The sequence below is a fragment of the Mesorhizobium sp. B2-5-3 genome, from assembly GCF_006441005.1.
Classification (GTDB): domain Bacteria; phylum Pseudomonadota; class Alphaproteobacteria; order Rhizobiales; family Rhizobiaceae; genus Mesorhizobium.
Map to the genome: position 1 here is coordinate 388893 of NZ_VFUS01000001.1, position 219123 is coordinate 608015.

General features: G+C 64.6%; 232 protein-coding genes, 2 tRNA genes and 1 pseudogene (2 of these 235 running past the window's edge). 115 read left to right on the top strand and 120 right to left on the bottom strand.

Features of this window, described 5'->3' with window-relative positions; genetic code table 11:
* Nucleotides 1-188, top strand: partial view of a transcriptional regulator GcvA gene (gene gcvA / locus FJ867_RS02005; RefSeq protein ID WP_140492662.1) — the 3' portion only. Its footprint begins 745 nt before the window's first position; only the last 188 of its 933 coding nucleotides appear in the window; its start codon lies beyond the left edge, outside the window; the stop codon is at nt 186-188.
* A 9-nt stretch (nt 189-197) separates the two neighbouring features.
* Here the strand turns inward: gcvA and FJ867_RS02010 are convergent, their stop codons facing one another.
* The 6 genes from FJ867_RS02010 to tsaD are packed head-to-tail and all read right to left on the bottom strand — an operon-like array spanning nt 198 to nt 4227.
* On the bottom strand, nt 198-614 hold the full coding sequence (locus tag FJ867_RS02010; RefSeq protein ID WP_140580171.1) for a DUF1761 domain-containing protein: 417 nt from the start codon (nt 612-614) through the stop codon (nt 198-200).
* Nucleotides 615-665: 51 nt separating this feature from the next.
* Entirely contained in the window at nt 666-1337 is a 672-nt protein-coding gene (locus tag FJ867_RS02015) for a methyltransferase (RefSeq protein ID WP_140513954.1), read from the bottom strand.
* Nucleotides 1334-1759, bottom strand: coding sequence for an EVE domain-containing protein (locus FJ867_RS02020; protein ID WP_140492656.1), 426 nt, complete (start codon nt 1757-1759; stop codon nt 1334-1336). Before FJ867_RS02020 ends, FJ867_RS02015 begins: the two co-directional genes overlap by 4 nt.
* A 28-nt stretch (nt 1760-1787) precedes the next feature.
* The gene (locus FJ867_RS02025; RefSeq protein WP_140554833.1) at nt 1788-2084 is read right to left on the bottom strand and encodes a YciI-like protein; all 297 of its coding nucleotides are present in this window, start codon (nt 2082-2084) and stop codon (nt 1788-1790) included.
* A 23-nt stretch (nt 2085-2107) separates the two neighbouring features.
* Complete coding sequence (locus FJ867_RS02030) at nt 2108-3145, bottom strand: NAD(P)H-dependent glycerol-3-phosphate dehydrogenase (protein ID WP_140625409.1); 1038 nt, start codon at nt 3143-3145, stop codon at nt 2108-2110.
* Nucleotides 3142-4227 carry a tRNA (adenosine(37)-N6)-threonylcarbamoyltransferase complex transferase subunit TsaD gene (gene tsaD / locus FJ867_RS02035; RefSeq protein ID WP_181167281.1) on the bottom strand — a complete coding sequence of 362 codons (1086 nt, stop codon included), beginning with the start codon at nt 4225-4227 and terminating at the stop codon, nt 3142-3144. Before tsaD ends, FJ867_RS02030 begins: the two co-directional genes overlap by 4 nt.
* Nucleotides 4228-4332: 105 nt before the next feature.
* Here tsaD and hemC point away from each other — a divergent pair, with 105 nt between their 5' ends.
* From hemC to FJ867_RS02065, 6 genes are all read left to right on the top strand, one after another.
* The gene (gene hemC, locus FJ867_RS02040) at nt 4333-5259 is read left to right on the top strand and encodes a hydroxymethylbilane synthase (RefSeq protein WP_140816386.1); all 927 of its coding nucleotides are present in this window, start codon (nt 4333-4335) and stop codon (nt 5257-5259) included.
* A 2-nt stretch (nt 5260-5261) separates the two neighbouring features.
* Nucleotides 5262-5978 carry a uroporphyrinogen-III synthase gene (locus FJ867_RS02045; RefSeq protein ID WP_140513959.1) on the top strand — a complete coding sequence of 239 codons (717 nt, stop codon included), beginning with the start codon at nt 5262-5264 and terminating at the stop codon, nt 5976-5978.
* Between the two features lie 89 nt (nt 5979-6067).
* Nucleotides 6068-7549, top strand: coding sequence for a mitofilin family membrane protein (locus FJ867_RS02050; protein WP_140816388.1), 1482 nt, complete (start codon nt 6068-6070; stop codon nt 7547-7549).
* Nucleotides 7550-7559: 10 nt separating this feature from the next.
* A complete protein-coding gene (locus FJ867_RS02055) occupies nt 7560-9161 on the top strand; it encodes a heme biosynthesis protein HemY (protein ID WP_140816390.1) in 1602 nt (533 codons plus the stop codon).
* 36 nt (nt 9162-9197) lie between these two features.
* Nucleotides 9198-9677 carry a TerB family tellurite resistance protein gene (locus FJ867_RS02060; RefSeq protein WP_140492633.1) on the top strand — a complete coding sequence of 160 codons (480 nt, stop codon included), beginning with the start codon at nt 9198-9200 and terminating at the stop codon, nt 9675-9677.
* Between the two features lie 22 nt (nt 9678-9699).
* On the top strand, nt 9700-10428 hold the full coding sequence (locus tag FJ867_RS02065; protein ID WP_140492630.1) for a glutamine amidotransferase: 729 nt from the start codon (nt 9700-9702) through the stop codon (nt 10426-10428).
* A 21-nt stretch (nt 10429-10449) separates the two neighbouring features.
* Here FJ867_RS02065 and FJ867_RS02070 read toward each other — a convergent pair whose 3' ends face one another.
* Nucleotides 10450-10680: a hypothetical protein gene (locus tag FJ867_RS02070; RefSeq protein WP_140492627.1), complete on the bottom strand. Its 231-nt coding sequence runs from the start codon at nt 10678-10680 to the stop codon at nt 10450-10452.
* An 85-nt stretch (nt 10681-10765) separates the two neighbouring features.
* Nucleotides 10766-12004, bottom strand: coding sequence for an MFS transporter (locus FJ867_RS02075; protein ID WP_140580174.1), 1239 nt, complete (start codon nt 12002-12004; stop codon nt 10766-10768).
* An 845-nt stretch (nt 12005-12849) separates the two neighbouring features.
* Between FJ867_RS02075 and FJ867_RS02080 the strand changes: the two genes are divergently transcribed.
* Genes FJ867_RS02080 through FJ867_RS02090 form a run of 3 tightly spaced genes read left to right on the top strand, consistent with a single transcriptional unit; the run spans nt 12850 to nt 14087 of the window.
* The gene (locus tag FJ867_RS02080) at nt 12850-13185 is read left to right on the top strand and encodes a hypothetical protein (RefSeq protein WP_140625404.1); all 336 of its coding nucleotides are present in this window, start codon (nt 12850-12852) and stop codon (nt 13183-13185) included.
* A 35-nt stretch (nt 13186-13220) separates the two neighbouring features.
* Entirely contained in the window at nt 13221-13646 is a 426-nt protein-coding gene (locus tag FJ867_RS02085) for a hypothetical protein (RefSeq protein ID WP_140554826.1), read from the top strand.
* Nucleotides 13647-13679: 33 nt separating this feature from the next.
* Nucleotides 13680-14087, top strand: coding sequence for a lysozyme inhibitor LprI family protein (locus FJ867_RS02090; protein ID WP_140816392.1), 408 nt, complete (start codon nt 13680-13682; stop codon nt 14085-14087).
* A gap of 41 nt (nt 14088-14128) precedes the next feature.
* Here FJ867_RS02090 and FJ867_RS02095 read toward each other — a convergent pair whose 3' ends face one another.
* From FJ867_RS02095 to FJ867_RS02120, 6 genes are all read right to left on the bottom strand, one after another.
* Nucleotides 14129-14323, bottom strand: coding sequence for a hypothetical protein (locus FJ867_RS02095; RefSeq protein WP_224618118.1), 195 nt, complete (start codon nt 14321-14323; stop codon nt 14129-14131).
* 110 nt (nt 14324-14433) lie between these two features.
* Nucleotides 14434-14895, bottom strand: a complete 462-nt coding sequence (locus FJ867_RS02100; protein WP_140492615.1) for a MucR family transcriptional regulator — start codon at nt 14893-14895, stop codon at nt 14434-14436.
* Between the two features lie 216 nt (nt 14896-15111).
* Complete coding sequence (locus FJ867_RS02105) at nt 15112-15816, bottom strand: ROK family protein (protein ID WP_140625402.1); 705 nt, start codon at nt 15814-15816, stop codon at nt 15112-15114.
* A 16-nt stretch (nt 15817-15832) separates the two neighbouring features.
* The gene (gene zwf / locus FJ867_RS02110; protein ID WP_140654945.1) at nt 15833-17209 is read right to left on the bottom strand and encodes a glucose-6-phosphate dehydrogenase; all 1377 of its coding nucleotides are present in this window, start codon (nt 17207-17209) and stop codon (nt 15833-15835) included.
* A gap of 22 nt (nt 17210-17231) precedes the next feature.
* Entirely contained in the window at nt 17232-18248 is a 1017-nt protein-coding gene (gene gnd, locus FJ867_RS02115; protein WP_140816394.1) for a phosphogluconate dehydrogenase (NAD(+)-dependent, decarboxylating), read from the bottom strand.
* A gap of 42 nt (nt 18249-18290) precedes the next feature.
* On the bottom strand, nt 18291-20708 hold the full coding sequence (locus FJ867_RS02120; RefSeq protein ID WP_140816396.1) for a glucan 1,4-alpha-glucosidase: 2418 nt from the start codon (nt 20706-20708) through the stop codon (nt 18291-18293).
* Between the two features lie 208 nt (nt 20709-20916).
* Here FJ867_RS02120 and FJ867_RS02125 point away from each other — a divergent pair, with 208 nt between their 5' ends.
* The 5 genes from FJ867_RS02125 (at nt 20917) to FJ867_RS02145 (ending at nt 27588) form a co-directional block, all read left to right on the top strand.
* A complete protein-coding gene (locus FJ867_RS02125) occupies nt 20917-21930 on the top strand; it encodes an ABC transporter substrate-binding protein (RefSeq protein ID WP_140492600.1) in 1014 nt (337 codons plus the stop codon).
* A 49-nt stretch (nt 21931-21979) separates the two neighbouring features.
* Nucleotides 21980-23443 carry a sugar ABC transporter ATP-binding protein gene (locus FJ867_RS02130; RefSeq protein WP_140816398.1) on the top strand — a complete coding sequence of 488 codons (1464 nt, stop codon included), beginning with the start codon at nt 21980-21982 and terminating at the stop codon, nt 23441-23443.
* Between the two features lies 1 nt (nt 23444).
* Complete coding sequence (locus FJ867_RS02135) at nt 23445-24419, top strand: ABC transporter permease (protein WP_140559250.1); 975 nt, start codon at nt 23445-23447, stop codon at nt 24417-24419.
* A gap of 3 nt (nt 24420-24422) precedes the next feature.
* Nucleotides 24423-25370, top strand: coding sequence for an ABC transporter permease (locus tag FJ867_RS02140; protein ID WP_140554821.1), 948 nt, complete (start codon nt 24423-24425; stop codon nt 25368-25370).
* Nucleotides 25371-25515: 145 nt separating this feature from the next.
* Nucleotides 25516-27588 (top strand): 3-hydroxyacyl-CoA dehydrogenase NAD-binding domain-containing protein, encoded by a 2073-nt coding sequence (locus FJ867_RS02145; protein ID WP_140816400.1) that lies wholly within the window; start codon nt 25516-25518, stop codon nt 27586-27588.
* Between the two features lie 27 nt (nt 27589-27615).
* Here the strand turns inward: FJ867_RS02145 and FJ867_RS02150 are convergent, their stop codons facing one another.
* On the bottom strand, nt 27616-28422 hold the full coding sequence (locus FJ867_RS02150) for a LuxR C-terminal-related transcriptional regulator (RefSeq protein ID WP_140816402.1): 807 nt from the start codon (nt 28420-28422) through the stop codon (nt 27616-27618).
* A gap of 119 nt (nt 28423-28541) precedes the next feature.
* On the opposite strand from FJ867_RS02150, the gene FJ867_RS02155 reads away from it, so the two are divergent.
* The 6 genes from FJ867_RS02155 to FJ867_RS02180 all read left to right on the top strand — a co-directional run bounded on the left by FJ867_RS02155 (nt 28542) and on the right by FJ867_RS02180 (nt 34369).
* Nucleotides 28542-29678, top strand: coding sequence for an ABC transporter ATP-binding protein (locus FJ867_RS02155; RefSeq protein ID WP_140816404.1), 1137 nt, complete (start codon nt 28542-28544; stop codon nt 29676-29678).
* Nucleotides 29659-30822 carry a spermidine/putrescine ABC transporter substrate-binding protein gene (locus FJ867_RS02160; protein WP_140816406.1) on the top strand — a complete coding sequence of 388 codons (1164 nt, stop codon included), beginning with the start codon at nt 29659-29661 and terminating at the stop codon, nt 30820-30822. Before FJ867_RS02155 ends, FJ867_RS02160 begins: the two co-directional genes overlap by 20 nt.
* Before the next feature lie 77 nt (nt 30823-30899).
* Complete coding sequence (locus tag FJ867_RS02165) at nt 30900-31757, top strand: ABC transporter permease (protein ID WP_140524649.1); 858 nt, start codon at nt 30900-30902, stop codon at nt 31755-31757.
* Nucleotides 31757-32569: an ABC transporter permease gene (locus FJ867_RS02170; RefSeq protein ID WP_140816408.1), complete on the top strand. Its 813-nt coding sequence runs from the start codon at nt 31757-31759 to the stop codon at nt 32567-32569. Before FJ867_RS02165 ends, FJ867_RS02170 begins: the two co-directional genes overlap by 1 nt.
* A gap of 10 nt (nt 32570-32579) precedes the next feature.
* Nucleotides 32580-33341 carry a glucose 1-dehydrogenase gene (locus FJ867_RS02175; protein ID WP_140492572.1) on the top strand — a complete coding sequence of 254 codons (762 nt, stop codon included), beginning with the start codon at nt 32580-32582 and terminating at the stop codon, nt 33339-33341.
* Between the two features lie 323 nt (nt 33342-33664).
* Entirely contained in the window at nt 33665-34369 is a 705-nt protein-coding gene (locus tag FJ867_RS02180) for a hypothetical protein (protein ID WP_140816410.1), read from the top strand.
* 29 nt (nt 34370-34398) lie between these two features.
* Here FJ867_RS02180 and FJ867_RS28625 read toward each other — a convergent pair whose 3' ends face one another.
* The gene (locus tag FJ867_RS28625; RefSeq protein WP_181168303.1) at nt 34399-34593 is read right to left on the bottom strand and encodes a hypothetical protein; all 195 of its coding nucleotides are present in this window, start codon (nt 34591-34593) and stop codon (nt 34399-34401) included.
* A 93-nt stretch (nt 34594-34686) separates the two neighbouring features.
* Here FJ867_RS28625 and FJ867_RS28940 point away from each other — a divergent pair, with 93 nt between their 5' ends.
* The 9 genes from FJ867_RS28940 to FJ867_RS02225 all read left to right on the top strand — a co-directional run bounded on the left by FJ867_RS28940 (nt 34687) and on the right by FJ867_RS02225 (nt 44180).
* Nucleotides 34687-35007 carry a hypothetical protein gene (locus tag FJ867_RS28940; RefSeq protein ID WP_224655810.1) on the top strand — a complete coding sequence of 107 codons (321 nt, stop codon included), beginning with the start codon at nt 34687-34689 and terminating at the stop codon, nt 35005-35007.
* Nucleotides 34917-35345 (top strand): nucleotide disphospho-sugar-binding domain-containing protein, encoded by a 429-nt coding sequence (locus FJ867_RS29340; RefSeq protein ID WP_348640498.1) that lies wholly within the window; start codon nt 34917-34919, stop codon nt 35343-35345. The genes FJ867_RS28940 and FJ867_RS29340 overlap by 91 nt, the downstream gene beginning before the upstream one ends.
* Nucleotides 35246-36619, top strand: coding sequence for a glutamine synthetase family protein (locus FJ867_RS02195; RefSeq protein ID WP_140816412.1), 1374 nt, complete (start codon nt 35246-35248; stop codon nt 36617-36619). Before FJ867_RS29340 ends, FJ867_RS02195 begins: the two co-directional genes overlap by 100 nt.
* A 2-nt stretch (nt 36620-36621) precedes the next feature.
* A complete protein-coding gene (locus FJ867_RS02200; protein WP_181165198.1) occupies nt 36622-37920 on the top strand; it encodes an FAD-binding oxidoreductase in 1299 nt (432 codons plus the stop codon).
* A 198-nt stretch (nt 37921-38118) separates the two neighbouring features.
* Nucleotides 38119-39324, top strand: coding sequence for a 3-oxoadipyl-CoA thiolase (gene pcaF, locus FJ867_RS02205; RefSeq protein ID WP_140816414.1), 1206 nt, complete (start codon nt 38119-38121; stop codon nt 39322-39324).
* A 150-nt stretch (nt 39325-39474) separates the two neighbouring features.
* Nucleotides 39475-40506, top strand: coding sequence for a BMP family protein (locus tag FJ867_RS02210; RefSeq protein WP_140816416.1), 1032 nt, complete (start codon nt 39475-39477; stop codon nt 40504-40506).
* 166 nt (nt 40507-40672) lie between these two features.
* The gene (locus FJ867_RS02215; protein ID WP_140816418.1) at nt 40673-42184 is read left to right on the top strand and encodes an ABC transporter ATP-binding protein; all 1512 of its coding nucleotides are present in this window, start codon (nt 40673-40675) and stop codon (nt 42182-42184) included.
* Nucleotides 42184-43239, top strand: coding sequence for an ABC transporter permease (locus tag FJ867_RS02220; protein WP_140728673.1), 1056 nt, complete (start codon nt 42184-42186; stop codon nt 43237-43239). Before FJ867_RS02215 ends, FJ867_RS02220 begins: the two co-directional genes overlap by 1 nt.
* Entirely contained in the window at nt 43236-44180 is a 945-nt protein-coding gene (locus FJ867_RS02225) for an ABC transporter permease (RefSeq protein ID WP_140524643.1), read from the top strand. Before FJ867_RS02220 ends, FJ867_RS02225 begins: the two co-directional genes overlap by 4 nt.
* A 42-nt stretch (nt 44181-44222) precedes the next feature.
* On the opposite strand, the gene FJ867_RS02230 is transcribed toward FJ867_RS02225, so the two are convergent.
* Nucleotides 44223-44990, bottom strand: a complete 768-nt coding sequence (locus FJ867_RS02230) for an SDR family oxidoreductase (protein WP_140492551.1) — start codon at nt 44988-44990, stop codon at nt 44223-44225.
* A 292-nt stretch (nt 44991-45282) separates the two neighbouring features.
* On the opposite strand from FJ867_RS02230, the gene FJ867_RS02235 reads away from it, so the two are divergent.
* Both FJ867_RS02235 and FJ867_RS02240 read left to right on the top strand, forming a co-directional pair.
* The gene (locus FJ867_RS02235) at nt 45283-45438 is read left to right on the top strand and encodes a hypothetical protein (protein WP_140492547.1); all 156 of its coding nucleotides are present in this window, start codon (nt 45283-45285) and stop codon (nt 45436-45438) included.
* A 137-nt stretch (nt 45439-45575) separates the two neighbouring features.
* Nucleotides 45576-46523: an LLM class flavin-dependent oxidoreductase gene (locus tag FJ867_RS02240; RefSeq protein WP_140554811.1), complete on the top strand. Its 948-nt coding sequence runs from the start codon at nt 45576-45578 to the stop codon at nt 46521-46523.
* A gap of 98 nt (nt 46524-46621) precedes the next feature.
* Here the strand turns inward: FJ867_RS02240 and FJ867_RS02245 are convergent, their stop codons facing one another.
* Nucleotides 46622-47296 (bottom strand): isochorismatase family cysteine hydrolase, encoded by a 675-nt coding sequence (locus FJ867_RS02245; RefSeq protein WP_140554810.1) that lies wholly within the window; start codon nt 47294-47296, stop codon nt 46622-46624.
* 219 nt (nt 47297-47515) lie between these two features.
* On the opposite strand from FJ867_RS02245, the gene FJ867_RS02250 reads away from it, so the two are divergent.
* From FJ867_RS02250 to FJ867_RS02265, 4 genes are read left to right on the top strand one after another with little or no spacing between them, the layout of a single operon-like run.
* Nucleotides 47516-48307 carry an ATP-binding cassette domain-containing protein gene (locus tag FJ867_RS02250; protein WP_181168304.1) on the top strand — a complete coding sequence of 264 codons (792 nt, stop codon included), beginning with the start codon at nt 47516-47518 and terminating at the stop codon, nt 48305-48307.
* Nucleotides 48308-48362: 55 nt separating this feature from the next.
* Nucleotides 48363-49283: a tonB-system energizer ExbB gene (gene exbB, locus FJ867_RS02255; protein WP_140554808.1), complete on the top strand. Its 921-nt coding sequence runs from the start codon at nt 48363-48365 to the stop codon at nt 49281-49283.
* 12 nt (nt 49284-49295) lie between these two features.
* Nucleotides 49296-49763: a TonB system transport protein ExbD gene (exbD, locus tag FJ867_RS02260; RefSeq protein ID WP_140673900.1), complete on the top strand. Its 468-nt coding sequence runs from the start codon at nt 49296-49298 to the stop codon at nt 49761-49763.
* Nucleotides 49760-50707, top strand: coding sequence for an energy transducer TonB (locus tag FJ867_RS02265; RefSeq protein ID WP_140816420.1), 948 nt, complete (start codon nt 49760-49762; stop codon nt 50705-50707). Before exbD ends, FJ867_RS02265 begins: the two co-directional genes overlap by 4 nt.
* Before the next feature lie 74 nt (nt 50708-50781).
* Here the strand turns inward: FJ867_RS02265 and FJ867_RS02270 are convergent, their stop codons facing one another.
* From FJ867_RS02270 to FJ867_RS02295, 5 genes are all read right to left on the bottom strand, one after another.
* On the bottom strand, nt 50782-51105 hold the full coding sequence (locus FJ867_RS02270; RefSeq protein ID WP_140524636.1) for a hypothetical protein: 324 nt from the start codon (nt 51103-51105) through the stop codon (nt 50782-50784).
* Between the two features lie 241 nt (nt 51106-51346).
* On the bottom strand, nt 51347-51598 hold the full coding sequence (locus FJ867_RS02275; RefSeq protein WP_140492525.1) for a hypothetical protein: 252 nt from the start codon (nt 51596-51598) through the stop codon (nt 51347-51349).
* Nucleotides 51599-51667: 69 nt separating this feature from the next.
* On the bottom strand, nt 51668-52762 hold the full coding sequence (locus tag FJ867_RS02280) for a SagB/ThcOx family dehydrogenase (RefSeq protein ID WP_246672611.1): 1095 nt from the start codon (nt 52760-52762) through the stop codon (nt 51668-51670).
* Nucleotides 52763-53162: 400 nt separating this feature from the next.
* The gene (locus tag FJ867_RS02290) at nt 53163-53909 is read right to left on the bottom strand and encodes a helix-turn-helix transcriptional regulator (RefSeq protein ID WP_140492521.1); all 747 of its coding nucleotides are present in this window, start codon (nt 53907-53909) and stop codon (nt 53163-53165) included.
* A 325-nt stretch (nt 53910-54234) separates the two neighbouring features.
* A tRNA-Ala gene (locus FJ867_RS02295) sits at nt 54235-54310 on the bottom strand.
* A gap of 136 nt (nt 54311-54446) precedes the next feature.
* Between FJ867_RS02295 and FJ867_RS02300 the strand changes: the two genes are divergently transcribed.
* The gene (locus FJ867_RS02300) at nt 54447-54737 is read left to right on the top strand and encodes a YggT family protein (RefSeq protein ID WP_140492518.1); all 291 of its coding nucleotides are present in this window, start codon (nt 54447-54449) and stop codon (nt 54735-54737) included.
* A 13-nt stretch (nt 54738-54750) separates the two neighbouring features.
* Nucleotides 54751-55068, top strand: coding sequence for a DUF167 family protein (locus FJ867_RS02305; protein WP_140816422.1), 318 nt, complete (start codon nt 54751-54753; stop codon nt 55066-55068).
* A 3-nt stretch (nt 55069-55071) separates the two neighbouring features.
* Here the strand turns inward: FJ867_RS02305 and FJ867_RS02310 are convergent, their stop codons facing one another.
* Genes FJ867_RS02310 through FJ867_RS02320 form a run of 3 tightly spaced genes read right to left on the bottom strand, consistent with a single transcriptional unit; the run spans nt 55072 to nt 57818 of the window.
* Nucleotides 55072-55953, bottom strand: coding sequence for a MurR/RpiR family transcriptional regulator (locus tag FJ867_RS02310; RefSeq protein ID WP_140492512.1), 882 nt, complete (start codon nt 55951-55953; stop codon nt 55072-55074).
* Nucleotides 55954-55977: 24 nt separating this feature from the next.
* Entirely contained in the window at nt 55978-57045 is a 1068-nt protein-coding gene (gene ugpC, locus FJ867_RS02315) for a sn-glycerol-3-phosphate ABC transporter ATP-binding protein UgpC (RefSeq protein ID WP_140816424.1), read from the bottom strand.
* A 2-nt stretch (nt 57046-57047) separates the two neighbouring features.
* Complete coding sequence (locus FJ867_RS02320; protein ID WP_140816426.1) at nt 57048-57818, bottom strand: SDR family oxidoreductase; 771 nt, start codon at nt 57816-57818, stop codon at nt 57048-57050.
* Nucleotides 57819-58098: 280 nt separating this feature from the next.
* Between FJ867_RS02320 and FJ867_RS02325 the strand changes: the two genes are divergently transcribed.
* The 4 genes from FJ867_RS02325 to FJ867_RS02340 all read left to right on the top strand — a co-directional run bounded on the left by FJ867_RS02325 (nt 58099) and on the right by FJ867_RS02340 (nt 62733).
* Nucleotides 58099-59331, top strand: coding sequence for a sugar ABC transporter substrate-binding protein (locus tag FJ867_RS02325; RefSeq protein ID WP_140554802.1), 1233 nt, complete (start codon nt 58099-58101; stop codon nt 59329-59331).
* Nucleotides 59332-59457: 126 nt separating this feature from the next.
* Nucleotides 59458-60327, top strand: coding sequence for a sugar ABC transporter permease (locus FJ867_RS02330; RefSeq protein ID WP_140554801.1), 870 nt, complete (start codon nt 59458-59460; stop codon nt 60325-60327).
* Nucleotides 60324-61148: a carbohydrate ABC transporter permease gene (locus tag FJ867_RS02335; RefSeq protein WP_140554800.1), complete on the top strand. Its 825-nt coding sequence runs from the start codon at nt 60324-60326 to the stop codon at nt 61146-61148. The genes FJ867_RS02330 and FJ867_RS02335 overlap by 4 nt, the downstream gene beginning before the upstream one ends.
* A gap of 79 nt (nt 61149-61227) precedes the next feature.
* Complete coding sequence (locus FJ867_RS02340; RefSeq protein WP_140816428.1) at nt 61228-62733, top strand: M81 family metallopeptidase; 1506 nt, start codon at nt 61228-61230, stop codon at nt 62731-62733.
* Here the strand turns inward: FJ867_RS02340 and FJ867_RS02345 are convergent, their stop codons facing one another.
* The 6 genes from FJ867_RS02345 to FJ867_RS02370 all read right to left on the bottom strand — a co-directional run bounded on the left by FJ867_RS02345 (nt 62734) and on the right by FJ867_RS02370 (nt 67994).
* The gene (locus FJ867_RS02345; RefSeq protein WP_140816430.1) at nt 62734-64788 is read right to left on the bottom strand and encodes a M3 family metallopeptidase; all 2055 of its coding nucleotides are present in this window, start codon (nt 64786-64788) and stop codon (nt 62734-62736) included. It abuts the gene before it with no gap.
* 85 nt (nt 64789-64873) lie between these two features.
* A complete protein-coding gene (locus tag FJ867_RS02350; protein WP_181165207.1) occupies nt 64874-65284 on the bottom strand; it encodes a nuclear transport factor 2 family protein in 411 nt (136 codons plus the stop codon).
* Nucleotides 65285-65304: 20 nt separating this feature from the next.
* Nucleotides 65305-65949, bottom strand: coding sequence for a carbonic anhydrase (locus FJ867_RS02355; RefSeq protein WP_140492485.1), 645 nt, complete (start codon nt 65947-65949; stop codon nt 65305-65307).
* Nucleotides 65950-66086: 137 nt separating this feature from the next.
* Nucleotides 66087-66854, bottom strand: coding sequence for a DUF429 domain-containing protein (locus FJ867_RS02360; RefSeq protein WP_140816432.1), 768 nt, complete (start codon nt 66852-66854; stop codon nt 66087-66089).
* A complete protein-coding gene (gene pdxY, locus FJ867_RS02365; protein WP_140625382.1) occupies nt 66851-67735 on the bottom strand; it encodes a pyridoxal kinase PdxY in 885 nt (294 codons plus the stop codon). The genes FJ867_RS02360 and pdxY overlap by 4 nt, the downstream gene beginning before the upstream one ends.
* 7 nt (nt 67736-67742) lie before the next feature.
* Entirely contained in the window at nt 67743-67994 is a 252-nt protein-coding gene (locus FJ867_RS02370) for a hypothetical protein (protein ID WP_140492477.1), read from the bottom strand.
* A 162-nt stretch (nt 67995-68156) separates the two neighbouring features.
* Here FJ867_RS02370 and FJ867_RS02375 point away from each other — a divergent pair, with 162 nt between their 5' ends.
* From FJ867_RS02375 to ppa, 5 genes are all read left to right on the top strand, one after another.
* Nucleotides 68157-68792 carry a LemA family protein gene (locus tag FJ867_RS02375; protein ID WP_140514006.1) on the top strand — a complete coding sequence of 212 codons (636 nt, stop codon included), beginning with the start codon at nt 68157-68159 and terminating at the stop codon, nt 68790-68792.
* A gap of 51 nt (nt 68793-68843) precedes the next feature.
* Complete coding sequence (locus FJ867_RS02380) at nt 68844-69653, top strand: YgcG family protein (protein WP_140816661.1); 810 nt, start codon at nt 68844-68846, stop codon at nt 69651-69653.
* Nucleotides 69654-69661: 8 nt separating this feature from the next.
* Nucleotides 69662-70300, top strand: a complete 639-nt coding sequence (locus tag FJ867_RS02385; protein ID WP_140816434.1) for a TPM domain-containing protein — start codon at nt 69662-69664, stop codon at nt 70298-70300.
* 116 nt (nt 70301-70416) lie between these two features.
* Nucleotides 70417-70923 (top strand): GNAT family N-acetyltransferase, encoded by a 507-nt coding sequence (locus tag FJ867_RS02390; RefSeq protein WP_140492466.1) that lies wholly within the window; start codon nt 70417-70419, stop codon nt 70921-70923.
* 190 nt (nt 70924-71113) lie between these two features.
* On the top strand, nt 71114-71647 hold the full coding sequence (gene ppa, locus FJ867_RS02395; protein ID WP_140492463.1) for an inorganic diphosphatase: 534 nt from the start codon (nt 71114-71116) through the stop codon (nt 71645-71647).
* A gap of 14 nt (nt 71648-71661) precedes the next feature.
* On the opposite strand, the gene FJ867_RS02400 is transcribed toward ppa, so the two are convergent.
* The 5 genes from FJ867_RS02400 to ccmA all read right to left on the bottom strand — a co-directional run bounded on the left by FJ867_RS02400 (nt 71662) and on the right by ccmA (nt 74016).
* Nucleotides 71662-72243, bottom strand: a complete 582-nt coding sequence (locus tag FJ867_RS02400; RefSeq protein WP_140816436.1) for a DsbE family thiol:disulfide interchange protein — start codon at nt 72241-72243, stop codon at nt 71662-71664.
* Nucleotides 72240-72413, bottom strand: a complete 174-nt coding sequence (gene ccmD / locus FJ867_RS02405) for a heme exporter protein CcmD (protein ID WP_140514011.1) — start codon at nt 72411-72413, stop codon at nt 72240-72242. The genes FJ867_RS02400 and ccmD overlap by 4 nt, the downstream gene beginning before the upstream one ends.
* Nucleotides 72410-72559, bottom strand: coding sequence for a hypothetical protein (locus tag FJ867_RS28630; protein ID WP_181167271.1), 150 nt, complete (start codon nt 72557-72559; stop codon nt 72410-72412). Before FJ867_RS28630 ends, ccmD begins: the two co-directional genes overlap by 4 nt.
* Nucleotides 72546-73211 (bottom strand): heme exporter protein CcmB, encoded by a 666-nt coding sequence (gene ccmB, locus FJ867_RS02410; RefSeq protein ID WP_140492261.1) that lies wholly within the window; start codon nt 73209-73211, stop codon nt 72546-72548. Before ccmB ends, FJ867_RS28630 begins: the two co-directional genes overlap by 14 nt.
* 196 nt (nt 73212-73407) lie before the next feature.
* On the bottom strand, nt 73408-74016 hold the full coding sequence (gene ccmA, locus FJ867_RS02415) for a heme ABC exporter ATP-binding protein CcmA (RefSeq protein WP_140816438.1): 609 nt from the start codon (nt 74014-74016) through the stop codon (nt 73408-73410).
* Nucleotides 74017-74300: 284 nt separating this feature from the next.
* Here ccmA and acnA point away from each other — a divergent pair, with 284 nt between their 5' ends.
* Nucleotides 74301-76991 carry an aconitate hydratase AcnA gene (gene acnA / locus FJ867_RS02420; RefSeq protein WP_140816440.1) on the top strand — a complete coding sequence of 897 codons (2691 nt, stop codon included), beginning with the start codon at nt 74301-74303 and terminating at the stop codon, nt 76989-76991.
* Nucleotides 76992-77029: 38 nt separating this feature from the next.
* On the opposite strand, the gene FJ867_RS02425 is transcribed toward acnA, so the two are convergent.
* Nucleotides 77030-77710 (bottom strand): ceramidase domain-containing protein, encoded by a 681-nt coding sequence (locus tag FJ867_RS02425; RefSeq protein WP_140816442.1) that lies wholly within the window; start codon nt 77708-77710, stop codon nt 77030-77032.
* Nucleotides 77711-77889: 179 nt separating this feature from the next.
* On the opposite strand from FJ867_RS02425, the gene FJ867_RS02430 reads away from it, so the two are divergent.
* The gene (locus tag FJ867_RS02430; RefSeq protein WP_140816444.1) at nt 77890-78705 is read left to right on the top strand and encodes a thioredoxin family protein; all 816 of its coding nucleotides are present in this window, start codon (nt 77890-77892) and stop codon (nt 78703-78705) included.
* A gap of 91 nt (nt 78706-78796) precedes the next feature.
* Here the strand turns inward: FJ867_RS02430 and FJ867_RS02435 are convergent, their stop codons facing one another.
* The 6 genes from FJ867_RS02435 to FJ867_RS02460 form a co-directional block, all read right to left on the bottom strand.
* Nucleotides 78797-80182 (bottom strand): FAD-binding oxidoreductase, encoded by a 1386-nt coding sequence (locus FJ867_RS02435; protein WP_140816446.1) that lies wholly within the window; start codon nt 80180-80182, stop codon nt 78797-78799.
* Between the two features lie 125 nt (nt 80183-80307).
* A complete protein-coding gene (locus FJ867_RS02440) occupies nt 80308-81420 on the bottom strand; it encodes an ABC transporter ATP-binding protein (protein WP_140685381.1) in 1113 nt (370 codons plus the stop codon).
* On the bottom strand, nt 81417-82214 hold the full coding sequence (locus FJ867_RS02445) for an ABC transporter permease (protein WP_140559228.1): 798 nt from the start codon (nt 82212-82214) through the stop codon (nt 81417-81419). Before FJ867_RS02445 ends, FJ867_RS02440 begins: the two co-directional genes overlap by 4 nt.
* Nucleotides 82214-83077 (bottom strand): ABC transporter permease, encoded by an 864-nt coding sequence (locus FJ867_RS02450; protein WP_140559227.1) that lies wholly within the window; start codon nt 83075-83077, stop codon nt 82214-82216. The genes FJ867_RS02445 and FJ867_RS02450 overlap by 1 nt, the downstream gene beginning before the upstream one ends.
* Before the next feature lie 23 nt (nt 83078-83100).
* Nucleotides 83101-84171: an extracellular solute-binding protein gene (locus FJ867_RS02455; RefSeq protein ID WP_181165196.1), complete on the bottom strand. Its 1071-nt coding sequence runs from the start codon at nt 84169-84171 to the stop codon at nt 83101-83103.
* Between the two features lie 35 nt (nt 84172-84206).
* Complete coding sequence (locus tag FJ867_RS02460) at nt 84207-84869, bottom strand: XRE family transcriptional regulator (protein ID WP_140514019.1); 663 nt, start codon at nt 84867-84869, stop codon at nt 84207-84209.
* Between the two features lie 537 nt (nt 84870-85406).
* On the opposite strand from FJ867_RS02460, the gene FJ867_RS02465 reads away from it, so the two are divergent.
* Nucleotides 85407-85793, top strand: coding sequence for a DUF2794 domain-containing protein (locus FJ867_RS02465; RefSeq protein WP_140514020.1), 387 nt, complete (start codon nt 85407-85409; stop codon nt 85791-85793).
* Between the two features lie 52 nt (nt 85794-85845).
* Here the strand turns inward: FJ867_RS02465 and FJ867_RS02470 are convergent, their stop codons facing one another.
* The 4 genes from FJ867_RS02470 to FJ867_RS02485 form a co-directional block, all read right to left on the bottom strand.
* Nucleotides 85846-86415 (bottom strand): GNAT family N-acetyltransferase, encoded by a 570-nt coding sequence (locus FJ867_RS02470; RefSeq protein ID WP_140816448.1) that lies wholly within the window; start codon nt 86413-86415, stop codon nt 85846-85848.
* Between the two features lie 124 nt (nt 86416-86539).
* A complete protein-coding gene (locus FJ867_RS02475) occupies nt 86540-87313 on the bottom strand; it encodes a Bax inhibitor-1/YccA family protein (RefSeq protein ID WP_140492223.1) in 774 nt (257 codons plus the stop codon).
* Nucleotides 87314-87553: 240 nt separating this feature from the next.
* Nucleotides 87554-90103 carry an ABC transporter permease gene (locus tag FJ867_RS02480; RefSeq protein WP_140728690.1) on the bottom strand — a complete coding sequence of 850 codons (2550 nt, stop codon included), beginning with the start codon at nt 90101-90103 and terminating at the stop codon, nt 87554-87556.
* Nucleotides 90103-90798: an ABC transporter ATP-binding protein gene (locus FJ867_RS02485; RefSeq protein ID WP_140655007.1), complete on the bottom strand. Its 696-nt coding sequence runs from the start codon at nt 90796-90798 to the stop codon at nt 90103-90105. Before FJ867_RS02485 ends, FJ867_RS02480 begins: the two co-directional genes overlap by 1 nt.
* A gap of 83 nt (nt 90799-90881) precedes the next feature.
* Between FJ867_RS02485 and FJ867_RS02490 the strand changes: the two genes are divergently transcribed.
* Nucleotides 90882-91526, top strand: coding sequence for an arylesterase (locus FJ867_RS02490; protein WP_140728691.1), 645 nt, complete (start codon nt 90882-90884; stop codon nt 91524-91526).
* Nucleotides 91527-91653: 127 nt separating this feature from the next.
* Nucleotides 91654-92250, top strand: coding sequence for an RNA 2',3'-cyclic phosphodiesterase (gene thpR / locus FJ867_RS02495; RefSeq protein WP_140559221.1), 597 nt, complete (start codon nt 91654-91656; stop codon nt 92248-92250).
* On the opposite strand, the gene FJ867_RS02500 is transcribed toward thpR, so the two are convergent.
* Entirely contained in the window at nt 92154-92672 is a 519-nt protein-coding gene (locus FJ867_RS02500; protein ID WP_140559220.1) for a low molecular weight protein-tyrosine-phosphatase, read from the bottom strand. The genes thpR and FJ867_RS02500 overlap by 97 nt on opposite strands.
* Before the next feature lie 51 nt (nt 92673-92723).
* Between FJ867_RS02500 and FJ867_RS02505 the strand changes: the two genes are divergently transcribed.
* The 3 genes from FJ867_RS02505 to FJ867_RS02515 all read left to right on the top strand — a co-directional run bounded on the left by FJ867_RS02505 (nt 92724) and on the right by FJ867_RS02515 (nt 94584).
* Nucleotides 92724-93017 (top strand): 4a-hydroxytetrahydrobiopterin dehydratase, encoded by a 294-nt coding sequence (locus FJ867_RS02505; RefSeq protein ID WP_140559219.1) that lies wholly within the window; start codon nt 92724-92726, stop codon nt 93015-93017.
* A gap of 427 nt (nt 93018-93444) precedes the next feature.
* Complete coding sequence (locus FJ867_RS02510; protein ID WP_140550608.1) at nt 93445-93807, top strand: YkvA family protein; 363 nt, start codon at nt 93445-93447, stop codon at nt 93805-93807.
* Nucleotides 93808-94080: 273 nt separating this feature from the next.
* Entirely contained in the window at nt 94081-94584 is a 504-nt protein-coding gene (locus FJ867_RS02515; protein ID WP_140492199.1) for an invasion associated locus B family protein, read from the top strand.
* Nucleotides 94585-94638: 54 nt separating this feature from the next.
* Here FJ867_RS02515 and FJ867_RS02520 read toward each other — a convergent pair whose 3' ends face one another.
* Together FJ867_RS02520 and FJ867_RS02525 are read right to left on the bottom strand one after the other, a co-directional pair.
* Nucleotides 94639-95997 (bottom strand): chloride channel protein, encoded by a 1359-nt coding sequence (locus FJ867_RS02520; protein ID WP_140559218.1) that lies wholly within the window; start codon nt 95995-95997, stop codon nt 94639-94641.
* A 307-nt stretch (nt 95998-96304) separates the two neighbouring features.
* A complete protein-coding gene (locus tag FJ867_RS02525; protein WP_140554786.1) occupies nt 96305-96604 on the bottom strand; it encodes a hypothetical protein in 300 nt (99 codons plus the stop codon).
* 266 nt (nt 96605-96870) lie between these two features.
* Here FJ867_RS02525 and rlmN point away from each other — a divergent pair, with 266 nt between their 5' ends.
* From rlmN to FJ867_RS02540, 3 genes are read left to right on the top strand one after another with little or no spacing between them, the layout of a single operon-like run.
* The gene (gene rlmN / locus FJ867_RS02530; protein WP_140685372.1) at nt 96871-98106 is read left to right on the top strand and encodes a 23S rRNA (adenine(2503)-C(2))-methyltransferase RlmN; all 1236 of its coding nucleotides are present in this window, start codon (nt 96871-96873) and stop codon (nt 98104-98106) included.
* Nucleotides 98103-98552, top strand: coding sequence for a hypothetical protein (locus FJ867_RS02535; protein ID WP_140685371.1), 450 nt, complete (start codon nt 98103-98105; stop codon nt 98550-98552). Before rlmN ends, FJ867_RS02535 begins: the two co-directional genes overlap by 4 nt.
* Nucleotides 98549-99001: a hypothetical protein gene (locus tag FJ867_RS02540; RefSeq protein ID WP_140492184.1), complete on the top strand. Its 453-nt coding sequence runs from the start codon at nt 98549-98551 to the stop codon at nt 98999-99001. Before FJ867_RS02535 ends, FJ867_RS02540 begins: the two co-directional genes overlap by 4 nt.
* A gap of 79 nt (nt 99002-99080) precedes the next feature.
* Here the strand turns inward: FJ867_RS02540 and FJ867_RS02545 are convergent, their stop codons facing one another.
* Nucleotides 99081-99722, bottom strand: coding sequence for a LysE family translocator (locus FJ867_RS02545; RefSeq protein ID WP_140728696.1), 642 nt, complete (start codon nt 99720-99722; stop codon nt 99081-99083).
* A gap of 192 nt (nt 99723-99914) precedes the next feature.
* Between FJ867_RS02545 and FJ867_RS02550 the strand changes: the two genes are divergently transcribed.
* Nucleotides 99915-101138: an argininosuccinate synthase gene (locus FJ867_RS02550; RefSeq protein ID WP_140492178.1), complete on the top strand. Its 1224-nt coding sequence runs from the start codon at nt 99915-99917 to the stop codon at nt 101136-101138.
* A 187-nt stretch (nt 101139-101325) separates the two neighbouring features.
* Here FJ867_RS02550 and FJ867_RS02555 read toward each other — a convergent pair whose 3' ends face one another.
* A complete protein-coding gene (locus tag FJ867_RS02555; protein ID WP_140492175.1) occupies nt 101326-102126 on the bottom strand; it encodes a lytic transglycosylase domain-containing protein in 801 nt (266 codons plus the stop codon).
* A 255-nt stretch (nt 102127-102381) separates the two neighbouring features.
* Here FJ867_RS02555 and FJ867_RS02560 point away from each other — a divergent pair, with 255 nt between their 5' ends.
* The 6 genes from FJ867_RS02560 to rpsP all read left to right on the top strand — a co-directional run bounded on the left by FJ867_RS02560 (nt 102382) and on the right by rpsP (nt 107942).
* A complete protein-coding gene (locus FJ867_RS02560; protein ID WP_140524572.1) occupies nt 102382-103479 on the top strand; it encodes a putative zinc-binding metallopeptidase in 1098 nt (365 codons plus the stop codon).
* 62 nt (nt 103480-103541) lie between these two features.
* Nucleotides 103542-104138 (top strand): DUF1236 domain-containing protein, encoded by a 597-nt coding sequence (locus tag FJ867_RS02565; RefSeq protein ID WP_140816450.1) that lies wholly within the window; start codon nt 103542-103544, stop codon nt 104136-104138.
* A gap of 172 nt (nt 104139-104310) precedes the next feature.
* Complete coding sequence (locus FJ867_RS02570; RefSeq protein ID WP_140628279.1) at nt 104311-105276, top strand: type II CAAX endopeptidase family protein; 966 nt, start codon at nt 104311-104313, stop codon at nt 105274-105276.
* 289 nt (nt 105277-105565) lie between these two features.
* The gene (gene ffh / locus FJ867_RS02575) at nt 105566-107149 is read left to right on the top strand and encodes a signal recognition particle protein (protein ID WP_140816452.1); all 1584 of its coding nucleotides are present in this window, start codon (nt 105566-105568) and stop codon (nt 107147-107149) included.
* Nucleotides 107150-107156: 7 nt separating this feature from the next.
* The gene (locus FJ867_RS02580) at nt 107157-107483 is read left to right on the top strand and encodes a chorismate mutase (RefSeq protein WP_140492160.1); all 327 of its coding nucleotides are present in this window, start codon (nt 107157-107159) and stop codon (nt 107481-107483) included.
* 57 nt (nt 107484-107540) lie between these two features.
* On the top strand, nt 107541-107942 hold the full coding sequence (rpsP, locus tag FJ867_RS02585) for a 30S ribosomal protein S16 (protein WP_140628282.1): 402 nt from the start codon (nt 107541-107543) through the stop codon (nt 107940-107942).
* Nucleotides 107943-108026: 84 nt separating this feature from the next.
* On the opposite strand, the gene FJ867_RS02590 is transcribed toward rpsP, so the two are convergent.
* Entirely contained in the window at nt 108027-108290 is a 264-nt protein-coding gene (locus tag FJ867_RS02590) for a glycine zipper domain-containing protein (protein WP_140492153.1), read from the bottom strand.
* 276 nt (nt 108291-108566) lie between these two features.
* Between FJ867_RS02590 and FJ867_RS02595 the strand changes: the two genes are divergently transcribed.
* On the top strand, nt 108567-108974 hold the full coding sequence (locus tag FJ867_RS02595) for an ACT domain-containing protein (RefSeq protein ID WP_140524566.1): 408 nt from the start codon (nt 108567-108569) through the stop codon (nt 108972-108974).
* A 176-nt stretch (nt 108975-109150) separates the two neighbouring features.
* On the opposite strand, the gene FJ867_RS02600 is transcribed toward FJ867_RS02595, so the two are convergent.
* Nucleotides 109151-110185 (bottom strand): aspartate-semialdehyde dehydrogenase, encoded by a 1035-nt coding sequence (locus FJ867_RS02600; RefSeq protein WP_140492147.1) that lies wholly within the window; start codon nt 110183-110185, stop codon nt 109151-109153.
* A 464-nt stretch (nt 110186-110649) separates the two neighbouring features.
* On the opposite strand from FJ867_RS02600, the gene FJ867_RS02610 reads away from it, so the two are divergent.
* The 3 genes from FJ867_RS02610 to FJ867_RS02620 all read left to right on the top strand — a co-directional run bounded on the left by FJ867_RS02610 (nt 110650) and on the right by FJ867_RS02620 (nt 114086).
* A complete protein-coding gene (locus FJ867_RS02610) occupies nt 110650-112512 on the top strand; it encodes a DEAD/DEAH box helicase (protein WP_140816454.1) in 1863 nt (620 codons plus the stop codon).
* A 116-nt stretch (nt 112513-112628) separates the two neighbouring features.
* A complete protein-coding gene (locus FJ867_RS02615) occupies nt 112629-113342 on the top strand; it encodes a DUF805 domain-containing protein (protein ID WP_140816456.1) in 714 nt (237 codons plus the stop codon).
* Between the two features lie 72 nt (nt 113343-113414).
* Nucleotides 113415-114086: a DUF805 domain-containing protein gene (locus FJ867_RS02620; protein WP_140492135.1), complete on the top strand. Its 672-nt coding sequence runs from the start codon at nt 113415-113417 to the stop codon at nt 114084-114086.
* On the opposite strand, the gene FJ867_RS02625 is transcribed toward FJ867_RS02620, so the two are convergent.
* The 5 genes from FJ867_RS02625 to FJ867_RS02645 form a co-directional block, all read right to left on the bottom strand.
* A complete protein-coding gene (locus FJ867_RS02625) occupies nt 114076-114558 on the bottom strand; it encodes a GNAT family N-acetyltransferase (protein ID WP_140492132.1) in 483 nt (160 codons plus the stop codon). The genes FJ867_RS02620 and FJ867_RS02625 overlap by 11 nt on opposite strands.
* A gap of 5 nt (nt 114559-114563) precedes the next feature.
* On the bottom strand, nt 114564-115667 hold the full coding sequence (leuB, locus tag FJ867_RS02630) for a 3-isopropylmalate dehydrogenase (RefSeq protein ID WP_140492129.1): 1104 nt from the start codon (nt 115665-115667) through the stop codon (nt 114564-114566).
* 248 nt (nt 115668-115915) lie between these two features.
* Entirely contained in the window at nt 115916-116266 is a 351-nt protein-coding gene (locus FJ867_RS02635) for a VOC family protein (RefSeq protein WP_140492127.1), read from the bottom strand.
* A 13-nt stretch (nt 116267-116279) separates the two neighbouring features.
* Nucleotides 116280-116663: a RidA family protein gene (locus FJ867_RS02640; RefSeq protein WP_140492124.1), complete on the bottom strand. Its 384-nt coding sequence runs from the start codon at nt 116661-116663 to the stop codon at nt 116280-116282.
* A 111-nt stretch (nt 116664-116774) separates the two neighbouring features.
* A complete protein-coding gene (locus tag FJ867_RS02645) occupies nt 116775-117878 on the bottom strand; it encodes a saccharopine dehydrogenase family protein (protein ID WP_140816458.1) in 1104 nt (367 codons plus the stop codon).
* A 126-nt stretch (nt 117879-118004) separates the two neighbouring features.
* Here FJ867_RS02645 and FJ867_RS02650 point away from each other — a divergent pair, with 126 nt between their 5' ends.
* Nucleotides 118005-118433 (top strand): Lrp/AsnC family transcriptional regulator, encoded by a 429-nt coding sequence (locus FJ867_RS02650; RefSeq protein ID WP_140492118.1) that lies wholly within the window; start codon nt 118005-118007, stop codon nt 118431-118433.
* A gap of 45 nt (nt 118434-118478) precedes the next feature.
* On the opposite strand, the gene FJ867_RS02655 is transcribed toward FJ867_RS02650, so the two are convergent.
* The 5 genes from FJ867_RS02655 to FJ867_RS02675 form a co-directional block, all read right to left on the bottom strand.
* Nucleotides 118479-118733, bottom strand: a complete 255-nt coding sequence (locus FJ867_RS02655; RefSeq protein WP_140492115.1) for a DUF1344 domain-containing protein — start codon at nt 118731-118733, stop codon at nt 118479-118481.
* A gap of 200 nt (nt 118734-118933) precedes the next feature.
* Nucleotides 118934-120304 (bottom strand): HAMP domain-containing sensor histidine kinase, encoded by a 1371-nt coding sequence (locus FJ867_RS02660; RefSeq protein WP_140492112.1) that lies wholly within the window; start codon nt 120302-120304, stop codon nt 118934-118936.
* Nucleotides 120301-120984: a winged helix-turn-helix domain-containing protein gene (locus tag FJ867_RS02665; protein WP_140492109.1), complete on the bottom strand. Its 684-nt coding sequence runs from the start codon at nt 120982-120984 to the stop codon at nt 120301-120303. Before FJ867_RS02665 ends, FJ867_RS02660 begins: the two co-directional genes overlap by 4 nt.
* Nucleotides 120985-121087: 103 nt before the next feature.
* Entirely contained in the window at nt 121088-121885 is a 798-nt protein-coding gene (locus FJ867_RS02670; RefSeq protein WP_140492106.1) for a hypothetical protein, read from the bottom strand.
* Between the two features lie 32 nt (nt 121886-121917).
* Nucleotides 121918-122175, bottom strand: a complete 258-nt coding sequence (locus tag FJ867_RS02675) for a hypothetical protein (protein ID WP_140492103.1) — start codon at nt 122173-122175, stop codon at nt 121918-121920.
* Between the two features lie 261 nt (nt 122176-122436).
* On the opposite strand from FJ867_RS02675, the gene FJ867_RS02680 reads away from it, so the two are divergent.
* Nucleotides 122437-123072: an isoprenylcysteine carboxylmethyltransferase family protein gene (locus FJ867_RS02680; protein WP_140625358.1), complete on the top strand. Its 636-nt coding sequence runs from the start codon at nt 122437-122439 to the stop codon at nt 123070-123072.
* A 48-nt stretch (nt 123073-123120) separates the two neighbouring features.
* Here the strand turns inward: FJ867_RS02680 and FJ867_RS02685 are convergent, their stop codons facing one another.
* On the bottom strand, nt 123121-123606 hold the full coding sequence (locus FJ867_RS02685) for a hypothetical protein (protein ID WP_140662655.1): 486 nt from the start codon (nt 123604-123606) through the stop codon (nt 123121-123123).
* 212 nt (nt 123607-123818) lie between these two features.
* On the opposite strand from FJ867_RS02685, the gene FJ867_RS02690 reads away from it, so the two are divergent.
* Nucleotides 123819-124184 (top strand): RidA family protein, encoded by a 366-nt coding sequence (locus tag FJ867_RS02690; protein WP_140524551.1) that lies wholly within the window; start codon nt 123819-123821, stop codon nt 124182-124184.
* A 40-nt stretch (nt 124185-124224) separates the two neighbouring features.
* Nucleotides 124225-125460 (top strand): amidohydrolase/deacetylase family metallohydrolase, encoded by a 1236-nt coding sequence (locus FJ867_RS02695; protein WP_140816460.1) that lies wholly within the window; start codon nt 124225-124227, stop codon nt 125458-125460.
* Between the two features lie 232 nt (nt 125461-125692).
* On the opposite strand, the gene FJ867_RS02705 is transcribed toward FJ867_RS02695, so the two are convergent.
* On the bottom strand, nt 125693-127483 hold the full coding sequence (locus FJ867_RS02705) for an NAD(P)/FAD-dependent oxidoreductase (RefSeq protein ID WP_140662653.1): 1791 nt from the start codon (nt 127481-127483) through the stop codon (nt 125693-125695).
* 195 nt (nt 127484-127678) lie between these two features.
* Nucleotides 127679-128623, bottom strand: coding sequence for a MurR/RpiR family transcriptional regulator (locus tag FJ867_RS02710; protein WP_140492084.1), 945 nt, complete (start codon nt 128621-128623; stop codon nt 127679-127681).
* 326 nt (nt 128624-128949) lie between these two features.
* On the opposite strand from FJ867_RS02710, the gene FJ867_RS02715 reads away from it, so the two are divergent.
* The 5 genes from FJ867_RS02715 (at nt 128950) to FJ867_RS02735 (ending at nt 134800) form a co-directional block, all read left to right on the top strand.
* Nucleotides 128950-129783 carry an ABC transporter ATP-binding protein gene (locus FJ867_RS02715; protein WP_140563894.1) on the top strand — a complete coding sequence of 278 codons (834 nt, stop codon included), beginning with the start codon at nt 128950-128952 and terminating at the stop codon, nt 129781-129783.
* On the top strand, nt 129780-130634 hold the full coding sequence (locus tag FJ867_RS02720) for an ABC transporter permease (RefSeq protein ID WP_140492076.1): 855 nt from the start codon (nt 129780-129782) through the stop codon (nt 130632-130634). The genes FJ867_RS02715 and FJ867_RS02720 overlap by 4 nt, the downstream gene beginning before the upstream one ends.
* 78 nt (nt 130635-130712) lie before the next feature.
* Nucleotides 130713-131885, top strand: a complete 1173-nt coding sequence (locus FJ867_RS02725) for an ABC transporter substrate-binding protein (protein WP_140554766.1) — start codon at nt 130713-130715, stop codon at nt 131883-131885.
* Nucleotides 131886-132057: 172 nt separating this feature from the next.
* A complete protein-coding gene (locus FJ867_RS02730) occupies nt 132058-133149 on the top strand; it encodes a Gfo/Idh/MocA family oxidoreductase (protein WP_140728703.1) in 1092 nt (363 codons plus the stop codon).
* Nucleotides 133150-133363: 214 nt separating this feature from the next.
* Nucleotides 133364-134800: an amidase gene (locus FJ867_RS02735; RefSeq protein ID WP_140554764.1), complete on the top strand. Its 1437-nt coding sequence runs from the start codon at nt 133364-133366 to the stop codon at nt 134798-134800.
* A gap of 241 nt (nt 134801-135041) precedes the next feature.
* Here FJ867_RS02735 and FJ867_RS02745 read toward each other — a convergent pair whose 3' ends face one another.
* On the bottom strand, nt 135042-136283 hold the full coding sequence (locus tag FJ867_RS02745) for a Xaa-Pro peptidase family protein (RefSeq protein WP_140554763.1): 1242 nt from the start codon (nt 136281-136283) through the stop codon (nt 135042-135044).
* Nucleotides 136284-136633: 350 nt separating this feature from the next.
* Between FJ867_RS02745 and FJ867_RS02750 the strand changes: the two genes are divergently transcribed.
* Nucleotides 136634-137431, top strand: coding sequence for a SapC family protein (locus FJ867_RS02750; RefSeq protein ID WP_140816462.1), 798 nt, complete (start codon nt 136634-136636; stop codon nt 137429-137431).
* Nucleotides 137432-137482: 51 nt separating this feature from the next.
* Here FJ867_RS02750 and FJ867_RS02755 read toward each other — a convergent pair whose 3' ends face one another.
* The 8 genes from FJ867_RS02755 to FJ867_RS02790 all read right to left on the bottom strand — a co-directional run bounded on the left by FJ867_RS02755 (nt 137483) and on the right by FJ867_RS02790 (nt 145457).
* Nucleotides 137483-138046 (bottom strand): type 1 glutamine amidotransferase domain-containing protein, encoded by a 564-nt coding sequence (locus FJ867_RS02755; RefSeq protein WP_140492038.1) that lies wholly within the window; start codon nt 138044-138046, stop codon nt 137483-137485.
* A gap of 297 nt (nt 138047-138343) precedes the next feature.
* Entirely contained in the window at nt 138344-139159 is an 816-nt protein-coding gene (locus FJ867_RS02760; RefSeq protein WP_181168305.1) for a transporter substrate-binding domain-containing protein, read from the bottom strand.
* 38 nt (nt 139160-139197) lie between these two features.
* Nucleotides 139198-139857, bottom strand: coding sequence for an amino acid ABC transporter permease (locus tag FJ867_RS02765; protein WP_140524523.1), 660 nt, complete (start codon nt 139855-139857; stop codon nt 139198-139200).
* The gene (locus tag FJ867_RS02770; RefSeq protein ID WP_140492029.1) at nt 139854-140498 is read right to left on the bottom strand and encodes an amino acid ABC transporter permease; all 645 of its coding nucleotides are present in this window, start codon (nt 140496-140498) and stop codon (nt 139854-139856) included. Before FJ867_RS02770 ends, FJ867_RS02765 begins: the two co-directional genes overlap by 4 nt.
* Nucleotides 140495-141256 (bottom strand): amino acid ABC transporter ATP-binding protein, encoded by a 762-nt coding sequence (locus FJ867_RS02775; protein WP_263483292.1) that lies wholly within the window; start codon nt 141254-141256, stop codon nt 140495-140497. Before FJ867_RS02775 ends, FJ867_RS02770 begins: the two co-directional genes overlap by 4 nt.
* 39 nt (nt 141257-141295) lie before the next feature.
* Complete coding sequence (locus FJ867_RS02780; protein WP_140662641.1) at nt 141296-142465, bottom strand: FAD-binding oxidoreductase; 1170 nt, start codon at nt 142463-142465, stop codon at nt 141296-141298.
* Between the two features lie 62 nt (nt 142466-142527).
* Nucleotides 142528-143823, bottom strand: a complete 1296-nt coding sequence (locus FJ867_RS02785) for an aspartate aminotransferase family protein (protein WP_246675015.1) — start codon at nt 143821-143823, stop codon at nt 142528-142530.
* An 86-nt stretch (nt 143824-143909) separates the two neighbouring features.
* A complete protein-coding gene (locus FJ867_RS02790; protein ID WP_140492020.1) occupies nt 143910-145457 on the bottom strand; it encodes an aldehyde dehydrogenase family protein in 1548 nt (515 codons plus the stop codon).
* A 292-nt stretch (nt 145458-145749) separates the two neighbouring features.
* Between FJ867_RS02790 and FJ867_RS02795 the strand changes: the two genes are divergently transcribed.
* A complete protein-coding gene (locus tag FJ867_RS02795) occupies nt 145750-146592 on the top strand; it encodes an IclR family transcriptional regulator (RefSeq protein WP_140554757.1) in 843 nt (280 codons plus the stop codon).
* 194 nt (nt 146593-146786) lie between these two features.
* Here the strand turns inward: FJ867_RS02795 and FJ867_RS02800 are convergent, their stop codons facing one another.
* Entirely contained in the window at nt 146787-147548 is a 762-nt protein-coding gene (locus FJ867_RS02800; protein ID WP_140563885.1) for an IclR family transcriptional regulator C-terminal domain-containing protein, read from the bottom strand.
* A 123-nt stretch (nt 147549-147671) separates the two neighbouring features.
* On the opposite strand from FJ867_RS02800, the gene FJ867_RS02805 reads away from it, so the two are divergent.
* Genes FJ867_RS02805 through pcaF (FJ867_RS02815) form a run of 3 tightly spaced genes read left to right on the top strand, consistent with a single transcriptional unit; the run spans nt 147672 to nt 150271 of the window.
* Complete coding sequence (locus tag FJ867_RS02805) at nt 147672-148394, top strand: 3-oxoacid CoA-transferase subunit A (protein WP_140816464.1); 723 nt, start codon at nt 147672-147674, stop codon at nt 148392-148394.
* Entirely contained in the window at nt 148391-149062 is a 672-nt protein-coding gene (locus tag FJ867_RS02810) for a 3-oxoacid CoA-transferase subunit B (RefSeq protein ID WP_140559187.1), read from the top strand. Before FJ867_RS02805 ends, FJ867_RS02810 begins: the two co-directional genes overlap by 4 nt.
* Nucleotides 149063-150271, top strand: coding sequence for a 3-oxoadipyl-CoA thiolase (pcaF, locus tag FJ867_RS02815; RefSeq protein WP_140655055.1), 1209 nt, complete (start codon nt 149063-149065; stop codon nt 150269-150271).
* Between the two features lie 242 nt (nt 150272-150513).
* Here pcaF (FJ867_RS02815) and FJ867_RS02825 read toward each other — a convergent pair.
* Nucleotides 150514-150588, bottom strand: a tRNA-Gly gene (locus FJ867_RS02825).
* A gap of 216 nt (nt 150589-150804) precedes the next feature.
* Here FJ867_RS02825 and FJ867_RS02830 point away from each other — a divergent pair.
* The 4 genes from FJ867_RS02830 (at nt 150805) to FJ867_RS02845 (ending at nt 153476) form a co-directional block, all read left to right on the top strand.
* Nucleotides 150805-151302, top strand: coding sequence for a prolyl-tRNA synthetase associated domain-containing protein (locus FJ867_RS02830; RefSeq protein ID WP_140554753.1), 498 nt, complete (start codon nt 150805-150807; stop codon nt 151300-151302).
* 78 nt (nt 151303-151380) lie between these two features.
* Nucleotides 151381-152373: a thioredoxin gene (gene trxA / locus FJ867_RS02835; protein ID WP_140554752.1), complete on the top strand. Its 993-nt coding sequence runs from the start codon at nt 151381-151383 to the stop codon at nt 152371-152373.
* A 163-nt stretch (nt 152374-152536) separates the two neighbouring features.
* Nucleotides 152537-153208, top strand: coding sequence for an LON peptidase substrate-binding domain-containing protein (locus FJ867_RS02840; RefSeq protein ID WP_140514078.1), 672 nt, complete (start codon nt 152537-152539; stop codon nt 153206-153208).
* A 19-nt stretch (nt 153209-153227) separates the two neighbouring features.
* Complete coding sequence (locus FJ867_RS02845) at nt 153228-153476, top strand: Trm112 family protein (protein ID WP_140514079.1); 249 nt, start codon at nt 153228-153230, stop codon at nt 153474-153476.
* A gap of 373 nt (nt 153477-153849) precedes the next feature.
* Here FJ867_RS02845 and FJ867_RS02855 read toward each other — a convergent pair whose 3' ends face one another.
* Genes FJ867_RS02855 through FJ867_RS28945 form a run of 3 tightly spaced genes read right to left on the bottom strand, consistent with a single transcriptional unit; the run spans nt 153850 to nt 159693 of the window.
* The gene (locus FJ867_RS02855) at nt 153850-157206 is read right to left on the bottom strand and encodes an error-prone DNA polymerase (RefSeq protein WP_140816468.1); all 3357 of its coding nucleotides are present in this window, start codon (nt 157204-157206) and stop codon (nt 153850-153852) included.
* On the bottom strand, nt 157203-158678 hold the full coding sequence (locus tag FJ867_RS02860; protein ID WP_140628317.1) for a DUF6504 family protein: 1476 nt from the start codon (nt 158676-158678) through the stop codon (nt 157203-157205). The genes FJ867_RS02855 and FJ867_RS02860 overlap by 4 nt, the downstream gene beginning before the upstream one ends.
* The gene (locus FJ867_RS28945; RefSeq protein WP_140816470.1) at nt 158620-159693 is read right to left on the bottom strand and encodes a hypothetical protein; all 1074 of its coding nucleotides are present in this window, start codon (nt 159691-159693) and stop codon (nt 158620-158622) included. The genes FJ867_RS02860 and FJ867_RS28945 overlap by 59 nt, the downstream gene beginning before the upstream one ends.
* A gap of 250 nt (nt 159694-159943) precedes the next feature.
* On the opposite strand from FJ867_RS28945, the gene FJ867_RS02870 reads away from it, so the two are divergent.
* The gene (locus FJ867_RS02870; protein WP_140491980.1) at nt 159944-160366 is read left to right on the top strand and encodes a metallopeptidase family protein; all 423 of its coding nucleotides are present in this window, start codon (nt 159944-159946) and stop codon (nt 160364-160366) included.
* A gap of 19 nt (nt 160367-160385) precedes the next feature.
* Here the strand turns inward: FJ867_RS02870 and FJ867_RS02875 are convergent, their stop codons facing one another.
* A complete protein-coding gene (locus FJ867_RS02875; RefSeq protein ID WP_140524507.1) occupies nt 160386-161015 on the bottom strand; it encodes a TetR/AcrR family transcriptional regulator in 630 nt (209 codons plus the stop codon).
* A gap of 170 nt (nt 161016-161185) precedes the next feature.
* On the opposite strand from FJ867_RS02875, the gene FJ867_RS02880 reads away from it, so the two are divergent.
* Nucleotides 161186-161863 (top strand): hypothetical protein, encoded by a 678-nt coding sequence (locus FJ867_RS02880; protein ID WP_210239597.1) that lies wholly within the window; start codon nt 161186-161188, stop codon nt 161861-161863.
* On the opposite strand, the gene FJ867_RS02885 is transcribed toward FJ867_RS02880, so the two are convergent.
* Nucleotides 161850-162056: a DUF1737 domain-containing protein gene (locus FJ867_RS02885; RefSeq protein WP_140493464.1), complete on the bottom strand. Its 207-nt coding sequence runs from the start codon at nt 162054-162056 to the stop codon at nt 161850-161852. The genes FJ867_RS02880 and FJ867_RS02885 overlap by 14 nt on opposite strands.
* Before the next feature lie 55 nt (nt 162057-162111).
* Nucleotides 162112-163008: a CoA ester lyase gene (locus FJ867_RS02890; protein ID WP_140816472.1), complete on the bottom strand. Its 897-nt coding sequence runs from the start codon at nt 163006-163008 to the stop codon at nt 162112-162114.
* Between the two features lie 63 nt (nt 163009-163071).
* Between FJ867_RS02890 and FJ867_RS02895 the strand changes: the two are divergent.
* Nucleotides 163072-163194: pseudogene (locus FJ867_RS02895) on the top strand (ATP-binding protein); the annotation flags it as partial.
* A gap of 28 nt (nt 163195-163222) precedes the next feature.
* Complete coding sequence (locus FJ867_RS02900) at nt 163223-164389, top strand: FAD-binding oxidoreductase (RefSeq protein WP_140670559.1); 1167 nt, start codon at nt 163223-163225, stop codon at nt 164387-164389.
* A 60-nt stretch (nt 164390-164449) separates the two neighbouring features.
* Here the strand turns inward: FJ867_RS02900 and FJ867_RS02905 are convergent, their stop codons facing one another.
* The 4 genes from FJ867_RS02905 to FJ867_RS02920 all read right to left on the bottom strand — a co-directional run bounded on the left by FJ867_RS02905 (nt 164450) and on the right by FJ867_RS02920 (nt 166265).
* The gene (locus FJ867_RS02905; RefSeq protein WP_140514086.1) at nt 164450-164953 is read right to left on the bottom strand and encodes an SRPBCC domain-containing protein; all 504 of its coding nucleotides are present in this window, start codon (nt 164951-164953) and stop codon (nt 164450-164452) included.
* A 42-nt stretch (nt 164954-164995) separates the two neighbouring features.
* Complete coding sequence (locus tag FJ867_RS02910) at nt 164996-165442, bottom strand: SRPBCC family protein (RefSeq protein ID WP_140514087.1); 447 nt, start codon at nt 165440-165442, stop codon at nt 164996-164998.
* Nucleotides 165442-165753 carry a metalloregulator ArsR/SmtB family transcription factor gene (locus tag FJ867_RS02915; RefSeq protein ID WP_140514430.1) on the bottom strand — a complete coding sequence of 104 codons (312 nt, stop codon included), beginning with the start codon at nt 165751-165753 and terminating at the stop codon, nt 165442-165444. Before FJ867_RS02915 ends, FJ867_RS02910 begins: the two co-directional genes overlap by 1 nt.
* Nucleotides 165754-165845: 92 nt before the next feature.
* Nucleotides 165846-166265 (bottom strand): GNAT family N-acetyltransferase, encoded by a 420-nt coding sequence (locus tag FJ867_RS02920; RefSeq protein WP_140491962.1) that lies wholly within the window; start codon nt 166263-166265, stop codon nt 165846-165848.
* A 154-nt stretch (nt 166266-166419) separates the two neighbouring features.
* Between FJ867_RS02920 and leuD the strand changes: the two genes are divergently transcribed.
* Nucleotides 166420-167025: a 3-isopropylmalate dehydratase small subunit gene (leuD, locus tag FJ867_RS02925; RefSeq protein WP_140491959.1), complete on the top strand. Its 606-nt coding sequence runs from the start codon at nt 166420-166422 to the stop codon at nt 167023-167025.
* Nucleotides 167026-167094: 69 nt separating this feature from the next.
* Complete coding sequence (locus tag FJ867_RS02930; RefSeq protein WP_140816474.1) at nt 167095-168006, top strand: hypothetical protein; 912 nt, start codon at nt 167095-167097, stop codon at nt 168004-168006.
* 249 nt (nt 168007-168255) lie between these two features.
* Here the strand turns inward: FJ867_RS02930 and lpdA are convergent, their stop codons facing one another.
* From lpdA to FJ867_RS02955, 4 genes are all read right to left on the bottom strand, one after another.
* Nucleotides 168256-169653 carry a dihydrolipoyl dehydrogenase gene (gene lpdA / locus FJ867_RS02935; protein WP_140816476.1) on the bottom strand — a complete coding sequence of 466 codons (1398 nt, stop codon included), beginning with the start codon at nt 169651-169653 and terminating at the stop codon, nt 168256-168258.
* Between the two features lie 234 nt (nt 169654-169887).
* Nucleotides 169888-171267 (bottom strand): dihydrolipoamide acetyltransferase family protein, encoded by a 1380-nt coding sequence (locus FJ867_RS02945; protein ID WP_140491951.1) that lies wholly within the window; start codon nt 171265-171267, stop codon nt 169888-169890.
* A 16-nt stretch (nt 171268-171283) separates the two neighbouring features.
* Nucleotides 171284-172297, bottom strand: coding sequence for an alpha-ketoacid dehydrogenase subunit beta (locus FJ867_RS02950; protein WP_140559175.1), 1014 nt, complete (start codon nt 172295-172297; stop codon nt 171284-171286).
* 3 nt (nt 172298-172300) lie between these two features.
* Nucleotides 172301-173533 (bottom strand): thiamine pyrophosphate-dependent enzyme, encoded by a 1233-nt coding sequence (locus FJ867_RS02955; RefSeq protein ID WP_140816478.1) that lies wholly within the window; start codon nt 173531-173533, stop codon nt 172301-172303.
* A gap of 441 nt (nt 173534-173974) precedes the next feature.
* On the opposite strand from FJ867_RS02955, the gene holA reads away from it, so the two are divergent.
* On the top strand, nt 173975-175018 hold the full coding sequence (gene holA / locus FJ867_RS02960) for a DNA polymerase III subunit delta (protein WP_140816480.1): 1044 nt from the start codon (nt 173975-173977) through the stop codon (nt 175016-175018).
* Between the two features lie 50 nt (nt 175019-175068).
* On the opposite strand, the gene FJ867_RS02965 is transcribed toward holA, so the two are convergent.
* The 7 genes from FJ867_RS02965 to mnmE form a co-directional block, all read right to left on the bottom strand.
* Nucleotides 175069-175857, bottom strand: a complete 789-nt coding sequence (locus FJ867_RS02965; RefSeq protein ID WP_140816482.1) for a DUF2182 domain-containing protein — start codon at nt 175855-175857, stop codon at nt 175069-175071.
* Between the two features lie 34 nt (nt 175858-175891).
* Nucleotides 175892-176518 carry a DUF1326 domain-containing protein gene (locus FJ867_RS02970; protein WP_140524488.1) on the bottom strand — a complete coding sequence of 209 codons (627 nt, stop codon included), beginning with the start codon at nt 176516-176518 and terminating at the stop codon, nt 175892-175894.
* Between the two features lie 314 nt (nt 176519-176832).
* Nucleotides 176833-177720, bottom strand: coding sequence for a ParB/RepB/Spo0J family partition protein (locus FJ867_RS02975; RefSeq protein WP_140491933.1), 888 nt, complete (start codon nt 177718-177720; stop codon nt 176833-176835).
* Between the two features lie 56 nt (nt 177721-177776).
* Nucleotides 177777-178577: a ParA family protein gene (locus FJ867_RS02980; RefSeq protein WP_140491929.1), complete on the bottom strand. Its 801-nt coding sequence runs from the start codon at nt 178575-178577 to the stop codon at nt 177777-177779.
* 57 nt (nt 178578-178634) lie between these two features.
* The gene (gene rsmG / locus FJ867_RS02985; RefSeq protein WP_140655079.1) at nt 178635-179267 is read right to left on the bottom strand and encodes a 16S rRNA (guanine(527)-N(7))-methyltransferase RsmG; all 633 of its coding nucleotides are present in this window, start codon (nt 179265-179267) and stop codon (nt 178635-178637) included.
* Nucleotides 179264-181144: a tRNA uridine-5-carboxymethylaminomethyl(34) synthesis enzyme MnmG gene (gene mnmG, locus FJ867_RS02990; RefSeq protein WP_140816484.1), complete on the bottom strand. Its 1881-nt coding sequence runs from the start codon at nt 181142-181144 to the stop codon at nt 179264-179266. Before mnmG ends, rsmG begins: the two co-directional genes overlap by 4 nt.
* A 543-nt stretch (nt 181145-181687) precedes the next feature.
* On the bottom strand, nt 181688-183010 hold the full coding sequence (mnmE, locus tag FJ867_RS02995; RefSeq protein WP_140816486.1) for a tRNA uridine-5-carboxymethylaminomethyl(34) synthesis GTPase MnmE: 1323 nt from the start codon (nt 183008-183010) through the stop codon (nt 181688-181690).
* Between the two features lie 64 nt (nt 183011-183074).
* Here mnmE and FJ867_RS03000 point away from each other — a divergent pair, with 64 nt between their 5' ends.
* Nucleotides 183075-185111, top strand: coding sequence for a thioredoxin domain-containing protein (locus FJ867_RS03000; protein WP_140816488.1), 2037 nt, complete (start codon nt 183075-183077; stop codon nt 185109-185111).
* 158 nt (nt 185112-185269) lie between these two features.
* Here the strand turns inward: FJ867_RS03000 and rho are convergent, their stop codons facing one another.
* From rho to hemE, 3 genes are all read right to left on the bottom strand, one after another.
* On the bottom strand, nt 185270-186535 hold the full coding sequence (gene rho, locus FJ867_RS03005) for a transcription termination factor Rho (RefSeq protein ID WP_140491913.1): 1266 nt from the start codon (nt 186533-186535) through the stop codon (nt 185270-185272).
* A 174-nt stretch (nt 186536-186709) separates the two neighbouring features.
* Nucleotides 186710-187246, bottom strand: coding sequence for a protoporphyrinogen oxidase HemJ (gene hemJ, locus FJ867_RS03010; RefSeq protein WP_140554734.1), 537 nt, complete (start codon nt 187244-187246; stop codon nt 186710-186712).
* Entirely contained in the window at nt 187246-188277 is a 1032-nt protein-coding gene (gene hemE, locus FJ867_RS03015; protein ID WP_140816490.1) for a uroporphyrinogen decarboxylase, read from the bottom strand. Before hemE ends, hemJ begins: the two co-directional genes overlap by 1 nt.
* A gap of 404 nt (nt 188278-188681) precedes the next feature.
* Here hemE and FJ867_RS03020 point away from each other — a divergent pair, with 404 nt between their 5' ends.
* The 5 genes from FJ867_RS03020 to dnaQ all read left to right on the top strand — a co-directional run bounded on the left by FJ867_RS03020 (nt 188682) and on the right by dnaQ (nt 192385).
* Nucleotides 188682-189503: a pyruvate, water dikinase regulatory protein gene (locus FJ867_RS03020; RefSeq protein WP_140816492.1), complete on the top strand. Its 822-nt coding sequence runs from the start codon at nt 188682-188684 to the stop codon at nt 189501-189503.
* Between the two features lie 57 nt (nt 189504-189560).
* Nucleotides 189561-190160: a Maf-like protein gene (locus FJ867_RS03025; protein WP_140816494.1), complete on the top strand. Its 600-nt coding sequence runs from the start codon at nt 189561-189563 to the stop codon at nt 190158-190160.
* The gene (locus tag FJ867_RS03030) at nt 190153-190995 is read left to right on the top strand and encodes a shikimate dehydrogenase (protein ID WP_140816496.1); all 843 of its coding nucleotides are present in this window, start codon (nt 190153-190155) and stop codon (nt 190993-190995) included. Before FJ867_RS03025 ends, FJ867_RS03030 begins: the two co-directional genes overlap by 8 nt.
* Nucleotides 190992-191573 (top strand): dephospho-CoA kinase, encoded by a 582-nt coding sequence (gene coaE / locus FJ867_RS03035; RefSeq protein ID WP_140559166.1) that lies wholly within the window; start codon nt 190992-190994, stop codon nt 191571-191573. Before FJ867_RS03030 ends, coaE begins: the two co-directional genes overlap by 4 nt.
* A gap of 107 nt (nt 191574-191680) precedes the next feature.
* Nucleotides 191681-192385 carry a DNA polymerase III subunit epsilon gene (gene dnaQ, locus FJ867_RS03040; protein WP_140514104.1) on the top strand — a complete coding sequence of 235 codons (705 nt, stop codon included), beginning with the start codon at nt 191681-191683 and terminating at the stop codon, nt 192383-192385.
* A 176-nt stretch (nt 192386-192561) separates the two neighbouring features.
* Here dnaQ and secB read toward each other — a convergent pair whose 3' ends face one another.
* Nucleotides 192562-193059: a protein-export chaperone SecB gene (gene secB, locus FJ867_RS03045; protein ID WP_140491875.1), complete on the bottom strand. Its 498-nt coding sequence runs from the start codon at nt 193057-193059 to the stop codon at nt 192562-192564.
* A gap of 167 nt (nt 193060-193226) precedes the next feature.
* Complete coding sequence (locus tag FJ867_RS03050) at nt 193227-193727, bottom strand: FxsA family protein (protein WP_140491873.1); 501 nt, start codon at nt 193725-193727, stop codon at nt 193227-193229.
* 213 nt (nt 193728-193940) lie between these two features.
* On the opposite strand from FJ867_RS03050, the gene FJ867_RS03055 reads away from it, so the two are divergent.
* The 4 genes from FJ867_RS03055 to FJ867_RS03070 are packed head-to-tail and all read left to right on the top strand — an operon-like array spanning nt 193941 to nt 196679.
* On the top strand, nt 193941-194645 hold the full coding sequence (locus FJ867_RS03055) for a Tim44/TimA family putative adaptor protein (RefSeq protein WP_140514105.1): 705 nt from the start codon (nt 193941-193943) through the stop codon (nt 194643-194645).
* 24 nt (nt 194646-194669) lie between these two features.
* Nucleotides 194670-195773: a murein transglycosylase A gene (locus FJ867_RS03060; protein WP_140816498.1), complete on the top strand. Its 1104-nt coding sequence runs from the start codon at nt 194670-194672 to the stop codon at nt 195771-195773.
* A complete protein-coding gene (locus tag FJ867_RS03065; protein WP_140625316.1) occupies nt 195770-196300 on the top strand; it encodes a Smr/MutS family protein in 531 nt (176 codons plus the stop codon). The genes FJ867_RS03060 and FJ867_RS03065 overlap by 4 nt, the downstream gene beginning before the upstream one ends.
* 10 nt (nt 196301-196310) lie before the next feature.
* On the top strand, nt 196311-196679 hold the full coding sequence (locus FJ867_RS03070) for a helix-turn-helix transcriptional regulator (RefSeq protein WP_140514107.1): 369 nt from the start codon (nt 196311-196313) through the stop codon (nt 196677-196679).
* A gap of 88 nt (nt 196680-196767) precedes the next feature.
* Here FJ867_RS03070 and FJ867_RS03075 read toward each other — a convergent pair whose 3' ends face one another.
* From FJ867_RS03075 to FJ867_RS03095, 4 genes are all read right to left on the bottom strand, one after another.
* Complete coding sequence (locus tag FJ867_RS03075; RefSeq protein WP_140816500.1) at nt 196768-197007, bottom strand: hypothetical protein; 240 nt, start codon at nt 197005-197007, stop codon at nt 196768-196770.
* Between the two features lie 333 nt (nt 197008-197340).
* The gene (locus FJ867_RS03085; RefSeq protein WP_140816502.1) at nt 197341-197961 is read right to left on the bottom strand and encodes a transglutaminase-like cysteine peptidase; all 621 of its coding nucleotides are present in this window, start codon (nt 197959-197961) and stop codon (nt 197341-197343) included.
* Nucleotides 197962-198134: 173 nt separating this feature from the next.
* Complete coding sequence (locus tag FJ867_RS03090) at nt 198135-199412, bottom strand: polyhydroxyalkanoate depolymerase (protein ID WP_140491858.1); 1278 nt, start codon at nt 199410-199412, stop codon at nt 198135-198137.
* A gap of 232 nt (nt 199413-199644) precedes the next feature.
* A complete protein-coding gene (locus FJ867_RS03095; RefSeq protein WP_140491856.1) occupies nt 199645-200013 on the bottom strand; it encodes a septal ring lytic transglycosylase RlpA family protein in 369 nt (122 codons plus the stop codon).
* A 310-nt stretch (nt 200014-200323) separates the two neighbouring features.
* On the opposite strand from FJ867_RS03095, the gene FJ867_RS28635 reads away from it, so the two are divergent.
* A complete protein-coding gene (locus FJ867_RS28635; protein WP_181165190.1) occupies nt 200324-200509 on the top strand; it encodes a hypothetical protein in 186 nt (61 codons plus the stop codon).
* 7 nt (nt 200510-200516) lie between these two features.
* On the opposite strand, the gene FJ867_RS03105 is transcribed toward FJ867_RS28635, so the two are convergent.
* The 4 genes from FJ867_RS03105 to tauA all read right to left on the bottom strand — a co-directional run bounded on the left by FJ867_RS03105 (nt 200517) and on the right by tauA (nt 203542).
* Entirely contained in the window at nt 200517-200723 is a 207-nt protein-coding gene (locus FJ867_RS03105; RefSeq protein ID WP_140491853.1) for a hypothetical protein, read from the bottom strand.
* Between the two features lie 19 nt (nt 200724-200742).
* Entirely contained in the window at nt 200743-201603 is an 861-nt protein-coding gene (locus FJ867_RS03110; protein ID WP_140524466.1) for an ABC transporter permease subunit, read from the bottom strand.
* Nucleotides 201600-202373, bottom strand: coding sequence for a taurine ABC transporter ATP-binding protein (locus FJ867_RS03115; RefSeq protein ID WP_140816504.1), 774 nt, complete (start codon nt 202371-202373; stop codon nt 201600-201602). Before FJ867_RS03115 ends, FJ867_RS03110 begins: the two co-directional genes overlap by 4 nt.
* Before the next feature lie 152 nt (nt 202374-202525).
* Nucleotides 202526-203542, bottom strand: a complete 1017-nt coding sequence (gene tauA, locus FJ867_RS03120; protein ID WP_140816506.1) for a taurine ABC transporter substrate-binding protein — start codon at nt 203540-203542, stop codon at nt 202526-202528.
* Nucleotides 203543-204153: 611 nt separating this feature from the next.
* Here tauA and FJ867_RS03125 point away from each other — a divergent pair.
* The 8 genes from FJ867_RS03125 (at nt 204154) to FJ867_RS03160 (ending at nt 213348) form a co-directional block, all read left to right on the top strand.
* On the top strand, nt 204154-204645 hold the full coding sequence (locus FJ867_RS03125; protein WP_140816508.1) for an Rrf2 family transcriptional regulator: 492 nt from the start codon (nt 204154-204156) through the stop codon (nt 204643-204645).
* A 25-nt stretch (nt 204646-204670) separates the two neighbouring features.
* Complete coding sequence (locus FJ867_RS03130) at nt 204671-206011, top strand: FAD/NAD(P)-binding protein (protein ID WP_140491845.1); 1341 nt, start codon at nt 204671-204673, stop codon at nt 206009-206011.
* Between the two features lie 204 nt (nt 206012-206215).
* A complete protein-coding gene (locus tag FJ867_RS03135) occupies nt 206216-207673 on the top strand; it encodes a pyridoxal-phosphate dependent enzyme (protein WP_140816510.1) in 1458 nt (485 codons plus the stop codon).
* Entirely contained in the window at nt 207670-208839 is a 1170-nt protein-coding gene (locus FJ867_RS03140) for a PLP-dependent aspartate aminotransferase family protein (protein ID WP_140554727.1), read from the top strand. Before FJ867_RS03135 ends, FJ867_RS03140 begins: the two co-directional genes overlap by 4 nt.
* 283 nt (nt 208840-209122) lie before the next feature.
* Nucleotides 209123-210088, top strand: a complete 966-nt coding sequence (locus FJ867_RS03145) for a GlxA family transcriptional regulator (RefSeq protein WP_140524457.1) — start codon at nt 209123-209125, stop codon at nt 210086-210088.
* A gap of 168 nt (nt 210089-210256) precedes the next feature.
* Nucleotides 210257-211561 (top strand): Xaa-Pro peptidase family protein, encoded by a 1305-nt coding sequence (locus tag FJ867_RS03150; RefSeq protein WP_140816512.1) that lies wholly within the window; start codon nt 210257-210259, stop codon nt 211559-211561.
* A gap of 115 nt (nt 211562-211676) precedes the next feature.
* Nucleotides 211677-212357, top strand: a complete 681-nt coding sequence (locus FJ867_RS03155) for an isochorismatase family protein (protein WP_140491835.1) — start codon at nt 211677-211679, stop codon at nt 212355-212357.
* A gap of 34 nt (nt 212358-212391) precedes the next feature.
* Entirely contained in the window at nt 212392-213348 is a 957-nt protein-coding gene (locus FJ867_RS03160) for an alpha/beta hydrolase (protein WP_140580263.1), read from the top strand.
* Between the two features lie 18 nt (nt 213349-213366).
* Here the strand turns inward: FJ867_RS03160 and FJ867_RS03165 are convergent, their stop codons facing one another.
* Both FJ867_RS03165 and rsmI read right to left on the bottom strand, forming a co-directional pair.
* The gene (locus FJ867_RS03165; protein WP_181168306.1) at nt 213367-213744 is read right to left on the bottom strand and encodes a YraN family protein; all 378 of its coding nucleotides are present in this window, start codon (nt 213742-213744) and stop codon (nt 213367-213369) included.
* Nucleotides 213737-214648: a 16S rRNA (cytidine(1402)-2'-O)-methyltransferase gene (gene rsmI / locus FJ867_RS03170; protein ID WP_140563839.1), complete on the bottom strand. Its 912-nt coding sequence runs from the start codon at nt 214646-214648 to the stop codon at nt 213737-213739. The genes FJ867_RS03165 and rsmI overlap by 8 nt, the downstream gene beginning before the upstream one ends.
* A gap of 199 nt (nt 214649-214847) precedes the next feature.
* Here rsmI and FJ867_RS03175 point away from each other — a divergent pair, with 199 nt between their 5' ends.
* The gene (locus FJ867_RS03175) at nt 214848-215027 is read left to right on the top strand and encodes a hypothetical protein (RefSeq protein ID WP_140491829.1); all 180 of its coding nucleotides are present in this window, start codon (nt 214848-214850) and stop codon (nt 215025-215027) included.
* 73 nt (nt 215028-215100) lie between these two features.
* Here the strand turns inward: FJ867_RS03175 and FJ867_RS03180 are convergent, their stop codons facing one another.
* The 5 genes from FJ867_RS03180 to rph form a co-directional block, all read right to left on the bottom strand.
* Nucleotides 215101-215535 carry an EamA family transporter gene (locus FJ867_RS03180; protein WP_140491827.1) on the bottom strand — a complete coding sequence of 145 codons (435 nt, stop codon included), beginning with the start codon at nt 215533-215535 and terminating at the stop codon, nt 215101-215103.
* A gap of 98 nt (nt 215536-215633) precedes the next feature.
* Complete coding sequence (hemW, locus tag FJ867_RS03185) at nt 215634-216812, bottom strand: radical SAM family heme chaperone HemW (RefSeq protein WP_140816514.1); 1179 nt, start codon at nt 216810-216812, stop codon at nt 215634-215636.
* Entirely contained in the window at nt 216809-217471 is a 663-nt protein-coding gene (gene rdgB / locus FJ867_RS03190; protein WP_140491821.1) for an RdgB/HAM1 family non-canonical purine NTP pyrophosphatase, read from the bottom strand. Before rdgB ends, hemW begins: the two co-directional genes overlap by 4 nt.
* Nucleotides 217471-217881: a VOC family protein gene (locus FJ867_RS03195; RefSeq protein ID WP_140673821.1), complete on the bottom strand. Its 411-nt coding sequence runs from the start codon at nt 217879-217881 to the stop codon at nt 217471-217473. The genes rdgB and FJ867_RS03195 overlap by 1 nt, the downstream gene beginning before the upstream one ends.
* A gap of 183 nt (nt 217882-218064) precedes the next feature.
* Nucleotides 218065-218781 carry a ribonuclease PH gene (gene rph / locus FJ867_RS03205; protein WP_140491814.1) on the bottom strand — a complete coding sequence of 239 codons (717 nt, stop codon included), beginning with the start codon at nt 218779-218781 and terminating at the stop codon, nt 218065-218067.
* A gap of 253 nt (nt 218782-219034) precedes the next feature.
* Here rph and hrcA point away from each other — a divergent pair, with 253 nt between their 5' ends.
* Nucleotides 219035-219123, top strand: the 5' end (the start) of a protein-coding gene (gene hrcA, locus FJ867_RS03210) for a heat-inducible transcriptional repressor HrcA (protein ID WP_140514128.1). The gene runs 1009 nt beyond the window's last position; the window shows 89 of its 1098 coding nt (coding positions 1-89); it begins with the start codon at nt 219035-219037; its stop codon lies beyond the right edge, outside the window.

The window sequence follows — 219123 nt, forward strand, 5'->3', positions numbered from 1 at the left end:
CCATGGTGGCCAACGACCTTTCCGAAGGTAGGTTGGTGCGGCCTTTCGAACTCGGCATCAAGGTCGCGCCGGAATTCGCCTATTTCCTGGTCTATCCCAAGGAACTGGTGAACGATCCGCGCATCGTTGCCTTTCGCACGTGGATTCTGGAGGAAATGGCAAAATCCCAAACCGCGGACCGGGTGTAGCGGAGGCCTTCAACTCGCTGCGGCGCCGAACCAGCCGACCACGGCGCCGACGATCAACAGCACGCCAAGCCAGTGGCCGCCGTCGATGATGGTCAGGTTCCAGCCGAAATTCTCGTAGCGATGATTGACCGACAGCGTGGTTGCGACGAAGCCGAGCCAAAGCACGAAACCGAAGACCAGTCCCGCCAGCAATGTCGGCTCGCCGCCAGTCACCGCGCCGACGACCAGGGCCATCACAAGCGCCATGACCAACTCGGCGATGAAAGAGATGAGAAACGGCAGCAACGATTTCTTCATGGTCGCCGGATCGAGTTTTGCAGCCTTCAGCCATGGCTTACTCAAACCGGTGTACCAGCCGGCGCCGAACAGCCACGCCAGGATTGCGGCGACGATCACCGCCAGCCAGTTAACCGCTGAAAAATCCATGATATCCCCCTCTGATACGGAGCTCATGGAAACGCCTGTTCAGTGGCGGCGTCAAGCCGGGCGCGCGGTGCTCCACCGCCAGACGGTGGTGCGTTTGATCTCGGCATCCTCGAGCGCCCGCGTCACCGGCACCTGGTAGACGCCAAGCGGTTCCAACCCCGACCGCGGCAGATAGGAGCGGCCGGGATCGCCGATCAGGATATCGGCGCCGCGCCGCTTCAGAGCCGCGAACCAGGGCGTCAGCCGGTCTGCGAACGGCTTGTCGTAGAAGACATCGCCGGCAAGAACCACGTCCCAGTCCGCATCCGTTCCGACGCAGTCATTCTGGACGAATTCGACCGCGACGCCATTGGCTTGCGCATTGAGGCGGACCGCCGTGGCGCAGAACGGGTCGATGTCGGCGGCGGTCACCCCTGCCGCGCCGGCTTTGGCTGCGGCGATGGCGACGAGACCGGAGCCGGAGGCGAAGTCGAGCACGCGCTTGCCCCGCACCATGGCCGGATTGTCGATGATATGGCGGGCAAGCCCCTGGCCGCCGGCCCAGGCAAAGGCCCAGAAAGGCGGCGGCAGCCCGATCTCGACCAGCTCGTCCTCCGTCCGCTGCCACAGATCATGCGCCTCGTCGGCAAGATACAGCGCAATCTCGGGCACATGCGGCGGCGCCATCAGCGCCGTATTGTCGAGGATGAAGCGTTCGGCGCTATGGCTCGTGAGAACCGTCACGGAGCCGGCGTCAGGCCACCCATGCGGCAGACTTCCTTCCATTCGGCCGGCGTCACCGGCTGCACGGAAAGCCGTCCGAGCCGCACCAGCGCCATGTCGGCGAGCTTGGGATTGGCCTTGACCTGCTCCAGCGTCGGCGGGTTCGGCACATCCTTGAAGGCGCGGATGTCGACGCATTCCCAGCGCGGATCGTCCGATGTGGTGTCGGGATGAGCCAGTGCGCACACTTCGGCGATGCCGACCACGTTCAGCCCCTCGTTGGAGTGGTAGAAGAAGCCGAGATCACCGATCTGCATGGCCTTCATGTTGTTGCGCGCCGCATAGTTGCGCACGCCGTCCCATTGCGTGCCTGCCTTGCCCTTGGCCTTCAACGCCTCGAACGAGAAGACCGAGGGTTCGGATTTGAACAGCCAGTAGTTCATTCGTATTGCTCCTCCAGCCCTGTACCGATTAATTAGCCGCCGGCTTGTTGAAGGTCCAGTTCCACTGGCGGACCTCGACGCTTTCGAACAGTCCCGCCTTGGCATAGGGATCGGCTGCCGACAGCGCCTGCGCGCCTGCCATGTCAGGCGCTTCGACGACGACGAGGCTGCCGTTGGACTTGCCGTCGGCGTCGAGGAACGGACCGGCGAAGGCCAGCTTCTTGTCGCTGTTCAGCCCTTCGAGAAAAGCGAGGTGCTCCGGCCGCGTATCGATGCGCACTTGCATGCTTCCGGGCTTGTCCTTGCAAATCAACGCGAACAACATGTCTCTGTCTCCTGATGCTGGAATCAATCGTCGGTTTCGGTCTTCAGCGGCCGGGTCATCAAGGCCGCCACAGCCTGCCGGATGGTGATGGTGCCGTCCAGTATGGCGGCGACTGCGGCGATGATAGGCGCGTCGATGCCGCGCTCGGTGGCGATGCGGGCGGCGATCGCCGCCGTCGGCACGCCTTCCGCCAGCGGCAGCCCGCCAAGCGGCTTGCCCTGGCCGAGCGCCAGTCCGTAGGCGAAGTTGCGCGATTGCGTGGACGAGCAGGTGAGCAGCAGGTCGCCAAGGCCGGAAAGCCCCATCAACGTCTCGGGTCTGGCGCCGAAGGCGGCACCGATGCGGCGCAGTTCGACGAAGCCGCGCGTCACCATGGCGGCCTGGGCACTGGCGCCAAGCCCGGCGCCAGTGACGGCACCCGCGGCGATGGCGAAGACGTTCTTCAAGGCGCCGCCGATCTCGACGCCGATCAAATCATCATTCGAATAGCAGCGCAGATTTTCCGCCGAGAAGCGCGCGGCAAGCTTGGCCGCCAGCGCCTCGTCCCGGGCGGCAACCACCACCGCCGTCGGCAAGCCCCGGGCAACGTCCGTGGCGAAGCTCGGACCGGACAGGGCGGCGACCGGATTCCCAGGCAGGATTTCCCCGACGATCGCCGACAGCAAGGCGCCGGTATCGCGCTCGATGCCCTTGGCGCATAGCACCAGCGGGACACCGGCCGGCATATGGCCGTTGGCGTGAGCAAGCATCGCCCGCAACGATTGCGCCGGCGTCACCGCCAGCACGCAATCGGCACCGTCGAGCGCGGCTTGGATGTTGCTCGTCGCCACGATGCCGGCCTGGAGCGCGATGCCAGGCAGATAGCGTCGATTTTCGCCGTGATCGATCGCGGCGACGGTCTCCGGGTCGCGCGCATAAAGGCGGACGAAATGGCCGGCGCGCAGCATAGCCAGCGCCAGAGCGGTACCCCAGGCCCCGCCACCGAGCACGGCAACGCGCCAGCCGGTTGGCGCGGTCTCGATGCCGCTCCTGCCCTCCTTGCTCCTGCCCTCCGTGTTCATGCCTTGGCCCCGCGCCGGCCCGAGCCGATCATCGGCGCGGAGATGCTGTCCAGCGGCCAGCGCGAGCGCGGCACGAAATCGAAGCCGTTTTCTTGCGCCAGGCCTTCGCGCATCCGCTCGATGCCGGCCCAGGCGATCATTGCCGCATTGTCGGTGCAAAGTTTCAGCGGTGGCGCGACGAAGGCGAAGCGCGCCTCGGCGCACAGCCGTTCCAGCGTCGCCTTGATCGTATGGTTGGCGGCGACGCCGCCGGCGACGACCAGCGCCGGCGCGGCCGTGTCGGGGAATTCCCGGCGGAACCGGGCGAGCGCGCGCGAGACACGGTCGCCCAGCGCGTCGGCCACCGCCGCCTGGAAGGACGCGCAGATGTCGGCGACGTCCCGGTCGCTCAAGGGCTCGATAGCGCTCGCCGCCTGGCGCACGGCGGTCTTCAGGCCGGAGAACGAAAAATCGGGCTGCGCCGATCCCTTCATCGGACGCGGGAAGGCAAAACGACCCGCATCGCCCGATGCCGCCGCCTTCTCGACATTGGGACCGCCGGGATAGGGCAGGCCAAGCATCTTGGCCGTCTTGTCGAATGCTTCGCCGAGCGCGTCGTCGATGGTCGTCGCCCAGCGCTGGTAGTCGCCGACACCGCGCACGGCCAGGATCTGTGTGTGGCCGCCGGAGACCAGCAGCAGGAGATAGGGAAAGTCGAGCCCATCGGTCAGCCGCGCCGTCAAGGCATGGCCTTCGAGATGGTTGACGGCGATCAGCGGCTTGCCGGTTGCGGCCGCGATCGCCTTGGCCGTCATCAGCCCGACGATGAGGCCCCCGACGAGGCCCGGACCTGCGGTCGCGGCGATGGCGTCGATGTCGGCCAGCGCCACGCCCGAATCGGCAAGGGCTGCCTCGACAATGCCGTCCAGCGCCTCGACATGGGCGCGCGCGGCGATCTCCGGCACAACCCCGCCGAAGGCGGCATGCTCCTCGATCTGCGACAGCACGATATTGGACAGGATTTTGGGCGCGGCATCGCCCTCCAACGCCACGACGCTGGCGGCGGTCTCGTCACAACTCGTTTCAATGCCCAGAACGCGGATCAATTGGTCGCTGTCCCCAAGGATTGTGTATCGGGGCATTCCCCGGTAGGAGACGCCCGGAAAAGGCGACTTCGCTTGCCGGGGGGTTATCACGGACCGCGCGCCATGCAAACAATCTTGAAGATCGGAACACGCGGCAGCCCGCTGGCGCTGGCGCAGGCGCAGGAAACCCAGGCGCGGCTTATGGCGGCGCATGGTTTGCCGCAAGAAGCGTTCGAAATCGTCGTCATCTCGACCAGCGGCGACCGCATCCAGGACCGGCCGCTGTCGGAAGCTGGCGGCAAGGGCCTGTTCACCAAGGAGATCGAGGAGGCGCTGCTCGCCCGCGCGATCGACATTGCCGTGCATTCCTCGAAGGACATGCCGACGCAGTTGCCCGACGGCCTGGAGCTCTCAGCCTTTTTGCCGCGTGAGGACGCACGCGACGCCTTTGTCGGCAGCGCGGCTAAGACGATTGCAGACCTGCCGCGTGGCGCCAAAGTCGGCTCGTCGTCGCTCAGGCGGCAGGCGCTGATCCGCCGCATGCGGCCGGATCTCGACGTGGTGATGTTTCGTGGCAATGTGCAGACGCGGCTGCGCAAGCTCGATGAAGGCGTTGCCGCCGGCACCATCCTCGCCCATGCCGGGCTGAAGCGGCTCGGGCTCGGCCACGTGGTCACCGATCTGATCCCGCTCGACATCTTTCCGCCGGCGCCGGGCCAAGGCGCGATCGGCATCGAAACCCGCATAGGCGATGGCGACGTCGAACAGATGCTGGCGGCCATCCACGACCTGCCGACCGGACAGGCGCTGGCTTGCGAGCGCGCTTTCCTGGCGGCCCTCGACGGCTCCTGCCGCACGCCGATTGCCGGTCATGCCGTGATAGACGGCGCGGACCTTTCTTTCGCGGGATTGATCATCTCGCCTGATGGCACGCAGTCGCACATGGTCGAGATGAAAGGCCTGGCGCTGGATGCCGCCCGCATCGGTGAAGAGGCGGCAAGGACGGTGCGGGCCAGGGCCGGCGAGACATTCTTCGACGGCTGGGCCTGACGGTGCAGCGCGTTCTGGTGACGCGGCCTCAACCGGGCGCCTCCCGCACCGCGCGAATGCTCAAGGACATGGGGTTTCTACCGCTGCTTTTGCCGCTGACCGAGACGGTGGCCTTGCCGATCGATACGGACCTCGTCATCGGCAATGCCGTGGCCGTTGCGGTGACCAGCGCCAATGGCGTGCGCTTTGCGCCTAAGGAGGTCGTCGCCCGGCTTTCGGACTTGCCTTGCCATGCCGTCGGCAAGAGGACCGCGCAAGCCGCGCGTGAAGCAGGATTTTTGTCCGTCAGCGAAGGTCCCGGCAATGCCGAAGGTCTTGCTGGCAGTCTTGCCGGCGAATTCCAGGGCAAGACCATTGTCTATCTCTGCGGACGCGTGCGCTTCCCGGCATTCGAGCAGCGGCTGCAAGCTGCCGACGTCGGGGTCCGCCCCGTCGAGACATACGACACGCTCGCCGTGACCTATTCGGACGAGGCCGTGCTTGCCCGTCTGTCGGGGCAAACCGCGGATGCGGTGCTGCTCTATTCCGCCAGGGCGGCTGCTGCGCTGCAGGCCTTGGTCAGGCGGCCTGCGCTGCATGAAGCCTTTGACAAGACGCGGGTTTTTGCCCTGTCGCATCGCATCGCCGCCGTCCTTGGCGACGTCGCTGGCGACCGCATCCACATAGCCGCGCGGCCCGACGAGGGTGCGCTGCTTTCGCTTTTGCGGCCCGGGTCCTGAGCCGCGTCATCACACCGCCCCTTTTCACCGCTTGGTGATGTGCTAGACCCTCTTTGAACCATCCCCAAGCGAATTTGCGGAGCCCAAGCATGGTCAAGACGCCGAAGATGCGACATTCGAAAAGCCGCCGCGAGCCGGTGACCATCGAACTTGAGCCCGGCGCCGTTTCCCGCATCGCCGACGAGAATGCCGCCAGGGCCGGGGCGCAAACCGACGAGGCCAAGGCGGAGGAAGCCGCGAACGCCTCGCGGCCGGAGGCGCCCGAAGAGCCTGTGCACGCCGACCAGACCGATCTAGAACCCTGGGAGCACGCCGAGGCGACAGCGCCCCGATCGGAACGATCCGCGGAAAGCGCCGCCAAGGCGGACGAACCGGCGGCAGCCTACCCCGGTTCCCGGGACGACGCCGCTGGCAAGGCCGGCGCCTTCGACTACAGTTTCGAGGACACATCGGCGAAGCGCGCCGAACCTAAACCGGCCGGGCCAGTGACCGGCGCCTCGGCGGGGAACGGGAAAACCGCATCCGCACCGCCACCGCCGAAGCGGGTCAATGGCATCGCGGCCGGCATCATCGGCGGTGTCATCGCACTGGTCGGCGCCGGCGGATTGCAGTTCGCCGGCCTGCTCGGCGCGCCGGGGTCCGCTCCCAGCGTCTCGCTCGAAGGCGTCAACGGCGAAATCGCCGCGCTCAGAACCGAGATCGCGGATCTGAGGCAAGCCGGCGACGGCGGTGCGTCGGCCAAGGTCGACGGGTTGTCCGCGGCGTTGGATCAGGTCAGGACGGATGTCGCGGCGCTCAAATCGGCGGTCGAGCAAGGCGGAGCGGGCGACAATGCCGGGCTGGCCGCGCTTGGCGACAAGGTCAGGCAGATCGAGACGGCGGTTGCGGCGCTAGGCAAGGCCGGCAACCCGGCTCCAGTGGATCTCGGTCTACTCAATGAAAGGCTGGCCGGCCTCGATGCGCTGGTCAAATCGGCCGGCGAGTCGGCGGCGAAGCAGGACGGCCGGCTCACCGCGCTGGAGCAGTCGGTGGCGCAGCTTTCCGGCAAGGTCGAGGCGCAGGCCGGACAGCCGAAGGTTGCGCTCGCCATCGCCGCTTCGGCACTGAAGGCGGCGCTCGACCGGGGCGCGCCGTTTGGTGCCGAGCTTGAGACCTTCGCCGCGATCGCGCCGGACGCACCGCAGCTTGCGGCTCTGCGTGCCTACGCGCAAAAGGGCGTCCAGACCCGCACCGAGATCGCATCGCAGATGGATGCCGCCGCCAACGCCATGGTCGCGGCGGCCACACCCGTCGACGAAAATGCCGGGCTGCTGCAGAACCTTCTGTCGAGCGCCGAATCGTTGGTCAAGGTCCGGCCGATCGGCGCCGTCCAGGGCGCCGGCGCGCCGGAAACCATTGCGCGCATGGAGGTGGCGGTCAATCAGGGCGACTATGCCAAGGCGCTTACCGAATATGAGACGCTGCCCGCGCCTGCAAAGGCGGCCGGCGCCGATTTTGCCGGCAAGCTGAAGGCACGCATCGAGGTCGAGACGCTGATCGATGCGCTGATATCAGGCGCGATGAAGGCGTGAGGAACTGGCGATGATCCGAATCCTGCTCTTCCTCGCCGCCGTCTTCGCGCTGGGCCTGGGCTTTGCCTGGCTGGCGGACCGGCCGGGTGACATGGTCATCACCTTCAACGGCTACCAGTATCAGGTCAGCCTGATGGTGGCGGCGGTGGCGGTGGTTGCTGTCGTCGCGGCGGTGATGATCCTGTGGTGGCTGATCAAGTCGGTCTGGAACAGCCCCTACACCATTTCGCGCTATTTCCGGGTGCGGCGGCGCGACCGCGGTTATCAGGCGCTGTCGACCGGCATGATCGCCGCCGGCGCCGGCGACGGCGCGCTGGCCCGCAAGAAGACCAAGGAAGCGGCCAAGCTGATCCGCTCCGACCAGGAGCCATTGATCCATCTGCTCGAGGCCCAGGCTTCGCTGCTCGAAGGCGACCACGAAGGCGCGCGCCAGAAATTCGAGAGCATGCTCGACGATCCCGAAATGCGGCTGCTCGGGCTGCGCGGGCTTTATCTCGAAGCCGAGCGCCTGGGGGACCGCAATGCCGCCAGGCACTATGCCGGGCGCGCCGCCGGCATGGCGCCGCAACTGGCCTGGGCGGCCGAATCGACGCTTGAAGAGCTGACCGGGCGCGGCGACTGGGACGGCGCGCTGAAGCTGGTCGAGGCGCAGAAAGCGACCCGCCAGATCGAACGTGACGCCGCCAACCGCCGACGCGCCGTGCTGTTGACCGCCAAGGCGCAGTCACTCGCCGACAGCGATCCCGCAGCCGCCCGCACGGCGGCGATAGAGGCCAATCGGCTGCAGCCGGAGTTCGCGCCGGCCGCGGTCGCGGCTGCGACGCTGCTGTTTCGCCAAAACGACGTGCGCAAGGGCTCGAAGATCCTCGAGACGGCCTGGAGGGCCGAACCGCATCCGGAGATAGCGGAGCTCTATACCCATGCAAGGCCAGGTGACGCCGTGCTCGATCGCCTCAACCGGGCGAAGAAATTGCAGGAGATGAGGAAGAACCACGCCGAATCCTCGATGACGGTGGCGCGCGCCGCGCTCGATGCACAGGATTTTGCGACTGCCCGCCGCGAAGCCGAGGCGGCGATCCGGATGGACCGCCGCGAGGGCGCCTATCTGCTTTTGGCCGACATCGAAGAAGCCGAGACGGGCGACCAGGGCAAGGTGCGACAGCTCTTGTCCAAGGCGGTGCGGGCGCCGCGCGACCCGGCCTGGGTCGCCGACGGCGTCGTCTCGGAGCGCTGGGCGCCGGTATCGCCGGTCACCGGCCGGCTTGACGCCTTCGAGTGGCGCGCCCCGATGGAGCGTCTCGGCCAGCTGATCGACAGCCGTGACGATGCGCCGGACGCCCCGGCGGTGGCGATCGAGGCGCCGGGCAGGCCGGCGCAGGAAGAGTCGGTCGAGGTGATCGATCACGCTGGCCCGGGCGGCGAGACGGCCGGCAAGCAGGCCGAGAACGATCAGGACCACGTCAGGCCGGTGACGGCGCAGGCTTTCGCCGCGGTGCCCGCCGATGCCGAGGCCGTCGAACCGGCGCAGGAACTGGCACGCCTGCCGGACGATCCCGGCGTCGATCCGGACGATGCGGCGGAAAAGTCGCCGCGCCGGTTCCGGTTGTTTTGAGTTGGCTGGGTGGCCCGGCCGTTTGGGAATGGATCGATGTTCGAACGCGTTTTGTCGTTTCTGAGGGATTTGCCGACCGGCACCGGCGCCCGCGCCAGCGCCGATGATCCGCGCGTGGCAGCCTCGGCGCTGCTCTACCACGTGATGAGCGCCGACGGCGTGCGCCAGGACGTCGAGTGGGAACGGTTCAAGGCAGTGCTGGCGCAGGCCTATTCGGTCAGCGGCAACGAGCTCGACGCGCTGGCCGCCGCCGGCGAGCGCGCCGACAACGAGGCGATCGACCTCTATGCCTTCACCAGCGTGCTGAAGCGCCACCTCGATGCCGAAGGCCGCAAGGCTTTCATCGGCCTGATGTGGGAGATCGTCTATGCCGATGGCGAGCTGCACGAGTTGGAAGACAACACGGTCTGGCGCGTTGCCGAGCTGATCGGCGTCGAACGCCAGGATCGCATCGAGGCGCGCCGCAAGGCGGCGGCCGCGGCGCCGGGGGCCCGTGGAACGTCGAGCGACGAATAGGATCCATCCGCCGATGCCGCCGATGCCGCCGCGTTCGAAGCCGAGAATCCTGATCGTGCTGCATCAGGAGAATTCGAGCCCCGGGCGCGTCGGCCACATGCTTCTCGAAGAGGGCTTCGATCTCGACATCCGCCGCCCGCCGCTTGGCGATCCCTTGCCAGAGACGCTCGACGGCCATGCCGGGGCCGTGGTGTTCGGCGGGCCGATGAGCGCCAATGACGAGGACGAGTTCGTCCGCCGCGAGACCGAGTGGCTTGAGGTTCCGCTGCGCGAGAACCGGCCGCTGCTGGGCATCTGCCTTGGCGCGCAGATGCTGGTCAACCATTTGGGCGGCAAGGTCGAGGGGCATGGCGAAGGGCTTGTCGAGATCGGCTGGTATCCGTTGAAGGCGACGGAAGCGGGCCAGAAACTGATGCGCTGGCCGGAAATGGTCTATCAGTTCCACCGCGAAGGTTTTTCGCTGCCCAGCGACGCGACCTTGCTGGCGACCGCCGAGACCTATCCCAACCAGGCTTTCCGCTACCGCGACAATGCCTGGGGCATCCAGTTCCACGGCGAATTGACCAGGCTGATGATGCAGCGCTGGGTGGTGCGCGGCGCGCACCGCTTCGAATTGCCGGGCGCCCAGCCCGGCCGCGACCATCTCGGCGGCAGGCTGATCTGGGACATGCACCTCAAGCGCTGGCTGGACGAGTTCCTGGTGCTGATTTTCGGCGGCCGACGGCGCGGTCGCGGCACAACCATCCCCTGATGGCGGGTCGTTTAACGCCTGCTAGTTCGAAAACGTCACGCTCACGCCGCGCTGACGAAAATAAGCCTGCATCAATTTGCGGCCCGAGCGGTTGTTCTGCGCCAGTTTGGTGGGATCGAACACCGCCTGCTTCATCCCCTCTCGTGCCAGCGCTGCCTTAAGCGTCGCGATATGGGCGTCGAGATCGGCATTGTCGGCCCGCAGCGACACATAGATACTCTCGGTTGCCTCAGCCACGGTCGGTTCGCTCACAGGTATCGTCCTTTGGTTGGTCGGGCGGCGGCTTAGCACAGATTCGCAGCCCGCCGATACCGGTGGACCTGAATTCGATGCCCCGTCAGTTTCGTCCATTGAGGTGCCGCACCCTTCGGAGCGCCGGGAACAGGTAGGCCCACAGGCCGGCAACGGCGATGGCGCCGACGCCGCCGATGACGACGGCCGGCACCGTGCCGATCAGCGCCGCCATGGTGCCGGCGCGGAATTCGCCGAGCTCGTTGGAGGCGCCGACGAAGACCTGATTGACGGCGTTGACGCGGCCGCGGACATGATCGGGGGTCCAGAGCTGGATCAAGGTTTCCCTGATGTAGACGCTGAACATGTCGGTGGCGCCGAGGAAGGCCAATGCCAGGATCGACAGCCAGGCGATGGTCGACAGGCCGAACAGCACCGTAAAGGCGCCGAACGCGGCCACGAAGCCGAGCATGATCAGGCCCGCGTGGTTGCGGATAGGATGACCAGCGAGCCAGATGGCGACACAGATGGCACCCACCCCTGGCGCCGAGCGCAGCAAACCAAGTCCCCAGGGACCGAGTTGCAATATGTCGCGGGCATAGATCGGCAGCAGCGCCGAGGCGCCGGACAGGAGCACGGCGAAGAGATCGAGCGAGATGGCGCCAAGCACGATCTTCTCGCCCCAGATGTAACCGAAGCCGGCGAACAGGGTCTGCATGGTCGGCTTGTCGGTCTCGCTGCGCTGTGCCGGCCTCGGTATGGTGAAGATCAGCAGCCCGGCGACGAGCATCAGCGCCGTGGCCGTGCCATAGGCCACCTCGGCCGATACGCCGTAGAGAAGGCCGCCGGCGACCGGCCCGACGATGGTCGCCGTCTGCCAGGCCGACGAGTTCCAGGCAATGGCGTTGGCGAAATCCCGGGGCGGCACCAGATTGGCGAACAGCGACGACGAGGCCGGTCCGAAGAAGGCGCGGGCGATGCCGAACATGGCGAGCACGATGAAGATTGGCAGCGGGCCACTGATGCCGCGCAGGGTCAGGATGAGCAGCGCGAGCGCGCAGATCGCCTCGAGCAGCACCGCCAGCGCCATGATCAGCCGGCGGCCGAAACGGTCGGCAACGACCCCCGTGACCAGCACCAGGAGCAGCGCAGGCAGGAACTGGACGATGCCGACAAGCCCGAGATCGAGCGGGTCGCGGGTCAGATCGTACATCTGCCAGCCGACCGCGACGGACACGATCATGGTGGCGAATGTGGTGAGGAAGCGCGCCGCCCAATAGCTCAGGAACGAGCGATGGCGGAACGCGGCATAGCGCTGGTCCGGTGATATCTGTTCGGAGGTCATGGAACGAGGCCCCGTTAGAAGGATGGAGGCCGGCGGGGCACTTCCACGATGGACGCTGGTCCGGCCGGGGAGCCCTTTAGCCCAGTTCGACGTATGACGCGCGCAAAAAACAGGTTCTGGATCAAGGATTTTCTGACGTGTTCCATCGAACGCACACGAAACTCACCCGCCAAGACCCGGCGGGACAGGAAAGCCTATCGGGTGTCTCGAAGACCGCATGCCCCCCCCCATCGTGCACGCGATAACCTTGAAAGCCGATCCGTGAGCAGCATTCTTTCGGCCTGCCCACTGGCCTGGCCGAAACCTACCAATACATTGGGGTTCTGGCGATAATGTCGAGCGTAACTCCACCCTTATATATCGTCGTCCCTTGTGAATTGGAATAATAGACCATTTTATGCTGGAATAGTCGAAAAGCGTAGGCGTTACCCAGCAATCTTTTTGCTGGAGCCTTTCTGTCAATCATATTTAAGTACTTGCTAAATCAAGCAGGGTGCTTACTGGGTTATTAAGCATTCTCAAAACAGAACTCAAGATCTGGCAATTTTCCCTTGCTAGCCGGCGACATCGGCTACAACCTATGGATACATCAACCGCGCCGGCGGATCGTTGGCATGCTTGGGCGGATGGGCGCTAGGCATGGAGAGGGAAATGGACATTCGCCAAGGCGGCTCCCGCTGGGAGCGTTCCCCTCGACTTGAGGAATTGCGACAGCCGGCAGCAAAGTCGTCGAATGCCTGGACCACAGCCCGGGCGTTTCGTGGTCCGCGAAGCTTTTGTCCTCTTCGGATCGTCCCCCGATCGACGGATGAATCGCTGCCGCCGGGGAGCGAGGAGAATAAACCGTGAAACATATAGTCTATTCGGTCATCGCCAGTGTTTTACTGGCGGTCGCCGGCTGCACCACCGACGATCAGACCATCGACACCAGGCCGCAATACGACAAGCAAGGCAATCCCAATTTCGATACGCGAGGCAGATACATTGGCTGCCATGGGATCGGATGCAAAGTCGATGACCCTGGCGATGGGGATCAAAGCATCGACGACAGGCCGCAATACGACAGGCAAGGCAATCCAAACTTCGATACGCAGGGCAACTATCAGGGGTGCAATGGCATTGGCTGCCAGGTCGATGCGCCTGACGATGACAATTCATCGGGTGACGACGATTCCGACTGACAGCCACACTCCGCAAAGGAAGAGGAAAACCACCTATGTCTGAATTCGGCGACTTGGTTCGACGGCACGCCAAAATCGTCATGATCGGGCTGGCGGGGTTGATACCGACATCTGCTTTCGCGAACGATGCCTGCGACGGCGTCAAGGTCGAAGTGACGAAGGCGCGCAAACAGGAATATGCACCGCTCGTCGCTTCGGCGATGGACAATAAGTTCAAGCCCGCCCGCGCCAAGTTCATCACCATCTTGGAAAGCGGCAACTGGAGCGCCGCTTATGTCTCCACGCCTGTGAGCGATGACGGCGTGATGTTCTTCCAGACCGTCGACGGAAAGAAGCAGTTTCGTGACGTATGGGGCGGCTATGCCGATCCATCGGAAAAGCCTGGACTGGTATCCTGGGCGAAGAAGCTTGGAGCACCGGAAAAGCTGGCCAGGTGCTTCGCCGAAACCGTTACGGAATGACGATGCCGCTCACCTGCAAAGAGGACGAGACCAATGAAAACCGCAATTCTGACCACCGCCGTGGTTCTGGCCATGCCGGCTTTCGCTTTTGCCAAGGACAAGTGCGCCGGCGCCAAGGATCAGGCCACCATGAACCAGTGCGCCGATGCTTCGTTCAGGAAATCCGACAAGAAGCTCAACGAACTTTACAAGCAGATCGAAACCCGCCTGAAGGACGACGCGGATACCAAGAAGCTTCTTGTCCAAGCGCAGCAGGATTGGATCAAGTTCCGCGACGCTGAGTGCAATTTCCAGACCGCGGGAGCGGCCGGAGGCAGCGTGGTCCCCATGCTCCTCTCGATGTGCATGGATGGCCTGACGCAATCCCGGGTCAAGGATTTCGACGGTTACCTGAACTGCAAGGAAGGCGATCTGAGCTGTTCCGTTCCGGCAGCGAACTGAGCTTTCCTGCCTGCCTGCAGGCGGGGTGGAAAATCATTCCCTCAGCGCGGCGGAGATGGCGTCGAGCCCCCCTGCAATTGCGCGCTCGCCGTGGAAGAGCGCAAGATCGGGCAGCGACAGGCCGAGGTCGAATAGCTTCTGGTCGGCGATCGAATTTCGGAGAGATTGTAACGGATGCGGTCGTAGCCGTATTCCTGCGGCGCCTCTTTCTCGATCACCAGCCTGGTGTAGTTCATGGCTTTCCCAAGGCCTGTCTGCACATCCAAGCCACAAAAGCATGAAGCCTGCCAAGACGGACCGCCGGCAGGCCTCAATCAAACCATTGGCTCAGCGCCGGAATGCGCGCTCAGGCCGAGACCTTGGCTTTCCTGCCCCTGGCCGGCGCTTTCGGGGCGACGGCCTTGCGGCCGAGACCGATCGACTTAGCCAGTTCCGAACGCGAGGCCGCGTAATTGGGAGCGACCATCGGATAGTCCGACGGCAAGCCCCATTTGGCGCGGTAGGCGTCCGGCGTCAGGCCGAAATGCACGCCCAGATGACGCTTCAGCGATTTGAACTTCTTGCCGTCCTCCAGGCAGATGATGAAATCCGGCGTCACCGACTTCTTGGGATTGACCGCCGGCACGAGCGGCGCCGCCACGGGTACGGCCGGCTGGCCGAGCCCGCTGATCGAAGCGCTGACGCTGGCGATGAGGTCGGCCAGGCCGGAGGCGGGCAGGCGGTTCTTCTCGACGTAAGCCGACACGATATGGGCGGTCAGCTCGAGAAGGTCGATATCCTTGCGAGCGTCGTTGCTGTCGTCGGTCAATCTATTTTCCTCCGTCTATGGCGTATGGGGCCCGAAATCGGCACAGTTTCGGATGGGATGATGCGCAAAGTTAAAGTGCGGCGGCGTCTTTGCACGTCCCTCGCGGTTCGTCGCGATGTAGTGCGCCGGAATTCCTAGTCGGCAAATCTGCGCAATGCAACGACTTGGCCCCGCGTCACACATTATTTTGAATAACTATACTGAACTGTAATACTATCAGACGATCAGGGCCTTGTCTCGCCACAGACGAAATCCGCCTTCGAAGGCGCGTGTGTTGTCGCCGCGCCTGCTGTCGGCGGGCAAATCGTCGAGCTTGTCGACATTGCCGCCGCCGATGACGACATAATCGGGCTGCATGGCGGCGCGCAGCCGGTCGACGACGTCGAAGACGGATTTGCGCCACTTCTTCTTGCCGCGTTTTACCAGGCCGCGCTCACCGACATAGTCCTCGAAGCTCTTGCCCTTCTTGTAGGGAAGATGGGCGAGTTCCATCGGTTGGGCGACGTTGTCGACGATCATCGCCGCACCCAGGCCGGTTCCCAGCCCCAGGAACAGCATGCGGCCGCCTTCATAGCTGCCGATGGCCTGCATCAGCGCGTCGTTGACCACCTTGACCGGCTTGCCGAACTGCGCGGCGAAGTCGAAGCCGGCCCAGCCCTTGCCGAGATTGGCGGGATCGAGCAAGGGCCTGTTGTGATGCACCGGGCCGGGATAGCCCATCGAGACGACGTCGTAGGACAGCCCGTCGGCCAGCGCCGTCACGGCATCGATCATCTGCTGGGGCATCAGATCCGGCCCGGAATCGGCGCGGCGCTCAGCACCGCCTGAGCTGGTGAGTATCTTGACGTGCGAGCCGCCGATGTCGATCGACAGCACGATCGGATCGCCGCTCGCCGCTTTCGGCCTTGCCGCCCTGGCCATGCTGCCCTCTCCCAGCCTATTTCGATGGATTGATCCAGCCGTTCGGCGGCCCGAAGCCGTTCATTGCGGCTGCCGGCCCCCAGGTCTTCGGTTCATAAAGATGTGGCGGCGTGGTGTCGCCGAGCACCGGCCCGACGATGCGCCAGGCGAGTTCGCTGGCGTCCTGGCGGGTAAAAAGCTGGCCATTGCCGTTCATGGCATCGCCGATCAGCCGTTCATAGGGCGGCATATCGCCCTTGCTGTCGTCGAGCGCCGTCAGTTCGACCTGTTCGCCGACCATGTCGTCGCCCGCTGCCTTGCGCTGGGCGCCGATCGAGATCGCCACCTGCGGGTCGATGCGGAAGCGCACATAGTTGGCGTCGTTCGGCTTGATCGGGTCGAAGACATCGAGCGGCGGCCGCTTCAGCCGCACGATCACCTCCGTGGCATGCACCGGCATGTTCTTGCCGGCGCGGATGAAGAACGGCACGTCCCGCCAGCGCCAGGTGTCGACGAGGAAGCGCACCGCCGCGAAGGTTTCGACCGGCGAGTTGGGCGCCACGCCGGGCTCGGCGAGATAGCCGTCGAATTGGCCACGCACGATATCGTCCTTGGTCAGGGTGCGGATCGCGCGCAGCACCTGCACCTTCTCGTCGATCAGGTCGTCGGCGGAACGGCCGACCGGCGGTTCCATCGCCAGCAGCAGGAGGATGTTGAGCAGATGGTTCTCGATGACGTCCCTGACGCAGCCGACCTCGTCATAGAAGCGGCCGCGCCCATCGATGCCGAAATCCTCGGCCATGGTGATCTGCACGCTCTCGACGAAATTGCGGTTCCAGATCGGTTCCAGGAAGGAATTGGCGAAGCGGAAATAGAGCAGGTTCTGGATCGCCTCCTTGCCGAGATAGTGATCGATGCGGAAGATCGACTGTTCGTCGAACACCAGATGCAGCACTCGGTTCAGCCAGCGCGCCGATTGCAGGTCATGGCCGAAGGGCTTTTCCACCATCAGCCGCGCGCCGCGCGCCGTGCCCGATTGCTCCAGGCCCTGGACCACCGTCTCGAACATGGTCGGCGGCACCGCCATGTAGTGCAGCGGCCGCTGGGCGGTGCCCAGCGCGCTCTTCAGTTTCTCGAACGTGGCCGGGTCGCGATAGTCGCCGCTGACATAGCGCAGCAGCGAAGCGAGTTTGGCGAAGACCTTCTCGTCGATCTTGCCGAGCGTATTGACGATGCCGTCGCGCGCGCGGTCCTGCAATTTCCTCAAATCCCAGGCGTCGAAGGCGACGCCGATCACCGGTTCGCTGAGCGTTCCCTTGGCGACCATGGCGTAGAGAGACGGAAATATCTTCTTGTGGGCGAGGTCGCCGGTCGCCCCGAAGAGCACCAGCGTATCGGACCGTTCCGGGCTCATGAGTGCGTCTCCCCTGCCGCCGTCACTTGCCGGCCTTCGGTTTTTCGACATGGCCGCCGAATGCATAGCGCATGGCCGACAAGAGCTTGTCGGCGAATTCGGATTCGCCTTGCGAGGAGAAGCGGTCGAACAGGGCCGAGGACAGCACCGGCGCCGGCACGCCGGTGTCGATGGCCGCTTTCAGGGTCCAGCGGCCTTCGCCGGAATCGGACACCCGGCCGCCAAACTGGGTCAGGCCGGGATCGCTCTTCAACGCGCCGGCGGTGAGATCAAGCAGCCACGAGCCGATGACGCTGCCATGCCGCCAGACCTCGGCCACTTCGGCAAGGTCGATGTCAAACTGGTAGTATTCGGGGTTCTGCAACGGGCTGGTCTCGGCATCGGCCTCGCGCTTGACCTTGCCGGCATTGCCGGCCTTGAGAATATTCATGCCTTCGGCATAGGCGGCCATGACGCCGTACTCGATGCCGTTGTGGATCATCTTGACGAAGTGGCCGGCGCCGCTCGGGCCACAATGCAGATAGCCGAAGGGCGCCGTGCCGGCCGTCTTGTCGGGAGCGGGCGCACCGGCATCCGCGCCGGGCGCCAGCGTGGCGAAGACCGAATCGAGATACCGGACCGCGTCATCGGGCCCGCCGATCATCAGGCAGTAGCCGCGATCCAGGCCCCAGACGCCGCCGCTGGTGCCGACATCGACATAGTTGAGGCCTTTGGCGGCGAGCTTGGCGGCCCGGTCGACGTCGTCGTGATAGTAGGAATTGCCGCCGTCGATGATGATGTCGCCGGGCTCCATCAGCGCCGCCACCTGATCGACGATCTTGCCGGTGATGGCCGCAGGCAGCATCAGCCACACGCAGCGCGGCTTGGCGAGCTTGCCGACGAATTCCGCCATCGATGCAGCCCCCGAGGCGCCGTCGCCGACCAGGGCCGCGACGCTTGCCGGGTTGATGTCGTAGACGACGCATTCGTGGCCGTCACGCATCAGGCGCCGGACCATGTTGGCGCCCATTCGGCCCAGTCCCATCATTCCGATCTGCATGGTCTCATCCTTGTGTCTTGAAGAGGATCTGTCGGGAAGGATCTACAGTCTGTCCTGTTCACCAATGATGACGGAGAAGTCGACATTCTCCCAATCGCCGCTGCCGGGCCAGAAAAAAGTGAAGATCAGCGTGCTCCCCTCGGGCAGGCCGGCGACCGGCAGATCAGCGAGGTGGATGCCGAAAGCATTCTCGCTGGTCGCGCTGTCATGCACGGCCGCCCAATTGTCGACGCTCCAATGGACGGTCGCCTTCGCCAAAAGCTCGAGGCGCATTGTCTTGCCGGCCGGCATGGAACGGATCTTGTTGTTGAAGCGCCAAGTCCTGAACGGCGAGACGGTCTTTTTGTCGATATAGCGTTCGACGCCTTGCGGCGGCATATCGAACACCGCGCCGTCGCGCAGCGAGCGCAACAGCTTGATGTGTTCGGAATGCGCCCAGACCAGCGGCATGGCGCTGCCCGAGGGCTTGCCATGCAGCAGTTCGCGCTCCGGCAGGTCGGCGCCGTCCCAGACCTGCTCCGGCAACAGGCCGCCCGGGCCGGCCGAGCCCTCCATTGCCGCGAGCAGCGAGGTCGCCTTGTCCTTGCGTCCGGCCGCGAGCTCGTAGTGGGCCCGTTCGCCGGCGAGCAACGGCCAGGGGCGGCCCTGGCCGGTGCCGTCGAATGGCGCGCCGTCCTCGTGCTCGCCATAGCCGTCGCCGGTGTAGCGATACCAGAGCGGCCCCTGCGGCAGTTGCCGGCGCAGCTGCGCGTCGATGACCTTGACCGTGTCGATGATGCGTGGATCGTCGGCTGCCCTGAGGCCAAAGCGCACCAGCGCCAAGACGTCCGGGCTGACGATTTCCTGCGCCGGCCGGTCGGCATCCCCGGGCGGGCGGTTCTTGATCGGCACATAGCCGTCCTTCGGCGAACCGGCCTCGGCACTGTCGGGCGGTGCGATGCGGACATAGTAACCCGCGACGCCGGCCGCCTCGCAACTTGCCGTGCCGGTGACATAGGTCCAGCGCTCGACCTGGTCATTCCAGCCGTCGGCGGTCTCGCGCAGATAGCTTGCTGCGTCCTGCTTGCCGCAGGCCTCCAGCATATCCGCGGCGGCAAGCAGCGCCGCGATCTCAACGGCGAGCGTGAACGGGCTGTAACCGGAATCCTCCTCCCAGCGGTCCTCGCCGGTAACAGGTCCATTGCGCACGACATAGGCTGCGGCGCGCTCGATCATCGGCAGGAAGCCAGAGAGCATGGCGCGCGGCAAATGACCCTGCCGCCGCAGCGCATCTGCCAGCAGCAGCGGAAAGGCGCATTCGTCCATCTGGATGCCCGGCCAATAGGCTGTTCCATCGAGCCAGGCGTTCTGCGGCCAGTGGCCGTCCGGCTGCTGGATGGAGCAGAGATAGTCGAGGGTTTGCAGAGCCGAGGCGGCATCGCCGGCGGCGAGAAAGCCGCCCGCCGTCTCGACCAGATCGCGCGGCCAGACCAGATGGTAGCCGCCGAGATCGTCGTCGCCCTTGTCGAAGCCCCATGGGATGGACAGGCTGGCGACCGCCGCGCCTGGCATGAGGGATGACCGGTGCGTCGCCAGGACGGCGGTGGAGATCCTGTAGCTGTTCACTCCGGACGCGTCATGGCGATCCAGTCGCAGCAGGCCCGCCTGCCATTCGCGCCATTGTTCGGCGTAGGACATTGCCGCCGCCGCGAAACCCTGCCTGAGGCTGGCGAAGGCATTTCGAGCAGCCTCTTTGGGCGTCGCTCCGAAGCCCAGCGCCAGCACGGCTTTGGCGTAGTTGGCGGAAAACCCGATTTCGCCGGTCAGTGCGACATTGCCGTCCTCGGCTCGCTGAAAGGCTGGATCGAGCCGACCGGTGTTGCGCAGTTGCTGCCAGCCGTCGGAGACGCCGACATAGCCGGCCGAGCCGTTCCGCCAGGGCAGCGATGAGGCCAGCGCAAGGCAGGTGCCGCAGCCCGAGGCGAACAGCACAGGCTCTCCCTCATGGTCGCCGACCCAGGCGGTGTTGCCCATGCCGGCATTGACCAGATGCGGCGCCAGCAAGGCGTGGACGCGGTAGTCGCCCGGCGCGCCCTTGAGCGGCGTGAAGGTGATCTCCTGCAGCAAGGTGGGTCGTGCAGGGTCGGCCAGGATACGCTTCTCGATCCGGTAGGCGCCGTCATCAGCGGTGTTGATCAGCCTGTAGGCTGGCACGCCTTCTTCGAACGGTTCGATGCCATGCGCGGCATCACGTTTTTCTTCCGAGAAATATCCGTTCGGGCCGGTGACGATCAGGCCGAGGTCGCGGGTGCAGGCACTGTCGACACCGGGATAGTAGATCTCGTTCAGGATGCCATGGCTGAGCGTGAACCAGACGCGGCTCGACGGCGAAAGCGCCGCGCCGACGCCGCTTTTGGCGCTTGACGTCCAGCGCGCCGGAATTCCCGGAGCCCCCGGGGGAACGATCGGCGTCACTGCCATGCGTCTGCGGCCTCCTGCCCGCATGCCTAGCCCATCCACCGAAGCCTTTTCAATCGTCGCACCGCAATGTGATCAGCGGCATCTTATGGATTGCAGTTGACAGCTCGCCGGCCTTCTGCACTTTTGTCTGACAATAGATAAAAAACAGGTACGCAAGCGCGATAGTCACCAGCAGCCATCAAGACCAGCAACTCGGGAGGAGTATGACATGAAGAAACTGTTCGTCCTGGGCACCCTTGCAGCGGTGCTCGCAGCCGGTACGGCGTTTGCCGACACCAGCGGCAAGAAGATCGCTTTCTCCAACAATTACGCCGGCAATTCGTGGCGGCAGGCGATGCTCGACAGCTACAACGCCGTCACCAAGAAGGCGGTGGCCGACAAGGTGGTCGGGGCCGCCGATGTCTTCACGACGGCCGACAAGGAAGTGCCGACCCAGGCAGCCCAGGTGCAAAACCTGATTCTACAGGGCTATGACGCCATCGTCATCAACGCCGCCTCGCCCGACGCGCTGAACGGTGCCATCAAGCAGGCCTGCGACGCCGGCATCGTGGTCGTTTCCTTCGACGGCATCGTCACCGAACCCTGCGCCTACCGCGTCGTCGTCGACTATAAGGACATGGGCAAGCAGGAAGTCGAGCATATGGCCAAGTTCCAGCCCAAGGGCGGCAACCTGCTCGAGATCCGTGGCCTCGCCGGCACCTCGATCGACGACGCCATCCATGCCGGCATCCTCGAAGGCGTGGCCGCCCATCCCGAGTTCAAGATCGTCGGCTCGGTGACCGGCGACTGGGACCAGACGACGGCGCAGAAGGCGGTGGCGACCATCCTGCCCTCGCTGCCCGAAATCGTCGGCATCGTCGACCAGGGCGGTGACGGCTATGGCGCCGCGCAAGCCTTCGCCGCCGCCGGCAAGCCGCGCCCGACCATCATCATGGGCAACCGCCAGGACGAGCTGAAATGGTGGAAGGAACAGAAGGAAAAGGACGGCTACCAGACCTGGTCGGCCTCGATCGCGCCCGGTGTCTCGACGCTCGCCTTCTGGGTGGCGCAGCAAGTGCTCGATGGCCGCAAGGACATTCCGCACGACCTGCTGGTGCCGTATCTCGCCTTCACTCAGGACGATTTCGAGGCCGCTCTGCCGAAGATCAAGGAGGGCGGTGTCGCCACGCACGAATACACACAGGAAGATGCCATCGCGGCCATCAAAGCCAATATCAAGTGAATGTCGCACACGCGTTGCCGTGCACATCGCCGACCGGATATCGTTGAGCATGCCTGAAGGGAACGCGGACATCATCAGACTGAGCGGCGCCGAAAAACACTTCGGCGCCGTTCGCGCGCTTGGCGGCGTCGACTTCACTGTCGGGCCCGGCGAGTGCGTCGGCCTCGTCGGCCACAACGGCGCCGGCAAATCGACGCTCATGCACATGGTGGCGGGCACGCTGACACCCGACAGCGGAACGATCGGCGTGCATGGTGAGGCCGAGGAGAACTACTCGGTGTCGCGGGCACAGCAGCTCGGCATACGCTGCGTGTTCCAGGAATTGTCGCTGTGCCCCAATCTAAGCGTCGCCGAGAACACGCGCATCAACCACGCCTCGCTCACCGGCTTCGGCTGGCGGCGCAAGGCGGCCGAGCTGATCACGGCCAAGCTGGACGAAATCTTTCCCGACCATGGCATTTCGGCGGCCGACATCGCCGGTGACCTTTCCATCGGACGGCGACAGATGGTGGAGGTGGCGCGCGCGTTCACGCTGACCCGCGAGCCGCTGCACCTGGTTATCCTTGACGAGCCGACGTCCTCGCTCGACGCGCACACGGCGGGTCAGCTGCTTGCCTTCGTGCGCCGCTTCGTCGCGTCGGGCGGCAGCTGCATTCTCATCTCGCATGTGCTGGGCGAAGTGCTGCAGAACGCGGATCGCATCGTCGTGATGCGCGACGGCAAGGTTGTCGCCGCCGACGCGGCGAACGCCTTCGACCGCGATAGGCTGGTCGCCACCATGGGCGGCGCCGAAGGACATCGGAGGACCGCCACCGAAATCCGGAAAGCCGAGGCCGGCCCGTTGCGCGTGCGCGCACGGCCGGCGCGGCAGCAGGACGGCAAGGAGCTGGTGGCCCGCGCCGGCGAGATCATCGGACTTGCCGGCCTGGCCGGCCATGGCCAGACCGACCTGCTGCTGGCGATCTTCGCCGCGGCATCGCGCGCCAAGGCCGGCGTCGAGGTCACCGCACCGGTGGCGCTTGTGGCCGGCGACCGCCAGGCGGACGGCATCTTCCCGCAGTGGTCGATCGCTGAAAATATCGGCATCCGCTCGCTGGCTCGGCTGCGCAACGGGCTGTTGATCTCGCCTCGGCGCGAGGCCGAACTGGCCGGGTTCTGGCAAAAGAAGATCGGCATCCGCACGCCGGATATGAACAACAACATCTTTTCGCTGTCGGGCGGCAACCAGCAGAAGGCCTTGTTCGCCCGGGCTCTCGGCTCCGATGCCGGGATCGTGCTCATGGACGACCCGATGCGCGGCGTCGACATCGGCACCAAGCTCGAGGTTTACGATCTCGTGCGCGAGGAGGCCGGCAAAGGTCGCACCTTCCTCTGGTACACCACGGAAACGGAAGAACTCGACAATTGCGACCATGTCTATGTCTTCAAGAACGGCCGCATCGTCGCCAATCTGACGCGCGACGAGCTGACGGAAGAAAAGATCATCCAGTCCTCCTTCGGCGACGCGGCCTGAGATGACGGCCGTCTCTGTTCAAAACGGTTCGAAGACTTTTGGGAGCGGAGCGGCACGCGCCCGCCTGCTGCGCGGGCTGCTGCCGGCGCTGTCGCTGGTGCTGGTGCTGCTCGCCATCGCCTGGCTCAATCCGCGCGCCATCAGCTATTTCGGCTTCGGCCTGATGCTCAACCTGGCGATCCCGATCGCGCTGGCGACGATCGCGCAGATGTTCGTCATATCGGGCAACGAGCTGGACCTGTCGATCGGCACCTTTGTCGGTTTCGTCGGCTGCGTAACCGCGACCTGGTTGAAGGACGCACCGCTCATCGGCGTCCTCGTCCTGCTCGGATCGATCGGCGTCTATGCGCTGCTCGGCGCGCTGATCCACCTGCGCAATTTGCCATCGATCGTGGTGACGCTGGGCATGAGTTTCGTCTGGCAGGGGCTGGCCATCCTGGTGCTGCCCAAGCCGGGCGGCAAGGCGCCGGACTGGCTGCTGGCGATCATGGCGTTCAAGCCGCCCTTTGTGCCCTTCCCCATCATCGCGGCGCTGCTGATTGGCCTCATCGTCCATTTCGGCCTGATGCGCACCTCCTATGGCGTGATCCTGCGCGGCTCGGGCGGCAACCCGGCTGCGCTCAAACGTGCCGGCTGGTCGCTGCTCAAGACCAAGGTCGTGTTGTTCGCGCTGACGGGTCTGTTCGGCGTGCTGTCCGGCATGGCGCTGATCGGCATCACCACTTCGGCCGATGCCAATATCGGCAATGGCTACACGCTGCTTTCGATCGCCGGCGTCATCCTCGGCGGCGGCGAATTCGTCGGCGGACGCGTGTCGCCGATCGGCGCGGTAATCGGCGCGCTGACCTTGGCGCTGGCGGCATCGCCGCTGCTCACCTTCATGCACATCCCGCCCGACTGGCAGGTGGCGGCCAATGGCGCCATCCTGATCATCGTGCTGGCGGCGCGGGTGCTGATCAGCCGCAAGGAGAGGTGAGCGATGACGCTGGTTAGATCGCTGGCTGCCAAACCCTGGATCTGGTCGTTCGTCGGCGCGCTTGTGGTGTGGCTGGCGACGATCGCCTTCACCGGCGGCTATGGCGCCGGCGGCATGGTAACCGCTGCCCTTTCGCTCGCGGTGTTCACCGTTATCGTCGGCGTCGGCCAGATGTTCGTCATCACGCTTGGGCCGGGCAATGTCGACCTGTCGCTACCGGCCAATATCGGGCTCGCCAGCGCGGTGGCCATGAAGGTGATGGGCGGCAGCGATGCCATGATCGTGGTCGGGCTGCTGGCCGCGCTTGCCTGTGGTGCCGCGATCGGTGCCGTCAACTATCTGCTGATCTGGGCGCTGCGAATACCGCCGATCATCGCCACTTTGTCGGCGAGCTTCATCATCCAGTCGGTCGACATCAGCTATGGGCGCGGATTGCAGATCAAGCCGCCGCCGGGCTTTGCCGATTTCGCCAACCGGCAGGTTCTTGGCATTCCGGTGCTGGCGGTTCTCACCGTGCTGTTTACCATCGGTGCGGCCATCGCCTTGCAGCGCATGATCTATGGTCGCTCGGTGCTGGCGATAGGCCAGAACATCCGCGCCGCCTGGCTCGCCGGCGTCAATGTCGGCCGCGTCCGTTTCCTCACCTACACGCTGTCGGGCGCGCTCGGCGGCATCGACGGCGCGCTGCTCGCCGGTTATTTCCGCGGCGCCAATGTCGATATCGGCAACGAGTATTTGCTGGCTTCGATCGCCGTGGTGGTCATCGGCGGCACCTCGGTGGCCGGCGGCAAGGCCAATGTCCCCGGCGTTTGGGGCGCAGCACTGTTCCTGGTGCTGCTTTTGACCATGCTCAACACATTCGGCGTCAGCGCCGGCGTGCGCCTGCTCTTGACCGGGCTGATCATCGTCGGCGTCATCACGGCGGCAGGCGGGGAGAAGGCGGTGCGGTGATATTCGCTTCTCTTCAACCGCAACTCGCCAGCGTGCCGTCTTACAGCCTGTCCTGACAAGTCCTGTGCCAGTGCGGCACGCGGTTCCCATTCGCGGCGCAGCCTAGTAAACCCTCCGGATCGCAGCCGGTGTCGGGAGGGTCAACTTGTCCAATTTTGTCAGCGTCGCCAGGGACAGCGACGTCGCCATCGTCACCATCGACAACCCGCCGGTCAACGCGCTGAGCTTTCATGTCCGCGAACCACTGATGCACGCGCTGGCTGCCTTGCGTGACGACGCATCGGTCGGAGCCATCGTCGTCGCGTGCGCGGGCCGGACCTTCGTCGCCGGCGCCGACATCACCGAATTCGGCAAGCCGGTGCAACAGCCCGAGCTGCGTGCCATCATTGGGACGCTGGAAACCATCGCCAAACCTACGGTCGCCGCCATCCACGGCACCGCGCTGGGCGGCGGGCTGGAGCTGGCGCTCGGCTGTCACTTCCGCGTTGCCGATGCCGACGCCAGGCTCGGCCTGCCCGAGGTGAAGCTTGGACTGCTGCCGGGCGGCGGCGGCACGGTGCGGCTGCCGCGCCTCGTCGGCGCGATCAAAGCGCTCAGGATGATCGTTTCCGGTGCGCTGGTCGGTGCTGATGAGGCGCATGAAGCCGGACTGGTCGATGCTGTGTTCGAGAGTAACGTGATCACGCATGCCGTGAACTTCGCCAGGGAGATCGCTCGCAAGGGCGGGCCGTTCACGCCGGTGCGCGATCGCGATGACGAGATCAAGAAAACCGAGCTGGCCGCTTTCGATGCCGAGGCGGCGGATCTCGCCAGGAAGGCGCGCGGCCTCGACGCACCGATCGCTTGCGCGCAAGCGGTGCGCAACACCGTCACGATGTCGTTCGAGGAAGCTCTGGCTGCCGAACGCGCGCTGTTCATGAAGCTGGTTGCCGGCGATCAGTCGCGGGCGCAGCGGCATCTGTTCTTCGCCGAGCGTGAAGCCGCAAAGATCCCGGGCAAGGACCTTGTCCGGCGCAGGATCGCCCGCGTCGGCGTCATCGGCGCCGGCACGATGGGCGGCGGCATCGCCATGGCCTTCGTCAATGGCGGTTTTCCAGTCACCTTATTGGAGACCAGCCAGGAAGCCTTGCAGCGCGGGCTCGGCATGATCGACAAGAACTATGCCGTCTCGGTCTCGCGTGGCTCCTTGACCGAAGACGCCAAGCGCCAACGCCTCGCTCAATTCAAGGGCTCCACCGACTATTCCGACCTCGCCGATTGCGACCTGATCATCGAGGCGGTGTTCGAGGACATGGCGGTCAAGAAAGAGGTGTTCGGCAAGCTCGATGCCATGGCCAAGCCGGGAGCGATACTCGCCACCAACACCTCCTATCTCGACATCGACGAAATCGCCGCCTCGATCTCGCGCCCGCAAGACGTGCTCGGCCTGCACTTCTTCTCGCCGGCCAACGTCATGAAGCTGTTGGAAATCGTGCGCGCCGACAAGACCGCGCCCGACGCGCTGGCAACCGTAGTCGACTTGGCGCGGCGGATCGGCAAGGTGGCCGTCGTCGTCGGCGTCTGCCACGGCTTCGTCGGCAACCGCATGCTGGCTGCGCGCGGCTCCGAATCGGAAGCCTTGCTGCTGGAAGGCGCGACGCCCAGCCAGATCGACAAGGCCTTCACCGATTTCGGCTGGCCGATGGGGCCGTTCCAGATGGGCGATCTCGCCGGCCTCGACATTGGCTGGCGCAACCGCAAGGCGCGAGGCCAGACGGCCGTGATCGCCGACATGTTGTGCGAACAGGGGCGTTTCGGCCAGAAAACCGGTCGAGGATTTTATCTTTACGAGAACGGGTCACGTATGCCGGTCCGGGACCCGCAGGTCGAGGCGCTGATCCGCGGTAAGGCAGCCGAGAAGGGCATCGCGCCGCGCGAAATCAGCGCGGAAGAAATCATCGAGCGCACGCACTACCCACTGATCAATGAAGGAGCGAAAATCCTCGAAGAAGGGATAGCCGCCCGCGCCTCCGACATCGATGTCATCTGGGTCAACGGCTATGGCTTTCCCATCGGCAAGGGCGGTCCGATGTTCTGGGCCGGCCTCGAAGGCGCGCCCAGGATCGTCGAGCGGCTCGAATATTGGCACCAGCGGACGGGCAAGGATGTTTTCAAGCCGGCGCGGCTGCTGAAACGGATGGCCGAGACCGGCTCCTGGGAGGCTGGCGCAAGACCTTGATCGAAAGGCGGTTGAAGGCCGTCGGAATTATCTTATCCGCGCGTCGATGATTTCGACAAAGCGGGCAAAAAGGCCGGCCTGCGACTTGATCTTGAGCTTGCGATAGATGTTGCGGCGATGGACCTTCACCGTCCCCGGCACGATGCGCATGGCCCGGGCGATCGATTCGGTGGAATGCCCTTGCAGCACCAGGTCGACGACATGCTTTTCGCGCGGCGTCAGCGACAGGCTCTTCCAGATATGGGCGCGGTCGAACTCGTTGACCGCCGCCAACGCCTCGTCTTTTCTGGCCTCGGCCGGCTCGTCTGCGGGAAGGGCGGACCAGCGCAATCGGGCGAAGGCGACCACCGCCGGCGCCATGTCGCGCAGCAGTCTGGCGTCGGCGGTTCCGAATGGACCCGAAGCGCTGAGCCGCATCAGCGACAGCACCAGCGCGTCCTTGCCCGGCAGCGGCACGAAGAAGCCGACCTCCTCGGCCAGCCTGGTCTGGCTGTAGTAGGAGCGAAAATATTCGCTGGCGTAGAAGCGGTCGGGCGCCAGCTCGCGCATGCGCCAGAACCCTTCCTTGCGCTCGACCGCCGCATGGTGGAACGGATCCAGCAGGTATGGGCCTTCCTGGTAAAGCGCAACGAAGACATGGCTCTCGGCCGACGAGAAGGTCTCGAACAGCAGCGGCGGGCGTGCAGCGCCGCGATAGCCGAAGACCACGCAGTGGTCGAAGCCGACATGCTGCCGCAGCCAAGCGACCATCGCCTTGCCGAAGACGTCGCCGCTAGTCTCCCGCGTCGCCGCGACCAGCGCGGCGAGCTGGCTGTAGTCGTCGCTGCGGGACATACAATACCCCCTTAAACGAGAAAATAGGTCAGATATACCACCTGCGAGGTATATACTAGCTGCCATTAGCTCTGGTAGCGTCCCGAAATCGCATCGTCCTGCCGCTGGAGCCCGCAGCCTTGACCGCAGTGCCCGACATCGAGTTTCGCGGCGTCACCAAGCGCTATGGCGCGGTGACCGCGGTCAGCGGCATCGATCTGGCCGTGCCGCCCTCCGCCTTCGTCGCCCTGCTCGGACCATCGGGCTGCGGCAAGACGACCTGCCTGCGCATGATCGGTGGCTTCGAACAGCCGAGCGAGGGCAAGGTGTCCATCCGCGGCCAGGACATGGCCGGCACGCCGCCTTACAGGCGGCCTGTCAACATGGTGTTCCAGCAATATGCGCTGTTCCCGCATCTGGATGTGAACGACAATGTCGCCTACGGATTGCGCCAGGCACGACCGCGGCTGTCGTCGCGCGAGATCGGCCTGCGGGCAGGCAAGGCGCTGGAAATGGTGCGGCTCGCCGGTTATGGCGGCCGCAAGGTCCACGAACTGTCCGGCGGCCAGCAGCAGCGCGTCGCTCTCGCCCGCGCGCTGGTCAACAAACCGGCGGTGCTGCTGCTCGACGAACCGCTGGCGGCGCTCGACAAGAAGCTGCGCACCGACATGCAGATCGAATTGCAGAACCTGCAGCGTGAGATCGGCATCACCTTCGTTCTGGTCACCCACGACCAGGAGGAGGCGCTGTCGATGAGCGATTTCGTCTGCGTCATGAATGGCGGCCGCATCGTGCAGCTCGGGCAGCCGAGCGAGATTTATGACGAGCCGGCCGACCTGTTCGTCGCCGATTTCGTCGGCAAGACCAATCTCTTGAGCGGCACCGTCGCAGGGCAGTCGGGCGATCTGGTGGATGTGAAGCTGGCCGATGGCACCGTCATCGCGGCGCGCAAGCGGGTGGATTTGCGGCAGGGCGAAACCGTTTCGGTCAGCCTGCGTCCTGAATCGCTCAGCCTTGGTGGTCCGACTAGCGGCCCGCTCAGGGGCATTGTCCGCAACCGGATCTTTCTGGGCTCGACGGCGGAATACGCGGTCGAGGTCCAGGGCATCGGGACGCTGCTGGCCAAGGCCGACCACATGATCGGCCAGGGCAATCTCTTCAAGCCGGGTGAACCCGTCGCCATCGGCTTTGCCGCCGGAACGCCGTTGGCGTTCGCGGATCCAAAGAACAACGGGACCAACCAGAGGGTAGAAAAACATGTCGAAATCATATCGTGACGGACTGCCGATAAGCCCCGAGAATTTCGTCGACCAGCTGATGCGTTTGAAGCGCGGCTCGATCGGCCGCCGCGACTTCCTTGGCCTCACCGGCCTCGGCATCGCGACGGCGGTGATGGCGCGCGAGATCGGCATCATGCCGACGCCGGCCTTTGCCGCCGAGAACCTCGGCGCCCGCATGTCGATTGCCACCTGGCCCAACTATCACGACCCGCAGACCTTCGAGAATTTCAAGACGGACACAGGCGTCGCCGTCGAGGTCAACGTGTTCGGCTCGAATGAGGAGATGCTGGCCAAATTGCAGGCCGGGGCGTCGGGCTGGAGCCTGTTCGTACCGACCAACTACACGATCTCGACATACAAGAAGCTCGGCATCATCGAGCCGCTCGACATGGCCAAGCTGCCGAATTTCGACGGCACGCAGGAAGATCCGCGCTTCACCTCGGAAGGCACGATCGACAGCACCATCTATGCCGTGCCGAAGAACTGGGGCACCACTGGCTTTGCCGTCAACACCAAGAAGCTGACCAAGCCGATGACGAGCTGGAAGGAGTTCTGGGACGCGGCCATGGCCGAAGGCGACGGCCGCACCATGGTCCACGACTATCAGCTCACCACCATCGGCAATGCGCTGAAATATTACGGCTACTCCTTCAACTCGCTGAAGCAGGACGAGCTCGCCAAGGCGGAGGAATTGCTGCTCAAGGTCAAGCCGCATCTGTTCGCGGTGTCATCCGACTACCAGCCTGGCATGCGCGCGGGCGATGCCTGGATGACCATGTGCTGGACCAATGACGGTGCGCAGCTCCATCGCGACATTCCGGAGATCGCCTATGTACTGGGCAAGGAAGGCGGCGAGATCTGGACCGACTTCTACGCCATTCCGAAGGACGCGCCGAACAAGCCGGCCGGTTATGCCCTGCTCAACTATTTGATGAACCCGCAGGTCGCGGTCAAGGAACACCTCGCCAACGGCGCGCCCTCGACCGACGCGCGCGTCAACAAGCTGCTGCCCAAGGAAGTGCTGGACAATCCGATCCTCTATCCGGCGGCCGACCTGTTGACGCCGCTGGAATTCGGCGCTGCTGCAACGCTGACCGATCCGGGCCGCGCCGAGCTGATGGCGCGCTTCAAGTCGGCTTGAGCCAGGCGGGCAACAAATCCCATTCGAGACAACTTGACCGGCGGGCCCAGACCCGCCGGCACCGGGGCAATCCTTCGATGCGCGGCATTCGCAAAAATCTGCTGACGGCCATGCTGCTCGGGCCGGCGGCCGCCTGGCTCGTCGTGTTCCTGGTGCTGCCGTTCATGGCCATCGCCGTCTTCAGCGTCGGCGAGCGGGCGCCGGAGGGCGGCTATCAGGCGGCCTTCACCCTGGCGCAATATGCCAATCTTCCGGCGCGGGCGACCGCGTTCTGGAACACGATGGTGCTGGCTCCGGTGGGCGCGCTCGCCTGTCTGCTCGTGGCCTATCCCGTCGCCTATTACCTCGCCCTGCGGGCGCCGCAGCGCTGGCGGTTGATCCTGCTCGCGCTGGTCGTCATACCGTTCTGGACCAGCCTTTTGATGCGTACCTATGCCTGGATGTACATTTTGGGTGGACGCGGCATCCCGGCGCTGCTCGCGCTTGCCGGCATCGAGGACGTCAGGCTGATCAACACGCCGGGCGCCGTCCTGCTCGGCATCGTCTATGGCTATCTGCCGCTGATGATCCTGCCGATCTATGTCAGCCTCGAGCGGCTCGATCGCCGTCTGCTGGAGGCCTCCGCCGATCTCGGCGCGACGCCGCTCTCCACTTTCTTGGGCGTGACCTTGAAACTGTCGCTGCCCGGCGTGATGACCGGCTTCTCGCTGGTGATGATCCTGCTGCTCGGCGAATACCTGATCCCGACGCTGCTTGGCGGCGGCAAGGTGTTCTTCATCGGCAATGCGCTGGTCGACCTGTTCCTGCAGTCGCGCAACTGGCCGTTCGGATCGGCCATCGCGATCACGCTGGTGCTGGTTTCGGTTGTAGTGCTGATTGCCGCCAACCGCATCTCGACCCGCGTCTCGGGCGCCCGCCGGGTGGATCTGATCTGATGCGCGTCTTCGTCGTAGCCGTCTTCGCCTTCCTCTATCTGCCGATCGCGTTGGTCGTGCTGTTCTCCTTCAACGCCGGCCATCATGCCAGCGAGTTCACCGGTTTTTCGGTGCAATGGTACGGCAAGGCGCTGGCGAACCCATTCCTGGTCGAGGCGCTGAAGAACAGCCTGTTCATCGCCACCACCAGCGCCTTGCTGGCGGCGGTGTTCGGCACCGCGGCCGCGCTCGGCCTGGCACGCGTCGGGGTGCGGACCCGCGCCGTCTTCGACGCCTTGCTTGGAGCCGCAATCGTCGTTCCCGGCGTCGTCATCGGCATTTCGACACTGGTCGCACTCGTCCAGCTGTTCGCCGTCGTCAATCCGTTCCTCGCCTCGATCTGGCCGGACGATCAGCCGCCGCGCCTGTCGCTCGGCTATGGTTCGATCATCGCCGCGCACGGCCTGTTTTCGATGGCGCTGGTGACGATGATCGTCGGCACGCGGCTGGGCAGCCTTGATCGCAACTTGGTCGAGGCATCCAGCGATCTCTACGCCACGCCGCTGACGACGTTCCGTTCCATCGTCCTGCCGCAGATCATGCCGGCGGTGGTCGCCGGCTTCCTGCTCGCATTCACCTTCTCCTTCGACGATTTCATCGTCGCCTTCTTCGTCGCCGGCGCGCAGACGACGCTGCCAATCTATGTCTTTGCGTCGATCCGGCGCGGGGTGACGCCGGAGATCAATGCCATCGCGACGATCGTGCTCGTCGCGTCCGTCCTGCTCGTGGTGCTTGCCCAATGGCAGCTGCGCCAGCGCAAGCTGTCAAACTGAAGGTCGCATCATGATCCTCGAAGACCGCATCGCCGTGGTGACAGGCGCCGGTTCCGGCATCGGGCGCGCCGGCGCCATGATCATGGCCAGGGAAGGCGCGGTGGTCGTCATCGCGGACAGGGATCGGACCAGCGGCGAGGCGACGGCTTCAGATATACGCGCCGCGGGCGGCCGGGCGGAGGCGGTCGCCACCGACGTCTCGGACGACAACGCGGTCGAGCAGCTCCTTGCCGGTACGCTCGACCGGCATGGGCGCATCGACATCCTGCACAATCACGCCGGCATCCAGGTCGGCGGCACGCTGACCGAGGTCGAGACCGGCGGCATGGACGCTTCCTGGCGGGTCAATGTGCGGGCGCAGTTCCTGGCGGCAAGGATCGTCATGCCATCGATGGTCGCACAGGGCGGCGGCGTCATCCTTAATACGGCTTCGAATTCAGGCGTGTTCTACGACCGCGAGATGATCGCCTATGCGACCTCGAAACATGCCGTGGTGGCGATGACCAGGCAGATGTCGCTCGACTATGCCCGCCACAATGTGCGCGTCAACGCGCTCTGCCCCGGCTGGGTCGACACGCCGTTCAATGGACCGTTCATCGCCCAGATGGGCGGACGCGAGGCAATCGAAGCCTATGTCCGCACCAAGATCCCGATGGGGCGCTGGGCCAGCGCCGAGGAGATCGCCGAGGCGATCCTCTTCCTCGTGTCCGATCGGTCATCCTTCATGACCGGCCAGGCGTTGGTGATCGACGGTGGCGAAAGCATCGGCTGAATCAGCCGTCTGGGCCTTCGGCCGATTGGTGAAAAGCGCCGTGGCCTGCGCGTTCTGGGCCAGAGCCGCGTCGCCGGCCGGCAGCGCCGAAATCAACTCTGACCGACAGTTCGGACCATGGTCCGACCGGCATGGGACTTCAGTACCGCAGCCGTTCAAAGACATAGGTTTCCTTTGAACATCAACAAGTTACTGTGCCGACAGGTTGCCCAGCTCTCTTATTGAGACAGTCTTTGTCCAAAGTTTACTGCGCATAATTAGCGGCTTCTCATACGAACTTACCATAGCAGCGGGCGCAGGGCGGCGTTTCCCGAGGAGACATCATGACAAACCGGAAAACTGTTTTCGCGGCGTTAGCCGCACTGGCGCTTCTGGCTTCTCCGGCGCTCGCCGAAGCCGGCGGCAACGGGCATAGCAATGGTGGTGGTCACAGCGGCGGCAACGGCAATGGCAATGGTGGCGCCCACGGCAACAGCGGCGCTGCGCACGGCAAGTCCTCGTCGGCCCGCGGGCAGGTAGCCAAGGCGACAAGGGACGCAACGATCACGGTCGATACGAAGACAAAGGTTTCGTCCCTGCCCAAGGAAAAGAACCTCCACGCCAAGCTCGGCCGGCTGAACTCGCTGCAGCGCAACGTCAACGCCTATATGAATTCCAAGAGCAGGAAATTCGCTGCGCTTCAGGCCTTCGTGACGCAGTCGGCAAAAGCCAAGGTCGCACAAACCCAGCTGGACGCCCTGAATTCACAGCTGGACGCACTGACGTCGCTGACGCCGGACCAGATCGCCGCCATGACCCCCGAGGAGCAGGCGGCCCTGCCTGGACAGATATCGGCTCTGCAGGACCAGATCGCCGCACAGCAGGAAGCGGTCGATGAGGCGGCGGTCGGCACCGACCCGGCCGCACTCGACGCGGCGTTGACCGATATGGCCAACAAGCCCGTCGACGCCGAGGTCACCGCTTGGGCCCAAGGCGTCCTTGCCGGCAAGATCGACGAGACGGCCGCTGCCATGCAACCGACGCCGTAGCATCGCCAGCGACAACGGGGCAGCCGGCCTCACACGTGTTTGCGGCCAATCGCTTCGTGGCCGATACGTTGTCCGATCACCTTAAGCTGCGGCGGCTGCCGGCATCTATGCCGGTGGTCGCCAATGTCTTTCGGCTGCGGCAATCGCTGCGCGAACATCTGAAAGCACTCGACCAGCTCGAAAGCCGGCAGTATTAGGTTACTGCCGATCTGCTTCGCGTCCATCTGCGGCTCTCGCAGACTGCGACCGCAAGCGGCCGGCCGCGGCGCTCTCGCGCCGTTCGGCATGACCAGCCGGCCGGAATGAAGAGGAAATAATTGACGCGTAAAGCCAGCCCGACCATCGCGCTGTTTCCCGAAGCAGGCTTCGGCGCGGCGTTGAATTGCGTCGGCATCGCGCAGGCCGTGCGGGGCGCCCGCCCCGTCTTCATCTCCCAACCCGGCCTTTCCGGTGTCTTTGCCGACAAGCTGCCGGCGCGCTTCATCGTCAATGTCGGCGGCCTGCGCGACGCCTACCGAGCGGTGCCCGACAATATCTATCTCGACCCCTGGTTTCCGCAGCGAAGTCGGATTTCTTCATCCACCATGGCGGCAGCAACTGCTTTTTTGAGGCGCTGCGCTTCCGTGTGGCGTCGCTGATCATGCCCTATTGCCGGGACGGCCACGACAATGCACGCCGCGCCGAAGAGACCGGCACCGGCGATCATATCGGCCGTGACGGCTGGACCGAAGGAGTATTGGAGAGCGCCATTCCCGGCCTTCTGGCCGACGACGCCATGCGCGCCCGCCTCAAGGGAAATGCAGCCCAGATGGCGCTGAACCCCGGAACGGACGTGGTCGCGCAAGCCATACTCTCTCTGATACGGACTCGAACAAAATGCTTGAGAAGAACACGAATACCGCGCCCTCCACCGATCCCAAGGCCTGGTTGGCGCAGCACGGCATCAACGAGGTCGAATGCCTTGTGCCCGACATGAACGGCGTGCTGCGCGGCAAGGCGCTGCCGACGGCAAAATTCCTCAAAGCGCTGGAAGACCGTGCGCTTTATCTGCCGAGCAGCGCCTTCCTGGTCAGCATAGACGGCCGCTATTCCGGTTCCATCGACGAGGGTTTTGCGTATTCGGACCCCGACATGCGCATGGTGCCCGATGTCTCGACGCTTTGCCTGGCGCCGGGCGCCGGCGCTGGCAAGGCCTACGTCTTCGCCGACGCCTTCCACATGGACGGCCGGCCATGGATGGCCTCGCCGCGCCATGTTCTGCGCGCCGTGCTCGATCTCTACCGGCAGCGCGGCTGGCGGGCGGTAGTGGCGCCGGAGCTCGAATTCTACCTGACCGCGCCCAATCCCGATCCCGACAAGCCGCTGACCGCGCCGACCGGCGGCAATGGCCGCGCCGAGGCCGTGCAGCATCCTTATGACATGGCGGCGCTCGAGGAATACGAACCGGTGGTTCGGCGCATCTATGACTATGCTGCGATCGCCGGACTGCCGCTCGATACGCTGATTCATGAATCGGGACCGGGGCAGTTGGAGATCAACTTCCTGCATGGCGACGCGCTGCCGCTGGCCGACAAGGTGCTGCTGTTCAAACGGCTGACGCGCCAAGCCGCCCAGCAAGACGGCATGTATGCGACCTTCATGGCCAAGCCGATCGCCGCACAGGCCGGCAGCTCGATGCATCTGCACATGTCAGTCATCGACGAGGCCGGCAACACGTTGTTTGCCGGCAGCGATGATGCCGATACCGCGATGTTCGGTTATTTCATCGGCGGCCTGCAAAAATACATTCCCGAAATCATGCCGCTGTTCGCGCCCAACGTGAATTCGTTCCGACGCGTTAGACCAAACCACAGCGCGCCGGCCAACATCGAATGGTCGCATGACAACCGTTCCTGCGGCCTGCGCGTGCCGGCCGGCGGGCGCGCCGCGCGGCGGGTGGAGAACCGGCTGCCGGGTGCCGATTGCAATCCGTATCTGGCGATCGCCGGCTCGCTTCTGGCCGGCTATCTGGGCGTCGAACAGAAGCTGGCGCGCTCGGCGGAAGCATCCGGAAATGCCTACAAGATCAAGAGCACGCTGCCGAAAACGATGGAGGAGGCGCTGGATCGTTTCGAGGCCTGTGAACCGGTGCGCAAACTGCTCGGCGAGGACTTCTTCCAGACCTATCTGCGCGTGAAAAGCGTCGAGCTCGACCTGTTCCAGAGCGTGGTGACGAGCTGGGAACGCGACCACCTGCTGCTGAAGGTGTGATCATGGCATCTTCAACGGGTTTCAATTCCGGTCTCGACATCGGCAAGTCCTACTATGTCGCCACCGCCAATCCGGCGCCGGACCATCCGGCACTTATCGGCGATGTCGAGGCCGACCTGGTGGTCGTCGGCGGCGGCTGCACCGGTCTGTCGGCCGCTCTTCACGCCGCCGAACGCGGCTTGAAGGTGGTGCTGCTGGAAGGCGGCAAGATTGGCTGGGGCGCTTCGGGCCGCAATGGCGGCCAGATGATCCCCGGCCTGCGCAAGGGCGCCAAGGGCCTGGTCAAGCTTTATGGGCCTGAACGGGCAAAGGCGCTGTTCGATCTCGCCTTCGAGGCGCGCAGCCTGGTGCTCGACATTATCGAGCGCCATACGATCGACTGCGATCTCAGGCTGACCGGCCATCTGGTCGGCGCGGTCAACGGCTCCGATCTCAGGGATTTGGAGGAAGAGGCGAAATGCCTCGAGAGCGTGATGAAATTCCGCGACCTCGAGATCCTGTCGGCGGCGCAGGCCCGGGCCAAGGTCGACACGCCCTATCACGGCGCGATGTACGAGCCGCTCGGCGGCCACATGCATCCCTTGAATTACACGCTCGGGCTTGCCCGCGCTGCAAGCGCGGCCGGCGTCGTCATCCACGAGAATTCGGTGGCCGTGCGGCTTGAGCGCGAGCCTTCGATCCGGGTCTCGACGTCAAAAGGATCGGTGCGCGCAAAGCATGTCGTGCTGGCTGGCGACGCGCTGCTCAATGGGCTGGAGCCGCGCGTCAACAGCCGCATCATGCCGGTCGGCAACTACATCGTCGCCACCGAGCCGCTGGAGGGCTCCCGCAACGTCATTCCTGCCAATGTCGCGGTGTCCGACACGCGCTTCGTCGTCAACTATTACCGCATGTCGGCCGACGGTCGCCTGCTGTTCGGCGGCGGCGAGCGCTACACGCCGTCGCCGCCGGCCGATATTGCCGGTTTCGTGCGGCCGCACATGGAAGGCACCTTTCCGCAGCTCAAGGGCTGCCGGATCGACCATGCCTGGGGTGGGCTGGTGTCGGTGACGACGTCGCGACTGCCGCATGTCGGGCACTATGGCGAGGTCTATTACGCGCACGGCTATTCCGGCAAGGGCGTCATCCTGTCGACGCTGTCGGGCAAGCTGCTCGCCGAAGCCATCACCGGCGACGCCTCGCGGCTGGACCTGTTCTCGACGCTGACCCCGATGCCCTTCCCCGGAGGCACGGCGCTGCGCGGGCCGCTCTATGTGCTGGGAATGCTGTGGTATGCGATGAGGGATCGGATGAAGCATTGAGCTCGCGGCCAACCGGCTGATCGTGGCGCTGCATCCAAGCGTGATTCGCCAGCAGGGCAGGAGAGCTGTGGCTGGGTGGTTAAGTTCGCGCAGGCGCTTGACGAAATGCCGGCGCCAAGCGAACCGAGCTACGACATTGCGCGACCTGCACGCGTCGCACCAAGGCGGCGCATGAGGGAAACGGGAGAGCTGACTGACATGGCCGAAGCCTATATCTGCGACTATATCCGCACGCCGATCGGCCGCTTTGGCGGCTCGCTGTCCTCGGTACGCGCCGACGACCTCGGCGCCATTCCGCTGAAGGCACTGATCGAGCGCAATGCCGGCGTCGACTGGCAGGCGGTCGACGACGTTGTCTACGGTTGCGCCAACCAGGCCGGCGAGGACAACCGCAACGTGGCGCGCATGGCGCTGCTGCTGGCCGGCCTGCCGAAGGAAATCCCCGGCTCGACCGTCAACCGCCTGTGCGGCTCGGGCATGGATGCGCTGACCATCGCCGCCCGTGCAATCAAGGCCGGCGAGGCCGAGCTGATGATCGCGGGCGGCGTCGAATCGATGAGCCGGGCGCCCTTCGTCATGCCCAAGGCCGAGACGGCGTTTTCACGCAATGCCGAGATCTACGACACCACGATCGGCTGGCGCTTCGTCAACCCGCTGATGAAGAGTCAGTATGGCGTCGATTCCATGCCGGAGACGGGCGAAAATGTCGCCGAGGATTTTTCGGTTTCCCGCGCGGACCAGGACGCTTTCGCGGTGCGCAGCCAGGACAAGGCCGTCGCCGCGCAGTCCAATGGCCGGCTGGCCAAGGAAATAACCGCGGTGACCATTCCGCAGCGCAAGGGCGATCCGGTTGTCGTCTCGAAGGACGAGCACCCCCGCGCTGGCACCACGATAGAGGCCTTGGCCAAGCTGCCGACGCCGTTCCGGCAAGGCGGCACGGTGACCGCCGGCAATGCCTCGGGCGTCAATGACGGGGCGGCGGCGCTGATCGTCGCTTCGGAAGCGGCGGCCAGGAAATACGGCCTGACGCCGATCGCCCGCATCCTCGGCGGGGCCGCCGCCGGCGTCGCCCCGCGCATCATGGGCATCGGCCCGGCGCCGGCGACGCAAAAACTGTGCACACGGCTTGGCCTGACGCCAAAACAGCTCGATGTCATCGAGCTCAACGAAGCCTTCGCCTCGCAAGGCATCGCAGTGCTGCGCCAGCTCGGCATCGCGGTGGATGCGCCACACGTCAACCCGAATGGCGGCGCCATAGCGCTCGGCCACCCCTTGGGCATGTCGGGCGCGCGCATCTCCGGCACGGCGGCGCTGGAGCTGCGCGAACGCGGCGGCCGCTATGCGCTGGCGACCATGTGCATCGGCGTCGGCCAGGGCATCGCCATCGCGCTCGAACGGGTCTGAACAACCGCTCTCCCGGCTAGTCCAGGAGAGTGGATATGATCGATCTGCCAAATTTGACCATGTGGACAAAAGTCCGGACCCGTTCCATAGTTCCTCGTCTGATTTTTAGAACGGCCGGCTCGACACGGCTGTCGAACAGAGGGGACTGCAATGGAAAACCGGAAGAACAAATCTCATTCAACGCGCGAAGGCCTTTCGCGGCGCAACGTGCTGGAGCTGGGCGCGCTTGGCCTGGCCGCCGCGATGCTGCCGGGCGGCTCCTTCGCCAAGGACAAGAAGCTGAAAGTAGCGGCGATCTTCGCCACGCCCATCGAGGAGCCGTGGGACAATCAGATCCATGTCGCTTTGCAGAAGGCCGAGAAGGAACTCGGCATCGAGTATAAATGGTCGGAGAAGGTGCAGACCGCCGACTTCAGCCGCGTCATGCGCGAATATGCACAGGGCGGCTATGAACTGGTGCTGGGCGATGCCTTCGCCGCCGAGCGTGAATCGCGCCGTACCGCCAAGCAGTTCCCGAAGACTGCTTTTCTGTTCGGCTCCGGCGCCGGGCCGGCGGAGCCCAATTTCGGCGTCTTCGACAATTGGATCCACGAGCCCGCCTATCTCTCCGGCATGATCGCCGGCAAGATGTCGAAGTCGGGCACGGTCGGCGCCGTCGCGGCGATGGGCATTCCGGAAGTGAACCGGCTGGTCAACGCCTTCTTCGCCGGCGCCAAGGAGGTCAATCCGAACATCAAGAAGAAGGTCGCCTTCATCGGTTCCTTCTTTGATCCGCCCAAGGCCAAGGAAGCGGCGGTGGCGCAGATCGACGCCGGCGTCGACGTCATCTATGCCGAGCGTTTCGGGGTCATCGAAGCGGCGGTGGAGAAAAAGATCTACGCCATCTCCAACATGTCCGACCAGTCGAGCCTTGGCCCCGACACCGTCATTACCGGCCCGGTCTGGGATATGTATCCCACCGTCGAACAAGCCATAAAACTGGTCAAGGCCGGCGTCTTCACGGCGCAGGACTATGGCGATTTCTCGCGCATGGCCAAGGGCGGTTCTCACCTGGCGCCTTACCATAAGTTCGACAAGACGCTGCCGGCCGAGGTCAAGGACATGGTCGAGAAGAAGAAGGCCGAAATCCTCGAAGGCAATTTCCGCGTCGACGTGGACGAGAACACACCGGTTTCGGATTGAGTTCCTTAACCCTCCCCCTTGTGGGGAGGGTCGATCCGCGAAGCGGAGCGGGTTGGGGTCGGCGCCGCACCCCACCCCGTCTTACGATCTTCGCTTCGCTGCGATCGCAAGCCGACCCTCCCCACAAGGGGGAGGGTGAAGCAGAGCCATCTCCGCAGGAGCGCCCTTGCCCGCCCCCCTCATCGAAATGCGTGGCATCACCAAGAGTTTCGGCGCCGTCAAGGCGAACGAAGTCGTCGACCTCAGCGTGGCGCCCGGCGAGATCCTCGGCTTGCTGGGCGAGAACGGCGCCGGCAAGACGACGCTGATGAACGTGCTGTTCGGCGCCTATGCGCCCGACGCCGGCGAGATCCTCATCCAGGGCCGGAAGGTGCGGATCACCAGTTCGGCCGATGCGCTGGCCGCCGGCATCGGCATGGTGCACCAGCATTTTCACCTGGCGCCACGGCTCACGGTACTGGAAAACCTGCTTATCGGCATACCAGGCAAATCCGGGCGGATCGACCGCGCCGGCGGACTGGCGCGGTTGGTTGAAATCAGCCGCCAGCACGGGCTGACACTCGATCCCAGCCTGCCGGTCTCGGCGCTGTCTGTCGGAGAGCAGCAACGTCTCGAGATCGTCAAGGCGCTGTTTCGCGGCGCAAAACTGCTGATTCTCGACGAGCCGACCGCGGTGCTTGCGCCGAGCGAAGTCGACGGGCTGTTTTCGGCCTTGCGGTCGATGGCGGCGCAGGGTCTGGGCATCATCTTCATCTCGCACAAGCTCAACGAGGTGCGCGCGCTCACCCATCGCTGCACGGTGCTGCGGCATGGCCGCGTCGCCGGCCGCGTCGACGATCCGGCCAACACCACATCGGCGGAAATGGCGCGACTGATGTGCGGCCACGAGATCGTGCCGCCGGCCAAGGGGCCATCGACGCCGGGGGCAGCGGTGCTCACTCTCGACGGCATTTCCACCTCGAGCCATTCGGGCACGCCGCTGCGCGATGTGTCGCTTTCCGTGCGCGCCGGCGAGATCCTCGGCATTGCCGGTGTCTCCGGCAATGGCCAGCGGGCACTGGCGGAGGTGATCTCGGGTGTGCGAGCCCCGGATGCCGGTCTGATGACGATTGCGGGGCAGAAAGTGTCTCGCTTCTCGCCGCGCGAGGTGCAGGCGCTGGGCCTTGGCCGCATCCCGGAAGATCGCATGACGACGGGACTGGTCACCAACTTGCCGCTCGCCGATTCCATGGTGCTGCCGCGCATTGGCACCGCCGCTTTCAGCAGCAAGGGCCTGCTCAAGCCGGATGCGATCCGCGCCTTCGCCGAGGCGCAGATCAAGGCCTATGATATCAGATGCCCCGGGCCGATGACGCGCGCCGGCGCCCTGTCCGGCGGCAATCTGCAGAAGGCGCTTTTGGCGCGCGAGCTCGCCTTCGATCCGAAGGTGCTTGTCGTTTCGCAGCCGACGCGCGGCCTCGACATCGGAGCCGCGCGCTTCATCCATGAAAAATTCCTCGACATGCGCGCCAAGGGCTGCGGCATCATCGTCATCGGCGAGGATCTGGAAGAGTTGCTCGTGCTCTGCGACCGCATCGCGGTGATGTATGAGGGCCGCATCGCCGGCACGCTTCCCAGCGCCGATGCGACGATCGCACGGCTGGGGCTGCTGATGACCGGAGCGGAGGGCCATAGCTGATGTTTCGCCTCGAAGTCCGCAGCTCGACGCCCGCCTGGTTCAACCTGGCTCTGCCGTTGCTGGCGATCGGTGCCGCGCTTGTGCTGTGCAGCGGCCTGATCGCGCTGGCCGGCGCCGGCGTGCTCGAATCCTACGGCGTTATGTTCACGGCGTCGCTCGGCGACAGCTATGCGATCACCGAAACGCTGGTGCGCGCCGCGCCCATGATCTTCACCGGGCTGGCGGTGGCTGTCGCCTTCCGCGCCAAATTCTGGAACATCGGCGCCGAAGGGCAACTGCTTGCCGGCGCGGTGGCGAGCTGCTTCGTCGGCGCGATCCCGATGCCGGGACCGCTCGCCATGCTTTTGATGGCAGTGGCAGGCGCCGCGGCCGGTGCAGCCGTCGCGCTCGTGCCGGCAACGCTGCGGGTGAAATTCAAGGTCGACGACGTCGTCAGTTCGCTGCTGCTCAATTCGGTCATCTATTACGCGCTGATGGCGCTGATCGAAGGGCCATGGAAGGATAGTTTCAGTGGCTATCCGATCTCGCCTCCGATTGAGGATTCGGCCAATTTTCCGGTGCTGATCGAGGGCACGCGGCTGCATCTCGGCGTCATCGTGGCGCTTATCGCGGCACCGCTGATCTGGTTCCTGATCGTGCGCACCACGCTCGGCTTCCAGATCCGGGTCACCGGCGAAAATCCGGAAGCGGCCAGATATGGCGGCATCAATGTCCAGCGGGTGCTGCTCTCGACGGCGTTGCTGTCCGGGGCGCTAGCCGGGCTCGCCGGCGTCGGCGAGGTTGGCGGCGTGCATTTTCAGGTGATGAGCGACATCTCGCCGGGCTACGGTTATTCCGGCATCGTCGTTGCAATGCTGGCGCGGCTCAACCCGCTCGGCGTGGTGCCGGCGGCAATCTTCCTGGCTGCCGTGATGACCGGCGCCGAGGCGATGTCGCGCGCGACCGGCGTGCCGGCCTTCCTCAGCGATGTCATCCAGGGCACGGCACTGCTTGCCATGCTGGTGGCGCTGCTGTTCACCGCCTATCGCATCCGCCGCGTCGGAGCCGCCCAATGAGCGCGGTGTTCGAACAGATCTTCCAGGTCGGCTTCTTGGCCGCCATCATCCGCATCGCCACGCCCTTGGCTTTCGCCACGCTTGGCGAAATGTTCTCCGAGCGCGCCGGCGTGCTCAATCTCGGCATCGAAGGCATCATGCTGTTGTCGGCAATGGCCGGCTTCACCGCCGCCAGCCTCAGCGGTAACCTATGGCTGGGCGTCCTGGCGGCGGTGCTGACCGGCATGCTGATGGGGGCGCTGCATGCGCTGTTCACGGTGGCGCTGGGCTTAAGCCAGCATGTCTGCGGCATCGGCGTGACGCTGCTTGCGTCGGGTCTGGCCTATTTCCTCTACCGGCTGATCTTCGGCCAGCAATCGGTGCCGCCGAGCATCAAGGGTTTTCAGACGCTGCCGATCCCGGTCCTCTCCGAGATTCCCGTGCTTGGGCCGGCGGTGTTCAACCAGTTCGCGCTGGTCTACATGGCGATCCTGGCCATCCCGATCGCCGCCTTCGTGCTCTACCGCACGCCATGGGGGCTGTCGGTGCGCATGGTCGGCGAAAACCCGCGCGCCGCCGACTCCGCCGGCGTCAGCGTCATTGTCACCCGCTTCCAGGCGGTCATTCTCGGCGGGGCGCTGATGGGGCTGGCCGGCGCCTTTCTGTCGATGGCGCAGTTCAACGCCTTCACCTTCGGGGTCGTCTCGGGGCGCGGCTGGGTGGCGATCGCCCTGGTCGTGTTCGGCCGCTGGGATCCGTGGCGCTCGGCGGGAGCGGCGTTGCTGTTCGCCTTTGTCGATGCCTTGCAGTTGCGCATGCAGGCGAGCGGTCTCGGGCATATTCCCTACGAGGCGTTCCTGATGCTGCCTTTCATCTTCACCATCGTCGCCATGGCGGTGATGTCGCGCAACGCGGTGGCGCCGTCGGCGCTGCTGAAGCCGTTTCGACGGGAAGAACGATAGACGAGTAGGGCTTGGGACGAAGACCCTGGACCTTGGGACACCTCACATCGCGGTAAAACCATTGTCGACGAACAGATGGGCCCCGTTGACGAAGCTCGACTCGTCGCTGGCGAGGTACAGCGCCGCCTTTGCCACCTCTTCCGGTTCGCCGATCCGCCCCTGCTGTGCGGCCAACGCCGCGTCGGAGACATCGACGCCGAGCTTACCCAGATCGGCGACCTCGCGCAGCCCATGCGGTGTGCGGATGAAGCCGGGGCAGACGGCGTTGCAGCGGATGTTGCGGTCGCGGAATTCCACGGCGATGGCGCGCGCGAACATGTGACAGGCGCCCTTGGTGGTGTCATAGAGCACTTCGTTCGGCGTCGCCGCCACCGCCGAGATCGACGAGGTGCAGACGATCGAGCCGCCGCCGGCCGCGATCATGCCGGGCAGCACGGCGCGGGTCATCAGGAACATCGAGCGCACGTTGACGGCATGCAGCCAGTCCCATTCCTGCACGCTGGTCTCCAGGAACGGCTTTATCACGATGGTGCCGGCATGATTGAACAGGACGGTAACCGCGCCGAACTTCTCGGCCGCGCCCTTCACGGCCGCCTCGACCTGCGCCTCGTCGGAAACGTCGGCGACAAAATGCTCCGCGATTTGGCCGCGCGCCCGGATCGCCGCGGCGGTGGCTGCCGCCGCTTCGCCATTGCGGTCGATGATCGCCACCTTTGCGCCTTCCGCCGCGAACAGTTCCGAGGCCGCCCCGCCCATTCCCGTCGCGCCGCCCGAAACGATGGCGACCTTGCCGGCCAGTCTTGCTCCCATTTCCTTGCTCCTCCCAAATGTCCTTTGGACGATCTCGCATTGTCGCTCTGCCGCGATGCTATCCTGCCCGCGCGGGGCGGCCAATGCACGAATGGATCGGCAAGTGAAGTGCCGTCGAGCGCCGGAAGTGAAACCGACGCTGCCATGTCCGTCGATCACGCCGATGCCGCTCTGCAGCAACTCAGCGCCAGTTCTCACGGCGCTGTTAGAAAAAAATTCTGCGCATGGCCGAAAAATAGCAATCGACAAAGTCTACAACTTTTATAGATTAACCGGCGAGACGGAGGTCGACATGTCCTATATGCAGAACACCGAGACCCGCAGCAGCGGCCAGAGGCTGGCCAATGCCCAGAGCTTCCGCCCGGCCTATGCCGGTGCTTTCGCCTATGTCGTCTTTGCCCTTGCGTTCGTGTTCACCGGGGCTGTTGTTCTGGGCCTCATTCCCTGAGCCGTGGTCCGGCCAGGCTGACGACCCACCGCCTTCAGGCAATCGGAGTTGAATGAACCGGATCCCGGTGCGCTTTCGCGTGCGCCATTGATTCGTATCTGACCGCATCCGTGATTCCAGAGATGGAGGAGATGGCAATGCCGATCGAATTCACGCATGTGCCCGGCAAGACCTATCCTGCCGATAGCGCAGTTTCCTTTTTCTACGACTTTGCCGAGACGGCGACCAGGCTGGCGCTGATCGAGGATGGCGGTTTCCGCAACCTCGTCGTCGACGATCCGGCCGGCCTGCTGACCAATATGGATCTTGCCGCCCAGGTGCTGGACCGCAGCTCGTCGCTGGAAGTGGTCCTCACCCATTGGGCCGGCGTGGTCGAACCGACCGTGGCGGCGCGGCAGCTTGCCTCGATCGACGCCCGCAGCGGCGGCCGCCTGGCGCTCAGGATGATCAGCGAGCCGTTAAGCGACGACGATGCCGAAGCGCGTCCGGTCGGACACGGTGTCCTCTGGCAGCGCATCGACGAGTATCTGGTTCTGTTGAAGCGGCTATGGTCGAACGAGCGGCCTTTCGACCACGAAGGCGCGTTCTACAGCATCAAGGGCGGCTATGTTCCGCGCAAGGGGCCTCATGGTGCCGACCTCGTCATCCGCATGGGCGGGCAGTCCGGCACGGCACTGAAAGTGGCCGGCCGGCATGCCGACGTCTTCGAACTGGCGCCCGGTTCGATCGACGATGTCAGGCAGTTGATGGAGCGTGTGCGCGGCGCCGCCGCCGAACATGGCCGGGCCGCCAGACTACGCTTCGCCCTTCCGGTCCGCATCCACCGGGGAATTTCCTCGGCAGGGCACAAGGCGGTCGATGTCTCCGGTCCGCCGGCCCAGGCCGCCCTGTCGCTGCTTGCTTACGCGGCTCTCGGCATCGATGAATTCATGATCGTCGGTGTCGACACGCCGCGCGAGATCGCGACAGTCGGCCGCGAGACGATCGCGCTGCTGCGCAATTCGCTGGCGCGGCGTGAAAGCGGCGAGTTCCAGCATGGGGCTTTCGCGCAGCGCACGGGACTGGAAACACGGGCAACGGGCTGAACTGCGGAGAAATTTCCTTTCCAACCGCTCTGGCCTGCCGGAGGGTGCTATCCTGCCGTGTCTATGACGTGCGAGGCTGCTCTGCGGTACCTAATCCTTTAACGCGCCTTGCTACCCAGCCGTGACAGGCCTTCAATGACTGCACCAGAATCCGCCAGCACGCCGAAGACGCCGTCTTCGACCGTCACCATGTGAAGGGCCGCCTCATGCGCCCGTCCGTCGCCGCTGGCGCAGGCGTCGGAGATCGTCAAGCACTGGAAGTTGCGATCGCAGGCTTCGCGCAGCGTCGTGTGCACGCAGACATCCGTAGTGCATCCGCAAAACAGAAGATGCGTGATGCCTCGCGCGCGCAGCACGAGCTCGAAATCCGTATAGGTGAAGGCGCCGTTGCAGGTCTTGTCGACGATGATGTCCCGCGGCGCGACGTTGATCTCCGGAACGATCTGAAAACCCGGACCCGAACGAAGCAGGATCTCGGTGCCGTCGAGGCCGGCCCGCCTGCGGCGCCATTTCTCGTACGGCGTCATGTCGGCCATGTCGGCCCGGTAGCCCTGCCTTGTATGGACGATGCTGACGCCCGCCTCGCGGGCAGCGGCGATCAGCCGGCTCACCGCGGGCAGGATCGCTCTCAACGGCGATGGATCATATCCCTTCCTGGCGAAGTAACCCGTCGTCGACAGGAAATCCTGCTGCAGGTCGATCACGACCAGCGCGGTGTTCTCGGCCACCAGCCTGCCGTCATAGGGAAAATCGAAGGGTGTCGCCTTGATCATGCGCGGTTTCCTGTTTCAGCGAAGACCTTAGAGCGGTTCATCGCTTCACGGAAACGCTTCCTTGCCTGAAATTCGAAGCGGCATCAGGCGTCACGATGTCTTGTTGACGAAAAAACTCAACTTCATTGTTGACTAGTAAAGTCATGTTTCATAGTCAACCGGGCACGGCTGCCGAAAACCGGATTGATGACATGCCCGCAGCCGTACTGGAGACGGACCTTGACCGGAATTGACACCCAGACTGCTTTCCACATCGACGCGTTGCGCTTTGCCGTGGGCGAGCGGACGCTGCTCGGTCCGGTTTCGCTCGAATTGCAGTGTGCGCGCGTCTACGGGCTGATCGGCCACAACGGGTCCGGCAAGTCGACGCTGGTCAAGCTTTTGGCGCGCCAGCAGCCGGCAAGCTCTGGCGCCATCACCTTCGCCAGGCGGCCTTTGGCCCAGTGGGGTGCGCGCGAACTGGCGCGGGCGCTTGCCTATCTGCCGCAGACGACGCCGGCGGCGACCGGCTTGACCGTGCGCGAGCTGGCGGCGCTCGGACGTTATCCGTGGCATGGCGCGCTCGGCCGCTTCGGCCAGGACGACAGACGGCATGTCGAGGAAGCGCTGGCCCTGACCGACATGGCCGGCTTTGCCGACCGGCTGGTCGACGAGCTGTCGGGCGGCGAGCGCCAGCGCGCCTGGCTCGCCATGCTGGTGGCGCAGAATGCCGGCGTCATGCTGCTCGATGAGCCTATCTCGGCGCTCGACATCGCCCATCAGGTCGAGGTGCTTGGGTTGGTCAGGGATCTCAGCCGCAAGCGCGACCTTTGCGTCGTCGTGGTGCTGCACGATCCCAACATGGCGGCGCGCTATTGCGACGAGCTGATTGCCCTGAAGGACGGCAGGCTGCTGACGCGCGGCACGCCCGGCGAAATCATGCAAGGCGATGTGCTCAACGGCATTTTCGGGGTCGAGATGGGTGTGTTCGCGCACCCCGTCACAGGCCAGCCCGTCGGCTACGTCCAGTGACGCTTCAGCGCCACGGCGGGGGAGACCGGCGGCTGTGAGAACGAGGAAGAAGACGATGTCGAGAACCGGTTTGGTCGCAGCGCTGTTTGCATCCGCCATGCTGGCGGCCGCCAGCGCGCCGGCGCAGGAGCAGCCGGCAAGCGGCACGCCCGCTACCATTACGGCGCCAGCACCATCGCCGGCCGCGCCCGCCGCTCCCGTGGGAGCCCTAGCGCCTGCACAGCCGCAAGCCGGGGCCGGTACGGCGGCCGAGCCCTCGCCGGCGCTGAGCTTGCCGCATGATCTGTCGCCATGGGGCATGTTCATGGCTGCCGACATCATCGTCAAGGCGGTGATGATCGGGCTGGCCTTCGCCTCGCTCGTCACCTGGACGATATGGCTGGCCAAGTCGCTGGAAGTGCTTGCCGGCAAGCTTGGCGCTCGTCGCGCCGCGCGGGCCATCGGCAATGCCGCGACGCTGAAGCAGGCGAGCCGCGCGCTCGGCCGCAACGGCGGCACCGGCGCCCTGCTGGTGCGGGCGGCGGAGGAAGAAGCGGCACTTTCGGCCGGCGCGCTCGACCATGCCGGCGGCGACGGGCTGAAGGAACGGGTCGCCTCGCGCCTGACACGCATCGAGGCGGCGGCGGCGCGACGCATGTCGCGCGGCACCGGCCTGCTGGCGACGATCGGCTCGACCGCGCCTTTCGTCGGTCTGTTCGGCACGGTATGGGGCATCATGAACGCCTTCATCGGCATTTCGCAGGCGCAGACCACCAATCTGGCGGTGGTGGCGCCGGGCATTGCCGAAGCCCTTCTCGCCACCGCAATGGGGCTCGTCGCCGCGATACCGGCCGTCGTCATCTACAACGTCTTTGCGCGCTCGATAGCCGGCTACCGGCAGATCCTCGCCGACGCCTCGGCTGGCGTCGAGCGGCTGGTCAGCCGCGACCTCGATTTCCGCACGGTGGCGCCGGCAACGGCGCTGGCGGCGCAGTAGCGGGGCAAGACCATGGGCAGCCGCATCCGTCAGGCCATGGACGACGATCTCGAGGAAAGCCACGAGATCAATGTCACGCCCTTCATCGACGTCATCCTGGTGCTGCTGATCATCTTCATGGTTGCAGCGCCCCTGGCGACGGTGGATGTCAATGTCGACCTGCCGGGCTCGACCGCGACGCCGGCGCCGCGGCCGGAGACGCCGCTGTTCCTGACGTTGAAGGATGACCTCTCGCTAGCGATCGGCAACGACACCGTGCCGCGCCAGGTTTTCGCCGCCACGCTGGACGGCAGGACCAAAGGCGACAAGCAGGCGCGCATCTTCCTTCGCGCCGACAAGGCGGTTGCCTATGGCGACCTGATGGAGGCGATGAACCTGCTGCGCGGCGCCGGCTACCTGAAGATCGCCCTGGTCGGCCTGGAGGCTGCGCACGCCGGCGATGCTCCCGCAGTGGCGCCAAGCGGAGCCGCTGGTCCATGACCGGGCAAGCGGCCGCCTCGCCAACGGTGGAGCTGTCGCGCCTCGGCTGGCGCGACCTCGGCCTGTGGGCGGTTGCGGCCGCGCTGGTGCTTGGGGCGCATGTTGCCGTCGCCTATGCGGTGCAGAGCTTCAGCCCGGTCGACCCGGCGGATGGCGGGGCGCCGCCGGCGCTGGCCATCGAGATGGCGCCGATGGTCGCGACGCCGGCCGTGCCCGAACAAGCCGCGATGTTGGACGCCGCTGTGCCCGACCAGGCCGAGCCGGTCGAGGACACCGAAAAGGCCGCCGAAGCCGAGCCCGAGAAAATGGTCGAGCAAGCGGAGCCCGTTGCCGAGCCGGATGCAACGCCGCCTGACACGACCGAACCGACTGGAACGACGCGGGCTGAGCCGGCCGACCAACCCCCGCTTGAAGAGATCGTCCCTGACATGGTCGAGACGGTCGCGCCTGACGTCGTCGTGCCGCTGCCGCAGCCGAAGCCGGTCGAGACGCCCAAGGAAAAGAATCCCGTCCAGGCCAAGGTGAAAAAGCCCGTCGAGAAACCCAAGCCGAAGAAGGATAAGGCGCCGCCGCCGAAGACGGTAACCGCCGCGAGCGCGGAGGCAAAGCCCGCCACCAGGACGGCGGCGCCGAAATCGGCGTCCGGGGCGTCCGGCGTCAGCCCGGCCAAGTGGGAATCGCGGCTGCTGTCATGGATCAAACGGCATACGCGCTATCCGAGCGCCGCGAAATCGCGACGCTCGCAAGGCAATGCGAACGTCACCTTCACGGTGGACGCCTCAGGCCGGGTGACGTCGGCGCGCATCGTCCGCTCCTCGGGCGATCCCGACCTCGACCGCGCCGCGCTCGCCGTGCTGCAGGGCGCCACCGTGCCGCCACCGCCGCCGGAGCTGGGTTCGCGCGTCAGCCGCACGGCGCCATTCGTATTCAGCCTTCGGAACTGATGCATGCCGCCCAAAACTGAACCCGGTTCGGGAGAAACGACATACACGGATCAAAGCAAGGTCGAAGGGTCGGCCTACCGATAGCTCATCGACAGACACAGAGCCTCGACCTGCTCGAGGTAGAAGCGGCATCTCATGCGCAGGATCCTGAGGTTCGGATCGCCGGTGCCGTTGATCTCGATGGTCTGCATCATGAAGTCGAAATGGGCATGGAAGGCATCCACCGCGCCCCAGAGACTGTCGGCATGCCAGGTGTCGGCTATCGCCGTGGAAACCAGTTGGCGCGCTTGCAGGCGCGCCGCATCCGGCGATGCCGGCCGGCTGGCGATCAGGGCATGGAGGCGGCTGAAGACATTTTCACCGACATCGGCGCTTTTGATGGCTGCGATCATGTTCATTTGTGGGTTCCCCTCAGGTCGTCGTGCATAAAGGCCGGTTCGGCGGGCTGCGGGCGATCATTGCAGGGATCGCAGCGGCATCGGCCGGCCGGCCTTGGATGATGTTGCCTCTGCGCCCGCGTGTTCCAACCAATCGGCCATCTCGATGCGGTCAAGCCGACAGCGGCCTTCCTCAAGGACGGCAGCAGGCCTTGCCGCGCACGTCCCCGGGGCACGCCACAGAGATGATGGCTGCATCTGGCTATGCCCTCCTCGGCTGGACGCGATTGTCTTTCGCCTGCGTCCTGGGGTGCATCGAATTGCCGCTGAGCTGCGGATGCCTGGCCGGCCGGGCGCCGCGAAGGACGTCGAAGGCCTCGGCATAAGCCATGCCCAGCAGATAGGAGATCATGGGGAAACGGCTTGCTTCGGCCATCTGCACCAGCTCATTGGCCATCGATGCGATATATTGGAGACTATCGATCTCGGACTGGCGTAGGGATTGGTTGGCCACGTGCTGCTCCTGTGATGTGGTGGAATTCAGGGGACCCCCTCACCGGGCACTCTGAACATAATCAATCGGCTAATTGATTGACCGCGCTGCCAGGCGCGGATTGGTTTCCGGGATAGACAGGGTCAAGGCGTAGATGGGCGCGTCGGTGAGCCGGTCGAGGCCGAGCAAGCGCTTGATCGCCGAGTGGCTGAGCGCCGCGGTCGGGCAGGCCGACAGGCCGTGCCTGGTCGCTGCAAGCATCATGTTCTGGCCGATATGGCCAGCTTCGATCAGCACGACACGATAGGCGTTGGCGTCCTCATACTTCCACATGGTGCGGTCGAGCCTTGCGCAGAGCAGGACCAGGCAGGGCATGGGGTCGGCCCATTCCTGTCCGCCGACCAGCTCGGAGATTTTCGGCAGGTGGTTCGCCGAAATCCTTTCAAGATCGTGTCCGACAGCCGAGTAGTGATAGACGCCGGGTTCCAGCCCTTCCACCGCCGGCGCGACCACATAGGCTTCGTAGGGATTTCTCGCGCCGCCGGAAGGGGTCATGCCCAGCGGCAGGGCGCCAACGCAGTTGCTGGTCTCGCCGGTGATGCCCATGCCCGCGAACAGGCAGTCGGAAAGCTGTTTCGCGGTGACGGTGGGCGCCGCCGCTGTTCGGTTCGTGCGACGCTGGGCCATCAGGGCAATGAGTTCATTGTCGTCCAGCGCGTCCGGCAGCCGGATGGCCGCCGCGGAATTCCTGAGCACGAGGTCGGGCTGCACGGTGTGACCGGCGCGTTCGATCTGCCGTGCCTCCGCCTGTTCGATGGTCATGAACTCGCTGTCCTGGACGCAGAAATGCATCAGCGCGGTCGGAATGCCCCAGTTCCATTGTCCCGAGAATTGGCTCTCCTGTTCGGCCAGTTGCGACCCGGCGGTCACCAGTGCGGAAAAATCGAGCAATTGGGGGATGACGGCATCCAGCTCTGATCGCGACCATCCGTGGTCCCGCGCGATCTCCGCGGCGGATGCCCATTTGTCCCAGGATGCGAGAAGACCGATCACCTCGGAACTGCATTCGAAGACGCTTCTGGTCAGGAAATTGCACGCCGTGACCTTGTTGGCGCCGGGGTAGAAGACAAGCGTTTTTGCGGAGCGCATTTTCATGATGCCGAAAGCCGAATGCAGAAATGTCATTGCGAAGGCGAGGCGCCGACGAACAACCGCCGCCGGCGCCTCGGGCAGCTCAGCGCTTGTTGTAGTGCATGCCCTGCGAAAAGAAGACGGTCTGGGTGCCTGCGGCAATCGTCAACTTCGGAGCAGTGTTCACTTTCTTCGGCATTTTCATCCCTTCCTGACCCCAAATGGGATCTGTTGAAAAAATCCCCAAAACGGGATCCACGGGCGGAAGGTAAGATCGAAAGAGTTAATGGTTTGTTAAAATGGTAGTAAAGCTGCGTTAATCTAAATTATCTTTCTTAGCCTTAAAATACAAAAAATCGATTTTACTCATATACGGAGTAGATGACTGCCGGCATACGCTATTTCCGGATAGAGTTATTCTTATTTAGCGTAACAAGGGAAGATTCTGACGCGATCAGTCCAGCCCGTCCCGAGCGAGGCTGACCACGAGGTGGTCGAGGCTCGGGTCATCGAGCTTGACGACGTGCGCCATGCGGATCGCCTGCCGCGGGCCGATGGATACGTCCTGCCGCATGATGACCGACACGAAGGCCGGCCCGGCTTCCGTCAGAAGCATGGCCTTGCCAATCAGTACCGGTTCCGAGATGGGAGCCCACTGCACCGAGATCAGCGATGGTTCACCGGTCTGGCGGCGATTGACGCCGCTGAAATAGATCCAGTTCAGGCGCGAGATCGCCACGCCGTAATGATTGCCGCGCGCCCGCGCCCATGTCGTTCCCCGGCGCTCCGACCATCCGGTAACCCTTCGGAACGTCACCAGCTCGGCGTCGCGCCGCACGAAGGTCACCGACCGCATCAACAGGTCGGGGCGGGCCGGGATCGAAAAATAGGTGAAGTAGGTGCCGCCCGCGATCGACGGGGCGGGCGGCCGGATCATTTGGTTGAACAGGCTTTCGGAAATCGGTGGCAGGCCGCGAACCGCAGGCTTCGGCGCGCCCGGTTCCCGGTACAATTCGGCTTCGTCGATGCGGAAATAGTCGCAGATCAGCTTGGCTGTCGCTTTGTTCGGGACAGTCTGTCCCTGAAGGTAGCGTTCGAACTGCGTGCGATTGATGCCCAGTTCCCGGCATACCGCGCTTACCGAGGCATGCTCCTTACAGAGCCGTCTGAGATTTGCAGCGAGATACTCGCGAATTGACACGTTTTGCTTCCGCGGGCGGGTTCTTCATATCGACTTCCAAATCCGTATAGCGCCGTCAGCCGCCCCCACCGAAACGCCTTGCTACAACACACAGAAAAAACTGATTTGGTAATGTCACTCTAATGGGGTGGATTCCAAAAAAAATAGCGCGATTCCATAGCGATCACCGCCATAAGTCCAATTGACAGGCGTTTGCCCCGGAAGGCTCTCGCAATCTTTCATGATGGACCGAAAAGGGCGCCGGTGTCGTGACATTTCGCACCGTAGCCACCGACGTGGGTTCGGCTGTTGCAATGCATCGAAGAGAAGAAAACGACTATCCCGCTGGTGGAGCTGAGGGGGATCGAACCCCTGACCTCGTCATTGCGAACGACGCGCTCTCCCAGCTGAGCTACAGCCCCGTCCAGCGGATGGCGCATTTATCGGGCACGGCAGTTTTCTGTCAAGGCGACGTTTTGCCGAAATCCTGGCGGCCGAAGCCTGCCCTTGCCGGTTTCGCGCGCAATGGCTACATGTCGGCAACAATTGGAGACCGGCATGCTCGCCCTCATTCAAACAATCGTCATGGCGCTCGACCTCTATTGGTGGGTCATCATCATCTCGGCGATCTTTTCCTGGCTCTATGCCTTCAACGTCGTCAACTCGCGCAACCAGTTTGTCGGCAGCATCGGCAATATGCTCTACCGGCTGACCGAACCGGCGCTCAGGCCGATCCGACGTTTCATGCCGGACCTTGGCGGTATCGACATCTCGCCGATCATCCTGCTGCTGATCCTGTTCTTCCTCAGGCAGTTCCTGCTCACCACCGTGGCACCGCTGGTGCTGTGAACCCGATGCTCGCATGAGTGCCCCGTTCCGCATCCGCGAGAACGGCATCGAATTGTTCGTCCGGCTGACACCGAAGTCTTCCATGGACAGGTTCGAAGGCATAGAGAGATCGGCTGATGGGCGAAGCCATTTGAAGGCACGGGTTCGCGCCGTACCCGAAAACGGCGCCGCCAATCAAGCGCTGGAGAAGCTGGCCGCCAAGACGCTTGGAGTGCCGGCCTCGGCCGTTTCGGTTGTCGCCGGCGGCACGGCACGGCTCAAGACGCTGCGCGTGACGAGTGAACCCCAGGTGCTGATGCAGCGCATCGAGGCACTCAGTGCTTCGGCCTGAAGTTCAATCGCCCAGCGGCAAACGCGGATCGTCGACCTTCAGCGTGTTCACGCTCTGCTTGATGCGGCGCAAATTCTCCAGCACCTTCGGTCCGCGCGTCTCGGCCACCGACGTGACGATCATGTCGACGATCGCCAGCAGCGCATAGCGCGACGATGTCGGCTTGTAGATGTTGCCGTCCTCGAGCGGCTGCAAATGGATGACGGTGTCGGCGGCCCTGGCCAATGCCGAGTCCGGCGCGGTGACGGCGACCGTTGTGGCGCCATATTGCTGCGCGACCTGCACCGCCTCGATGACCGACCGTGCATAGCCGGAAACCGAGAAGGCGACCAGCGTGGTGTCGGGCGTGGCCACGGCGGCGTACATGCGCTGCAATTGCCCGTCGATCTGCGCCAGCACCGGCAGGCCCAGCCTGAACAGCCGGTTCTGCATCTCGGTCGCCATCATCGAGGAAATGCCGCCGGAGCCGACACACAGCACGTTGCCTGACGTGGCAATGCGCGCGGCGACATCGACCAGCGTCGTCATGTCGAGGTTTTCACTGGCGCGCTGGATGGCCGATATCGCCGCCTCGGTGATGGCCGATGCGATGCGCTGCTCGCGGGCGTCGCGGCTCAGCGGCTCGGGCGACAGATACTGTCCGCCAATGGCGATCGCCTGCGCCAGATAGAACTTGAAGTCGCGCAGGCCTTCGCAGCCGAGATTGCGGCAGAAGCGGGTCACCGTCGGCTCGCTGACGCCGACGCGCGCGGCGATCTCCGAGATCGCCGCCTTGGAGGCGAAATCGAGATCGGACAGGACCAGGCCCGCCAGCCGGCGATCCGACTTGGTGCCGTCCTGCGACATCAGCTGCAACCGGGTGATGATGTCGGCCGGTGTCTTCATGCCGGTGTCTTCACGCTTGTGCTTTCATAGAGGCAGGCCCGTCGCCTTGTCGAAAAGATGGACGTTGCGCGGCTCGACCGAGACCGGCAGGCGGTCGCCCGGCTTCACCTGCATCCGGTCGCGGAAGACGACGCGCACCGTATCGCTGCCAATGGCGCCGTAGACATGCGTTTCGGAGCCCGTCGGCTCGACGACGTCCACCTTGATGGTCATGGCGTCGGCAGCTTCGCCGATGACAAAATGTTCGGGCCGGATGCCGGCCTCCACCGCGCCGCCTGTCCGCACCTCTTTGCCGGCAAGCGCAAGCTTTCCGCCGCCGGTCGATTCGAACCAGCTGTTCGTGGCCGTCGTCTTGAGGGACCCGGAAACGAAACTCATCGAGGGCGAGCCGAGAAAGCCGGCAACGAACTTGTTGGCCGGCCGGTCATAGAGCTCCAGTGGCGGCCCGACCTGCTGGATTCGGCCGCGATCCATCACCACGATGCGGTCGGCCATGGTCATGGCCTCGATCTGATCGTGGGTGACATAGACGACCGTCGATCTCAGTCTCTGGTGCAGCGCCTTGATCTCGGTGCGCATCTGCACCCGCAATTGCGCGTCGAGGTTGGATAGCGGTTCGTCGAACAGGAAGACCGAGGGCTCGCGCACGATGGCGCGGCCCATGGCGACGCGCTGGCGCTGACCGCCCGACAATTGCCGGGGGTAACGGTCGAGATAGGAGAACAGATTGAGGACGCCGGATGCCTTCTTGACCTTGTCCTCGACCGCGGCGCGGTTCTCGCCGCGGATTTTCGGCCCAAAGCCGATATTGTCGGAGGCCTTGAGGTGCGGAAACAGCGCATACGACTGGAAGACCATGGCGATGTTGCGCTGCTGTGGCGGCAGGTCGTTGGCGCGCACGCCGCCAATGACGAGATCGCCCGAGCTTATCGTTTCCAGTCCGGCCAGCATGCGCAGCAAGGTCGACTTGCCGCAGCCGGACGGGCCGACCAGCACGACGAATTCGCCGCTCTCGATGTCGAGGTCGATGTTCTCGAGGATGCTGTGCTGGCCGAAGGATTTCGAAAGGTCGCGGAACTGGACGTCGGTCATGGTCACGCTCCCACTATGTCGTCGATGAACGGCAGGCAGCCGGCGGTCAGGCCGGCATCCACCGGCATCACCACGCCCGTTACGCCGGACGCCCGGTCGGAGGCAAGAAACGCCACGGCTTCCGCCACCTCCGAGGCATTGACGATGCGGCCGAGCGGATATAGCCGCTGGAGCTTGCCGAGAATGTCGGGGTTCTTGGCCAGGCGATGGTCCCAGGCGGCGGTACGGATCGATCCCGGACAGACGACATTGGCGCGAACGCCGCTGCGGCCGAGCTCGACGGCGATCGCCTTGGCATAGGCGTTGATACCGGCTTTGGCGGCGGCATAGGCGGGGTTGCCGAAATGGGCGATGGCGTTGACGGAAGAAATGAAGACGACGCTGCCCGAACCGCGCGCCGCCATCGCCTTGACCAGCGGGTCGGCAAAAGTCATCACGCCGGTCAGGTTGAGGTCGACTTCCTGCCCTATCCTGTCGGTCGTCAATGCGCCGAGCGTCTCCGCGCGCGTCCAGCCGGCATTGTTGATCAGGATGTCGGGCACGCCGTCCTTGTCGAGCACGGCCGCGACGGCTGCCTCGACCGAAACCCGGTCGAGAAGGTTGAAGACATGGCGCGAGGCGAGGTGCGGGCTTGCCAGCGCCTCCTCCGATTGATCGCAGCCGACCACCCGCGCGCCTCTTCCGGCCAGCAACGCGACGATCGCTGTGCCAAGGCCGCCGCCGGCGCCCGTGACAACGACAGTGCGGCCTTCGAACTCGGCTTTCGAAACCACGGCGCTTGCTCCTCCGGCAGTTCGAGCGATTCCAGGAAAGTGTATACGGTTTTCGGTCCGGAATTGCGTCAAAACAAAGAGTTAGAGTGGTTCTCCGTTTCCGTGAAACGGTGAACTGCTCTAGGCAGATGTCGGCAGGCTAGTGAATGGAATGTAATTAAGCAACACGATAATCTGCTTGCGTGCGGCCAGATCCTCGATAATGTAGGAAAGTCACATAATCCTGCGCCAACATCGGCGTGAGGAGCGCAAAAGCGCGGAACAAAATGGGAGAGATCGGATGAGCATTGCGAAATGGACTGTCGGCTTGATGGCCGGAATGAGCATGCTGGCCTTCGCGGCACAGGCGCAAGCCGGCGAGGTGCGCGTCACGGTCGCCGAATACAGCGCCAAGACCGGCCCCTACTTCGAGGAGGTCAAGAAGGAGTTCGAGGCAAAGAACCCCGGCATCACGGTCAAGTTCGAAGTGGTGCCGTGGGATGTGCTCTTGCAGAAGCTGACCACCGACATCACCGCCGGCACCAATGCGGATCTCTCGATCATCGGCACGCGCTGGCTGATCGACTTCGTGCAGCAGGACGTCGCCGAGCCGCTCGACAGCTACATCACGCCAGACTTCAAGGGCCGCTTCATCGACACGTTCTTGTCGCCCTCGATCATGGACGGCAAGACCTACGGCCTGCCGATCGCCGCTTCGGCGCGCGCCATGTATTACAACAAGGAGCTGTTCGAGAAGGCAGGCATCGCCAAGCCGCCGGCCAATTGGACCGAGCTGCAGGAGGACGCCCGCAAGATCAAGGCGCTGGGGTCCGGCACATTCGGCTTCGGCCTGCAGGGCAAGGAGATCGAGACCGACGTCTACTATTACTATGCGATGTGGTCATACGGCACCGAGATCCTCAACAAGGACGGCACATCGGGCTTGAGCACGCCTGGCGCGCTCGAAGCCGCCAAGCTCTACAAGTCGATGATCGACGAGGGCCTGACGGAGCCCGGCGTCACCTCCAACAACCGTGAGGACGTTCAGAACCTGTTCAAGCAGGGCAAGGTCGGCATGATGATCACCGCACCCTTCCTGTCCAACCAGATCAAGGACGAGGCGCCGAGCCTCAAATACGGCGTGGCGGCTATACCCGCCGGCCCGACGGGCGCGCGCGGCACCTACGGCGTCACCGATTCCATCATCATGTTCAAGAACTCCAAGAACAAGGACGAGGCCTGGAAGCTGCTCGACTTCCTGTTCACCACGGAGCAGCGCGCCAAGTTCACGCAAGGCGAAGGCTTCCTGCCGGTGAACAAGGAAGAGGCCAAGATGGACTATTACGTCAACAATGCCGACCTCGCCGCCTTCACCGCGCTGTTGCCCGATGCGCGCTTCGCGCCGGTCATTCCGGGCTGGGAGGAGATCGCCCAGATCACGTCGGATGCGATCCAGAAGATATACCTCGGCGGCGACCCGGAGGCGGGTTTGAAGGATGCGGCGGCGAAGGCCAACGCCGTGCTGAAGAAATAAGGCGTATCTCCCTGCGCCCGTGGCGCGCCCCACTCAGGCGGGGCACGCCACATCTTTGGTCTCCCGATCCGAAATCCGCATAAGCAGAACCTTCCGATCCCGTGCGCCGAGGTTACAGGCCAGCCGATGCAAAATCGTTTCCTGCCTTATCTGCTGACCTTGCCCAGCCTGTTCCTGGCGGCAATCGTGATCTTCTGGCCGGTCTGGGACCTGATCCAGATCGCCACGCATGACGTCAACCGTTTCGGCCAGCTGCGCGAATTCAGCGGTCTTGCCAATTTCGCCGCCCTCACCGCCGATCCCGATTTCGTCGCCGCACTGTGGCGCACGGGGATATGGACCGTTCTGGTGGTTGGCGGCGCGCTGCTTCTGTCGATCCCGGTCGCCATCATCCTCAACACCGATTTTTACGGCCGCGGCCTTGCCCGCGTCATCATCATGCTGCCCTGGGCGGTGTCGCTGACCATGACGGCGGTGGTCTGGCGCTGGGCGCTGAGCGGCGAAAGCGGCATGCTGAATTCGGCGCTGCTCGGCCTCGGCCTGATCGATCACAATGTCCAATGGCTGGCCAGCGCCGAGACGGCGTTCCCGATGCAGGTGCTGATCGGCATATTGGTGACGGTGCCGTTCACCACGACGATCTTCCTTGGCGGCCTGTCTTCGATTCCGGACGATCTCTACGAGGCCGCCGCGCTCGAAGGAGCGACGCCGGCACAGCAGTTCCGCGAAATCACCTTTCCGCTCCTGAAACCGTTCATCAACATCGCCATCGTGCTCAACACCATCTACGTCTTCAATTCCTTCCCGATCATCTGGGTAATGACGCAGGGCGGGCCGGCCAACTCGACCGACATCCTGGTCACTCACCTCTACAAGCTTGCCTTCCGCATCGGCAAACTGGGGGAGGCTTCCGCCGTGTCGCTGGTGATGTTCGCCATATTGCTGGTCTTCACCATGATCTATGTGCGCCTCGCCATGCGGGAGCAGCGCGTATGAGGAGCAAGCTGAAACGTACCGTCATCGCCTGGCTGCTGCTGGCGCCTTTGATCGTGGTGACGGTCTTCCCCTTCGCGGTGATGTTCCTGACCGCGGTCAAGCCGCGGCAGGAGGTGCTGTCGCCGACATGGTGGCCGAGCGAATTCCGCTGGTCGAATTTTGCCGACATGTGGGTGGCGACCGGCTTCGGCCGGGCGCTCGCCAATTCGCTCTATGTCTCGGTGATCGCCACCGTCGGCGCCATCCTGATCTCCGTGCCGGCGGCCTATGCCATGTCGCGCTTTCGTTTTGCCGGCTATGGCGCCTTCCGCCAGTTCCTGCTGATCTCGCAGATGATCTCGCCGATCGTGCTGGTGCTGGGCCTGTTCCGGTTGATGGCCGCCTGGGGGCTGGTCGAATCGACGACCGCGCTCGGCTTCATCTACATGGCCTTCAACGTCGCCTTCACCGTGTGGATGCTGCAGAGTTATTTCGACACCATCCCGCGCGATCTCGAGGAGGCGGCCTGGATGGAAGGCGCCGGCCGCTGGCTGACGCTGCGCAAAGTGTTCCTGCCGCTCTGCCTGCCGGCCATTGCCGTCACCGCCATCTTCACCTTCATCAACGCCTGGAACGAATTCGTCGTGGCGCTCACCATGCTGCGCAGCCAGGAGAGCTACACGCTGCCGATCCAGGTGTTCTCGCTGGTCGCCGGGCGCTACACCATCGAATGGCACCACGTCATGGCCGCCACGCTGCTGGCGACGCTGCCGGTGGCGATCCTGTTCATCTGGCTGCAGCGCTACCTCGTGCGGGGGCTGGCGCTCGGGGCCGTCAAATAGCAATTCCATTGAAAAAGTGTGTGGCGGTTTTTCAGTCCGGAATTGCGAGAGCGAAGAGTAACCTGTCTACGGAGCTTTCATGCGCATCTTCACCGCCTCGCTGGCGACGGAAACCAACACCTTCTCGCCGGTGCCGACCGACAGGGCATCGTTCGAGATGGCCTTCTATGCCGGGCCGGGCAAGCATCCGGAGACGCCGACGCTGTGCTCCTCGCCGATCGTCGCGCTGCGCCGGCGCGCGGCCGCAGAGGGATTGACCGTCATCGAGGGCACCGCCACCTGGGCCGAGCCCGGCGGGCTGGTACAGCGGCAGACCTACGAGGCGCTGCGCGACGAGATTCTGGGCCAGCTCCGAGCAGCGCTGCCGGTCGAGGCCGTCATTCTCGGCCTGCATGGCGCCATGGTGGCGCAGGGCTATGACGACTGCGAGGGCGACCTGCTCGAACGGGTGCGCGAGATCGTCGGGCCTGGCGTGGTGATCGCTTGCGAGTTCGATCCGCACAGTCATCTCACGTCCAAGCGCGTGGCGGCATCTGATATCATGGCCTATTTCCTCGAATTCCCGCACACCGACTTCTACGAGCGCGGCGAGCATGTCGTCGAGCTCGGCCTTGCCGCGGCGCGTGGCGAGATCAAGCCCGTCATCTCGACCTTCGACTGCCGCATGATCCAGGTGCTGCCGACCAGCCGCGAACCGATGCGCTCCTTCGTCGACCGTATCAAGGCGCTGCACGGCAGGGACGGCGTGCTGTCGGTCTCGGTCATCCATGGCTTCATGGCGGCGGATGTGCCCGAAATGGGCACGCGTATCCTCGTCGTCACCGACAATGACAAGGCCAAGGGCGACGCGCTGGCCGAAACGCTGGGACGCGAGCTCTACGCGATGCGCGAAAAGACGGCGATGACGATGCTGAGCGCCGGCGATGGCATCGATCGGGCGCTGGCGGTGCACGCTGAAAAGCGCGGCAGGCCGGTGGTCATCGCCGACATCTGGGACAATCCGGGCGGCGGCGTGCCGGGTGACGGCACCATCGTGCTGCGGGAGCTTTTGGCCCGCGGCATCGACAATGTCGGCGTGGCGACGATATGGGACCCGGTCGCGGTGACTTTCTGCCGGGCCGCGGGCGAGGGCGCCGTCATCGACCTGCGTTTCGGCGGCAAGTCCGGGCCCCAGGCCGGCGAGCCGATCGACGCCCGTGTCACAGTGCTGAAAGTTCTCGCCGAAGGTTGGCAGAGCTTCGGGCCGAGCCGGGTGACGCTCGGGCCCGCCGCGTTGATCCGCATCGAGGGCACCGAGGTCGACATCATCCTCAACACCAACCGCACGCAGACCTTCGAGCCGGACATTTTTTCCAACATCGGCGTCGATCCGCTGGCCAAGGACATGCTGCTGATCAAATCGACCAACCATTTCTACGCCGGCTTCGAACCGATCGCCGCCGAGATCATCTATCTCTCGGCGCCGAGCGCGTATCCCAGCAATCCGGCGGTGACGGATTACAGGAAACTGAAGCGGGCGATCTGGCCAAGGGTGGCGGATCCCTGGAAGCAGCCGATCTCCCCCACAAGGGGGGAAATTGGCTGATCACACCAGCCCCCGCTTCACCATCATGGCTTCCGGCGACGGCATCTTGCCGCGAAACGCGGTGTAGAGTTCTTCCGGATCCTTCGAGCCACCGGCGGCATAGATGTTCTTTCTCAGCCGCTCGGCCAGCGCGGGGTTGAAAGGGTCGCCGGTTTCCTCGAAAGCGGCGAAGGCGTCGGCGTCGAGCACTTCGGACCACATGTAGGAATAGTAGCCGGCCGAATAGCCCTCGCCGGCAAAGACATGGCCGAAATGCGGCGTGCGGTGGCGCATGGCGATGGTGTCGGGCATGTCGAGTTTTTCGAGCGTTTCGGCCTCGAAACGAAGTGGCTCCTCAGGCGCGTCGGGCCTTGCATGGAAGGCCATGTCGATCAGCGCCGAGGCGGTGAATTCCACCGTAGCAAAGCCAGCCCCGAAAGTGCGTGCCGCCAGGATCTTGTCGAGCAGAGCCTTCGGCATCGGCTTGCCGGTCTTGACATGCAAAGCGTGCTTTTCCAGCACCGCCGGCACGGTCAGCCAGTGTTCGTAGAGCTGCGAGGGCAGTTCGACGAAATCGCGGCTGACGGAAGTGCCCGACACCGAAGGCCAGGTGACGTCGGTCAGCATGCCGTGCAGGGCATGGCCGAATTCATGGAACAAGGTCTTCGCCTCGTCCACCGACAGCAGCGCCGGCTCGCCCACGGGCGGCTTGGCGAAATTCATGATGTTGTAGATGATCGGGCTCGCGCCGGGGCCCAGGCGGTAGCCTGATTTCAGTGCGCTCATCCAGGCCCCGGAGCGTTTCGACGGCCGCGCGAAATAGTCGGCCAGGAACAGGCCGCGCTCGCTGCCATCGGCATTCTTCACCACGAACACACGCGCGTCCGGATGCCAGGCGGCAATGCCTTTCCTCTCTTCGAAGGTGATGCCGAACAGTCTTGTCGCGACGTCGAAACAGGCATCGATGATCCGGTCGAGCTGGAGATAGGGCTTCAATTCCGCCTCGTCGAAGGCGAATTTCTCCGCGCGCAGCTTCTCCTGGTAGAAACGCCAATCCCAGGCGGCGAATTTTTCGTTGCTGCCGGCTTCCGCCGCCAGCCGTTCCAGCTCCTTTTGGTCGGCGGCGGCCTTTTCCAACGCCTTTTCCCATACGGGATCGAGCAGGTCGTGCACCGCCTTGGGCGTCTTGGCCATGGTGTCGTCGAGCTTCAGCGCCGCGAAGGAGCCGTAGCCGAGCAGCTTCGCCTTCTCGGCGCGCAGCTTCAGCATGTCGCGCACCACGGCCGTGTTGTCGGTCGCGCCGCCATTCTGGCCGCGCATGGTGAAGGCGCGGAAGGCGATCTCTCGCAAATCGCGGCGCTCCGAGAAGGTCGAGAACGGCTCGTAGATCGAGCGCGACAAGGTGACGGCGTAGCGGCCTTTCTGGCCGCGCATCTCGGCGGCTTCGGCCATCGAGCTCTTCACGAAATCCGGCAGGCCGGCCAGGTCGGCCTCGTCGAGGAACAGCGCCCAGTCGCGTTCGTCGGCAAGCACGTTCTGGCCGAAGCTGGTGCCGAGCGACGACAGCTCCTCGTTGATCCCTGCCAGCCGCTTCTTGCCATCCGCATCGAGTTTCGCGCCCGAGCGGACAAAACCCTTCCAGGTCTTTTCCAGCACATGCAGCGTCTCGGCATCGAGCTTGAGCGTCTCGCGGCGCCGGTAAAGGTCGTCGATGCGGGCAAAGAGCCTTTCATTCATCGAGATCGCCGAGAAATGCCTCGACATCCTTGGCGAGATGTCGCGCTCCAGCGCCTGGATGTCCTCGTTGGTGTGGGCCCCGGCACGGCACCAGAAGATCGACGAGACATGGTCGAGCGCTTCGCCGGCGAGCTCCAGGGCTTGAAGCGTGTTCTCGATGGTCGGCGTATCCTCGTTCGCGGCGATGGCCTCGATCTCGGCCTCATGCGCCTTCAGCGCCGCGTCGAAGACGGGTGCGAACTCGTCGTCGCCAAATCGGGCGAAATCGGGCAGGCCGAGTGGCCCTTGCCACGTGGTCAGCGGATGGGCGGCGAGGTCGACGGCTTTCGTGGCGGGCATGGATTGTCTTTCGGGCTGGCAGGTCGGGAGGGGCTGAAATCACCGATGTAGGGCGCTCGTCCGGCGCGCGCAACAGCGCTGCCGGTCAGTAGGCTTCGCAGCTTTCCGCAAGCGCTTTCTGCGTGCTGGCCGTGATGCGGTCGCCCGCTATGGCGAACGTCTCATGCATCAGCATGTCATTGTCGGGGAAGTCGTAGCAGGCGATCACCGTGGTGACGCCGCCTTCGTTCTTCTCGATCCGGTGTCGGATCGCGGCACCCGCAACCGCACCTTTCCATTCGTCGAGCGAGGCGATGAACTCCTGCTTTCCCTGCACGATGCCGAGGTCGTCGAGTTCGATGCGCACATTGTCGGCGAGCAGGTCGGAAAGTTCGGTACGGTCGGCGACCAGCAGGGCCGAATACCAGCGGCTGATGATGGCGCCGTCATCGGCGCGGGCGGCCATGATCGCCATCAGCAGTGCGGCGACGGTGAACATGACCGGCCGGATGTTCATCGCCTGGCGTGCCGTTTCGGTCACTCCAGCACCGGGCGCTCGAAATCGCCGGTCTCCTTGTTCATCACCCAGAGCTCGCCGGTCGAAATGTCGAACCAGGCACCGTGCAGCGACAGCCGCCCCTTGCCCTCAAGGATCGAGACGCAGGGAAAGGTCCTGAGATTGGCGAGGGAATAGCGGATCGAGATGCGCTCCAGCGCCGTCTGGCGCTCCGTCGCAGTCATGAAGGTGCTGGCCGACACGGTCTCGGCGGCCGGCGCGATCAGGCTCATCCATTTGCCGATGAAATCGCCCGGCGACAGTGGCGCGGAATTGGCGTCGAGCGCGGCACGGATACCGCCGCAGCGGCCATGGCCCATGACAACGATGTTCTTGACCTTGAGGCTCTGCACCGCGAATTCGAGCGCGGCCGAGGTCGAGTGGAACTCGCCGTCCGGCTCGTAAGGCGGCACCAGATTGCCGACATTGCGCAGTACGAAGAGTTCGCCGGGCCCTGCGTCGAAGATCGCCTCGGGAGCCGAGCGGGAATCGCAGCACGCGACGATCATGGTTTCCGGCGCTTGCCCCTCCCGGGCGAGCTCGCGATAGCGGCCGCTCTCGGTGAGATAGCGACCGTTCATGAAATTGCGGTAGCCGGCAAGAAGGTGGTCGGGAAGGTGAGGCATGGGCGGCTTTCCGGTTGGAGGCGGCAGCTCGTTGCGGTCGAGAAAACGCTCTAGCGGTAAAAGCCCGTCGCGAGCAATGCAGAATTGTGGGGTTGGTGAGAAATGCCCTGCGTCAGGCGCAAAGCTGGGCAATGTTGTCACGCCCAGATGGCGACCGGTATGCCAAAGCCGTCGGTAAGTGGCGGGTCGGGAAACGGCCGTGCCGTGCCGGCGGCGATGCGGCCGGCGATCAGCATCATCGCCGCCGCATCGAGGAAATCGTCGGCGGCCGCACCGCGCGGCGGCGCCTGATCGAGGAAGTCTATGGCATAGCCGTGCCGGCTAAGCAGCGCCTTGCGTTCCGCCATGCCGGCCGGATTGATGCTGCCCTTGACCTTCTTCGGCAGCAGCATGGCCTGCCCGCCGTTGAGCCGACAGAAAGCCACTTCCGGATGCGATTCGAAGACGCGGCCACGCAGTTCGGGCCGCGAGATCAGCAACGTATCGATCTCGCGTATTTTGCCAAAGATGCCGAATGCCTGGATCGAAACGCCGCGCGGCGGATCGGATGTCGTCCTGGCCACGTCGCTCGCCCGGCGGTGCGCGGCGTACCAGGCTTCGATCGAAGTGAACTCGGCGGTATCGGCGTAGAGTGCCGCACGAGACGGGATCGAGAAGACGCTGGATTGGCGCGGCCCGAGCAGCCGCCTGACCTGCGCCTCCGGCCCGCGCCCGCCCTTGCTCGAAAATTCAGGCAGGCCGATCGGCATGTCGACGGCGACGATCGCGTCGTCGGGAACCGCCGACAGCAGCGCGGCGAAGCTGGCGAAGACCTCGACCGAAGGCGCCGCGTTCGGAGCGCTCCGAACGGCGACCCAGCCGGCCTTGCAGCCGTCCGCGCCGACCAGCACCCGTGCCGATGTCACGCGCGGCGGTCCCGCCCCGGATGCGTGAGATGGCGAAGCTGCACCATCGCCATCGGGTGCGACAGGCTCTGCGCATCGGTTTCGAGCTGCAATTCGTCGCCGCCGCGTTTGGCCGTGCGCGCCAGGATCTCGTAGACCGCCGCCGTCGTCGATTGCAGCGCCTTGATCGCCGGCTGGCCGGAGAGGATGCGCGCCAGGTAGACCGCCGCTGTCAGGTCGCCCAAACCGTTCGGCGGCTTGTCGATGACGCGGTGCTCGGCGAGCAGCGCCTGGCTGCCGTCGAGCAGAAGATTCCCGGTGCCGCCTGAAATCATCGACGGCGCCGAGGTGACCAGCATGGTTGAAGGCCCCGCATGGAGCGCCGCGGCCATCACCGACTTCAGGTCGGGCAACGGCACGCCGGCCATCCATTCCAGCTCATAGCGGTTAGGGGTAGCAATGTCGGCGATCGGCATCAGCCGGTCGCGCATGGCGATCGCCGTCGGCTCCGGCACATAGAGCCCGCCCGAATCGCCCATTACCGGATCGCAGATATAGACGGCGTCGGGCGTCCTCGCCTTGACCGCAGCGACCAGCGAGGCGACGGCTTCGGCCTGGCCGGCCTCGCCGAGATAGCCCGACAGCACCGCCCCGACCTCGCCCAGCCACGGCGCGCGCTCCAGATCGGCCATCAATGCCTTGAACTGATCGAGCGGCGGCACGATGCGGGTCGCGCGCCCATGGCCGGGATGCCAGGGCAGGATGATTGTCGGCACCGCCCATACCGGGAAACCCAGCGATTCCAGCGCAAAGACGGCGGCGCGATTGCCGACCGAGCCGCGTGCGACATGGCTGGAAATGACGATGACCGCGCGCGGCGCGTCGGCTTGCTCGGTGCTCATTGGAATCCTAACTGCCCCGGGTGAGGAAAAGCACGAGCCAGACCATCAGGCCCAGCGCCAGCAGCAGCCCAATTATCCGGCCAATGCGCGTGCCCCAGACTTCGATCGGATCCGCGCGGTCGGCATCGGCCGCCGCGACGTGGTCGCGAACGGCCTTCGCGGTCCGCGCCGCGAGCGAAGTGGCGGCCGGATCGGTTTCGCGCGCGACGCGCTCGAGGATGCGGCGCGATTCGGTGTCGCTGTCCTGGCGCTGCACCATGATGCTGTCCTGTTTCGTGGCGACCTTACCGCGTTCGCTCCGTCAATTACAGCGCCTTGCGACCGACCGTAACCCCATCGGTAACCGTCTGCGCCGAGGTCGTTTTCTTGCGCGCCGATTGTGGTAATGCTTCGCATGCAACTTCTACCGAGGGGACCGATCATGTTTGCCCAGCGCCTTGCTTTCCCGACATTCCGCACGCTGCCCGCCTTGCTGGTGATGGCCGTCATGCTGCCGCTGCTTGCCGGCTGCGGCTACAACACCATCCCGACGGCGGAGGAGAACGCCAAGGCGGCATGGAGCGAGGTGCTGAACCAATATCAACGCCGCGCCGACCTCATCCCCAACCTGGTCGAGACGGTCAAGGGCTACGCCTCGCACGAAAAGGACACGCTCGACGCCGTGGTCGAGGCGCGCGCCAAGGCGACGCAGGTCACGGTAACGCCAGAAACGTTGAAGGATCCCGAAGCCCTCAAGAGGTTCCAGGATGCCCAGGCAGGGCTGACCAGCGCGCTGTCGCGGCTGCTCGCTGTGTCGGAGGCATACCCGGACCTGAAGGCCAACCAGAACTTCCTGGCGCTGCAGGCGCAGCTCGAAGGTACCGAGAACCGCATCGCGGTGGCGCGGCGTGACTACATCCAGGCGGTCAGGGACTACAATCTGACGCTGCGGACCTTCCCCTCGGTGCTGTGGGCGACGTTCTGGTTCCGCGGCAACGAGCCCTTCGCCAATTTCACGGTCGAGGAGGACAAATTGCAGACGCCGAAGGTCGATTTCGGCACGAAACAGGGCGGATGATTGCCGGATTCCGACGTGGTGATCCTGCTCGCCAATGAGGGACGACGCGCCATGTATCGCGTCGCTGTCCTGCTCCTCGTTCTCGTGGTGCCATTTGCGGCCCTCGCCGCCGAGCTCCCGGCGCTGACCGGCCGTGTCGTCGACAATGCAGGCATCATCGATGCGGCGACCAGGGCGGTACTGACGCAGAAGCTTGCCGATTTCGAGACGAAGGGCTCCGATCAGATCGTCGTCGCCACCATTCCCAGTCTCGGCGGCGAGGAGATCGAGCCCTATGCCAACCGGCTGTACCGGTTCTGGAAACTCGGCCAGGCGAAGGAGAACAACGGCGTGCTGCTTCTGGTCGCGCCGAACGACCGCAAGATGCGCATCGAGGTCGGCTACGGGCTGGAAGGCACGCTGACCGACCTGCACACCAAGCTGATCATCGAAAACGACATGGTGCCGGCCTTCCGTGCCGGCGATTTCTCCGGCGGCATCACCAAGGCCGTCGACGACATGATCATGGTGCTCAACGGCAATCCCGAGGAGCTGGAAGCACGCGGCAAGCGCAACCAGCAGGCGCCGTTCAATTCCGACGATTTGTTCTTCGCCATCTTCATCGGCATCTGGGCGCTCATCTTCTTCGGCAGCATAGCGGCCTCGGTGTTGCCGCCGATCTTCGGCCAGAAGATCGGTCCCGGCCGTTACCGCTGGCTCGGCATGACGTTCGAGCCGAGCCGGCGATCGTCGGGTGGCGGCTGGTCGTCAGGTGGCGGCGGCTGGTCGGGCGGCGGCGGCTGGTCCTCGGGCGGTAGCGGCGGTGGTTTCTCCGGCGGTGGGGGCTCTTCCGGCGGCGGCGGCTCTTCGGGAAGCTGGTGAGAGGGATCATGGCGATACGACCGATCAGCCCGCAGGACCATGAGCGCATCGCCGGGGCGATCCGCGCCGCCGAATCAAGGACCGACGGCGAAATCTACTGCGTGGTGGCGCATGCCAGCGGCAACTACTTCTTTCCGGCTGCCTTCGTGGCGGCTCTCGCCACGCTGCTGGTCAGCCTCGCCGTCGCCTATGGGCTGGAGGCCTGGTGGCTCACCATCCGTCTGCCGCACTTCGTCATTGCCCAGCTTCTGGCGCTGGCCTGCTTTCTTTTGCTGTTATGGGCCTTTCCGGGGCTGCGCATCCATATGGTGCCGAGACGGCTGCGTTATCAGACCGCGCATGACAACGCACTGAAGCAGTTCCTGGCCCGCAACGTCCACCGCACGACCGCCCGCACCGGCGTGCTGGTCTTCGTCTCGGTCATCGAGCGCTACGCCGAGGTGGTCGCCGATTCAGGCATCGACGCCAAGGTCGACCAGCATGTCTGGGATGATGTGGTGCGCGAGCTTACCGCACATGCCGGCGACGACCGGCTTGCCGACGGCTTCGTCAAGGCGATCCGATCGGTTGGAGCGGTGCTCGCCGAGCACTTCCCGGTCACGTCGGGCGACACCAACGAGCTCGACGATCATCTGGTCGAGATTTGAGCTCCACCGACAGCCTCGAACGCGCATTGCGCAGGCGATGACGGCCTGTGAGAAAGCGTCCTCCGGACTGCCCGGACTCTTGCATTCGAGCGATGCGGGTTTATGGTTAACAAATCATGAATACGCTGAGCATCGATATCCGCAAAGCCGAATCGCGCGACGCCGCGGCGATCGCCGACGTGCATTTGCAGGCTTGGCGCGGCGCCTATAGCGGCATCATCCCGCACCGCACCCTGACATCGATGATCAACCGTCGCGGCGCCGACTGGTGGGCCAATGCCATCCGCCGCGCCGCCACCGTCCTGGTGATCGAGATCGGCGGCACGGTCGCCGGCTACGCCACGATCGGCAAGAACCGGGCCCGTGAACTCAAGCAGCAGGGCGAGATCTATGAATTGTACCTGCGGCCGGAATATCAGGGCATCGGGCTCGGCAGCCGGCTTTTCAAGGCGGCACGGGCGCGGCTTGCCGACCACGGATTGAAGGGCACGGTGGTGTGGGCGCTGGAAGACAATCAGAACGCGCTCGCCTTCTATTCCGGCGCCGGCGGCCGCGATATCGCCGAAGGCGTCGAGATATTCGAGCAGAAGGCGCTGAAGAAGGTTGCTTTCGTCTGGGAATGACCGGCGAGGAACGATCGCGTAAGCGGCGCAAAGCGCAACCTACGCAATCACGACACTGAAACATCTTCTGCTAATGATTGAACGCATTGAATACCATTGCGTCTTGCTGGGCGTTCTTGAGCACCATTCGCCGCATTGCACCATTTTGCGCCGCCCGCTATCGGTCTGCCAATCGAGAGAGGGATAAGTCATGCGTATTGAAGCCATCGCCACCGGAAAGAATCCGCCCGAGGACGTCAACGTCATCATCGAGGTGCCGATCGGCGGCGAGCCGATCAAATACGAGATGGACAAGGAGGCCGGCACGCTGTTCGTCGACCGTTTCCTGCATACCTCGATGCGCTATCCCGGCAATTACGGCTTCGTTCCGCACACGCTGTCTGGCGACGGCGATCCGATCGACGTGCTGGTCTGCAACACGCGCGCGCTGGTGCCCGGCTGCGTCATCAATGTGCGGCCGATCGGCGTGCTGATCATGGAAGACAATGCCGGCCAGGACGAGAAGGTCATCGCCGTGCCGTCGCCGAAGCTGACGCTGCGTTACGAGAACGTCACCGAATACACGCAGTTGCCCGAGATCACCCGCGATCAGGTGCAGCACTTCTTCGAGCACTACAAGGATCTCGAACCCGGCAAATGGGTCAAGATCGAGGGCTGGCACGATTCCAAATACGCCAAGAAGATGATCGTCGACGCGATCGAGCGGGCCAAGGCAAGCAAGTAGGCCGGCCAGTCGCCTCAGTTCGGCGCGGCCAGCGCCTTCTCGATCTGCGGCAATAGCAGCGTCTGAGCCGTCTCGGCCGTCAGCGGCCCGACATGCTTGTAGGCAATTTTGCCGTCCTTGCCGATGACGAAGGTTTCCGGCACGCCATAGACGCCCCAGTCGATCGCCGTGCGGCCGGCCTCGTCGACGCCGATCGCCTGGAACGGATTGCCGAGATCGCCGAGGAATCGGCGGGCGTTTTCCGGCCGGTCCTTGTAGTTCAGCGCCGCCATGGTGAAGCGCCTGTCCTGCGCCAGCCCCAAAAGCACCGGGTGCTCTTCGCGGCAAGGCGCGCACCATGAGGCGAAGACGTTGACCAGCGTCACCTTGCCGGCAAACGATTTCGAATCGAGTCCCGGCAGGTTCGTGCCGTCCAGCGGGGGCAGGTTGGTCGGCGGCGCCGGCAGGCCGATCAGCGCCGACGGCACCTCCGAAGTGTCGCGCCCCGACAGGAGTTGCGCCAGGAACAGCCCCGCCAGCCCGAGGAAGACCAGCAGCGGCAACAGCACGAACAGGCGGCGCCGGGGCGGCACCGGCGTTGGCATATCCGTGCTCATGACGCGCGCTCCCCGCCCTTGTCGGAGCGTCGGCGCACGCCCGCCGCCTCGAGTTCGGCCAGTTCGCGCTTGCGGGCCCGTTGATCGAGCAGGATCCAGCCGATCAGCCCGGCCAGCGCAATCGCCGTAACGGCATAGGCGGCGGTGACGTAGAGCGCATGCGGGCTCATGCCGGCTGCCTCGTCGGCATGCCGCCCGCCAATTCGATCCTTCCGCCGTGCTCGATCATGCCTTCCCTTAGCCCCGCGCCGGTGACCGCGCAATTGGCCGCCGCGCCGCAGCCCCTGCCGGTCGTGGCCGCCTCAATCCGTGCCATGGCGCAGCGCCAGCGCCGCCGCCAGCGGTCCGAGCACGGCAAGAAACAACGTCAGCGCGGCAAGAATGAGGAAAGGCTGCAGGAACGGATCGGGATTGGCCGTCGCGCCGTAACTCGCCGAAACCCCGAAGATCAGCACCGGGATGGTCAGCGGCAGCACCAGCACCGAGATCAGGAGTCCGCCGCGCGGCAGCGCCACCGCCACCGCCGCGCCGACGGCGCCGATGAAAGTGATCGCCGGCGTGCCGACCAGCAGCGTAAGCGCCGTGGCGCCGATGGCGACCGGCTCCATGTTCATGAACAGGCCGAGCAGGGGCGCGGCGACCACCAGCGGCAGCACGCTGCCCGCCCAATGCGCCAGGCATTTGGTGAGCACCGTCAGCGCCAGCATGTGGCGGTCGTTGCCAAGCACCAGGAGATCGAGCGAGCCGTCCTCGCGGTCGGCCTGGAACAACCGGTCGAGGCCGAGCAAGCAAGAGAGCAGTGCTCCGATCCACAGGATCGCCGGGCCGATGCGGGCTAGCAGTCTCAGGTCCGGCCCGACGCCGAAGGGAATGGTGGCGATCACGGCGAGGAAGAAGATCACGCCCGTCAGCGCCCCGCCGCCGGCCCGAATCGAAAGGCGGATATCGCGGAGGAGGAGGGCTAGCATGATATGAGATACTCGCGCTTGAGCGCCCCCCTCTGTCCTGCCGGACATCTCCCCCTCGAGGGGGGAGATTGGCAGCTTCGGTGGCGCGCCAATCTTTCAATCGTTGTAATTGGCGAAAGCCAAGCTGGCAGCCGATCTCCCCCCTCGAGGGGGAGATGTCCGGCAGGACAGAGGGGGGCGCCGTAGAGTGCCGTCATCAAAAGGCCTGCCCCATCCTCAACGTCTGCGCTCCCTCGATCCCGAGCGGCAGATGCGTTGCCGCGACGATCATCCCGCCCTCGGAACAATGCCCCCTCATCAATCCCGCGAATCGCGCCTCCGAATCCCTGTCCAGCCCGGCGGTCGGCTCGTCGAGCAGCCAGATCGGCCGTTGGCTGACCAGCAGTTTCGCGATCCCCGCGCGTCGTCTTTGCCCGGTCGAGAGATAGCCGAACGGCAGATGGCCGATGCCGCCCAGTCCGACCGTCTCCAGCGCCTCCTCGACGCCGACGGATCCACCGCCGTTGAAGTCGCGCCAGAAGCGCAGGTTTTCCGTCACGCTGAGCGCCGTTTTCATCGCGTTCTGATGGCCGAGATAGTGGCAGGCCGAAGCGATCGACGGAAATTCATCGCCGCCGCCCTCGATCAGCAAATTGCCTTCAGCCTTCGGCAGCAGTCCGGCGACGATCCTGAGCAAGGTCGATTTGCCTGATCCGTTCGGCCCGGTGACGACAAGCGCCTGGCCTTGATCGAGCTCAAAGCCAATGCCCGAAAACACCGTCTCGCCGCCGCGTTCGCCGCCCAGATTTTCGGCGATAAGCCGCATCCCTCGCCCGCCCTGAAACAATCCGCCTCGGCCCCTGCCGCATCGCACAAATTTGCTTTTTAACTGTCTAGAACTATTCCAGAAAATTCTCTATATGCGGTGCATCCGTGCCAGCGGTCGGCGCGGGAACAGAACTAGCGCCGAACCAGCGCACGCGCCGCCTTGAACGGCTCGGGTTGCTTGGGAGCGGACAGCGGAAATGGCCGTACCCGCACCTTTGCGCGTGATTGCATGCCATCGGCGTCCGTTCCCTTTCAGGCTGAACAGACAAGGACGGATCGCACGTGTCAAAATCCCTCGACAGTTTCAATTGCCGCCGCACGCTGAAAGCGGGCGACGCCGAATATACCTATTTCGACCTCGTCGAGGCCGAGAAGAACGGGCTCACCGGCATCGCCCAATTGCCTTATTCGATGAAGGTTCTGCTGGAGAACCTTCTGCGCAACGAGGACGGCCGCTCCGTCACCAAGGACTCGATCAAGGCCGTCGCCGGCTGGCTGACCGACAAGGGGACGGCCGGCGTCGAGATTGCCTATCGCCCTGCCCGTGTCCTGATGCAGGATTTCACCGGCGTTCCGGCGGTGGTCGACCTGGCGGCGATGCGCGACGCCATGGCCTCGCTCGGCGGCGACCCGCAAAAGATCAACCCGCTGGTGCCGGTCGACCTCGTCATCGACCATTCCGTCATTGTCGACGAGTTCGGCTCGCCAATGGCCTTCGCCCGCAATGTCGAGCTCGAATATGAGCGCAACGAGGAACGCTACAAGTTCCTGAAATGGGGCCAGCAGGCGTTCCGCAATTTCCGCGTCGTGCCACCCGGTACCGGCATCTGCCATCAGGTCAACCTCGAATATCTCGGCCAGGTGGTGTGGACCAACACCGAGGACGGCGAAACGACCGCTTATCCCGACACCTGCGTCGGTACCGATTCGCACACCACCATGATCAACGGCCTCGGCGTGCTCGGCTGGGGCGTCGGCGGCATCGAAGCCGAGGCGGCGATGCTCGGCCAGCCCGTCTCCATGCTTTTGCCCGAGGTCATCGGCTTCCGCCTCACCGGCAAGCTGAAGGAGGGCGTCACCGCCACCGACCTCGTGCTCACCGTCACCCAGATGCTGCGCAAGAAGGGCGTCGTCGGCAAGTTCGTCGAATTCTTCGGTCCCGGTCTCTCCAATATGACGCTGGCCGACCGCGCCACCATCGGCAATATGGCGCCTGAATATGGCGCCACCTGCGGCTTCTTCCCGGTCGATAGCGAGACCATCCGCTATCTCACAATGTCGGGCCGCGAGGAAAGCCGCATCGCGCTGGTCGAAGCCTACTCCAAGGCGCAAGGCATGTGGCGTGACGCAGGCTCCGCCGACCCGGTCTTCACCGACTTGCTGGAGCTCGATCTCGGCGACGTCGTGCCGTCGATGGCCGGCCCGAAGCGCCCAGAGGGCCGCGTCGCGCTGGAAGGCATCCCGGCCGGCTTCGTCAAGGCTATGGACACCGAATACAAGAAGGCGGCTGAAATCTCGAAGCGCTACGCCGTCGAAGGCACCGGCCATGATCTCGGCCATGGCGACGTCGTCATCGCCGCCATCACCTCCTGCACCAACACCTCGAACCCGAGCGTGCTGATCGGCGCCGGCCTGCTCGCCCGCAACGCCAATCGCCTCGGCCTCAAGCAGAAGCCCTGGGTGAAGACCTCGCTGGCGCCAGGCAGCCAGGTGGTCGCCGAATATCTCGAGAAATCCGGCCTGCAGAAGGAGCTCGACCAGATCGGCTTCAACCTGGTCGGCTTCGGCTGCACCACCTGCATCGGCAATTCCGGCCCGCTGCCGGCGCCGATCTCCAAGACCATCAACGATAAGGGTTTGATTGCCGCCGCGGTGCTTTCCGGCAACCGCAACTTCGAGGGCCGTGTCTCGCCCGACGTGCAGGCCAACTATCTCGCCTCGCCGCCGCTGGTCGTGGCGCACGCGCTGGCCGGCACGGTGACGAAAGACTTGACTACCGAGCCGCTCGGCGAGGACAGGAACGGCAAGCCGGTCTACCTCAAGGACATCTGGCCGAGCTCGGCGGAAATCCAGGAATTCATCGAGAAGAACGTGACGCGCGAGCTGTTCGCCCGCAAATATGCCGACGTCTTCAAGGGCGATGAGAACTGGCAGAACGTCAAGGCGCCGGAAGGCCAGACCTATGCCTGGGACGACAATTCCACCTATGTGCAGAACCCGCCCTATTTCGCCGGCATGACCACGGGCTTCGGCAAGATCGGCGACATCAAGGGCGCCCGCGTGCTGGGGTTGCTCGGCGACAAGATCACCACCGACCACATTTCGCCAGCGGGCTCGATCAAGGCCGCCTCGCCGGCCGGCAAATACCTCACCGAGCATGGCGTCGGCGTTGCCGACTTCAACCAGTACGGCACGCGCCGCGGCAACCATGAGGTGATGATGCGCGGCACCTTCGCCAACATCCGCATCCGCAACCACATGCTGGGCGAGAATGGCAGGGAAGGCGGCTACACCATCCATTACCCGTCGAAGGAAGAGGAATCGATCTACGACGCAGCGATGCAATACAAGAAGGAAGGCGTGCCGCTGGTCATCTTCGCCGGCGTCGAATACGGCAACGGCTCGTCGCGCGACTGGGCGGCCAAGGGAACGAATCTCCTTGGTGTCCGCGCGGTCATCGCCCAATCCTTCGAGCGCATCCACCGCTCCAATCTGGTCGGCATGGGCGTCATCCCCTTCGTCTTCGAGGAAGGCACCTCATGGGCTTCGCTCAACCTGAAAGGGGATGAGTTGGTCGAGATCGACGGCCTGGACGCCCTCAAGCCGCGCCAGAAGATGGAAGCCAGGATCACCTATGGCGACGGCACGGTGAAGAAGGTGCCGATCATTTGCCGCATCGATACGCTTGACGAACTCGACTACTTCAAGAACGGCGGCATTTTGCAGTACGTGTTGCGCGATCTTGCCGCGTAGCGGCAAGGGAGTAGGGCTTAGGCAGTAGGAAATAGGACCTACTGCCTACTACTGCCTCGCTGTGGCGCGCCGTAGCGCGCCGCGGCGGCCAGCAGCACAGCCAGCATCAGTCCGTTGAGCAGGTGCCAGAGGAAGTGCGTGCCGAGCGGGAAGCTGGTGCAGACCAGCGGATCGATCATGCGGCAGATGACCGACAGCACGAAGATCGCCGATCCGGCCAGATTATACCAGCCGGCGCGATTGCCGCTCGCCGCCACCCAGACACCGAAGAAGGCGAGCGCCAGGAACGGCGGCAGGTAGCCTGTGGTGCCGTTCGACGCCTGGCGCAGCCAATCCGGTACGGCCAGAGTTATCGCTCCGACAACGGCATAGAAAACGACGAAGATCGCGATCGCCTTGCCCCATTCCAGGCGCAGGAAGCGGCGCAGGTTGAACAGCGTGTAGGCCAGCGTGAAGCCGGCGATCGGCACCACGTCGGCCCAGACCGTTCCCTTGGTGGCGAAGATGTGAAAGATCGTCGAGCCGACGCCGATCGCCACCACCCACCAGGCCAGGACCTCGGCGAAAATGCCGGTCCTGCATCGCCGCACTTCGCGGACGCCCCATAGTCCCGCGGCAATGAAAGCCAGGTTGGTCAAAGCATTCACCGGCTCGGCCCAAAGTTCAGGACCCGTTCGCTCGCAATAAAGATCGACTGGAGCCAGGAAACTTTGCCACATGATGATGATCCCGTCCCCGAATCGAACCGCCGGTTGAAATGCAGTGGCTTCTCCTATTGCCGCCCTACCCAGGCTTGCAATGGCAAAATTTCACCGCAACGTGACTTCCCGTTGACTTCCGGTTCTGCCACATATTTCAGCCAATCAAAACAAAGCCGGCATCACCGGCGGGAATTGGAATGGTCATGGCCTCGCGTAGATCATTGTGGCTGGCAGCGTTCGCGCTGGCCATCTCGGCGTTCGCCGGTGCCGGGCACGCCGGCGAGTCCGGCAGGCTCCTGGCCGACAAGCCCCAGGGCGACAGGCCCGTGGGCGTGGTCGAGCTGTTCACCAGCCAAGGCTGCAGTTCCTGCCCGCCTGCCGACGCCTTCTTCTCCGAACTTGCCGCCAGGCAGGATCTTGTCGCGCTCTCCTATCACGTCGGCTACTGGGATTATCTCGGCTGGCGGGACACGCTGAGCAGCAAGGAAAACACCGAGCGGCAATATGAGTATATGCGAGCCTTCGGCAACCGCTCAGTCTATACGCCGCAGGCGGTCATCAACGGCCGGGTCCATGTGAACGGCGCCAATCGCGGCGAGGTCGATGGCCAACTCGCCCGCATGGCAAGGATCGGCGAAGACATGCGGGTCGCCATCAAGGTCAGCCGGACCAGCGACCGCGTCATGATCGATGCCGGCGATGGCGGGACCGGTCCCAGCGATGCTCATGTCGTCATCGTCTATTTCGAGCCGCCGCAGACGGTCACGATCGGCCAGGGCGAGAACACGGGCCGCAAGATGACCTATTGGAACGCGGTGACCGGCATCCAGACAGCGGGCATCTGGCACGGCAAGGCGCAGCGCTACGAATTGCCGATGAGTGAGATTTCCAAGAAGGGCGGCTGCGCCGTGCTTTTGCAGTCCGTCGGCAAGGACGGCCTGCCAGGGCCCATCCTGGGCGCCGCCTTCATTCACCGCCCCGGTTCCGATGCGCCGTTCGATCGAAGGCTCTGAAGCGCGCCGCCGAAAACGGAAATGATGCGACGCGCTGTCGGTCTCCATTCATGCCTGTCGACCAAACGGAATCGCGTTTGAGTGACCTGCCTCAATGGCCGGTCAGGCGATCAGCGAAAGCGGCGAGGCGCGACGTCCGCCCCAGGCCGTTTGCCTCCCGCCGGTCGGCGATGCGGTAGAGCTGGTACATGGCGTGGACGCCGAGCCAGCGCAGCGGCTCCGGCTCCCATTTCTTCACCGTGCGGTTGACCCAAGGCAACCGGGTCAGCTCCGTGTCGTGTCCGAGCACCAGGTCGCGCAAGGTGCGGCCGGACAGGTTCGAACTGGAAACGCCGAGCCCGACATAGCCGCCGGCCCAGCCCATGCCGCTTTCGCGATCGAAGCCGCACGTCGTGCACCAGTCGCGCGGCACGCCGAGCGTGCCGCACCAGGCATGGTCGAGCCGCACGCCTTTGGTCTGCGGCAGCAGCCTGGTCAGGATCTCGTGCAGCTGGTCGATGGTCGCCTGTTGTGTCTTGCCGCGCGTGTCGGTGCGCGATCCGAAGCGGTAGGGCACGCCCCGGCCGCCCATGGCGATCCGGCCTTCCCGCGTGCGCTGCGCATAGCAGTAGGTATGCGCGGCATCGCCCAGCACCTCGTAGCCGCTCCAGCCGATTTCGTCCCAGAGCTTCTGCGGCAGCTTCTCGGTCACCACGATGGCGCTGTTCAGCGGCAGCCAGAGACGCTCGTAGCCGGCAATGCCGGCGGTGAAGCCCTCGGTGGCGCGCACGATCTTTTCGGCGCGCACGACGCCGCGGTCGGTGGTGACCTTGCCCTTCTCGAGCGCCAGCACCTGCGTCTGTTCGTAGATCGGAACGCCGAGCCGCGCGACCGCCGCCGCCAGACCCTGCACCAGCTTGGCCGGCTGCACGCGCGCGACGTCGCGCACGACGAAGGCGCCCAATACATTGTCGATGGCGATGCGCTCGCGCGCTTCCTGCGCACCGAGGAAGGCCAGCCGCTCGGGCGGCATTTCCCAGTGCCGGGCCTCTTCGTACTCGGCTTTGGCGCGCTCAAGCTGCGCGGCGTTTGTTGCGACGGTGATGTTGTCGACGCGGCGGATATCGGCGTCGATCCCTTCGGCAGCGGCAATCGCGATCACCTCGTCGACCGTGCCGGACATGGCGCGCTGCATGTCGATCACCGCCCCGCGCGAGGAGGTTTTTGCATATTTCTCGCGCGACCAGCTGAAGCCGCCGGACAGCCATCCGCCATTGCGGCCCGAGGCGCCGAAGCCGGCGAACTCCTTTTCGACGATGGCGATGCGCAGCGCGGGCTTCGCCTTCTTCAGATAGTAGGCCGCCCAAAGTCCGGTATAGCCGGCGCCGACGATGCAGACATCGGCCTCGATGTCGCCGGGCAAGGGTGGGCGGCTGGCCGGCGGGCCACCTATGTCGGCATACCAGAACGACACGTCGCCATTGCGCTGGGCTTGCATCTTGTGATCCGTTCTCCGTGCGATTCCAGGAAAAGTGTGGAGCGGTTTCCCGTCCGGAACTGCGTTAAACACCAAGAGAGGAAGCGGCCCCGTCGTTTTCCATGGAAAGGCGAGGCCGCTTTGTTTCAGGTAAGCGTCAGGTCGGCCTTGTCGTCATCGGCGAGCAGTTTCACGTCGCCGCCGGCGAAGAGCACGTCGACCTCGTCTCCAATGGCAAAAGTGTCCGCCTCGAGCGTCGAGCGCACGATGGCTTTCGAGCCGTCGGCGAGCTCCACCTCGTATTTGGAGCCAGAGCCGAGATAGATGGCCTCGCCGATACGCCCGGCGAGCCGGTTGCGGCCATCCCCGCCGCCGCCGCGACGAGCAAGCGCCAGCTTTTCGGGACGCAGCAACATCACCGGCTTGCCGCCATCGGCGAGACGCTTGGCGGTCGCCACTCTCTGGCCTGATATCTCGATCGCCGTCTCGTTGCCCGAGGTGGCGGCGGGGCCGCGCAGCACGGTGGAATCGCCGATGAACTTGCCGACGAAAAGCGTCGCCGGCTCGTCGTAGAGTTCGCGGCCGGTACCGATCTGCTCGATGCCGCCGCGGTTGAACACGGCGATGCGGTCGGAGAGCACCAACGCCTCCTCCTGGTCGTGCGTCACATAGACGAAGGTGGTGCCGAGTTCGCGGTGGATGCGCTTGATCTCGAGCTGCAGCCATTCGCGCAGTTTCTTGTCCAGCGCGCCGAGCGGCTCGTCCATCAGCAGCAGCGGCGGATCGAAGACGATGGCGCGGGCCAGCGCCACGCGCTGCTGCTGGCCGCCCGAAAGCTCGTTTGGGAAGCGGTGGGCGAAATCGGCCATCTTGACCATGTCGAGCGCGTGGCGGACGCGGCGTTCGCGTTCTGCCCCGGTGACGCCGCGCAGCTTCAGCGGATAGGCGACATTGCGGCCGACCGTCATGTGCGGGAATAGTGCATAATGCTGGAAGACCACGCCGATGTTGCGCTTGTGCGCCGGCACGCCGACCACGCTCTTTTCTCCGACCAGCAGCTTGCCGCTGGTCAGGTCGGTAAAGCCGGCGATCACGTTCAGCGTCGTCGTCTTGCCTGAGCCGCTCGGACCGAGCAGCGTCATGAATTCGCCCGGCTCGATTCGCAGCGACACGCCGTCGAGCGCCTTGAAGGAACCATAGGCCTTGCTTACCGACTCCAGGTCGATCGCCGCACCACGATTTTCCGCTTTCCGATTCATAAGCCTCCCTTCCGCTCACGGCCAAGAAGCAGCATGCCGCCGCCGATCAGCAGTGTCGTTGCGCATAAGAGGATCGTGCCGACGGCCGCGACCGTCGGATCGGCGTCTCGCGTGATGGAAGCGAAGATCTGCACCGGCAACGTCTTGAGATAGGGATTGGTGATGAACAGCGACACGACGATCTCGTCGAAGGAGGTGGCGAAGGCGAACAGCAGGCCGGACAGTACCCCGGGGGCAATCAGCGGCAGCGTCACCGTGCGGAACGTGGTGAGCGAACCTGCGCCCAGGCTCGCCGCGGCTGTCTCCAGCCGCTTGTCGAATACTTCGAGATTGGCCGAAACGGCGATCAGCACGAAAGGCAGCGCAAGGATGGTGTGAGCCAGCACGAAGCCGAGCAGCGTGCCGACAAGCCGCGTGTCGAGATAGACGGCGTAGATGCCGATGGCCAGGACCACGCCCGGCACCACCATCGGCGTCAGCATCAGCATGCGCAGGAGATTTGCCGGCCGCGCCTGCATGCGGTCGAGGCCGAAGGCGGCAAGGGTGCCGAGCACGGTTGCCAGAACCGCAACGATCGATGCGACCTTCAGCGAATTGAGGAAGCTGGTCGACCAATCCGGATTGGTGACGAAATTTTCGTACCATTGCCAGGAGAAGCCCTGGGGTGGAAATGCCAGCGATTTGTTCTCGTTGAATGACATCGGCACCACGACGAGCGTCGGTGCCACCAACCATATGGCTACCAGCAGGCAGACAAGGCCCAGCATGAGGCGGGTAAGCGGCTTCATCTCCATCAGGGCCGCCCCGCTTGCCGATGGCTGGACCGCATCACGGGCGCGGCAAGCGCCAGCAGCACGAAGGTCGTGACGAGCAGCACCACGCCCATGGCGCCGCCCCTGCCCCATTGCAGGAGGCTGAGCACCTGTGTCTGCACCAGCGTCGACAGCATCGTCGAGCGCGGTCCGCCGAGCAGGGCCGGCGTGATGTAGAAGCCGAGCGCCAGGATGAAGACGATGATCGCGCCGGCATAGACGCCAGGCATCGACAGCGGCAGATACACCGTGAGGAACGCGCGCGAGGGTCTCGCCCCGAGGCTCCGCGCGGCTTGCATCAGCCTGAGATCGATGCCTTTCATGACCGAATAGAGCGGCAGGATCATGAAAGGCAAAAGCACCTGCGCCATGCCGATGACCACGCCCGTCTGGGTGCGGATCAGCCTGATCCCACCGAACCCGAGCGCCCGCAGGATCGAGTTGATGACCCCCGAATCCTGCAGCAGTATCACCCAGGACAAAGTGCGTACCACGCCGCTCACCCAAAACGGGATCAACACACAGAGCAGCAGCACCAAGCGCACGCGTGGTCGGACCGCGGTCATCAGATAGGCATAGGGATAGGCGCAAACCACGCAGACCAGCGTGACCCATGCTGAAATGAGGAAGGTCCGCCGGAGCACGGCAAGGTTGATGGGCGCGCCGAAGAACCAGATATAGTTCTGCAGGCCCCACTGCGGCTCCGACAGGCTGCGCACGACGATGGTGAGCAGCGGATAGCCAATCACCGCGAAAAGCAGGACCAGCGCCGGCAGCGCGAGCGCGAACGGCCGCCACGCCCGGCGCCTTTCGGCGGCCGGAATGGTTGGCTGGGACGCGCTCACGGCTTTTGGTCTCCCTCAGCCGGTCAGTTGCCGGACATCAGCGCGGACCACTTCTCCTGCGCCACCGCGAAGTTCGGGACCCAGAACTTGAAGTTCTGCTTGTAGCCCTGCTTCTGGCGTTCGGGCGTGTTGGTCAGGAAAGCGGAGACGGAAGCGTCGACCTTGGGCTGCGCTTCACTGTTGATCGGCGTGTAAGACGTTTGCTCCGTCAACACCTCCTGCGCGTGCTTGCCAAGATAGGCGTTGAGCAGCGCGTAGGATGCCTCCGTGTCCTTGGCGCCGACGGGGATCGTCATCTGATCCATCACCACCAGCCAGTCCTGCCAGGCCGGTGCGTATTTGGCGCCGTTCTTGACCGCGGTCATGGCGCGGCCTGTCCACATCATCAGCATGTCGGCCTCGCCGGATTCGGCGAGTTGCTGCGATTCTGCACCCGTCTTCCAGAAGATGGTATCGGGGCCGAGCTTGCGAACCACATCGATGGCCTTGTCGATATCGGCCACCGTCATCGCCTTGGGGTCCCCGCCGGCAACCTTGAACGCCTGTTCCAGCAAGCCACCGGTCGGGCTGCCGGAGCCGTCGATTCCGCGCACGCCGGGGAATTTCTGCGTGTCGAAGAAGTCGGCCCAGCTCTTGGGCGGATTGTCCTTGTACTTTTCGGTGTTGTACATCAGCACGACGCCGTAGTTCATCGCCGGCACCGAGCACTCGCCGACCTGGCCCTCGGGAATTTTCGAGACGTCGAGTTTGGTGAAGTCCAGCTTCTGGAACAGTTTGCCGCAATAGACATAAGGCGGCAGATCGTCGGTATCGACAACGTCCCATGTCACATTGCCGGACTCGACCTGCGCCTGCAGCTTGGCGATCTCGGTCGGGCCGTCATTGAGCAGCTTGACGCCCGACTTGTCCACGAACTCCTTGAGCGCTGCCGCCTGGCCGTCCTGGTAGATGCCGCCATAGGACACGAAAGTCAGGGTCTTGCCCTTCAGCGAGCCTTCGGCCACCTCTCCGGCAACCGGCTTCGATTGCGCGAGCGCGGCCGTCGCCGCCAGAAGCACGCCCAGGCACGCCGCATGTGCAAATTTCACTCTCATGTTCAACTCTCCCATTCCAGAGCTCGCATTTGTTCTCATTCACCCGGATGCGAGCGGTTTCCGGTCCTGTACTGATCGAGTTCCAGCGCGCCGGCGGTCGGCGGCGCGATGATCCAGAGCACCTCCGCCGGTGTGTCGCCGACATTGACCGTGCGGTGCGGCACCGAGGTCGCGTATTCGACGCTGTCGCCTTCGCGCATCAGATGGCGCTCGTCGGCAAGCGTCAGTTCGACGGTTCCCTTGAGCACCATGAACATCTCATGCTCGCCGCCATGCACATAGGCGTCGTCGCCGGTCGAGCCGCCGACCTCGAAATGCCCCGCATAAACCTCGAACTGATGGATCGGCCGCCGCGACAAAAGCATCTTGCGGCCTCGCACGCCGACGGGAACGACAGGCCGTTCCTCGCGCCTCAGCACCTTGTGCAACGGACGGCTGCTGCCCTCGAACAGGTCGTTGATGCCGAGATCGAGAGCGGCGGCGATCCTGAGCAGCGTGCCTGTGTTGGCGCCGCACAGATTGCGCTCGAGCTGGCTGATGAAGCTCGCCGTCGTGCCGGTCATGTCGGCCAACCGGCGCAGCGAGACGCGCCTTGCCATGCGCAGCGCCTTGATGCGGGGACCGACGCCGCCGGCCTCAGGGGTGGCCGCGACCGTACCATTCACCTCTTTCGCCGTGGAGTCCGATATGCGTGGCATTGCCGCTCCCGTTTCACTTAACACCTTATTAAGTGGTGATGGCGTTGGCAAGCGCGGACGGCATGCCAAGATTTCGGCGCCCATCGATCCTGCCGGTCGCACCGGATCGGGCTGAAAACCGTCCATACGGCGGGAAATCCGCATTAGCGGCGATCCAGGCATGAAAAAACCGACGTCAGCTTGCTTCTGACGTCGGTCATTTAGGTTTTGGGATCGTCGCACCCGGTCTTTCCGAGGAAAAACCGAGGTTGGTTCGATCCGACGCAGACCCGTGGGCGGGGGGCTTGGGGTTTACGAGCCGGTGCCGGACCGAACCGTCTCAGGCAACGCCGGTAAATTCGTCGGACATTGGGGCATGAGCGCGGATAAAAAATGGCCAGAATGTGGCGGAGCATCACCAATTCCAACATGTCGTTTGCAAACGTGACTGGACGCGACGGAAATGGCGCGGGTCCGCACCGCTTCGCCGGCACTTGCAATTCGATAGCGAAAGCGCCAACTTTGGTTGGCAAAGATTCATTTTTGAAGGATCGAGGCATGACCGATCACGGCGGCGGGACGGAGGATGGCGACGCATCCGCAATACTGATCCCGCTCCACGAGGCACGCCGTGCGCGCCTCGACCAGCCGGTGCGCTTCGAGCGGCGCGAACTGGACCAGATCCTGAAACTCTACGGGCGCATGGTCGCCGCCAATGAATGGCGCGACTACGCTATCGATCATCTCACCGACAGGGCCGTGTTTTCGGTGTTCCGCCGGGCCAGCGAGGTGCCGCTGTTCCAGATCGTCAAGGACCCGAAGCTGGCACGCAAGCAAGGCGCCTTCGCCGTCATCGCCGCGGGCGGCCGCATCCTCAAGCGCGGGCAGGAGCTTGGCCGTGTGCTCGGCGTCTTCGACAGCAAGTTGAAGCTGGTCGAGGCCTGAAACAGCGGCGCAATTGCTTCGGTTGGCCTCAGTCTTGGGCTCATCTAAGCCATTACTTTTCTTGACGGAATTTCCGCTCCGGCAATGATTCCGGATCGGGCGGGGCGGATGCCCCGCCGTTCAGCGCCAGTTGCATGAACACCGTGTCCAGCCAGCGGCCGTGCTTGTAGCCGGAGCCTTCGAGGCGGCCGGAATGACGAAAGCCGAGCTTTTCGTGCAGCTTGACGGAAGCGCTGTCGGGATGGCCATCGCCGATCACCGCGACGATCTGGCGAAAGCCCGCAGCCTCGGCGGCCGCGATCAGGCTTTGCATCAGTTTGAGGCCGACACCCTGGCCCTTGGCATCAGGCGCGACATAGACGGAGTCCTCGACGACAAAGCGATAGGCCGGGCGCGGCCGGAAGGGACCGGCATAGGCATAGCCGAGCACGGCGCCATCCTTTTCCGCCACAAGGTAAGGGAAGCCACCGGCCTGGAGCGTGTCGAATCGCGTGCCCATTTCGGCGCGACCTGGCGGCTCCAGCTCGTAGCTCGCCGTGCCGCGGGTCACAGCGTCGGCATAGATTTGCGTAATGGTGTCGAGGTCGGCCGCGCGTGCGGCCCGTATAACGATAGTGCTCATTCTTTATGCAGGCCTCTTTGTCTGCCTGCAATAACAGCAAAGGTCAGCGCAAAAGAAAAGGGCGGCCGTTGGGCCGCCCCTTCCAAACCCGATGGTCCAGTCAGACCATGACACGGACCAGCCCTTAGCGGCGGTCGCCCATGAACTGGAGCAGGAACATGAACAGGTTGATGAAGTCGAGATAGAGCGTCAGCGCGCCCATGATGGCCTTGCGGCCGGCAACGTCGGAAGCGTCGCCCTCGAAATACATCTCCTTGATCTTCTGCGTGTCGTAGGCGGTGAGGCCGGCGAAGACCAGCACGCCGATCGCCGAGACGGCGAAGGACAGCGCCGACGACTGCAGGAAGATGTTGATCACCATCGCGATGATGATGCCGAACACGCCCATGATCAGGAACGAGCCCATCGCCGTCAGGTCGCGCTTGGTCGTGTAGCCGAACAGCGACAGCGCGCCGAAGGCCGCGGCGGTGGCGAAGAAGGTCTGCGAGATGCTGGCGGTGGTGTAGACCAGGAAGATCGACGACAGCGACAGGCCGACCAGGCCCGCATAGACCCAGAACGTCGTCTGCGCCGCCGACACGCTCATCGACTGGACGCGGAACGACAGGAACAGAACGGCGGCCAGCGGGGCCAGCATCACCAGCCAGCGCAGCGGCGAGCCGAAGATCGCGTAGCCGAACGAGGTCAGCATCTCGCCGCTCGGCAGCGTCGCGACAGCCGAGGCCGGATCGGTGGTTGTGGCCAGCATGATCGTGCCGACGGCGGCAAGACCAGTGATGAGGAGACCAAGCCCCATCAAATTGTAGACCTTGATCATATAGGCGCGCAGGCCCTGATCGATGTCGACGGCGGCGCCGGGCACGGCGCGCGTCTGATAGTTGCGAATGGGTTCAGCCATTGTGGTCCTCTATTGCTTCTGCCCCGTCCGGTGTCGGGTCCACCCGGACCCGGGCGCCGCTGGCGGGACTCCAGCATGCCTGCGGCGAAATATGATGGTTATTCGCGTCAAGAACAAGACCGTAACCGGGTGTAATGCTTCGTGAGGCACGCATGGCGCGGTTTTCCAGCCCTTTGGCCGCGAAACATTACGTCGATTTAACCAAATGCCGGCCGTCGGCGGGGTGGAACCGATGCGGACTCAGAGGTTTCGCAGCACGGGCGCTGCCTTGTGGCCGAGCACCCGCCAGGTGCCGGCGAGACCGATGCCGACGGTGATGACCAGCGCAAAGAGAATGGTCGCCACCGCCACTTCCGGCATGAAATGCGACGGCAATGTCATGATGCGGGCGACGACGAACCATGCGGCGGCACTGCCGGCGGCGAGCGCAAAGACCGCCGTGGCGAGGCCGATCAGCATGTATTCGAGCGAGAAGGCCGATATCAGCGTCAGCCGCGTCGCACCGAGCGTCTTCAGCACCACCGCGTCATGGATGCGCGCCCGGTTGCCGGCGGCGAGTGCGCCGGCCAGCACAAGCACCGACGCGATCAGTGCCACGCCGGCCGCCGCCCTGATCGCCGCGCCGAGCTGTCCGACCAGACGGTTGACGATGTCGAGCGCGTCCTTGACGCGGACCGTAGTGACTGCCGGGAAGGCGCGGGTGACGGCATTGAGGATGCGGGCGTCATCAGCCGCGGTGGCGCTCTTTTCGGTCAGCGTCGCCACCCAGCCATGCGGCGCGCCGGCAAATGTGTTGGGCGAGAACACCATGACGAAGTTGATGCCCATCGTCTCCCATTCGACCTGGCGGAAATTGGCGATCCTGGCCGTGACATTGCGGCCGAGCACGTTGGCGGTGACGGTATCGCCGAGCTTCAGCCCGATTTCCTTGCCTTCCTTGTCGGAAAACGAGACGAGCGGCTCGCCGGTATAATCGGCCGGCCACCAGTTCCCCTCGGTCAGCGTCGCGTTGTCCGGCTGCTTGGCCTCATAAGTCAGGCCGCGGTCGCCGCGCAGCACCCAGGCGCCCTCCGCCGGCACCTTGACCTTGTCGACGGCGACGCCGTTGAGCGCCATCACCCGGCCGCGCAGCATCGGCACCTTGGCCAGCGTCCCCTGCGGGGCCTCCTTGCTGATCAGACTGGAGAAGCCGTCGACATCGCTGCTCTGGATATCGACGAAGAAGAAGTTCGGCGCCCGCTCAGGCAGGCTGCCGGAGATCTGCCGCCGCAGATTGCCGTCGATCAGCGCCAGCGTCACCAGCAGCGTCAGGCCAAGCCCCAGCGACAGCACCACCGACGGCGTCAGCGCGCCTGGCCGATGGATGTTGCCGACGGCGAGCCTGAGCGCCACGAAGCGCACGCGCGGGCTCTTCCTTGCCGCCCATTGCACCAGCGCACCGACCAGGCGCAGCACCAGGAAGGCGAAGATGGTGGCCCCGACGAAGATCGAAGCGATGCGCTGGTCGCCCGAAAACAGGATGGCGAGCGCTGCAAGAAGCACTGCGATGCCGAGCGCCGAAACGACATAGATAGCGCGTGGAAAACCGCGGCCTTCCAGTCCCATCTCGCGGAACAGCGCGGTCGCCGGCACATCGCGGGCGCGACCGAGCGGCAGCAGCGCGAAGGCCAGCGTCACCAGCAATCCGAACAGCGCCGCCATGCCGAGCGCGCCGGGATAAAAGCCGCCTTGCGCCGGCACCGGAATGACCGACTGAAGCGCGGCGCTCGCGGCGAAGGGCATCAGCGCACCGAGCACCAGACCGGCGGCGATGCCGAGGGCCGCGATCATCAGGATCTGCACGAGGTAAACGGCAAAGACGAAGCCGCCCGATGCGCCCAGGCTCTTGAAGGTGGCGATGACGCCGCGCTTGCCGTCGAGATAGGCGCGCACCGCGTTGGCGACGCCGACGCCGCCGACCACCAGCGCCGTCAGCCCGACCAAAGTCAGGAATTGCGAAAAGCGTTCGATGTTGGAAGAGAGCGCCGGGGCCGCATTGCTGCGCGTGCGGATCGACCAGCCGGACTCCGGGAAATCCTTGGCAGCCTTGTCCTGGATGGCCTTGAGCCGCGCCTCGTCGGCGTCGGGGGCCAGCCGGATCTTGTAGGAATTCTCGACGAGGCTGCCCGGCTGAACCAGCCCTGTCGCGACCAGGCCCTCGGTCGAGATCATCAGGCGCGGCGCGAAACCGAAACCTTCGGACACGGCATCGGGCTCGGTGACCAGCCTGGCGCGCAGTTCGAAGGTGGCGGTTCCGAGCTTCAGCCGATCGCCGAGCTTCACATGCAGCCGCTCGAACAGCAAGTCGGGCGCGGCCGCGCCGAAAACACCGAACTGCTCGCCGAACAGTTCCTGCTTCGTCAGCGCCGGCTCGGTTTCCAGCGCACCGTAAAGCGGATAGGCCTCGTCGACGGCCTTGGCCTCGACCAGCGCCTGATCGGAGCCGTCGGCAAGCCGCGCCATCGAGCGCATGCTGGCGGTTCTCGACACCGTGCCCAGCCCATCGAGGAAGCCGCGTTCGGCTTCGCTTGCGTCGCGCTGGTTAAGCTGGAAGCGCAGATCGCCGCCAAGCAGCGTCTGGCCCTGGTTGGCAACGCCGCCACTGATCGAGCGGGCCACGGAATTCACGCCGCCGATCGCCGCGACGCCGAGCGCGATGCAGGCAAGAAAAATCAGAAAACCGGACAGGCCGCCGCGCATCTCGCGCAAGGAGAAGCGGACGGCGAGCTTCAATGTCCGCGCCGGTGACATCAGGCGATGGCCTTGGTCGGCGCCGGTGCCTCGATCCTGCCGGAGCGCATGGAGACCTGGCGCGAACAGCGCGCCGCGAGCGCCTGATCATGCGTGACCAGCACCAGCGTCATGCCGCGCTCGGCCGCCTTGGCGAACAAAAGGTCGGCGACCTGCTTGCCGGTCGCCTGGTCGAGATTGCCGGTCGGCTCGTCGGCGATGAGGATGCGCGGCGACGGCGCCAGCGCCCGGGCCATCGCGACGCGCTGCTGCTCGCCGCCCGAAAGTTCGCCGGGATAGTGCGTGACGCGGTCGCTCAAACCCACGGCCGCCAGCTCGCGTTCCGCCACCGAGAACGGATCGGCATGGCCGGCCAGCTCCAGCGGCACGGCGACATTTTCGAGCGCCGTCATATTGGGGATGAGATGGAAGGACTGGAACACGATGCCGATGTTTCGCCCCCGAAACGATGCGATCTGATCCTCGCTCTTGCCGTTGAGCAGCTCGCCGGCGATTCGTACCGTGCCCGAATCGACCCTTTCCAGACCGGCGAGAACCATGAGCAGCGTCGACTTGCCCGACCCCGACGGCCCGACGATGCCGGTCGCCTCGCCGCGCGCCACATCGAGGCTGACGCCCTTCAGCACATGGACGGACGAGGCGCCTTCGCCCAATGTCAGCGATACGTCTTTCAGCTCGATGACGGCTTCTGTCAAAATGAAAGCGTCCTATATGGAGATGAGGGCTTCGCCTGCCGGGCCGTCGCCGGAAGAATTCTCTGTCATATGGGACCTGCCGCATGTCTTTCCAACGCAGAATTGCCGCAGGCCTGATCGTTTTCCTCGCCATTTGCGGCGCCATTTCGTCGGCACGCGCCGAGCCTTTCAAGATCGTCGGTTTCGGTGACAGCCTGATGGCCGGCTACGGCCTCGGACCCGACGAGGGTTTTACCGACAGGCTGCAGGCGGCGCTGCGCGCCAGGGGCAGGGATGTAACCGTCGCCAATGCCGGCGTTTCCGGCGACACCTCCAGCGGCGGGCTGGCGCGGCTCGACTGGTCGGTGCCGGACGGCACGCAGCTTGTCATCCTCGAACTCGGCGCCAACGACATGCTGCGCGGCGTTTCGCCCGACATCACCCGCAAGAACCTGGATACGATGCTGGCCAAGTTGAAAGAGCGCAAGGTCGCCGTTCTGCTGGCCGGCATGCGCGCAGCGCCCAATCTCGGCGCCGACTATCAGAACGCCTTCGACGCCATCTTCCCGGAACTGGCTGCAAAATACGGCGTTACCTTGTACCCGTTCTTTCTCGACGGCGTAGCCGGCCAGTCCGCCCTGCAGCTTGAGGATGGCTTGCATCCGAACGCCAAGGGGGTCGCCCAGATGGTCGAGCGCATCCTGCCTGCGGTCGAGAAGGCCATCGCGGCGGTGCCGGGAGGATCGTAAGACGGGATAGGCCCTTTCCGTTGGGGAAATCTTTTTGACGAGACCTGTGACCAACAAACCTCTTGCCCCGCTTGATTATCGATGATTCGCTGGGGGCACAGTTCGATTCGAGGAAGGGAGGCTCTTCATGCCGCGTCTTTTCACCGCCCTCGAAATTCCGCGTGACGCCGCCCTTTCGCTGTCCCTGCTCAGGGGCGGCCTGCCCGGGGCCCGCTGGATCGACGTCGAGAACTATCATCTGACGCTGCGCTTCATCGGCGATGTCGAAGGCCATGTCGCCGACGAGATCGCCAACGCGCTCGACCGCGTCCACCGCCCCTCCTTCCCGCTGACGCTGGCGGGCGTCGGCGCTTTCGGCCAGAGGAAACCCCATGCCGTATGGGCCGGGGTCTCTGCCTCGCCGGATCTCTCGGCGCTTCAGGCTGAAATCGAGCGCATCTGCCAGCGGCTCGGCATTCCGGCCGATCCGCGCAAGTTCATGCCGCATGTCACACTGGCCCGCCTGCGCAATTCGAGCCCGCTGGACGTCGCCCAATATCTTTCGGCGCGCGGCAATTTTTCGACATTGCCGTTCCGCATCAGCCGGTTCGTCTTGATGTCGTCGCGCGATTCGGTCGGCGGCGGCCCCTACATCGTCGAGGAAGCCTGGCCGCTGTCGGGCGCCGATACGCGCGCGGCAAGCCGCGTCGCCAGCGCCTCCGACGCTTCGCGGATCATGCGGTAGACCTCGGCGAAGGCTTCCTCGCCATGGTGATAGGGATCCGGCACGTCGCGCGCCTCTCCCTGCGCAAATTCCAGGAACAGGTGGATCCGGTCGCGCACGGCGGCAGGCGCCAGCGTCTTCAGGTCGGCGACGTTCGACCTGTCCATGCCGAAGATCAGGTCGAAACGCGAGAAATCCTCGGGCGTGATCTTGCGTGCCCGCAGTTCCGATATGTCGATGCCGTGGCGCGACGCGATGGCGATCGAACGCCAATCGGGGGCGGAGCCCACCTCCCAGTCGCTGGTTGCGGCCGAATCGAGCACTATGTCCCGGCCCAGTCCACGTTCCGTCAGCACGGAACGAAGCACGCCTTCCGCCAGCGGCGAGCGGCAGATGTTGCCCAGGCAGACGAACAGAATGGATTTTATGGGCTTCGTGCTCATCGATCCGGCGCTATGGTGAAAGTCATCTTCGAAATAGCACAGGAACCGGACATGACGAGAGAGAAACTTGGCAAGGAAGCCATCATCGCGGCGCTGACAGACCTCGAAGGCTGGTCGCTGGCTGCGGATGGCGCTTCCATCAAACGGACGTTCACCTTCAGGAATTTCTCCGAAGCCTTCGCCTTTATGACCCGCGTCGCGCTTGCTGCCGAGAAGATGGACCACCATCCCGACTGGTCGAATGTCTACAAAACCGTCGACGTGACGCTGAACACGCACGATGCCGGCGGCATCACGGCGCTCGACATCGAGTTGGCGAAGAAAATGAACCGCTTTGTTGGCTAGGGTAATCCATAGGTGCGGCAACCCCGGCTTCGTCATCCACGGGCGGAGCGGGAGCGAAGCGGACGCGCAGACCCGAGGATCCATGCCGCGACGTTGACTAAGGGGTGTAGTCGAGCAGAATTCAGCACCGCTGCGTCGCTCTTGAGTCGCGGCATGGATTCTAGGGTCTGCGCCGCGTCGCTTCGCTCCTTGCTTCGCCCTAGAATGACGACGGGAGGGGCGTTTGCCGCCGAACTCCAAGGGAGGACGACTGCCAGCGGAGTGTCCGCTAGGCCGGCATCACCTGATCCGCAGGACAGCACGGTAAAGACTGATCCCGATTTTCAGGCCAGCGATCTCCCAAGCTCTTGCAGCAAGCGTCGGGTTTCACCACATTTTGCCCCGCGGCCATGCGCAGGCAAGCGCATGAGCCCGCAAGGAGAAATTGATGGCGCAAAAATCCGGTTTTGATTTCTTCGGCTTTGGCGACAGGCTGGGCGGTGAGGGCGAGGTGCGCGAGAAATTCTGGCGCACGGCCAAGAAGGCTGCGCGGCAGATCCCGTTCATGGAAGATGTCGTCGCGGCCTATTACTGCGCCATGGACAAGAACACGCCGCTGCGCGCAAAAGGCATCCTGGTGGCGGCACTCGGTTATTTCGTCCTGCCGGTGGATATGGTCCCCGACTTCGTCCTCGGCCTCGGCTTCACCGACGATATCGCCGTGCTCACCGCCGCGATCACCGCCGTCAGCGCCCATATCACGCCGGCGCACCGGCAGGCCGCCAAGGACGCCATATCGGACAGGGGCTGAGCCCTGGAACCGGCCTCCGCGCTCTGGACACCAGCGTTCAGAGGGCTTGTGGAAAAGTCAAACTCTTGCCGCTTTCATGCCCTCCAAGTCGCCGAAGGGACATCGCGCCAGCCGCTTGAAAGGCGGCGGCGCGAAGACGGCGGCGGTTTCCTGGGGTGAGCGTCCTTTTCTCAGAGGTAATTCACCGTTTGGTAACCCAGATTAAATCAAAATGAAGCGACGGCAGGACGCCACGCGGCCCGCCTCCGCACCATTTCGAATACGGGAAAAACGATGCGCGGATTGATTGCTACAGTTTCGAGCCTGGTCCTGGTGGCCTTCGCAGCGCCGGCGATGGCGCAGCAGGCGACCAAGATCGGCCAGCACAATGCCTGGGGCACCTACAGCTACCAGGCATCGGGCGGCAAGGTCTGCTATGTCCTCACCGTGCCGACCGACAAGCAGCCGCCGACGCTCGACCATGGCGACATGTTCTTCTTCGTCAGCCAGCGGCCCGGCCAGCAGGTATCCTACGAGCCGCAATTCATCGCCGGCTACACTTTCCAGGAAAACTCCAAGGCCACCGTCACAATCGACAAGAAGACGTTTTCGATGTTCACGCGCGGCAAGTCGGCCTGGGTCGAGAACGCCGCCGAGGAGCCGGTGCTGATCGCCGCCATGAAATCCGGCACCGACATGAAGGTGCAGGCCAAGTCCGGCCGCGGCAACACCACCTCCTACGTCTTCTCGCTGAAAGGCATCTCGGCGGCGCTGTCGTCGATCGCCAACTGCAAATAGTCGAAATTTCGCTTTGAACAGAGAGGCCGGACCGCTGGGCCCGGCCTTTGTTTTTCACGCAGGACCCGGTTCCGGCGCCGCCTCCGCCGCCCTGCGCCTGCGGATGGCTTCCGCGATGAAGACGCGCGACAGCGCGTGATAGAGCGGCTCGCGCGAGATCATGCGCGCCGTGCCGTAGCCCAGCATCGAGGCCAGCATCAGCGCGATGACATTGTCGTGATTGCCGGTCATCTCCATGATGATGACGAAGGCCGTCATCGGCGCCTGCACGACGCCGGCGAAATAGCCGGCCATGCCGAGCAACGCGGCCGCACCCGTGCTGGCGCCGAAGACGAGGCCGAGCGAGCTGCCGATGCCGGCGCCGACCGAAAGCGAAGGCGCAAAGATGCCGCCCGGAATGCCCGAGACCATCGACAGCAGCCCGGCAAGGAACTTCTCGGCGAAGAAGAACCAGGGCAGCGGCGTGCCTTCAACGGCGCCGCGCGCCTGCGCGTAGCCGGTGCCGAAGGTCAGGCCGCCCGAGGCGATGCCGATCGCCGCGACGCCGAGCCCACAGATGGCGGCGACCAGCAGGACGCGCCGCAAGGGCTGCCCCGTGTTCCAGCGCCGGATCCGGCGCGTCGCCTTCAGCGCCAGGAGCGAGAACAGCGCGCCGAGGCCGCCGCCGATGACGCCGCAGGCAATCACAAGCGGCCACTCGGCGGCAAACGAGATCGTCTCCTTCGAGACACCGAAATAGGTGTAGTTGCCAAGCAGGCCGAGCGAGGCGATGCCGGCCAGTATCACCGCCGTCAGCACCAGCCCGTTGGTCCGCGCTTCGTAGGTGCGGCCCATTTCCTCGATGGCGAAGACGATGCCGGCCAGCGGCGTGTTGAAGGCGGCCGCGATGCCGGCGGCCGAGCCGGCCAGGATCAGGCCGCGCGCCTGCGCCATGCCGCCCCAGCGTGCCGCCTGCAGCATCAACGACGCGCCGACCTGCACGGTCGGTCCCTCGCGGCCGATCGAAGCGCCGCAGAACAGGCCGACCAGGGTGAGCGCGATCTTGCCCGCGACCAGCTTCAGCGACAGGATATGGCCACGGTCGTCGTCGTCGCGCAGATGCCGCGCCGCGATCGCCTGCGGAATGCCGCTGCCTTGCGAGCCCGGGAAGAAGGCTTGCGCCAGCCAGGCACACAGCACGAAGCCGAGCGGCGTGATCGCCAGCGGCAGATAGAAACGCCAGCCGCCGTCATCGCCGGTCATGGCATGGAACAGCGCCTGCGCCTTGTCGGCGAGCACCGCGAACAGCACGCTGATCACGCCGATGCAGATCGCGCCGGCCCAGAACACCAGCCGCGGCTGCCACACCCGGCGAGAGCCCCACATCGCGCGCGAACGCCGCAGCAAGGGGTATTTTCGCACTGTACCGGCCATGTCTGTCCTCTCGACGGAGCCCCAGCCCTAACACAGGCATGGCCTCGATCAAGCGTTCGCATCAGACGTGAAATGGAAGACGGACGTGGAGCAAAAGTCCATGGCTGCGGTTTGGCACCATGAACAAGGAACCATGAGTTATGCCGGTTCGGCGCAATGATCGTCGTTTCCGCATTGATCATGAGACACCCTCAACACCGACAGGTGGATATCTCGACCTGCGTGTGCTGAGCGGTCTGCGGGAACAAGGCTCGGATGGGCTCCCGCCGACCTTCGGGCCGGCGGGAATATCGATCGACGGCAGGCCTCACATGGCCATTTTTTCACATTCCGCCTGAGCCTTCTTGGTCGACGTGTCGATCATGAAGGCTTTGCCCTTGGCGTCGGTCATCATCATCATGCAGTGCTTGATCGGCTTTGCCATCTTCATCATCTCGGCACTCATTTTCGCGTCCGGCGTCATGGTGCCCATATGCCCGTCCGGCATGATTGCCGTGACTTGCCCTGCCTTCATCATTGTCATTGTGCCCATCGCGTCTTCGGCAAATGCCTGCGAGGCGGAAAGGCCGACGAAGCTGGCAATGACGGCGAGCTTGATAGAGTTCATCGTGCATACTCCCATTTGTCGGGGCATGGTTGCCCCATTCAGGGTTCGAACGCGCGGTGAGAACCGTTACTTCAACACGATCAAGTGATCCGTTTTTAGTCGAAAAGCACGGACCGCAGGTCTGACCGGCCGGTGCATCTGTCAATCGGTCGGCGCACGGATCGCCTCGCCATCGCATGACTCCGCGGCCAAGCTGTGCTATGGGCCGCGCTTCATATCAGGCCGATGGATGAAATCGGCCGCAAACCGCTTATATCAGTGCAACCATGACCCTTTCATTCGACCTCACCGCCGAAGGCGCCCGTGACGCGTTGCGTGCCCGCGCGATACAGCCGGAAAAGCCGTCGCTGATCGGCCTGACGCGCGCCGAACTGGGCGAGGCGCTCATCGCGTCCGGCATCGTGCCGGAGCGCCAGGCAAAAATGCGTGCACAGCAGCTCTGGCACTGGATGTATGTGCGCGGCGTCTCCGATTTCGCCGGCATGTTCAACATCTCCAAGGATCTGCGCGCCGAACTCGACAGGCATTTCACCGTGGCGCGGCCCGAGATCGTCGAGGAGCAGGTCTCCGCCGACGGCACGCGCAAATGGCTGTTCCGCTTCCCGCCGCGCGGCGCCGGTCGCCCGGTCGAGATCGAGACTGTCTACATCCCCGAGGAAGGCCGCGGCACGCTCTGCATCTCCTCGCAGGTCGGCTGCACGCTGACCTGCTCCTTCTGCCACACGGGCACGCAGAAGCTGGTGCGCAACCTGACGGCCGAGGAAATCCTCGCCCAGTTGCTCACCGCGCGCGACCGGCTCGGCGATTTCCCCGACCGCGACACGCCCGACGGCGCCATCGTGCCGGCCGAGGGCCGCAAAGTGTCCAACATCGTCATGATGGGTATGGGCGAGCCGCTCTACAATTTCGAGGCGGTCAAGAAGGCGCTGCTGATCGCTTCCGACGGCGACGGCCTTTCGCTGTCGAAGCGCCGCATCACGCTGTCGACCTCAGGCGTGGTGCCGGAGATTTTCCGCACCGGCGAGGAGATCGGCGTCATGCTCGCCATCTCGCTGCACGCCACCAATGACGATCTGCGCGACCTTCTGGTGCCGATCAACAAGAAATATCCGCTCAAGGAGCTGATCGCCGCCTGCCGCGCCTATCCCGGCCTGTCGAACGCCAGGCGCATCACCTTCGAATATGTGATGCTGAAGGACGTCAACGATTCCCTCGACGACGCCAAGGCGCTGGTCAAGCTGCTCAGGGGCATTCCGGCCAAGATCAACCTGATCCCGTTCAACCCCTGGCCCGGCACCAACTACCAGTGCTCGGACTGGGAGACGATCGAGAAATTCGCCGACTACATAAATAACGCCGGCTATGCCTCGCCGATCCGCACGCCGCGCGGCCGCGACATCCTCGCCGCCTGCGGCCAGCTCAAATCGGAATCGGAGCGCATGCGCAAAGTCGACCGGCTGGCGCTGGAAGCCATGATGATCGCGGGGCACGGCGAGGCGTGAGGCGTCTCGTCGCCGGGCTCAAGCGCTTCGTCTTCATAGCAGTCGGCTATATCGCCGCCGTGCTGACCTCGATCCTGGTGCCTGTGCTGCTGATCGCTCTTCTGGAAGGGCTCGAATATGGCAACTGGTCCATCGTTTTCGCATTCGACTGGCTGGTTTCCTTCCCGCTCGCGGTAGTGACAGTGGCGGTCTGCGCGTTGTTGATCGTCGGCCCCGCGATCTTCATGGCCGAACGCTTGTCGCTTCGGGGGTGGTTCTACTTCGCGGCCACGGGCGCGATCACGTCCATCGCATTCGGGGTTCTTGTCCCGGGCTCGGCCGGAGGGTTTGTTTTCAACCCGGGCTTTCTCGGCTTCCTGGCCACCGCCGGCATTGCCGCCGGTTCGGTCTACTGGTTTCTGGCCGGGCGCAAGTCCGGCCATCCCTTACGCCGGGATTCGCAATGACCCGTCTCGTCGCCTATATCGTGCGCCTTGCCGTCATCCTGTTCGGCTATGCCGTCGCCGCGCTGGCGGCCAGCGCGTTCCTCAATGTCCTGTTCCTGGCCTCCCTCGGCTACACGCCGGCGCATGCGGAGCCGGCGGCGACCGCCTCGCTCTATTTCTCGATCCCCTTCGTCGCGCTGTTTGCCGCCTATTTCGCCTTCATGCCGGCGGCCCTCGTGATTCTGATCGCCGAGATTCTCGGCCGGCGCGATTGGCTGTTCTATGCGCTGGCCGGTGCGATCGTCGCCGCCGTCTTCCTCGGCTTCGCCGACCAGATGGGCGATACGCCATTCGCCGTCACCGAGCCGCGCGCCATGGCCGCCGTCATCGGCGGCGGCATGGTCGGGGGCATTTTCTATTGGCTCAGCGCCGGGCGCTGGGCCGGAAGCTGGTGGAAAGCCGAACCCTGACCTCGAACCGAGCGCCCGCGTAAGCAGGGAGCTTTGCTGACCTCCGGTTCGGAAGAGATCAGCAGCGAACAGCAAAATCCTACTTCGCCTGGGCAGTCAGGATTTTGAGCGCGAACGCGGAAAACACGCCGGCGAAGAGATAGTCGACCACCCGCGTCACGCGCGGGCTGGCCTTCATCGCCGCCGAGAATTTCTCCGCCGCCAGCACCATCGGGGTCGTCACCGGGGTCGAGAGCACCACGAACATGGCGCCGAGGAAGAACAGCTTTCCCGGCGCGTGCGGATCATGCGCGGAGACGAATTGCGGCAGGAAGGTCATGAAGAACAGGATGATCTTCGGGTTGAGCAGGTTGACGCCCAGCCCCACCATCCAGCTCCGGAACAGCGAGATTTGCGGGCCCGTCTTCTTCTCCGGCGAGAAGGCCGAACCCTTGGTGATCGCCTGCCAGGCCAGGAAGACGAGATAGCCGGCGCCGAAGATCTTCAGCACGAAGAAGGCCATCGGCGAGGCGACGATCAGCGCCGAGACACCGACCACCACCAAGGTGGTGTGGATCAGCGTGCCGCACAGCGCCCCCGCCATCGAGGCGAAGCCGGCGGCGCGGCCCTGGCTCAGTGTGCGCGAGACGAACAGCGTCATGTCCGGTCCGGGCGTGATCGCCAGGATGAACGTGGCGATGGCGAACTGGATCAGCGTTGCGGTGTTGGGAATGAAGGACATGGGCAGTCCGTTGGCTCTAAAGACGCTGCTATAACGAATGGCTACTGCCGTTGCCAGCGGCTGTGCGACGGAAAGAATGATCCAGCTGTCCCGGATGCCTGTTTCTCCGCGCCTTGCCCCGTTCATCCCTTGCAGTGACCGGAAACGGCGTGATACCTCGCCGGCCGAGAACTCTTGTCGCGGAAACAGCAAATGTCGAAAACAAAAGACGTCAAGAAGGTCGTGCTCGCCTATTCCGGCGGCCTCGACACATCCATTATCCTGAAATGGCTGCAGACCGAGCTCGGCGCCGAGGTCGTCACCTTCACCGCCGACCTCGGCCAGGGCGGCGAATTGGAGCCGGCGCGCCGCAAGGCCGAGATGATGGGCATCAAGGACATCCGCATCGTCGACGTGCGCGAGGAATTCGTTGCCGACTTCGTCTTCCCGATGTTCCGCGCCAACGCCGTCTACGAAGGGACCTATCTGCTCGGCACCTCGATCGCCCGGCCGCTGATCTCGAAACACCTCGTCGAGATCGCAAAGGAGACCGGCGCCGACGCGATCGCCCACGGCGCCACCGGCAAGGGCAATGACCAGGTGCGCTTCGAGCTTTCGGCCTATGCGCTCAATCCCGATATCAAGGTCATCGCGCCCTGGCGCGACTGGTCGTTCAAGTCGCGCACCGACCTCATCAACTTCGCCGAGCAGCACCAGATTCCGGTGCCGAAGGACAAGAAGGGTGACGCGCCGTTCTCGGTCGACGCCAATCTCCTGCATTCCTCTTCCGAGGGCAAGGTGCTTGAGGACCCGTGGAGCGAGCCGCCGGAATTCGTCCATCAGCGCACCGTCTCGCCCATGGACGCGCCGGACAAGGTCACCGAGATCGAGATCGAGTTCCTGAAGGGCGATCCGGTCGCGCTCGACGGCAAGAAGCTGTCGCCGGCAACCATGCTCGCCGCCCTCAACGATCTCGGCCGCGACAACGGCATCGGCCGGCTCGACCTCGTCGAGAACCGCTTCGTCGGCATGAAGTCGCGCGGCGTCTACGAGACCCCCGGCGGCACCATCCTTATCGCTGCCCACCGAGCCATCGAATCGATCACGCTCGACAGGGGAGCTGCCCACCTCAAGGACGAGTTCATGCCGCGCTACGCCGAACTCATCTACAACGGCTTCTGGTTCGCGCCCGAGCGGCTGATGCTGCAGACGATGATCGACAAGAGCCAGGAGGATGTCGAAGGTACGGTGCGTCTGAAGCTCTACAAGGGCAATGTCATCGTTACCGGCCGCAAGTCGAAGAAGACGCTCTATTCCGACGCGCTGGTGACCTTCGAGGACGACCGCGGCGCCTACGACCAGAAGGACGCCGCCGGCTTCATCCGCCTCAATGCGCTGAGGCTGCGGACCTTGGCGGCGCGCAACCGCCGGGACTGACCGCTCTACCGGTCAGCGAACAGGAAACCCGGCAACGCGGCCGGGCTTTCTGCTGAAAAGCAATTCCAGGAAAAGCGTGTACGGTTTTCCCGGGAAAGCGCGTAGCGCTTTCCCTTGGGAATTACGCAAAAAAGCAAAGACATAGACCGGTTCGCCGTTTCCGTGAAACGGTGAACTGCCCTAACGATCACTCGCCATCGATTGCGGTGGCGATACGGGCGATGGCCTGTTGATAGACACTCGCCGAGTTCCAGCCGGCAATTGCACCCATATTCGCCTGAGCGCTCGCGCCGGCCTGCCAACCATGCGCCTTGAGGAAGTTGGCCGTGGAAGCCAGCGCGGTGCTCTTGTCGCGCAGGTTTCCGCTGCCCACTCCATATTTCAGGACATTTCCGGGCAGGAACTGCGTGTGGCCGATCTCGCCATGCATGGCCCCGACCGACGAGGCAGTCAACGTTCCGCGATCGACCAGCTTCAGCGCCGCAATGGCATGCGGCTGAAAGTAATCCGGACGGCGGCAGTCATAGGCAAGCGTCAAAATGGCGGACACCGTGTTCTGGTTACCCATAGAGGCGCCGAAGCCCGTCTCCATGCCCCAGATGGCAAGCAGCACGCCCGGCGAGACGCCGTAGGTCCGTTCGATCTTGTCGAACAGCGCCGCATTCGATTTCTTCAGCGCCCGGCCCCTGGAAATGATCGCCGCCCCGCCGCGGCGCTTCATGAAGGCTTCCACCGAGCCGCTGAAAGCCTTGTGGATGGCGCGGTCCGCGGAAATGGTCCTGGTCGCGTAGGTCGCGCCGGCCAGGGCCGCCAGTCCTCTCGAACCCACGCCCTCGGCCCTAGCCTCCGCTGCGAAGTCCTGCTTCCAGGCATCGAAGCCGGCTCCGGTCTTGCCACAGCTGGCCGCCGCCTGCGCGCCCGTCGCCAGCGCAAGCATCGCCACCACAGTGGCCGCTGCAAACATCTTACCCTTGGCAAGAAATGCCATGTTGTTCTCTCCTGGTTGCCTGAATCACGTCCCGGCCGGAATTTGCCAGTGAAACGCGCACTTGTCACTGTCGCGCGCGCAAGCTGGCCAATGGAAGGGAATTTGCCTACGATCAAGCAAATATTGTGGCAAGAACCACCCATGGCCTGACGATCCTTGCGCCATGTTGCTCAATGACGTCACAGTCGGGAACGACGTCTGTCGGCCGGCGTTTTGCACGACGCGCCTTCCCCTGTTCCCTGGTCCGAGACCGAGATGAAACTCTTCGACTGTCCTCATTGCGGCCATCGTCTCTATTTCGAGAACGCCCGGTGCCTGAACTGCTCCAGTGCCGTGCTCTATGATCCGCAGCGCGCCTGCTTTGCCCTGTCCGGTGCCGACGGCGGCTCCCCATGCGCCAACGCCGACGAATGCGCCTGCAACTGGATGGCCGAGCCGGGACAGCCCTTCTGCCGCGCCTGCGCGCTCAACCAGCTGATCCCGGACCTCTCCGTCGACGGCAACCGCCGCCGCTGGATACGGGTCGAGGCCGCGAAGAAGCGCGCGGTCTATTCGCTGCTGGCTTTCGGACTGCCGGTGACGCCCAAGCAGAACCCCGCCGACGAGGCCGGCCTTGCCTTCGACTTCCTTGCCGATCCGATCGGCGGCGGCCCGGGCGGCGAGCGCATCCTGACCGGCCACGACAATGGCCTGATCACCCTCAACGTCGCCGAAGCCGACTCCGCCGAGCGCGAAAGGCGGCGCGTTGAGATGGGCGAGAACTATCGCACCTTGCTCGGCCATTTCCGCCACGAGCTCGGCCACTACTACTGGGACCGGCTGATCCGCGACAATCCGCAAAGGCTTGACGCCTTCCGCGCGCTGTTCGGCGACGAGCGCACCGGCTACGAGCAGGCATTGAAGAACCACTATGCCAATGGTGCCCCACCCGACTGGCAGCAACGCCACATCTCGTCCTACGCCACCTCCCATCCCTGGGAGGACTGGGCCGAAAGCTGGGCCCACCACCTGCACATCACCGACACGCTGGAAATGGTCCATGCGCTGAACTTCCCGCTCGGCCGGCTGGAGACGGTGGAAGCCAACGAATTGCCCCAAGGCGATACCGGGGGCATGCTACAACCAGCGCCGTCCGAACCGACACCCGCTCCCGAACCGTTCGAAAAGATCCTGTCGCGCTGGCTGGTGCTGTCGGAAGCCTCCAATTCCATCAATCGCTGCATGGGTCTGCCCGACCTCTACCCCTTCGTCATCTCGGATGTCGCGGCGCGCAAACTGGCCTTCGTTCACGACCTTCTGACCGGCCTGCCGCAAGAAACGGGAACAAATCGTGAGTTGGCTTCAACATTTTAGCTGGAACGCATGCGCCGCTCTCCCGTTTTCGCTGCCGAGGGACCATGAAACGGAGAGAAACCATGAAATCCGTATTGTTTCCCGCGGTCGCCGGAATGCTCACGCTCTTCTCGAGCGCCGCCATGGCCGACACCCCCGTCTCCGCAATCACCGATCTCAATGTCCGCGCTGGCCCGGGCCCGCAATATCCTGTCATCGGCGTGCTCGCCGCCGGCCAGTCGGCGACGCTCAATGGCTGTATCGAAAACAGCAAATGGTGCACCATCGCCGAAGCCGGTGGCCAGGGCTGGGTCTATTCGGACTATGTGACGGCTGATTTCGGCGGCAACCGGGTCGTGTTGACGCGACGTCCGCTCGGCTCCAGCGTCGCCGTCGTGTCGCCGCCCGAGGGCTATTCCACCGACTACACCGGCTCGATCATCGCCGGCGAGCCGGTCGAGGACGCCATCCCGCAGCCTCCCGCCGAAGTCAGGACCTATGTCGACACGCATCGCGTCGACCCTGTCTATCTTGAGGGCGAGGTGGTCACCGGGGCCGTTTTGCCCGAGAGTGTCGAACTGCGCGAGATCCCCGATTACGACTACCGCTACGTCTATGTGAACGGCCAGCCGGCGCTGATCGACCCGCAGACGCGGCGCATCGTCTATGTGGTCCGCTGAGGCGGATAGGACACGGGGTTAATCATCGGAGCATGCCTTTCGCCTGCCGGCAGGCAGGCGAGGGCGGCGCGAATGCGCCGAAGGCTGGCGGGGCGTATCGAATAGGAATGATTGCGCAGAACCGCCCGATCCCATAGATCATGCGACGCGAAGCACCAGCTTGCGAGAGAGCGTGATATCGGACCCTGCCGCCTTCGAGCACTATCGAAACACAGCCAACGAAAAGACGACCCTGCCGCGCCTGCTTCTCGGGACCGGGATCGTCGTCCTGTTCTGGGCCGCGTCGACGGGGGTCGTGCTGCTGGGCGGCACCTATGCCTTTTTCGCCTGGCGGACAGCGCAAGGCGCGGCTGCGCCCGCCGGCGGCATGCAGGGTTTCCTTGCGTCGCCAATCGGCATTCTCACCGCGCTCGCGTCTTTCGCCGGCATCTGGATCGGCTTGTGGATCGCCATGCGCTGGGTGCATGGCGAGAAGCTGTCGGCGCTCCTCGGCAACAGCCGTCGCATTTCGCGCTCGGGTTTCATCAAGGGACTGGTCGCGGTGTTGGTCACGTCGCTCGTGTCCGAGGTCCTGCTCTACCTGATGCAGCCCGAGATCGCGCGCGGCTCGATCGCCCTGTCGTCCTGGCTGCTGTTCCTGATCCCGATCCTGGCGCTCACTTTTCTGCAGACGTCATCGGAAGAGGTGCTGTTCCGAGGTTACCTGCTGCGCGGTCTTGCCTACCGGTTCAGGAGCCCGTTCGTCTGGGCGCTGCTGCCGGGCCTGCTGTTCACCTCGCTGCACTGGAGCGCGAACGCCTCGGCCGCCATCAACGCCTGCGTGCTGGTCTCGATCGCCGCTTTTGCACTGCTTCTGACGCTCGTCGTCTATGCCACCGGCAATCTCGGCGCGGCCCTCGGCGCCCATCTCGGCAACAATCTGACCGGCTTCCTGCTGATCTCGCATCAGGAGAGCTACAATTCCTTCGCCTTGTTTACCGCCAGACCACTCGAAGGGCCGGGCTGGGCGACGTCGGACGCGGTCCTCATCGCCATGATTGGCATCGCCTGCAGCCTGCTGACGGCCCTGCTGCTTTTGCATCCGCGCTCGCCGCTGAGCGTCTCGGCCGAACCTGCAGACGCAACGAAGGCGACTTGATTGCTGCGCGGGGAGACCGGCGGAACGGTCCTTGTCTTGACTCCGCGGCCGTTTTCCTGTCTACAGCCCCGAATTCCGCGACGAGTATCCCTCCGAGCAAGCCGACCAGGACGCCGAAGCCTCTTTGAGGCCAAGTGCTGTAAACAGATCCTGGAGGCCAACACCCGGCAGCGCTGTGCGCCCCCGGGTGCTTTTTGGTTTTGGCTTTTGCTTGCCACGAGACTTGGACACTTGGCGCGAACGCATTACCTCTCGGGCACCATCCGGTTGCCAGGGAAAAGGAAACAGAATGTTTGAATCACTTCAGGAGCGCCTTGGCTCCATCCTGAACGGCCTGACCGGCCGCGGCGCGCTGTCGGAGGCGGATGTCTCGGCGGCGCTCCGCGAGGTGCGCCGTGCGCTGCTCGAGGCCGACGTGGCGCTGGAAGTGGTGCGCTCCTTCACCGACAAGGTGCGCGAGAAGGCGGTCGGCGCGGCGGTGCTGAAGTCGATCAAGCCCGGCCAGATGGTCGTCAAGATCGTGCATGACGAGCTGGTCGACATGCTCGGCGCCGAAGGCGTCGCCGTCGACCTCAACGCACCGGCGCCTGTCGTCGTCATGATGGTCGGCCTGCAGGGTTCCGGCAAGACGACGACCTCGGCCAAGATCGCCAAGCGGCTCACCGAGCGTCAGAACAAGAAGGTCCTGATGGCCTCGCTCGACACGCGGCGCCCCGCCGCGCAGGAGCAGTTGCGCCAGCTCGGCGAGCAGGTCAAGGTGGCGACGCTGCCTGTCGTCGCCGGCCAGAACCCGGTCGATATCGCCAAGCGCGCCGTGCAGGCGGCCAGGCTCGGCGGTCACGATGTGGTCATCCTCGACACTGCCGGCCGCACCCATATCGACGAGCCGCTGATGGTCGAGATGGCCGACATCAAGAAGGTGTCCGGCCCGCACGAGATCCTGCTGGTCGCCGACTCCTTGACCGGCCAGGACGCCGTCAACCTCGCCAAGAGCTTCGACGAGCGCGTCGGCATCACCGGGCTGGTACTGACCCGCATGGACGGCGACGGCCGTGGCGGCGCCGCGCTCTCGATGCGCGCCGTCACCGGCAAGCCGATCAAGCTGATCGGCACCGGCGAGAAGATGGACGGGCTGGAGGAATTTCATCCCAAGCGCATCGCCGACCGCATTCTCGGCATGGGCGACATCGTTTCGCTTGTCGAAAAAGCCGCCGAGAACATCGACGCCGAGCAGGCGGCGGCGATGGCCAAAAAGATGCAGTCGGGCAAGTTCGACCTGAACGACCTCGCCCAGCAGCTTCAGCAGATGTCGAAAATGGGCGGCATGGGCGGCATCATGGGCATGATGCCCGGCATGGGCAAGATGAAGGACCAGATGGCCGCCGCCGGTCTCGACGACAAGATGTTCGGCCGCCAGCTCGCCATCATCTCTTCGATGACCAAGGCCGAGCGCGCCAACCCCGACATTCTCAAGCACTCGCGCAAGAAGCGCATCGCCGCCGGCTCCGGCACCGACGCGGCCGAGATCAACAAGCTCTTGAAGATGCATCGCGGCATGGCCGACATGATGAAGGCGATGGGCGGCAAGGGCAAAGGCGGCGGCCTGATGCGCGGCATGATGGGCGGGCTCGCCTCCAAGATGGGCCTCGGCGGCATGATGCCCGGTGGCATGGGCGGCATGCCTGACCTCTCCAAGATGGATCCCAAGCAGCTCGAAGCCTTGCAGAAGCAGGCGCAGGCCGCCGGCATGAAGGGCCTGCCCAGCGGCCTTCCCGGCGGCGGTGGCCTGCCCGGCTTGCCCGGCGGCATGAAGCTTCCCGGACTTCCCGGTCTCGGCGGCGGTGGTCTGCCTGGCCCCGGCAAGAAGAAGTGAGGACGCGATGAACGAGGAAAAGGACATGGCGGACGCCCGCACCATCCTGGCCGGCTACCGTGCTTCGATCGACAACATTGATGCCGCCCTCATCCACATGCTGGCCGAGCGCTTCCGCTGCACCAAGGCGGTCGGCCTGCTCAAGGCCGAGCATGGCTTGCCGCCGGCTGACCCGGCGCGCGAACAGCAGCAGATCGCCCGTCTTCGCCAGCTGGCGGACGATGCGCATCTCGACCCGGATTTCGCGGAGAAATTCCTCAATTTCGTCGTCCGCGAAGTGATCCGCCACCACGAACAGATCGCCGCTGCCAACGGCGTGACGAAAACCGGCTGAAGACAAGGATTTAGCCGCAACCCTACCAACGAAATCAGAGCTTTTAGGAGATAAGAAATGGCACTGAAGATCAGACTGGCCCGCGCTGGCTCGAAGAAGCGTCCCTACTACCACGTCGTCGTCGCCGACGCGCGCTCGCCGCGCGACGGCCGTTTCATCGAGTCGCTCGGCTCGTGGAACCCGCTGCTGCCGAAGGACGGCGAGCGCGTCAAGGTTGACGCAGAGCGCGTCAAGCACTGGCTGTCGCACGGCGCCCAGCCGACCGACCGCGTGCTGCGCTTCCTCGATGAGGCCGGCCTCGCCAAGCGCGACGCCCGTTCCAATCCGAAGAAGGCCGAGCCCGGCAAGAAGGCGCAGGAGCGCGCCGCGCTTCTGAAGAAGGCGCAGGACGACGCCGCTGCCGCCGTCGCGGCGGCTGCGGCCGCGCCGGCCGACGCGGAGCCCGCCACGGCCGAGTAATCGATCACCGATCGGCTTTTTCGAAACGGCGGGCCCTTAGCCCGCCGTTTTCTATTTTCGAATTCATTGGGCGGATGCTGCCGCTCAATAGCCGCTCGGGCAACGATCGACATAGACATGGCCGCGGCTGTCGCGATAACGGCAGCGGCCCGGTTCGCTGGCCCGCCCGATCAGCGCGCCGGCCACGGCACCGACCGCGCCGCCGACCACGGCGCCCTGGACGGGATCGCCCGCCACCGCCGCGCCGACCGCTGCTCCGCCCAGGCCGCCGACGGCCGCGCCTTTTTCCGTCTGCGAACAGGCGCCAAGCGCTGCCGTCAGCACCAGAATGGTCATGATTTTCTTCATTGTCGTTCCTCTCTCACGGGGATCGCCGTCCTCGCCGCCATGTTCCTAACTCCCAGGCGGCCGATTTGATCCCTAGACATTGAAGGCCGGCGCTTCGCCGCGCCTGCCAAGGCCATGCCGATCTCCGGCAAGCATATGAAATCGTTGATGCTCTCACGCCGCAGCGCAGTTCTCTCGCCGGGTTGTCCGTGCAGCGCGCCGGCGTGGCTATCGGCCCGCTTCGGTCGCGTATATGAAAAGCTGGCGGGCGTGGCCCGTCAGACAAGAGCAGGCGAGATGGCCGGAGAGACAGATCTGAAGACATTGCTGGCGTCGATGATGCCGCAATTGATTGCCGGCATCCATGTCTTCGCCACGCTGCCGGCGGGTGTATCGGTTCCGGAAGGACTCGAAGCGGTCATGCTGTTTCGCGAATGCGAAGGCACGACATTGATCCTGCCCGAAGACGAGGCGCAGGCAGCCGGGCTGGAAGCCGTTTTCCGCTGCCGCATGATAACGCTGAACATCCATTCGTCGCTGGAAGCCGTCGGCTTCCTCGCCGCCATCACCGCACGCCTCGCCGCCGCCGGCATGGGCGTCAATCCCGTCTCCGCCTTCTATCATGACCATCTGTTCGTGCCGGTCGACCGGGCCGAGGAAGCGATGAGGTTGCTGCGGGAACTGGCGGCGGAAAATCGGACATAGGCCGGCGCCCCCCTCATCCGCCTGCCGGCACCTTCTCCCCATATAAGGACGGGGGGAAGGTGAGCTAACGGCCGAAGGCCGAGCCCGCGACTGCGGGCCGCCGGTCGTCCGGCGCCCTCGCGGAGGGCCAGCCGCGGCAGCGGCGGTGCGGCCCGCGAGCGAAAGCCAAACAGCCGTCAGGCTGCCTTCTTCTTCGGCTGGATCAGGCCGCGCTCGACCAGCAGTTCGGCGATCTGCACTGCGTTGAGGGCGGCGCCCTTGCGCAGATTGTCGGAAACGATCCACATCGACAGGCCGTTGTCGATGGTCGAATCCTCGCGGATGCGCGAGATGAAGGTGGCGTCCTCGCCGGCCGATTCCAGCGGCGTGATGTAGCCGCCGTCCTCGCGCTTGTCCAAGACCTGGCAGCCCGGCGCCTCGCGCAGGATGTCGCGCGCCTCGTCGGCGGTGATCGGGTTCTCGAACTCGATGTTGACCGCTTCCGAATGGCCGATGAACACCGGCACGCGCACGCAGGTCGCCGTCAGCTTGATCTTGGGATCGAGCATCTTCTTGGTCTCGGCGACCATCTTCCACTCTTCCTTGGTGAAGCCGTCATCGAGGAAAACGTCGATATGCGGGATCACGTTGAAGGCGATGCGCTTGGTGAACTTCTTGACGTCGACCTGGTCGGCGACGAACACGGCGCGGGTCTGCGTGAACAGCTCGTCCATGCCTTCCTTGCCGGCGCCCGACACCGACTGGTAGGTGGCCACGACGATGCGCTTGATGGTGGCCGCGTCATGCAGCGGCTTCAGCGCCACGACGAGCTGCGCCGTCGAGCAGTTCGGGTTGGCGATGATGTTCTTGCGGGTGAACAGCGAGATCGCATCCGGGTTCACTTCCGGGACGATCAGCGGCACGTCGGCGTCGTAGCGGAAGGCCGAGGAATTGTCGATGACGACGCAGCCCTGCTTGCCGATCTTGGGTGACCATTCCTTCGAGACATTGCCGCCGGCCGACATGATGCAGATGTCGGTGTCGGAAAAGTCGTAGGTGTCGAGTGCGCGGACCTTCAGCGTGCGGTCGCCGAACGACACTTCCGTGCCCTGGCTGCGGCGCGAGGCAAGCGCCACCACTTCGCTGACCGGAAAACCGCGCTCTTCCAGTATGTTGAGCATTTCGCGGCCCACATTGCCCGTGGCGCCAACTACCGCAACCTTGAAACTCATAAAGATCTCCTATCCCTCTCCGCTTGGTTGTTGGAGAAAACCCGCCGGCCAGGTGCGGGTTCCGTCCCCCGGGCCGAACCCGGGAGAGGGTGGTCAGGCCAAGGGAAATCACACCGTTTTGGTGGTGGTTTTGGCCGTTACTTTGCTGGAACGGGGGGACGCGCCGAAACGCCCGGCGCAATGATGCTCATCGCGGCTGGGGGCATCGAATGCAAGAAGAGCCATCAAAAGGCCGCGCATCGAAAAACGATCCCGTTCGAAGCGGGCTTTTACGCGGTTTGCGGCAGGAGTCAATCAGTGGTGTTTCTTCCTTCCCTCCTTGCGGGAGAAGGGAAGGCGGTGCCGCCTGCCCTGTACAAGAGCGGCGCCAGCAAGTACGAACGGGCGAGATCGTCTGGCTGGCGCTGCGCCAGCCCTGTATGTGCTCCATGATGAGCGCAAGCCCTGAATTCCGAAAGAGCGAGATGTCCAACTTCGAAGCACTTGTTCCTGCGCTGGCAAAGGCGCTGGAAAAACGCGGCTATGCCGAACTGACGCCGGTGCAGAAGGCGGTCCTGGAGCTTGGCCAGGCCGACGCGCTGGTGTCGGCGCAGACCGGTTCCGGCAAGACGGTGGCCTTCGGCCTTGCCATGGCGCCGACGCTCCTCGGCGGCGCCGACCGCTTTGCCCATGCCGCGGCCCCGCTGGCGCTGGCGGTGGCGCCGACGCGCGAGCTGGCGCTGCAGGTGACGCGCGAACTGGAATGGCTCTACGAGCTGACCGGCGCCACGGTCGCCTCCTGCGTCGGCGGCATGGACATGCGCACCGAACGGCGCGCGCTGGAGCGCGGCGCCCATATCGTCGTCGGCACGCCCGGGCGGCTGCGCGACCACATCACGCGAAACTCGCTCGACATGTCGGCGCTGAAGGCGGTGGTGCTGGACGAAGCCGACGAGATGCTCGATCTCGGTTTTCGCGAGGACCTGGAATTCATCCTCGACGCCGCCCCCGCCGAGCGCCGCACGCTGATGTTTTCGGCCACCGTGCCGCGCTCCATCGCAACCCTCGCCCAGGGCTATCAACGTGACGCCGTGCGCATCTCGGCCGCCGGCGAGGAGAAGCAGCATCTCGACATCGAATACCGGGCGCTCAGCGTCGCCCAGGCCGATCGCGAGAACGCCATCATCAATGTGCTGCGTTTCTACGAGGCGAAAAACGCGCTGGTGTTCTGCAACACCCGTGCCGCCGTCAACCATCTCACCGCACGCTTCAACAACCGCAATTTTTCAGTCGTCGCGCTCTCGGGCGAGCTCAGCCAGAACGAACGCAGCCACGCGCTGCAGGCGATGCGCGATGGCCGCGCCAAGGTCTGCATCGCCACCGACGTCGCGGCGCGCGGCATCGACCTGCCCAATCTGGAGCTGGTCATCCATGCCGACCTGCCGACCAACCCGGAAACGCTGCTGCACCGAAGCGGCCGCACCGGACGCGCGGGTCGCAAGGGCGTCAGCGCGCTGATCGTGCCCAACAGCGCCCGCAGGCGAACCGAACGCCTGCTGGCGAGCGCAAAGCTGACCGCGACATGGGCAAGTCCGCCATCCGCCGACGACGTGATCCGCCGCGACGACGAGCGCATCCTTGCCGATCCCGCCTTCGATGAACCGGTGAAGGACGACGAACGCGGCTTCATCGACGCGCTTCTCGCCAAGCACGGCGCCGAGCAGGTGACGGCCGCCTTCGTGCGGCTGTGCCGCTCGAGCCGCTCGGCGCCAGAGGATCTGATGGACGTCGCGCCGTTCACGCCGTCGCGTGAAAGACCGGCGGGCGAAAACTTCGCGCGCCGCGACGAGGCGCCCAGCCGCCGCGACGATTTCGGCGCCAGCGTCTGGTTTTCGCTGTCGGTCGGGCGCCGGCAGAATGCCGAGCCACGCTGGCTGATTCCGATGCTGTGCCGCACCGGCAGCATCACCAAGCGCGAGATCGGCGCCATCAAGATGCAGCCGGAAGAGACCTTCGTGCAGATCGCCGCCGACTGGGCCGACCGTTTCCTCGCCGCCGTTGGTCCCAACCGCAAATTGCAGGGTAACATCGTGGTGAAACGGCTGGACGGCATGCCGGACCTGTCGCGCGCCGGCTACCAGCCGCCAGGTCCGGACAAGAAACCGCATCGCGGCAAGGCGCCGTTCGACCCGAACGCGCCGAAGCGCAAATTCGAGAAGCGCGCGCCGGCTGGCGACCAGCGCCCCGCCGCATCGGACGCGAAGCCCTGGGCGAAAAAGCCGGGCAAGCCGAAATTCGACAACGCCGGACCGCCGAAACACAAGAAGGCGAAGAAGCGGCCGAGCTGATATCTCCCGGCCATATCGTCACGATGCTGTCGGGCCAGCCGTCGCATTTTCATGCCCGCCCCTTGCGATCCGCCGGAACTTTGAACAGTCTGGTCGGGCGTTCGGGGGATCGGGGCATGCGCGGCGAAGTTCTTCACTATGACGAGGCTCAGGGCTTCGGCTTCATCACCGGGGCGGATGGCGAGCGCTATACGTTCGCGCGTGAGGATCTGCGCCGCGAAATCGCAATTGCCCGAGGCACGGCCGTTGAATTCCAGCCCGGCGGCGGCCAGGCGCGCGACATCTTCCCGGCCGGCGCCCAATCCGCGCCTCCAACCGGCGTGGCCGCCGCCGCCGATGCGCGAGCCGGTGCGTCCGTCTCTTCCGCTGCTCAAATCGCACAGCCGCGGCATTTTGGCCGGGCCGCCAGCACCGGGCCGGCCGAGCCCGGCCTGTGGGGCTATTTCTGGCGCGGCATCACCGAGAATTATTTCAACTTCACCGGCCGCGCCCGCCGCAAGGAATACTGGGCCTATTGCCTGTTCTGGTTCGTCGCACTGCTGGCAGTGACCGGCATCGGCATTTTCGCCGATGCCGCTATGGGCAATCTCGACGACGCTGAAATGCCGGCGGTGACGATTGGCCTGTTCGGCCTTTTCCTACTTGCGACCTTTCTGCCTGGCCTCGGCATGACCGTGCGTCGCCTGCATGATATCGGCCTGACCGGCTGGCTTTTCCTGGTGATCCTGATCCCCACCATCGGCAGCCTGATCATCCTGGTCTTCGCGCTCATCCCGACCCAGGCCCGGGAGAACCAGTGGGGACCGGTGCCGGCGGGCGCCAGAACGTAGTCCTGCGTGCGTATTGCAATTACATGCAACTTTAAGTAGCGTCTCGCGACGCAATGTGAAATGGGGCAGAGCATGCGCGGGACGGTGTTCCACTATGACGAAGGCCAGGACTACGGCTACATCAACGGAACCGACGGCAAACGCTACATCTTTTCCCGTATCGATTTCAGCCTGGAACTGCCCCTCGGCAGGGGTACCCTTGTCGAGTTCCAGCCGGGCGACGGCACGGCGCACAACATTGTCGCCACGGCCTCGGCCGCATCGTCGTCAACCACCGGTCAGCCACGGCAGACCAGCCGTTCTGCCCGAAGCCGGCCCGCCTACTCCACGGGGCTGTGGGCTTATTTCTGGCGCGCGGTGATCGCGGATTATGGCAATTTCACCGGACGCTCCCGCCGCAAGGAATTCTGGGCCTTCTGGCTATTCTACACCCTCGGGGTGCTCGCGCTTTTCGGCTTCGGGATACTTGTTGAACTGGCGATCAACGGCTTCGAAACCAACGCGGACAGGACGCCGATGGGGTTCATAGGGTTCATACCCCTACTGGTGTTCTTTTCGGGATTGATCCTGCCTTGCATTGCGCTCCTCGTACGGCGTGCGCATGACGCCGGCCTGAGCGGCTGGTTTGCCCTGCTTTGCTTCATCCCGCTCATTGGCGGCATCGCCGTGCTAGTCTTCGGGCTTATGCCGCCTCAGCTGGGCGAAAATCCTTGGGGACCGGTGCCGGCGGGCGTCAGGGTCTGACCGCCCCCAGCGCCTCGCCCGAAAGCCTGAGAAAGATCTTCTGGCCGTGGCGTTCGGCGCCAAGCCGGTCGTAGAAGCGCAGCGCGCCTTCGTTCCAGTCCTCGGTGGTCAGGTCGATGCGGCCGATGCCGTGGCGCCGGCAATGGTCGGCGAGAAAGCCGACCAGCGCCCGGCCGACGCCGGCGTTGCGAGCCTTGTCGCGCACGAACAGATCCTTGAGGAACAATAGCCGCTCGAGGTCGATGCCGGGATGCGCGATCGCCACAGATGCCAGGCCGCTGATCTCGGCCCCGACGAAAGCCAGCGCGAAATGCGGATAGGCCGGGCTTTCCTCGCCCAGCCATTTGCGTGCCGCCGACAAGGCGCGCTCGTGGTCGAGCGGCGGCTGCCGGTAATGCACCGCCATGTCGCACAGCATCGTGGCGAGCGCCGTCGCGTCGCCGGCCGTCGCCCAGCGGACGTCGACCGTCATGGGGGTCAGCCCAGGAACTTGGCGATGATCGCGTCGCCCATCTCGACGGTGCCGACCTCGGTCATGCCAGCCGAGAGGATGTCCTTGGTGCGCAGCCCGTCGTCGAGCACGGCGGCGATTGCCGCTTCGAGCTTGTCGGCTTCATCGACCATGGCGAAGGAATAGCGCAGGCACATGGCGAAGGAAGCGATCATGGCGATCGGGTTGGCGATGCCCTTGCCGGCGATATCGGGCGCCGAACCGTGCACCGGCTCGTAAAGCGCCTTGCGCTTCTTGGTCTTGGCATCAGGCGCGCCGAGCGAGGCGGAAGGCAGCATGCCGATCGAGCCGGTTAGCATGGCGGCGATATCTGACAGCATGTCGCCGAACAGGTTATCGGTGACGATGACGTCGAACTGCTTGGGCCAGCGCACCAGTTGCATGCCGCCGGCATCGGCCAGCATGTGGTCGAGCTTGACGTCGGAATATCGGGCCTTGTGGGTCTGGGTGACGACCTCGTTCCACAACACGCCGGACTTCATGACGTTGCGCTTTTCCATCGAGGTGACATGGTTCTTGCGCGTGCGCGCCAATTCGAAGGCGACGCCCGAAATGCGCTCGATCTCGAACGTGTCGTAGACCTGGGTGTCGATGCCGCGCTTCTGGCCGTTGCCGAGATCGATGATCTGCTTGGGCTCGCCGAAATAGACGCCGCCGGTCAGTTCGCGCACGATCAATATGTCGAGGCCTTCGACCACCTCTTGCTTCAGCGAGGAGGACGCCGCCAGCGCCGGATAGCAGATCGCGGGCCTGAGATTGGCAAACAGCTCCATGTCCTTGCGCAGGCGCAGCAGGCCGGCCTCGGGGCGAACCTCGTAAGGCACGGCATCCCATTTCGGCCCGCCGACGGCGCCGAACAGCACGGCGTCGGCGGCAACAGCCTTTTCCATGTCGGCATCGGAAATCGCGGCACCATGTGCATCGTAGGCGCAGCCGCCGACCAGCCCCTCGTCGGTGGCGAAGCCGCTGCCGAGCTTCTCGTTCATGGCCGCTATCAGCTTCTTGACCTCGGCCATGGCCTCGGGGCCGATGCCGTCGCCGGGAAGCAGGAAGAGATGTTTCGAAGCCATGGAGAGCCGTCCCAGAAAGAATGCGTTTCGATTTTGCACAGCATCCTTCGCGCGCCAATGAGGCGCGCGGCGCTGTGCGACCGCGGCCTTGCTAACCGCCAAGCGGTTGCGACGCAAGGAGGAACAATTGCCGAAGGCGGCTAAGTGCGTAATCTCCCCCTTTGAGGGGGAGATGGCCGGCAGGCCAGAGGGGGGCGCTGTCCGCCAACATGTCCAGGTCTGCAGTCGCCTCGGCGCTTTGCAGATATTCACCGATGCGAGAGAATGTTGACCAGCCGACCGAAAGGATCGCGCACATAGAAGCGCCGCACGCCCCAGGGCTCGTCGGCCGGTCCGTATTCGATGGCGAAGCCGGCTGCCTTCATGGCGTCGAGTGCGGCATCAACGTCGTCGACCTCGATCGACAGGTCCGGCACCGGCGTGCCCGACCCGCCTTGCGCCATGAAGCTGACCTGTACCTGCATCCTTTCCTCGGACCCGTAGGTGACGATCCAGCCTTGATCCATGAGCATATCGAGGCCGAGCACGTCATGGTAGAAGCGCCTCGCCGATGCCGCATCCTTTGTTTCGATATTGGCTACGATACGCCGCACTGCCATGACATTGGCCTCCTCAGTCTGTGCGCCGAAGCGCCGTCACCTCGATTTCGATCTTCATCTCCGGCCTGTTGAGCTGGCACACGATCATCGTTGCCGCCGGCCTGATCTCGCCGAACGCTTCGCCGAGAATGGGGAACACCACGTCGACGAAGGCCCGGTCGGTTATGTAGTAATGCGCGCGCACCACATCCTCCATGCCGAAGCCGCCGTCCAGCAAGGCACTGGCGATGGTTGCCAGGCAGTTGCGCGTCTGCGCCTCGACCGTTTCCGGCATCGTCATCGAGGCATAGTCATAGCCGGTCGTTCCGGACACGAAACACCAGTCGCCCTGCACCACGGCGCGCGAATAGCCGGCGGTCTTCTCGAAGGGCGAACCGGTGGAGATCAGCTTTCGCATGGCATCCTCGCAAAGGGGTGTTGGCAACCACTTTGCGGGCAAAAGCCTCGCGCGGCCATAGGCCAGACGGAGCTGGCCGTTGTCCCGATGACCTTGATCGTCCGCTGGGCCTCAGCTCGCCAGCCGGCTGACCATCTCGTGCTGGGCGTAGGCCCGGCCGAAGCGGTTGGCGAGGAAGGCGTCGAGCGCGATGTCCTCCTGCTTGACGAAGCCGGTCGCCGGCAAGGTACCGTCGGCCAGCATGTCGAGCACGGCGCAGATTCCGGATGCCGTGGTGATCTGGATGGCGCTGCGCACCGTCTGGCCGACCCGCTTCGAATAGATCTTGTTGGCGTAGGTCTCCTGCAGCAGGCGGCCGTTCTTGCGCCCCGAGACGGTGACGAAGACGATGACCACGTCCTGCAGCGTCGCTGGCAGTGCGCTTTCGAAAATATCCTTCAGCACCTCGCGGCGGTGGCGCAGGCCGAGGTCGTTGAGCAGCGCCTTCATGATGGCGGCGTGGCCGGGATAGCGGATGGTGCGATAGTTGAGCGTGCGCACCTTGCCCTTCAGCGTCTCGGCCAGCGTGCCGAGCCCGCCGGAGGTGTTGAAGGCCTCGTAGGTCACCCCGTCGAGCGAGAATTCCTCACGCTCCTCCAGCGGCGGCACCTCGACCAGCTCGCCCTCGACGATCGCCTCGCAGGGCTCGCAATATTCGTTGATGACGCCGTCGGTGCTCCAGGTCAGATTGTAGTTCAGCGCGTTCGAAGGATATTGCGGCAGCGCGCCGACCCGCATGCGCACGCTCTCCAGCGTATCGAAACGGCTGGCGAGGTCGTTGGCGACGATCGAGATGAAGCCCGGCGCCAGCCCGCATTGCGGAATGAAGGCGCTGTTGGCCGAACGCGCCAGTTCCTTCACGCGCCGGGTCGAGACGACGTCCTCGGTGAGGTCGAGATAATGCACGTCGGCGCTTGCGGCGGCTTCGGCGATGCGCGTGGTCAGATGGAAGGGAGCGGCGCTGAGCACCGCGAATTTTCCGGCGAGCGCAGCTTCCAGCGTGCCCGCGGCCGCGATGTCGAGTTCCAGCGTCTCGACCCCGTCAGGCAATTCGGCCGCGGCAAGCTGCGCGGCCGAGCGGTCAACGAGAGTGACGTGATAGTCCCCGGTTGAAAACAGCATCTCGGCAATGGTCGAGCCGATCTTGCCGGCGCCAACGACAACAATTTTCTTCATGACCCGGTTCCCTCGCCCGACAGTTGATTTGTCCCGCTACAATCGCGGCTTGCCGGACGAAAGGAAGCGTGGAATTGTACGAAATGAAGTACCCTTTTTGTCGATATGCCGACCAGGTTCGTTGAAATGCTCAGTGATGCCGACCAGGCCCTGCTTGCCCTGTTGCGCGAGAACGCCCGCGCCTCGACCGCCGCTCTGGCGCGCCGGCTCGGCGTGTCGCGCACCACGGTGCAGAGCCGCATCGAACGGCTGGAGCAGCGCGGCATCATCGCCGGCTACGGCGTCAAGCTTGCGCCCGATTATGAACAGGGACTGGTGCGGGCGCATGTGCTGCTCACCGTGACGCCCAAGCTCGCCGACAAGGTGGTGCGCAGCCTGCGCGCCCTGGCGCCGGTCAGGACGCTGCATTCGGTGAGCGGCAATTTCGACATGATCGTCATCGCCGACGCGCCGTCGATCAAGGACCTGGACACGCTGCTCGACCAGATCGGCGCCCTCGAAGGCGTCGAGCGGACATCGTCGTCGATCATCCTGTCGACGCGGATCGATCGGTGATCACCGGTGAAAAACCGGGCCGCAGGCGGCCCGGTCGTGCCGCCTTTACTTGGCAGGCTGGATGTTCGAGACCAGCGATTTGCCGGATTTCGTCGAATAGGTGACGATCACCTTCTTGCCGGGCTTCAGCGTCTCGACCTCTATGCCCTCCGGCAGGTTCAGCGTCTTGCCGTCGGCCAGCGTGATGGCGTCGCCCTTTGCATCGACATTGACGATGGTGCTGGTAACCGTCCTTGCAAGGGCTGCCGTCGAGGATGCGGCCGCCAGCACTGTCGCGGCGGCGATGACGAATTTCCTCATGGTCTTTTCTCCTAACGCTTGTTGTGGTGCCGAAGTGGTTCGGCATCGAGGGGTCGGAACGATTACAGTTGCCGCCCCGCTTCCCCCGGACCGAGAGAAGATCGGTCGATCCTAGCGAGGCGAGTTGTCGGGCAGCTGGCCGGCGCCTTACGGATCCGTAAGACCGGGATGACGGACAGAGGATCCAGGTCTATCGCCGGCTAACCCGACGCCAGCGGGAAACTCACCATCACGGCGAGACCCGGCCGGCAGTCCTCAAGCGTGATCGATGCGCCGTGCAGGTCGGCGATGGCCCTAACGAGGCTGAGGCCGAGGCCGCTGCCTGGCGTCGAGCGGCTGTGGTCCAGCCGGTAGAGCCGCTGGAACACTTTTTCACGCTCGTACGCCGGGATGCCAGGACCGTTGTCGGCGACTCTGGCCAGGATATGCTCGTCCCGGCGTTCGGCCGACAATTTGATCGCGGTGCCGGGCGGGCAATGGCGCAGCGCATTCTCGACCAGGTTGGCGAACATCTGCATCAGCAGCTCGCGATCGCCATGGATCCGGTCCGTCGTCCCGTCCAGCCGCTGCGACGACAGCGACTTGCAGTCGTCCTCTGCCACCTCGGTGTAGATCTCGGCGATGGTTTGCAGAATCTCGCCGAGATCGACATCGGTAAAGCGCGCCTTGCGCGCGCCAGCCTCGATCTGTGCAATTCTAAGCAGCGCGTCAAAGGTCTCGTTGATCTGGTGACCCTCCGCGCGCGCGTCGGCCAGGTCGCCGGAGACATCCTGATCCTGCGCCGCCTTGTCGGCCGCGCCCTCCAGAATCATCTGCAGCCGATTGAGCGGCGTCTTCAGATCGTGCGCAATGTCGGCGCTGACCTGCTTCATGCCTTCGACCAGCGCCGACAGACGATCAAGAGCCGCATTGACCTGATTGGACACGACGTCGATGTCGTCGCCATTGCCGGTCAGTGGAATGCGGGTATCCAGCCGGCCATGCGAGACATCCACCATAGTGGCGGCAATGCCGTCGAGCCGGCGCTGAACGCGCGAGGCGAGCAAGGCGCCGCCGGCCACCGCCAGCCCGGCGATGATCAGCGTCGCCCAGCCGAAGCTCATCAGTATGATAGTTTCCAGTTCCTCCGTCTCGGACAGGCTGAAGGCGATCGTCAGATTGTTGCCGCCAATCGAGCCGGAATAGGCACGGTATTGGGCACCGGCCGGCACACCGGGCATTTTTGCGTCGAGCATCGAGAACCCGTCGGGAACTCCAGCCGCGGTGAAGTTGCCGGCCAGACGGTTGCCGGCCGCGTCGGTCAGCGAAAAGAGCTGTTCCTTCTTGGAGCTGAGCTGCGAATGACTCTCGACCGTGGCGATCAGGTCCTCGAGGTCGCTCTCGGTATACGTTGCGGCGACGACCGAGTAGGTTTCCCTGATGGTTTCGTCGAGCCGTCCCGCAAGATCGGCGCTCATCATCCGGTAGACGATGGCGCCGGACAGCACGAAAGCCAGCATGAACAGGAAGGCGAACGTCAAGGCGAGCCGGAACGGCGTGCTGCGCGGCAGCCGGGACCATGTTGCGGTCATGGTGAAAGCGGTGCGTGCAGGCTGTAGCCGGTATTGCGGACCGTATGGATGAGCTGGGTTTCGAAAGGCCTGTCGATCTTGGCCCGCAAGCGGCTGATATGGGTCTCGACGACGCTGGTCCTGGGATCGAAATGGAAATCCCAGACGCGCTCCAGGAGCATGGTGCGGGTGATCACCCGGCCCTCGCCGCGCATCAGCACTTCCAACAGGCTGAACTCACGCGGTTGCAGGTCGATCGGCTGGCCCTGCCTGGCAACGCGGCGCATGATCAGGTCCATTTCGAGGTCGGCTACCCGCAGAACGGTCTTCTGCTCCAGTGCGGCCGGCCTGCGGCCGAGCGCATTGATGCGGGCAAGCAATTCGGAAAAGGCGAAAGGCTTGACCAGATAGTCGTCGCCGCCAGCCTCGAGGCCCTCGACACGGTCGTCGATGCCGCCGACGGACGTGAGAAAGATCGCCGGCGTGCGCACGCCCGCCGCACGGACCGCCTTAACCATCGACAGGCCGTCGAGGCCTGGGATCATCCGGTCGGCCACGATCACGTCATAGCCGCCGCTGGTCGCGGCGAAGAGCGCGTCGTGCCCGTTGCGCAATAGGTCGCAGACATGGCCGGCCTCGGTCAGGCCCCTGACGATGTAGTCAGCCGTCCTGTGGTCATCCTCGACAAGAAGAAGTCGCATCGCTGTTCCGGTTGATTGCCGATGTTGGGAACAGGCTAGCACCGGCGTGGGTCCGTTCCTAGGATGGCACGTGGCCGGTAAGCTCGGCTGCGCTTGTCCGGCGTCAGTCCGATTCCAGCAAGATCTCGTCGGCATCGTCTGCGGTCTTCTTCAGCGTCATGTAGAGAACCAGGGCAATGATGCAGCCGAGGAAGATCAGGCTGGTGAAGGTGGTGCCGAAACCGAGGCCGCCATATTCGACTGGCTGCGACAGCAGATCGCCGAAGGAGGCGCCAAGTGGCCGCGTCAGGATATAGGCGAGCCAGAAGGCGAGAATGCCGTCCAGATGAAGCAGGTAATAGGCACCCGCGATGACCGCGATTACGCCGCCGAACAGCAGGCCGGTCGTCAGGTAGCCCATGTCGAAGCTCTCGGCGACGAGATCGCCGGCGGCGGTGCCGAGCGAGAAGGTGAACAGGATCGCCAGCCAGTAGAAGATCTCGCGCCGGGTGGTGAAGATGGTGTGGATCGACAGCGTCCGCTCGCTTGCATACCAAACAGCGAATGTGGCGGCGAGCATGACGGTGAAGGCGATCGTGGTCGTTTCGAGACGCACGCCGAAATTGTCGACCAGATTGTCTGATATCAGCGTGCCGACGACGCTGATCAGCACCACCGCCAGCCAGTAAGCCCAGGGCACGTAGCGTTTCTGGGCGAACTGGAGGGCAAGGGCAACGACTAGGACGCCGGTCATGATCAACGACGTGGCGGTCAGCCCAAGGCCAAGGTTGACGGCGAGATAGTCAGCCGCCGTCTCGCCCATGGTCACCGCCATCAGCTTGATCAGCCAGAAATCGGCGGTGACGTCCGGGACCCTGTTGTGGGTCGATCCGGCGGGCTTTTGCGCGTTGGAAGTGAGCATGGCGGATGTCCTGCGGTTTGTGATTCGCGGACTTACTTGCCTATGACCTTCATGGCCTGGGCGAAGAAGTCGTCGGCGCGCTTATCATCGTCGGCATTGCAGCGTTCGATGCCCTGGGTCTCCAGTTCCGAGACCTTCGCCTTGTCGGAGGCGCCGAGCTTAACCGTAGCCTCCGCCGCGCGAAGAGCCTTCAGTGTGTCCTCGCAAGGTGCGGTGGCGGCGAAAACGGGCGAGATCGAAGCCGAGACAGCGAGGCTGCCCACCGCAATGGCAAGTGCAAATCTTCTCATCAAACCAGTCCCTGTCCGATGCCGGTGGTCCGGCGGCCATAGTTGATGTCGGCCCATGGCGGACCGGCATCGCAATGATATGGAAGCGACTTCACTCCAGCCTGTCCGCCGGCATACAAATTCGTAAGGTTGGACCTGGTTGGCGCAAAAAGGCTTTACGAACGTCGTGCGCTGCTTTGATAGAAAGCGATTGCCTTGTATCCGCCATCAATGGCGTGCCCGAGTGCACGCGGGCCTCGCCAGCGCCCCAGGAAAACACGAATGACCTACGCTTCCCTCAAGCCGGTCTCAGAGGCCTTCGTCCAGCGCAAACGGCTGATTTTCGTGCGAGTGGCGGCGGTGCTCGCGGTCCTGCTTCTGTTCCTCACCAAGCCTGGGCTCAACGAGGGCTCGCAAGGCCACGAGACGCTCGAATTCCTCGGCTTCTGTCTGGTGCTCGCCTGCGTCGCCGGCCGGCTCTGGAGCATCCTCTATGTCGGCGGCAAGAAAAACGAGGAACTGGTCTCGATCGGACCGTTCTCGATAAGTCAGAACCCACTCTATTTCTTCTCGACGGTGGGCGCTGTCGGTATCGGACTGCTCTACGGCTCGGTTCTGGCGGCCGTGGCGCTGGGCGCTGCCAGCTTCCTCATCTTCCGCGTCACGGCGCGCAAGGAAGCCGAATACCTCCTGGGCAAATTCGGCCCGGCCTATCTCGCCTACACCAAGGCCACGCCGCGCTTCTGGCCGAACCCGCTGCTTTACCGCGACAATGACGAGTTGCAATTCTCGACGCGCGCGCTGAAGCGCACCTTCTATGACGGGCTCTATTTCCTGGCCATTTTCCCGGCCATCGAGCTGATCGAATATCTCCGGGAGAGCGGGCTGCTGTTCCCGCCCTTCGTGACGCTCTACTGATCGTCGGATCGGTTGCAAAAACCGACCCGCCCTCGACAACAGGCGCTATCAGCCTCCCAGCGGATAGGGCATGTAGCCGACGAAGCCCGCGATCTTCCAGCTGCCGCCGACCTTCCTGCAGAAATACAGCGTCTGCCATTTCAGCCGATCGACGCCGCCATCCGCCTTGGCGACGGTGCCGTCGAATTTCTTGTGCAGCACGGCGCGGTCGCCGTCGACATCAATGTCGCGCAGATTGGTGACGCGGAACAGCGCCTCGCGCAGCGGCTCGGCGAATTTGGTCGCCGCCGTTTCCTTGGCCTGGCGCAGCCACTCGTCGCGATAGATCTCCAGCCGCGGGAACTGCAGCCGCCAGGCGTCGGCGTTGGCAAGAAAATGCGCATGCATGCCGAAGAAGCTTTCGGCGATGAAATCGTCCTCGACCATGGACCAGTCCTGACCGATGAAGGCATCGATGTCGCGCCGCACCAGCATCTCCCAGAGGGCGTGGCGGTCGGCATCACCTGATGGAAACGGGTTCTTGTCGAAGGTCATTCTCGGTTCTCCGCTCTGGAAATGCGCCCGTCCGTTTCAGGCCCGGCCGGCGAGCGCGCACGATGCAAGCGCTTCTGTAATAAAGCAACATGGATTTCCAGGAATGTTGCTTTCCAACAAGACCTCTATCGGGATCGCCTCGATCGGGGTAAATCTCGGCCGAAGCGGGCGCTCCCATCGTGTCCCGTCATAGCATCAGAGGAGGTCCGCTCTTGCCCAAGCAATGTTTTGGAACGTCGCATGTCCCGCTGTCACCCGCGGTGCGGGCCGGCGACTTCGTCTATATCTCGGGCCAGGTGCCGGTCGGCGGCGACGGCATCGTGGTCAGGGGCGGCATATCCGAACAGACGGAGCAGGTGCTTTCCAACGTCAAAGCGGCGCTCGCGCTGGCCGGCTGCACCATGGACGATGTGGTCAAGACCACCGTCTGGCTGGAGGACGCGCGCGACTTCGGCGCCTTCAACGCCGTCTATGCCAGGCATTTCCCGAAGAACCCGCCGGCCCGCACCACGGTCGAATCGCGGCTGATGATCGACATCAAGATCGAAGTGGAAGCCGTCGCCTACCGGCCGCTCTGACGGCCGTCGGCGGGGATGGAACGAAGCGGAGGCGCGCCCGATGCAATTTGATCTTCTGTTCAAGGGCGGGCGGCTGATCGATCCGGCGGCCGGGCTCGACGCGCCGCGCGATCTTGCCATCGCCAATGGCCGCGTCGCCGCCATCGACGCCGACATTCCCGCCGACCGCGCGGCCAGCGTCATCGATGCCAAGGGCTGCATCGTGGCGCCCGGCCTCGTCGACCTGCACAGCCACGTCTATTGGGGCGGCACCTCGCTCGGCGTCGATGCCGACCGGCTGGCGGCCAAGAGCGGCACCACCACCTTCATTGATGCCGGCAGTGCCGGCGCCGGCAATCTCCTCGGCTTCCGCCGCCATGTCATGGAGCGCTCGAAGGTGCGCATCCTGGCTTATGTCAACATCTCCTTCGCCGGCATTTTCGGCTTCTCGCAGACCGTCTCGGTCGGCGAGTGCAGCGATCTCAGGCTCTGCGAACCGCGCGAAGTGGTGGCGGCGGTGCGCGAGCACGCGGACGTCGTCGTCGGCGTCAAGGTCCGCTCCGGCAAGCATGCCGGCGGCACCAGCGGCATCGCGCCGGTCGATCTGGCGCTGGAGGCGGCCGACAAATCCGCTCTGCCGCTGATGGCGCACATAGACGAACCGCCGCCCGGGCGCTCGGAAGTGCTGCCGCGCCTGCGCAGGGGCGACATTCTCACCCACTGCTTCCGACCGTTTCCGAACGCGCCGGTCTTCGCCTCCGGCGCCGTGCGGCCCGACATGCGGCTGGCGCGCGAGCGTGGCGTCATCTTCGATCTCGGCCACGGCATGGGCTCGTTCGACTTCGAGGTCGCTCGCGCCATGCTGGCCGAAGGGCTGGCGCCCGACGTCATCTCGAGCGACGTGCATCTCTACTGCGTTGACGGTCCGGCCTTCGACATACTGGTGTGCATGTCGAAGCTGCTGGCGCTCGGCATGCCGCTGGTCGAGGTGTTGCGCGCCGCCACCCAAGCGCCGGCGCAGGCGATCGCGCGGCCTGATCTGGGCACGCTCAAGGTCGGAACCGCCGGCGACGTCGCGCTGCTGCGGCAGCATTCCGGCCGCTTCACCTTCATCGACGCGGTCGGCGCCTCGCTGGTCGCCGACCAGCGGCTGGTCTGCGAAGGCATCGCCATCGGCGGCGCCTGGTGGCCGAACGAGACGATGAACGATGTCGGCGACACCGAGCGTTTCGAGGCGCATGTGGGGCATACGCATGTCGAGGTCGCGGCCAGGCATTTTGGGCACCGGCATGATTGATTGATCTCGGTAGCACTGCGCCGCCTGTCTTGCCGCGGCTGCGAGTTTGGCGAATGGCTTCCCCCACTCCGTCGCTGCTCCGCAGCGCCACCTCTCCCCCCTCCGGAGGGAGAGGAAGGGAGCCTCCCGGCATAAGCTCGCGCCCTTCCTCTCCCCCGTCGATCGGGGGAGAGGTGTCGAGCGAAGCTCGACGGAGTGGGGGTCGACCTTCCCTCGAAGCAACGCTTCCGCTTCACCGTCGCGCGTTGCTGACCGCCCCATAAACCGGCGTATCAATCCCCTCCATCCGCGCCTTGATCTGCAGCGCCACATATTTCGAATAGAAGCGCGAGAGCGCCAGATTGCCGCCGTGGAACCACAGCGCTTCCTGCGCCGTCGGTTTCCACATGTTGCGCAGTTCGCCCTGCCATGGCCCGGGGTCGCCCTTGACGCCGGAGCCGAGGCCCCAGCACGGGCCGACCCTGTCGGCGACCTCGCGCGAGACGATTTGCGCCACGGTTTCATTCATCGACTGATAGCCTGTGCAGGCGATGATGGCGTCGGCTTCAAGTTCGCTGCCGTCCTCGAAGAGAATGCCTTTCGCCGTCAGCGACTTGATCGCCACGCCGCTGCGGATGCCGATCTTGCCGTCGATGATCAGGTCCGAAGCGCCGACATCGATGTAGTAGCCGGAGCCGGTGCGGTAGGCCTTCATCAGCAGGCCGGTCTCGTCGTCGCCGAAGTCGAGGGCGAACCCGGCGGCGCGAAGCCGCTCGTAAAAAGCCGCGTCGCGTGCGCGGATGACGTCGTAGAGCGCCCGCTGGCCCTTGGGCACCAGCGCGAAGGGCGTCGAGGCGACGATCATGTCGGCCTTTTCGGTGGTGATGCCGCGCGCCAGCGCGTTCTCCGAAAAGATCTCGAAACCGACTTCCATCAGCGTGTCCGATTTGACCACGGTCGTCGGCGAACGCTGGATCATGGTGACCTCGGCGCCGCTTTCCCAGAGATCGACGCAGACGTCATGCCCGGAGCTCGCCGCGCCGATGACCGCGGTCTTTTTGCCGCGGAGCTTCTCGCCGCTGGAATACTGGCTGGAATGCAGCAGCTCGCCCTTAAAGTCACCGGCGCCCGGCAGGTCGATCGGCCGCGCCGGACCGTAGGCGCCGGTGGCGAAGACGATGTGCTTGGGCTTCAGCGTGATGTGCTGGCCGACGCGGTCCACGACCACGGTCCAGACCTTCTCGGCCTCGTCATAGCTGGCGCTGACGCATCTGGTGGCGACCCAATAGTTGAGCTCCATGACGCGCGTGTACATTTCCAGCCAGTCGCCCATCTTGTCCTTGGGCGTGAAAACCGGCCAATTGTCGGGAAACGGAATGTAAGGCAGATGGTCGTACCAGACCGGATCGTGCAGCACGAGCGTGCGGTAGCGCTTGCGCCAGGAATCGCCCGGCCGGGCATTCTTCTCGATGACGATCGAGGGCACGCCGAGCTGCCTGAGCCGCGCGCCCAGCATGATGCCGCCCTGGCCGCCGCCGATGACCAGGCAATAGGGCTGCTCGGAAGCGCCAAGCTCGCGGGTCTCTCGCGCGCGCGCCTCCGACCAGGTCTCGCGCTCCGGGTCGGCCTTGTGGCGCACGCCCAGCGGCCGCGTCGCGCCCTTGCGCTCCTCGAATCCTTTCAGGTCGGTCATTGCCGTGAACAATGTCCGGCAGCGGCCGTCGCGCAGGCGCATGATGCCCTGGCCCGAGGCCACGGCGGTCTCGAAGGTGAACCAGGCCTCGATTATCCCCTCGTCCGAGGTGGCTTCGCCGGTGAGCTGCCATCTTGCCGGCCGCGTCGCTGCCAGCGTCGCCTTCAGCATGTCGGCGATCGCCTCGCGCCCTTCCATCGTGGTGACGTTCCAGGTGAAGGTCAGGAGGTCACGCCAGTAGCAATCGTCGACGAACAGGTTGGCTGCGGCCGCTATGTCACCGGCTTCGAGCGCCTTGTCGAAAGCGCCGAGCCATGCGGCTGCCTGTTGCGATGGTGCTATTTCGAGCATTTGTTTCCCTCTTTTTCGCGTTGGCGCTGTCCGGTATTCCCTTCTCTCCTTGTGGGAGAAGGTGGCCTCGCGGAGCGAGGTCGGATGAGGGGTGCTCCAGCTCGGCACGGCCGGCACTCCGTCACCCACCCCTCAACCGTCACGGCGCTGCGCGCCGATCCACCTTCTCCCACAGGGGGAGAAGGGAAAAGCCTCCTAATCCCCGAGCGGCTCCATCTCCTTGCCGGTGCGGTGGATCTGGGCATTGTATTTGATGCGGCGGACCGTCTCGCGGGCCGAGCCGTCAAGCTTGTAGGCGGCAGCCACCGCCATGAGGTCGATCATGGCCAAAAAGGCGAAGCGCGATGCCGTCGGCTTCAGCGTATCGGGATATTCCGGCACCGCTACGGTCAGCCTGACGTCGCCGACGCGCGCGAGCTCGGTGTCGGGCGCCGTCACGCAGATGGCATTGGCGCGGTAGTGCTTGGCGAGTTCGACCGCCTCGATCACCTCGCGCGTGCGCCCCGTCGCCGAAATGGCGATCACCAGGTCGCCGGGCTTCAAGGTCGAGGCGGTCATGCGCATGAGATAAGGGTCGCATTGCGCGCTGATCGATATGCCGTAGCGAAACAGCCGGTACTGCGTTTCCTGCGCCAGCGCCGAGGAACTGCCGCCCAGTCCGAACACCGTAACCTGGCGCGCCTTGGCGATCAGCTCGGCGGCCTTCTGCAGCTGGACCGGATCGAGCTGCCGCTCGGCCTCCTGCAGCGCCCGCCGCGCTTCGCCGAACACCGCGTTCCAGAACGGCATGCCGGTGTCGTTCTCCCTGGCTGGCGAAGTGTCCAGATAGAGCGCGCCGACGACGAGGCTCTGCGCCAGCTTCAGCTTGAAATCACGCACGCCCTCGCAGCCGATGGCGCGGCAGAAGCGGGTCACCGTCGGTTCGCTGACGCCGGCACGCTGGGCAAGGGCGGCGTTGGAGGCATCGACCGCGTATTTGACGTCGTCGAGCACGACATCGGCGACGCGGCGCTCGGCCGGACGCAGCTCGGCATAGGTATCCTTGACCAGCGAGATGATGTCGGGAATGCGCCGCACAGGCTCACCCCCGTCCGCCTCGCCATCCGTCATCAGGTTTTCCCGGCTGTCAGCTTCGGTCATGAAGTGGCCTTCCCTGGTCCCTTGTCGACCTCTTACCATGCTTGCACGCTGTCGTTCCATGTGCACGGCCCCGCTGCAACTGCTGCGTGCCGTTGCGGCATGTCACCCGGCTTTGCCCATCTGCAACGCCCGCTTGTTGTGCCACTTTTCCCGAGTATGTAGGAAAGCAACACGCATTTCAAGATAAAGAAAAGACAGCGAAAGCAGGTATATAGAGGAATAGGCGGCTCTCAACGACGGAACGATCGCGCTCTTCGCTTGACACCAAAGTAGGATAGTTACACACTGACTTTGGCAGTCGATTGGACGCACTCTCCGAGGGGCGGATGAACGCGGGCGAAACAACAGCGCCGAAGCTTGGTGTGCAGGCAGCGACCAAGATCTATCACACCGCATCCGGCGACCTCCTGGCGCTGGACCGCTGCAGCCTCGACGTCCACGCCAATGAAATCGTTTCGATCGTCGGCCCGTCCGGCTGCGGCAAGACCACGCTTTTGTGGTCGATGTCGGGCTTGCACAGCCTGACCGGCGGCGAGATCCGGCTCGACGGCGTCAAGATCACCGGGCCGCATCCCGACATCGGCATCGTGTTCCAGGAAGCGAACCTGCTGCCTTGGCGCAATCTCGATGCCAACATCCGCTTTCCCTTCGAGATCAAGGGCGAGAAACCAGACCGCGCATGGATCGCGCATCTGCTCCACCGCGTCGGGCTCGACGGTTTCGGCGGCAAGTTCCCGCGCGAGCTTTCGGGCGGCATGCAGCAGCGCGCCGCGATCGTGCGGGCGCTGGCGCCAAAACCCTCCGTGCTTTTGATGGACGAGCCGTTCGGCGCGCTCGACAGTTTTACCCGCGAGGAGATGAACCGTCTCGTCGAGGAGATCTGGCTCGACACCAAGACCACCATCGTCTTCATCACCCACAGCATTGAGGAAGCAATCTTTCTCTCCGACCGCGTGGTGGTGCTGAGCGCGCGGCCCGGCCGCGTCGCCAGGGAGTATCGCGTGCCGTTCGCGCGACCGCGCTCGCTGGAGATCATGGCGACGAAAGAGGTTTTCGACCTCACCAACCGGATCAAGATGGACATCGTCGGCGAGCGCGCCAGGCCCAAGGCACCGGAACAGGAACGCGCCAGCGCCGAGATCGTGAGGATCAGGCCGTGAGCGACGCCATCCCGGAATTCTCCAAATCCAAATCGGGTGCCAAGTCCGGCGATGGGCAGGACGTCAGCCTGACCAATCTCTCGGCCTTCGCCAGCGGCCCCGGCATCAAGTCGGGCAAGGAGGTGGCGGCGATCATAGCTGTCGCCGTAATCATAATCGGCGGCATCGAATTGGCGCTGCGCCTGTTCCATGTGCCGCTCTACATCATGCCGCCGCCAAGCTCGATCGCCTATGCGCTGTTCGACGAGTTCCCGCTGATTGCGCCGCATCTCGGCTACACGCTGGTCGAGCTGGTTTCCGGCTTCGCCATCGGAGCCGTCGTCGGCCTGGTGCTGGCCGCCGTCATCACCCAGTTTCCCTTCGCCGAAAAGATCGTCGCGCCCTACATCCTGCTTCTCGTCACCACGCCGATGCTGGCGCTGGTGCCGCTTTTGATCCTTCGCTTCGGTTTCGGCTACACGCCGCGCATCATCGCGGTGGCGCTGGCCGCCGGGCCGATGGTGATGATAAACGCAGCCACCGGCTTTCGCCGCGTCGACAGCGCCAAGATCGCGCTGGCGCGCTCCTACGGCGCCAGCACCTTGCAGATATTCTGGAAGATCCGCGCGCCGATGGCGCTGCCTATGATCCTGGTCGGGCTGATGATCGGCGCCATCTTCGGCCTGCTGACCGCAGTCGGCGCGGAGATGGTCGGCGGCGGCTTCGGCCTCGGCAACCGGCTCACCACCTATTCGTCGATGATCCAGATGCCGCAATTCTTCGCCGTGGTGCTGATCCTGTCGACGCTCGGCATCCTGATCTACGTGCTGTTCTTCCTGATCGGCAAGAAATGGGCGAGCTGGGAGGCTTGAGCACGAGATCATGAACGCCCCGGAGCGGGCGAAAGGCCATCGATCAACAAGAAGGTCAATCAACAAAAGGGGAATGCCATGACCGACCAGAACTCATTCCAGACGGCGACAAGAACGGGCATCAGCCGCCGCACCTTCCTGCAGGTGACGGCAGCCGGCGTCGTGACCGCCACCGCGCTCGGTGCATCGGGCTTGAAGGCCAGGGCGGCGGCCTACGAAAAATTCACCTGGATCTCGCCGCGCGGCACGCTCGAAGTGCTCGACGACTATCCTTATTGGGCAGCCAAGAAGGCAGGCTATTTCGACGGGCTCAGCACCGACATGCAGCCGGGCCCGTCGGACGGCACGGCGACGGTGAAGTTCGTCGATGTCGGCCAGGCCGATATGGGCTTTCCCTCGCCCGGCGTGTTCTCCTTCGCCATCCAGAACGGCATGAAGCTGAAGTCGGTGTTCCACATGGGCGCGCGCGACACGTTCTCCATCGCCTTCCGCAAGGGCGAGGGTACGAACGACTTGAAGAAGCTGGAAGGCAAGACCATCCTGCTCGGCTCCGCCGCCTGGCAGTCGATCACCGATCCGCTGCTCGCCGCGCAAGGCGTCGACATCAAGAAGGTCAAGTATGTCGAGGCCGGCTGGCCGACGTGGGGCACCGCGCTCGCCGGCGGCCAGGGCGACGCTGCCTTGTCGTGGGAGGGGCTGCGCGCCGAATGGATCGCCAAGGGCCTCGACTTCGAATACTGGCTCGGCGTAAAGAATTCCAAGCTGCCGGCCAACACCTTCGTCGTGCGCGCCGCCGATCTCGAAGATCCCGACAAGAAGGCGTTCCTGGAAAAATATCTGCGCGGCTGGGCGATGGGGCTGGAGTTCGGCTACCAGAACCCGCGCGCGGCGGTCGAAGCGGTGTTCGAGCAGTTCCCGACATTGGCCAAGAACCTCGGCCCCGAGCTCGGCACCACCTCGATCCTGCAGCAGATCAACGTCTTCCGCGGCGACATGGACAAGCGCGGCGGCTGGGGCTCGCACGACATGGCGAGCTGGCAAGGCTTCTTCGACGAGATCCACAAGATCGGCCAGATCACCAATCCGGTGAAGGCCGAGGACGTCTGCACCAACGAGCTGATCCCGGCCGCCAACGACTTCGACAAGGCCAAGGTCAAGGCCGATGCCGACGGCGTCAAGCTGACGGAGGGCTTTGCCGCGCTCGATGTCGAGAAGATCAAGGCGCATCTGTTCGATTCGGCGGTGAAGTAAGGGCTGCAAAAGAGGTCGTTCATTGCCCTGTCTTGGCTCCTTTCCTCTCCCTCCGGACAGGGGAGAGGAAAGGGCAGGCGGATGAGGGGCGGCGCCAACCTGAAGTGATTGTTCTGGATGCCCAGGCGCGGCAGCAGCTCGCCAGGTCCTATCAAAAAATTGGGAGGCTGAATTGGCCGACAAAATAAAAGTGCTGGTTGTGGGTCTCGGCAATATGGGCGCCTCGCATGCCAGCGCCTATCACCGCTCGGACGGCTTCGAGATCGTCGGCATCATGAGCCGCTCGATCAAGAGCAACAAGAAAATCCCCGCCGAACTTGCCGGCTATCCGCTCTACGAGGGTTTCGACCGGGCGCTTGCGGAGACCAGGCCGGACGCCGTGTCGATCAACAGCTGGCCCAACACCCATGCCGAATACGCGCTGAAGGCGATAGCGGCCAACTGCCACGTGTTCATGGAAAAGCCGCTCGCCACCAACATCGAGGATGCCGAAAAGGTCGTCGCGGCAGCGCGGGCGAAGAACCGCAAGCTGGTGCTTGGCTACATCCTGCGCGTCCACCCGTCCTGGATAAAATTCATCGAGGTCGGCAAGACGCTGGGCAAGCCGCTGGTGATGCGCCTCAACCTCAACCAGCAGAGCAGCGGCAGCGCCTGGCACTGGCACAAGAACCTGATCGATTCGCTGATCCCGATCGTTGATTGCGGCGTGCACTATGTCGACGTCATGTGCCAGCTCACGGGCGCCAGGCCGGTGCGCGTGCACGGCATCGGCGCGAAGCTCTGGGCGGAAGCCGACAAGCAGAATTACGGCCATCTCCACGTCACCTTCGATGACGGTTCGGTCGGCTGGTACGAGGCAGGCTGGGGCCCGATGATGAGCGAGACGGCCTATTTCGTGAAGGACGTGGTGGGGCCGAAGGGCGCGGTGTCGATCGTCGCCGGCCAGGAGACGAGCAGCGCGGCGGAAGCGGCGGAGGTGTCGAACTCGGCCGACATCGACCGCCACACCAAGACCGACGCGCTGAAGATCCATTATGCGGCGGTAGACGCCGACAAGAACTTTGCGAAACCCGACGAGATCGTCAGCATGGAAGACGAGCCCGGCCACCAGGAGCTCTGCGACCGCGAGCAGGCCTTCTTCCTGCGCGCCATCCGCGAGGATCTCGATTTGACCGAGCAGATGGACGCCGCCGTCAACAGCCTGCGCATCGTGCTCGCCGCGGAACAGAGCATCGAATTGGGGCGCACCGTCGAGCTGGCGTGAGACAAGCGCGCTGCTGGGGGCAGCAGTTTCAGGTCGGTGCCCCTCACTCAGCCCTCTCCCGAGAAGAACGGGAGGCGGTCGCCAGCATCAGAGCGCTTTCCTTCTCCCCGTCATGACGGGGAGAAGGTGCCGGCAGGCGGATGAGGGGCGGCGCCAACGTCGGCCCGAAGCGATAGCTCGGGCGCGGCGCGAGGCAAAGACTAGGAGGAGAGACATGGTCACCGACAGCCTGCTGAAAACCTATGCGAACTCCGATGCGCTGGACCTTGCCGACTTGGTGCATCGGGGCGAGGTTTCACCTGCGGAACTGGTCGAGGCGGCGATCACGCTGGTCGAGCAGCTCAACCCGGCGCTGAACGCGGTCATCCATCGCCTCTACGACATGGCGCGTGCCCAGGCGCAGACGGTCGACAGATCAGCACCTTTCGCCGGCGTGCCGTTCCTGCTCAAGGAACTGGCCTCGTCCTGGACCGGCGCCCCGAACACCAACTCTTGCCTCTACCTGAAAGATGTCGTCGCCGATTTCGACACCGAAGTCGTGCGCCGCATGAAGGCGGCGGGGCTGGTGCTGGTCGGCAAGTCGAACGCGCCGGAGAATGGCTGGTCGATCACGACCGAGCCAAAACTCTACGGCGTGACCAGGAACCCGTGGAAGGAAGGCATCACGCCAGGTGGCTCGAGCGGCGGCGCGGCGGCGGCCGTTGCTTCGCGCATGGTGCCGATCGCCGAGGCCAGCGACGGCGCCGGTTCGATCCGCATTCCGGCCTCCTGCTGCGGCATCGTCGGGCTGAAGCCGTCGCGCGGCCGCGTCAGCCTGGCACCGTTCGGCGACTATTGGTATGGCGGCGCCTACTTCCTGTGCTGCTCGCGCAGCGTGCGCGACACCGCGGCCTATCTCGACGCGCTGGCCGGCGCCTTGCCGGGCGACCCCTATACGCCGCCGGTCCCCGACGCCTCCTGGCTCAGCCTGTCGTCACTGGCGCCGAAGAAGCTGCGCATCGGCTTCACCGTCACCCCGCCCAACGGCACGGCCATCGATGCGGACGTGAAGGCGGCCGTGCTGGCCACCGTGGCGGCGCTGGAGCGGCTGGGACATGACGTCGAGGAACACGACATGCCGCTCAATGCCGATGCCATGTGGGCCACCTACACCAACATGACCTGCGTACAGACGGCGGCGACCTTCGACTATCATGAAACGGTGATCGGCCGGCCGGTGACGCCTGATGATGTCGAACCGGTGACCTGGGCGATCATCGAACGCGGCCGTGCGACCAGCGGCACCAGGCACATTTCCGATGTCGAGCAGCTCAGGCAGGTCGGCCGCGACATCGTCGGCGACCTTTCGCCCTACGACCTCTTCATCACCCCGACGCTGACGCAGCTGCCACGCCCGTTCGGCTATTACGACATGTCGGAGACCGACATCGACCGCTACAACGCCAAATGGACGGATGCGGCGTTCGCCTTCCCCTTCAACATCTCAGGCCAGCCGGCCATCTCGCTGCCGCTCGGCTGGTCGAAAGACGGCGTACCGATCGGGGTGCAGCTTGTCGGCCGCTACGGCGACGAGGCGACGGTGCTGGCCGCGTCGGCGCAGCTCGAGCGGGAAATGCCGTGGAGGGACAGGCGGCCGCCGGTGAGCGGTTAATCGCTCGCGACAGGGCACCCATCGCCGAGTTCTGTGGCGCCCCCCTCTGTCCTGCCGGACATCTCCCCCTCAAGGGGGGAGATTGGAAGTTTCGGCGCCGGCTCATCTTGTTCTTGCAACGTTGAAAATTGGCGAAAGCGGGAGCGATAATCGATCTCCCCCCTTGAGGGGGAGATGCCCGGCAGGGCAGAGGGGGGCGCCGTAGGGCGCTGACAGTGACACCGTCACGATCCCGCCCTCGCTATCCTATCCTCTCCAATCGCCTTGGCAGCCGGTTCATCGCGGCTGGCCCATCCGGCGTGATCAGGAACTGGTCCTCCAGGTTGAAGCTGGCGAGGCCGTCGATGTAGAGCGGGATCTCGAAGGCCAGCACCATGCCGGCTTCGACCAGGACATCGCTGTCGGCCGCAATGAACGGCCATTGCTCCGAGAACACAGACTGCCCGACACCGTGGCCGAAATGCCCCCGGCGGTAGGAGCGCAGGCCTTGCCGCGCCAGGCTGTCGGTGGCGACGCGGTGCACATGGCCGATCGAATTTCCCGGCACGAGTGCCGCCAACCCGTCCTCGAAAGCGCGCTCGGCGATCGCGTGCAATTCGGCCTGGTCGGCGGAAGCGGGACCGAAAGTGAAGTTGCGCGACATGTCGGACGCATACCCGCCGATCGTGCAGACCATGTCGCATTTCAGCGGATCGCCGGGCATTGCCTTGGCATCGGCACCCTTGGCCCGGGCGCCGAGCGTCACATATTCCGCCGTCGCGACCGGATGGGAGAGGCCCGCCGCCGCCGCGGCCACGCCTTGCCGGTAGAGCGCGACGAGATCGGCCTGGCGCATGCCGGCCATCGCATCGACCTGCAGCCGCTCCAGCCCTGCTTCAGACAGGATAATGCCTTGCCGCAGGAGCTCGATCTCGCGTTGCGACTTGATCGCCCGCAGCCGATCCAGCACCGGCGAGCCGTCGATCATCCGGCACTGCGGCAGCAGCGCCTGCATGGCGGAAAAATCGGCGGCTGGAACAAAGCCGAGATCGATGCCCAGCGTTGCGCGCTCCAGTCCGAATTCGGCAAGCAAGGCTTGCAGCTGGCGCACCGAGCCGGCGAGATCGAAGGTGGCGGGGCGCGCGAAATCCGGCGCGCGGCCAAGCGAGACAAGGCCAGCCTCGATACGCTCCGCCAACGGGCCGCGGGTTCCCGTCTCGACCGGCGCGAATTCGATCCAGATCGGGTGCGAACGCACAACTGCTTCGGGCGCGGCGATCCGCAACTGTCCCGCACTGAAATCCGCGACGACGACGCCGATCGGCAGGTCCTGCCGGGCCGGGATGACAACGAAGCCGGCGCCGGCACGCCGGAACAGCCCCGCCGGTCCGATCGACACACCGGTCGCATAGTGGAAGGCCTCGGGCGCTGAGAGCACCAGCGCCTGCAGGCCGGCGCGTTGCATCAGTTGCATCGCGCGCTGGCGGTCGACAAAGCCGGTCATGGTTCTCTCCGGATGGCTGAAGCGACATCGGCTCCTCGTATCCTTGCAATCCCGGACGGAAGACTCCCACGGCTTCCCGGAATTTTGCCATGTGATGCCACTGTCGCCGCTTCGCGGCAGGCTGTCCATAGGCCGGCATGGTTGCGGGCGTCCCGCAAGGCGATTAGGGCGCAAACGCCAAAATACAGCAGCGCGTGTCCTTTTATGCGCGCCGGCGACGCTGTAGTACTTTGTCCCTGCGCAGGATTGCTTCGAAGCAAGGGCCGGCGCGACAAGAACAGACCCCGCTTTGGGAATTCAATGCTGGACGGGCCGGCCTGGTTGGCCGGCGCGAGGAGGAAAACGGACACATGGCTGACAGCGGTGCGAAGACGGAAACGGCGGGCGAGGCCTTGCCGCTGTTCTATTCCAGGCCCGCGGCGCTCAATCCGGCGCGGCACGGTTCACTCGGCCTGACGGCGCGCAGCGATTTCTCCTTCGCCCGCTCGGCGCATGCCATCCCGGTGGTGGCCTCGGAAATGCCGGCGGCGATGCGCTCCTACCCGATCGTTTTCATCGGCCCCGCCAAGGCGCCCGTCATCATCACCGGCCTGCGCCAGGACGAGAACCTGTTCGTCGAACCCGACGGCAACTGGGCCGGGCCGCACTACATCCCCGCCTATGTCCGCCGCTATCCCTTCATTCTCGCCGACGATCCCAAGCAGCCCGGCCGGCTTACGCTGTGCGTCGACCGGGCGAGCGAGCGCGTCATCGACCAGCTGCTGGCGCCGTTCCGCGACGACAAGGTGCTGCCCTTCTTCAGCGGTAACGAGGCGACCGAGGCGACGAAGCAGGCGCTCGCCTTCTGCAACCAGTTCCAGATCGACTTCAGGGCGACCCGCGAGATGGTCGACAAGATCGACGCGCATGCCCTGTTCGCGCCGCGCCAGAGCAAGGTGACGCTGGAAGGAGGCGAGGTGCTGAACCTCACCGATTTCCAGGTGGTAGACGAGGCCGCCTTCAACAGATTGAGCGACGAGGCCTTCCTCGACCTGAGAAAGTCAGGCGCGCTCAGCCTGCTCTACTGCCACCTTGCCTCGACCAACAGCTGGACGTCGCTGGTGCATCAGGCGTCGCTGCGCAAGGCGGAGGGGGCGAAGAGCGCCTGAACAACCCATGCCGAGATCCTTCGCGGCGCGGCTGGTGAACAAGGTTCGGCGCTAAGCCGCGGCCCGCCTGTCGTGCCGCCCTTCCCTGATCTCTTCCGTGAGCTTGTCGCAGAAGGCGTCGAGATCGCCGGGATTGCGACTGGTGACCAGCCCCTGGTCGGTGACGACCTCGCTGTCTTGCCACAGGCCGCCGGCATTGATCACGTCGGTCTTGATCGACTTGTAGGATGTGACGCGGCGGGCTTTGATGATCCCGGTCTCGACCAGAAGCCAGGGCGCATGGCAGATCGCGCCGACGACCTTGTTGGCCGACCAGAACGAACTGATGAAATCCAGCGCCTTGCGCTCGACCCGCAAGAGGTCGGGATTGATGACGCCGCCGGGCAGAACGATCGCATCGTAGGCATCGGCACGGGCCTCGTCCAAGGTCTTGTCGACCGGAACTTCGCGGCCCCAATCCCTGTGGTCCCAGCCCTTGATCTTGCCGCTTTCGAGCGACACGATTTCGACCTCGGCGCCGGCCTGGCGCAGCTTGTTCAGCGGCACCTCAAGCTCGGACTGTTCAAAACCATTCGTCGCAAGGATGGCGACGCGCTTGCCGGAAATATCCTGCATCGTTTTTCTCCATGATTGGATTGGATGCAGGGCTAACGAGCCTGAACCGGTACCGTTCCTCGCTGTAACCTTATGTGACCGGAGGGATCTGTGGTGCGCTGTACTGCACCACGGGTCTCCTTTCCTCATCAGCTCTCCTTAGTGAAGGACTGTTACCCTTTTCGTGTCTCAGACTCGGGGTGCACTACGAAATTCTGCTCGCGGATCGCAGCCGCGCAGCAAACGTACAGGCCGCCCGCCGCATCCGGTTTTCTTCCTAGAAGCGGGGGCAGGCAGGCGGCCCTTCATGCCAGCGGCTTACTCGATGACGCGGGCTTCACCGACATCTGCGGCCGACGGATCCAGCCCGTAAGCCTTGAGCGCTTCGGCGATAGCGCCGTTCTTGCGGTAGACATCGAGCGAAGCGTCGACCGCCTTAACGAAGCCCTCATTGCTCTTGTCCAGCAGGAAGGCGGTCTGCGACGGGTTCATGGTCGCATCGATGCGCGGATCCGGCTTCAGGACATGCACCTTGTAGTTCTGCCCTTCGTTCTGAATGACAGCGGAGCCGAAGCCGTCGAGCGCCGCCTCAATACGACCGGCATGAAGATCCTGGGCGAGGTTCAGCGACGATGGATAGGTCTTGGAGCCTTCGTAGAGCTTCTCCATGTCCTGGACCCACAGATATCCTTCCACGGTGCCGACCTTCTTGCCCAGCAGACCGTCGACGGTATCAATGCCGTCGGTCGAGGTGACGGACAGTTGGTCGAGATAGACCGGCGTGGACAGAGCGACGACCTTCGCGCGGGCGGCGGTACGATAGAAGCCGCCAAGCGCAATGTCCGCGCGCCGCGACTGAACTGCGGAAACCGCGCCTGGATATGTGAAGATCTCATACGTGATCTCGAGGCAATTCTCCTTGGCAAAACGCTTCACGAGATCGCCGTCGATACCCGCGATGCCGCCGTCTTTTTCGAGCGAATACGGGGCGGTGTTGGTGAGCGCGACGGTGAGTTTGCCCGCCGACACGGTTTCGAAAGCATGCTCCGGCTTGCAATCCTGTGCGGACGCGACGCTGGCACCCATGGCCGTGGCAATGGCTGCGGCCGAGATGATCTTACTCCAATTTTTCACTTTGCTCTCCTCTGACATTGATGGTTTTTGATTGCAGGTCAGCCGAGATGGCTGCCCAGCCTACGTTCGGTGTACGAGACCAGCCACCCGAACGGGACGGTGATGGCGAGATAGAACAGGCCCGCCAGGATCAGGACATCGAGGTAGAGGTAGGTGGCCGCACCCACGCGATAGGCGCGCGCCAGAAGTTCGGGGATGGCGATCGTGTATGTAAGGGCCGTCGCCTGGAAGATGAGAATGGCAAAGCCCATCAGCGCGGGTATTGCGAACAGGATTCCCTGGGGGATCACCACGAAGCGCAGGATGTCCCGGCGGGTCATGCCGAGCGCCAAGCCCGCCTCGATCTCACAATGCGGAACCGCGTTCAGACCGGCCCGAAGGATCTCGCTGGTGTAGGCGCCCGTCGTTAGCGCCAACGCAATCACGCCAGAGGTGAAGGCACTTACGGTCATCCCCGAAGCAGGCAATCCATAGTAGACCATCTGCAGGACGACGAGTGCGGGCGCGCCGCGCCCGATCTCGACAAGTACCACCGCGAAATAGCGGACGAGCCTGTTTCCAGAGGAGGAGGCAAGCGCAAGAACGAGACCGATAGGCAATCCGAACAGCAGCGCCAGGCCCGCCAACTGGAGACTGACAAGAACTCCTTGGAAAAGCTGGGGGGACCAGTCCAGCCAGTTGGCCAGCATCTCGCTCATTTCGCTTGCCCCCTTGAGCGCAGCCGCTCGTCCACGGCGCGTGCCAACACGACAACGGGTATCGACAGCGCGATGTAGAGAAGCGCCGCGAAAATGAACGGCATGAAGCTGCCGCCTCCGCCTTGAGCCTGCTGCGATGCGTACATCATCACGTCGCGGACACCGATCGTGGAGGCCACGGTCGTGTCTTTGAGCAGGCTGACAAGAAAGGTCGCCATGGGCGGAACCGAGACGCGCAGGACCTGCGGCGCCAGGATGTAGCGCAGCGTATCCAGGCGCGTCATACCGAGCGCCGTGGACGCCTCCCGCTGGCCCTTCGAGAGGGCCAGGAAGCCACCCCTGTAGATTTCAGCGAGATAGGCCGTTGATACCAGCCCCATACCCAGGATGGCAGCCTGATAGGAACTGAGAACGATCACTCCGCTGCCCAATCCGAAGAAGATAATGAACAGCCAGACGATCGGCGGGATTCCCCGGACAACGTCGATGTATATGCGCGCCGGCATGCTTAGAAGGAGCCACCGGGACCGTCGCATCAGCACCAGCGGCACGGCTGCGATGGCCCCGACTGCGAAAGCGCCGAAGGTCACCAGCAGCGTGGCCGGAACGCCTCTGAGCAGTGAAACCAGCAGGTCGATCATCTGCGATCGACCACGGCACGGAAGAACTGCCGCGTGCGCGGCGACGACGGGTTGCGGATCACGGCATCAGGCGGACCCTGCTCGATGATCTCTCCATTGGCCATGACGATCACGCGGTCGGCGACGTCTGCGGCAAAGGCGATCTCGTGCGTGACGATGATCATTGTCATGCCTTCCTGGGCGAGCTCGCGCATCACGGCCAACACCTCAAGCCCGAGTTCGGGATCCAGGGCGCTCGTGGGTTCGTCGAAGAGCATCACCTTGGGGTCAAGAGCCAGGGCGCGTGCGATCGCGATACGCTGCTGCTGGCCACCCGACAGGCGCGCCGGGTAGGAGTGCGCCTTGTCCGTAAGGTGTACGCGTTCGAGCAATTGGGCGGTGCGCGCGTCCGCCTGCTCCCTGGTGCGCCCCAGAACCCGCATCTGCGGCAGCGAAATGTTGCGCTGCACGGTCATGTGCGGAAACAGGTTGAAGGACTGGAAAACCATCCCGGTGGAACGTCGGAGCCTCAACAGCTCTCCGGCGGACAGATTGCGGTCGACCGAAAACCGGATGGCGCCCACTTCGAGGGTACCGGATGACGGCTGTTCGAGCATGTTGATCGCACGCAGCAGCGTGCTCTTCCCCGCGCCGCTGGGTCCGACGATCGCCACGACCTCGCCGCGCGTAATGTCGAGCGAGACGTTTTTCACGGCGTGATGGCCGCCATAGATCACGTTGATGTTCTTGATGCGGACGATGTTTTCTGCCTCGGGCATGGCTTCTTTGTCCTTGCGCTAACGCCGGTGTCCTACTGGTCAAGCCGCCGCGGTATGTACGGCGGGGACGTTTCTTTCCGGAGTTGGAGCGAGACTCTCGGTGCCTGGGATCGATGCGGGAGAGCCCTTGAGCACCCAGTCCGCGACGATCAGGCCTATCACCGGCGCGAGCTGTATCCCGTAGCCGCCCGCACCGGCCGCAGTGATCAGACCGGGCTCGGACTGATCGACTGGTCCGACATAGGGACGGTGGTCGGCGGTGACAGGGTAGAGGCCTGCCCAGCCCCGGCCGAGCCGGGCGCCCGGCAGATCAGGCACGCGCTCGATCAGCATCTCGGCCAGCATGACCTTGGACCCTTCCTCGCACTGCTCGTTGTAATTGTCCGGATCCTCGGGCGAGGGCGAGCTTACCTTGTGTATCTCGGCGATGAGCTCGCTCGCTTTCTCGTGCCGAAAGTTGAGTCCGGTGCCCTGCCCGTTCACCAGATCCATGACCATCGGCATTGTGTAGGGAAGCGGCGCGTCCAGGTGGATTGTCAGCGCCTCGTGGCGCTCGGGGCGGATGTGAAGCGTCTGTCCAAGCATCTCGGCAACGCGTGGCGCCCAGGCGCCTGCCGCATTCACGACGAAGTCGCAGCCGATCGGACCCTTGCTGGTGTCCAACCGATAGCCACCGGATGTCCGCGCGACACCAAGCAGCTTGCGGAACTGGAAAACCTCGGAGCCGAGCTTCTTCACCTCTTGCGCCAGCAACGTGCACATTTCGTGGGGATCGAGGAAGCCGTCGTCCGGCCCGAAGATGCCGCCTTCGAGCCCATCTGAACTCAAGTGCGGCACGAGCTGCTGGAGCTCGTTCGCCTGGTAGACCCTGGATCTGAAGCCGGCATTGCGCTGGATCTCCACCGAGCGGGCGAACAGTTCCATCTGCTCGGAGGTGCGCGCCAGACGCAGATAGCCGATAGGGCTGAAGCCGAGACCGAGGCGCTCCTGCCACCGGCGGATGCGGTGCACGGATTGCATGCGCAGCTGGATCTCGAACGGATCCGTCAGCTGTGTACCAACGACCCCGACCGAGCGGCCGCTGGATCCTGACGCAATGGATTGTGCGTCGATGACGGTGACGCGAGCGCCCTGTTCCGCGAGCGCGTGCGCAGAGCACATGCCGAGTGTGCCCGCACCGATGACGACGACGTGAGGAGAAGCTGTCATGTGACTTCCATCTGTTGCTGCGTCGTCCCGTGCCGGATGGATCCGGCGCCGGACGCGCTACGTCATTGCTTTGCGATTGCTGCGAGGGCGCCGTCGATTGCGGAAAGGATCTCGCGTGCGTCTTCCTCGGTCATCGAGGTGGAAAGCGCGAAGAGTCCGTAACTCGCCGAAAGCACGCCGCGGTCGAGCAGACCCTTGTGGAACAGGTCGAGCTTCGCGCGTTCGGACGCACCCGGATAGACCGACCGATAGTCCGTGATCGGCAACGCCGTGAAATGGACTTTGAAGAGCGAGCCGAGACCGACGCACTGCCCGTTGAGGCCATGGCGGGCAAGCGAGGCCGTGATGCCGTCGCGAAGCAGGCTGCCGATAGCGTCCAGATGCGCGAAGCTGGCCGGGGTCAACGCGCGCATCGCCGCCAGACCGGCTCGCATCGTCACCGGGTTCGCGGTGAAGGTGCCGCCATGCGGCAATGCAGGCTTGCCTCGCGTTGGATCGAACACCGCCATCACGTCGGCGCGGCCGCCGACGGCGCCGACCGGGAACCCTCCGCCGATGATCTTGCCGAGAGCCGTCAGATCGGGCGTGATGCTCCACAGGCCCTGCGCCCCCGAATAGCCAAGGCGGAGCGAGATCACCTCGTCGAAGATCACCAGCGAGCCGGCGGCATGAGCGATCTCGACCATCGCGTCGAGATAATCCTTCCGCGCGGGAATAAGTCCGGCGCGGTTCGGCATCGGGTCGATCAGAACACCCGCTATCGAGTCTCCATGCGCGTCGAAGACGGCACGCAGCGCCTCCGTATCGTTGAACGGCACCGCGATGACGTCGTCGAGAACTCCCTTCGGCGTGCCTTTCGCGTATGCCGTCGAGGCAGGCATGTCGCCCCAGTTGGCGGGCGAGCTGTCCAGGCTGACTTCCGCGAAGTCGTAGGAGCCATGGTAGGCACCTTCGATCTTGACGATCTTCGGCCGTTCGGTGAACGCCCGAGCCGCCTTGATCGCCATCATGACGCCTTCCGTGCCGGAGTTGGCGAAGCGAACCTGCTCGACCGACGGGAGGCGCTCCACCAACAGTTCAGCAAGATCAAGTTCGCTCTCGGTGGGCGCTCCGAAAGCCGATCCCCGGGGCATCTGGTCCACCACCGCCGCCGTGACGGCGGGATGGCCGTAGCCATGGATCATGGCCGTGAAATTGTTGATGCAGTCGTAGTAGACGTTTCCATCGACGTCCCAGACGCGGCAGCCCTCGCCGCGCTGGGCATAGATCGGAAACGGGTCGATGAAGACCGTTGTCCGGGTGTTCCCTCCCGGCATGACCTTGCGGGCCCGTTCGAACATCTCGCGGGATTTCGACATTGAATCTGGATAGTGGCGCATAATCTTGTAAACCGATGAAGGAGACAGCCTTGGATGGCCGCGGCGAAGAGCGCGACCTCTTTCGATCACCTGGTCATGATCGTGTGGCTCTGCTCGCGCAGGTACTGTGGCAGGAACCACGAGCCGAGACCGCCCTTGCCGCTGACCCCGGTGCCCTTCCAGCCGCAGAATGGCTGCGCGCCTGGCCATGCACCCGTCGTCGCGCCGCTCGCACGGTTGGCGTAGAGAACCCCTGCTTCGGCGGTGTCGAGGAAGTGACGCAACTCTTCCTGGTCGTTGGTAAAGATGCCGGCGGATAGTCCGTAGGCGATGTCGTTGCCCTCTTCGATCGCGGCATCGAGACTATCGAAACCGCGGACGACCACGAAAGGCATGAAGAGTTCGTCGCGGGTCAGCCGGCCCGGACCATCAAGTTCGACGACCGTCGGCAGGACGTAGTTGTCCGCAAAGCCCTGGCCCAGGGCGGCGCCCCCAAAATGCACCTTGCCTTTGCCCTCGACTTCCGACAGTGCGGCCTGGAAAAGGGCGACTGTGGCGTCGCCATAGACAGGGCCCATAAAGGTCTCGGCCTTGCGAGGATCTCCGACCACCAGCTTTGCGGCGAATGCTACCAGCTTCTCGATGAATTCCGCCTTGACCTTCTCGTCGACATACACGACCGAGCATGCGGAGCACTTCTGGCCTTGCAGGCCGAAAGCGGAGCGCGCCACTCCCTGCGCCGCACGGTCGAGATCGGCCTTGCTGGTCACGTAGGCAGGGTTCTTGCCACCCATTTCGGCGATGACGGGCTTCATGTGGGGCAGCGTTGCCATGTGACGGAAGATGCTCATGCCGGTCTTATGGGAGCCCGTGAATGCAACGCCGTCGATGCCGTTGTCGGTGGCAAGAAGGCGCCCCACCTCTCCATCGCCAAGCACGATGTTGAAAACACCTTCGGGCAATCCCGCCTTGCGAAGCGTTTCGGCAATCAGCAGTCCGGTCAGCGCGCAACCCGGCGACGGCTTGTAGACCACCGCATTGCCTGTCAACAGCGCACCCGAGACCATGCCGATCGACAAGGCGAGCGGAAAGTTGAAAGGAGCGATGACCGCGAAGACGCCATAGGGCTTCATGACGCTGGTAGCGGTCTCGTTTTCGACCAACATGTTCATCGGCCGGACGAACCCGTTGTTCGCCTTCATCTCCGATGCGTAGTACTCGACCATGTCGAGGCATTCCTCGGCTTCGCCGACTGCCTCGAGGCGGGACTTTCCGATCTCGTATAGCGCCGCCAAACCAAGGTCATACTTCCGCTCCGCCAGCGCCTCTCGCCAGCGGGCGCCGAATGCAAGGCGATCGTCCAGCGTCGAACGGTTCCAGGCCTTCGCGCCGGCTCGGGCAGCCTGGATCGCCGACTTGACGTCTGACGGGGTTGAAGCCGGGAACTTGCCGAGAGAGATCTTCTTGTCGATCGGGCTCAGGATCTCTTTCCGAGCGCCAGTCGCAAACGGCGTCGACCACTCGCGACCCAGTGTGTTCTTCTCGAAATCCGGGATCATTGCGTCGAGGTGAGCGTGAACCGGGGAAAAATCCACTCCGATGTTCGAGTAGGTCACACGCGGGAGTTCAGCCATTTCAAGTTCCTCCGAAAATCGGTATTTAGTCCGATAATCAGGATTTGGCTTGCGAGTCAATCGAGGGGACCATAAAATGGGGATAATACCGAATTTCGGAATTTGCGAGGACATTTCCGGATTCGGGTACTAACGGAGCCCGATTGATCGAGGGCGTGCGGCCGTTCGGCTATTCTACGGAGACCCCGGGCTCAAGGCGCGGCGGAATAACAAGGGACCGACCTTGCCCCTCATGTCTGTTTTGAACGATAACCTTCTTGCAGTTGCAATTGTCAGATCGGCGTAGGTGCCCTTGAATACGAAGTCGAAGAAGCCGAGCGCCAAGGACAGCCCCCTCGAGCGCTACATCTCGATCATGGAGACGGTCGCGCCGTTCGAGCACGGCCTGACGGCGATCGAACTCGAAACGACGCTTGGATTGCCCAAAACCACGATCAACAGGCTGCTGCATGCCTTGATCGAAAGCGGGATGATCACCGCCGAGAGCGTTCGCAATCGGACATACCGTCTCGGCGATCGCCTGTTGCAGCTGCTACAGATGTCTCCGGACAGCGGCTGGCTGACGACGCTCGCGCAGCGACCGCTTCAGGATTTGGCCGACCGCACCGGCCAGTCGGCGTTCCTGTCGAAGTTCGACGGTACCGAAGTGCGCTCGGTCACCTGCGTCGCGCCCGACACTCCGGTCCGGACCTATGTCATGCCGGGCATGGCCATGCCTGTAAATGCGACCGCTTCGGCCAAGGCGATCCTTGCGTTTCATCCGCAGGAGACCGTGAAGAGGATCCTGGCGACGGAGCTGCGCAGCTATACCGATCGGACGAAAACGAAGATCGCGGAGTTGACCAGGGAATTGGCCGAGGTTCGGGAGCAGGGTTACGCCATGGACCTGGCCGAGCATGTTCCGGGCCTTGGCTCGATCGCATTTCCGATAAGGCCGACGAGCGGTGAGGTGATATACGCGGTGGGACTTACGGGGCCCTACGGTCAGATCATAGAGCAAAACTTCAAGCAGCATTGCGCGGCGCTCGCGGAGGCCGCCCAGCGCATGGCGAAGCTGGCGCAGATGCACGCCTACAACGGATCGGCTATGGCCGCAAAGAATGCCGCAGCGGATCAGCGACAGGGCGGTGCGTGAGAGGCCGGTCACTTGCGCGAAGAAACGTCGCGCTTTGACCGAGAATGTAGTTTCGCGATCTCCGTCTCGACGGCGGCGAATGTCCGGCCACCCCTCCGATCCGCGACCTTGATCTTCCGTCGACAAGATCATGGGTGGGAACATGCTCTCCTATCTCAAGCGACTTGGACGCTAATTCCCTCTGTGCCAGCGCCCTAACGCAGCACTGCCCGCAGCTCAGCTTGAAGTGCACGCAACGGCTCCAAGTAGAGCGCAACGAGATTGCTGACACTCACATGTGTCGCCGCAACGCCGACGTTCACGGCTGCGATCACCGTCCCGCGCACGGTCATCAACGGCACGGCGATCGAGCGCAATCCGAGCTCGACCTCCTGATCGATCAACGCGAACCCTTGCGTCCGCACCCGCCCTAACTCCGCAAGGATGGTGTCGGGGTCGGTCAAGGTATGAGCAGTCCGCGCCGGCAGGGCATGGGAAGATAGAAGATGTGCAGCGCGTTCCGGAGGCATGGCTGCCAGGAGCACGCGCCCCATGGAAGTGCAGTATGCCGGAAGCCGCGAGCCGGGCATCAGCGCGATCGACATCACCTTTCGCTGCGCCGCGCGCGCGACATAGACGACGTCGGTGCCGTCTAGAATCGAGACGGACGAGCTTTCGCCGAGCCGCTCCGAAAGGCCATCCAGCAAAGGCTGCACCAGATGCGGCAGCGGCATGGTTGCCAGACAGGCTGTCCCGAGCCTCAACACGCGCGGCGTGAGCGTGAAGAACTTTCCGTCGTAGTCGGCGTAGCCGAGATGGGAAAGCGTAAGGAGACAGCGTCTGGCTGTCGCCCTGTCGAGACCGGACGCATTCGCGACGTCCGTGATCGACTGCCGTGGCCGTTCCACCGTGAACGTCTCTATGACGGACAACCCCTTGGCCAAGCCACCCATCGTGTCTCGTTCGGAAATGGGCATCCATTCACCTTGTGCGATATGTCAACAAACGAATGATATCGCACAAGCCGGCTTGCCGAAAGATCTCGTCTGCCGATACGTGTGGCGGCGAAATCCATCTTGGTGCCGGGAAAGGCAGGTTACGTGGACAAGACAATCGCGAGCCTCGCGGAAGCAGTGGCAGTCGTCCAAGACGGCATGACCGTCATGATCGGCGGCTTCGGCGGCGCAGGTGCTCCGATAGAGCTGATCCACGCCCTGATTGACCATTTTCGCGCTACCGGCGCCCCGAAAAACCTTACGATCGTCAACAACAATGCAGGGAACGGACGGATCGGCATCGCCGCCATGATCGACAATGGCATGGTCGCCAAGATGATCTGCTCGTTCCCGCGCTCGTCCGATCCGCGGGCATTCACCGAGCGGTACCTCGCCGGGAAAATCGCGCTCGAACTGGTTCCACAGGGGACCCTGGCCGAACGAATCCGCGCCGGTGGCGCGGGCATCCCGGCTTTCTACACGCCGACGAGCTACGGGACCGACCTCGCGGCCGGCAAGCCTGTGGCCGAGTTCGACGGGCGCCACTATGTGCAGGAACGTTGGCTGAAGGCGGATGTGGCCCTCATCAAGGCGGAACTTGCCGACCCTCATGGTAACCTCACCTACAGGAAGGCGGCACGCAACTTCTCGCCGCTGATGGCGATGGCCGCACGCACGACCGTCGTTCAGGCGCGCCGGATCGTCCAGCCCGGTGCGATTGATCCTGAGCTGGTCGTGACGCCCGGGATCTTCGTGGACCAGGTGATCGAGGTCTCGAACCCGATGCAGGAAGAGACGCTTATCCGCCAAGGGGTCGCATACGCATGACAGTCAAGCTGACCAACGCGCAGATTGCATGGCGCGCCGCGCAGGACATTGAGGACGGCGCTTATGTGAACCTCGGCATAGGCTTTCCCGAGATGGTGGCGAGCTTTCAGCCGCATGGGCGCCGGGCGATCTTCCACACCGAAAACGGCATCCTCAATTTTGGCGAAGCCCCGGCGGCAGGCGACGAGGACTGGGATCTGATCAATGCGGGCAAGAAGGCGGTCACGCTCAATCCGGGCGCTTCGTTCTTCCACCATGCCGACAGCTTCGCGATGGTGCGTGGCGAACATCTCGACGTTGCCATTCTCGGCGCCTACGAGGTGGCCGAGACCGGTGACCTTGCGAACTGGAGCACAGGACCCAAGGGCATACCAGCGGTCGGTGGTGCCATGGATCTGGTGCACGGAGCAAAACGCGTGGCCGTCATCACCGATCACGTCACCAAGGACGGTCGTCCGAAACTGGTGAAAGCCTGCAGCCTTCCCCTGACCGGCGTGCGCTGCGTGACGAGGGTCTACACGAGCCTTGCGGTCATAGACATCATCGATTGTCGTTTCGTGCTGCGCGAGAAGCTGCTTGCGATGAGCTTCGATGAATTGCAGGCGCTGACCGGCGCAGAGCTTAAGGTCGATGGCGAAATCAAATCCTTGGCGGCACCGGAGCTCTGAATGACCGAGGCCTTCATCTGCGACTACATCCGCACCCCGATCGGCAGGTTTGGCGGTTCGCTGTCCTCGGTCCGGGCCGACGATCTCGGCGCGGTGCCGCTGCGAGCGCTGCGGCACCGCAATCCAGGCCTGGACTGGTCCGCGGTGGATGAGATCATCTTTGGCTGCGCCAACCAGGCAGGCGAGGACAACCGCAATGTCGCGCGCATGTCATCGCTGTTGGCTGGACTGCCGATCGAAGTCCCCGGCAGCACCGTCAACCGCCTGTGCGGTTCTGGAATGGACGCCGTGGGCATCGCTGCACGGGCCATCAAGGCCGGCGAAGCCGACCTGATCATCGCCGGTGGCGTCGAATCCATGAGCCGCGCGCCGTTCGTGCTTCCGAAGGCGGGCGAGGCGTTCTCGCGCAACGCCGAGATTTACGACACCACGATCGGTTGGCGCTTCGTCAATCCATTGATGAAGAAGCAGTACGGCGTCGATTCGATGCCGGAGACGGGTGAAAACGTTGCGGAAGCCTTCAAGGTCAGCCGCGCCGATCAGGATGGCTTCGCCGCACGCAGCCAGGCCAGGACCGCCGCCGCTCAGGAAAATGGCCGGCTCGCGCTGGAGATCACGCCGGTGACTGTGCCCCAGCGCAAAGGCGATGCGATCGTGGTTGATCGCGACGAACATCCACGCGCCGGAACGACAACCGAGTCGCTCGCCAAGCTTGCAGCGCCGTTCAAAAAGGAAGGCGGCACCGTCACCGCGGGCAACGCCTCTGGCGTGAACGACGGCGCGGCAGCGCTGATCATCGCGTCCGAAGCCTCCGTCAAGGCATTCGGGCTCACACCGATCGCCCGGATTCTGGGCGTCGCGACGGCCGGGGTTGCCCCACGGATCATGGGAATCGGTCCGGCTCCGGCGACACGCAAGCTTTGCGCGCGGCTCGGCATCGCGCCTTCGGACTTCGATATCATCGAGCTGAATGAAGCATTTGCCTCCCAAAGCATCGCCGTGCTCCGCGAACTCGGGATCCCCGAGGACGCGGAGCATGTGAACCCGAACGGCGGAGCGATCGCGCTCGGGCACCCGCTTGGGATGTCGGGCATTCGCATCACCGGCACTGCCGCGCTCGAGTTGCGGTCCCGAAAAGCACGACTGGCCCTGGCCACGATGTGCATCGGTGTCGGACAGGGTATCGCGATCGCTCTGGGCAGTGCGTAGCGGAGATGGTGCGACAGTCCGAGTCAGGCGGATTGCATCGATCCGCAGCAAGCAACCACGGGTATGGATCGGTTGACGTTTGTCAGCTTGTCGATTCGCTAACAGACCAGAGCTATGGCGAGCCGACAAAGATCGTGCCCTGGCTCGCCAAGTCATGGGAGATATCAATGACCTACGCGCAAAAAAGAAGCGCCGCACTAGGCGGCGCTTTTCTTTTAATTGCTTGATTCCCTGGAGGAAACTGGAGCGGGTGAAGCGATTCGAACGCTCGACCCCAACCTTGGCAAGGTTGTGCTCTACCCCTGAGCTACACCCGCTCGCGCGGCTTTGGGCCGCAAGCCGGGCCTATATGGCTGAAGAGCGCGGCGATTGCAACAGGGAAATCGCAGGCTTTTTTCAATGCGCCGGACGAGGCCGGCGGGCCGCCGGCGGGAGGCGGAAGGATTCGGCGCCGCGTCGCGCGGCGGTCTTGTCTCGACCATGTCATTGGCCGTAAACGGCATGGCTGGAAACCAGCCGAAGACGAGAACCCCATGCCCAGGACCGAAGCCGAGCTCTTTGCCTTTCTTGCCGAACTCGGCATCGCCGTTTCGACGAAACGCCATCCGCCGCTCTATACGGTCGCCGATTCGCAGGCGCTGCGCGGCGGAATCGCCGGCGGCCACACCAAGAACCTGTTCCTGAAGGACAAGAAGGACGCCTTCTTCCTGGTCACGGTCGGCGAGGATGCTGTCGTCGACCTGAAGCAGATCCATCATGTGATCGGCGCCGCCGGCCGCGTTTCCTTCGGCAAGCCGGAGATGCTGATGGAGCTTCTGGGCGTCGCCCCGGGCGCAGTCACGGTGTTTGGCCTGATCAACGACACGCAGCACAGGGTCAGGGTCGTGCTCGACGAGGCGCTGATGCGGCATGCGGTGATCAACGCGCATCCGCTGACCAATGAGGCGACGACGTCGATCGCATCGGGCGACCTCGTCAGATTCGTCGAGGCAACCGGGCACGATGCTGCTATCTTGAAAGTCTCGGCATGATCGCCACATGGATGGCGAAACCGGTTTCCAACCAAGGACAGTGCGCCGATCCGCTGGCGCCACCGAAAGGGCGACGACATGAGTGACAACAATCCGTTTGGCGGCTCCTTTGGCAACAGCGGAGGCCAGTATGCCACGACGGTGCAGTATGGCGGCGGCGCGGAACCGCAGAAACCTGCGGCCGGCGCCGCGCCCGCCGGCGACGTCATCAAGGATACGACCACCGCGGCCTTTGCCGCCGATGTCATCCAGGAATCGCGCCGCCAGCCGGTGCTGGTGGATTTCTGGGCGCCGTGGTGCGGGCCGTGCAAGCAGCTGACGCCGCAACTGGAAAAGGCGGTCCGCGCCGCCGGCGGCAAGGTCAAGCTGGTCAAGATGAACATCGACGACCATCCCTCGATCGCCGGCCAGCTCGGCATCCAGTCCATTCCCGCGGTCATCGCCTTCAAGGACGGCCAGCCGGTCGACGGCTTCATGGGCGCCATCCCCGAGAGCCAGATCACCCAGTTCATCGACAAGGTCGGCGGCAAGGGCAATGGTGCGGCTGATGTAACCGAGGCGCTGGCGGCGGCGGCCGAGGCGCGCGCTGCCGGCGACGTGCAGACGGCGGCCGACATCTATGACGCCGTGCTCGAGCAGGCGCCGGAGACGATCGAGGCGATAGCGGGGCTGGGCGAATTGCTGTTCGAGGCCGGTGATACCGAAGGCGCCGAGGCGATGCTGGCGCGGGCGCCGGAGGCCAAGGCCGATGCGCCGCCGCTGGCCGCGCTGCGCGCCAGGATGACCTTGGCCGCGCAAGCGTCCGAACTCGGCAACCCGGCGGAGTTCGAGCGCCGGCTGGCTGAGAATCCCGGCGACCACCAGGCCCGCTTCGATCTGGCCATGGTCCAGAACGCCAGGGGCGAGCGCGATGCGGCCGCCGACAATCTCCTGGCCATCATCAAGGCTGACCGCGGCTGGAACGAGGACGGCGCCAAGGCGCAATTGCTGCGCTTCTTCGAGGCCTGGGGCATGACGGACGAGGCGACGCTTGCCGCGCGGCGCAAATTGTCGTCGCTGCTGTTTTCCTGAGCCGGCGCGGCCGAATGGTCGCGCGGGGCTTGCACCCGGCGCCGGCCGCGCCAGATAGGACGAATCCGGCCCGCCTTTCCCTCGGGAAGCCAACAACCCCGGGCAGCGACAGGCGGATCGCGGCATGGAGGCGCTTCCCAGGCGAAGCGATCGGAGGAACGAGGTGCAAGCGGGAAACGCTCACTACCGGCTCGCCAGGGATCTGCCGTCGACCATCCCGGTCTTTCCGCTCGAGGGCGCGCTTCTGCTGCCAGGCGGCCGCATGCCGCTCAACATCTTCGAGCCGCGCTACCTGCAGATGGTCGACGAGGCGATCGCCGGCTCCCGGCTGATCGGCGTCATCCAGCCCAGCCTCGACGGCGCCTTGCGCGACGATGGCGAGCCGGAACTCTGCAATGTCGGCTGCGCCGGCCGCATCATAGCGCTTTCCGAGACCGGCGACGGCCGCTACCTGATTTCGCTGCAGGGCGTGTGCCGGTTCCGTGTCACCCATGAACTGACGGTCAAGACGCCGTTCCGCCAGGGCAAGATCGCCCCCTTTCTCGCCGATCTCGACGACGACCAGGCAGCCGCCGAGGTCGACCGGCCGGCGCTGCTGCGGGCGTTCCGCTCCTATCTGCAGGCCAACGACCTGGAGGCCGACTGGGAAAGCGTCAGCCGGGCCGAAAACGCCATGCTGGTCAACGCGCTGTCGATGATGGCGCCCTATGGACCGGCCGAGAAGCAGGCGCTGCTCGAAGCGGCCGATCTCAAGACCCGCGCCGAAACGCTGATCGCCATCACCGAAATGGCGCTGGCGCGCGAGAACGAGGATTTTGGCTCGAGCCTGCAGTAGGATGTTGAGAGAGGACACGATGGCGGCGGATGGGCGTGACGGAAAGAGAGCGAATGTCGACCCCAGGATGCTGGAGCTGCTGGCTTGCCCGCTGACCAAGGGGCCGCTGGCCTGGGATCCCGAGCGCGGCGAACTGATCTCGCGGGTCGCCAAGCTCGCCTATCCCGTGCGCGACGGCATCCCGATCATGCTGCCTTCGGAGGCACGGAGCATCTCGGCGGAAGACGTGCTGCCGCCGCGGCTGGGCGGGCCGGCCGGCTCGACGTGAAAATTATCAAGGTCGGCATTCTACGGCGCCCCCCTCTGCCCTGCCGGGCATCTCCCCCTCAAGGGGGGAGATCGAATGTCATCTCCGCCTTCGCCAATCTCCATTGTTGCAGGCGGAGCGTTGAAACTGCCAATCTCCCCCTTGAGGGGGCGAGGAGTGGTCCATGAAGTGGACGCAAAGCCAATTGCTTGGCTTTGCGAACGAAGAGCGCCCGAAGCGACAGCGAAGGGCCGGGTCCGGCAGGCGAGAGGGGGGCTCGCCCGCCAGCGTCAAGTTTCGCACCGCTGCGGTGCGGAGACGTCGCGGCATGAATCCTCGCGCCGCGTCGCTTCGCTCCTTGCTCCGCCGGTGGATGACGAAGGCATTGATGTGTCTACTGAAAATTGCGGCCCCTGGGCATGACGCTTTCCGCTTCTTCCGACAGTGTTGCCAAATCCTGCCCGGCCGGTGGGTTCCGCATCGCGGGCCGGCCGGGACGATCCGGATCCTCCCTCGAGGCGTGCCCCTGAGAACCGGCGCCCGGCAAACTGGCCTGGTCGACCTTCTCCAGCAACACCGTGAGCCAGGGCGTCAGATCCTCGATCTTCTCGGCGACGATGTGGACGACATCCGATTCCGACTGCAATTTGCCGGTGACCTTGACGAAGCGCGCGCCCATGACGATGGGACGGAAGCGGTCGAAGGTCCGCTGCCAGAAAATGACGTTGGCGACGGCTTCGTCATCCTCCAGCGTCAGGAAGACCGCATTGCCCTTGCCGGGGCGCTGCCGCACCAGAACGAGCCCGGCGACCGAGACGCGCCGTCCGTCCCGCACCGAGCACAGCCTGGCATTGGGCGTGACGCCGGCCCGGTCGAGCCGCTCGCGCAGGAAGGCGACCGGGTGCGCCTTCAAGGACAGGCCGAGCGAGCGGTAATCGTGGATGACATGCTCGCCGAGCGGCATTTTCGGCAGCTTCGTCTCCGGCTCCAGCTCGCGTAGCCGCAGCGCCGGCTGATCGAAAAGCGGCAGCTTTTCGGCGGCATTCTTGCCGTCGAGGGCGCGCACCGCCCAAAGTGCGGCGCGGCGGTCGAGGCCGAGCGAGCGGAAGGCATCGGCCTGCGCCAGTCTTTCGATCTCGGCGACATCGAGGCCGGAGCGCAGCCAGACATCCCGCACGGATGCGTAGCCTGAACCGCGCCGCTCGACGAAGGCGTCCATGCGCTCCTTGGAAAGTCCCTTGATCTGCCTGAAGCCGAGCCGCACTGCGTGCTGCGTCGCGATGACGCCGCGCATGTCGGCATGGCGCGGCAGGATGTGGGCCGGGTCGAAAGTCGCCTGTTCCAGCGTGCAGTCCCAGACGGAGAAATTGACGTCGACCTCGCGGATGTCGACGCCATGATCGCGTGCATCACGAACAAGCTGGGCCGGCTGGTAAAACCCCATGGGCTGTGAATTCAGGATCGCGGCGCAGAACACGTCGGGATAGAAGGTCTTGAACCAGCAGGAGGCATAGACCAGCAGCGCGAAGGAGGCGGCATGGCTTTCGGGAAAGCCGTATTCGCCAAAACCCTCGATCTGCTTGAAACAGCGTTCGGCGAAATCCCGGGTGTAGCCCTTGCCGACCATGCCGTCGATCATGCGCCGGCGGTAATTGCCGATCGTGCCGGTGCGCTTGAAGGTGGCCATGGCGCGGCGCAACTCGTCGGCCTCGCCAGGCTTGAAGCCACCGGCCACGATGGCGATGTTCATCGCCTGTTCCTGGAACAGAGGAACGCCCAGCGTCTTGTGGAGGATCGCCTCCAGCTCCGGTTTCTGATACTCGGGCTGCTCCTTGCCTTGCCGGCGGCGCAGATAGGGGTGGACCATGTCGCCCTGGATCGGGCCGGGCCGCACGATCGCCACCTCGATGACAAGGTCATAGAATTCTTTTGGCTTGAGACGCGGCAGCATCGACATCTGCGCGCGCGATTCGATCTGGAAGACGCCGATCGTGTCGGCGCGACCGATCATCTTATAGACCGGCTTCGCCTCTTCCGGCAGGGTGGCAAGGACATAGGGCTGCCCGTAAGGGTCTCGCGCCTGCGGATAATGGTCCGTCAGCAGAGTGAAGGCGCGTTTGAGACAAGTCAGCATGCCGAGCGCCAGCACGTCGACCTTGAGGATCTTGACCGCGTCGAGATCATCCTTGTCCCATTCGACCATCTTGCGTTCCTCCATCGCCGTCTTGACGATGGGCACGATCTCGTCGAGCCGGTCCCTGGTGATGACGAAGCCGCCGACATGCTGGGAGAGGTGACGGGGAAAGCCCATGATCTCGTTGGCACGCTCCATCACGTGCCGCGATATGGGGTCGGCGCGATCGAGGCCGCCGGCCCGGGCTTCCTTCTCGCCGAGCTCCGAGGTCGACCAGCCCCAGATCGAGCCGGAGAGCGATGCCCTGACATCCTCGGACAGGCCCATCGCCTTCGACACTTCGCGCAGCGCCGAGCGGCCGCGATAGCTGATGACGGCGGCGGCCAGCGCGGTGCGCTTGGAGCTGTATTTCTCGTAGATATATTGGATGACCGTCTCGCGCTTTTCATGCTCGAAATCGACGTCGATGTCGGGCGGCTCGTTCCTCTCCTCGGAAATGAAGCGTTCGAACAGCGTGTCGATTCGCTCCGGCCCGACCTCGGTGATGCCGAGGCAGAAGCAGACGACCGAATTGGCGGCCGAACCGCGCCCCTGGCAGAGAATATCCTGGCTGCGGGCGAATTTGACGATGTCGTGGACGGTCAGGAAATAACGGGCATAGTTCAGGCGCTCAATAAGGGCGAGCTCTTCCTCGATGCGCCTCGTCACCGATTGCGGCACGCCCGAGGGATAGCGCCTGGCCGCCCCCTCCCGCGCCAACCTTTCCAGCTCCGCCTGCGGGCCGAGCCCTGATTGCGTCGGCTCGTCGGGGTAATTGTACTGAAGGTCGCTGAGCGAGAAGGTCAGCTCCTGCGCGAAGCGCAGCGTTTCGGCCAGTGCCTCCGGGTGCCTGCGGAACAGGCGCGCCATCTCCAGCGGCGGCTTCAGATGGCGCTCGGCATTCGCCGTGAGTTCCAGCCCGACCTCCGAAACGGGAATGTTGAGGCGAATCGCGGTCAGCACGTCCTGCAGCGGGCGCCGCTCGGCCGTGTGGTAGAGGACGTCGTTGGTCGCCATCAAGGGCAGGCCGGCCAGCTCCGCCATCGCCGCCGCCTGCTCGATCCTGAAGCGGTCGTTTCCCGCATAATCGGGCGAAACGCCAAGCCGCAGGGCCCCGCCGAAACGGTCCTTGAGCTGGCGAAGCAGGGCAAGGCTGTCTTGCGCGCCTGTCGCCAGAGCGGGCAGGACCGCCAGCGACATCAGTTCGCCCCATTCGAGAAGGTCGTCGCGCCGCAGAAGGGTCGCGCCCTTTTCGTTCTCCTCGCGCAGATTGGCTTGCGTGAGCATGCGGCACAGATGTCCCCAGCCCTTGCGGTTCCGCGGATAGGCGAGAATATCAGGCGTGTCGTCGCAAAAAACCAGCCGGCTGCCGGGGTGGTAGGCAAGCGTCTCGACCTTGGCCTGCTGCCAGGCGCGCACCACACCCGCCACCGTGTTGCGGTCGGCGAGCCCGATCGCGGAGAACCCCATGAGCTTGGCCGCGACCACCAGCTCCTCCGGCTTGGAGGCGCCGCGCAGGAACGAGAAATTCGACTGGATGCCGAATTCCGCATAGGGAATGGCGGTCAGCGCGTTCATGCGAAGACCCCGTGCAGGAACCAGCGCGGCGGGATTTCAGAGCCGCCATAGAGACCTTGCCGGTAGAGCCAGTAGCGGCGGCCGTCGGCATCCTCGATGCGGAAATAGTCGCGTGTCGACGCCGCTTCGTCGCTCGAAAATTCACGCCACCATTCCGGCGCGATGCGTTCAGGGCCTTCGGCGCGGGCGACCCTGTAGAGCGCACGCCGCCAGCGGAAATTCAGCGGCGGTCCCTCGGGCATTTCGGTGGCCGGCACCTCAATCGGCTCGGGCGAGCGGAAAAGCCGGATCGGCCGCTCCGGCGGGAAGATGGTCATCGGCGCCTGCATCCTGTCCGGTTTCTTCGGCGGCGTGATGCGGCGCGGGGTTTCCGTGAAGGGGATGGTGGCGACGGCACGCTCGGGCAGATGGCTTTCCACGGCGACCGGCTTGAGAACCGCCCCCTCGCCGAGCCGGGCGCGGATGCGGTCGGCGAACAGCGCGATATCGGCGCCGTCGTCGGTCGTTTCGCCTGTCAGGTCGGCCTGCGGCATGTCGAAGGCCGCCGCCGCCAGCACCGAAAGCCGCACCAGGTCGAAGCCATAGCCGGCATCGATATGCTGCTCGAGGGCGGCCAGCCGCTCATGGAACAATTTCTGGATCAGCCGGGGTTCGCGCATCGGTCGCGACGTGCCGAGCGCGATGCGGCTGACGGCGCCGTCGACGCGGAACAAGAGCAGCGCCAGGCTTCTCGCGCCTTCGCCGCGCCGCTCAAGGTCGATCTTCAGGGTCGTCGCCAGCATGCCCACCAGCCGTTCTATGTCCTCTGTCAGCGTGACGGGCTCGGCCAAATGGCGTTCGACCGAAAGCGGCGCGACGGGCAGGCGCGGCGACACCGCCTCGTCGAGACGGCCGAGCGCCTGGTCGAGGCGCAAGAGCAGGGAGGCACCGAAGCGGCGGGCGAGCGGCGCGCGCGGCGCGGCCATCACCGCGCCCGCCGTGCGCAGGCCAACACTTTCCAGGCTGGCGCGGGTTTCCGGCGCGATGCGTAGCGCCGCCAGCGGCAAGGGCCCCAGGAGCGCTTCCTCCTCGCCGCCGGCAACGATGCGGTCGCCGCAGAACCGCGCCGCCGCCCAGGCGGCGCCGGGTGTCGCGGCAAGGCCGGCACGGACGTCGAAGCCCTGATGGAAGAAGCGCGACAGGATCTCGTCCAGCATGGCGCGTTCGCCGCCGAAAAGATGGGTGCAGCCGGTGACGTCGAGGAACAGGCCGTCGGTCCCGTCGAGCGCCACCAGCGGGGTATAGCGGTCGCACCAGTCCGCAAGGCCTTCGAGCAGGCGCCGGTCGGCTTCGGCATCGGCCTCCATTATGTCGATCGACGGATGCATGGCGCGCGCATCGGCGATGCCCATGCCGGGCTTCAGATGCAGCGCCTCAGCCCGCTCGTCGAGGGCTAAGATGCGCTGCGCGTTGCTGTCGCGATGGCTGATCACCAGCGGCCGGTGATCCGACGGTCGGGAACGCCAGGACCGCCCCAGGCGCTGCCGCAGGATCCGTTCGGCCGCGAGATAGGGAAACCACAGGGACAGGATTCTTTGCTCGTTCTTCCCCAATCCGTCTTTCATCGAATATGCGTTCATCGGGGTTCCACTCCAATATGAATTGTCCTGGCAGGGCCGTGCGGCTCTTGCCGATGCTGATGGTGAAGGCGGGGCGGCCGATCGAGCCGGCAAGCGGCCCGGCGACCGTGTCGCGCGGCCCTGCCGGCGCCGGCGAGACGATGAGGCGGACGGGCGCCGCCGTCGGTTCGGGTTCGGCCGCCTGCCGCAGCAGGAAGACCGGCCGGCCGGCGCTCTGCGCGCGGGCGTGCAGCCGGCGCGTCGCGGTCAGGTCCAGCCGCTGCGGATTGCCGCGGACTTCAAGGATGACGGCGGCGAGCGCCGTCATGCGGGCCGCCTCCTCGGCGACCCACAGCGCATCGGCGAGCCTTGGCGCCTCGGAAAACAGCAATTGCTCCGGCTCGATGCCGAAGGCGGCGTGAAGGCCCCGGGCATAGGGAAAACCCGCCTCCCGAAAAACCTCCTGGGTGCCGATCCACAGCACCGGCAATCGCGGCCCTTGCTTGAGAACCAGGCTGGGCTTGAGAATCAGGCTGGGCTTGAGAATCAGGCTGGCGAGCGACAGGGCGAAGCCGGCGACCGCTCCGGCATCGCGGGTCTCGATGCCATGGATTTCGCTCAAGGCCGCTTTCGGCAGGCCGCCGCCCAAATCGCCGCCCCAATCGCCACCGAGGGCGGCATCGAGCCGGCCGATGCCGGTGCGCAGGAAAGCATCCGGCCTGGCTACGGCGATGCCGCGCCGGACCACGGTGCGGTCCGCGGCGGCCATGCCGGCGTCGGAAACCGCGCCGGCCGGCGCCTGCAGGCGCTCGGGCAGCGTTCCCTCGATCTTCGCGATCTGGCGGCGCAGGGCAAAAACAGTCTCCCGCGCCACGGCGCTCATCGCCATGACGGTCAGTGTCCACTCACAATTGTTCCTGTTATGTTCTTATAGATTCCAGAGGCGACCCGAAGAGTCAAGCAGACTCATGGGGGAATTTATTCCTCTCCGATAAGAGGGCCAACATGGGTCGGACAGCCGACCGCGCCTCAAGCCATGCGAAACGGCTCCCGGTGCCGTAAGCAATCCTGGGGTTGGCCGCCGCGTCATTTGCCGATTGTGGCCCAAAAGCCTATATGCCGGGATCAAAGGACAAAGCATGGCCCGCATCTACAAGACCCGCATTTGGCACGACCAGCTTTCGCCGTCGATGGACGAGATCGAGTTCCTGGCGCTGGAGGCCTACGCCCATCTGCCCGAGGATTTTCGCAAGCTGACCGGCGAGATCGTCATCCAGATCGCCGAGTTCCCCACCGACGAGATCATGGACGACCTGTCGCTGGAAACCCCCTTCGACCTGCTCGGCCTATTCGAGGGACGCGGCATTGCCGAGCGCTGGAACCCGCAGACCGGCGAAGGCCCGAACCGCATCACGCTCTATCGCCGCGCCATCCTCGACTACTGGGCCGAGAACGAGGAGACTTTGGGCGACATCGTCACCCATGTGCTGATCCACGAGATCGGCCACCATTTCGGCCTGTCGGACGACGATATGGAGAAGATCGAAGAGGCAGCCGAGTGACCGGTTCTACGTCAGGCCGTCATTTCACAATGAGTGTGATGAAATGTTTTAATACGTTCTGCACAGTCTGCTCCCCGGTATGTCCTGCCACTGCCCATTGCGCAAAATGTCCATCAATGTACATGCGTGCGAGCCCGTAGACGAGCGCCCTCGCGGCTATCTGGGTCTCTGCCATGTCGTCCGACCGGAGCATGTTTCGCCGCTGTGCTTCTGCCATTGACGCTTCCATCAGCGAACGCACCGCTTCATTATCGTGACGCAGCGACTCCGAAGCATCCCAATCAATAAGATTGCGTGTCGAGATGATCTGGAAGTGGGTGGGGTTTCGAATTGCCCAGCGCAAATAGGCGATTCCAACAGCGGCAAAGCGTTCGATCGGATCGTCCGTCGCAACCTTCTCGACCGCATTCGTGATCTCCGAGCGGAATCGGCTCATTGCCTGCTCCGCGACAGCCGTCATCAACGCGGTCTTGTTGCTGAAGTGACGGAATGGCGCGCCGGGGGAAACCCCGGCACGTTTTGCGGCTTCGCGCACGCTCACATTGTCGGGGCCGCCTTCCTCGACCAGTTGAACCGCGGCATCGATCAGGACCTCCCGCAAATTGCCATGGTGGTAACCAGTGCGATGAGGCGCCTTGGCTTTTGCCATCTCTTTCCCTTCGTTCCGTGGAGCAGCTTCCCGCCTCTGTAGCATGATTCCGCGATTTATGTAATCGCCGTTTACAATCCCGGCCAGAGGATGTAAGCAGTGATTACTGATGGGATCGGAACAGGCCTACGGTCTTCGCGGCTCCCGAACTCCCAGCTGAGGAGACGAACATGCTCGCCAGAACAGCCCCACCCCGCCCGCAATCGGTCATTTCGCATCAGAGTCCAGCCGAAGAACTTCAGCAGGAGAATTTCGCGATTGTTCAGTCGAGCGCGACTGTGCCCAGCCTCACGCTTTATCGGCTTGCCGCCGTCGCCGGGATGGGAAGCGCGCTTATTCTTCTGGTCAACGCGGCTAAACGCAGCTCGCTCATCGCGACCACCGATCTGACGCAACTTCTCGCACCAGTCGCCGAGATATTGGCGCTTGGCCTCGTCGTAGGCCTGTTTCTTGCGTTTGGCCGGCGCGCGGGGCTGTTCGGCACTATCGCGTTTGTCATCAACTTCGTTGCGTTGGCAAGTTTGGTAGGCGTGGAAGCAGTGATCAATCTGGTATTTTCGAAGCTTCCGCTCACAACCATCGTCGAGCTGCGAGCCGGACCGCTCGGTCTGGCTCTGGTCGCCAGTTCGGTTCTTTTTCTGGTTGGAACGCTCGCGTTTGTAATCTCTCTCGCCGTTGCAAGAGGCGTGCCGCGCATTCCTCTCGCTCTTTATCTTATTGGCGCGGTGCCGATCGCGCTTCGTGCGTTCGTTCCGGAGCTGGCTCTTGACCTGGGCTTGGCGATGCTTGCGGCATCGATCGCCTGGCTGGCGGCGTGGCTGTGGATGCGAGGGGCTACCAGTCGCTGAGCTTGGTGTCCGGCCCGTATTCCTGGCCCTCGACATCCTTCACCACGGCCTGGCCGCAGCGCATGGTCTTGGTCTTCTTGTCGTAGGCGTAGGTGGGGGAGCCGAACAGGTGCCAGCCCTTGTTCAGCGCCGCCGTCACCTTGTGACAGAAGCTGGCGTCGTCCGGAGCGGTGAGAAAGCGGTAGAGTTTCATCATTCAATTCCTGTCGTCAGTCCATCGCCCGCGATCGGCAATCCAACACGGCACATCATGCGCCGACGGCCGCCGCCTTCGCCAGCAGTTTTTCGGCCTGCGCAAGGTGCAGCCGTTCGACCATCCTTCCCTCCAGCGCAATCACGTTCTTGCCGGCATTTTCCGGAAGCGCAAAGGCCTCCTTCACCGCGCGGGCCTTGGCCACCGCCTCCGCCGATGGCGCAAAGGCGCGGTTCGCCGCCTCGATCTGGGCGGGATGGATGAGCGTCTTGCCGTCGAAGCCCATGGCGGCCGCTTCCGTGCATTCGCGGCTGAAAGCATCGAGCGCGCGAAAATCGTTGAAGACGCCGTCGACGATATCGAGATCGCCGGCACGCGCCGCCAGCACCATCTGCATCAGCCACGGCAGGAGATAACGCCGGTCCGACGTCGCCAGAATGCCGGTGTCCTTGGTCAGGTCATTCGTTCCGGCAACGAAACAATCAAGCCGCGAGGCAGGATCGCGGCCAAGTTCGGCGATGGCGCCGACATTGAGCACAGCCTTCGGCGTCTCGATCATCGCCCATAGTTTCACGCTGTCGGGGGCGGAATTGTCGTCGAGCACGTCACCCGCCTCGAGCACGTCGCGGGGCGTGTCGACCTTGGCCAGCAGGATGCCGTCCGGCTCCGCCTTGGCCGCCGCCAGCAGGTCGGCGCCGCCCCATTCGCTCGAGAGCGCATTGATGCGCACCACCATCTCGCAGCGCCGGCCACTATGGTTGGTATCAGGACGATTGCTGAAGATGCCGGCCAGTTTTTCGCGCGCCGCGACCTTCTCGGCCGGGGCGACGGCATCCTCCAGGTCGATGATGACGGTATCGCAGGCAAGCTGCGCCATCTTGGCCAGCGCCTTGTCGTTCGAGGCGGGAACATAGAGCACCGAGCGGCGCGGGCGGTAGAGATCGGTCGTCATGCCAGATCTATGCCGCCTGCCGCGGGTTGAGGCAAGGGAGCAGGCGGCATCGCGCGGTGCTCTACCGGGGGCACCGGCATGGGGCTCGGCATCGTGCTGGCCCTCCTGAAAGCGCAGGATGGCACGATCAGGCTGGTTGACTCCGAGCGCGGCACGCGCTTCGAGATTGTCTTGCCGGTTGCGTAAGGACGCCGGCAGCGGATCGGAGAAAAAAGTGCGCTACGACATCGTCATCATCGGCGGAGCCATCGTCGGCTCCTCGATCGCCTATTATCTGCGCGAGGAGGGCTTTTCCGGCAGGATCGCGCTGGTCGAGCGCGACCCGCAATTTTCCCACGCGGCGACAACGCTATCCATGGCCTCGATCCGCCAGCAATTCTCCATTCCGGAAAATATCCGCCTGTCGCAATTCACGCTGAAACTGTTCCGCCGGCTGAAGGAAGAATTCGGCGCCGACGCCGACATCGGTTTTCGCGAGGGCGGCTATCTCATTCTCGCCGGCGAGGCCGGGCTGCCGATCCTCAGGGCCAACCACGAGGCACAGCTTGCCGAAGGCGCCGACATTTTGCTGGAGGACGCCGAACAACTCGTGCGCCGTTTCCCTTGGCTGTCGGCCGAGGGCATCACCGCCGGCGCCTATGGCCGCAGCGGCGAGGGCTGGTTCGACGCGCATGCCATGCTGATGCTGTTCCGCAAGGCGTTGCGTGAGAAGAAGATCGACTTCATCAATGCTTCGGTCACCGGCATCGAGCGGCAGGGTGACCGCGTTACCGGCGTCAGCCTTGACAATGGCGAACGGCTCGAGGCCGGCATCCTTGTCAATGCCGCAGGGCCGAATGCGGGCAAGGTCGCCGCACTCGCCGGGCTGGCGCTGCCGGTCGAGCCGCGCAAGCGCAACGTCTTCGTCTTCGAGGCGCGCGAGAAATATGCCGACATGCCGCTGCTGGTCGACCCGTCCGGCATCTATGTCAGGCCGGAAGGCTCGGTCTATCTCACCGGCGGCGCCGAGCCGGAGGAGGGCGACGGCCCGGCCGATCCCGCCGATTTCGACGTCGACTGGCCGCTGTTCGAAGAGGTGATCTGGCCGGTGCTGGCGACCCGCATCCCGGCCTTCGAGGCGATCAAGCCGACGCGCGCCTGGGCCGGTCATTACGACTACAACACGCTCGACCAGAACGCGGTGATCGGCCCGCATCCCGAAGTCGGCAATTTCCTCTTCGCCAACGGCTTTTCCGGCCACGGCCTGCAGCAGGCGCCCGCCGTGGGCAAGGCGCTGGCCGAGCTGATCGTCCATGGTGGCTACCGCACGATCGATTGCTCCCCCTTTGGCTACGAACGCGTTGCCGAAGGGCGGGCGTTCCGCGAGTTGAATGTGATTTGAGCCGAGTCAAGGTCCCTCTTTGACGCTGACATCAAAAGGGTCTGCACCGCCACCAGTCGGCTAAGCCGCCACTCGGCTTCCCGCACCCAAATACGCCTGTAGCCAGCCCAGCACGCGTCCCCAGCCCTCGGCATGTTCGGCCGCCGCTTCGGCCAGCCCGGCAAAGCCGCCATGGCAGATGGTGAGGCGCGTGCCCGCGGCGGTTGGTTCCAGCAGCCAGGCGACCGTCGTTTGCCGGCGGCCAAGCGTCGGATGGTCCCAGGCATAGGCCCTTGTCTGCACGATCCGGCGCGGCACCTCGATATCGAGGAATTCCCCGTTGGCCGGCAGCTCCCTGCCGTCGGCTCCACGGACCGTGACGGCCCATCGGCCGCCGGCGCGAGGGTCTGCCGACCATTTCACCATCCGGTAGGTGTCGGCGGACCCCCACCATTGTTCGACCTCGTCGGAGATCAGCGCGCGGAAGACGCGCTCTGCCGGCGCGTCGATCTCGGCCTGGGCCATAACGGTCTCGCCATTGGTCATGCTCTGCACGGCTGAAGTTGGCACTGGCACATGCAACATCGATGCCTCCGGATGATTGTTTCGGCTCGAAAACGATGATTTTCAGCCTTTCGACGCCGGCCGAGACAGGCCCTGCCCGGTTTCGAGCAGGCTTTTCAGGCTCGACAGGACGAGCGGCCAGCCATTGCCGACATGCTCCAGCAGCTTGTGCGGGCCGTCGGCCGCATGGGTGACGGCAAGCTTCATCATGTCGCCCTCCTGCTCGATGATGAAGGTGCAGGTGGTGTAGCCGTCGGCCTTCACGTCCGGCATGAACTCGTTGCGCCATTTGATCACCAGGCGCCTTGGCGGATCGATCTCGAGGATCTCGCCGCTGTCGGTCACCCGGCCGTCGGCATAGACCATCTTCCACGCGGAGCCCTTTCTCCAGTCGCTCTGCATGCGGGCGCCGAGAAAATATTGCTCGTGGAATTCCGGTTCGGTCAGCGCCTGCCAAAGCTTGTCGGGCGTGGTGCGGATGTAGGTCACATAAACGAAGGCGTTGCTCATCAGTCTTCCCTTTCGAGGCGTCTCTTCAGATCGCCGAGGGCGGAGAGCCGCCCCCGCTCGAATTTGCCGATCCAGCGCTCGGCGATCTCGTTGATCGGAACCGGGTTGAGGTAGTGCTCCTTCTCGCGCCCCTTGCGGATTGTGGTGACAAGGTTCGCCTCCTCGAGGATCGCCAGGTGCTTGGTCACCGCCTGGCGGGTCATATCCATCTCAGCGCACAGCCCGTTCAGCGTCTGCCCGTTCCTGTCATGAAGGCTGTCCAGCAATTGCCGGCGGGTCGGGTCGGCCAAAGCGCGAAAGACGGCGTCCATGCTCATGGCTCTAATATGCAACCAAATGGTTGCATGTCAAGCACAACATGTCATGCCAACGGCTGCTGGATCCGGCCACAGGAGAAAAAATGTCAGCGCGTGCGGGAGAACCAGAAGGCGTCGGCCATGCGCATCATGCCGATGCGTTCGTAGAAGCCGGCGGCGTCGGGCACGGAAACCAGGCTGATGGCGACGGACGGGCCGAGCTGCCGCCGCGCCTCGTCCATCAGTCCCTTGCCGATGCCGAGCCCCTGCGCCGATCCGGAAACGGCGAGATCGGAGATGTAGCAGACCCAGGAGAAGTCCGTCACGGCCCTGATGACGCCGACCAGCGGCTTGCCTTCGGTATCCAGCCGCGCGGTCAGCACCAGATTGGCGCCCGACAGCATCGCCCGCAGCCTGTCGGCATCATCGACGGGACGGATCTCGCCAAGGCCGGAGTCCACCAGCACGCGGCGGAATTCGGCGACGTCGAGCGCGGGTTCGCGGGCATAGAGAATTTTTTCAGCCATCACAGCCAGACTGCACCATCGGGCCGCGAATTCGAAGCCGTTTGTGCGGCACCCCGTGCCGACGCGCGCGAACACCTGCCTTTTATTTGTCGCCGGCTTTGTGTAAACCGGGCGCCAGCAATCCCCCGCAATGCCAGGAAGACGGGCAAAGACCATGGAAAAATTCACCAAGCTCACCGGCGTCGCCGCGCCCATGCCGATCGTCAACGTCGACACCGACATGATCATCCCCAAGGACTATCTCAAGACGATCAAGCGCACCGGGCTCGGCAGCGGCCTGTTCGCCGAGATGCGCTACAAGGACGACGGTTCGGAGAATCCGGATTTCGTGCTCAACAAGCCGGCCTACCGCAAGGCGCAGATCCTCGTCGCCGGCGACAATTTCGGCTGCGGCTCCTCGCGCGAGCACGCGCCGTGGGCGCTGCTCGATTTCGGCATACGCTGCGTCATCTCGACCTCCTTCGCCGACATCTTCTATAACAACTGCTTCAAGAACGGCGTGCTGCCCATCACCGTCAGCCCCGAGGATCTCGACAAGCTGATGGACGACGCTTCGCGCGGCTCCAACGCCACTTTGTCGATCGACCTCGAGGCCAAGGAGATCCGCGGGCCCGACGGCGGCGTGGTCAAGTTCGACCTCGATGACTTCAAGCGTCATTGCCTGCTGAACGGCCTCGACGATATCGGCCTGACGATGGAGAAGGCCGGCGCCATCGCTTCGTTCGAGAAGAAGAACGCCGAGCTGCGCCCCTGGGCCTGAACGGCGCGGCTGACGACATCGGCCCGGCCGTCGCTGGCCGGGCTTGCGGCAGCTGAAGGAGGAACTGTCATGATACGCCCGCTTCTTGCCAGCGCCTGCGCCCTGGCCATGACCGTGGCGACGATGGCCGGCGCGCATGCTCAGGCCGAGACGCCACCGGCGGCAAGCGAGACGCCGGCCACGGATCAGGGAGCCGCCGACGTTTCCGACGACGACAAACAGGCGCCGGTGCCGTTCGAGGGCGGCCAGTTCACCATCACCCAGCAGGAACAGTATGGCGAGAAGGTGCTTGCCTATGACGGCAAGCATCTGGCCAGCAATTACGACGTCTTCTTCGACAAGATCGTCGAGGTCGGCGGCGTCAAGGTGGCGCTGTTCGACGTCGGCGACGGAGGCAATCAGTGCGGGCCGGCGACGGTGATCGTCTGGAAACCGGAAGGCGCGGAGATCCAGAGCACCACCGTCGAGCAGGACGAGTGCGGCGCCCCGCCCACGGCCGTCTCCGACAGCGCCATCTATTTCGTGCCTTATCTCCTGCCCGGCGATTCGAAGCCGGCATTGCAATGGTCGCCGACATCGGGGCTGACGATCGCGGGCAATCTGACCTACATGCCCGAACCCGGCACCGACTGGAAGGACATCGATCCGTCGAAATACGACAACATCATCGACGCCTTCCACAATGAGGCCGTCTACAAGGCGGCCGAGACGCTGCTCGGCAAGGAGATGCCCGACATGGCGACCAGCCTGCTGGTCGGTGGCGGCACAGAAAAGACCGCGTCCGGCGCCTTCTACGCCAGCGGCTGCGTGCCGCACGATTGCGGCGGCAATGACGGCTTCATGGCGGTCGACCCGGGCCAGCACAAGCTCTATTTCGCCCGCCGCGGCGAGAACGGCCAGCCGGACGCCAAGCCCCCGGTGAAGACCTGGCCGGCGGACGTGAAGGCAGCGCTCGACAAGGCGATGAGCGCGGCGAATTAGAGCAATTCCGGGAAACGGTTTTCAGTCCGGAATTGCGCACCGGTGGCGGGCTAGCACCCCCCTCTGTCCTGCCGGACATCTCCCCCTCAAGGGGGGAGATTGACAGTTTCGGCGCCCCGCTCACTTGGCTACGTTGGGAAATTGGCGAAGGCAGAGGTGACGGCCGATCTCCCCCCTTGAGGGGGAGATGCCCGGTAGGGCAGAGGGGGGCAGTGCCCCGCCAACATCACCAGTTTTTGCTGTCGCGCTCTAAATATGCAGCGCGTGTCCCAGCGCCTTCAGCGCCGCTTCCTGGAAGCCTTCGCCCTGTGTCGGATGGGCGTGGATGGTGCCGGCGATGTCCTCCAGCCGCGCGCCCATTTCGAGCGCCAGGCCGAAGGCCGTCGACAGTTCCGACACGCTTTGCCCGACCGCCTGGATGCCTAGCACAAGATGATTGTCCGCGCGGGCGACGACGCGGACAAAGCCATCCTCGCCAATCCTGGTCATCGCGCGGCCATTGGCGGCGAAGGGAAACATCCCGACCTTGATTTCGCCGCCGAGCGCCTTGGCCTCTTCGGGCGACAGGCCGACGGTGACCAGCTCCGGATCGGTGAAGCAGACAGCGGGGATAGCCCGCTTGTCCCAGCCGCGCTTATGGCCGGCGACGATTTCGGCGACCATCTCGCCTTGCGCCATCGCGCGGTGCGCCAGCATCGGCTCGCCGGTGACGTCGCCAATGGCAAAAATGCCGCGCATCGAGGTGCGGCACTGCTCGTCGATGCGGATGAATCGCCCCGCCATGTCGAGGTCGATCTGGTCGAGCCCCCACCCTTCCGTCACCGGCTTGCGGCCGACCGTGACCAGGATCTTGTCGGCGGCGATCCTCGCATCCTTGCCGTCCGGGGTCTCGACCAGCAGCGCGTCGCCCTTCGTCGACAGGCCCTTGGCCTTGGCCCCCGTGATAACCTCGACGCCGAGTGCCGCCAGCCGCTTGACCACCGGCCGCGTCAGTTCGGCGTCATACTGCGCCAGCACGCGCGGCAAGGCCTCGACCACGGTCACCGCCGCGCCCATCTTGGCGAAGGCCGTGCCGAGCTCCAGGCCGATATAGCCGCCGCCGACCACCGCCAGCCGCTGCGGCACCTCCTTCAGCGCCAGCGCTTCCGTCGACGAGATCACCGGCCCGCCGAACGGCAGGAACGGCAATTCGACCGGCGCCGAGCCGGTGGCGATCACCACCGCTTCGGCGCGGATCACCTGGCTTCCCGTCTCGGTCTCGACCGCGACGGTCTTGCCGTCTCGAAACGTCGCCCAGCCCTGCACGGTCTTCACCCCGGCCTTCTTGAGCAGGCCGGCGACGCCGCTGTTAAGCCGACTAACGATGCCGTCCTTCCAGGCGACCGTCTTGCCCAGATCCAGCGCCGGAGCGGCCAACGAAATGCCGAGCGGGCTGTTGCCGCCCGCCATCTGCGCGACCTTCTCGAACTCCTCCGCTGCATGGATCAGCGCCTTGGAGGGAATGCAGCCGACATTGAGACAGGTGCCGCCCGGCTTGCCGGCCTCGACGATGACGGTATCGACGCCGAGCTGCCCGGCACGAATAGCGCAGACATAGCCGCCCGGCCCGGCGCCGATGACCAGCAGCTTGCAGGAGATTTCTTTCATGACGTGACCCTTCGATCCGAGGAAACGCTCCGTCGAGATTCTTCGCGCCCCCCTCTGTCCTGCCGGACATCTCCCCCACGAGGGGGGAGATTGGAGGCTTCGGCGCCTCGCTCAATCCCGCAGCGCTGGTGATTGGCGAAAGCCGGCGTGACATCTGATCTCCCCCCTTGTGCGGGAGATGCCTGGCAAGGCAGAGGGGGGCGCTCTCCCGCCATCATCTCGAATGATCCACCCTCAATCCACGAAAATCAGCGCCGGCGTTTCCAGGAGCGTCTTGATGCGCTGGATGAACACCGCCGCGTCCCAGCCGTCGATGACGCGATGGTCGAAGCTCGACGACAGGTTCATCATCTTGCGCGGGATGAACTGGGTGCCGTCCCATACCGGCCGCACCATCATCTTGTTGACGCCGAGGATCGCCACTTCCGGGTGGTTGATGACCGGCGTCGTCGCCACGCCGCCCATGGCGCCGAGCGAGGTGATGGTTATGGTCGAACCGGAGAGCTCGTCGCGCGTCGCGGTTCCCGACTTGGCCGCCTCGGCCAACCTGGCGACCTCCGCGCCGCATTCCCAGATGTCCAGCGCCTCGGCGTGCTTGACGACGGGCACGACCAGTCCCGACGGCGTCTGCGCGGCGATGCCGATATGAATGCCGCCATGCTGGTGGATGATGCCGGCCTCGTCGTCGAACAGCGCATTGAGGTTGGGCTGGTCCGCGATCGCCCTGACCATCGCGCGCATCAGGAACGGCAGCAGCGTCAGCTTTGGCCTTTCTACCCCCTTGGCCGCCCGCTTCTCCTTGTTGAGCGCGGCGCGCAGATCCTCGAGCGCGGTAACGTCGACCTCCTCGACATAGGTGATGTGCGGGATGCGCGACGCCGCCAGCGTCATCTTCTCGGCGATCTTGCGCCGCAGGCCCACCACCTTGATGTCCTCGACGGCATCGTTGCGGGCGAGGCCGGATGCCTTGGCCATGTGCGGCCCGCGCGCCAGGAACGCCTCGATGTCCTCATGGCCGATGCGACCGGCCGGGCCGCTTCCCTGGACCTGCCTGAGGTCAATGCCCGCTTCCTTCGCACGCAGCCGCACGGCCGGCGAGGCCAGCGGCCTTTCACCTTGCGCACGCGGCGCGCTGTTGACCTTGGACCTGGCGCCGTCATCCTCGGGCTTGTCCCGAGGATCTACCGACCTTCCGGAACTGGTCGCGTCATATCCCTGTGGGACGGCGGATCCTCGGGACAAGCCCGAGGATGACGGCGACAGATTGGGCGATGACGGCTCCAGGTCCGAGACCGGGCGAGCCCCCGTATCATCGGAGATACTTTCAGCCGTCACTTCCGCCGGCATCGCACCGCCAACGACATTGCCCTCGCCGGCCACCTTCAGCCGCACGATGGGCGAGCCGATCGCCACCGTGTCGCCGATATCGGCGCCCAGCCACAGGATCTCGCCGTCGACGGGGGAAGGGATCTCGACCGTGGCCTTGTCGGTCATCACGGCGGCAAGCATCATGTCCTCGCGCACGATGTCGCCGACCTTGACATGCCATTCGACGAGTTCCGCCTCGGCGACGCCCTCGCCGACATCGGGCAGCTTGATGATGTGTTCGCCCATGTCGGGCCTCCCCGTTCTAGGCTTCCAATGTTTCCGTAAGCGCCCGGCCGACGCGGGCCGGACCGGGGAAATAGTCCCATTCCTGCGCATGCGGATAGGGCGTGTCCCAGCCGGCGACGCGGGCCACCGGTGCCTCCAGATGGTAGAAGCAGTTTTCCTGCACAAGCGCGACCAGCTCCGCTCCGAAGCCGGAGGTCAGCGTCGCCTCGTGCACCACGACGCAGCGTCCGGTCTTCTTCACCGACGCCACGATGGTGTCGAGGTCGAGCGGCAACAGCGTCCTGAGATCGACGATCTCGGCATCGATGCCGGTCTCCTCGGCCGCCGCCTGCGCGACATAGACCATTGTGCCGTACGCCAACACCGTGACGGCGGAGCCGGCCCGGCGGATCGCGGCCTTGCCGAGCGGCACGGTGTAGTGGCCGTCGGCAACCTCGCCCAGCTCGTGCTTCGACCACGGCGTCACCGGCCGGTCGTGATGGCCGTCGAAGGGGCCGTTGTAGAGCCGCTTCGGCTCGAGGAAGATGACCGGGTCGGGATCCTCGATCGCCGCGATCAGCAACCCCTTGGCGTCATGCGGGTTCGAGGGCACGACGGTCTTCAGCCCCGACACATGGGTGAACAACGCTTCCGGGCTTTGGCTGTGCGTCTGGCCGCCGAATATGCCGCCGCCGGTCGGCATGCGCACCACGATCGGGCAGGTGAAGTCGCCGTTCGAGCGGTAGCGCAGCCTCGCGGCTTCCTGGGTCAGCTGGTCGTAGGCCGGGTACATGTAGTCGGCAAACTGGATCTCCACGCACGGCTTCAGACCATAGGCGGCCATGCCGATGGCCGAGCCGACAATGCCGGATTCATTGATCGGTGCGTCGAAGCAGCGGCTCTTGCCGTATTTCGCCTGCAGGCCTTGCGTGCAGCGGAACACGCCGCCGAAAAAGCCGACATCCTCGCCGAACACCACCACTTTCTCGTCGCGCTCCATCGACACGTCCATGGCGTCGCGAATGGCCTCGATCATGGTCCGCCTCGGCATGGCTCAGACCCCCGCCTGCTGGCGCTGGCGCCTGAGATGCGGCGGCATCTCGGCATAGAGGCCCTCGAACATGTCGCGCGTCGACGGCTTGCCGCCGGCGTGCAGCGTGCCGTGGCTTTCGGCTTCCTTCTGCGCCGCGATCACCGTGTCGAGGATTTCCGCTTCGGCCTGCTTGTGCCGCTCCTCCGACCAGACGCCGAGCCGGATGAGATGGTTCTTCAGCCGAACCACCGGGTCGCCGAGCGGCCAGGCATCGGATTCGGTCTTCGGCCGGTAGGCCGAGGGATCGTCCGAGCTCGAATGCGCGCCGGCGCGGTAGGTGACATATTCAACCAGCGTCGGCCCGAGATTCTTGCGCGCCCGCTCGGCTGCCCATTTCGCCACGGCGTGGACGGCCAGATAGTCGTTGCCGTCGACGCGCAGCGCCGGGATGCCGAAGCCGAGGCCTCGAGCCGCGAAAGTGCCTGAACCGCCGCGCGCTATGCCTTGAAAGGTAGAGATCGCCCACTGGTTGTTGACGACGTTGAGCACCACGGGCGCCTTGTAGGTCGAGGCGAACACCAGCGCCGAATGGAAGTCGGATTCCGCCGTCGAGCCGTCGCCGATCCAGGCCGCGGCGATCCTTGAGTCGTTCGAGATCGCCGAGGCCATAGCCCAGCCGACCGCCTGGATATACTGCGTCGCCAGATTGCCCGAGATCGAGAAGAAGCCGTGCTCCTTCGACGAATACATGATGGGCAATTGCCGGCCCTTCAGCGGGTCGGCCTCGTTGGAATAGATCTGGTTCATCATCGTGACCATCGGGTAGCCGTCGGCGATGAGCAGCCCGGCCTGCCGATAGGTCGGGAAATTCATGTCGCCGGGGGCGAGCGCCTTGCGGAAGGCGCAGCTCACCGCCTCTTCGCCCAGATGCTGCATGTAGAAGGAGGTCTTGCCCTGCCGCTGCGCCATCTGCATGCGCGCATCGAAGGTCCTCAGCGTCATCATGTGGCGCAGGCCTTCGAGCAGTTCCTCGTCGGAGAGCAGCCCCGCCCACGGCCCGACGGCTTCGCCATTGCGGTTCAGCACGCGGATGATCGAGAAGGCCATGTCGCGGATGGTGCGCGGATCGACATCGATTTCGGGACGCGGCACCGAGCCGGCGGCGGCAATGGTCACGTTGGCGAAATCAGGCGTGCCGCCCGGCCGCACCTCGGGCTCCGGAACATGGAAGCGCAACATCCCAGCATCGGCCATGAGCTTCGTCCTCCAATGTCGCCCGGCACCGATATTTGCACATCCGCGCCGCCAGTGCGAATTCACCGGGCAAGCCTCCGGGCATCGGGCCGGCCAAGCCGGCCGATACAGCCTGCCGCGCACCAAGATGAAGATATGTCGGCGAAATTTCTTGTCGATGTTGGGCGGCGCCGCGCAATTAGGTGCAAGGTCGCGTGAGGTTTGTCGCCAGATAAGGTGATTGCTTGGCAAGCTTGGCTGCCGCGCCTCGCTTTCACGCCTCAGGAAGGAGAGGAGAATCGCGGGTCCGCCAACCGTCGCGCCTTTCCTCTCCCCCGTCGATCGGGGGAGAGGTGTCGAGCGCAGCTCGACGGAGTGGGGGTCGATCTTCCCTCGAAGCAGTTCTTCCGAGGTGAACTGGAAAGCGTTCACTCCGCCCCAACATCATGCTAACCACCCTCGATGGCACAGAAGAAAGCATACGAGGTGGATTCCTGGCTCGCGAAGCCGGACCCGCGCATGGCGATCGTCCTGCTTTATGGCCCCGATCGGGGCCTCGTCTCGGAGCGCGCCAAGGCTTTTGCCGCCGCGACCGGCCTGCCGCTCGACGACCCCTTCTCGGTGGTCAGGCTCGACGGCTCCGAAGTCGAGCGCGACGAGGGCCGGCTGCTCGACGAGGCGCGCACCGTGCCGATGTTTTCCGACCGCCGCCTGCTGTGGGTGCGCAATGCCGGCGGCCAGAAGGCGCTGGCCGACGACGTCAAGGCGCTGACGGCGGAGCCCGTACGGGACGCGATCATCCTCATCGAGGCCGGCGATCTCAAGAAGGGCGTCGGGCTGCGCGCCGTCGTCGAGGCGGCCGACAACGCCATGGCGCTGCCCTGCTATGCCGACGAGGCCAAGGACATCGATGCCGTTATCGACGATGAGCTGCGCAAGACCGGCGCGACGATGACGCTTGAGGCAAGACAGGCGCTGCGCCGCAATCTCGGCGGCGACCGGCTGGCCTCGCGCGGCGAGATCGACAAGCTGCTGCTTTATGTCCATGGCCAGAAGGAAATCGGCCTCGACGACGTCAGGGCGATGTCCGGCGACGTTTCCGGCGCGTCCTTCGACGATGCCGTCGACGCGCTTCTCGAAGGCAAGGTCGGCGAGTTCGACACCGCCTTCACCCGCCATTGCCAGGCAGGCGGCCAACCCTTCCTGGTGCTGTCCTCGGCGATGCGGCAGTTTCAGGCGATGCAGTCCATGCGCGGCCAGATGGAGGCCGGCGGCCGCAATGCCGCGTCGGTGGTGGCGGCGGCGCGCCCGCCGGTTTTCTTCTCGCGCCGCAAGCTGGTGGAGAAGGCGCTGGAACGCTGGAGCGTCGAGGCGCTCGGCCGCGCGCTGACCCGGCTGCAGACCGCCGTGCTGCAGACGCGGCGAAGGCCGGACCTGTCGGTGGCGCTGGCAAGGCAGGCGCTGCTCGGGATCGCGGTGGAAAGCGCGAGGCTGGCACAGCGTTAGGCCCTTTCGGCACCGGGCGCCTGCCTCCGTTGGTCAATTCCCTCCTTTGATCAATTCATTGTCATGGCGCCTACCGGCTCAAAAGTCGGCAGCGCCTGTGGAAAGACCAGCACCGCCGCGCCATAGAGCAGCAGAGCGATCCCCGACAGCTTCGCGATCCCATTTCCAGACGGCAGGGTCTTTTCCGCGAATATCAGCAAGGTGACCACGGCCATTGCGGCAACGTTCATGATCCCGAGAGGAAAGAGGGCGAGAAACAAAAGCCAGCAGCAGCCGAGGCAGAAAAGTCCATGCTCCAGGCCCATGCGAACCGCGCCCCAGTAACCATCGCGCCATGAGGTCAGGATGAAGCCGATCGGCGTGCGGCATTTGGCCAGACACAGATCCTTCAGCGGGGAAAGTTGATAGGCGCCCCCAAGCATCAGCAGCGCGCCGCCGAAACGCGCGGCCGTCGCCGTTGACAATCCCACATGCCCGGCGAGCACCTCCGCACCCGCCGCGCCGGCAAAGGCGATAACGCCCATCACGCCCCAGACCAGCATGTACCCGGCCACGAACACCCAGCTCGAGACAAAGGTCTCGCCTCGGCCCCGTTTGCCGGCCTGGACCCGGTGAAATGTCAGGATCATGGGGGCGGCCGTCGGAAACATCATGGCAATCATCATGATCATCCAGACGGCAAGAAACAGCGGCGCCTTCATGCCCATGGTGAGCGAGTACATTTCCATGCGCATGTCCGCGCCCATGCCCGCCTGCTGCCGGATGAGCAAGGTCCATGCCGCCGCCGCGATAGCGATCAGCAGCGCGAGAATGATGTATCGCTGCAACGTCTGCACCATGGACGAAGTACGTCCCGTACCATGCGGCCAACGGCTACTGCTGGCCAGACCAGTTGATCGGGGCGTAGTGTCCGTTTCGGCGGGAATTGTCCCAGCTCATGCCATGGTCGCTGAATGTACTGCCTTCCGCCCCCATGGCCAAGGCGAGCCAGTCGGGATTGACGGGATGGCCGGTGGCCGCCCACATCTGCCCGTCCTCGCGCATCGTCGGCAGCGGCTCGACCGCCATCCGCATGACGCCGGCAATCTCCGCCGACCGCTTCTTGCCGTCTATCCGGTAGCTTATTGGTACCTTCTTGGCGCCGAGATTCGTGCCGATCAAGGGTGCCAGCACCGCCATCGGGCCGCCCGCGACGCCAGTGAAGATGGCGCCTAGCGCCTCTGTCTGCCTGTCATCGGCCCGTTCGTCGATATAGGCGGCGGCCGTCCAATTGCCGTCTGCCATCGGACCCGGCGTGTGGGCAACCATGGCGACGCTGAGCCCATCCAACCGGACGTCGCCGTAACTGCCCGTATCGATATGAAAGACCAGGCCGACGTCGCAAACGCCGTTCGTCGGCCTTGATGTCAGCTGCGCGTTGGTGGACAGCAGGCAAGGACACACGACATCGCAGCTACAGTTTTCGAAGTAACTTCCGGACAATTGCCAACGGACTGCCATTTGCACCTCCCATTTGCGTCAGGCGCGCGTCGGCATATTGCTTTGGCGAGGCGGTGCCATTTCACGCCTGTTGCAGGAATGGCAGATAGCCCTCGCCGCGACTGACCGGCACGCTAGGGCAATTAATTTAAGCCTTGTCTAATAGAGGTTACGCCGTTGCCGGGCACTGTCAAGCCGCGAGCGCGGCTGGCGACGGATGCCGATGGCGCTGCTTTTTCGCCAATCGCCAGCGCTTCAAACGAAAGGGCTGGCGGACAGCCAGCCCTCGTTTTCCCTGCGTTGTAGCTTCCGCTTTGTTGAAGTTCGCCGGCTAACTACCGCTCTTGTTTCAATCTCCGACACAGCTCGTCAAGCTGCTCCAGCGTCCGGTACGCCACGCGAATCTCGCCGCCTTTGTTCGTGTGGTCGATGGTCACGATCATGCCGAGCGTGCCGGTCATCAGCTTTTCCAGCGCCAGCGTGTCGGCGTCTTTTTCCGGCGCGCTTTTCGCCTGCTTCGGCTTCGCCGGGGTCGGACCGGCCGGCATCTGCGCCAGCGCTTCGGCCTGGCGCACCGAGAGCCCTTCCTCGACGATGCGCTTGGCAAGCCCTGCCGGGTCCTCCGCCGTCACCAGCGTGCGGGCATGGCCCGCCGACAAGGCCCCGTCGACCAGCATGTCGCGGATCACGTCGGGCAGCTTCAGCAGCCGCAGCGTGTTGGCGACATGGCTGCGGCTTTTGCCGATGACCTGGCCGAGATCGGCCTGGGTGTAGCCGTGATCGTCGATGAGCTGCTGATAGCCGAGCGCTTCCTCGACCGGGTTGAGATCGGCGCGCTGGACGTTCTCGATGATTGCCAGTTCCAGCGCCGTGCGGTCGTTGACCTCGCGCACGATGACCGGGATCTCGGTCAATCCGGCGCGTTGCGCGGCACGCCAGCGCCGCTCGCCGGCGATGATCTCGTAGCGCCCGGCCTGCGACGGCGAAGGCCGCGCCACCACCGGCTGCACCACCCCATGCTCGCGGATCGATTGCGCCAGGTCGGTCAACTCGGCGTCGCCGAAATGCCGGCGCGGGTTTTTCGGATTGGGCGTAAGGAACTCGATCGGCACCTTGCCGTCGGCACTCATCCCGGGCTTCTCCGGCGCGCTCGGACGGTCGATCTCGCCGATCAGCGCCGCCAGCCCGCGGCCCAGTCTCTTTCTCGAAAGGTCTTCGCTCATTTCGGTTCCAGATTGTTTCGGTGTCGAATCGGCTTTGCTCCATGCGTGGCCGCTTGTTAAGCGGCGCGCAATTTACGCTCGCGGCGGATCACTTCCGACGCAAGCTGCAGATAAGCCTGGCTGCCGGAGCATTTGAGGTCGTAGAGGATCGCCGGCTTGCCGTAGGACGGCGCTTCCGACACCCGCACATTGCGCGGAATGATGGTCTCGTAGACCTTGTCCCCCATATGCTCGCGCACGTCCTGCACCACCTGGTTGGCGAGGTTGTTGCGGCCGTCATACATGGTCAGCACGATGCCCTGGATGGTGAGATCCGGGTTGATCGAGCGGCGCACCTGCTCGACGGTTTCGAGCAGCTGGCTGAGACCTTCCAGCGCGAAGAACTCGCATTGCAGCGGCACCAGAACGGAATCGGCCGCCGCCATCGAATTCAAGGTCAAGAGATTGAGCGACGGCGGACAGTCGATCAGCACATAGCCAAACCCGGCCGAACGCGCCGATGCGGCGCGCAGGGCGTTGCGCAGCCGCAGCACCCGGTCCGGCGCCGAGGCGATCTCCATCTCGATGCCGAGCAAATCGAGGGTCGACGGCACGATCGACAGGCCGGGCACCGCCGTCGGGATCGCCGCCTCCTCAAGCTCCAGCTCGCCGGTCAGCACGTCATAGGACGACACCGTGCGGTCCTTGCGGTCGATGCCGAGCCCGGTGCTGGCATTGCCTTGCGGGTCGAGGTCGACGATCAGCACCTTCTCGCCGATCGCCGCCAGCGCGGTGGCCAGGTTGATGGCAGTGGTGGTCTTGCCGACACCGCCCTTCTGGTTGGCTACGGTGATGATTCGAGGGCCGTTCTTCATCATGGGTCTATGCCAGGAATTCATTTTGGGTCGCCAACACGGATTCGGACAGGTCTTTGTTCAGACAGGTCGCACATTGGACAGTTCAAGGATGACGCCGCCAGGGTCGGTCATGCTTGGATGTTCTACCAGATCGAAGCTCCAGCGGTTAACGCTTTCTTGCACTTCGGCGCGGTAATCCCGGCCTTTGTGGAACAGCCCGCGCGCGCCTGATGTCAGCCACGGCCCCGCCAGCTCAAGCAAGGTCGAAAGCGGCGCCAGCGCCCGCGCCGTGACGATTTCCGGTGCCGCGACAAGCGCATGGCTCTCGTCGATGCGGCGCGCCACGACACGCGCCGGCAGGCCGAACTGGCCGACGACGGCTTGCAGGAATCCCGCTTTCTTGCGATTGCTTTCGACCAGGTCGATGCTGGCGCCGTCACGCTCGGCAAGCAGGAACGCCAGCACCAGTCCCGGAAATCCGCCGCCCGAGCCGATATCGACCCATCGCCGCGCTTTGTCCTCGATTCGCCAGAGCTGCGCGCTGTCCAGTATGTGGCGATGCCAGACATCGCCTGCTGTCGACTGCGCGACGAGATTGATGCTGCGGTTCCATTTCTGGAACATCTCTTCGAACGCCACCAGGCGATCGAATGTTTCACGTGAAACCGGACCGGCAGCGTTGCGCAGGCTCTCCCAGGAAGCAGCGCTCACGCGACGTCCCTTTGCGCGCCGGCGCTCTCGGAATGCCTGATATGAGCGACGATGATGGCCAGCGCCGCCGGCGTCATACCCTCCATGCGCTGCGCGTCGGCAATCGAACGCGGCCGCCGCGCATGCATCTTCTGCTTCAGCTCGTTCGACAGTCCCGGCACCTCGGCGAAGTCGAGCGCCTCGGGGATGAGCCGGCTTTCCTCGTGCCGGATCTGGGCGACGTCGCTCTTCTGGCGATCGAGATAGACTGAATATTTCGCTTCCGTTTCGAGGCGCTCCGCCGTCCTGGCGTCGATCGTCCCGAAATTCCCATCGATTCGGGCCAGCCAGGCCACGTCGACGCCGGGATAGGCGAGCAGTTCATAGGCGGATCTGCGCACGCCGTCGCGATTGACCTCCAGCCCGTGGCGCGCCGCCTCGTTGGGTGTCAGCTTTACGCCGAGCGCCAGCCGGCGCGCTTCGGCGAGGCGCTGCTCCACCTCGCCGAACCGCTGCATCCGCCGGGCTGACGCTATACCCAGCCTTGCAGCCAGCGGCGTCAGCCGCTCGTCGGCATTGTCGGCGCGCAGCGAAAGCCGGAATTCGGCGCGCGAGGTGAACATGCGGTAAGGCTCGCTGATGCCGCGGCTGGTCAGATCGTCGACCATGACGCCGATATAGGCTTCGGTGCGGCTGAGCACGACCTGCTCGCTGCCCGACGCCCGCCTTGCGGCATTGAGGCCCGCGAGCAGGCCTTGCGCGGCGGCCTCCTCATAGCCGGTCGTGCCGTTGATCTGCCCGGCGAGGAACAGGCCGCCGACGCGCTTTGTCTCCAGCGTCGGATGGAGCTCGCGCGGGTCGACATGGTCATATTCGATGGCATAACCGGGCTGCAGCATCACCGCTCGGTCCAGCCCCGGGATGGTCTTCAAGATTTCGAGCTGAACCTCCTCCGGCAGCGAGGTCGAGATGCCGTTGGGATAGACCGTGTCGTCGTCCAGGCCTTCCGGCTCGAGAAAAATCTGGTGGCCTTCGCGGTCGCCGAACTTGACGATCTTGTCTTCGATCGACGGACAGTAGCGCGGCCCGACGCCTTCGATCGAACCCGAATACATGGCCGAGCGCCCGAGATTGGCGCGGATCAGTTCATGCGTGGCCGCGGTCGTGCGCGTGATGCCGCATTCGATCTGCGGCGTCTCGATGCGGTCGGTCAGCAGTGAGAACGGCACCGGTTCGTCATCCGCCGCCTGGCTTTCCAGCGACGCCCAGTCGATGGTGCGCCCGTCGAGGCGCGGCGGCGTGCCGGTCTTCAGCCGGCCGAGCTTGAAGCCTGCGCGGCTCATCGTCGCCGACAGCCCTAGGCTCGCTTGTTCGTTCATGCGGCCGGCGACAATCTTCTTCGCGCCGATATGGATCAGCCCGCGTAGGAAGGTTCCGGTGGTCAGGACCACCGCGCCGCTGGCAAGGCGCCGGCCATCGGCCAGGAGAACGGCGCGCAGGCATCCCGAATCGTCGATGTCGAAGTCGAGCACCTCGCCCTCGATCACATCGAGACCGCCCTGCTGCCGGATCGCTTCCTGCATGGCGAGCCGGTAAAGTTTCCGGTCGGCCTGGGTGCGCGGGCCGCGCACGGCCGGCCCCTTGCGCCGGTTGAGCAGGCGAAACTGGATGCCGGCCGCGTCCGCCACCCGGCCCATCAGCCCGTCCATGGCATCGATCTCGCGCACCAGATGGCCCTTGCCGAGCCCGCCAATGGCCGGATTGCAGGACATCACGCCGATCGTGTCGAAACGCAGCGTCACCAGCGCTGTCCTGGCGCCCGCACGCGCAGCCGCGCTGGCCGCCTCGCTGCCCGCATGGCCGCCACCCACCACAACCACATCATAGTGATCGGTCATTTCAAAACGCCCTGGATTCGAAGTTTGGTGGAGAGATGTCCCCGCAGCGGGACGGTGTCAAGAAACTTCGCGGGAGTTTCACGTGAAACAGGACGGCGAGCCTCATTGTAGTGTTTCACGTGAGTCACGTGTATCGACCGCCGGCGCCGCCCCCCGGCGCCGTGTCGGCACTTCTCCCTGGCACAGGGAGACAGCGCTGACCGCAAAGCCGGCACCTTCATTTACAAGGCTGATAATTGCCGAAACTGGAAATAACAGCGCGCCCTCTCCCCGTCCTTATAAGAGAATGCCGGATAAGAGAATGCCGGCAGGCAAGTGCGGGGTAGCGCCGACGCTGGCGATTGACCCCGGCGCAGCCGTTTCACGTGAAACAACGTCGGTCGGAGAGCCCTTCTGTTTCACGTGAGTCATCGGCCGGGCCCGTCGTGATAGAAGCCGAGGTCAGCGCTGCCCCTCATCCGCCTGCCGGCACCTTCTCCCCGTATAGTGACGGGGAGAAGGGAGGCTTGACGGCGTCCGCGCCCCGACAATGTTCCACGTGAATCATTTCCCGATGCAGAATTGCGAGAAAATCACATCCAGCATGTCCTCGACATCGACAGCGCCGACGATCCGGCCGAGCCGGTCGGCGGCCAGCCGCAGATCCTCGGCGCGCAGTTCCTGCCCGGCGTCCGGGCTCTCGGCCGCGCGCAGCAGGAAGCGGTTGGCTTCGCCTAGCAATTCAACGTGGCGAAGCCGTGAGGGCAGGATGTCGCCCGCTTCGGCGACCTGCGCGGCCGCGAGCCTGGCGATCTCGGTCAACAGCTCCGCCACGCCGGTCCCGTCCTTCGTCGAGATGACGCGATCATAACCCCCGGCAGCGGCTTGCCCGTGCACCAGATCGAGCTTGGTGCCCACGCGCAGGGTCGCGATCCCCTCGCGTTGAAGAGCAACGGGATGCGGGTCGGCCATATCCACGAGGATGAGCAAGAGGTCGGCGCCATGCGCCTTGGCTCGCGCCTTCTCGATGCCGATCGCTTCCACCTTGCCGGCCGCATCGCGCAGGCCTGCGGTGTCGGTCAGCCTGACCCGCAGGCCTTCGAGGTCAAGCACGATCTCGAGCAGGTCCCGCGTCGTGCCTGGCTCATCCGTTACAATAGCTGCATCGCGCCGCGCCAAGGCGTTGAACAGGCTCGACTTGCCGGCATTCGGGGCGCCGAGGATAACAACCTCGAACCCGTCGCGGATGATTTCGCCGGCACGAAACCCGGCAATGTGGCGCTCGATCTCCCCGATCATCGCCGAAACATCAGACCAGACCGTATCCGAAACGGAACCGGGAATGTCGTCTTCGTCGGCAAAGTCGATCTCGGCCTCGATCATGGCGCGCGCATGGATCAGCCGCCGCCGCCAGCTCAGATAAAGCTCGGCTTGCGCGCCCTCGGCATTCTGCACCGCGAAGCGCCGCTGCGCCTCGGTCTCGGCGTTGACCAGATCGGCCAGCGCTTCCGTCCTTACCAGATCGACCTTGCCATTGAGGAAGGCCCGGCGCGTAAACTCGCCCGCTTCGGCGTGCCTGACGCCTTCGAAACCGGCGATCGTCTCGAACAGCCTCGCCACCACGGCGCGGCCGCCATGCACCTGGAATTCCGCCACGTCCTCGCCGGTGAAGCTGCCGGGGCCGGGGAAAAAGATCACCAGGCCACTGTCGAGCACGCCGCCATCGGGCGCCCGCAGCTTGCGCAGGCTGGCCACGCGGTCCTTAACCATACCGCCGGCGATCGTTTCGACAACGAATCGAGTCTTTGGCCCCGAAATGCGGATGACGGCGACGCCGGCGGGCAGGCGGCCGCTGGAAAGCGCGACGATGGTGTCGGCCGAAATCATTTGCCCGCCTTGTTGGACCGCCCTAGCTTCACTATCCAACCCCTGTTTCGCCGGACCGCTCATCGTGACACTGCCTGCGCAAAATCTGCTTGCCGACGAAGCCAGCCCCTATTTGCAGCAGCACAGCGGCAATCCGGTGCATTGGCGGGCCTGGTCGCCGGCGTCGCTTGACGAGGCGAGGGCGCTGGATCGGCCGATCCTGCTGTCGATCGGCTATGCCGCCTGCCACTGGTGCCACGTCATGGCCCATGAAAGCTTCGAGAATGACGACGTCGCCGCCGTCATGAACCGTCTGTTCGTCAATATCAAGGTCGACCGCGAGGAGCGACCCGACATCGACCAGATCTACATGGCGGCGCTGTCCTCGATGGGCGAGCAGGGCGGCTGGCCGCTGACCATGTTCCTGACCCCGGACGGCAAGCCTTTCTGGGGCGGCACCTATTTCCCGCGCGAGCCGCGCTATGGCCGCCCGGGCTTCATCCAGGTCATGGAGGCGATCGACAAGGCCTGGCGCGAGAAAAGAGGCAGCCTGAACCAGAGCGCCGACGGGCTGACCACACATGTCGAGACCCGGCTCGCCGGCGCGCATGCCCGCACCGCGCTCGACCGCGACACGCTTGCCGCGCTCGCCAGAGGCATAGACGGCATGATCGACAAGGATCTCGGCGGCCTGCGCGGCGCGCCGAAATTCCCCAATGCGCCATTCATGCAGACACTGTGGCTGTCCTGGTTGCGCGACGGCAATGCCGGTCACCGTGACGATGTCCTCCTGAGCCTCGAACGGATGCTGGCCGGCGGCATCTACGATCACGTCGGCGGCGGTCTCAGCCGCTATTCCACCGACGCGCAATGGCTGGTGCCGCATTTCGAAAAGATGCTCTACGACAACGCGCAGCTCATCCGTTTTTGCAACTGGGCCCATGCCGCGAGCGGGAAGTGTTTGTTCCGGGTCCGAATCGAGGAGACCGTCGACTGGCTGCTGCGCGAGATGCGCCTCGATGGCGGCGCCTTCGCCGCCAGTCTCGATGCCGACAGCGAGGGCGAGGAGGGCCTTTTCTACACCTGGAGCCGGGAAGAGATCGAGACCGCGCTCGGCGACGATTCACCGTTGTTTTTCAACAACTTCATGCTCTCCAGCCCACCCGGTTGGGAAGGCAAGCCCGTTGTCCACCAGACGCAGGCCCAGCAGGGGCAAGGCATTGCCGAGCAGCCGCTTCTGGCCGCTCTCAAGGCAAGGCTGCTGGCAGTCCGTGAACGGCGCGTCAGGCCAGGCCGCGACGGCAAGGTCCTCGCCGACTGGAACGGCCAGATGATCGCAGCACTTGCCGAGGCCGGCCGCTCGCTGGCGCGGCAAGACTGGATCGACGCGGCCAAGACCGCATTCGACCAGATCGCCTCTTCCGCCGAGGGCGGACGGCTGCCGCATTCCATGCTCGGCGCCAAGAAACTGTTCCCGGCCCTGTCGAGCGACTATGCGTCGATGACCAATGCGGCGATCGCCCTGTTCGAAGCCACCGGCGACTGGAGCTACGCCGATCGGGCCCGGCAATTCGTCGAGCAGCTCGACCGCTGGCACGCCGATGCCGACGGCACCGGCTATTATCTCACGGCATCCGATAGCACCGACGTGCCGATCCGCATCAGGGGCGATGTCGACGAGGCTATTGCGTCGGCCACCGGCCAGGTCATCGAGGCGCTGGTCCGGCTCGCCGCGCTGACCGGCGATCTCGACCTGCAGGAGAAAGCGACGAAAGTCGCCGAACATGCCGCCGGCCGCGCGGCGCACCAGGCCTATGGACAGGCCGGCATCGTCAACGCCTCGGCGCTCGCCATAGAGCCGCTAAAGCTGGTGCTTGTGGACGATCTGGCGAATCCGACGCTCGTTCCAGTAGCGAATCGCAATCCCGATCCGCGTCGGGTGGATATTGTGGTGGCGATCGGTACACAGGCGAATCGAACGCTGTTGCCGGGCGGGATCCTGCCTCCCGCCGACAGGCCGGGCGCGTGGCTGTGCACGGGGCAGGTGTGTTTGCCGGCGGTGAGCGATCCGGATGAATTGGAAGGGCTATTGCGACGAAGACCACAGAGTTCGTCATCCTAGGGCGAAGCTCCGTCGCGGAGACCCTAGGATCCATGCCGTGACTTTCGAGCGCTGCAACAGGTGGAAGATCCAGTCCGCCGCGCTCTTTGGCCGAGGCCATGGCATGGATCCTCGGGTCAAGCCCGAGGATCACGAAGAAGTGGAGTTCGCTCTGCGAACTACGTATTCATCGAATCGAAGAAGTCCGCGTTGGTCTTGGTCTGCTTCAGCTTGTCGATGAGGAACTCGATCGCGTCGGTTGTTCCCATCGGCGCCAGGATGCGGCGCAGCACGAAGATCTTCTGCAGGTCAGCGCGCGGCACCAGCAGGTCTTCCTTGCGGGTACCCGACTTCAGAATGTCCATGGCCGGGTAGATGCGCTTGTCGGCCACTTTGCGGTCGAGCTGGATTTCGCAGTTGCCGGTGCCCTTGAACTCTTCGAAGATGACTTCGTCCATGCGGCTGCCGGTATCGATCAGCGCGGTGGCGATGATGGTCAGCGAACCGCCTTCCTCGATGTTGCGGGCAGCACCGAAGAAGCGCTTCGGACGCTGCAGCGCATTGGCGTCGACGCCGCCGGTCAGCACCTTGCCGGAGGACGGCACCACGGTGTTGTAGGCGCGGCCGAGGCGGGTGATCGAATCGAGCAGGATGACGACGTCGCGGCCATGCTCGACCAGCCGCTTGGCCTTCTCGATGACCATTTCGGCGACCTGCACGTGGCGCACCGCCGGCTCGTCGAAGGTCGAGGAGATCACCTCGCCCTTCACCGAGCGCTGCATGTCTGTCACTTCCTCCGGCCGCTCGTCGATCAGAAGCACGATCAGGTAGCATTCCGGATGGTTGGCGGTGATCGAGTGGGCGATGTTCTGCATGAGAACCGTCTTGCCGGTACGCGGCTGCGCGTTGATCAACGCGCGTTGGCCCTTGCCGATCGGCGCCACCAGATCGATCACGCGCGGCGAGATATCCTTGGAGGTCGGGTTGTCGATCTCCATCTTCAGCCGCTTGGTCGGATAAAGCGGCGTCAGATTGTCGAAGTGGATCTTGTGGCGGATCTTTTCGGGATCGTCGAAATTGATCGTGTTGACCTTGAGCAGCGCGAAATAGCGCTCGCCCTCTTTCGGGCTGCGGATCGGCCCTTCGACCGTATCGCCGGTCTTGAGCGAAAAGCGCCGGATCTGCGAGGGCGAAATATAGATGTCGTCGGGACCGGGCAGATAATTGGCGTTGGCCGAGCGCAGGAAACCGAAACCGTCCTGCAAGACTTCGACCACGCCGTCGCCGATGATCTCGATGTCCTGGGCGGCCAGCTTCTTGAGGATTGCGAACATCAGCTCCTGCTTGCGCATGACGCTGGCGTTCTCCACCTCGAGCGATTCGGCATAGGCGATCAGCTCTGGCGGTTTCTTGTTCTTGAACTCGGTGAGTTTCATTTCTTGCATTAGGATAGACTCTGGGTAGGCTTTTGGGAGGAAATCGGCGGGATGCGATAAATGCCGGGCGCGGCCAAAAGCAATGAAGGGCGGCGCATGACGGGAAGGAAGACCCGTCTTTTATCGTCGGCCGGCTGAAAGAGCAAGCCGCCTTTTAGCAGGTCGTGAGAGAGATCCGAAGGTTCAGAACGGCTTGACGACGACCAGGATCACGATAGCGATCATCAGCAATGTGGGGACCTCGTTGACGATCCGCCAGTGCCTCGCGGGTTTTTCGTTACGATCCTCAGCGAATTTTCGCACAGCGCCGGCCAGATAGCCGTGGATGCCCGACAGAACCAGCACCAGCGCGATCTTGCCGTGCAGCCAGCCGCCCTGGAAACCGAAACCTTTCCAGGCCAGCCATAGGCCGAACACCCAGGTGACGATCATCGCCGGGTTGATGATGCCGCGCAGCAGCCGGCGCTCCATCACCTTGAAAGTCTCCGACTGCACCGAACCCTTCTCGGCATCGGCGTGATAGACCAGCAGCCGCGGCAGATAGAGCATGCCCGCCATCCACGAGATGACGGCAAGAACGTGGATCGCCTTGGCCCAGAGATAGAAGCCGTCTGGGGCCGCCAGAAACAGCAGCGCGGTGAGCACGACCAGGGCCGCGATGCCGATCACCATGCGCATCATCGCCTGGCCCGTGCTGTTGGTGTTGCTCATCCCGGCCATCAGCGTGTCGCGCTCCTCACCAGTTTCACCATGGCCTCGACATGCGCAATCGGCGTTTCCGGGGTAATGCCGTGGCCAAGATTGAAGATCAACGGTCCGCTTCCCAGGCTCTCCAGGATCGCGCTGACGCCGTCGGCCAGCACCTTGCCGCCGGCGACCAGCCGCAGCGGATCGAGATTGCCCTGGACGGCCCCTTCCCGCTGCAACGCCTTCGCTGTCTCCAGCGGCACCGTCCAGTCGATCCCCAGCCCCGTGACGCCGGTCTTCTCGCGATAGCTCCGGTAGCGCGCGCCGGCGCCCTTGGGAAAACCGATGATCGGCACATCGGGATGGACCGCTCGAACCTGCCTGACGATCTCGGCCACCGGCTCGACGCAGAACAGCTCGAAACAAGCATCGTCGAGCACGCCGGACCAGGAATCGAATATCTGTACCACATCGGCGCCGGCCTCGATCTGCCTGATGAGATAGGCGGCCGAATGATCGGCCAGCACCTTGAGCAGCTGACGAAACGCCGCCGGCTCGCGATAGGCGAACAGCCGCGCCGGCGCCTGGTCCGGCGTGCCGTGCCCGGCGATCATGTAGGTCGCCACCGTCCATGGCGCGCCGCAGAAGCCGATCAGCGTGATTTCATCGGGCAGTTTCGTCCGCAACCGGCGAACCGTCTCGTAGACCGGTTCGAGATTCACGTGAAACACCGTGCTGTCCAGGGCCGCGATTTCAGCCGCCGTGATCGGCGTCAGCAGCGGCCCTCGCCCCTCTTCGAAGCGCACGTCGCGGCCAAGCGCATGCGGAACGACAAGGATGTCGGAGAACAGGATCGAGGCGTCGAAGCCGAAGCGCTCGATCGGCTGCATGGTCACCTCGAAGGCAAGGTCGGGATCATAGCAGAGGTCGAGGAATGAACCTGCGCGTCGGCGCGTCTCGCGGTATTCCGGCAGATAGCGCCCGGCCTGGCGCATCATCCAGAGCGGCGGCGGAAACACTGTCTCACCCTTCAGCACGTCCAGCATGATCCGTCTTGCAGGCATAGAGCGCTCGCCTCTCCCGGCTTCCCTTTAATCAAATATCTTATTTTAAAGAATCTTCTGATTCTAAGAGTCTGTTGGTTGTGGTGGTTGTCACCTGTCCCGCTTTGGCCGTCAAAACACCAGCAAGCATATTGTCGCGCATTTCCAATCGCCGCTTGCAGGGTTCTGGGGACGATCCGGAATCTTCCATTGGACTCAACACGCTAGAGCAGCGATCCTGCAGGCTCGTCCTGTGGACAGACAAAAGGCAAAAATCTTCGTCCACGGACTTGTCCCCAGCCGCCCGACGAAGCCTACAGCGCATCGAATTGTGGACAAACCGGCATCTGATACAGTCGATCCGGCCGGCGGGTTTTCCGAACCCTGCTTTATCCACATCCGCCCACAGCCCTAGGTAAAACCCTGTGAACAAACCCCAGAGCTTCTTCCACCTGCACCTGATCTCCGACGCCACCGGCGAAACGCTGCTCGCGGCCGGCCGCGCGGCTTCGGCGCAATACAAGGATGCGCGCGCCATCGAGCACATCTACCCGCTCATCCGAACCGAAAAACAGGTGGCCAAGGTGTTCGAGGACATCGAGGAGGAGCCGGGCATCATTCTCTACACCGTCGTCGACCAGAAGCTGGCGCGCGGCATCGACGAGCGCTGCGCCGCCATGGGCCTGCCCTGCGTCTCCGTGCTGGAGCCGGTGCTCACCGTCTTCCAGTCCTATCTGGGCACGCCGGCCGGCCGCCGCGTCGGCGCCCAGCACGTCCTCGATGCCGAATATTTCCGCCGCATCGACGCACTCAACTTCACCATGGAACATGATGACGGCCAGTTGCCGGCCAATATGGACGATGCCGACATCGTGCTGGTCGGCATTTCGCGCACGTCCAAGACGCCGACCAGCATCTATCTCGCCAACAGGGGCATCAAGACCGCCAACATTCCGATCGTGCTCGGCGTGCCGGTGCCCGAAAGCCTGGTCAACGCCAGGACGCCGCTGATCGTCGGCCTTGTCGCCACCGCCGAACGCATCTCGCATGTCCGCCAGAACCGCATCCTCGGCAACAGCAGCGCCTATGTGCCAGGCGACTATATCGACCGCGCCGCCATCAATGAGGAGCTCGCCTATGCCCGCCAGATCTGTACCCGCCATGGCTGGCCGATGATCGACGTCAGCCGCCGCTCGATCGAGGAGACGGCGGCGGCAATCGTTGCCCTGCGGGGGAAGACGCGGTAGGTGCAGATGAGAGAAGTGAGGGGTGCGCGATGGAACGCCAACCCTGGGTGAACCAGCATGACCGAAAAAATCATCCTCGCCTCCGGCAGTCCGTTCCGCAAGACGATGCTCCTCGGTGCCGGCATCGACGTCGAGGCGGTTGCGCCTGATGTCGACGAGCGCGCGCTCGAGGCGCCCCTGCAAGGCAGCGGCGCCTCGCCCGAGGATGTCGCGCTGGTGCTGGCCGAAGCCAAGGCCACCGAAGTAACCGAGCGCAGGCCCGGCGCGTTGGTGCTCGGCTGCGACCAGACGCTGTCGCTCGGCGACGAGGTGTTCCACAAGCCGGCCGACATGGAAGGTGCGCGCCGCCATCTGCTGGCGCTGTCGGGAAGGACCCATCAGCTCAACAGCGCCGCGGTCCTGGTCCGCGACGGCGAGGTGCTGTGGCGCCATGTCGGCATCGCCAGCCTCACCATGCGCAAGCTCAATCCGGCCTTCATCGGCCGCCATCTGGCGCGCGTCGGCTCAAGAGCGCTGTCGAGCGTCGGCGCCTACCAGGTCGAAGGCGAAGGCATCCAGCTCTTCGAGAAGATCGAGGGCGATCACTTCACAATCGTCGGCCTGCCGCTGCTGCCGCTGCTGGCCGAACTGCGCACGCTGGGAGCGATCGATGGCTGAGGCGACCAAAAAGGCCTTCGTCACCGGTCACCCGATCAAGCATTCGCGCTCGCCGAAGATCCACGGCCACTGGCTGGCCAGATACGGCATCGACGGCAGCTACCAGGCGATCGACGTGGCGCCGCAGGATTTCGCCGAATTCCTGAAGACATTGCAAGCGAGCGGCTATCTCGGCGGCAACGTCACCATCCCGCACAAGGAGGCGGCGTTCGCCCTGATCGAGCGCCGTGATGAGGCAGCCCAGCAGATCGGCGCCGTCAACACGCTGTGGCTGGAGGGCGGCCAATTGTGGGGCGGCAACACCGACAGCCATGGCTTCGCCGCCAATCTCGACGATCATGCGCCGGGTTGGGCGTCCATTGGCCCGGCGGTGGTGCTCGGCGCCGGCGGCGCCTCGCGCGCCGTCATCCACGCGCTGAAGCAGCGCGGCATCCGCGATATCCGCATCGTCAACCGCACGCTTGCCCGGGCGGTGGAATTGCGCGACCGGTTCGGCGCCGGTGTCTCCGCGCATGGCATGGCGGCGACCGGTGAACTGCTTGCCGATGCCGGCCTGCTCATCAACACCACGGCGCTCGGCATGCAAGGCAATGAGGGTCTGGCCGCCGACCCGGCCCTTTTGCCGGACCACGCGATCGTCACCGACATCGTCTATGTGCCGCTCGAGACGCCGCTGCTTGCGGCGGCAAGCGCGCGCAAGCTGAAGACGGTGGACGGCCTCGGCATGCTGCTCAACCAGGCGGTGCCGGGTTTCGAGCGCTGGTTCGGCGTGCGGCCCCAGGTCACACCCGAATTGCGCGCGCTCGTCGAAGCCGATCTGGCGCCAAAACCATGATCGTGCTCGGCCTCACCGGTTCGATCGGCATGGGCAAGTCGACCACCGCGAAAATGTTTGCCGAGGCCGGCATCCCGGTCCACGATTCCGACGAGACGGTGCATCGCCTCTATGCCGGCAAGGCAGCCCCCCTGGTCGAGGCCGCGTTTCCAGGAACCACCGGCGCCGGAGGCGTCGACCGGGCAAAGCTCGGCGCTCGGGTGCTTGGCGATGCGGCCGCGCTGAAAAGGCTGGAAGCGATCATCCATCCGCTGGTGCGCGCCGACGCCGACGCGTTCCTGGCGCGCAACCGCGCCGCCGGCGCGCCGCTTGCCGTCCTCGACATTCCGCTCCTGTTCGAAACCGGCGGCCGCGACCGCGTCGACAAGGTCGTCGTCGTCACCGCGCCGGCCGAAGTCCAGCGCCAGCGCGTGCTGGCGCGGCCCGGCATGAGCGAAGAGAAACTCGCCTCCATCCTGGCCAGCCAGGTGCCGGATGCGCAAAAGCGCCGCCAGGCCGACTTCGTCATCGATACCAGCCAGGGCCTGGATGCCGCGCGGGCTGAGGTCAAAGCTATCATCGCGGATTTGAGAGGTTAGATCGGCGCCTCTTTTCCTTCTCCCACAGGGGGAGAAGGAAAAAAGTCATTGCCCATTGCCATTTTGTTCCGCTCTCACGATTCTGCTTGCCAGGAGCGACTGATTCGATGCGTGAGATCATTTTCGATACGGAAACCACCGGCCTCGACATGCGCGACGACCGCATCATCGAGCTTGGCGGCGTCGAGCTGGTCAACCGCTTTCCAACCGGCAAGACCTTCCACCACTACATCAACCCGCAGGGCCGCTCGATCCATGCCGAGGCGCAGGCCGTGCACGGCATCAGCATGGCGGACCTGCAAGGCAAGCCGTCCTTTGCCGAGATCGTCGAGGAGTGGATCGCCTTCACCGACGGCGCCAAGCTGGTCGCCCACAACGCCACCTTCGACATCGGCTTCCTCAATGTCGAGTTCGGCCGGCTCGGCCATCCGGCCGTCGACATCGGACGCGTCGTCGACACGCTGGCGCTGGCGCGGCGCAGGCATCCGATGGGTCCCAATTCGCTCGACGCGCTCTGCCGGCGCTACGGCATCGACAATGCGCGGCGCACCAAGCACGGCGCCTTGCTGGATTCGGAGCTGTTGGCCGAAGTCTATATCGAGCTGATCGGCGGCAAGCAGACGGCTCTGATCCTGGACACCGTTTCAGTGCAGATGAACGGCGCGGGCGAAGTGGCAGACATCGATATCTCGGTCGGCGCACGGCCGATCGCCCTCCCCCCGCGCCTGAGCGAAGCCGAGCGCGCGGCGCATGCCGGCATGGTCGCCACGCTGGGCGAGAAGGCGCTGTGGCTGAAGGTGATGGGCGCCTAGGACGCGTCGTTCTCCTCGCCTTCGTCATCGTACGGCGGAGCAGGAGCGAAGCGACGTCGCGGAGACCCTAGGATGACGAGGTCGGGGGCTCTGCGGCCAAACCGGCCGCACCAGCCTCGAAAACGAAAAACCCGGCGCGAGGCCGGGTCTTTCTGCAATATCCGTACGAGCCGGAATCAGCTCACCTGGACCTTCGACGCCGCCTGGTCCTCGGCCAGCTTCTGCTGGAACATCTGCGCGAAATCGATCGGGTCGAGCATCAGCGGCGGGAAGCCGCCATTGCGCGTTGCCTCGGCGATGATCTGCCGGGCGAACGGGAACAGCAGCCGCGGGCATTCGATGAACAGGATCGGCAGCATGTGTTCCTGCGGGAAGCCACTGATGGCGAAAACGCCGCCATAGACCAGCTCGACATTGAACAGCACTTCCTGGTCGAAGGACGCCTTGGCGTTCAGCGTCAGGTTGACGTCGAACTGCTTGTCGGAGAGCGGATTGGCGTTGACGTTGACGTTGATGGCGATGCCGGGCGCCTTATCGCGGCCGCGCAGCGAGTTCGGCGCGCCGGGGCTCTCGAAGGAAAGGTCCTTCACATACTGGGCAAGGACGTTGAGCGAGGGCTGCGCCGTGTTGCCGTTTCCGTTGGCGCCGACCGGCGCGTCATCTTTGCTGGCCATGAGCCTTGTGTCCTTTTGCCTGGGCAGCATTGCTGACCGAATTGAAATCGGGCGTTCGCTACCATGGCCGGCATGACAAGACAAGGTTTGCCGCCTTGCGACCGGAGGGGATCCAGACTGCGTCGAGATTCAGGTCAGGCCGGCATCACCTGAACATCAATATAGCCTCAGTCGTCCTTCAGGCGGCGCCAGGGCGAATTGTGGTCCGGCCCGCGCTTGAAATCGTCTTCGCGCGAATAATCGCCGTCGTCGAGGTCGATGACCCTGTCGCGCGGCCGGCCGCGGAAGCCGCCGGCCGAGAAATTCGTCGCCACCACGATGCGGCCCTTGAGCCTGCGCCAGGCAAGATCGCGCACCGGCGGCAGGAACAGGAGAATGCCGAAAATGTCCGATATGAAGCCCGGGATGATCAGCAGGATCGCGGCGAGCACGATCATGGCGCCGTGCGCGAGCTGGCGGCTCGGATCGCGGCCGGCGCCCATCTCGGTGCTGATGCGGCTCATGACGCCAAAACCCTGATGCCTGAGCAGCAGCGCCCCGGCGATGCTCGAGGCGAGCACCAGGCCGACCGTCGCCAGCGCGCCGATCTGGCGCCCGACTATGACGAAGCCGGCGATCTCCAGCAGCGGAAGCGCCAGAAGAAAAACGGGAAATAACGAAATGCGCAAGTCTTGCCGATCCTTCCGATCGTTCTGGCGTTGGTCTGTTTTGCCTGCCAGCGGCCGCCGGCCGCTGGCGCCGAGGCTGTTAGATAGGTATGGCTGCCTTTGATTTGAATGATTGCGCCTTGCGTTCTATATGGTTTGCATGTTGAACGCTATGCGACCGCTGCCCTGTTGGCCGGGCGGTCCGGCCGAGGGCAGGATTGATTGGCGGAAGATATGGGTTTCTTCGACTTCGGCACGATTTTCTTTCTGATTGCGGCAGTTGTGATCTTTTTCCAGCTGCGCAATGTGCTGGGCCGTCGTACCGGCAGCGAACGGCCGCCTTTCGATCCCTATACCGCCGCCCGCACCGGCGACAAGGATGCGCAGAAGTCCGAGAATGTCGTGTCGCTGCCGCGCAAGCGCCAGCCCGGCGAGCCGGCCGGCGAGGTCTATGCGGCCATCGACGCCTTTGCCAAGCCCGGCACCGACCTCAACAAGGGCCTGCGCACGATCAAGGACAACGATCCGTCCTTCGACCCGAAGGGTTTCGTCGACGGCGCCAAGATGGCTTACGAGATGATCGTCATGGCCTATGCCGACGGCGATCGCAAAACGCTGAAGAACCTTCTGTCGCGCGATGTCTATGACGGTTTCGTCGCCGCGATCGGCGAGCGCGAGGCGCGGTCGGAAAAGATCCAGTCTTCCTTCGTCGGCATCGACAAGGCCGACATCGTCTCGGCCGAGATGAAGGGCGGCGAGGCGCATGTCACGCTGCGCATCATCAGCGAGCTGATTTCGGCGACGCGCGACAAGGCCGGTGCGGTCATCGACGGCGACCCCGAAACCGTCGCCGAGGTCAAGGACGTCTGGACCTTCGCCCGCGACACGCGCTCGCGCGACCCGAACTGGAAGCTCGTCGCCACCGAAGAAGAAGATTGAATCCCTGACCGCGGCGGGCCTGTCGTGTCCTTCCATCAGGCATTCAGCGAAAGATCCTTCGGCGCTCTGCCCGGCTGGGATAACGACGACCATCTGGCGGCCTTCGAGGCCTTTCGCCGCTCCGCCTTCCATGTCCTGGCCAAGCCCTATCGCAGCGGCGCGCTCGGCGTCGACTTCGACGCCTTTGCCGGTGCCTATGCCGAGGCGCGCGGGGCCCCTCCTGCCAGCCGGTCGGAGGCCCGCGCCTTCTTCGAGCGTCATTTCGTCCCCATGCTGGTGCGCCCGGAGACCGGCGCCGGCCTCGTCACCGGCTTCTACGAACCGGAGGTCGAGGCCTCGCCGGTGCGCACGGAGAGTTTTGCCGTGCCGCTTCTGTCGCGTCCCGCCGATCTCGTCGATGTCGACGACGCCAACCGGCCCGACGGAATGGACCCCTATCTCGCTTTCGCGCGCCGGACGCCGGACGGGCCGGCCGAATATTTCGACCGCGGCGCGATCGAGCGCGGCGCGCTCGCCGGCAAGGGCCTGGAGATCGCCTGGCTGGCCGACAGGGTCGATGCATTCTTCATCCATGTGCAGGGCGCGGCGCGGCTTCTCATGACCGACGGCAGGCTGTGCCGCGTCACCTATGCGGCCAAGTCCGGCCAGCGCTTCACCGGGCCCGGCAAGGTGTTGAGCGAGCTCGGCGAGATCCCGCTGGAAAACGTGACGATGCAGTCGATCCGCGCCTGGTTCAGGGCGCATCCCGGCCGCGTCGACGAGATCCTGTGGCAGAACCGTTCCTATATCTTCTTCCGCGAGGCCGCGGTCGAGGACGCAACGCTCGGGCCGATCGCCGCCGCCAAGGTGCCGTTGACGCCGGGCCGCTCGATCGCCGTCGACCGGCTGCTGCACACATTCGGCACGCCCTTCTACATCGACGCGCCATCGCTGACGGCCTTCGAGGCAAAACCGTTCCGGCGCCTGATGATCGCGCAGGACACCGGCTCCGCCATCACCGGGCCGGCGCGCGGAGATCTCTTCGCCGGCTCGGGCGACGCCGCCGGCGAGATCGCCGGCGTGGTGCGCAATCCGGCCGATTTCTACGCACTGGTGCCGCGCCCGCTCGTCTCGGGGTCGAAGCCATGACCCGCCGCAGCGACAGGTTGAGCGAGGACGACCGGGTGCTGTGGAACCTGGTGGCGCGCACGGCCAAGCCGCTGAAGGGCAAGGCCGCCGTGCCTGTCCCGGATTTCGGCATCGAGGCGAAGCCGGCGCCGACGCAACAAGCCCGGCCCGTTGCCGGTCCGGCAGGCGCGGCGAAGCCGAAGGCCCAGCATGTCTCCCATGTGCTCGACGAGCCGACGCTGGACAAACTATCGAAAGGCCGGCTGCCCATCGAAGGCCGCGTCGACCTGCACGGCATGACGCAGGACGAAGCCTATTCGCTGCTGTTTTCCTTCCTGCACCGCGCGCATGCCGGCGGCATCCGCTATGTCCTGGTCATCACCGGCAAGGGCTCTTCGTCGGGCGGCGACGGCGTGCTGCGCCGCGCGGTGCCGGCCTGGCTCTCAACGCCGGCGTTCCGGCCGCTGGTCTCCAGTCACGACCATGCCGCGCGCAACCATGGCGGCTCGGGCGCGCTCTATGTCAGGCTGCGGCGGGTCCGGTCGTGAGGATGGGGTCGTGACCCCGTTCGGCGAGAGGCTGCGGGCGCTGAGGGCCGAGCGCGGCGTCACCCAGAAGGACATGGCCGCCGCCATCGGCGTCAGCGCCGCCTATCTGTCGGCGCTCGAGCATGGAAGGCGCGGCGCGCCGACCTGGACGCTTATCCAGAAGATCATCGGCTATTTCAACATCATCTGGGACGACGCCGAGGAACTGGCGCGACTGGCCGAAGGCTCGCATCCGCGCGTCAGGCTCGACACGTCGGGCCTGAGCCCGGCCGCGACCGAGCTTGCCAACCTCCTGGCCGAGAACATCGAAAAGCTCGACGAGGAGGAACTGCGCCGCATAACCGCCTCTATCCGCGCGGCGCTGGGGCGGCGGCGGTAGGCCGGGTTTGCCCGGCTCTCGCGGCGGCTGAGCTCCCGATCGCGAAACGGTGCCCGCCAGCAGCAGCCGGCGGGCCGCCGTGATGAGATCAGTTCTTGCCGGCCGTGCTGCCGCCATTGCCACCGCAGCCGTGATCACCATGGCCACGGCCACCATTGCCGCCGCCAAGGCAGTCCGATGCGCCGGCGGCGCCGCAACAGCGGCCGCTCCACAGGTCGTCGAGATTGGTGTTGGCGCAGCTTCGAATGGTCTGATCGGCCAGAGCGGATCCGGCCATGCCCGACACCGCGACGGCGGCGAGAAGGGTGTTACGCAGGAAAGCAGTCATTTGAAGTCTCCATGGTTGGTTCGGTTCACGGCTGTGTGTCGCCGGCCGGGCCGAAATGGTTCATGGAGGGTGGGAATTTTTTTGGGGAGTGCGCGAGGCGCGTGACTGCAACGTCGGCGCCGCCCCTCATCCGCCTGCCGGCACCTTCTCCCCGTATAGGACGGGGAGAAGGGAGACAGCCGCGCCCTTGGCGTATTTCTTGCGACGTCGGCAATTGGGGAAATCGTCGATGACAGCGTCTTTCTCCCGTCACTATACGGGGAGAAATGCCCGGCAGGGCAATGAGGGGTGGGGCCGACATCCGGCGGTTGGGCGCGCCGCCCGCCGCAGTCCCTACTCCACGGACCCCACCAGCACCTGCTGGCCGCCGCGGATCGAGACCCAGCGGCCGGTGTTGTCGATCGCCTGGCGCTTGAGGAAATGGTAGCCGGTGTCGTCCCAGGCCTTGACCTTGTCGGTCAGATTGTCGAGCACATAGTCGCCTCTGTCGGTGCGCACCGTCAGCACCGAGTGCCCTTCGCCGTCGGGTTTGCGCACCACGGTGATGAGAAGATCGGCAAGCGATATGCCCATCCGGGACAGCAGGCGCCACTTTTCCAGCACGTAGTCCTCGCAGTCGCCGACGCCCTTTGCGGGATAGGCCCAGACCTCGTCCTTGCCGTAGATGTCCATGTCGCTCATCGGCTTGACGGCGGCATTCACCCTGGCGGTGACCTTGGCCAGCTTACGCCACAACCTGTCCGTCATCGCGGCCGGCGCCAGATTGCCGGGACGGATTGCGCATTCGCGGGCATTGAGCCTGCAGAAATCATAATGGCCGATCGGTTGCGACGCGACGCCGCCGGTCGTCATCGCTCCGGCCGCCAGGGCCGGTGCCACCCAGCCTCCCATCATTGTCGCCAGTCCGGCTACTGCGCACGCACGAAGCGCTCGCGCCATTGGTGAGGAATTCATTGTCCCCGCTCGCCCTTGTTATTAATGAAAGGTTAAGGGCGATCTACAGTCCGTGTCAATTACCACGATTGGGTGATTTGCGACATGGTTACCCGCGAGACGCATGGCAGCGGCACCCGTGCGACAGGCCTGCCCGGCCTGTCCGGCGCTATCGGGCCGGCAATGCAGGCTGCCTATCTTTTGGCGGTGCGGACCAGCTTCGGTTTCACGGCGACCCGGTTCTGGCGGCCATAGCTGGTGATGAAGTCGACGATGCGCGGCACGATCTCGGCGCGGAAGCGCGACCCGTTGAAGACGCCGTAGTGCCCGACCGCGGGCTGCATGTAATGCGCCTTCCTGTCGGCGGGAATGTTGACGCACAGATCGTGCGCCGCCCGCGTCTGGCCAAGGCCGGAAATGTCGTCGTTCTCGCCCTCCACCGTGAACAGCGCGACATTGCGGATGGCCGAGGGATCGATCGGCGTGCCGCGATGCGTCATCTCGCCCTTGGGCAAGGCATGCCGGACAAACACCGTGTCGACCGTCTGCAGGTAGAACTCAGCCGTCAGGTCCATCACCGCCAGATATTCGTCGTAGAAGTCGCGGTGCTTCTCGGCGCTGTCGCCGTCATGCTTCACAAGGTGCATGAAGAAGTCCTTGTGGGCGATGATGTGGCGGTCGAGGTTCATGCTCATGAAGCCCGAAAGCTGCAGGAAGCCTGGATAGACCTCGCGGCCGAAGCCCGGCACCGGCCAGGGCGCGCGCATCACGACATTGTCGCGGAACCAGTCTATGCCCTTCTCCTCGGCCAGAAGGTTGACCGCGGTCGGGTTGCGGCGCGTGTCGATCGGCCCGCCCATCAGGGTCATCGTCGCAGGAACGAAGGGGTCGCCGCGCGTTTCCATCAGCGCCACGGCCGCCAGCACCGGCACGGAAGGCTGGCAAACAGCCATCACATGCGTGTCGGGGCCCAGCACATGCAGCATGTCGACGACATAGTCGATATAGTCGTCGAGATCGAATTGGCCGTCGGCCGTCGGCACCATGCGGGCGTCGATCCAGTCGGTGATGTGCACGTCGGCATGGGGCAGCATGGCTTCGACCGTGCCGCGCAGCAGCGTCGCATAGTGGCCCGACATCGGCGCCACGATCAGAAGCTTCGGATCGCGCCGCCGCCCGGCGGGCACGGCGCGCTCGAAACGCACCAGGTTGCAGAACGGTCGTGACCAGACGACCTTCTCGGTCACTGCCACGCTCTTCCAGTCGACCACCGTCTTGTCGAGGCCGAATTGCGGCTTGCCGTAGCGGCGCGTGGTGCGCTCGAACAACTCGGCGCCCGCCGCGATCGAGCGGCCCCAGGACGTGTGCGAGAACGGATTGAGCGGGTTGGAATAGAACAGCCGCACCGCATCGGCATAGAGACGGGCCGGCTGCAGGGCGGCGTGGTTCATTTCATAGAGCTGGTAGAACATCCGTTTACCCCGCTGCGGCCTGCGACCGAAGGGGCGGCGAGCAGTGCCTGGCCCTAACTGTCTCGCGGGGAAGTTAACAACTAATTGCTGCGATGCAATACGTCACGTGGCGTGATCTATACGCATTCTTGGTCCAAAGCGTTGGAAATCAGCCTTGGACGGTACAAGCCGGCTCATTGTGCAGGTGCGAAGGCCCGCCAGGCGGCCCGGCCCTCTGGCCGGGCAGTGGTGGTCAGACGCGCGCCATGCAGACCGCGGTGTGGCCCGAACCGATGAAGCCGAGCTGGCCGGCGGCACCCTTCGACAGGTCGAGCACGCGTCCCCGGATGAACGGTCCGCGATCGTTGATGCGCACCACGACGCTGCGGCCATTGTTCTGGTTGGTGACCCGCAGCTTGGTGCCGAAAGGCAGCGTGCGGTGTGCGGCGGTCAAGGCCGAAGGGTTCATCCGTTCGCCCGACGCGGTCCTGGAGTGCAGGGCGTACCAGGAAGCGCGGCCGCATTGACCGGCGGCGGAGGCGGCTGGAGTGGCGGAGGCGCCGACCATCAGGCCAGCAGCGATCGTCACCGCGGCAAGCGCGGTCCGGTTGTTGTTATTCATATTTGGGGGAAGGCTCCGTTTTTGACAGGCCCCAGCCGTTACGGAGACAATAAGGCACGAAATGCGGCGATCATCTGGCGGTTCCATGGCGCCGGCACACGTTTGGAGTCGCCCGGTAACAGTCTGTCAGTGATTTCCCGGCGGTCAGCGATCAACTCACGATGATGTTCCAGCGGATATCCATGTCTTGTTTGACAAGATCGAGCGGCAACATCCAAGTAGAAGATGCTGCTGCCGAACCGATTCCTTTGCCTCTTTCATCGCGACGGCGAAGACGCGACCGATCAACTTCGGAAGGGAGAATCCGGCAATGAGACTGATCAAAAATCTGCTGGCGTTGATTGTGCTGGCCGTCGGCGCGCTGTGGTCGCTGCAAGGCATCGGCGCGATCGGCGGCAGCTTCATGACCGGCCAGTCGCAATGGCTCACCATCGGCATCATCGTCATGCTGGTCGGTCTCGCCGGGCTGGTGTGGGCGAACCGTTCGCGCGGTTGAGCCGCTCTCACTGCGACCAGTACTGCCAGGCCCAGTAGAAGCTTTCGTCTCGCGGCGGCAGGCGGTCACGCCCGGCCGGGAGCCGGACGGGCGCCGGCGAGCGCGGACCGTCCTCCCTTGTCGCCTTGTCCTCCTCTATCGCCTTGCCATCGGATGTCAGGCCCAGCAGCCAGGTGCCGAAATGGGCGAACAGCATGGCGGTGGAATGGGTCATCGTCATCTCCGTTTCCCGATCATTCGCGTCCCGCCCACGGCACGAGCGCGCGCTCGATCCTGCGGATGGCGAATTCGAGCACGAAGGCGATGGCCGCGATCACCAAAATGCCCATGACCACCACGTCGGTGACCAGGAACTGCGCCGCCGACTGGATCATGAAGCCAAGCCCGCGCGTCGCCGCCACCAGTTCGGCGGCGACCAGCGTGGACCACCCGGCGCCGAGAGCGATGCGCAGTCCGGTCAGGATCGACGGCAGCGCGCTGGGCAGGATCACGTGGCGGACCACCTGGCGCCTCGTCGCGCCAAGCGAACGCGCGGCGTTGATGCGCTCCTGCGAGACGCCGCGGACGCCGGACGCGGTCGACAAGGCCACCGGCGCCAGCATGGCGATGGCTATCACCAGGACCTTGGACGGCTCGCCGATGCCGAACCAGATGATGACCAGCGGCAGATAGGCGAGCGGCGGGATCGGCCGCAGGAATTCCAGCAGCGGATCGAAAATGCCGCGGCCGACGGTGCTGATGCCGATGGCGAGGCCAACCGGCACGCCGACGAGGAGCGCCGCGATGAGCGCGGCGAACACCCGCCCCAGGCTGGCGGCGATATGCTGGACGAGCGTTGCGTCGACAAAGCCGTCGCGGGCGACGATGATGAATTTGTTCCACACCGCGACAGGCGAGGGCAGGAATACCGGCGACACCAGTTGCAGGCGGGCCGACAGCGTCCACAGCGCCAGCACCAGAAGAATGGTGGCCGCGCTGACCATGCGCGCCGAAACGCCCTTGCGCTTCGGGACCGGGCGCGACCATGGCACCGACAGGCCGTCGGCCTCTTCGGTCCTGGGGCCGGAGCGTTCGGTGTAGGAGGAAATGGTCATGCCGCCTCTCCCTCGAAGATCGCGTCGGTCAGTTCGCCGCGCGCCGCGGCGAAGCCAGGATCGGCCTTGATGGCGCGGATGGCCTCGCCCGCTGCGTAGCGCCTGGAGAAGCCCGGCTCCAAGGTCCGCACCACCCGGCCCGGCCCGGGCGCCAGCACCACGATGCGGGTGGCGAGCACCAGCGCCTCGTCGATGCCGTGCGTGACCATAAGCACGCCGACCTTGCTTGCCGTCCACAGGTCGAGCAGCGTCGTCTGCATGCGCTCGCGCGTCAGCGCATCGAGCGCGCCGAGCGGCTCGTCGAGCAGCAGGAATTGCGGCTCGGCAGCCAGCGCCCGGGCAAGGCCGACGCGCTGGCGCATGCCGCCGGACAGCTCCCAGATGCGCTTGTCGCCGGCATCGGTGAGCTTGACCAGGCCGAGCAATTCGTCGGCGCGGCGCGCCCGCTCGGATGGCCCGACACCGCGCAGCCTGAGCGCGAAGGCGACGTTCTCGCGCGCCGTCAGCCAAGGAAACAGCGCGTCGTTCTGGAACACCACCGCACGGTCCGAACCGGGTGCTGCGATCGGCCGGCCGTCGATCGCGGCCGTGCCGCGTGCCGGCGCGACAAAGCCGGCGGCTCCATTGAGCAGCGAGGTCTTGCCGCAGCCGGAACGGCCGACAAGGACGACGAAGTCATCGCTGGCGACGTCGATCGATACCCGCTCGACGGCGGGTGCGGGCTGGCCGTCATAGTGGATCGAGATTCTGTCGAGCACGAGATGCGACATGAGCCCTCGCAGGAGTTCGTTGAAGTCCGCCTGCCCGAAGCCGCGCCTCGTCAGCGGCTCCGGGACAGACGACACGCGGCGTCAGGAAAGCCGCGCGCGTCTCATCGGGGCGCCACCTGCCCGTCGTGGCATGGGGCGCTCCAACGCTCGGGTCAGTTCGAGGCCAGCGCCTCGGTGACGTATTTCGATGTCACATATTTCGAATAGTCCGGCAGCACGGCGTCTACCTTGCCCTGCTCCTTGAGGAAGGCGGACGCGGCCGCGATCGCCTTGACCGTGCCGCCGCCGAGGAACTTGTCGGAGGCCTGTTCTTCGAGTGTCGGGAAGACGTAGCCCTTGAGCAGTTCAGGCACTTCCTCGACCTTGGCGCCGGTCAGCTTGGCGATCTCGGCCGCCTGCGGCGACGCTGCCGACCAGGCGTCGGGCTTAGCCAGGTACTCGGCATAGGCCGCACCCGTCACCTTGACGAAGTCGCGCACCGCTTCCGGGTTCTTTTCGGCAAAGTCGGTGCGCACGATCCAGGCGTCGAAGGTCGGCGCGCCCCAGGCGGCGACCTGGGAGGAATCCAGCACCACCTTGCCTGATGTCTTGACCTGGCCGAGCGCCGGATCCCAGACATAGGCCGCATCGATATCGCCGCGCGAAAAGGCAGCGGCGATTTCCGGCGGCCTGAGATTGAGGATCTCGACCGATTTCGGGTCGACATTCTCATGTTTCAGCGCGGCAAGCAGGCTGTAATGCGTCGTCGAGACGAAGGGCACGGCCACCTTCTTGCCGGCGAGGTCGGCGACCTTCTCTATGCCGGCGCCGTTGCGTGCGACCAAGGCCTCGGATGGTCCGATCAGGCCGACGACGAAGATGGTCTGGACCGGCAATTCGCGGCTCGCCGCCGCCGCCAGCGGGCTCGAACCGACATAGCCGATGTCTACCGAGCCGGATGCGACCGCGGCGATGACATCGGCGCCGGAATCGAATTTGCGCCAGTCGATGGCGGCGTTGGTAGCCTTTTCATAGGCACCATCGGCCTGCGGCACCTTGGAGGGTTCGACCACCGTCTGGTAGCCGATGGTGATCTTGAGGTCGTCGGCAAAAGCCGGGCCGAGGAAGGCGGCGCCGGCAAGTGCGGCCGTAGACAGGAGAAGGACGCGTCGCGAAATGGTGGTGGACATCAAGGGCTCCATGAAACAGGGGAAAACCGGATTGCTTCATGATAGTCCGCTAATTCTATGGTTCTTGTAGAGTTAAATTCTTCTAGCGGGGCTGGATTTGTTGGAAAAAGCTGCCGGTGCCGAGGTCCCCAGGCGGATTTGGCGGCTATGGCGCTTCAAGAGTGGCGAGATCATCACGTTCGGGAAGCTCCAGCCACCGCTACGGCCTCCGATCGCGAACGAGAATTCACGTTGCAGCCGCTTGAAAGGCAAATCCATGCTTCAGATGGATTGGAATTTAAAAACGTGTTCCGCCTGTTCGCGTTTAAGTATAGTAAACTTATCGACATAGAGACTTGGAGGCGACGATGAGAGGTCATACCCATCCGTATCGCGGCGATCGCCGGTGGCACCGGTCTCGGGCCGTCGCGCCACGGTTTGTGTCCCCGGCATCACAAGTCAGGTCCAAAATCGCCGCAATGGCTTGAAAATCAAGCAAGATCAATCGCGATTGGCTTGTATATCATGTCGGTAGAATTTATGTCATGGATGCTTGAGCGCGGCGGGAGGCACGCCAGGCGTTTCGCAACGGATGGCCTCGAGCCATCGCATGACAGAGAAACGTTCGGATCATGCTCACCAAGAAAGGCAAGTACGGCCTCAAGGCGCTCGTCCATCTGGCGCGGATGCCGGCCGGGCAGCTTGCCTTCGTCAACGACATCGCGACCGGCAACAACATCCCGAAGAAGTTTCTCGACGCCATCCTGGGCAAACTGCGCAATGCCGGTTTCGTGCAGAGCCGCAAAGGCAAGGATGGCGGCTATCGCCTGGCGCGGCCACCGGAGGAAATCAGGGTCGGCCATGTCGTGCGTGTGCTCGACGGCCCGCTGGCGCCGATCCCTTGCGCCAGCCGTACCCAATACCAGCGCTGCGAAGACTGTAACGAGGCGACATGCCAGGTTCGACATCTGATGCTGGAAGTCCGGCAAGCGATCGCCGAGGTGCTCGACCAGCGCAGCCTCGCCGAGATGCGCGACATCGGCCTCGACGACCTTGGGGTCGCAAGGGGCCTCGACGACCTCTCGGTCGCGAGCGACGATCTGCCGGTTGCGGTGAAGGCCTGACGCCGGCGCGTCGCACGGGGCTGGCATGAGCGGCCGCGGCAACTCGATCATCATCGTCGGGGGCGGCGCCAGCGGGGTCGTGCTCGCCGCGCATCTGCTGAGACAGCCCAATCCCGACCTTCGCGTCACGCTGGTCGAGAAGCGCCCGCATTTCGGCCAGGGCATCGCCTATTCCACATTGCTCTCCGCGCATGTGCTGAACGTCAGCGCCGCCGGTATGAGCGCCTATGCCGACGATCCCGGCAATTTCTGGCGCTGGCTGCTGGAACGCGACCTGGCAACGCCCGAGCAGGCGCCGGTCTACGCGCCGCGCAGCATCTATGCCCGCTATCTCGGCGAATTGCTGGACGATCTCGAGGCGCGCGAGAGGGAGACCGGACGCCTCCGGCTGATCCATGAGGAAAGCCTGTCGATCTCGCCCACGGCCTCGGGGGTGGAAGTGGCGCTCGCCAACGGCACCAGCGTCGTCGCCCATCTGGCGGTGCTCGCCACCGGCCATGACGAGGTGCCGGCCATGGGGCAAGGCCATGCGGTTCGGATGGGGTCTGAGGCCGACACCGCGCTCGATCCCGACCGGAGCGTCATGGTGCTGGGAACGGGCCTCAGCATGGTCGACGCGTTCCTCGCCCTCGAACAGCGCGGCCACCGCGCCGAGATCGTCGCGGTGTCGCGGCGCGGCCTGCTGCCCTCGCCGCACCGCAAGGGCAATCCGATCAAGCTCGACGTCGCCGATATCCCGCTCGGCACCCAGCTTTCCTATTTCGTCGGCTGGTTCCGCGATTTGATCCGGGAAAACCAGAAGGCCGGCATCGACTGGCGCGACGTCGTCGACGGCCTTCGCCCGTTCAACCAGAAGATCTGGCAGAACTGGCCGGCCTCCGCCAAGCGTCGTTTCGTCGAGCACACCAAGGCGTGGTGGGACATCCACCGCCACCGCATGGCGCCCGAGGTCCATGCCCGCGTCACGCAAGCCGTGCAGTCCGGCCGCATCCGCCTCGTCGCCGGCCGTGTCGTCGACATCGCGGCGGGCGGCGAGTTCACGGTCCAGGTCCAGTCGCGCCACACCAAGCGGCTGGAGAGGTTCGAGGTCGCCCGCATCTATGATTGCTCCGGTATCGTCAGGGACATCTCGGCCTCGTCGAACAGCGTGGTGCGCTCGCTGGTCGACCGCGGGCTGGCGCGGCCGGATCCGCTGCGCATCGGCCTCGACGTGACGGCCAATTGCGAGATCATCGCCGGCGACGGCACGGTGTCCAGGAAAATCCTCGCCGTCGGCCCGCTGACCAGAGGCACCTTCTTCGAGATCGACGCCATTCCGGATATTCGCGTCCAGTGTGCGAGGCTGAGCAAGCAGCTGCTGGGGTAAAGTGTTGACGTCGGCGCTCTACGGCAGGCCAGAGGGGGGACGTGCCGCACAGTCCTGCAGCCGTTGCGCGTCGCAACCCGGAATTTCATTCTCCATCTAGCCGGTCGATTGGCACGATCTATCTTCTTTCCCACTGCAAAGGGCTGGAAAAGAGGATACGCTGCCGCCCTGCACGAGGCGGCCGCTTGATCATGGAGCATCGATATGAGCAGGCACAAGATTGCGCCCTCGGATAGCGCCCCTTTGGAAAGCGCCGCTTCGGAAAACGCAACGTCGCGCCTGCGGCCGCCTTACGGATCGGTGCTCGACCTGATCGGCCAGACCCCCGTGGTCGAGCTGACCCAATTCGACACCGGCAAGTGCCGGCTGTTCATCAAGCTCGAAAGCCAGAATCCTGGCGGCTCGATCAAGGACCGTATCGCACTGTCGATGATCGCGGCGGCCGAGAAGGAGGGCAGGCTGAAGCAAGGCGGCACGATTGTCGAGGCGACGGCCGGCAATACGGGCCTGGGGCTGGCCCAGGTCGGCATCCCCAAGGGCTACCGCATCATCCTGGTCGTGCCCGACAAGATGTCGCGCGAGAAGATCCAGCACCTGCGCGCACTGGGCGCGGAAGTGCGCATGACGCGCTCCGATGTCGGCAAGGGCCACCCCGAATATTATCAGGACATGGCCGAAAAAATCGCGGCCGAGCTGCCCGGCGCTTTCTACGCCAACCAGTTCGCCAATCCGGCCAACCCTGAGGCGCACGAAACCACCACCGGTCCGGAAATCTTTTCGCAGCTCGACGGCGATGTCGACGCGGTGGTGGTCGGCGTCGGCTCCGGCGGCACGCTGACCGGCCTTGGCCGGTTCTTCGCCAAGGCATCGCCGAAGACGGAAATGGTGCTGGCCGATCCGGTCGGCTCGGTGCTGGCGCCGCTGATCAAGACCGGCAAGATGGTGGAGGCCGGCAGCTGGACTGTGGAAGGCATCGGCGAGGACTTCGTGCCGCCCAATGCCGAGCTGTCGCTGGTCAAGAAGGCCTATTCCATATCGGACAAGCAGAGCATGCTGGCGGTGCGCGATCTCCTGTCCCGGGAAGGCATCCTGGCCGGCTCGTCTTCGGGCACGCTGCTGTCGGCCGCCTTGCGCTATTGCCGCGAGCAGACGTCGCCCAAGCGCGTCGTCACCTTCGTCTGCGACAGCGGCAACAAATATCTGTCGAAAGTCTTCGACGATTTCTGGCTGGCCGAGCAGGGGCTGGCCGAGCACGAGCAGCATGGCGACCTGCGCGACCTGGTGATGCGCACGCACCGCACCGGCGACACCGTCTATGTCGGTCCGGACGACAGCCTGCTCAACGCCTATGGCCGCATGCGCCGCTCCGATGTCTCGCAGCTGCCGGTGCTCGACGACGGCAAGCTGGTCGGCATCGTCGACGAAAGCGACATTCTGGCCAAGGTCGACGGCCCCTATGAGGGCCGCTGGGAGCGCTTCAACGCGCCGGTACGCACGGCGATGACCTCCAATCTGCATACTTTGCAGGCCAGCCAGACGCTGGACGCGCTGCTGCCGGTATTCGACCGCAACGAGGTCGCCATCATCTTCGACGGCGACGAGTTCGTCGGCCTGATAACCCGCATCGACCTGATCAACCATTTGAGGCGCCGTGCACGATGACCGCATCCGGAAAGAACCGCCTGGCCTTCTCCACCCGCACCATCCATGGCGGCCAGAGCCACGATCCCCTGACCGGAGCGGTGATGGTGCCGATTTACGCCACCTCGACCTATGGCCAGCAGTCGCCCGGCGTGCACAAGGGCTTTGAATATGCCCGGAGCCAGAATCCGACGCGCTTTGCCTTCGAGCGCGCGGTGGCCGATCTCGAAAGCGGCTCGGCTGCCTTCGCCTTCGCCTCCGGGCTGGCGGCGATCGCCACCGTGCTGGAACTGCTCGATTCCGGCGCCCACATCGTCGCCACCGACGACATCTATGGCGGCTCCTTCCGCCTGATGGAGCGTGTGCGCAAGCGCTCCGCCGATCTCAAGGTGAGCTTCGTCGACTGCACCGACCTTGCGGTTATAGAGGCGGCAATCCGCCCGGAGACGAAAATGCTCTGGGTCGAGACGCCGACCAACCCGCTGCTGCGCATCGTCGATCTCGAAGGCGTCGCAGCCCTTGCAAGGCGCAAGGGCATCCTCTCGGTCGCCGACAACACATTCTGCAGCCCCTATTTGCAGCGGCCGCTGGAGCTCGGCATCGACGTCGTGGTGCATTCGACGACGAAGTACCTCAACGGCCATTCCGACATGGTCGGCGGCGTGGCTGTTGTCGGCGACAACAAGGATCTGGCCGATCGCCTGAAATTCCTGCAGAACGCCATCGGCGCCATTTCGGGCCCGTTCGACAGTTTTCTCGCCCTGCGCGGCCTCAAGACATTGGCGCTGAGGATGGAGCGGCACTCGTCGAACGGCCTCAAGATCGCGCAGTGGCTGGAAGCCCGCAAGGATGTGCGCCGGGTCATCTATCCCGGCCTCGCCAGCCATCCGCAGCATGCCGTTGCCGTCCAGCAGATGCATGCGTTCGGCGGCATGATATCAGCCGTGCTCGACCGCGACCTCGCCGGCACGAAACGCTTCCTCGAACGCACGCAATTGTTCACGCTGGCCGAAAGCCTCGGTGGTGTGGAGAGCCTGATCGAGCATCCGGCGCTGATGACGCATGGATCGATCCCGGCGGAGAAGCGCGAAGAGATCGGCATATCGGATTCGCTGGTGCGGCTGTCGGCGGGCATCGAGGATGGCGACGATCTGATCGCGGACCTGGAGCAGGCGCTGGGGGGCTGAGCGGCGGCGCTCCCGCTGAGACGAGCCAGTCTCCAAGCCAGCGCTGCCCCTTACCTGCCTGCCGGCATCCTCCCGTATAGTGACGGGGAGAGGGGCGCTGTGTCTCGATTTGCGCCAATTATCAACGGCGGCAAGAGGGAGCCGGGGTTGCGGTATCTCCCTTCTCCCCGTCACTATACGGAGAGAAGGTGCCGGCAGGCGGATGAGGGGCAGCGCCAACTTCGCAGAAAGCCAGCCACAACCCCGTTGACCCCAAATCCCATCTGCCCGAGATGTAGAGCCTATGGCCACGCGCGACACATCTCCAGACGCTCCCCTCACTTTCGCGGTGCTGGTCTTCCCCGGCTTTCCGATGATGGCGTTCAGCTCGGTCATCGAGCCGCTGCGCGCGACCAATGTGCTGGCGAAGCGGGAATGCTATCGCTGGATCATCGTCGGCGCTACCCAAGGCGCGGTCGAGGCCTCGAACGGCGTCGTCATCCAGCCGCGCTTCTATGCCGGGGATGCGCCGAAGGTCGACCGCATCGTCGTCTGCTCAGGCGGCGATGCCGATCATCTCGTCGCCGAGGATGCGGCAAGCTGGATCCGCCGCAGCTTGCGCAGTGGCGCCCATATCGGCGCGGTGGCGGACGCCGCCTTCTTCCTCGCCCGCGCCGGCCTGCTCGACGGCCATGCCTGTACCTTGCACTGGACCAGCCAGGCGGCCTTCACCGAGGCCTTTCCCAATGTCGAGCTGAGGCGCGACCTCTATGTCATCGACCGCAAGCGTTTCACCTCGGCCGGCGGCGTCGGCAGCCTCGACATGATGCTGGAGATCATTACCCGCGACTACGGCGCCGAGCTTGCGGCCGGCGTCGCCGAATGGTTCGTGCACAGCCAGCTGCGCTCCAGCGTCGACCGCAAGCTGATGCCGCTGCGCCTGCGTACCGGCGTCCGGAACGAGCTGGTGCTGTCGGCCATCGCCATCATGGAGGACGCGGTCGAGGAGCGGCTCGGCATGGCGGAGCTCACTGCGCGGCTCGGCGTGTCGTCCGACAAGCTCGAACGCTCCTTCCGCTCCGAACTCGCCATCTCGCCCAATGGCTACTATCGGCGGCTCAGGCTGAAACGCGCCGCCGATCTCCTGGCGCACTCGACGCTCGCCGTGCGCGACGTGGCGCTCGCCTGCGGCTTTGCCTCGATGTCTAGCTTCGCGCGTGCCTTTCGCGAGGAGCACGGCCATCCGCCGAAGCTGGCGCGACGGCATTAGAGGTCCTGCTGGCACTGAGAGACGTTGGCGGGACAGCGGGGGGCGACTGGCACCTGCATCTCTCATTACCCCAGCGGCATCCCGCACAACCCACGCGGTTTTCCGCACAATCCCTCGTTACCGCCTGCGCCATGGTCTGATCTTGCAAACCACCCAAGGTCAGCCCCCATGAGCATCGTCGTATTCGACCCTGACAGCACTGAAGACGTTGACTTCCAGGACCGCATGCGCCACCCCGCGGCGGCCGATCCTGCCGGCGGCATGTGGCTGTCCGACACCGAGCCGTCTTTCATCGATGCCGACGCCCTTCGTAAAGGCCGGCTGGCCAAGCTGCGCGGTTGGATGCGCGAGGCCGGCTATGGCGGCGTGGTGCTGTTCGACCCCTACAACCAGCGCTACGCCACCGGCTCGCGCAACATGTTCGGCTATTTTCTGCGCAACTCGACCCGTTATTTCTTCATTCCGACCGAAGGGCCGATCGTGCTGTTCGAATATCCGCAGAGCTACCATGTCTCGATGGTGCTCGACACGATCGACGAGGCGCGTCCTTCCAAGCTCGTCTGGTCGTCGGTATCGGGCCGCGACGACGAGACCGCCGGTCCCTTCGCCGACGAGATCGCCGAACTCCTGAAGCAGCATGGCGGCGGCTCGATGAAACTCGGGCTCGACCGCTGCAGCCACTTGCAGGCGCTGGCGCTGGAGAAGCGCGGCTGCGAGGTCCGGGATTGCCAGGGCGAGATCCTGGCGGTGCGCGCGGTCAAGACGCCGGAGGAAGTCAAATGCCTGCAGGTGTCGATGGCCGGCGCGGAAGCCGCCGTCTATGCGGTGCGCGAGGCGATCAAGCCCGGCGTTTCCGAGAACGAGCTGTTCGCCATCATGTATGGCGAGGTCATCCGCCAGGGCGGCGAGTTCATCGAGACGCGGCTGTTGACGTCCGGCCAGCGCACCAATCCCTGGTTCAACGAGGCCAGCGGGCGAAAAATCCGGCCAGGCGAGTTGCTGGCGCTCGATACCGACACGATCGGCTGCTATGGCTATTATTCGGATTTCTCGCGCACCTTCCGCTGCGGGCCCGGCAAGCCGACCCCCTATCAGAAATCGCTCTACCGCATGGCGCACGACCAGGTTCAGCACAATATCTCGATCGTGAAGCCGGGCATGGCTTTCCGCGAGATCGCCGAAAAGGCGTGGAAGATCCCCGACCGCTTCGTCGACCAGCGCTACACCTCGGTCATGCACGGCGTCGGCATGCATGGCGAGACGCCCTTCATCGCGCACGCCATGGACTACGAGACCTATGGCCGCGACGGCCATATCGTGCCAGGCATGGTGGTGAGCGTGGAAAGCTATATTGGCGAGAAGGGCGGCCGCGAGGGCGTCAAGCTGGAGGATGAAATCCTGATCACCGAGACCGGCACCGAGCTCCTGTCGCGCTTCCCCTATGAGGATGAGTTTCTGGAGAAACAGGTTTGACATCCACTGCCCGCCTCGGCGACGCATCGCAGCTGAAGAACGAGCGCCTCATTCCTTGGCGCCCCCCTCTGTCCCTCCAGCGTTTGGAAGTATCTTGGGGGCCAGGCGCATCCGCATGAAAAGCCCTATCTCCGTCAAGCGCGGCACCGTGGCCGCTGTCTTCATCGACCTGCAGGAAGAGCACCGGCAGGACCCGCGCTACCTGGTCGAGGGTTTTGACAAGATTCTCGCCAACGTCCAGCGGCTGCAGGCGGCGGCGCGGCAGAACAATGTGCCGCTCTATCACTGGGCCTACATTGTCGATCTCGACAAGCAGGAGCGGCCCTTTCACCCTGTTGGAACCGACGGCAAGTCGGCCTTCTCCGACAAGAGCGATCCGCTGACCGAGATCTGCCGTGAGGTGGCGCCTGCTGATGGCGAGGCGCTGCTGATCAAGGCCGAGGCCAGCGCCTTCCGCGCGGGACCGGCCGCCGATCGGCTCAAGGCTTCCGGCGTCGAATGGCTGGTCATATCTGGCGTGTGGACCGAGGCCTGCATCGATGCCACCGTGAAGGACGCCGTGGCGCGCGGCTTTCGCGTGCTGCTGGTCAAGGACGCCTGCGGCAGCGGCAGTGCCGCCATGCACCAGACCGCAATCCTCAACCTCGCCAACCGGCTCTATGGCGGCGCCGTCACCGACACCGACGGCGCCTGCCTGCTGCTGGCTGGCGAGAGCGTCGCCGTCTGGCAGGTCGAGGGCTCGGTGCCGCTGCGCTTCAGCTTTGAAAACGCGGCCAGGCTTTACAGCGAGCTTTGAGGCAATGCCTTCCGAAACCGTGGGCAGCACTGAAATGACCGGTCGCAGCAAATACACGACGCGGCTCGACCCTGCGCTGTGGGCCTATATAGACGGCATCAACGCCTGGTATCCGCCCGAGACGATCGACCTGCCGATCGCCAAGCAGCGTGCGATCTATGACAGGATGTGCCGGGCGCTTCGCCAGCCCTATCCGCCGGGGGTGACGGCGAGCGACGACCTCATCGCCGCCCCCGGCCGGAACATCGCGGTGCGGCACTATGGGATGGCAGGCACGGCCGCGCGGGCCACGGTGCTTTATTACCATGGCGGCGGCTTCATCCTGGGCGGGCTCGACAGCCATGACGACATCTGCGCCGAGATCTGCGCCGGCACCGGCTTTGCCGTGCTCTCGGTCGACTATCGGCTGGCGCCCGAACATCTCCACCCCGCCGCCTTCGACGACGCTCTGGCCGCCTTCGAATGGGCGGCGGCTAGAGCGAACGGGCCACTGCTGCTGTCCGGCGAGAGCGCCGGCGGCAATCTGGCGGCGGCGGTCAGTCACGCGACGCGCGCTCGCGCGAAGAGGCCGACCGGCCAGGTGCTGATCTATCCCGGCCTCGGCGGCGACGAGACTGCCCGCTCCTACATCGAGCATGCCGAGGCGCCGCTTCTGTCGACCGGCGACGTCGCTTTCTACCGCCACGTCCGCTCGGCCAAGAGACAGGCGCCGGACGATCCGACCTTCTCGCCGCTGCGCGCCGCCGACTTCTCCGGCCTGCCGCCCACCATTGTCGTTACCGCCGAATGCGACCCGCTGTCGTCGGACGGCGAGGCCTATCGCGACCGCATCCTGGCCGCCGGCGGCAAAGCGAGCTGGCACGAGGAGAAGCGCCTCGTGCACAGTTTCCTGCGCGCCCGCACCACCGTGCCGGCTGCCGCCGAGGCGTTCCGGCGCATAATCGCGGCGATCGCGGCACTTGGCGCGGGCGAATGGCCCGTCGAACACTGAACCCGAGCGACGCAGCCCTCAATTGCGCCCGTAAAACGCGTTCGGGACATGCACCGGCCAGCGCCATGGCAGCACGGCGATCATGTCGAACCGCATCGACAGCCTGCCGTAATCCGGCTGGCGCGACAGCCAGATGTCGGCGGCGCCTTCGATGCGGCGCTCCGATTCATGGGCGATCGCCTCCATCGCTTCCATCAGCGTGCGGCGCGCCTTGACCTCGACGAACAGCACCAGGTCGCCGCGCCGCGCGATCAGGTCGATCTCGCCGAAACGGGTGCGATGGCGGCGCGCCAGGATCCGGTAGCCCTTCAGCACCAGCGCCGCCGCTGCCAGCCATTCGCCGCGATGGCCGCGCCGGTAGGCCTTTTGACGGCTGGCGCTCGGGAGCCTAGCCACGGTCCTCTCCAGAGGCATCCCTGAGTTCCAGCAGCCGTCGGTAAAGCGCCTGCTTCTGGCCCCCGGTCATCTTCGCCGCTTCCGCCGCCGCCTTCGAAGCCGGCATTTCGGCGGCGAGCGACAACAGCATCCGGTCGATATCGGCCGGCTCGTCCGCTCTGGCTTCGGCCGGGCCGACGCACACCACGATCTCGCCCTTCGGCGTGTCGGCCGCCGCATAGTGGTCGGCCAGCGCTCGCAGCGTGCCGGTGCGCATCTCCTCGAAGGTCTTGGTCAATTCCCTGCCGATCGCTGCCTTGCGCTCGCCGCCAAGCGCTTCGGCCATCGCGCCGAGAGACTCGGCCAGCCGGCGCGGCGATTCGAAGAAGATCAGCGTCGCCGGCACCGCTTTAAGCGCGTCCAGCCGCGCCAGCCGCTGCCCCGCCTTGACCGGCAGGAAGCCGGAGAACAGGAAGGCATCCGAAGGCAAGCCGGATGCGGTGAGCGCGGCAAGCGGCGCGGACGGACCGGGGATGGGCACGACGCGAATGCCCTGGTCGAGCGCCTCGCCGACCAGCCGGTAGCCGGGATCGGAAACCAGCGGCGTGCCGGCATCCGAGATCAGCGCCACGCTCTGCCCCGACTGGAGCGCCGCTATCAATTTTGGCCCGGCCTCGCCGGCATTGTGCTCGTGATAGGCCGTGGTGCGGCGGCGGATGCCGTAGCGGTCGAGCAGCACGCGCGACACGCGCGTGTCCTCGCAGGCGACCATGTCGGCGGCGGCCAGCGTCTCAAGCGCGCGCAACGTGATGTCGGCGAGATTGCCGATCGGCGTCGCCACGAGATAGAGGGCCGGTTCGAGCGGCCGGGCCGCGATCTCGGTCTGCCCGATCACATAGCTGCGCTTTCCCGTCTCGCCAGTCACCGGTGCCTTCTCCGTCAGCGGCGCGCCCGCGTCCAGATGGAGCCGCGAAGGACGTTCCGAAATTATCCGCCCTGTTTGGCACGGCCCGCGCCGGGTTGCAAAAGCCGCTGTAATGCAAGGCGAGCGCCATTCCTTCGCCACAGTAGGGAACGAAACCGTCTTTCGCAGATTTAGCCCCTGATTCCCCCGGGAGGACAGGATGGACAGACTGACCATACAGGACGCTTTCGAGCCTTACTATGCAGGCCGCAAGCGCTTTGCCGCGCAAGGAGACGGGAAGCCGCCCGCCACCACGGACGGCAAGCAGGGGCCCGCGCGCCGCCCGCCACCAGAGATCAAGCTACCCGATAACGAACCCGACAGCACGACGGAGCACTGACCGGACGATGCCCAATCGCTTCGATATTTTCATCACCCGTCTCGAAACCAAGAACGCCCGCCACGGCGCAGCACTACCCTCGATAAGCGACCAGCACCGCGCCCGCCGCGATAAGGGCGACGCCAAGCCAGTTCGCACCGGTGAGCCGCTCGCCGAGAAAGACCGCGCCAAACACCGCGACAAGCACGACGCTTAGCTTGTCGATGGGCGCCACCTGCGCCGCATTGCCGATTTTCAGCGCGCGGAAATAGCAGAGCCACGAGGCTCCGGTCGCCAGTCCCGACAGGCTAAGGAAAAGCCAGGTCTTCCCGGAGATCGAGGCCCACGATTGGAATTGGCCGCTGGCGGCGAGGATCGCCGCAAGCACGACCAGGATGATGGCTGTCCGGATGAGGGTGGCGAAATCGGAATTGATGGTCTCGATGCCGACCTTGGCGAAGATCGCCGTCAGCGCCGCGAAAGTCGCCGACAACAGCGCCCAGAATTGCCAGGAGAGCGGCAGGTTCATTCGGATAGCCTCACCGGTCGGGTCTCAACTCAGATACCGCGAAACAGCCGCCTCCAGAAGCGTAATCTTGGCTTCGAGATTGGGAGCAGCATCCCAGCCTACCGTGCCAGATCGGCCACCACGGCGTCGAGCACGATCATGCCGGCGGGCGTGGCGCGCAGGCGGGCGTTGCCGATCGGCGCCACCAGCCCTTCGCCTTGCAGCACCGACAGCCGCGCGCTCGACAGGCCGCGCCCGGAAAACGCTTCGTAACGCGACAGGTCGATGCCTTCCGCCAGCCTCAGTCCCATCAGCAGGAACTCGTCAGCCTCTTCGGAGCGCGTCAGGGTCTCGCCGCCGGTGACGCCATGGCCCTTGGCCTCGACCAGATTGGCCCAGGTTTCCGGCATCCTCTCCGCGATGGTCACGACGCGGTGGCCGTTCTCGACGAAGCGGCCATGCGCGCCAGGGCCGACGCCGACATATTCGCCATAGCGCCAGTAGGTCAGATTGTGCCGGCTTTCGGCACCCGGCCGGGCGTGGTTTGAGATCTCATATGCCGGCAAACCATGGGCTGATGTCACCTCTTGCGTCAGCGCATAAAGGTCGGCGGCGTGGTCGTTGTCGGGGATGATGAATTTCTTCGCCGCGTGCAGCGCGTGGAACGGCGTGCCTTCCTCGATGGTCAGCTGATAGAGCGACAGATGGTCGGCGGCGTGGCCGATCGCCTGTTCGAGCTCCGATGCCCAGGCCTCCGGCGTCTGGCCTGGCCGTGCGTAGATCAGGTCGAAGGAGAGCCTTGGGAATATCTCCCGCGCGAGCCCGATCGCGTGCAGCGCCTCGTCCACATTGTGCAGCCGGCCAAGGAAGCGCAAATCCTTGTCGTTCAGCGCCTGCACGCCGAGCGAGACCCGGTTGACGCCCCCAGCGCGATAGCCGCGAAAGCGTTCGGCTTCGACCGAGGAGGGATTGGCCTCCAGCGTCACCTCGATGCCGTCGGGCACCGTCCAGTTCTTCGCCACGGCGTCCAGGACCCTGGCCACCGTTTCCGGCTTCATCAACGACGGCGTGCCGCCGCCGAGAAAGATGCTGGTCACCTCGCGTGGGCCGGTGCGCTGGCGCATCGTCGCCAGTTCCGCCTCGAAGGCGGCGGCAAAGCGCTCCTGGTCGACCGGCTGGTGGCGGACATGGCTGTTGAAGTCGCAATAGGGGCATTTGGCCGCGCAGAACGGCCAATGCACATAGACGCCGAAACCGGGGCTGCGGTCGAGCGGCATGGTGGCGCCGGGCCTGATCATGCCGAGCCTAACCGGGCCAGACCCAATCGGGCTTGGGCGAATTTCTGGAAGGCGCGGGCGCGGTGCGACAGCGCCGTAGCCTGGCCGGGTTTCCAGCCGTGTTTTTCCTCGGCACTCATCTCGCCGAAGGTCTTTTCGAAGCCGTCGGGCAGGAACACCGGGTCGTAGCCGAATCCGAGCTCGCCGCGCGGCGGCCAGACCAACGTACCTTCGGCCTCGCCGCGGTAATATTCTGCCTCGCCATCGGGAAAGGCGAGGCAGATGACGGCGACGAAGCGTCCCGTGCGCTGCGCGGGCGTGGCGGCGCCGACTTCCTGCAGCGCCACTTCGGTGCGCTGCATGGCGATGCCGAAATCCCTGCTGCCATCAGGCGTTTCGGCCCAGTTGGCGGTGTAGACGCCGGGCGCGCCGTCGAGCGCGTCAACGCACAGGCCCGAATCGTCCGACAGCGCCGGCAGGCCCGTCGCCTTGGCTGCGGCGAAGGCCTTGATATAGGCGTTCTCCTCGAAGGTTGTGCCGGTCTCCTCGGGTTCGGGCAAGCCATAGTCCTTCGCCGATTTCGCCTCGAATCCGAATGGCGCCATCAGATCGGCGAATTCGCGCAGCTTGCCTTCATTGTGGCTGGCGACGACGATCTTTTTTCCGTCGAGAGAATGCATCAAAGTCCCCAGATTCTCGGCTCGGCGAATTCGATCGAATTGCCGGAGGGATCGCGGATATAAAGCGAGCGGCCGCCTTGCGGCCATTCGAATTCGCTTTCGACAGCGATGTTCTCCGCCTTCAGATGGGATTTCCAGCGGCTGATTTCATCGGCGGTCGCCGCAAAGCAGAGATGGCCTTCGCCCGATGTGCCGTGTGGCGGCACTTTCAGCCTCGCGTCGGGCGCGGGCGGGACCTTGGTCGCCTCGGCGTTGAAGATCAGCAGCACGCCGGCTCCGCAACGGAAGAAGAGATGGCGGCCCTCGACCTTGCCGAGAGGAGTGAGGCCGAGGATGTCGGTGTAGAAGGCTTCGGCAGCGGCGAGGTCGGTGACGTAAAGAGCGGATTCAAGAATGGCAGAGGGGATCACGAGGCACCCCCCTCTGGCCTGCCGGCCATCTCCCCCGCAAGGGGGGAGATTGGCAGCGTGAGCGCCCGCTCATGGTATTCTATGCTGATTACTGGCGAAGCTCGAGACAACAGCCGATCTCCCCCCTTGCGGGGGAGATGCCCGGCAGGGCAGAGGGGGGTGCCCAGGCTCCGCATGAATAAACTACGCCACCGCCATCTGCTGCAAACTCACCAGCCTCTGGATGCCTTTCTTGGCCAGGCCCATCAGCTCGGCGAACTGCCCTTCCGAAAAGGGCTCGCCCTCGGCCGTGCCCTGGATCTCGACGATGCCGCCCTTGCCGGTCATGACGAAATTGGCGTCGGTGCCGGCCGAGGAATCCTCGAGATAGTCGAGGTCGATGACCGGCTGGCCGTCATGGATGCCGCAGGAAATCGCCGCGACATGGTCCTTCAGTACCTTGGCGACGCTCACCATCTGCCGCGCTTCCATCCAGCGCAGGCAATCGTAGAGCGCCACCCAGCCGCCGGTGATGGAGGCGGTGCGGGTGCCGCCATCGGCCTGGATGACGTCGCAGTCGACGGTGATCTGCTGCTCGCCCAGCGCCTGCAGGTCGACCACGGCGCGCAGCGAGCGGCCGATCAGCCGCTGGATCTCCAGCGTGCGCCCGCCCTGCTTGCCGGCGGAGGCCTCGCGGCGCATGCGCTCGCCGGTCGAGCGCGGCAGCATGCCGTATTCGGCCGTAACCCAGCCTTTTCCGGAATTGCGCATCCAGCCCGGCACCTTTTCTTCCAGGCTTGCCGTGCACAAGACATGCGTGTCGCCGAACTTCACCAGGCACGAGCCTTCGGCATGTTTGGAGACGCCGCGCTCGAAGGAGATGGCGCGCATTTCGTCGAACTGGCGTTTGGAGGGGCGCATTCGGCCTGCTTTCTTGTCAGCTTTTTTGAATCTTGGCCGGCTTTTAGACGCATGCGGGGCACGGCGTAAAGGAAAATGGACCGGCGGCCGCAAACGCGGCGGCACCGGGGCGATCGCGCAACGCGACACCGGGTGATCGCAAACGGCGACACCGGGTGATCGCAAGTGCGACACCGGCTGATCGCGCAACGCGACACCGGGTTGCGCGCAGCGCCGCGAAGTCTATATCCTTGAACCGGAGGTTATGGCCGAAATGACCAAGGCAGTCGATCCCGCTTCGCAGTCGCTCGCTCTTCACGCGCCGGCACTTCAGGCGCTCGACATGCGTTCGCGCGACATCTT

Excerpts from the sequence above, each read along its gene's own strand:
- FJ867_RS02010 (WP_140580171.1), bottom strand. The coding sequence starts at position 614 with ATGGATTTTTCAGCGGTTAACTGGCTGGCGGTGATCGTCGCCGCAATC.
- FJ867_RS02020 (WP_140492656.1), bottom strand. The coding sequence starts at position 1,759 with ATGAACTACTGGCTGTTCAAATCCGAACCCTCGGTCTTCTCGTTCGAG.
- FJ867_RS02025 (WP_140554833.1), bottom strand. The coding sequence starts at position 2,084 with ATGTTGTTCGCGTTGATTTGCAAGGACAAGCCCGGAAGCATGCAAGTG.
- FJ867_RS02030 (WP_140625409.1), bottom strand. The coding sequence starts at position 3,145 with ATGAACACGGAGGGCAGGAGCAAGGAGGGCAGGAGCGGCATCGAGACC.
- hemC (WP_140816386.1), top strand. The coding sequence starts at position 4,333 with ATGCAAACAATCTTGAAGATCGGAACACGCGGCAGCCCGCTGGCGCTG.
- FJ867_RS02050 (WP_140816388.1), top strand. The coding sequence starts at position 6,068 with ATGGTCAAGACGCCGAAGATGCGACATTCGAAAAGCCGCCGCGAGCCG.
- FJ867_RS02055 (WP_140816390.1), top strand. The coding sequence starts at position 7,560 with ATGATCCGAATCCTGCTCTTCCTCGCCGCCGTCTTCGCGCTGGGCCTG.
- FJ867_RS02060 (WP_140492633.1), top strand. The coding sequence starts at position 9,198 with ATGTTCGAACGCGTTTTGTCGTTTCTGAGGGATTTGCCGACCGGCACC.
- FJ867_RS02065 (WP_140492630.1), top strand. The coding sequence starts at position 9,700 with ATGCCGCCGCGTTCGAAGCCGAGAATCCTGATCGTGCTGCATCAGGAG.
- FJ867_RS02075 (WP_140580174.1), bottom strand. The coding sequence starts at position 12,004 with ATGACCTCCGAACAGATATCACCGGACCAGCGCTATGCCGCGTTCCGC.
- FJ867_RS02085 (WP_140554826.1), top strand. The coding sequence starts at position 13,221 with ATGTCTGAATTCGGCGACTTGGTTCGACGGCACGCCAAAATCGTCATG.
- FJ867_RS02090 (WP_140816392.1), top strand. The coding sequence starts at position 13,680 with ATGAAAACCGCAATTCTGACCACCGCCGTGGTTCTGGCCATGCCGGCT.
- FJ867_RS02095 (WP_224618118.1), bottom strand. The coding sequence starts at position 14,323 with ATGAACTACACCAGGCTGGTGATCGAGAAAGAGGCGCCGCAGGAATAC.
- FJ867_RS02105 (WP_140625402.1), bottom strand. The coding sequence starts at position 15,816 with ATGGCCAGGGCGGCAAGGCCGAAAGCGGCGAGCGGCGATCCGATCGTG.
- zwf (WP_140654945.1), bottom strand. The coding sequence starts at position 17,209 with ATGAGCCCGGAACGGTCCGATACGCTGGTGCTCTTCGGGGCGACCGGC.
- gnd (WP_140816394.1), bottom strand. The coding sequence starts at position 18,248 with ATGCAGATCGGAATGATGGGACTGGGCCGAATGGGCGCCAACATGGTC.
- FJ867_RS02120 (WP_140816396.1), bottom strand. The coding sequence starts at position 20,708 with ATGGCAGTGACGCCGATCGTTCCCCCGGGGGCTCCGGGAATTCCGGCG.
- FJ867_RS02125 (WP_140492600.1), top strand. The coding sequence starts at position 20,917 with ATGAAGAAACTGTTCGTCCTGGGCACCCTTGCAGCGGTGCTCGCAGCC.
- FJ867_RS02130 (WP_140816398.1), top strand. The coding sequence starts at position 21,980 with ATGCCTGAAGGGAACGCGGACATCATCAGACTGAGCGGCGCCGAAAAA.
- FJ867_RS02135 (WP_140559250.1), top strand. The coding sequence starts at position 23,445 with ATGACGGCCGTCTCTGTTCAAAACGGTTCGAAGACTTTTGGGAGCGGA.
- FJ867_RS02140 (WP_140554821.1), top strand. The coding sequence starts at position 24,423 with ATGACGCTGGTTAGATCGCTGGCTGCCAAACCCTGGATCTGGTCGTTC.
- FJ867_RS02150 (WP_140816402.1), bottom strand. The coding sequence starts at position 28,422 with ATGTCCCGCAGCGACGACTACAGCCAGCTCGCCGCGCTGGTCGCGGCG.
- FJ867_RS02160 (WP_140816406.1), top strand. The coding sequence starts at position 29,659 with ATGTCGAAATCATATCGTGACGGACTGCCGATAAGCCCCGAGAATTTC.
- FJ867_RS02165 (WP_140524649.1), top strand. The coding sequence starts at position 30,900 with ATGCGCGGCATTCGCAAAAATCTGCTGACGGCCATGCTGCTCGGGCCG.
- FJ867_RS02170 (WP_140816408.1), top strand. The coding sequence starts at position 31,757 with ATGCGCGTCTTCGTCGTAGCCGTCTTCGCCTTCCTCTATCTGCCGATC.
- FJ867_RS02175 (WP_140492572.1), top strand. The coding sequence starts at position 32,580 with ATGATCCTCGAAGACCGCATCGCCGTGGTGACAGGCGCCGGTTCCGGC.
- FJ867_RS02180 (WP_140816410.1), top strand. The coding sequence starts at position 33,665 with ATGACAAACCGGAAAACTGTTTTCGCGGCGTTAGCCGCACTGGCGCTT.
- FJ867_RS28625 (WP_181168303.1), bottom strand. The coding sequence starts at position 34,593 with ATGGACGCGAAGCAGATCGGCAGTAACCTAATACTGCCGGCTTTCGAG.
- FJ867_RS02195 (WP_140816412.1), top strand. The coding sequence starts at position 35,246 with ATGCTTGAGAAGAACACGAATACCGCGCCCTCCACCGATCCCAAGGCC.
- FJ867_RS02200 (WP_181165198.1), top strand. The coding sequence starts at position 36,622 with ATGGCATCTTCAACGGGTTTCAATTCCGGTCTCGACATCGGCAAGTCC.
- pcaF (WP_140816414.1), top strand. The coding sequence starts at position 38,119 with ATGGCCGAAGCCTATATCTGCGACTATATCCGCACGCCGATCGGCCGC.
- FJ867_RS02210 (WP_140816416.1), top strand. The coding sequence starts at position 39,475 with ATGGAAAACCGGAAGAACAAATCTCATTCAACGCGCGAAGGCCTTTCG.
- FJ867_RS02220 (WP_140728673.1), top strand. The coding sequence starts at position 42,184 with ATGTTTCGCCTCGAAGTCCGCAGCTCGACGCCCGCCTGGTTCAACCTG.
- FJ867_RS02225 (WP_140524643.1), top strand. The coding sequence starts at position 43,236 with ATGAGCGCGGTGTTCGAACAGATCTTCCAGGTCGGCTTCTTGGCCGCC.
- FJ867_RS02230 (WP_140492551.1), bottom strand. The coding sequence starts at position 44,990 with ATGGGAGCAAGACTGGCCGGCAAGGTCGCCATCGTTTCGGGCGGCGCG.
- FJ867_RS02235 (WP_140492547.1), top strand. The coding sequence starts at position 45,283 with ATGTCCTATATGCAGAACACCGAGACCCGCAGCAGCGGCCAGAGGCTG.
- FJ867_RS02240 (WP_140554811.1), top strand. The coding sequence starts at position 45,576 with ATGCCGATCGAATTCACGCATGTGCCCGGCAAGACCTATCCTGCCGAT.
- FJ867_RS02245 (WP_140554810.1), bottom strand. The coding sequence starts at position 47,296 with ATGATCAAGGCGACACCCTTCGATTTTCCCTATGACGGCAGGCTGGTG.
- exbB (WP_140554808.1), top strand. The coding sequence starts at position 48,363 with ATGTCGAGAACCGGTTTGGTCGCAGCGCTGTTTGCATCCGCCATGCTG.
- exbD (WP_140673900.1), top strand. The coding sequence starts at position 49,296 with ATGGGCAGCCGCATCCGTCAGGCCATGGACGACGATCTCGAGGAAAGC.
- FJ867_RS02265 (WP_140816420.1), top strand. The coding sequence starts at position 49,760 with ATGACCGGGCAAGCGGCCGCCTCGCCAACGGTGGAGCTGTCGCGCCTC.
- FJ867_RS02270 (WP_140524636.1), bottom strand. The coding sequence starts at position 51,105 with ATGAACATGATCGCAGCCATCAAAAGCGCCGATGTCGGTGAAAATGTC.
- FJ867_RS02280 (WP_246672611.1), bottom strand. The coding sequence starts at position 52,762 with ATGACATTTCTGCATTCGGCTTTCGGCATCATGAAAATGCGCTCCGCA.
- FJ867_RS02300 (WP_140492518.1), top strand. The coding sequence starts at position 54,447 with ATGCTCGCCCTCATTCAAACAATCGTCATGGCGCTCGACCTCTATTGG.
- FJ867_RS02305 (WP_140816422.1), top strand. The coding sequence starts at position 54,751 with ATGAGTGCCCCGTTCCGCATCCGCGAGAACGGCATCGAATTGTTCGTC.
- FJ867_RS02310 (WP_140492512.1), bottom strand. The coding sequence starts at position 55,953 with ATGAAGACACCGGCCGACATCATCACCCGGTTGCAGCTGATGTCGCAG.
- ugpC (WP_140816424.1), bottom strand. The coding sequence starts at position 57,045 with ATGACCGACGTCCAGTTCCGCGACCTTTCGAAATCCTTCGGCCAGCAC.
- FJ867_RS02325 (WP_140554802.1), top strand. The coding sequence starts at position 58,099 with ATGAGCATTGCGAAATGGACTGTCGGCTTGATGGCCGGAATGAGCATG.
- FJ867_RS02330 (WP_140554801.1), top strand. The coding sequence starts at position 59,458 with ATGCAAAATCGTTTCCTGCCTTATCTGCTGACCTTGCCCAGCCTGTTC.
- FJ867_RS02335 (WP_140554800.1), top strand. The coding sequence starts at position 60,324 with ATGAGGAGCAAGCTGAAACGTACCGTCATCGCCTGGCTGCTGCTGGCG.
- FJ867_RS02340 (WP_140816428.1), top strand. The coding sequence starts at position 61,228 with ATGCGCATCTTCACCGCCTCGCTGGCGACGGAAACCAACACCTTCTCG.
- FJ867_RS02345 (WP_140816430.1), bottom strand. The coding sequence starts at position 64,788 with ATGCCCGCCACGAAAGCCGTCGACCTCGCCGCCCATCCGCTGACCACG.
- FJ867_RS02350 (WP_181165207.1), bottom strand. The coding sequence starts at position 65,284 with ATGAACATCCGGCCGGTCATGTTCACCGTCGCCGCACTGCTGATGGCG.
- FJ867_RS02355 (WP_140492485.1), bottom strand. The coding sequence starts at position 65,949 with ATGCCTCACCTTCCCGACCACCTTCTTGCCGGCTACCGCAATTTCATG.
- pdxY (WP_140625382.1), bottom strand. The coding sequence starts at position 67,735 with ATGAGCACCGAGCAAGCCGACGCGCCGCGCGCGGTCATCGTCATTTCC.
- FJ867_RS02370 (WP_140492477.1), bottom strand. The coding sequence starts at position 67,994 with ATGGTGCAGCGCCAGGACAGCGACACCGAATCGCGCCGCATCCTCGAG.
- FJ867_RS02375 (WP_140514006.1), top strand. The coding sequence starts at position 68,157 with ATGTTTGCCCAGCGCCTTGCTTTCCCGACATTCCGCACGCTGCCCGCC.
- FJ867_RS02380 (WP_140816661.1), top strand. The coding sequence starts at position 68,844 with ATGTATCGCGTCGCTGTCCTGCTCCTCGTTCTCGTGGTGCCATTTGCG.
- FJ867_RS02385 (WP_140816434.1), top strand. The coding sequence starts at position 69,662 with ATGGCGATACGACCGATCAGCCCGCAGGACCATGAGCGCATCGCCGGG.
- FJ867_RS02390 (WP_140492466.1), top strand. The coding sequence starts at position 70,417 with ATGAATACGCTGAGCATCGATATCCGCAAAGCCGAATCGCGCGACGCC.
- ppa (WP_140492463.1), top strand. The coding sequence starts at position 71,114 with ATGCGTATTGAAGCCATCGCCACCGGAAAGAATCCGCCCGAGGACGTC.
- FJ867_RS02400 (WP_140816436.1), bottom strand. The coding sequence starts at position 72,243 with ATGAGCACGGATATGCCAACGCCGGTGCCGCCCCGGCGCCGCCTGTTC.
- ccmD (WP_140514011.1), bottom strand. The coding sequence starts at position 72,413 with ATGAGCCCGCATGCGCTCTACGTCACCGCCGCCTATGCCGTTACGGCG.
- FJ867_RS28630 (WP_181167271.1), bottom strand. The coding sequence starts at position 72,559 with ATGGCACGGATTGAGGCGGCCACGACCGGCAGGGGCTGCGGCGCGGCG.
- ccmB (WP_140492261.1), bottom strand. The coding sequence starts at position 73,211 with ATGCTAGCCCTCCTCCTCCGCGATATCCGCCTTTCGATTCGGGCCGGC.
- ccmA (WP_140816438.1), bottom strand. The coding sequence starts at position 74,016 with ATGCGGCTTATCGCCGAAAATCTGGGCGGCGAACGCGGCGGCGAGACG.
- FJ867_RS02425 (WP_140816442.1), bottom strand. The coding sequence starts at position 77,710 with ATGTGGCAAAGTTTCCTGGCTCCAGTCGATCTTTATTGCGAGCGAACG.
- FJ867_RS02430 (WP_140816444.1), top strand. The coding sequence starts at position 77,890 with ATGGTCATGGCCTCGCGTAGATCATTGTGGCTGGCAGCGTTCGCGCTG.
- FJ867_RS02435 (WP_140816446.1), bottom strand. The coding sequence starts at position 80,182 with ATGCAAGCCCAGCGCAATGGCGACGTGTCGTTCTGGTATGCCGACATA.
- FJ867_RS02440 (WP_140685381.1), bottom strand. The coding sequence starts at position 81,420 with ATGAATCGGAAAGCGGAAAATCGTGGTGCGGCGATCGACCTGGAGTCG.
- FJ867_RS02445 (WP_140559228.1), bottom strand. The coding sequence starts at position 82,214 with ATGGAGATGAAGCCGCTTACCCGCCTCATGCTGGGCCTTGTCTGCCTG.
- FJ867_RS02455 (WP_181165196.1), bottom strand. The coding sequence starts at position 84,171 with ATGAGAGTGAAATTTGCACATGCGGCGTGCCTGGGCGTGCTTCTGGCG.
- FJ867_RS02460 (WP_140514019.1), bottom strand. The coding sequence starts at position 84,869 with ATGCCACGCATATCGGACTCCACGGCGAAAGAGGTGAATGGTACGGTC.
- FJ867_RS02465 (WP_140514020.1), top strand. The coding sequence starts at position 85,407 with ATGACCGATCACGGCGGCGGGACGGAGGATGGCGACGCATCCGCAATA.
- FJ867_RS02470 (WP_140816448.1), bottom strand. The coding sequence starts at position 86,415 with ATGAGCACTATCGTTATACGGGCCGCACGCGCGGCCGACCTCGACACC.
- FJ867_RS02475 (WP_140492223.1), bottom strand. The coding sequence starts at position 87,313 with ATGGCTGAACCCATTCGCAACTATCAGACGCGCGCCGTGCCCGGCGCC.
- FJ867_RS02480 (WP_140728690.1), bottom strand. The coding sequence starts at position 90,103 with ATGTCACCGGCGCGGACATTGAAGCTCGCCGTCCGCTTCTCCTTGCGC.
- FJ867_RS02490 (WP_140728691.1), top strand. The coding sequence starts at position 90,882 with ATGTCTTTCCAACGCAGAATTGCCGCAGGCCTGATCGTTTTCCTCGCC.
- thpR (WP_140559221.1), top strand. The coding sequence starts at position 91,654 with ATGCCGCGTCTTTTCACCGCCCTCGAAATTCCGCGTGACGCCGCCCTT.
- FJ867_RS02500 (WP_140559220.1), bottom strand. The coding sequence starts at position 92,672 with ATGAGCACGAAGCCCATAAAATCCATTCTGTTCGTCTGCCTGGGCAAC.
- FJ867_RS02505 (WP_140559219.1), top strand. The coding sequence starts at position 92,724 with ATGACGAGAGAGAAACTTGGCAAGGAAGCCATCATCGCGGCGCTGACA.
- FJ867_RS02510 (WP_140550608.1), top strand. The coding sequence starts at position 93,445 with ATGGCGCAAAAATCCGGTTTTGATTTCTTCGGCTTTGGCGACAGGCTG.
- FJ867_RS02515 (WP_140492199.1), top strand. The coding sequence starts at position 94,081 with ATGCGCGGATTGATTGCTACAGTTTCGAGCCTGGTCCTGGTGGCCTTC.
- FJ867_RS02520 (WP_140559218.1), bottom strand. The coding sequence starts at position 95,997 with ATGGCCGGTACAGTGCGAAAATACCCCTTGCTGCGGCGTTCGCGCGCG.
- FJ867_RS02525 (WP_140554786.1), bottom strand. The coding sequence starts at position 96,604 with ATGAACTCTATCAAGCTCGCCGTCATTGCCAGCTTCGTCGGCCTTTCC.
- rlmN (WP_140685372.1), top strand. The coding sequence starts at position 96,871 with ATGACCCTTTCATTCGACCTCACCGCCGAAGGCGCCCGTGACGCGTTG.
- FJ867_RS02540 (WP_140492184.1), top strand. The coding sequence starts at position 98,549 with ATGACCCGTCTCGTCGCCTATATCGTGCGCCTTGCCGTCATCCTGTTC.
- FJ867_RS02545 (WP_140728696.1), bottom strand. The coding sequence starts at position 99,722 with ATGTCCTTCATTCCCAACACCGCAACGCTGATCCAGTTCGCCATCGCC.
- FJ867_RS02550 (WP_140492178.1), top strand. The coding sequence starts at position 99,915 with ATGTCGAAAACAAAAGACGTCAAGAAGGTCGTGCTCGCCTATTCCGGC.
- FJ867_RS02555 (WP_140492175.1), bottom strand. The coding sequence starts at position 102,126 with ATGGCATTTCTTGCCAAGGGTAAGATGTTTGCAGCGGCCACTGTGGTG.
- FJ867_RS02560 (WP_140524572.1), top strand. The coding sequence starts at position 102,382 with ATGAAACTCTTCGACTGTCCTCATTGCGGCCATCGTCTCTATTTCGAG.
- FJ867_RS02565 (WP_140816450.1), top strand. The coding sequence starts at position 103,542 with ATGAAATCCGTATTGTTTCCCGCGGTCGCCGGAATGCTCACGCTCTTC.
- ffh (WP_140816452.1), top strand. The coding sequence starts at position 105,566 with ATGTTTGAATCACTTCAGGAGCGCCTTGGCTCCATCCTGAACGGCCTG.
- FJ867_RS02580 (WP_140492160.1), top strand. The coding sequence starts at position 107,157 with ATGAACGAGGAAAAGGACATGGCGGACGCCCGCACCATCCTGGCCGGC.
- rpsP (WP_140628282.1), top strand. The coding sequence starts at position 107,541 with ATGGCACTGAAGATCAGACTGGCCCGCGCTGGCTCGAAGAAGCGTCCC.
- FJ867_RS02590 (WP_140492153.1), bottom strand. The coding sequence starts at position 108,290 with ATGAAGAAAATCATGACCATTCTGGTGCTGACGGCAGCGCTTGGCGCC.
- FJ867_RS02595 (WP_140524566.1), top strand. The coding sequence starts at position 108,567 with ATGGCCGGAGAGACAGATCTGAAGACATTGCTGGCGTCGATGATGCCG.
- FJ867_RS02600 (WP_140492147.1), bottom strand. The coding sequence starts at position 110,185 with ATGAGTTTCAAGGTTGCGGTAGTTGGCGCCACGGGCAATGTGGGCCGC.
- FJ867_RS02610 (WP_140816454.1), top strand. The coding sequence starts at position 110,650 with ATGTCCAACTTCGAAGCACTTGTTCCTGCGCTGGCAAAGGCGCTGGAA.
- FJ867_RS02615 (WP_140816456.1), top strand. The coding sequence starts at position 112,629 with ATGCGCGGCGAAGTTCTTCACTATGACGAGGCTCAGGGCTTCGGCTTC.
- FJ867_RS02620 (WP_140492135.1), top strand. The coding sequence starts at position 113,415 with ATGCGCGGGACGGTGTTCCACTATGACGAAGGCCAGGACTACGGCTAC.
- FJ867_RS02625 (WP_140492132.1), bottom strand. The coding sequence starts at position 114,558 with ATGACGGTCGACGTCCGCTGGGCGACGGCCGGCGACGCGACGGCGCTC.
- leuB (WP_140492129.1), bottom strand. The coding sequence starts at position 115,667 with ATGGCTTCGAAACATCTCTTCCTGCTTCCCGGCGACGGCATCGGCCCC.
- FJ867_RS02635 (WP_140492127.1), bottom strand. The coding sequence starts at position 116,266 with ATGGCAGTGCGGCGTATCGTAGCCAATATCGAAACAAAGGATGCGGCA.
- FJ867_RS02640 (WP_140492124.1), bottom strand. The coding sequence starts at position 116,663 with ATGCGAAAGCTGATCTCCACCGGTTCGCCCTTCGAGAAGACCGCCGGC.
- FJ867_RS02645 (WP_140816458.1), bottom strand. The coding sequence starts at position 117,878 with ATGAAGAAAATTGTTGTCGTTGGCGCCGGCAAGATCGGCTCGACCATT.
- FJ867_RS02650 (WP_140492118.1), top strand. The coding sequence starts at position 118,005 with ATGCTCAGTGATGCCGACCAGGCCCTGCTTGCCCTGTTGCGCGAGAAC.
- FJ867_RS02655 (WP_140492115.1), bottom strand. The coding sequence starts at position 118,733 with ATGAGGAAATTCGTCATCGCCGCCGCGACAGTGCTGGCGGCCGCATCC.
- FJ867_RS02660 (WP_140492112.1), bottom strand. The coding sequence starts at position 120,304 with ATGACCGCAACATGGTCCCGGCTGCCGCGCAGCACGCCGTTCCGGCTC.
- FJ867_RS02665 (WP_140492109.1), bottom strand. The coding sequence starts at position 120,984 with ATGCGACTTCTTCTTGTCGAGGATGACCACAGGACGGCTGACTACATC.
- FJ867_RS02670 (WP_140492106.1), bottom strand. The coding sequence starts at position 121,885 with ATGCTCACTTCCAACGCGCAAAAGCCCGCCGGATCGACCCACAACAGG.
- FJ867_RS02675 (WP_140492103.1), bottom strand. The coding sequence starts at position 122,175 with ATGAGAAGATTTGCACTTGCCATTGCGGTGGGCAGCCTCGCTGTCTCG.
- FJ867_RS02680 (WP_140625358.1), top strand. The coding sequence starts at position 122,437 with ATGACCTACGCTTCCCTCAAGCCGGTCTCAGAGGCCTTCGTCCAGCGC.
- FJ867_RS02685 (WP_140662655.1), bottom strand. The coding sequence starts at position 123,606 with ATGACCTTCGACAAGAACCCGTTTCCATCAGGTGATGCCGACCGCCAC.
- FJ867_RS02695 (WP_140816460.1), top strand. The coding sequence starts at position 124,225 with ATGCAATTTGATCTTCTGTTCAAGGGCGGGCGGCTGATCGATCCGGCG.
- FJ867_RS02705 (WP_140662653.1), bottom strand. The coding sequence starts at position 127,483 with ATGCTCGAAATAGCACCATCGCAACAGGCAGCCGCATGGCTCGGCGCT.
- FJ867_RS02710 (WP_140492084.1), bottom strand. The coding sequence starts at position 128,623 with ATGACCGAAGCTGACAGCCGGGAAAACCTGATGACGGATGGCGAGGCG.
- FJ867_RS02715 (WP_140563894.1), top strand. The coding sequence starts at position 128,950 with ATGAACGCGGGCGAAACAACAGCGCCGAAGCTTGGTGTGCAGGCAGCG.
- FJ867_RS02725 (WP_140554766.1), top strand. The coding sequence starts at position 130,713 with ATGACCGACCAGAACTCATTCCAGACGGCGACAAGAACGGGCATCAGC.
- FJ867_RS02735 (WP_140554764.1), top strand. The coding sequence starts at position 133,364 with ATGGTCACCGACAGCCTGCTGAAAACCTATGCGAACTCCGATGCGCTG.
- FJ867_RS02745 (WP_140554763.1), bottom strand. The coding sequence starts at position 136,283 with ATGACCGGCTTTGTCGACCGCCAGCGCGCGATGCAACTGATGCAACGC.
- FJ867_RS02750 (WP_140816462.1), top strand. The coding sequence starts at position 136,634 with ATGGCTGACAGCGGTGCGAAGACGGAAACGGCGGGCGAGGCCTTGCCG.
- FJ867_RS02755 (WP_140492038.1), bottom strand. The coding sequence starts at position 138,046 with ATGCAGGATATTTCCGGCAAGCGCGTCGCCATCCTTGCGACGAATGGT.
- FJ867_RS02765 (WP_140524523.1), bottom strand. The coding sequence starts at position 139,857 with ATGAGCGAGATGCTGGCCAACTGGCTGGACTGGTCCCCCCAGCTTTTC.
- FJ867_RS02770 (WP_140492029.1), bottom strand. The coding sequence starts at position 140,498 with ATGATCGACCTGCTGGTTTCACTGCTCAGAGGCGTTCCGGCCACGCTG.
- FJ867_RS02775 (WP_263483292.1), bottom strand. The coding sequence starts at position 141,256 with ATGCCCGAGGCAGAAAACATCGTCCGCATCAAGAACATCAACGTGATC.
- FJ867_RS02780 (WP_140662641.1), bottom strand. The coding sequence starts at position 142,465 with ATGACAGCTTCTCCTCACGTCGTCGTCATCGGTGCGGGCACACTCGGC.
- FJ867_RS02785 (WP_246675015.1), bottom strand. The coding sequence starts at position 143,823 with ATGTCGAAATCCCGCGAGATGTTCGAACGGGCCCGCAAGGTCATGCCG.
- FJ867_RS02790 (WP_140492020.1), bottom strand. The coding sequence starts at position 145,457 with ATGGCTGAACTCCCGCGTGTGACCTACTCGAACATCGGAGTGGATTTT.
- FJ867_RS02800 (WP_140563885.1), bottom strand. The coding sequence starts at position 147,548 with ATGCCCATTTCCGAACGAGACACGATGGGTGGCTTGGCCAAGGGGTTG.
- FJ867_RS02810 (WP_140559187.1), top strand. The coding sequence starts at position 148,391 with ATGACAGTCAAGCTGACCAACGCGCAGATTGCATGGCGCGCCGCGCAG.
- pcaF (WP_140655055.1), top strand. The coding sequence starts at position 149,063 with ATGACCGAGGCCTTCATCTGCGACTACATCCGCACCCCGATCGGCAGG.
- FJ867_RS02830 (WP_140554753.1), top strand. The coding sequence starts at position 150,805 with ATGCCCAGGACCGAAGCCGAGCTCTTTGCCTTTCTTGCCGAACTCGGC.
- trxA (WP_140554752.1), top strand. The coding sequence starts at position 151,381 with ATGAGTGACAACAATCCGTTTGGCGGCTCCTTTGGCAACAGCGGAGGC.
- FJ867_RS02845 (WP_140514079.1), top strand. The coding sequence starts at position 153,228 with ATGGCGGCGGATGGGCGTGACGGAAAGAGAGCGAATGTCGACCCCAGG.
- FJ867_RS02855 (WP_140816468.1), bottom strand. The coding sequence starts at position 157,206 with ATGAACGCGCTGACCGCCATTCCCTATGCGGAATTCGGCATCCAGTCG.
- FJ867_RS28945 (WP_140816470.1), bottom strand. The coding sequence starts at position 159,693 with ATGGCGATGAGCGCCGTGGCGCGGGAGACTGTTTTTGCCCTGCGCCGC.
- FJ867_RS02870 (WP_140491980.1), top strand. The coding sequence starts at position 159,944 with ATGGCCCGCATCTACAAGACCCGCATTTGGCACGACCAGCTTTCGCCG.
- FJ867_RS02875 (WP_140524507.1), bottom strand. The coding sequence starts at position 161,015 with ATGGCAAAAGCCAAGGCGCCTCATCGCACTGGTTACCACCATGGCAAT.
- FJ867_RS02880 (WP_210239597.1), top strand. The coding sequence starts at position 161,186 with ATGCTCGCCAGAACAGCCCCACCCCGCCCGCAATCGGTCATTTCGCAT.
- FJ867_RS02885 (WP_140493464.1), bottom strand. The coding sequence starts at position 162,056 with ATGAAACTCTACCGCTTTCTCACCGCTCCGGACGACGCCAGCTTCTGT.
- FJ867_RS02890 (WP_140816472.1), bottom strand. The coding sequence starts at position 163,008 with ATGACGACCGATCTCTACCGCCCGCGCCGCTCGGTGCTCTATGTTCCC.
- FJ867_RS02905 (WP_140514086.1), bottom strand. The coding sequence starts at position 164,953 with ATGTTGCATGTGCCAGTGCCAACTTCAGCCGTGCAGAGCATGACCAAT.
- FJ867_RS02910 (WP_140514087.1), bottom strand. The coding sequence starts at position 165,442 with ATGAGCAACGCCTTCGTTTATGTGACCTACATCCGCACCACGCCCGAC.
- FJ867_RS02915 (WP_140514430.1), bottom strand. The coding sequence starts at position 165,753 with ATGGACGCCGTCTTTCGCGCTTTGGCCGACCCGACCCGCCGGCAATTG.
- FJ867_RS02920 (WP_140491962.1), bottom strand. The coding sequence starts at position 166,265 with ATGGCTGAAAAAATTCTCTATGCCCGCGAACCCGCGCTCGACGTCGCC.
- leuD (WP_140491959.1), top strand. The coding sequence starts at position 166,420 with ATGGAAAAATTCACCAAGCTCACCGGCGTCGCCGCGCCCATGCCGATC.
- FJ867_RS02930 (WP_140816474.1), top strand. The coding sequence starts at position 167,095 with ATGATACGCCCGCTTCTTGCCAGCGCCTGCGCCCTGGCCATGACCGTG.
- lpdA (WP_140816476.1), bottom strand. The coding sequence starts at position 169,653 with ATGAAAGAAATCTCCTGCAAGCTGCTGGTCATCGGCGCCGGGCCGGGC.
- FJ867_RS02945 (WP_140491951.1), bottom strand. The coding sequence starts at position 171,267 with ATGGGCGAACACATCATCAAGCTGCCCGATGTCGGCGAGGGCGTCGCC.
- FJ867_RS02950 (WP_140559175.1), bottom strand. The coding sequence starts at position 172,297 with ATGCCGAGGCGGACCATGATCGAGGCCATTCGCGACGCCATGGACGTG.
- FJ867_RS02955 (WP_140816478.1), bottom strand. The coding sequence starts at position 173,533 with ATGGCCGATGCTGGGATGTTGCGCTTCCATGTTCCGGAGCCCGAGGTG.
- holA (WP_140816480.1), top strand. The coding sequence starts at position 173,975 with ATGGCACAGAAGAAAGCATACGAGGTGGATTCCTGGCTCGCGAAGCCG.
- FJ867_RS02965 (WP_140816482.1), bottom strand. The coding sequence starts at position 175,857 with ATGGTGCAGACGTTGCAGCGATACATCATTCTCGCGCTGCTGATCGCT.
- FJ867_RS02970 (WP_140524488.1), bottom strand. The coding sequence starts at position 176,518 with ATGGCAGTCCGTTGGCAATTGTCCGGAAGTTACTTCGAAAACTGTAGC.
- FJ867_RS02975 (WP_140491933.1), bottom strand. The coding sequence starts at position 177,720 with ATGAGCGAAGACCTTTCGAGAAAGAGACTGGGCCGCGGGCTGGCGGCG.
- FJ867_RS02980 (WP_140491929.1), bottom strand. The coding sequence starts at position 178,577 with ATGATGAAGAACGGCCCTCGAATCATCACCGTAGCCAACCAGAAGGGC.
- mnmG (WP_140816484.1), bottom strand. The coding sequence starts at position 181,144 with ATGACCGATCACTATGATGTGGTTGTGGTGGGTGGCGGCCATGCGGGC.
- mnmE (WP_140816486.1), bottom strand. The coding sequence starts at position 183,010 with ATGATTTCGGCCGACACCATCGTCGCGCTTTCCAGCGGCCGCCTGCCC.
- rho (WP_140491913.1), bottom strand. The coding sequence starts at position 186,535 with ATGCAAGAAATGAAACTCACCGAGTTCAAGAACAAGAAACCGCCAGAG.
- hemJ (WP_140554734.1), bottom strand. The coding sequence starts at position 187,246 with ATGGCCGGGATGAGCAACACCAACAGCACGGGCCAGGCGATGATGCGC.
- hemE (WP_140816490.1), bottom strand. The coding sequence starts at position 188,277 with ATGCCTGCAAGACGGATCATGCTGGACGTGCTGAAGGGTGAGACAGTG.
- FJ867_RS03025 (WP_140816494.1), top strand. The coding sequence starts at position 189,561 with ATGACCGAAAAAATCATCCTCGCCTCCGGCAGTCCGTTCCGCAAGACG.
- FJ867_RS03030 (WP_140816496.1), top strand. The coding sequence starts at position 190,153 with ATGGCTGAGGCGACCAAAAAGGCCTTCGTCACCGGTCACCCGATCAAG.
- coaE (WP_140559166.1), top strand. The coding sequence starts at position 190,992 with ATGATCGTGCTCGGCCTCACCGGTTCGATCGGCATGGGCAAGTCGACC.
- dnaQ (WP_140514104.1), top strand. The coding sequence starts at position 191,681 with ATGCGTGAGATCATTTTCGATACGGAAACCACCGGCCTCGACATGCGC.
- secB (WP_140491875.1), bottom strand. The coding sequence starts at position 193,059 with ATGGCCAGCAAAGATGACGCGCCGGTCGGCGCCAACGGAAACGGCAAC.
- FJ867_RS03055 (WP_140514105.1), top strand. The coding sequence starts at position 193,941 with ATGGGTTTCTTCGACTTCGGCACGATTTTCTTTCTGATTGCGGCAGTT.
- FJ867_RS03065 (WP_140625316.1), top strand. The coding sequence starts at position 195,770 with ATGACCCGCCGCAGCGACAGGTTGAGCGAGGACGACCGGGTGCTGTGG.
- FJ867_RS03075 (WP_140816500.1), bottom strand. The coding sequence starts at position 197,007 with ATGACTGCTTTCCTGCGTAACACCCTTCTCGCCGCCGTCGCGGTGTCG.
- FJ867_RS03085 (WP_140816502.1), bottom strand. The coding sequence starts at position 197,961 with ATGAATTCCTCACCAATGGCGCGAGCGCTTCGTGCGTGCGCAGTAGCC.
- FJ867_RS03090 (WP_140491858.1), bottom strand. The coding sequence starts at position 199,412 with ATGTTCTACCAGCTCTATGAAATGAACCACGCCGCCCTGCAGCCGGCC.
- FJ867_RS03095 (WP_140491856.1), bottom strand. The coding sequence starts at position 200,013 with ATGAATAACAACAACCGGACCGCGCTTGCCGCGGTGACGATCGCTGCT.
- FJ867_RS28635 (WP_181165190.1), top strand. The coding sequence starts at position 200,324 with ATGAGACTGATCAAAAATCTGCTGGCGTTGATTGTGCTGGCCGTCGGC.
- FJ867_RS03105 (WP_140491853.1), bottom strand. The coding sequence starts at position 200,723 with ATGACCCATTCCACCGCCATGCTGTTCGCCCATTTCGGCACCTGGCTG.
- FJ867_RS03110 (WP_140524466.1), bottom strand. The coding sequence starts at position 201,603 with ATGACCATTTCCTCCTACACCGAACGCTCCGGCCCCAGGACCGAAGAG.
- FJ867_RS03115 (WP_140816504.1), bottom strand. The coding sequence starts at position 202,373 with ATGTCGCATCTCGTGCTCGACAGAATCTCGATCCACTATGACGGCCAG.
- tauA (WP_140816506.1), bottom strand. The coding sequence starts at position 203,542 with ATGTCCACCACCATTTCGCGACGCGTCCTTCTCCTGTCTACGGCCGCA.
- FJ867_RS03125 (WP_140816508.1), top strand. The coding sequence starts at position 204,154 with ATGCTCACCAAGAAAGGCAAGTACGGCCTCAAGGCGCTCGTCCATCTG.
- FJ867_RS03130 (WP_140491845.1), top strand. The coding sequence starts at position 204,671 with ATGAGCGGCCGCGGCAACTCGATCATCATCGTCGGGGGCGGCGCCAGC.
- FJ867_RS03135 (WP_140816510.1), top strand. The coding sequence starts at position 206,216 with ATGAGCAGGCACAAGATTGCGCCCTCGGATAGCGCCCCTTTGGAAAGC.
- FJ867_RS03140 (WP_140554727.1), top strand. The coding sequence starts at position 207,670 with ATGACCGCATCCGGAAAGAACCGCCTGGCCTTCTCCACCCGCACCATC.
- FJ867_RS03145 (WP_140524457.1), top strand. The coding sequence starts at position 209,123 with ATGGCCACGCGCGACACATCTCCAGACGCTCCCCTCACTTTCGCGGTG.
- FJ867_RS03150 (WP_140816512.1), top strand. The coding sequence starts at position 210,257 with ATGAGCATCGTCGTATTCGACCCTGACAGCACTGAAGACGTTGACTTC.
- FJ867_RS03155 (WP_140491835.1), top strand. The coding sequence starts at position 211,677 with ATGAAAAGCCCTATCTCCGTCAAGCGCGGCACCGTGGCCGCTGTCTTC.
- FJ867_RS03160 (WP_140580263.1), top strand. The coding sequence starts at position 212,392 with ATGACCGGTCGCAGCAAATACACGACGCGGCTCGACCCTGCGCTGTGG.
- FJ867_RS03175 (WP_140491829.1), top strand. The coding sequence starts at position 214,848 with ATGGACAGACTGACCATACAGGACGCTTTCGAGCCTTACTATGCAGGC.
- FJ867_RS03180 (WP_140491827.1), bottom strand. The coding sequence starts at position 215,535 with ATGAACCTGCCGCTCTCCTGGCAATTCTGGGCGCTGTTGTCGGCGACT.
- hemW (WP_140816514.1), bottom strand. The coding sequence starts at position 216,812 with ATGATCAGGCCCGGCGCCACCATGCCGCTCGACCGCAGCCCCGGTTTC.
- rdgB (WP_140491821.1), bottom strand. The coding sequence starts at position 217,471 with ATGCATTCTCTCGACGGAAAAAAGATCGTCGTCGCCAGCCACAATGAA.
- rph (WP_140491814.1), bottom strand. The coding sequence starts at position 218,781 with ATGCGCCCCTCCAAACGCCAGTTCGACGAAATGCGCGCCATCTCCTTC.